A 230,686-nucleotide genomic window follows, 5' to 3' on the forward strand; every position below is an offset into this window, starting at 1 on the left:
GTTGCACGTTTTTGGACAAAGAGGTCCGCCAGAAAAGTATCTTATCGGAAACAAACTTGCTTCTGTGAATTAACTTTTACGGGTAAGGGAATTTGTGTTTAAAGCACAAAAAAACAGCCAAAACGCATGAAGAAATACAACTTCAACCACAAAAAAAGCAGTAATCCTAAAATTACTGCTTGTATATCTTAAAGCCACATTTCGAAAACCCCATAATACATAAAGCTACTCCGGTTCCGTTCAACGGGCTTTCATCTCTAGCCCTCCGGGCAAGACGAAAGCTTAGTTATTATCTGTAGTTTTTATTTTAGTTGTTTAATTGTTTCTACTTCTTCCTTGTCGATGTCAAAGTTTAATTTTGTTGTCATATAAATTGGACTGTCAATGCCTAATAAATTTTTGTCAATAAATTTACTAAAGTGCAGAACTCGGAACTCATTTTTAAATGTCGTAATTGTTAGATTATTTATATCAACAATAGATATTTTCTGATTTCTTTGTTTTGTCCAAATTGGCAATGCAATTTTGTCGCTTGTATCATTCCAAATAATTGGTCCGCCGCTCCAATCATTTAGCTTAAGTTTTTTGTCGTCATAAATTAAATAACATTCTCCACCAATCGGTGCCCCCATTGCAATTTCGTAAAGTTCTCTAAATTCAATTTTATATTTTCCATTTGGAGATAGCAGGTTCTTGTCGATATTTGAAAAATTCCAAGGGTTTGGATATTCGTTATTCATAAATTTTTGCACCTTTAAAAATGTCAGCAAATATTGACCAGTCTGGCTTGTCAGCATTTATATTTAAGTTCATATTGTCGTAATAACCTTGAACGTCTTCTGTGTATGCACTTAACGCTTCCAGAAAGTCAGGCAAAGTTTTGTTTTCCCAATTTTCAGGATTGTCCAAAAAGTCCTTGCGTAGTAAGTCAAGGAACTTAATAAAAGTTTGTCTGTCCGTTACTTTAAAGTCGTTAAGTGTGTTCATAAAATTGGCTATAACATTGTTTTTTCACGAAATTGATCTAGCTTTTGTTTCGTGAAATTAAACACAAATATACAAACAAAACTACATTGTATACCTTATTGTGTAAAATATAAAGCCTCACTAAAAAAAACTTAGCGAGGTTCTATATTATATTGTTTTTTGTCTTCAATAATATTGCAATACATCACTAGCCCTACCAGCAAGAACAAAGCGAAGTTTTATACGTAGTTTTTTTGAAATTCAATTTGAGGTATGATTTTATATAACTCAATCATATTATTAATTAAAGCTTTAAGTGAAATTACAATTGGGGTTTTATCATTAAAATACTCGATTGGATTTTTTATTTTTTCACTTGAATATCTAAAATCATCAGGTTTATAATACGAACAAAAAATACAGTTAATTATTAATATCAATAATATTTTCGGACCATATTTTATTTGATAATAATATTGTTTCGAAGGTTCTTCTAATTTTTCTTTAATATATTTTTTTATGATTTCATCTTCGTTTTCAAAGTCTAATACTTTCTGAAAATCAGGCATTTGATCTATGTATTCTAAATTTTTAAAATAATCAACCATCAAATCGAAATGACTTTCATTATCTTCTTTATCTCTGATAAATTCATTTTCTAAAATGTTACAATATTCATTCACGATAAATCCTACGAATTCAGATGGTTCTAATTGTTTAGATTTTTCGTGAATATCCATTAAATCAGCCTCATTAATTAAATTACTTACAATAGGTGAAGTTTTAATATACTCAATATATTTATCGTAAAGCTTTATAAAGTTATGACTAATTTTTTTTAAATCTTTTTCTTCGATTAAATTGATTTTTAATGCTATTGATTTGATTAACTTTTCTTGACTTTGATGGAAATGATATAATGAATTCGAAAAGTTTCCATTTGTGTAAGTTAATTTACTTACTTTTAAGTCTTCAAAGCTTAATTGAAATAAATAATCAGTATTCATAGAAAATTGTTTTTTTACAAAGTAAAATATAGTCTTAAAAAACACCTATATCTACATTCTGTTAAACTAAACTCAAACATACAACAACCATTTAACAATAAATTACGATTTCCCGCAAAAACAAAAAACCTCTCTAAAAATCACTTCTAAAGAGGCTATTATTTATACTATTTTGTTCTTTGTATCTAAAATTATAGTTGTTAAACAGTTACCAATATCATCTGCAGGTTTTTCTTTAGATTTCAATAAATCAATATTTTTCATAAAAAATGATAGCTTATCTTTATTGCTTATGCTATAAAATTGCCCTGAATTAAATTCAAATCTTGTTCCATGAGAATGTGCAAGCCAAATATCATAATAAAATTTTTCACTAGAAGATAAAGCATTTTTTCTTGAACTATTTTTTAGAGTGCTAATTATATCATTTTCTTCGTCAACTTCAAATTCATTTTCAAATTGCATAACAGGCGTGTTAAAAATATACCTGAATAATTTTTTTATTGCATTAATTCTAGTGAAATCAGAGTATTTTTCAAGAAGTTTTATCTTGTATTTGTTTAAAATATCTCTCAATGTGGTTAAAGAACTAAATAAATAGTTTTGATCAATTATTAATTTTTTTTCAAAATTAGGCTCTCTTTGATTTATACCTGCGGTTTCTTTGTATATTGAATTAACAACTAAATTATTGTGGATTAACAAATTTCTAGTTGCTTTTATTTCTAAAAGCTCATTCGTTAATGTTTCCGAAATAATTGTTTCATTGAGTCCTGTGGTCTTTGCAAAGAACTTTTGAATTTCAGTTAAGTTTTTATAGCTAATCGAAATAATTTTATTTTCAACTGCTTGTTTTAAAGGGTTTCCATCAATTAACTCTTCTTTAGAAATATTTTCACTTTTGAAATCTAACTTATCTGGGATATTCATAAGTAATATTCTTAGAGTATCATTTAGTGAGTTTTCAAAAGAAGAAATAGCTAGGATAAACAAGCCTTCAAGAATAATTGAATCCGTATTAGATGCCTTTAGTTGTCTTATTTTTTCTATCCTTTCTAACGCTTGTTCGATTGGTTTAATTAAGTCTTGTTTAAGTAATAAAATTGGTTTTTCCATTAAACGTATTTTTTATTTAGCAAATCTGATGAAGTACGCAGTTAGAAGCGATAGCGATGAAATGTGTACATTATCGGATGTAATCCGTCAGTCGATGTAACGCGATTCATAGCATAGCGTAGAATTGCGTTACATCATTGTTTTTTACGAAACTACTATAGCTTTAGTTTCGCTTAAATAACAAATATAAGAATTAATCTAATTTATAACCATTATTGTGTAAATAAACAAAGAGCTCTATATAGAACCCTTTGTTATATTAAATCTGATATATTTACATATAAAAAAATACTCTGGAGTTAGACAAACCTAAAATTAACTCCAGAGTACTATTACTAACATTAACCTTGCCTATAAGCTAACACGACTAATTTAGTATAATGTTTTTAAACTAAACGTTTTTAATTACTTAATATCTTTTACTTTCTTTACAAACTCCTCGTAGGTATCAGATTTTTCATTTTCCCAATTCGTTGGGTCTATAAAATCATAAATATTAACTCTTAATAGTTATTACAATGAATTATCCTAAAGAATTAAGAAAGTTTAGATATTATGTATAATTTATATTAAAAGCTATTTTTTGACCATCTTGTAAATCTTTAATTTGAAATGCTAAATCTGAAGAAAATTCAATTAATTTATTAAAAGGTAGTTTTATAATATTCTCTAATTCATATTTACCACCTAACACAGCAGGTTTTATAAGCGTGAATTTCTCATTTTCACTTAGTTTACCAAATGTTCTTATTGCTTCAGTTTTTAAAAAATTAAGATTCCAATCTTCGATAAATTCCTTAGTTTTTTGAATTTCTAGAAACTCTTCTAGACTTTCAGAAATTTTTTCACATTGTAATTCTTCAGGACAAATTCTCCAAATAGATTTATCATTATTTAATAAAATTAAATTACCAAAGTCATTTTCATCAATGATTTTAATAAATTTAATATTTAGCCATTCCCATTTATTGTTAATAATTTCAAGCATATGGTGAAGTAAAAAAATAAAGCAAACATACTAATAACAAAGCTGAATATACTAGCTTCAAACTCATTATGGTATTATAATTAGTTCTTAGGCTTTATATAAATAGCCTTTCTACCTGTTGTTTCTTCTGAACTGACCAACTCATCGTTTTTTAAGTTCCTCATAACACCAGCGATAGCAACAGAAGTAATATCTTTTGGTACTAATTTCAACCGAACTAACTCCTCTTTTATTTCAGCAACAGTTTTACCTTTATTAAGAAAGTTAGTATTTACTATATGCTCTCTAATTTTTGATGTCAATTTTAAAGATTCTATTCTATCTTTAGGTAATTCATTTAGAGGTTTAAGAGGAATTTTAAAGTCTAATAATGTTTCCAATGGATACTGAACGGCTTTTGCATATTCAACGTAATAATCTATATTGGTTGTTATACCTTTTTCAATACTATTAATTGTGTTTTCTGTTATAGATGTTAATATAGAAATATCTTTTCTGGTATAGTTTAATTCTATACGCTTATTTAATAAAGACTTACCTAACTTTTCTCTATAAGCAGGTGAAACTAATCTATCTTTTCTATTATTACTACTCAACTCTAATGTTATTTTAAATTAATTAGATATAAATTTGCATGTAACAAAATATTTATCTATATTTGACTATAATTAATTAAGCGACAGTTATTAAACTCGAGTCTTGTTATCGAAAACGGCTAATTTAAGATGACGCAAGACCAATAGGGTTGTCGCTACCTCATATTTTGTATATTTGCATTCTATGGGGTGGTTTTCTCTATCGGATATTTCGTCAAAGGTTCTTAGCCGTACCTCGATTTAAATTGAAGATAGGAAATCGCCCCTCTTCATATCTCGACTCGTTCCATAAAACCCAACACAAAATGAGAACGAAACAATTTCCATTCATCCGTAAAAAACCACCAGACAAAGTCTGTTTGTTTTTTCCATTCTTTTAAAGAACAATACTCCGTTTTTATAACATTTTTAAAACACGGATCGTAAAGCAAAGGACTATCCTTTCTTTACACGCTCTCTATCAGAGCCTCGGTAAGGAGACTTTGAAAGCATTCGTTTTATCTTTTTTATTCGCACACTAAATGTAAAACGTTTAATATCATTTTCCAAATTTATTGGGCTCTGCTACCTTTTTTGTTTGTTGTATTATGTAATAAGTACAGATTAGATGTTAGATATGAGATTTTAGTATTGAGAGGATTGTATTATGTAAAAAGTACAGATTAGATGTTAGATATGAGAATTGAGATTTTAGAGTTGTTGAAAGTGATAACGAATTTGAGTATTGAAACAGGATGAAAAAACCGGCATTAAAACTCTCACGTTAAGAAAATGGTTGAATGGAGCGTTAAAAAGGTTTTAGCCCGCAGGGTTTGTAAAATCTTTAGAGAAATGAGAACATTTTTAGTAGAGAGGTTTACGGCCTTGACTTTTTGGTTACTTTTTAGTCAAGTAAAAAGTGACATTAAAGAAATGGAATACCTAAGCCATACTATGGCTTCTCCTTTTAATTTCAAATGTTTTTTGCGCTCAAAAAATGAAAAAGAAGAGATTCTTCGACAGGCTCAGAATGACAAAGTCTGTAAAACGTAAAACTTAAAAAACCTATGTTTCTATTGTGGTTAAAGATAGAATTGATAAAAAACACGTAAAACGTTAAGCGTAATACGTATAACGTAAAAAAATAAAACCCTTTTCCCAAAAACAAAGTTGGCGCGATGTACTGGAAAAGGAGTGGCTTTTAAAACTAATGTTGAATTTTAAAAAACTTATGTAAAATTATGAAAGAATAAACAGATTCACACTCTATCCCCCGAAGACACCCTAAGAAGGAAGTAAATGATCTTCATAAAATGATTAGTGTTAATTGTTAGTTTTCATTTATTAATGTAATTTTTAAAACCTGTCTATATCGGGGGATTTATAAAGGATGCGATTCTGAGACAAGCCCAGAATGACAAAATCTGTTGTTTAAAAGTGAATTTGAGTATTGAAAAAGGATGAAAAACCGGCATTAAAACTCTCACGTTAAGAAAATGTTTGAGTGCAGCGTTAAAAAGGTTTTAGCCCGTAGGGTTTGTAAAATCTTTAGAGGAATGAAAACATTTTTAGTAGAGAGGTTTACGGCCAAGAGTTTTTTGATTACTTTTTTGCTCATAAAAAAGTGATAGAAAGATTCTTCGACAGGCTCAGAATGACAAAAGACGTAAAACGTTAAGTGTAAAACTTGATAAAACCTATGCTTCTATTGTGGTTAAAGATAGAATTGATAAAAAAACGTTGAGCGTAAAACGTAAAAAAATAAAACCTCCTTTCCCAAAAACAAAGTTGGCGCGATGTACTGGAAAAGGAGTGGCTTTTAAAACTAATGTTGAATTTTAAAAAACTTATGTAAAATTATGAAAAAATTTTACTTTAAACTCAGTAGGCAGTCATTTGCTGTATTATTGGGATTGTTTTGTGCAACACCATTGTTGGCACAAACAGGAAAAACCGTTACTGGAACGGTGAAAGATCATAACCATTTGCTCTCTGGCGTGGTCGTAACAGAAGAAGGTACACAGAATAGTGTGCGAACTGATGCGAATGGATATTATGCATTAACCTTACAACATGATGATGCTAAACTAATTTTTGAGCAATTGGATTTCCCTATTCGTGAAGAAGAGGTGCTGAATAGAAGTGTGATAAATGTAAGTTTCACAAAAGAGGACGACGAAATTCAACTAAAAGATGTGGTGATAAATGCAGGGTACTATGCTGTAAAAGACAAAGAACGAACAGGTTCTATTACTCGTGTTACCGCAAAGGAAATAGAAAATCAGCCCGTGAATTCTGTTTTAGATGCTTTGCAAGGTCGTGTTCCTGGTTTAGAGATTACACCAACTTCTGGAACAGCAGGCGGCGGCTACACCATTCGGATAAGGGGACAAAATAGTATTGCTGCAGGAAATAATCCTCTATTTATAATAGATGGTGTTCCATTTGATACCAATTCGATGGGAGATACTTCTACTTCTGCACAAATCTTTTATGGGTCAACTATAAATCCTTTAAATTATATCGATCCACAATCTATACAATCTATCGAAGTTTTGAAAGACGCCGATGCAACTGCTATTTATGGGTCACGGGGAGCAAATGGTGTGCTATTGATTACCACTAAGAAGGGCAAAGCAACAAAAACAAGTATTTCTATAGATGCGTCTACCACTGTTATTAACCCTACTAAGTTTCCTAAACTACTTAATACAGAACAATATCTAGAAATAAGAAAAAAAGCATTTGCCAACGATGGTGTAACGATGTATCCAACTATAGCCTACGACATAAATGGAACATGGGATCAGACCAGATATACGGATTGGCAAAAACTACTTATTGGGAATACAGCTTTCAATCACAACATTCGTACGTCTATAAACGGTGGGAATGAGCAAACTAATTTTATGATAGGTGCCAATGTCATGAAAGAGTCTTCTGTTTTCTATGGTAATTATGCGTACAATAAATTCAGCTTTTTTTCGACACTAAACCATAAAACAGCGAATAACAAACTAAAATTGCAATGGACAACTAATTATGGACAGGATAAAAACTATTTGCCTACACAAGATTTGACAAGAATTGCAAGAACACTTGTTCCAAATGCACCACGGTTGTTTAATGAAGATGGTAGCTTAAATTGGGAAAACAATACTTGGACAAATCCACTTGCGGCACTCAATGCTAGTTACCGTAATAATACACGTAATTTAAATACAAATCTAAATACAAGTTATCTGTTGATGGATAATATTGTTTTACGATCTAATGTAGGATACAATCGATCAGATTTAGATGATATACAACTTAATCCACATACCATTCGCAATCCTTCTTTTGGTGCTACAAGTCAACAATCTAACATGACTAAAAATTCTGGGCAACATGAAGGGTGGTTAATAGAACCCCAATTGGATGCTAATTTTAATTTAACTGCTTCGAGTAAACTAAGTGTATTAATTGGTGGAACTTTGAATAGCCAAACAACAACTAAGTTGGTGATTATGGCAAGTGGTTTTACAGACAACCAGTTAATGAATGTATTAAGCGCTGCTAAAAATGTGACGATATACAAGGATACTGAAGAGCAATATAAATATGCTGCTCTGTATGGAAGAGTAAATTATAATCTGCACGAAAAATACTTTTTCAACTTAACAGGACGAAGAGATGGATCGAGTCGATTTGGTCCTAATCATCGTTTTGCAAATTTTGGTGCTATTGGTGCCGCTTGGCTTTTTTCGAAAGAAAGTTTTCTACGTGAAGTATCATGGTTGAGTTTTGGGAAATTACGAGGAAGCTATGGGGTAACAGGAAATGATCAGATTGGAGATTATCAATACCTAAACACCTATAACATCAGTCAAAATGGATATGATGGGAATATACTATTGACAACAGCACGTTTGTATAATCCTGATTTTTCGTGGGAGAAAAATAAAAAGTTGGAATTTGCTATAGAAACAGCATTCCTAAAAAATAGAATTAACCTAACACTGAATTATTATCAAAACCGATCAAATAACCAATTGGTTGGCTATAGTTTACCCGCTATAACAGGTTTTACCTCTATACAAGCAAATTTGAATGCTGTTGTAGAAAATAAAGGTTGGGAAATGGATTTACAAGTTGTTCCTATAAAATCTGCTAAATTCAACTGGTCAACTTCTTTTAATCTTACTATTCCTAAAAATAGATTGGTGGCATTTGATGGTTTAGAAAACACCTCCTATGCAAATATCTATGTGATTGGAAAATCATTGAACAGCAAGAAAATGTATCATCTGCAAGAGATAAATCCAACAACTGGTTTGTATGAGTTTACAGATTATAATGGTGATGGAAAGATAACCGCAATAGAAGATAAACAACAAGTTGTATCATTAGACCCATCTTTTTATGGGGGTTTCTCCAATTCTGTTTCTTATGAAAACTTTAATATCGAGCTCTTTTTTCAATTTGTCAAGAAAAAAGGATTTAATGAATTCTATGGGACTACTATGCCGGGTACAATGTATAATCAGCCTGCTTCTGTATTAAATCAGTTTCCAAATGGGGTAATTCAGAATTATTCAAGTGGCTCTAATTCCGCAGCGACAGTTGCTTATTCTAACTTTAATAATAGTGATGCGATGGTAACCGATACCTCTTTTATTCGATTGAAAAACGTGTCATTGTCTTATAAACTTCCTCTAAGTAAAAATCAGTCCAATCAATATGTGATTTATGCGCAAGGTCAGAACCTATGGACATGGAGTAAGTATAAATACGGTGATCCAGAGCAGACAACTGGTTTTCTTCCTCCTTTGAGAAGAATTTCGATAGGATTTAAAGCTAATTTTTAATGACACAATTATGAAAAAATATCAAAACATAGTAAGCTATTCTTTATTCGTTTTCCTAATAGGAAATACGATAATAAGTTGTGAGAATTTTGTGGAATTAGATTCTCCAAAAGGGCAATTGAACCAAACAGATGTATTTGAAAATAACCAAACGGCACAAGCCGCTGTTACTACTTTATATGCATTATTACGTGATAACAGCTTAATAGCTGGTAATTTATCTAGTGCTGGTTTTTACATGGGAATATATTCAGACGAGCTGGATAGCTATGCTGCTCCTAATAGTGTTGCAGATTTATTTTACAAACATCAAATTATCCCTACAAATAGTGGTGTGAAAGAGGTTTGGACAAGTTCCTTTAAAGTAATATACGAATGCAATGCGGTAATAGAAGGTGTAGAAAAATCAAAAGGATTGACCTATGAGCAAAAGAAACAATACAAAGCGGAAGCTGTATTTATTCGCTCGTTAACTTATTTCTATTTAACCAATTTATTTGGAGATATTCCATTTATTACAACAACAGATTATACCATTAATCAGAAAAGTTCAAAAACAAATCATCAAAATATACTTCTTAAAATTGAAGAAGATCTTATTGAATCAAAACAACAATTAAGTGAGCTTACGTCAGTTACAAGTAACCTTAGGGCGAACAAATATAATGTTACAGCATTATTAGCACGTCTATACATCTACCAGGAGAAATGGGAAAAAGCTGAAAGAGAATCAACAGAATTGATCAATTCAGGTAAATTTCAGTTAGAGAATGAGTTGAATAAAGAGTTTTTGAAAGAAAGTCGTTCTACACTATTCCAATTAAAAGCCAAAGCTGAAGGTGGTAATTCTAATGAAGGTAGTATTTACATTTTTGAAGCTGGTCCTCCTCCTAATGCATCTTTATCCCCTCAACTATTTGAATCTTTTGAGCCAACTGATTTGAGAAAACAACAGTGGACAAAACAAATTACTACTAATGGGAAAAATTGGGTAATGCCCTTCAAATACAAAGAGAAGTATGTGACAACAACAAGTAAAGAATATACCATTGTTTTTAGACTTGCTGAACAGGTTTTAATTCGAGCTGAAGCACGAATGAGATTAGGCAACTTGAATGGAGCAAAAGGGGATATAAATAGTATTCGAAATAGAGCTGGATTAACACCTATCACAACTTCATCTTCTCAAGATATTTTTGAAGCTATTGTAACGGAACGTCAACATGAATTTTTTACAGAGCATGGCCATCGTTGGTTTGATTTGAAACGATGGAAATTGGCAGATCAAGTCTTAAATCCCATAAAAACAAATTGGAAAGCAACTGACGTATTATTACCAATTCCAGAAGCCGAACTCTTAATTAATCCAAATCTATTACCACAAAACAAAGGCTATTAAGAAATTGTACTACAAATACAACGTCGCAAAAAGGCATTCATACAAACATCACAATTAGTACCAATGGAAAAAATAAGTAAAATAATATTCCTCATCCTATTGGGATTGATTCTCTCGACCTACAACGTCTTTAGTCAAGAGATAAATAAGAAAAAATATACACACGATTTAGACAGTATATGGTCTACTAATACTACAATTAATAACATTAGCACTAACGTGAATTGGATTGAAACCTCTGAATCATTTTTAGGTAAAAATATCATTCGATTAATTCATTCTTCTACTTCTAAGACTATAGAAAGAGAAAATACAAAAAAGAGTTTATTTTCTAATAATGAACATTTTGCAATCCTTTTAAGTGAAAGCAAACTTGAAATAATCGATTTAAGAAATTCGAAAAGCGTTCTTATTTTGAATAAACCAATTAGAAAAGTAGAATTTGATTCGACCAATCAACAGCTTGCTTATTTAACAACTGATGATGTTTTGACGCTATTCGATACCAAGACGGAAAAATTTGTTACAAAACATAATGTTTCCAACTTTAGTTGGAGCCCTGCTTCATCTACATTAGCAATTCTTTCTAAGGATGGAAAAACAGTTGGTTTTTATAGCTCAAAATTAGAGGCTATTGATCAGATATCAAGTGATATAGGCACGTACATTTTTAATGATCGATCTCCTCTAAATAATTGGAGTAAAAATGGACAGTATTTTTCATTTCTTGAAAAAGAAAATGAAAAGAGAAAAATAGTTCGTTATGCATTCCAAACAAAAAGGCTGAATTTCATCAATGTAGAAGATTGGTTGAAAATAAATCCTTCTCATTCCTTTTTTGATGAATCTGTTCGTGTATTAGCGGATGGAAAGTATATTGAATTTCAACTAAATGAAAAAAGTACCGAAGATTCTTTAAAAGGAATTGAAAAGTGGTCTACCAACGATACGTGGATCTATCCCAAAGAACAATTAATGAAACAAAAAGATGGTTATAAACGGTTTATTTGGACTGTGGATGAATACGATTCTGTTACGGAAATAAAAGGAAACCAATTCGCACTTAATAGTAATATCCACTTTGCCTTGACATTTGATAGAAAACAGTATGAACCACAATATAGATATTTTGAAATTGCAGATGTTTATTTAAATGATTACCAATCAAAAAAATCATATAAAATAATCGATAGTCTGTATACCAATCCTAATTTTATTTCTGTTTCACCAAATGGGGAGTACATTGCTTATTTTAAAACAAAACATTGGAATTTGTATGATGTAAAAAAGCAAACGCATAAGAAACTAACAACAGTTCTTTCTCAAGTTTTTTATGATAGAACTAAAGCAGAAACTGACAAACCGCCTTTTGATCAGCCATATTGGTCAGAGGATGGAAAATTTATTGTACTAACGTCAACCTATGATTTGTGGCAGTTTAGTATAGATAAAAATGAAGTAAAGCAAATTACCTTTGGAGAACAAAAAGAAGAACACAATCGTTTGGCATCTATTAATTTAACGAACTCATCAAATCGTAGTATTGACATGAATAAACCACTGATCATTAAACTCCTTAAAGATGATCAGTCGCATGGAATAGCGTTCTTAAAAAAGGGAAAAGTGATACATTCTTTCAGAACTGATGCCGAAATCAATCAAATTTACAGTGATAGCAACAAAAATAAATTGTATTACAGAAAAGCAAAATACAATGAATCACCCTCTATTCATGAACTTTCAACTAATCATACAACGCGTATTATTTACCAAAGCAACTCTAAGCTAAGTGAATACGACTTAGGTTTTTCTAAAAACATAAACTATACATCTATAAATGGAAACGTGATGAATGGCTCTCTTTTATATCCCTCTCAATACGATTCAACTAAAACATATCCAATGGTTGTGTACATTTATGAAAAGAATTCGTTTAAAGTCAATGAATTTACTTTACCATCTAAAAATTCACCTATCGGATTTAATTTCATGGACTATGTATTAGATGGCTATTTTGTTTTGTTACCTGATATAGAATATGAAATTGGAAACCCAGGTTATTCAGCCTTAGTCAGTGTAGAAAATGCCGTAAAAAAAGCTGTAGAACTACCGACAATTGATCAAAAAAGAATTGGTTTAATTGGACATTCATTTGGAGGATATGAATCAGCCTATATTTCTACACAATCTAAATTATTTAAAACAGCAATTGTTGGTGCAGCCGTGACTGATTTAGTTAGTTTTTATCATGATTATAATAAAGATAATTACTCAGATCAATTATGGCGAATAGAAAATTACCAATTTAGAATGGGTGATAGTTTTTACAAAATAAAAGATCAATATTACAAAAACTCTCCCTTACAACATGTCGAAAAATTACAAATACCAATATTATTATGGACAGGCAAAGAAGACTATAATGTAAATTGGTACCAAAGTATTTATTTCTATATGGGAATAAAACGGTTAGGAAAAAGTGCAGAATTACTTTTATTTGATCATGAAGGACATGCCTTAAAAAATAAAACCAATCAACAATTTTTATCCACTAAAATAAAAAATTGGTTTGATACGTATTTAAAATAAAAGAACGGAGCATAATGCTCCGTTTCTATTTAAATTAAACTTAAATGCTTATTGACGATATAGTGGAATACTACACGAAGTTTCTGATACATCTCTCAATTCAAAAACATCTTTTTCAATTCCATTTTCATTCACAGTACATGGTAATCCAATTGTTGTTGAACAATCAACTTTTACGTCATCACAATGATTCGTAGCAGCATTATAAATATATCCTGTCATTAATACTTCTTCTTCATTGTTTTGAGAAGTTTTATTTTCAGTGGCAAATGCAAAAGCAACAGCCATCATTCCTACCCCAATAGGTAGCGCTTTTTTTAGAAAATTTGTTTTCATCTTGTATAATTTTAATGTGGTGACTTACTCTATTGTACAGGTTTTCGGTCATCCCCTGCGTTGCGCAACGATTTATTTTCTTTTGTTATAGATATAAAGTTCATGATCTACAATTGCAAATATTTTGTTTTTGTAAATGATGAAATTTCTAAGTTGTTTTTTGGGTGAATGGTAGAGGTAAAAACTATGGGTATAGGTTTTGTTTACCAAATCGTACTGATCAAGTATACTTGCCCCTTCTATTTTTTGTTCAAAATTACCCAGTCGATCAGTCGATATATAGAGTTGGTTACCATAAGTAGAGGCTAATTTGTTTACAAGTAAGGTTTGTGGACCTAGCTTATATTGCTTTGTTTTTTTATAATAGCCTACATCGATCTGAACTTTAGAAATAGTATCAATGGTGTGTCCTGTTTTCATTTCAGCTAAATCAGCATCAAATTCGAGGTACTGATTTTTGTAGTAATAGACGTAGATAAACTTTTTCAATTGGGAATTCCATAGTAATGTTCCGTCCGACTCAAATGTTCCGTCAAGTTGTTTTTCTAGACTGTTATAGTTAAGCTGAAGTTGATGCTTTGATAACAATCCCAATACATTAGCTTTTACTTTGGTACTATAAGTTGCTATCCCAAACTTAGAAGAATCTGCGACCACAAATTGATTATAATACACCTCTCCTTTAGAAATAGTTTTTGCTTTCCAATCATCAATTTTACCTCGAAATAAAATGCCAACCGAACCGTCTCCTAAATAAAAATAAGGTGTTTGTACATAAGCAATCACTCTTTTGTAAGGCAGTTTATATTGATCAATTTCTAGTTTTATATCCTTCATTTGATTAGCGAGATAATCATATCTTTTAAGAAATAATGGTGTTTCTGTATTGGCTAAATAGAGATAACAACTGTCAATTCCTGCGATATAATAACCAGTTGATTCTAAATTGAGCATAGTTTGTTTTTCTGCTAAATGCGGAATGTATTTACGCGTAAACGCATTGTTATACTGAGATTTCTTTTCTGATAAACCATATAAAATGGTTACACTAATAATCCCGACAATAGTAAGAGTGGTTTGTTGAATTACATAACCTCTCCATGTTTGAGAAATGTTTGTTATTCTAATGCCAATTAAAGCTAATCCTACAAAGACACCATTAAAAATCAGATGTTCTGTCCATCCCAGTTTTTCTAAAACACCACCACAAGAACAAGGTGTAAATGCCGTGAAATGTAGAATAATCACAATATAGGTGGTGAACATCACCATTAAGAAAAGTGAAATCTGTAAGGCAATTATTCGGAATCGATCAAACATCAAAAGAACCGCTGTTACCAGTTCTATTGTTATGACTCCATACGAAATAGGAATCGCATAGCTTGCTAACAAAGGCGATTGTCCTAACTGCGTTTGAAAGGTTTCAAAATCCATCAGCTTGCTTACAGCCGCGTAAATAAACAACACAATAAATAGGTAGCAGATGAGTGTTTTTATAATAGGTGTTAATTTTCTCATGTTTTTGTGTTTTAGAGTTAACGGTAAAGTGTTAACAATTAATATTATACAAAGTTCAGAGAAGTTATTGAGCAAGTCAATACCTATTTTTAGAAAAAACAGACCAATTTTTGTTAATTCTACTCATTTTTTTGAAAAACCTCTTATTTTTGATGAGTTTTAGAATTGTTCTATATAAGGTAATCTTATTTTAACCAGATTATTTGAAATCCTTTTTCTCGATATAAAATTCTTTCAGAATTTCACTCGAAATGACGGTTTTATTGATAAAGTGTTTTATTTTTTAGATAATTAATCGTGGAATTTCTTTTAAAGGAATTGGTGTTTCGCAAATGTACGTTTTAAGGTATTGTAAGTGGAGAAACCACTTTGAATGGTAATGTCTTTGAATGGAGCATTGGTAAACATGATCAGTTCTAAGGCTTTCAACATTTTTAATTTTTGTTCGTATTGCGAAAAGGAGCAGTTGAAATAGTAGTTGAATCCTTTTTGAATTTCATAGTAAGTAAATTCCGTATCTGTTGCAAAGGCATAAAGTGTTTGGTTCTTTTGCAAGCATTCTTTGTAAATTAATTTGAGTTTTTGAATGGGAATATGATAAAACTTTTTCCAGTTTCCCTTTAATTCTTGACTTTTGACTTGGATTGAAACACAGTAATAAGTAAATTGATTTTGTTTGTGTCGGTGAACAAAACCTGCTAAATGATGGTAGCCGTCTGATAAATCTGAAATATCAATAAGAAAAGGAAAATATTGATTTTGATTATAGTTGATTTGTGTATTGATTTTTAAAAGTTCGTAAAATGCTTCCATATCAATATTAAAGTTTATTGTTATGTTTGGAGGGCCTGGACATTCGCAGACATCATTGAAGTAAAAAATTAATTGCGGAATAAACAAAAGTTGTGATTGATAATCTTGTATCGCAAACAAATTGATTTTTTGAATAAAGCCAAATGCATATTCTATCATTTGCATATACTGTTTGTTTAGGATATCTTGTTTTGCCTCGACTTGTGGTTCAATTTTCTTGATTACATCCCCATATCGATGAATAAAAAAGTTCAGGTACTTGATATATTCTTCATATAATTCAATTTTCATAGGCTTAAAAATTAAAATTGAAAATACTTGTAGTAAAGATGTATTTGTCTAATATACAATAAATTATAATAAAAACAAAAATCCCCTCCAAAAAGCTGAGGGGAAGTGGTTAAAATACAGTGACTTGACCTAAATAAACAGACGGTGCAGCATCTTGTTTTATGACGGATAAAAAACTCATCCAAACATGTATTTCTGTTCCTTGATATTTTGGCAGAAATTGTAGTACATAGGATTCTTCAGAGCGTTTTACGGTTGTTTGTACAACTGTTGATTGTGCTTTTGTATTACCATCTTCTGCATACAATATAACTAAGGTGTCATTTTGATCTACAAGTTCTGTTGCATTATTAGTCCATGTAATCGTTGCCGATAGTGGATCGTCTGCTGTAACATTTACAGGTTGAGGTTCGAATAAATTACCTTTTGTGAATTGAATGTTGTTGTACTGAATAGAAAAAGTTAACGTATCCATATCACATAAAATAGCTTGTAATAAATTTGCCATAGCTTGGTTGTAAGGTGATTTTAGTCCAGACCTTTTTCCGTAATAGGTTTTAGCCAATGCTTTATACCCTTGTATAAATTGTACAGCAAAATTGAATCTGTCTTTTATAACTTGTTGTTTTGGCGTTGGTATTCGGTTTGATTTTCGAGGACGCATACGAGATATTTCATGCCCTTCGATATTCGAAACAACAATTCGTCCTGTACGTCCTCGCGTACCCGACAAAAGAGAATCTGTAATTTTTCCCATTTTTAATAGATTTTAAATTAAACTTTATTTGACTTGGTTCAGCAACAATTCGAATGTAGACTGAATAGCTTTAAGTAATTGAAACCTGACGAGCTGTGAACGAAATTGGTAGGTGATGAAGGGGAATGATTGCTAAGGATGTAGATGTGAGATATGAGAATTGAGATTTTAGAGTCGTAAAATGTATTATGTATTTGAATATTGAAAAAGGATCATAAAAATGTCATATGATTTGGAGGTGAGTGTCAAAAAGTTGAGGGGCATGATTAAGATTATTCATTTTTTTTCTTGATAAAAAAAACGAATCAAAAAAAATCAAGTCCGTGCTTTCAAGTCGGTCAATAATGGCTATTCGCTAAATGCTTTAGAACATTCGCATATGAAATGCGAACAGTAAATCATTTTTAACGCTCTTTACGCCGAATTGACACTCGACTTTTCAGCAATGACGGTTTATATATTCGTTGTTAAAAAAGGATTTGAATGTTTAAATAGGAATAAAAAAAACGACGATTTAGTATCGAAATGCAATTCAACTCTAAATTATTGGAATAAAAAAGTTGAGGTGTCTGAACGAAGTGAGTTATCAACTTTATGGAAATAATTTATTTAAAATACCTGAGCTATACCATGGTTCCTCCTTTTAATTTCAAATGTTTTTTTGGATGAGCTTCCCTGAAGGGCATATGAATACAAATAACTAAGATAAACATTGAATGAATAAAAAATGAAAAGAAGATTTCATAAAATGATAGAATATTAGAGAAATAACGTGTTAAAAAGTGTTAAATTCCTGTATCGGTGTATATCCAAAATGACACTTTTCTGTATCGGTTGTGTATCCGCGCTGTATCCATTCTGTATCCATTGTATATGCGTTCCGTATGGTTTGTTCGGTGTTCGTGTATCGGGGGTGAGAGTTGAAAGTAATTATGTTAGTAATTGATTACATATCTACAGGTGAAAATTAATTGATTTTTGCATCAATAATAAAAAATTATTACTATTAATTTTTTATGACTTGTAAATGAAAAAACTGTTTTCTATCAAAGCCTTTAAATAAAAAAAGGATACTCATTAATGAGTATCCTTTTTTGTCGTTATTGAATTTAAAATTATTTACGAGGTAATAAAACTTCGTCAATCATTCCATATTCTTTTGCTTCTTGTGAAGTCATCCAATAATCACGTTCACCATCTTTTTCGATTTGCTCGAAAGTTTGACCTGAATGAGTTGCAAGAATATCATATAATTCTTTTTTCAATTTCAAGATTTCCTTCAATGTAATTTCCATATCAGTTGCTTGTCCTTGAGCTCCTCCTAAAGGTTGGTGAATCATCACGCGAGAATGTTTAAGAGCCGAACGTTTTCCTGCTGCACCTGCACATAATAAAACTGCTCCCATAGAAGCTGCCATTCCCGTACAAATTGTTGCAACGTCAGGTTTTACTAACTGCATTGTGTCGTAAATTCCTAATCCTGCATAAACACCACCACCTGGTGAGTTAACATAAATTTGAATGTCTTTTGTCGCATCTACACTTTCTAAGAACAATAATTGCGCTTGAATAATATTCGCAATTTGATCATCGATTCCTGTTCCTAAAAAGATGATTCTATCCATCATCAAACGAGAGAAAACGTCCATTTGTGCAACGTTCAATTTTCTTTCTTCAACGATGTAAGGCGTTGTGTTTTGGATATAACTCTCCATATGTAAAGAGCTAATTCCTTTGTCTAACAGCGCATATTTTTTAAATTCTTCTCCTACGTTTTTCATTATTAAATTTAGATTTTAAATGAAAGGTATAAAGAATTTTTTAGAAGTGATTAAGCTTCTGCTAATTCTTTATTTTTTTCAGTAATAATGTCAACAAACTCGTCAAATGTTACTTCTTTCTCGTTCAATTTTACATTGTTTTTGAAGATGTCTAACATTTTGTCTGTAAACACTTGGTATGATAAACGGTTGTATTCTTCTTGATTCTGTAAAGCTGACATTGCAATTTGTTGTAATGTTTCTTCTGGAATAGAAGTTTGACCGTACATTTTTAATTGATCTTTGATTGCAGCAAAAGCAGCTTCTTTTACTTCCTCAGCATTTACTTCTACATTATTAACTTCAGCAATTTTAGCTTCAATTAATTGGTAACGTAAACCTTTGTCCATTTTTACCAATTCTTCTTTAGCTTGCTCTTCAGATGTTACATTTTCATTAGAAGTAATTAACCATTTCGTTAAAAATTCTGTTGGTAAATCAAATTGAACTGTATCTAATAATTTAGCTACAACATCATTGATAATTTGTTTGTCAGATTCTTTGTTGTACATGTTTTCTGACTCTTCTTTGATTTTGTTACGGAAAGCTTCTTCTGAATCTACAGCTCCTTCTCCATAAACTTTATCAAATAATTCTTGATTAACTTCTGCTTTTTCAGCTTTGTTAATTTCTTTGATTGTATAAGTAACGTTAGTTCCTTCTTCAGAAACTTCTGTGTTCAATTGTTGTGCAGCTTCTTCAGCAGTGTCAAAAATATTGTTAGAATTTACTTCTACAACATCACCAGCTTTTTTACCGATAAATGCAGAAGCATCTTTCAATTCTTCTAAACGGATAAATGTTGGTTTAGCTTCTTGTCCTTCTACAGCAGCTTCTACTTTCAATACAGCTTCAGCTTCAGCTTCAGTTAAAGATTTTAATGATCCAAAACGAGCAGCGAAATTATCTACATATTTTTGGATTTCGTCGTCAGCAACTTTTACTTTGTAGCTGTCAACTTCTATTTTAGATAAATCAACATCAAATTCTGGAGCCAATCCTAATTCGAAATCAAATGATAATTGATCAGCATCCCAATCAACATCTTTCATTACTGGAACTGGATTTCCTAAGATTGATAATTTTTCTGTGTTGATGTATTCAGATACACTTTTTTGTAAAATTTCGTTAACTGTATCAAAAATAACAGCTTGCTCGTATTGTTTTTTTACAAAACTCATTGGAACTTGTCCTTTACGGAAACCTTTGATGTTAGCTGTTTTTCTGTATTGGTTTAATACGTCAACTACTTTTTCTTGATAATCTGCCTTATCAACAGTTACAGTTAATACTGCGTTTAATTTGTCTGTTGTATTTTTAGTAATATTCATCTACCTTAAATTTGGAGTGCAAATGTATAAATTATTAATGATTTTTAATAGTAAAAAGTAATATTACAATCAATTCATTCACTATAAATTAACAATTCGGATTGAATCTTATCAAATACTTGAGATTTTGATTTTAGATGGAATGATTGAATTGATTATTTACTACTTTTCTGAGGTGATATTTTCAACAATTAAGCCATTTGATACCTAATGACATTATGGCATAAAAAAATGCTAAAACAATTTGTTTTAGCATTTTTTATTTAAAAAAATAATTTCTTATAATTCTGAATAATTCGCGTAAGATTCATCAAAAACAAAATCTTCCATAAATTTAGTTGTATAATTACCTGCGATAAAATCAGGATGATCCATCAACTGTAAATGGAAAGGAATTGTTGTTTTGATTCCTTCAATATAAAACTCTCCTAACGCACGTTTCATTTTGCTAATTGCTTCTTCACGAGTTTGTGCAGTAACAATTAATTTAGCAATCATAGAATCGTAGTTTGGTGGAATTGTATATCCAGCATAAACGTGTGTATCTACACGAACACCATTACCACCAGGAATATTAATATTCGTAATTTTTCCTGGAGAAGGGCGGAAGTCGTTATAAGGATCTTCTGCATTGATACGACATTCGATAGAATGTCCTTGAGGATAGTAGTTTTTACCAGAGATTGGTTCACCCGAAGCTAACATAATTTGTTCGCGAACTAAATCAAAACCAGTAACTTGTTCTGTAATTGGATGTTCTACTTGAATACGAGTATTCATCTCCATAAAGTAGAAATCTCCATGTTTATCAACTAAGAACTCAATAGTACCGACACCTTCATAACCGATATATTCACAAGCTTTAACGGCAGCTTCACCCATACGTTGACGTAATTCGTCAGTCATAATAGGGGAAGGAGTTTCTTCAGCTAATTTTTGATTACGACGTTGAATAGAACAGTCACGCTCAGATAAGTGACAAGCTTTTCCATTTTGGTCACTTGCAACTTGTATCTCGATATGACGTGGCTCTTCTATTAATTTTTCCATGTACATCCCATCGTTACCAAAAGCTGCAGCAGCTTCTGTACGAGCAGATTCCCATGCATGTAATAAATCTTCTTCTTTCCAAATTGCACGCATACCTTTACCACCACCACCGGCAGTAGCTTTCATCATCACTGGGTATTTAATTTCGCGAGCAACTTCTACAGCTTGTTCATAGCTTTCTAATAATCCATCAGATCCTGGAACTACAGGTACACCTGCTTCTTTCATTGTAGCTTTAGCATTTGCTTTATCTCCCATACGGTCGATGTTATCTGCTGGCGCACCAATAAATTTGATTCCGTTTGACTGACAAATTTTAGAGAAAGTTGAATTTTCAGATAAGAATCCATAACCTGGGTGAATAGCATCCGCATCAGTAATTTCTGCTGCTGCGATGATGTTAGCCATTTTTAGGTATGAATCTTTACTTGGAGCAGGACCAATACACACTGCTTCGTCTGCGAAACGTACGTGTAATGATGTTTCGTCTGCTTTAGAGTAAACAGCAACCGTTTTGATTCCCATTTCTTTTGCTGTACGTATAATACGCATAGCAATTTCACCTCTATTAGCGATTAATATCTTTTTAAACATAGTTTTCTATTCTAAAAAATAAATTAAGCTGGATCAACTAAGAATAATGGTTGATCATACTCAACAGGACTAGCATCGTCAACTAAAATTTTAACGATTTTTCCTGAAACTTCTGATTCAATTTCGTTGAATAATTTCATAGCTTCAACAATACATAAAACTTTTCCTGGAGCGATAGAATCACCAACACCTACGAAAGGATCTTTACCTGGACCTGCAGAACGGTAGAAAGTTCCAATCATTGGAGATTTTACTGTGATTAAATTACTGTTTTCTTCTTCTGATGGAGTTGTAGAGTTACTTACTGGTGTAGCAGCAGTCGCTTGTAGCGTTGCAGCTTGTGCTACAGGAGCTTGAGGTACATAAAATTGTTGAGACGCAACTTGCGCAGGTACGCTAGCTAAAGTTTTGATTTTGATTTCGATGTCATCTTGTTTGATGCTCACTTCAGCAACTTCTGCTTTTGATACGAATCTAATTAAATTTTGAATGTCTTTAATGTCCATATAATGCGGTTTTTTATTTGACCTTTTATGTTTGTTTTTTATAAAACGATTTCAAAGGTATTGAAAAAAAAATAAAAAAGCTGTTTCTTTTATAGAAACAGCTTCAAAATCTTTGTAAGATTATATTATTCAGTAACTTCTTGTACTTTCTCTAATACTACTTTACCTTTGTAGTATAATTTTCCGTCAGACCAGTGAGCTCTGTGATATAAATGTGCTTCACCTGTTGTTTTATCGATTGCTAATTGTGGAGCTTCGATTTTGTAGTGTGTTCTACGTTTATCTCTTCTTGTTGACGACTGTCTTCTCTTAGGATGTGCCATATCTAACTACTTTTTTTTCTTTATTTCTATAATTTATTTTAATAATAAAAACCAATTAAGGTTTTAAATCTTTCAATTTTGCCCAACGAGGATCAATGTCGTTATTATCGTCATCGTCATCATTGTTGTTGTCTTCATCGTTATGCTCGTCTTCTGCATCTTCGTCTAATTCGTAAATGCTGTATTGGTCTAATAATTCTATCATTTCAGAATCGCTTTTACCGTTTAAGACATCGGGATGAATTCGTTTTGTTGGTACTGATAACATTGCTAATTCAAAAAGAACTTGTGCAAGATTGATTTGGTATTCTTCACGAGGAATAACCCAAATCTCAAAATCAGTATCGTCAAACTCGTCTCCAAATTTAACAATTAATTCTGCATTATTTGAAATTTCTTGTTGAAACAATTCTCCAGTCAAATCACAAGGGACTGTAATGTCTCCTTTTAAGCTGATTTCTAACTCAAGCATTGTTGATTTTTTATCCAAAATAATTGTTGCAATTAAATTAGGATTGTCAAAATCTTGCTCAATTTCAAATAAATCAAAGAACGATTGTGATAATTCGAATGTAAAATCACTCTTACCAAAAGGCAAGCTTGTAAATACAATATTATAATTTTTTAACTTGTCCATACCACAAAAAGGTGTGCAAAGATAATCTAATTTATTTAAAATTAATAGCTCTTTGCAACTTATTTTAATTTTTTATTCTTTATTATCGCCTTTCTCTAATTTTAGAGGAATATGTTGTAATACATTTTTTGTTAGCTCTTGATATTCGTTTCGATTTTTATACAATTCGATAGCCGAAAAAATAGCTTCTTTAAATGATTCTTCGTTTGCAATTCCTTTTCCTGCTATGTCGTAAGCAACACCATGATCTGGAGACGTACGTACAAATTTTAATCCAGCGGTATAATTAACACCTTCATCAAAACTAATTGTTTTAAATGCTACTAAACCTTGATCATGATACATGGCAAGAACTGCATCAAAAGCGTCTAAATTAGAAGGATTGAAAAAGCTATCTGCTGAATATGGTCCAAAAACTAATTGATTTTCATTGATACAACGTTCAATTACTGGAGTAATAATTTCTTTTTCCTCTGATCCTAATAATCCATTGTCTCCTGCATGTGGATTAAGACCTAGAACTGCAATTTTTGGTTTACTGATTGCGTAATCTTCAACTAAGCTTTTATGAATTTGCTGAATTTTAGCATAGACAGATTTATGATTAATATTACGAGCGATATCTTTTATTGGAATGTGTTGAGTGACTAATCCAACTCTTAATTTTTCTGAAACTAAGAACATCAAAGGTTTTCCTCCCCAAACTTCTCCTAAATATTCAGTATGACCTGGGAAATGAAATTCTTCGGATTGAATATTGTCTTTGTTAATTGGCGCTGTAACTAAAACATCTGTAAAACCATCAATCACAGATTGTGAAGCAGCTTTTAAAGATTGATAAGCATGTTCTCCAGCTTCTTTTGTTACTTTACCAAAATGAACATCAATTTGATCTTTCCAAAGATTGACAACATTTATTTTTCCGTCTACAACTTGACTTGCATCTTGAATTCCTTGAAAATTGATTCGGTCAAATTTTAAACGATCTTTTTGGAAAGATAAAAGTTTTGTTGAGGCAAATATAACAGGTGTAAAAAACTCTGTAATTTCTTTTTCTTGTAGAGTTTTTAGAATAACCTCTATTCCAACTCCATTATAATCACCAATAGAAATGGCAACTCTTATTTTTCTATCTCTTTCAGACATAATTTAATTTTAATAAGATTGGCTTGATGGTTTGTGTTTTTTGAGAAAATTTTTATAAATTAAATCTACGATTAAACCTCCAATCCAAGATGAAAAGAATAAAACTGGACAAATAGCAATTTCGTACCAAGTTGGATGATAAGGTGTAATAAGAACATCTCCTAAAGCTACAATTAAAACAATAAAACCAACAAACATTGTGTAAGCTTGCTTTGCTCTTTTTACTAATAACGCTGTAATAACTCCCCCAACTAAAGCGGCTATTCCACTGATAGCTAACATTGAACCAAAGAATTGCACTTCGAATCTTTTACCTTCTCCATGCGAAAAGTATTTGATAACATGTCTCCATTCTGGAAAAATTTTGTCATCCCAATGTAATCTGTTTGCGTTGTATATAAGTCCAAATTGTATAATTGTATAGATAATAATTAGTCCTACAATTACTGCAATAGTGTTTCTTAATACAGTTTTGTCTTTAAGCATATATTTTTATTAATCTGCAATTGCTATGACAGAGATTTCAACATTTACATCGCGAGGCAATCGAGCTACTTCTACACATTCGCGAGCTGGAAAATTGGTGTCATTGAAATATGAAGCATAAATTTCATTTACAGCATTGAAATCATTTAAATCTTTTACGAAGATTGTTGTTTTTACTACATTATCTATCGTTGTTCCTCCTTCTTCTAGAATTGCAATTACATTTTTCATTACTTGATGAACTTCATCTTGAATTCCTGTTGTTACTAATTCATTTTTCTCTACATTAAAAGGAATTTGTCCAGATGTGTAAATAAAACCATTGTATTTTACTCCTTGAGAATATGGTCCAATAGCTTGTGGAGCTTTATCTGTATGAATTATTTGTTTTTTCATGTTTAATATTTTTTAGTAATTAAGTCTTGATCTGTCGTTGTATTTTAAATCTTGTAAGATTGATGCTTTGATTCCGATAAAGAAATCATAACTTTTATATGTTCCCATAGGAGTCCAGTTGAATGATAATGTAAAACTACGTAAATCTCTTTCAAAACCGAAGCGAACATATGTTATTTCATTTTTAATAAAATCATAAGTTGCGTTTGCCGAAATTGCCCAATATGGAGTAGGAGAAATTTTTCCATTGAAAGCAATAGATCCTGTTGATTTTCCTTTTCTTTCAAGCATTTTGTTGTAATTATAGGTGACATTTGCAGTTAAACTCCATGGTATTGCAAATTGAGCATAATTGTCATTGTCATAATAAAAATTTTCATCACGAACAGTTCCTCTTTTTTTATAGTTCTTTGCATCGAAACGTTTTCCTCCAAATGTACTATTATCGAAAGTGTATCCTGTACCTAATGTCATGTTTGTTATTCGTAGATTTCCTAAACCTATTTTGTCAACATACTCAGAGACTTCTTCACCAGAAGCATTAAGATATCTTCTGATTTGATATGGATTAACACTAGAAGAGAATTGTACATTCACTTTGCGATCAAATAATGATGTCATTCCGTTTATAATAATTGGCGAAAGTTTAAATTCTTCTGCAGCTAAATTATATGAAGAACTGAAATTTAATGTTTCAAAAATCTTTATTTTTTTAAAACCTTTAGGATCGCTATTATCCTTTATTTTCATCTCCAAGTTGTTTGAAATTCCAAAATTTAAAGAATTCGATAAAGGAGGAATATCTACTCCATTAAGTATGTTTTCGTATTGATTGTACCAGTCCTGTTCTTGGTTTTTATTTGTAAAGGGTTTGTAATATCCCCAACTTTCAGACCGAAAGTTAGGAGTGTACGTGAAACCAATAGAAGGAGAAATAACGTGTTGAATACCTAGTATTTTAGCTTCTTTATTTGGATTAAGATATAATCCGTAAAAATTGGTAGAAATACTAGCGTTAAAATCAAATGTTCTGTAAGCATTGAATCCTTTTACAATAGTTTTTTCTTCTTTATTATTTGTAGAGTTATATGATTTTATGATATGATTGTCTCCCCAAACTTCATTATATCTAGATGATAAAGTTAAAGGGAAGTAGTTTGCTAATGTAACACCTGTATTTAAGTCAACTTTATGAGAAGCTCCCATACGCATTTGGTCTTTCCACATTTTGTCAGTAAAAATATCACTATCGTTTGTAGTAACTTGATTAGCTGCTTGGAATGCATAAGAAACACCAAGATTTTGTAATAAACCTTCTTTAGGTGTGTTTTTCTTAGCAAAAGGATAAATGCGACTCATCGTAAATGTTAAATTTGGTAGAGTAACACTAATAATTCCTGTATTATAATTTTGAGAATGATTCATATTCATACTCGCAGTGAATGGTAACGTCTCAAAGTTTTTTGTTAAACTAATTGATGAGTTAACATTGTTTGTAAAAACTTGTCCAGTATTAATATATTGATTTCGTACAGATTCGCGGTAATATTTTGTACTAGAAAAGTTGACATTTGCATTGAATAACCAATATGGATTAGCTTTAGGGTCTTGAAGATGACTCCAAGTTACTTGAAACATATTGTTTTTCTGAAAAGCATTTGCACCATTTGAAATACCTTTTATACCTGTTAATCTATTATCGGTTGTAGCTGAAAAAGAACCACTATATTTATAACGTTTCTTATAAGTAGATTCAGCTCTTACAGCCCAACTTCCTTTTGTATAAATATCTCCAGAAAGTTTTAAATCGAAATTGTCTCCAAAAGGGACATAAAAACCTAAATCTTCTATAAAGAAACCTAGATTTGTACGCTCACCAGGACGAGGCATTAAAATACCAGCAGCACGTTTTTCTCCCATTGCTGGAATATAACCAAATGGTAAAGCTAGTGGAGTAGGTACATCATAAATCCACATATTGATTGGTCCAGTAATCAAAGTCTTTTTACCATTTTTATCAACCATTTTTCCTTCTTTCGCACGAAGAAAATAATCTGGACGAGTATCTTTTCCTTCTTTAAAATAAGTATCAGTTGTAAAATCAGCACGTTTTAATAGCATAACCGAATCGTTAACGCGTTTTGCTTTATCTGCGATAATTATTCCATCTTCCTGCGTCATTCGGATATTATATGCAATACCAACTTTTGTTTTGAAATTCACTTTAAAAGCATCTTGCAAAATTTCCTGTTGTCCTTGTAAGAATTTTGTTTTCTCAATAATATTACCAATAGAGTCACGTTTACCTTCGGCATAAACATCTCCTGTATCCCAATTAAGTTCAATGTAATCTGCGTCAATGGTCATATCTCCATAAACTACATGTGCTTTTCGTAAAAGATAAGTCATACGTTTTTTACGGTTATGAATTTCGTCTTCAGAACTGTGTTCTACCACAAATTCTAATTTTTCTTTTACAGGTATAATTGTATCTAATTTTATTGAATCAGAAACAATTTTCGAATGATCTTTATCGTTATTATTTTGTCTAATTTGACCGAATGAAACGGTGCAAACCATTACTGGACTAAAAAATAAAATCGATTTAATTGCCTTTGTAAACAAATTGAAAAACTTATTTTTTATAAATTGCGTCAAAATTAATCAAAAAAACAAACCTAGAGTATGAGTTTAAAAATGATTAACATACAAAAGTATTTATTTTTTGTGATGATGATGATATTTTCTACATTTTCATTTGCACAAAAAAAGCAAAATTTTGTTATTGTTATTGATGCTGGTCATGGTGGACATGATGCTGGAGCAAGGGGAGTCGCTGATTATGAAAAGAATATCACGTTAGATGTTTCGAAAAGATTGGCGGAATTAATTAAAAAAAATCACAAAGATGTTAAAGTTGTTTTAACACGTGATACAGATATTTTTTTAGAATTATGGGAACGTACACGAATTTCAAATGATAATCATGCAAATTTATTTGTTTCTATACATTGTAATTCTGCATCAAACACAAGTGCAACAGGAACTGAGACATTTGTCATGGGATTAAAACGTTCTAATGAAACAGATGAAGTTTCTCGTCGAGAGAATTCGGTTGTGTTTTTAGAAAAAGATCAAGAACGATATGAAAAATTTAATCCAAATGACCCTGAGGCTGTTATTGCTTTTGAAATTATGAATGCCGCATATAAAGAGCAATCTATTCGTTTTGCAGATTTAGTAGAAAAAGGATTTGTTAATCGCGATTTTAGAAAAAGTAGAGGAGTAAAGCAAGCTAATTTTCATGTTTTGAGAGGAAATGCTTCACCTTCTGTTTTAGTCGAGTTAGGATTTATTTCTAATTATGATGAAGGAACATTTTTAGCATCAGACGAAGGAAAAGAAAAATCGACTGCTACAATTTATGAAGCTTTCAAACAATTTAAAAAAGAATTTGATCGAAGAAGTGGAATCGAAGAAGAGGATGAAAAACCAAAACCTTCAAAGAAAGTTGAGAAACCATTAGAAGGAAAAAAACTTAAAGTAAAAGTAATGGAATCTAAAATGAAATTTTCTGCTACTTCTCCACAATTAAGAGGTTTAACGGATTTAGATGTGATTCAGGAAGGTGATAATTATGTATATTATTATGGGGAGACGGACTTGCAATCTCGAGCAGATGATTTGTTACAAACAGTAAAACGTAAAGGTTTCTCTGGTGCTAAAATAGTAGAGTTCGAAATAAATAAAAAGCTAGATGGAGTTAAAAATTATCGTGTACAGTTTATGACATCTAACAAAAAATATAAAGATAAAGATGATAAGTTTAATGGACTTACAGATGTTTTGAGAGTAAAAGAAGGAGGTCTTCAAAAATATTATTATGGAGCAGATAAAACAATGGAAGCTGCTCAGAAAACATTAAAACAAGTTCAGGATAAAGGTTTTAGAAATGCTTTTATTGTTACATTTAATGGAGAGTCTCCAATGTAAATGAAATATAAAATGTTTCTTTACAAATTAAATTTTATTTTTGCATAAAATCATAACAAGTGAAATTATCTAAAGAATTAAAAATAGGAATCATAACCATCGCTACATTGATTGGTTTTTTCATGTTATTCAATTTCTTAAAAGGACAAAATATCTTTTCATCAGGACGTTTATTTACGGTGAAATTTGAAAATGTAAATGGATTAGCTCCCTCGAAGCCTGTTTCTATAAATGGACTAAGAGTAGGACAAGTAAAAGAAATTAAAATTATAGATACAGCAAAGCCAATTTATTTTGAAGTGGTAATTTCTGTAGAAAAAGACATTGAGTTCTCGAAAAAAACAATTGCAGAGATTTATGAACCAGGAATTATGTCTGGACCTGAAATTCGTTTATTATTGGATTATGGACCAGATATAGCAAAAGATGGAGATTTCTTAGAAGGACGTATTGCGGGAGGAATGTTAGATGGTTTAACAAAACAATTGACGCCAACTCAAGCTAAATTAGACAGTGTTTTATTAAGCTTTAATCAAACATTAGGAAGTGTAAATAATGTATTAGATCCAAGTACTCAACAAGACATTAAAGCAATGCTGAGAAATTTAAATCATACAATTGATTCATTCGATAAAACAGCTAAGTCATTGACAGAAACATCCAATAGTGCAAATCGTTTGATCGAGACAAATGAAAAAACATTAAACACAACTCTTAATAATGCTAGTGCTACAATGGCTTCAGCAAAAGCTACAGTAGATAAATTTGGTAAAACAGCAGATAAGCTAAATGCTTTAGAATTGGATCAAGTTATTAAGAATTTTGAAAATGCTTCCAAAAACTTAAACACATTGTTAGAAGATATGAACAATGGTAAAGGTTCTTTAGGTAAATTAGCAAAAGATGAATCGCTCGCAAATGAATTAGAAGCAACTATCAAAAATATGAATGAATTAGTGACTGACTTAAAGAAAAATCCAAGTCGTTATGTAAACATTTCAGTTTTTGGTAAAAAACAAACTGTACAACCATAACAATTAGAACAAAATAATACTCAAAACTCACAAAAAGACTAGTTAAAATGATGAAGTACATTCCAAATGTAATCTTTCTTCTAATTATGATTGGAAGTATTTGGTTCTTTGCAAAAAACGTAAAGAAACTAATACGTAATATCAGATTAGGAAAAGAAATTGATCGTTTCGACCATCCTGCTGAAAGATGGAAAACGATGGCTCGTGTAGCTTTAGGACAAGGAAAAATGACAGTTCGTCCTGTTGCAGGTATTCTACATATTTTTGTTTATGTAGGTTTTATTTTAATCAATATTGAAGTTTTAGAAATTATCATCGATGGTGTATTCGGAACACACCGTGTACTAAGTTTCTTAGGAAATTTCTATAATGGAATGATTGCCTTTTTTGAAATTTTAGCCTTTTTGGTTATGATTTCTTGTATTATTTTCTTCATTAGAAGAAACGTTGTAAAAGTTGGACGTTTTTGGAAACCAGAAATGAAGGGCTGGGCAAAAGATGATGCAAACTATATTCTAATTATGGAAGTTGCATTCATGCTAGCTTTATTTACAATGAATGGAGCAGATCAAGTTTTACAAAAAATGGGAGCACCTCATTATATTGAGACAGGATCTTTTCCAATTTCATCTTGGTTAACAGCGCCACTGATTAGTCATTTTAATGATATTACTTTTATTACAATTATCGAAAGAGCTGCTTGGTGGTTCCATATTATAGGTATTTTCTTTTTCTTGAATTATTTATACTATTCAAAACATTTACATATCATTTTAGCCTTTCCAAATACATGGTTTTCTAAATTAGAACCTAAGGCAGAATTTAATAATTTACAGTCTGTAACAGATGAAGTAAAAATGATGATGGATCCAAATGCAGATCCTTATGCTGCACCTGCAGAACCACAAGGAGAACCAGAAACATTTGGAGCAAAAGATATTTTTGATTTAAATAGAGTACAATTATTAAATGCTTATACATGTACAGAATGTGGACGATGTACATCTGAGTGTCCTGCTAATACAACAGGAAAAAAATTGTCTCCACGTAAAATTATGATGGATACTCGTGATCGATTAGAAGAAGTAAGTAAAAATATTGATACAAATGGAAAGTTTGTAGATGATGGGAAAACACTTTTAAATGATTATATTACACCAGAGGAATTGTGGGCTTGTAATACTTGTAATGCTTGTACACAAGCTTGCCCAGTAAATATAGATCCGTTATCAATTATTGTTGATTTGAGACGATATTTAGTAATGGAGCAATCTGCAGCACCGCAAGAGCTTAATATGATGATGACAAACATCGAAAATAATGGAGCTCCTTGGCAATTTAATAATGCTGATAGATTGAACTGGGCAAACGATTAAAATCGTAAAATACAATTACTCATTCTCGAAGAACTATTAATTTATACATAACACACAAACACAACACACATGGAAAATTTCTTAGAGGAAAAAATTGAAAACGGAGAAAGAGTAAGTCCTATTTTACCAGAAAATGTCAAAAACTATTTGATTGATATTGATGGAACAATTTGTGACGATATTCCAAATGAAGAACCAGAAAGAATGTTAACAGCAGAGGTTTATCCAGATGCTTTAGAAACATTGAATAAATGGTATGATGAAGGACATATTATTACATTTTTTACATCAAGAACAGAAGAACATCGTGAATACACTGAAATTTGGTTAAAGAAACATGGGTTTAAATATCATGGACTTTTAATGGGAAAACCTCGCGGAGGAAATTATCATTGGGTTGATAACCATTTAGTAAAAGCAACGCGATACAATGGTAAATTCACGGATTTGGTCGAAAAAAGTGTTTCTATTCAAGTTTTTGATGATGGGAAACATTAAATCAAATCCATTATTATAACAACAAAGACTACAAAAAAATATGTCAAATATTACAGTTAAGACAATGGCTCAATATATGGCCGAAGGCAAACAACCAGAAGTTTTGTTTTGGGTTGGATGTGCTGGAAGTTTTGATGATAGAGCAAAAAAAATAACACGAGCTTTCGTAAAGATTTTAAATAATATAGGAGTAGAATTTGCAGTTTTAGGAACAGAGGAATCTTGTACAGGAGATCCTGCAAAACGAGCTGGTAACGAATTCGTTTTTCAAATGCAAGCAATGATGAACATTGAAGTTTTGAATGCTTATGAGATTAAAAAAATTGTGACAACTTGTCCACATTGTTTCAATACCTTAAAAAATGAATACCCAAGTTTAGGTGGTGAGTACGAAGTTTTACATCATTCTCAATATTTACAACAGTTAATCAACGAAGGTAAATTGAAATTAGAAGGTTCTGAAACGTTCAAAGGAAGACGAATCACTTTTCATGACCCTTGTTACTTAGGACGTGGAAACGATGTTTACGAAGCTCCTCGGGAATTAATAGAAAAATTAGATGCCGAGTTAGTCGAAATGAAACGTTGTAAAACACGTGGATTATGTTGTGGAGCAGGAGGAGCACAGATGTTCAAAGAGCCAGAGAAAGGTAATAAAGATGTTAACATCGAACGAACAGAAGAAGCACTTGAAAAAGAACCACATATAATTGCTACAGGTTGTCCTTTTTGTAATACAATGATGACTGATGGTGTAAAACATTTCGAAAAGGAATCTACAGTTTTGGTTAAAGATTTAGCCGAATTAATTATGGAAGCCAAAGATTTATAAGTCTTATATCATCTAGGATAAAAACAAAGAAACCATCTCTATATAGAGATGGTTTCTTTATTTTTATAAAGTTTAATCTTTACGATTAATAAAAAAATCTCTAATTAATTATTTTGTAACTTTGAAAAACAAATTTTAAATTAGAGAGAAAATGAATTTAGCAGACGATTCAAAAATTTGGATTTTTCAAGCCAATCGTAAATTCTCAATAGAAGAAAAACAAGCTATTATAGCAAAACTAGATAATTTTATTGCAGATTGGAATGCACATGGGGCAGAACTTTTAGCTGATTTTGATTTACCTTACGATCAATTTATTGTAGTTGGAGTAGATGAAAATCAAGCAACAGCAAGTGGTTGTTCAATTGATAAATTGACGAAAATCGTTCGTGAAATAGATACTGATTATTCGTTCGATTTATTGAACAGAATGTTAGTTTCGTATGAAAATGAGGAAGAAATTTTTATCGAAAAATTACCAACATTTAAACAAAAAGTAAAAGAAGGAGAAATTAAAAATGTCAAAGTTTTTAATAATGGAGTTTCTTCTTTGAATGATTTTAAACAAAATTGGTTGTTGCCATTAGAAGAAAGTTGGGCAAAAATTCTATTAAATTAATATTTTTAAAGAAAAAGATTAATAGAGCCAAAAGTGGCTAATAAAGAGCAGTTTACAAGAGTTAAAACCTTATCGGTAACGATTTAGTAATGGTGCTTACTGCACTTGCTTTCACTTAATTACCTTGTAAATCATTACTGCAAATATAAAAATAAAAGGGTAAAATGCATTGTGTCTTTGCCCTTTTTGTTTGTTATCAAACCAGAAAAACTTTTAAGAAAATTCCCCCACTGTGGTAAACCTGTGGTGTTGGTTTCAATATTATTTCCAAATTTTGACATACCAAGAACTAGATGAGTTCTGAATAAAATTCTGCAAACTTTAAAAACATCTATGCTATGGAAATTATATTGAGTAAAATATTATCAGAAATTCGGCATAAGGAGGACAAAATTTCTTCTCAAATGATACGGTCATCTGATGAAGCATATCAAATGATTTTGTTTCTAAATGAAATGTTGTGTGCTATTAAAACTGAAATATTGCAAGTTGGATTTTTAAATGAAGATCAAGAGGTTGATTTCTTTAAGAATGTTAAACCGCAAATCCTTGGAAAACTTATTTATTACAATAAAGTATTTCGGATAGAAACTACCTGTCCCGTGAGTAATGGTAAAATACATCAAAGTTATTATGAAAATGTTTTAAAAAATCTCAAGTTAGAATATAAAGAAAGTATTTGCAATGAAGATTTCTACAGATATTACCGTGCTGGCAGAACCGACCGTGATCACACTTATTTCAGGCTCGGAAAGATTAACTATCACGATGGATTAAAGAGTGGCGTATTTGAAATTGACCTTAGCTTCTCCACATATTACGACAACAAAATAGCACATATTATTGCCAATGAACTACTTTATACTTACACTCTTACCAAAATAAATCCTGAAGAAAATCCCGATACAATATTACAAAATTTAGATGCAAACAAGGATATTTCGTGGACCAATTCTCAAAATGCACTTATCGAACTGATATATGCTCTATATGCTTCAAATTCCATTGCATATGGAAAAATAGGTATAAGAAAATTAGCTTTGATTTTTCAGGTGCTTTTTCGAACTCCTTTAAACGACATTCATCATTCATTCCACCGAATGAAGACAAGGGCTGGTTCAAGAACTGCATTTTTAGACCAGCTCAAAATATCCCTTGAAGAATATATGGATAAAGACCTTTAACTATATCAAAAATAACCATTTGAAAGCAGTACCAAAACGTACTGCTTTTTTCTTTGCCCATATCTACCAATTGGCAAATGCTCTCAAAACTTCATTACAAAATACCCAAAATTCCATAAAACCCTTATTAAACAAGGGTTTTCCATAATTGTAAAAATTTTAAAAAAACAGCCAAACCAATTGGCAAGGCTTGGCAGACAAACACTGCCACCTTTCACAATTTTGCATAGTGAACTTTAAAAAAGCTATGCAATGAAAATAATAACCATTGAAGAAGAAGCCTGGCAACAGCTCAACAGCCGTATTAATGCCATTGCTGATTATCTGAAAAAACAGGAAGATAAAAGCTATGATGACCTGTGGCTCAATAACCACGAGGTATGCCAATACCTGCACCTCAGTGAGAAAACACTTTGGCGTATGCGTACTAAAGGCGAAATAGCATATTCAAAAATCTACGGTCAGTATTTCTATACGATTGGAGCTATCAAAGATATGCTCAACGCAAATGCCATACAGAGCAGTGAGAAATTTGTAGAGGAACTTATAGCAAAAGGTAAAAGCTACATCGAAAAAGGCAGAAAGCTAAAGACAGATAAAAAATAGATATGAACCCTTAAAAATATCATTATGAATATTGACAGAATGGAATTTTTGGCGTGGATGGAACGCTTAATGGGACGTCTTGATATGCTGGGCGATAATATAGATGAATTACAGAAGAAACGTAATAGCATAGATGGCGAGGAACTGCTCGATAACCAGGATTTACTTCAGATGCTGAAAATCAGCAACCGTTCACTGCAACGGTATCGCTCCATCGGCAAACTGCCCTATTACACTATTAGTGGCAAACTTTATTACAAATTGTCTGATGTTCATCAATTCATCAGAGATAGCTTTAACCCACCTTCAACCAGATAACGCCAATGAAAGACAAAGACTTCCTCTGAATGCCAAGTAATGCAATTCAGTGAAGGCTTCCTTTACATTCGGCATTGAATTTTAAAATTTTCAGACTATGAGTGAAGAAACCATAAATAAACAGGAAATGCCCGAACAGTTATCGGACATATTGCTGGTGCTGGACAAAGAAAAAATGAAAATCCAAGCCGTAAAGAGTATAGACGAAAACGGGAAAATGGAAACTGTTGACCCCACGAAGAAAAACCAAAACCAGTTTATGCGTGTGGACAAAAGCGGTGATTTCTTTTCCAATTTCTTCTCCAATTTTTTCAGTCAGCTAAAGAACCCTACCAATTTTTCATTCTTCAAAGTGCCTGCACCTATCGCTGTTGAAAAAGCACAGGAAATGCAAAAGCAGGTTGACAAGCCAACTCCTGAAGGCGAAAAAATAATGAAAGAGCACGAAGTAAAAATAGAACAGCAACAGGATAAGAAACAAGTAAATCAAAATAATATGGCAACAACACAAACAACACAGGAAGCAAGCGAATACCGCTACAAACCGGAGCAGATTGATTGGGATACTATGACCAATCTCGGATTAAGCAAGGAATACCTTGAAAAGAGAAACCTACTTGAACCTTTATTGAAAGGTTACAAAACAAATGAACTCTTACCGATTGGTGTCAACCTCGGTGGTACAATTCTTCGTACAGATGCCCGCTTGTCTTTACAACAAGCCGAAGACGGAAAAGTTGTGGTAGGAATACACGGCATCAAAAAAGAACCCAATTTGCATTTTGAATTTTTCGGGCACAAGTTTACGGATGAAGACAAAAAGAACCTGCTCGAAACTGGTAATATGGGGCGTGTGGTAGATTTGAAAAATTCCAAAACTGGAGAACTGATGCCGTCCATTATAAGTATAGACAGACTAACGAATGATGTAATTGCATTGAGGACGGATTTTATAAAAATTCCCGATGAAATTAAAGGTGTAAAACTGAATGAAGAGCAAAAGCAAACTCTACTGGAAGGCAAACCACTTTATTTAGAAGGTATGGTTTCTACGAAAGGAACTGAATTTTCGGCAACGGTACAGTTCAATGCAGATAAGCGATATGTGGAGTTTTTGTTCGACCGAAACAATTCTAACAGGCAAACCCACAGCAACGGACAAACTCAAGAAAATAAGCAAAACCAATCTCAGGAAGTTCCAAAAACATTCAGAGGTAAAGAATTGACCGATGATCAACATAAGGATTTCAAAGCCGGTCAAACCATCTACATTGATGGATTGAAAGATAAAAAAGGGCAACCATATCAAGGTTATATCACTTTCAATAAAGAAAATGGAAAAACCAATTTTGAATTTCCAAATCAATACAAGGAAAGAGTAAAACCAACCGAAGCCCATAAAACGCAAACTGCCGTCAATTCTGAAGGCAAAACCAATGAGGCCACCAAGAACATCAAAGAGCCTTTGAAGTCTGGTCAACAAACACCGAAAAACAAACAACAGCAGGAACAACAGGAAAAGCCCAAAGCTCCAGCAAAAACCAGAGGCAAAAAAATATCTTAAAGTATGAAAACAATCATTGCAGAAAAACCAAGCGTAGCAAGGGAAATAGCAGGACTTGTGGGTGCATCTGATAAAAAGGATGGCTACCTTACAGGCAACGGCTATTTTGTTACCTGGGCATTCGGTCATTTAATAGGGTTGGGAATGCCCGAAGATTATGGAATTTCAGGATTTGATAAAACAGCGTTACCAATTTTACCCAATCCTTTTTTATTAACTGTTCGGAAAGTAAAAAAAGATAAAGGCTATACAGCCGATACAGGAGCGTTAAAGCAACTAAAAATTATTGAACAGCTTTTCAATAAAAGCGAGAGCATAATTGTGGCAACCGATGCAGGCCGTGAAGGCGAATTGATATTTCGTTACATCTACGAATACCTGAAATGCAACAAACCGTTTGAACGCCTTTGGATAAGTTCGTTGACCGAAAAAGCCATCAAGCAAGGATTTGAAAACCTAAAACAAGGAAAAGAATTTGACGGATTATACCAAGCAGCACAAGGTAGAAGCCGTGCCGATTGGCTGGTAGGTATCAATGCTACACAAGCATTGAGCATTGCCGCAGGAAATGGTATCTATTCCCTCGGAAGAGTTCAAACGCCTACCTTAGCTTTGATATGCAAACGTTATTTGGAAAACAGGAATTTCAAGGTTAAGAATTATTGGCAGATACAGCTATCGCATAATAAAGAGTTGATAGATTTTAAAAGTATTTCCAAAACAAAATGGGAAGACCAAAAACTTGCCGTTGATACGCTGAAAGCCATTCAACGAAGCGGAACTACAACAATTACATCAGTAGAAACCAAAAGCGTTACGGAACAACCGCCTTTGTTGTTTGACTTGACAGGATTGCAAAAGGAAGCGAACAAAAAACTGAACCTTTCTGCTGACGAAACCCTAAATATTGCCCAAAACCTTTACGAAAAGAAGTTTATCACTTATCCACGTACCGGAAGCAAATATATTCCTGAGGATATGTGGGCAGAAATCCCCAATCTCGTAAGGGCTTTACAGGACAGAGAAAACTGCAAACAAGCGATTACAAAAATGAAATGGGGTCGCTTCAATAAACGTATTGTGAACGATTTGCGTGTTACCGACCACCACGGTTTGTTGATTACAGATAAAATTCCTTCAGCACTGAATGCAAAAGAAAATTCCGTTTATGATATGATTGCCTTTCGATTGCTCGAAGCCCTTTCACAAGCCTGCATCAAGGAGATAACCGATGTTGCTTTACAGTCATTGCATTATGATTTCACCACAAAAGGCTGTAAGATAATTGAACCTGGTTGGCGTTCCATCAAAGGGAATTTCTCCGACGATGATACTGAGCCTGTACAGGATTTACCCGAACTGAAAAAAGGAGATGAACTCAAAATAAAAGAAGCTTCCGTTCTCGAAAAGAAAACCAAACCACCTGTACTTTATACCGAAGCAGGACTTTTATCGGCTATGGAAAGTGCTGGAAGAGAAATAGAAAATGAAGACGAACGGAAAGCGTTGCAAAACATCGGTATCGGCACTCCGGCTACAAGAGCCTCCATCATTGAGACCCTGTTTACCCGAAATTATATCCAACGGGAAAAGAAATCTTTAATACCAACTGAAAAAGGATTGCAGGTTTACAAGTTGGTAAAAGACCGAAAAATTGCGGACGTTGCGATGACAGCCGAATGGGAACTCGCATTGCAGAAAATCGAGAACAATGAAGCGGATGCAAGGGTATTTCAAAAAGAAATGGAAAATTACGCCTCATCTATTACCAATGAACTGTTGCAGACTTCCATTGCCCAAAACAACTTGCCAAAACTTATTTGTCCGAAATGCAAAAGCCAGCAACTCATTATCCGTGATAAAATAGTAAAGTGTCCTGATGGGGTTTGTAATTGGGTACAGTTTCGAAATGTGTGTGGCGTACAAATCGGCATAACCGATATTGAAAACCTCATCAATAAAAGAAAAACTTCGCTTATCAAAGGAATGAAAAGCAAAGCCGGAAAAAAATTCGATGCTTATATCGTATTGAATGAAAATGCCGAAAGTTCTTTTGAGTTTGCCCAAAATAAAAGCTACAAAAAGTGATGAAAAATAAACTTATCATTACCAGCAAGGAAATAGAAAACCAAATCTATACTGTAAGAGGGCAACAAGTGATGCTCGACAACGACCTTGCAAGTATTTATCAGGTAGAAACCAAAGTCTTCAATCAGGCAGTAAAACGTAATGCAGGTCGTTTCCCTGAAAACTTTCGTTTCCAATTGGCACAGGAGGAATTTGATGCCATCAACTTGAGGTCACAATTTGTGACCTCAAGTTTGAATTATGGTGGCAGGCGTTATCTGCCCTACGTTTTCACCGAACAAGGTATTGCGATGCTGGCTTCGGTACTCCGTTCAACGGTAGCTATAAAGGTCAGCATTGAGATTATGAACGCTTTTGTTGAAATGCGAAGAATGCTAATGAGCAATGCTTCGCTTTTTCATCGTCTGGATAAAATTGAACTGAAACAATTAGAAGCTGACCAAAAATTTGAAGAGATTTTTAAGGCTATGGAAAGCGATAAGCTCCACAGTGAAAAAGGGGTTTTCTACAATGGGCAGGTTTTTGATGCCTACGCCTTTATATCGGACATTGTTCGTAATGCTAAAAGCTCCATTATCCTGCTGGATAATTATGTGGATGATACAGTGCTGACCTTATTGGGAAAACGGAATGACAATGTAATCGTAACAATTTATACCAAAAGCATCAGTAATCAGTTACGGCTGGATTTACAACGGTACAACAGCCAATATCCTCCCATTGAAATTGAGGTTTTCTCCGATGCCCACGACCGATTTATGATTATTGACAATGAGGAACTTTACCATATCGGAGCATCACTCAAAGACCTGGGCAAGAAATGGTTTGCCTTTTCGAGAATGGATATTGAGGTTGGTAAAATGCTCCAAATACTAAATCAACAAAACTTATAATGTTCGTAACTCCAAAACTTCTTTAATAATTTAGAATGACCACAGTTGAAGGCTTTTCATAACTCATCTACTCTGATATTGAAATACTTTTTTCCATCTTAATACTCTTTTTTGATAAACGTTCTTTTTGCAAATATAGCAACAGTAAATCCGGAAAATATGCCTACAAGTATGCCGCCAATTATGTCCAGGGGATAATGAACCCCGTTATAAATCCGGCTATAACAGACCAGCAAAGCCCAAGAAACGATGGCTACTTTTAATAATTTATAGCGAGGAGGTAAAAGTAAAATCAGAAAAATGGTAAGAGCCGCTACGTTTGCTGCATGCGAGGACACAAAACCATACATACCGCCGGGACCTGCCTTGCTCAAATGTATATATGGAAGCAAGTCTGGTTCGTGTGAAGGTCTTGGACGCTGTACCCATTGCTTTATAACCGATGAAGATATTTGGTCGGAGAGCGTTATTACCATACCAATGGCTAAAAGAATATAAATACTAGCTTTTCCATACAGCTTTACCAAAAAAATAGCCAAGGTTAGGTATAAAGGCAACCAAAACCATTTATGACTTGCCCAATACATAACCACATCAAAAAAGGCATTATGTTTTTCATTGATGCAGAAGAACAACTGGGTGTCGAAGTTTTTTAATTTATCTATCATTTTATCAGTTGTATTTCGGGATGTATCAAAATGCTTATAGCCTCTTGGATTTCCGCTTCATTGTCTTTCAGAAAGGTTTGTAATTTTAGCTCTTCATCTATCAGTTCCAGACATGCGGTATTTTTGGGTGGCGGCAGTTCCGATACATTATATACTATATTTCCACCGTTCAGATAACCTGCACTGGCAATGAAAATATTTGCATGATGTATTTTTTGCGCTTTGGCAGCCTTGAGTAATTGATCGCTTAAACTGCTATTCCACAGCTTTTGCCAAAAGGACAATTTTTTGGATTTTTGACCGTATTTAAAATAAATCCTTAATAACTGGTACTGTTCCATATAGCTTTGAATTTTATTTTAGGTTAGAAACGGTCTTATCTAAATAATTGCTAAAACGACTGTGTTTGGGTTCGCCGATTTTCTGCCTGCCATAGATACTATTATGTCCTGAAAAAAGATAAGACACCACACAGGCAATAGCTACATAAATACCACATTCTGCACTGAATAGCTCAATTCCCATCAGCATGCAGGACAGTGGTGTATTGGTCGCTCCGGCAAAAACGGCAACAAAGCCCATACCTGCCAATAACCCTACCGGTAAAGGAATGACGATAGACAAAGCACTGCCCAAAGCTGCACCGATAAAAAATAATGGTGTGACTTCACCTCCCTTAAAACCTGCTGCAAGTGTTATTATAGTAAAAACCATTTTTACAGCAAAGTCGTATGGAGGCAATTGCACTTCAAATGACTGAACAATTGTAGGAATACCTAATCCAATATACTTTGTAGTACCAACAGCCAGCACTGCCAACGCTACAATAATACCTCCTACAAAAGGACGTAGTGGAGGAAAAGTTATCCGTTTTTTGAATTGATTTGTTGTCCAGTGAATAATTTTACTGAAGGTGGCAGCACAGAGACCAAAAGCGATACCAGCTATAATACTGTATAAGACTGGCAGAAAATCAATTTCAGGTATAATGCTAATATGATAATGGGTATGCTTTGCGTGCCATAAACGAGTAGTCCAATCAGCAAAAATGGCTGATGCAAAGGCTGGGAATATGGCATTGTAACGAAGACGACCAATTAGAAATACTTCCAAACCGAATACCGCTCCGGCCAACGGTGTGCCGAAAACAGAACCAAAACCTGCCGCAATTGCTGATATAATAAGAATAGTTCGATCTGTGGAGGAAAGCCTGAAAGGTATGCTAAATTGGTCTGCGATTGCTCCCGCCATTTGCAAAGCTGTTCCTTCACGTCCAGCCGAACCGCCAAAAAAATGTGTAACAATCGTTCCTAGGTAAACAAACGGAGCCATATGGAAAGGTATTACTTTCTGAGGTTCGTTTATGGTGTCTATCAAAAGATTATTACCTGCTTCGGCATCTTTACCATAATAATAGTACAAAAGTCCGATAAGCAAACCACCAACTGGAAGCAACGCAATGAGCCATTGGTGGCTTTCTCTGAAATTGGTAGCCCAATCCAGTGAAATAAGAAAACCTGCCGATGCTGAACCTACGGTAAGACCAATAACTAAACTGATGCAAAGCCATTTTAATATATACGGTAGTGCAGGATATTTTCTGAAAAATATTTTGAATTGAAGAAATGCCGCTTTACGAAGGGAACGCTGAATTTTTGACATAATATACCTGATTAATTGATAGTAATTAATGATTAATCAGGCGTCATCAGCTTTTTTAAAGCGGTTGGGCAAGGAAGAACACCATTTCCTTTTATGGTGCAAATATATATAAAAAAAACATACTCTTCCAATATAATTCTTTGCTACAATTAACAGTTTAAATGATTAACACGCCAAACCCTACCTCACAACGCCAAACCATTCCAATTCCGTAAATGCTTATGCGGCCTGCTCTAAATTTATGGTTCAGGCAAAAATTCTAAATAAAATTCAATATGGACACACAACAAAAAGACCTATCATATTTCAGGTTACGACTGCAAGAATTATTAAATACCAGCTTCCCCGAAAAAGCAAACGACCAAAAATTTATAGAACAACGTTCATCGTGGGCTGCCAATGCTTACGAGGGTGCTTTTCGCTCGAGAAATACTATTGAGCAATGTAACGAAATAGCCAATTACATTCTTTTTGAGGGCTTGCACTTCTCCAAATTCGATACCGTGTTTCAGGTGGTATGCAACGAGTTTGATACCATAATGGCAGACGAGGAACTGCGACCGTTTGCCTTGAAAATTTTTCCTGTTTGTGAGCCTGTTTTCTCCGGCTATGAACTAACTGATGACTTCGCATACGGTTATGAGTTTGATTTACTCTATACCGAAATAACCGGAACCATCGCAATATGGATAGAAGAAAATGGGCTTCAGTAAGAAGCAACATCTCCAACAGAACATTGATGCCCTGCGAATTGCTTTTAAACTGGAAAAGGAGAAACGACAAGCCACCGTAGGCGAAAGACAGTCGATGATGCAATACAGCGGATTTGGTGGTCTTAAATTCGTTCTGAACCCCATAGCGAACGAAATAGACATCAATAATTGGAGAAAAACCGAACACGACCTTTTCCCGATCACGCAGGAACTCCACCAACTACTAAAGGAAAATTCCGAAGACGAAAAGCAATACCGCAGGTATATAGATAGTATGAAAAGCTCTGTTCTGACGGCTTTTTATACACCGCCACAGGTCATAGATGCGATTTCCGCAACTTTGCGTGAAAGCGGTCTGAACATTGATAAATTCCTTGAACCCTCCGCAGGTATAGGGTCATTCATACAATCCTTTTCGGAAAATCAATCGGCAAATGTTACCGCTTATGAAAAAGACTTGCTGACAGGCAAGATTTTAAAACAGCTTTATCCCGAAAGCAATATCCGTGTAAGTGGTTTTGAGGAAATTTCCGAAAAGGAACAAAACAGTTATGATGTCGTTGCAAGTAACATTCCGTTTGGCGATACTTCAGTATTCGACCTTTCCTATTCCCGAAGCAAGGACACTGCAAAAGTACAGGCAGCCCGAAGCATACACAATTACTTCTTTCTGAAAGGTGCTGATATGCTCCGTGAGGGCGGTTTGCTAGCTTACATTACTTCACAGGGCATTCTCAACAGCCCAAAGAACGAACCGATACGCAGGGTGTTGATGCAGGATAATAATTTGGTTTCGGTTGTCCGCTTACCCAACAACCTGTTTACGGAATATGCAGGAACGGAAGTCGGCAGTGATTTGATTATCCTGCAAAAGAATACGGCAAAACAAAACTTGACCGAAGCGGAAGAACTGTTTTGCCAAAGCAGGCAAACGGAATATAATACTCCGGGCAATGCACTCTTTCAGGACAGCACAAGAATTGTGCATACCGACCGCAAATTAGATACCGACCCTTACGGACAACCTGCCCTAATCTATACGCATAAAGGAGGCGTTGAGAGCATTGCCAAAGACCTCAAACAAATGCTTTCAGAAGATTTTGGAAAGCACCTGAATTTGAATTTATATAAAGGCGAACTAAACGATGAGCCTGTATTACAAGTTCCTGTTACACCAACACCAAAGGTTACACCTCCGGTTATCGAATCTGTAACCATTCAACCGGAAATACAATCTTTATCTGCTCCTATAATCAATCGGGAAAGTCCGCAGGAATTAAAGCAACTAAGCATTTTCGACTTGTTTGAAAATGCGGACGAACCTGTAATGGTTGCTGCTCCGCCCAAAAGAACGACACAAGTTAAAAGGCAAAGCACCAACAAAAGAAGAGGTGCAATAGGTCGCCAACCTGACCTGTTCAGCAGTGCGATGCAGCAACCTTATACGCCCCCTGTTATTAATAGAGCTACCAATGGAAATACATTTAATAACGGTAAAAAACAGGAAGCTATCGGCGACCTGTTTTCACAAATAAACGGGAATGGCCAAGCTGATAAGCCAGCCGTTCCCAATACCATTCCCGAACCTGCCCCTTATAGTGGCAAACTGCAATCGTACCACCGTAACGATTGTCTTGTTGTGGATAATGGTTGGGTCGGTTATCTGCAAGATGTAGATACATCAGACGGTACGGCAGTTTTCCACCCTTTAACTTTACCGACCTTACAGAAAGCAAGAGCCGAAGCGTACATTGCTGTACGTGATGTTTACCAAGACCTTTATAATAAAGAGGCAAAGTTTCAGACCGAATACAAGGAAGAAAGGGAAACGCTTAACCGCCTTTACGATGCCTTTGTCAAAAGGTACGGAAATCTCAACAGTGCCGATAATATCAAGCTCATCAAAACGGATAGCTCAGGTAAGGAAATCCCTTATTTGGAACGTGTCGTTGGTGGCGTGGTACACAAAGCGGATATATTCAGCCGTCCTGTAAGTTTCTCCACCTTAACAATAGCAACGGACAATCCCGAAGAAGCGTTAGCGGCTTCGCTGAACAAATACGGAAGCGTGGATTTGGAGTATATGTCCGAAATCAGCGGTATGACGGACGATGCTTTGAAAGAAGCATTGCACGGTCGTATTTACTACAATCCTCTGCAACAGGAATATGAAATATCCGAACGCTGGATTGCAGGGAATGTAGTAGAGAAAGCCCAAGAGGTCAAAGCGTATCTCGAACGCAATCCCGATGATGCCGAAGCCAAAGCAAGCCTTACAGTCATAGAAGAAGCCCGACCAAGGCGTATCGAATTTGAGGAACTCGATTTTAATTTGGGCGAACGCTGGATACCCACAGGTATTTATGCCCGATTTGCTTCACATCTTTTTGATACGGACGTACTCGTTCATTACTCTGAAAGCTCCGATGACTTTTCCGTAAAGTGCGACCGTAAGAATTTGCATATATGGGAGAAATATGCTGTCAAAGCTGAAAGCCGGACGTTTGATGGGATTGCCCTGTTCAAACACGCCCTTGTCAATACCACGCCTGATATTACCAAAAAAATTACGGTTAGCGACCAAGAGGTCAAGGTGCGGGATATGGAAGCCATACAAATGGCGAATACCAAGATTGATGAAATCCGTACCGCCTTTACCGAATGGCTTCATGCCCAAAATGGTGAGTTTAAGACAAGACTTACCGACCAATACAACGATACGTTTAACTGCTTCGTCCGACCGAACTATGACGGAAGCCATCAGGACTTTCCGGGCTTAGACCGTAAGGCGTTGGGCATTGAAGACCTGTATTCAAGCCAAAAGGATGCCGTTTGGATGATAAAGCTGAACAACGGGGCAATTTGTGACCACGAAGTAGGTGCAGGAAAAACCCTTGTGATGTGTACCGCAGCACAGGAAATGAAACGTTTGGGATTGGCCCATAAGCCGATGATTATCGGGCTGAAAAGCAATGTTCACGAAATTGCCGAAGCCTACCGCACCGCTTACCCACACGCCAAAATACTGTTTCCGGGCAAAGAAGATTTTACGCCCCAAAAACGTCTGCGGATTTTTGGCGATATTAAAAACAACGATTGGGATTGTGTTATTCTCACACACGACCAATTCGGAATGATACCGCAATCGCCCGAAATGCAAAAGGAAATTCTCCAAATCGAGTTAGATAGCGTAGAACGAAACCTCGATGCGCTGCAATCGCAAGGTAAAGAAATTACCAGAGGAATGCTTGCAGGAGTAATCAAGCGAAAAGAAAACCTCGAAGTGAAGCTCAAAACCTTGCAACACGATATTGATAACCGCAAAGATGATGTGGTTGATTTTAAGATGATGGGCATTGACCATTTGTTTGTGGACGAAAGCCATCAATTCAAAAATCTGATGTTTAACACAAGGCATTCAAGAGTTGCGGGATTGGGTAATGTTGACGGAAGCCTAAAAGCTATGAACCTACTTTTTGCCATTCGTACCATTCAGGAACGCATCAATGCGGATATGGGAGCAACTTTCCTTTCGGGTACAACTATCAGTAATTCGCTGACGGAACTGTATCTGCTATTTAAGTACCTGCGACCACGGGCAATAGAAAAACAGGGTATTCACTCTTTTGATGCGTGGGCAGCTATTTATGCAAGGAAAACGACCGATTATGAATTTTCGGTTGCTAACAACATTGTAGCAAAAGAGCGTTTCCGCTACTTTATCAAAGTGCCGGAGCTGGCGCAATTCTACTCGGAAATAACAGATTACCGAACCGCAAAGGATATAGGCATTGACCGACCGAATAAGAATGAGATATTGTATAATATTCCGCCCACTCCAGACCAGTCTGCATTTATTCAAAAATTGATGGATTTTGCAAAAACGGGAAATGCCGAGTTGCTCGGAAGACCACCGTTGTCGCAAAGCGAAGAAAAGGCGAAGATGCTCATTGCTACGGATTACGCCCGCAAAATGTCACTCGATATGCGGATGGTAAATGGAAAATATGAAGACCATCCCGATAGCAAAGCTTCGCATTGTGCTGCAACTATTGCTAAATATTACAACCAATACAATGCACAGAAAGGAACGCAGTTCGTTTTTTCAGATTTAGGAACCTACAAGCCTAGCGAATGGAATATGTACTCCGAAATCAGACGCAAACTTGTAGAAGACCACGGCGTACCCGCACACGAAGTCCGTTTTATACAGGAAGCCAAAAATGACAAGCAGCGTAAGGAGCTTATCAAAGGAATGAACGAGGGTAAAATACGTGTGCTGTTCGGTTCTACAAGTATGTTGGGTACAGGTGTGAATGCACAAAAAAGAGCCGTTGCCGTCCATCATTTAGATACACCGTGGCGACCAAGTGACCTTGCCCAAAGGGACGGTCGGGCAGTCCGAAAAGGCAATAAGATTGCCAAATTCTTTGCCGACAATAAAGTAGATGTGATTATCTATGCTGTAGAAAAATCATTGGATAGCTATAAGTTTAACCTGTTGTACAATAAACAGCTATTCATTGACCAATTAAAAAACAATAATCTCGGCAAACGGACTATTGACGAGGGCAGTATGGACGAAAAATCAGGAATGAATTTTTCGGAATATGTGGCTATCCTTTCGGGAAATACCGACCTGTTGGATAAAGCCAAATTAGAAAAACAGATTGCAGGATTGGAAAGCGAAAAACAGGCATTTAACCGTTCAAGATATAGTGCGAAGTACAAATTGGAAGACTATACGGCTGAACTTCATAAAGCTCAATCCCGCTTTGACCGTATGAGCCTTGATTGGAATAATCTGCAAGGGCGTATCCAAAAACGTTCGGACGGTACAATCGAAAATCCTGTGCAATTGGACGGCTTAACACTCAATGCGGATATTAAACAAATCGGTGCAAAGCTTAGCCAACTTGCAGATAAATCTCGAACTGGTGGTCAGTATGAAGAAATCGGTAGTTTGTACGGATTTGCCTTGTTGGTCAAAACCGAAATATCTGAAAAAGAAGGTTTAGATATTCGGGTAAACCGATTTTTGGTACGAGGCGAGGGCAATATCAAATATACCTACAACAATGGTATCATTGCCAAAGATGAGAAATTGGCATCTATGAATTTCCTCAACGCATTGGAAAAACTGCCTGCCTACATTGAACTGGAGCAGAAGAAAATTGCCGAAATTCAAAATGACTTGCCTGTTCTGCAAGAGGTGCTTAATGGTACGTGGAGCAAAGAGAGCCGATTGAGCGAACTTAAAACGGAGTTGGCTTCCGTTGAGCGAAAGATACATTTATCTATGAAAGAAACGAAAAACGAACCCGAAGAACATTCTGAAAAACAAAAAAAATCCCCTGACATTTCGGAGAGTATTGTGCGGACAAAAGGTATTCACTTACCGAGAGGTGTACTGTAATTACCTCTCATCCTGTTCGTCCATTTTCCTAATCAGAGCTTCACGCATACTGTCAAGGAATTTTGTTTGGGTTATTTTTCTGGATTTCAATTCCATATACGTATGATAAAAATCGCCTAAATCAACATTAAAGGATCTTTCAAAAAATCTGACAATAGCAACAATATCAGCGTTTCCATTATTCAGAACACCTTGAGCATTTAGTCCATATATCAATTCAATTAAAGCTACTTTACTTCCTGTCCAATTTAAGGAGATATCGTTAGTTCTATTTGTAATATTATTGTTGTTTAATTGCTCTTCAAGAAATACCTGTATTCTGTCATTCGCTAAAATTTTGGCTACTTTGTAATCGTGCGATGTAGAAAAGCTGTGATCCGTTTCAAAATAAAATGTGTCCAAACTTAAAACTATATCATAATTTCCACGTACAAAATATTTATGGTCAAGATACGAGCTGTTTGTTCTATAATAACTATAAAATTCTTTATTGTTGTCATAAAATCTTTTAAGCTTTGTTAATTCAGCGCTGAAATATTCATCTAACACTTTCTTTCCACCATACGGTTTTTTAGCCTCAATCTTAAAAACGGCGTTGTAACAAATCAATTTAGAAAGTATAATGGGTTTTAGCTTTTTAAAGAAATATATTTCTTCTTCCTCATCTTTAAAACCACTTTTCATTACTTCTTGTTTTAGGTCAGCTAAACATTTTATCAGAAGTTTGATTACTTCTTGTGCTAATTGCATGCGGTCTTCGATTTCAACAGACAGTTCGTTAATTTGATAATCTAAATTCTGAACACATTCATTATAGTATTTCTCCATAGACTTATTCTTTTATAAGGTTTTCAATCTGCTTAACAAACTTTTCAGACATGTAATTGGTAAATCCCTTATGATGAAATCTGATTTTTCAGTTTTTATCAAATATTAGCCTAATAGGCAATGCTCCGGATTACACGCTTTCCAGAACATTGCTAAACGTTGTGTATAGTATCCTGAAAAATTTTCTTTAGTTATAGTATAACTAACTGAACTTAATCACATGAATTTCCAATAGAGAAAACCCATCAAAATTCCAAGATGAACTCCAATTGTCGGTAATATATTTTTCTTTTATATAGATATATTATTTGTCATTACTTTAATTTAATTTTCCACATACCTCTTAAATCGCCCAATTTGTAGTTGACAGCTTTGTCACCGGGATATTTTTGGGCAATACTATTTTGTGTGCTTTCGGCAATATCAGATTTACCACCGTGGCATTTGACACAAGTGGGCATCGCTATTAAAATGGGTTTATAATAATATACCTCCCCATTATTATGCTGCTCGATAAAATCTACTTTCTTAGATTTGATCTTTTTCCAAGCCAAACTATCTGCTTGTGTTTTAATTGCATTAGCGGGATTTCGGTTCTTATCACTTAGTCGTTGGATGTAAACATTAAGATCCTCAGCAATGCTGCCTGTGAGTGGGATTGCCTGAATGTTGCAAAATTCAACCGCGTAATTTATTCCTCCTTTTTGTATTGCTCCAGCTACGTTTTGCAATAAAATCATTTGAGATACTGTTGCAATGGAATCAGCCTGATTTTTTAAGGCAGAAATTTCTTTTTCATTCTTTGTAGCATGCTTACAGGAAACCACTATAAATGCCAATAGTAAAGTCGCTATTCTCAAATTCACATTCTTTTCTTTCAAAAATAGTTTATCTGAAATTTTTAATGTGTAACATTGGTTACAAACCAATGAATATGGTCTTGTTATTTTTGTTGTCATATTAAACTGTGCTCAGTTGATTATGTTACAATTTCTAACAACATACCGAAAGATCGTAATCGTTTTATTAACGATTGTATTGGCTATTCCGTGTTCGGTAAAAAGAGATCTGAAACAGCAGTTCAATATTGAAAGTAATCAGTCTGCAAAAAATAATTCTGCTAAAATTGGTTGTGCTTCTTTCTGTTCCAGCTACATAAACTCTAACAAAAAACAGAAACAGCAAGTTTTCAAAAAAAACGTACCTCCATTCTCTTTTATACAAAAAGACAGGATTGTTGCTCATCTTATTTTCCCTATTTTAGACCATTATCATTTCTTTAAAGAGAAAATTCCTACCCATATCCGCAATCAACAATTCTTGATTTGATACCCTGATGAATTTACTGTTTCAAACAGCAACAATTCTCAATTAATATTTATCAAATCAGAATTATATGGACAAACAAATTCAGATAAGCGGATTATCCGTTTTATTGTTGCGTATTGCACTCAGTGGTATATTTATCATTGCAGGCTTTTCGCATCTTATCCACCCCGAAGGCGTAACCCAACGTATTCAAAATGCCAACTATAGTAGTTTTGCTACCTTTTTTGGAAATCCACATTTCTTAGGGATTTTATCGGGGTATGTACTCCTTATTTTCGGAACTGCTTTTTTGTTGGGAGTATTTACCCGTTGGTCAGCCATTATGTTGTTTCTTACACTCATTCCCATAACGATAACTATTCAAATGGGAAACGGGTTAACGCACGGACCACTGTGGAAAAACATTGCCCTATTTGGTGGTCTTTTGTTTTTTATTCTCAACAATCCGAAATCATTCAGTCTTTATAACAAATAGTAATAACATTTAAACAAATTTTAACATGAAAAAACAAATCATAATAATAGCTCTATTCCTTGTAGGAATTTCATTTTTCAACGATGTAAAAGCCCAAAATAGTACAACATCTCAGGTCGAAAATGCCATTAAAAAGAATGGAAAATATGCCTTATTAGTTCAGAACTCTAAGCATTTCATGGTATCGGTTATGATAGGTGAAGAATACAAAGTCAAAAGTCCGAAAATACAATTTGAAATTGTTCTTATCGGGGACGTCGTAAAGGATTTGGCTGAAAATCCGGAATTAAAACCATTCATTGAAAAAGCTCAAAAAACAGGCGTTAAAATCGTTGTTTGCGAGTTTGCAATGGAAAAATTAGGCGTTAAAAAATCGCAATACCATTCATCAATTCTAACTACACCTAACGGTTTTACTTACCTTTTTGGTTTGCAGGAATCAGGTTTTAAAACCATAACACTTTAAAATTTATGATGATGAAAAGTTTAATAGGAGTAATTGTGGGCTCGATGTTATTGACCGCTTGCAACAATACGCAAAATCAAGGCGAAGAAATGATTACCATTCTACAAACTGCCGATATACACGCTTATCTTAATCCGCATCCGGAATTGTTTGTAGAGAATGATTCCATTGTGTTTAGAAATGCAGGTGGATTAGCCAACATCAAAACATTGGTAGAATCGCTACGTAAAGAAAATCCTGATGGAATTGTTTTTATAGACGGAGGAGATTTGATACAAGGAAGCGGAGAAAGCGTACATTCCGAAGGACAAATTTTTCCAGCTCTGATTCAACAGATGAATTATGATTTATTGATTCCGGGCAACTGGGAAGTTATCTATGGCAAGCAGATAATGCTGGATGTGATGAATGGCTACAGCACCAACGTCATCGTATCGAATATGTATAACGAAACCGACGAAAAGCCGATTTTTCCGCCTTATTGGATTACCGAAAAGAAAGGTGTTAAAATGGGATTCATCGCCTATAACGATCCTGAAGTTCCAATACGTCAAAATCCCGGTTTTAGTAAAGGATTGAAATTTACCGAAGTTGAAAACAATCTGAAAGAATTGATTAAAGAACTTAAAGAAAACCAACAGGTAGATTTGCTCTTTCTGGTAGCACATATAGGTATTTCAAAACAAGTGTTACTTGCAAACAATCCTGCTGTAGAAGGGGTGGATTTTATATTTGGAAATGATACGCACGAACGCACTAGAAAGCCGATAAAAGGTAAATTCACGACCGTTGTTGAGCCCGGAGCTTTTGGATCGTTTGTCGGAAAGTTGGATTTGAAAATTAAAGATAAGAAAATCATAGGTTACGATTATGAGTTGATGGAGGTAGATCCGGAAAAATATCCAGCGGATACCGAAGTACAAAAGTTAGTAGAAAAATCCATTGCTCCTTATCGAGATGAAATGCAACGCGTTTTGGGCTATACCACTACACCAATGTACCGCTATCTGGTGGTCGAAAATCCGATGGACAATATGATTACCGACGCTTTACTGTGGAAATCGGGAGCTGATTTTGCTACTTCAAACGGTTTTCGTTTTGGTGTGCCTATTGTGCCTGATGCAAGTGGCAAAAAAGCCATTACCAAAGAAGACCTTTGGCGAATGTTACCTGTGGACGAACATATGAAAATAGGCGAAGTAACCGGAAAACAGATTAAAGATTGGTTGGAAAAGGAAATCAACAATGTGTTTGCCAAAGATCCGTCCAAACGATTTGGAGGATGGTTGGTTCGTTTTTCAGGAATGACCTTAAAGTTCGACAGCTCAAAAGAAATGGGCGAACGTGTGCTGGAAGTAACCATTCAAGGCAAACCGATGGATCTCGGTAAAACCTATAAAATGGCTTCGTGTAACCGTACCGGAGAGCCTTTGCACGTGTTATGCCGTATGCCAAACGGTAAAAATGTTGAGATTAAAGATTATACTTTGCACGATGCCGTAGAAGAATATTTAAAGGTAAAAGGAACAGTAAATCCTGTACTGGACGGACGTTCAATTGCGGTAGATTTAGGCACAAATGCTTTCTCTCAAATGGCGGAAACAGGGTATAAATTTCGATAGTATAAGCGGTAAACTAAAAATAATGAACAGAACAAAAAAAAATTATATGCTTGCATTTCATTTCTTAGTCTTATCAACTGCTATACTTGCGGGTTGTTCTAATGTTGATGGTAAACATAATAACAAGGAGCGAAAAACAACGACAGTCACTGAAAAAACGGATATTCGTACAGACAATGGTATTACATTTCAGGATGGAAATGGTAAGATAGTGGCATTAAATGATCTAAAGGGCAAAGTTGTCTTTATCAACTTCTGGGCGACCTGGTGTCCGCCTTGTATCGAAGAGATGCCTTCCATCAATGAGCTGAAAACAAAGTTTGCCGGGAATGAAGATATTGTTTTTCTGATGGTAGATGTAGATGGTAAATATAAAAAAGCACAAACTTTTATGAACAAACGGAAATATAATCTTTCCGTATATGTTCCCCATAGCGAAATCCCCAAAGAATACTTGGCCGGAGCAATACCTACGACCGTTATTCTGGATAAGAAAGGTGCTATAGCGGCAAGGAATTGAAGGAGGAAGGGATTATTCGTTACCTGAAATCTTTAATGGATTAAAAAAGCTTTTGGAGGAGTAGCCCACAAAAAATCCGAAGACAATTACATCTTCGGATTTTTTATAAATTTTCATTTATCAGCCGTTCCAGCTCATTTGCCGGGAATACTCCCGATTGTCGCCAACGGATTTTTCCGTTTTTGAATATCATAAGCGTGGGTACACTTCTTACCTGATACTGAGCCGCTACCGGCTGATTCTGATCTACATCTATTTTGATGATTGATGCAGATTCGCCCACACGCTGTTTCAATTCTTCCAGAATAGGTGCCTGCATTTTACAAGGACCACACCATACCGCAAAAAAATCCACCAAAACCGGCTTATCCTGATTAATTATTTCTTGAAATTTCATTCTTTTCTTTTTTATTGTTTTTAAACATAGAGAATATCAAACCTCCCATTACAGAGCCATATAACGTGCTATTGATTGGATTAGAGGTGATGGAACAAGTACCTGTATTGCATCCTACAAATTTCCAATAGAGAAATCCGGCAATTGCACCAATTGTTACGCCAATGATGGTTAAAAGGTTCTTTTTTATAAATGTCTGCATCATCATTATTTTACTTCTTCATAGGTAATGTCTTCCGTATTTTTGGCTTTGCTTGTAGAATATGTTGTATTGCATCCAGCAGCACCGCAACAGCCAATATTAAACAGCGGCATTAGTGTAAATAATCCACCTAAGACAACAAGCATCCATTGCTGTACCTGAATGCCTTGAACGATGATCACAATTCCCAAAACCAGACGGATAATCCGCATGAAGTTCCAGCCTCTTAAATAGTTTTTCATTTGTCTGCTTTTTTAATTATTAGAAATTAACGAGTTAACATTTTGCCAGGTACCGCCATTGACAACGTTTTGAAAACCGTTTTTTTCTAAAATACTTTTTGCCTGACTACTCCGGTTACCACTTCTACAAAACACAACAATGTTTTTCTTTCCTTTGAATTTGGAAAGTTGTCCCGAAATTTTGTCTAATGGAATGTTGACAGCTCCCTTTACACTTCCGGATGCAAACTCGGAAGGTGTACGGACATCAACCAAATAGGCATTGTCCGTAAGTACTTCTTTTAGTTCTGTATTGTCTTTCTGACCGAAAAGATTTTTAAAAATTCCTAACATAACTACTCCAATTATAATAATGAGAATGAATTTGACACTTTGTTTTTGCATCTTTTTTTGATTTATACCGTTGAGTGAAAAAGTGATGTGTCATTTACTTTTTCTGCAATATTTCATCCAAGGCTTGCTGTACATTTTGCCACGGACCACCGTTCACTACATTTTCAAATCCGTGTTGTTGCAGGATTATTTGTGCATTTCCGCTTCTTGCTCCGCTTCGGCAGAAAACGATAATGTTTTCTTTGTTTTTAAATTGTGAAAACTCCTGTTCCAATACGCTTAATGGTATGTTTATGGCACCGTCAACACTTCCCGAATTAAATTCTTCAGGAGTGCGTACATCAACCAAAAAAAGAAAATCTTTATCTAAAAACCTATCTTTAGAAAGTTTGTCTAATAACTCTAACATATGATGTAAATATTTATGATAAGAAGACTGACCCTAAATTTGCGTAAAGCCAATCTCCTTATTCTTAATGATTAAATTGATTTTTTAGCAAGGTACCAATCCACTTGCTCCAGGCTTGTGTCGGCTTTACGTTCTTTCAACCCTTCCAATGTTTTTGGGGCACCTACAATTACTTTATCTCCTGGTTGCCAGTTGAGTGGCATAGCTACTTTGTATTCATCGGATGTTTGAAGTGCTAACAAAGAGCGTTTAATCTCGTCCATATTACGACCCACATTCAAAGGATAATACATAATTAGTCGAATTTTTCCTGCCGGATCCATAATAAATACTGCACGAACAGCAGCAGTTTCACTTTCGCCCGGTTGCAACATTCCGTATAGCTTTGCTACTTTCATATCCAAATCAGCAATGATCGGGAAGTTGAACAAAACGCCAGTTTTTTCATCAACGGCATTTACCCATGCAATATGTGAATGAATACTGTCGATGCTTAATCCCATCAATTTAGTGTTGTGCTTTTCGAAGAAATCGCTTTCGTTGGCAAAACCTGTCATTTCTGTGGTACAAACTGGTGTGAAATCAGCAGGGTGTGAGAATAAAATCACCCAGCTTCCTTTGTTGTATTCTGAAAATTTGATTACTCCTGTAGTGGTCACCGCTTCAAAATCGGGTGCCATATCGCCAATTCTTGGCATTGTATTTACTTGATTTTCCATTTTTTTAAAATTTTAATATTATTTAATTAACTATTTACTTCCATCCACTCTTTCATTCCGGCACTATAGTTTTTCACATTTTTGAACCCGTTTTTAGCTAAAAGGGATTGTGCAATGGTCGCTCTGTCACCACTTTGACAATGAATAACGATTTGCTTGTCTTTACTGAATTTATCTAGATTATCAGGTAATGTACCTACAAAAACGTGATCTGCACCTTCTACGTGATAGGTTTCGTATTCTGTCAATCCTCTCACATCGACAATTTGAGCATCCGGATTTCCGATATACGATTTGAATTCATCAATATCGATAATGTCTTCCGTTTCTAAATCCAAACCTAAATCATTCACATCAGAAATGTATCCGTAGATATTATCCAAACCGATTCGCATTAGTTTCCGGGTCAGATCTTCCATCTGATTGTCGTCGGCAACCAAAATAAATTGTTCCTGATAATTCAGTAACCAACCTGCCCAAGTAGAGAAAGAATTATTGCCTTGGATATTGATACTTCCCGGAATAAATCCTTTAGCGAAATCCGTTTTCACACGGGCATCGATCACTTTCAATCCGTCGTTGTAGGCTGTCAAAAATTGCTCTCTGGAAAGCTTTGGATGTTTCGGCACTTCAACCAATAATGGACGATCCACTTTGTTCAAGTGTTTCATCGTCGCAAAATATTTTGGTGGTTCCGGCTGACCTTCTAACAGGTATTTGATAAATCCGGCTTCATCATCCTGATATTGAAACGCCCAGTTACGGATTTTCTCGTAACCTACCGTAGAACTTGGTACTGCTCCCAAGGCTTTTCCGCAAGCCGAACCTGCTCCGTGTGCCGGCCAAACCTGCACGTATTCCGGCAATGCGGCAAAGCGTTGAATGGATTCGTACATCTGTTTGGCTCCTTTTTCCTGTGTGCCAATTAATCCTGCTGCTTTTTCCAATAAATCCGGACGGCCAATATCGCCGACAAAAACGAAATCTCCTGTGAAAACCATTACCGGTTTGTCGGTTGCCGGATGGTCAGTCAATAAAAAGCTGATACTTTCGGGTGTATGGCCGGGTGTGTGCAATACTTCCAAGGTCAGGTTTCCTACGTTGATTTTATCTCCGTGTTTTAAACCTACGTGCGGGAAAGCGTATTGCCAGTCTTCACCACCTTCGTCCGAAAGATACATTTTTGCTCCTGTCACTGCTGCCAATTCGCGTGAACCACATAGAAAATCAGCGTGGATATGTGTTTCGGTAATATGCGTGATTTTCATATTGTTTTGCTTCGCAATTTCCAGATACACATCGATATCCCGTTGTGCATCGATCACGATGGCTTCGCCTTTTGCCTGACAACCTATAAAATAGCTTGCCTGAGCTAAACTTTTATCATATACGTGTTGAAAAAACATAATTTTTAATTTTTAAGATTTTAAATTTCCTACGGCACAGCTTACATAAGACTTTGCCTTTTTTAATAATGAGTTATTGCCTTTTTGCGGATAACCTAAATCATTCAGCTTTTGAATGAAAGGTTCTATGTCTGAATCGGATTCGATGGTTACGGTTTCGGTGTCTTTATCTATGTTGACTTCCTGCACAACTTCCATTTGCTGAAGAGCCGTTTTGATGCTGTTCATACAGCCTCCGCATTTTATATTTTCTACTTCTATCGTGTGTATCATTTTATTCTTAAAGGTTAAATTATAATACAAATTTACCATCATAAATCAGCTTATAAAGTAACATTGGTTACACTGACTAAAAAAGCCGATATGTTTTAAATACCGGCTTTTTTGGGATTATAACATAGTGGTCGGACAAACGTAATCGCTCACCTTGAATTTTCCTGAAGCTTTAATGGCATCGAATCCACCTTGAACATCAATCAGGTTGTCATATCCTCTGGCTTTAAGAATAGAGTTGAAAATCATAGAACGATAACCACCTGCACAATGGACATAATAAGTTTTGTCTTTGTTTACTTCAGTTATATGTTCGTTAATATAATCCAAAGCAATGTTTTCGGAATCTAAAACGTGTTCTGAAAAATGTTCACTTTTTTTGCGTACATCTAATATATTCAAATCAGGATTTTCTTCCATTCGTTTTGCCAGTTCATCTACTGAAATTGATTCGATAGCATCAGTTTCTTTACCTGCCTTTTTCCATGCTTCAAATCCGCCTTTCAAATAACCAATGGTATTGTCGTAACCCACACGAGCCAATCTGGTAACGATTTCTTCTTCACGACCTTCATCGACAATCAATAAAATGGTTTGTTTAATATCCGGAATTAATGTTCCTGCCCAAGGTGCAAAGTTTCCGTCGATGCCGATATTGATTGAATTTGGAATAAATCCTTTAGAAAATGTTTGTGCATCACGAGTATCCAGTAATAATGCATCGGTTTCGTTAGCAGCCGTTTCGAATGCTTCAGGACTTAAAGCCTGTGTTCCTTTGTGCAACACCTCATCAATACTTTCATAACCTTTGATGTTCATCAACACATTTTCAGGAAAATATCCCGGAGGCGGCATCAAACCGTCTAATACTTCATCAATGAATTTTTCTTTACTCATTGGTTGCAAAGCATAATTGGTTTTCTTTTGGTTGCCTAAAGTATCGGTCGTTTCCTTGCTCATATTTTTACCACAAGCCGAACCCGCTCCGTGTGCCGGATAAACGATAATATCGTCTGCCAACGGAATGATTTTATTATGCAATGAATCATATAAATGAGCCGCTAATTTTTCCTGTGTTAAGTCAGCAATTACTTTTTGTGCCAAATCAGGACGACCTACATCGCCGATAAACAAAGTATCACCTGTAAACAAGCTAGTTTCTTTACCATTTTCATCTATCAGAAGAAAACAAGTACTTTCCATGGTATGTCCCGGTGTATGGATTACTTTGATTTGAATGTTTCCTACGTTTAAAATCTCCCCGTCTTCGGCAACGTGTGCTTCAAATCCGGGCTTTGCAGTAGGCCCAAAAACAATAGTTGCACCGGTTTTCTTAGCCAAATCTAAATGTCCGCTTACAAAATCAGCGTGAAAATGCGTTTCTAATACATATTTGATTTTGGCATTGTCTTTTTCTGCTTTTTCGATATAAGGCTGTACTTCACGTAATGGATCGATAACTACTGCTTCCCCGTTACTTTCGATATAATAAGCTCCTTGAGCTAAACATCCTGTATAAATTTGTTCTACTTTCATTTTTTTATGATTTTTTAATTGTTTTAAATTTTATGATACAAAACTACAACCTGCTTACAACCTGTACAGTAACATAAGTTACAAGACTGTTTTTTATAAGAATAATTCTTTGATAAGGATATAGATTCCCATCACCAGTACAAACCAACCGAATGCAGATTTGAGTTTATTGCCTTCTATTTTTTTAGAAAGGAAGATTCCGATAAAAATACCAACAACCGATAATCCGGTAAAAGTGGAAAGTAAAGTCCAGTCGATGGTTTCATTACCTTGCAAATCACCTGTAAACCCTAAAAGTGATTTGGCTGCAATGATAAATAAGGAAGTTCCTACGGCTAATTTCATCGGCATTTTTGCCAATAAAACCAATGCTGGAATAATTAAAAAACCACCACCTGCACCGACCAGTCCTGTTAAAGTTCCAACCAAAGTTCCTTCCAACAGAATCATCGGATAATTATATTTTATTTCACCTGAATCTGCATCTTTACAATGCGGACAAGGACGTATCATGGAGATCGAAGCAAAGATCATGACGATGGCAAACAATACCATTAAGGCAATAGGTTTGGTAACTTCAAAGTTTCCAATACTGAAAATTACATCAGGAATTAAAGGCATCAGATATGCCCGAGTTAGGTACACCGCAATTATAGATGGAATACCAAAAATAAATACGGTTTTAAAATCTACTTTTTTCTGAATGGCGTTCTGAACACCACCTACCAAGGATGTAGTTCCCACCACAAATAAGGAATAAGCTGTTGCCAATACAGGATTAACGCCCATCACATACACCAAAATTGGGACGGTAAGTATGGAACCTCCGCTACCTATAAGTCCTAGTGAAACACCTACTAAAACGGCTAATAAATAGCCTATAAGATCTGTTGCCATAATTCAAAGATTAAATGATACGGCAAAATTAGAATACCACGATAACGCAGGCAGTAACAATTGTTACAAAGCTAAAAAATTAGAACTAAAATCATCAGATGTCTATTTATTCTATATTGTGTAACAAGTGTTACAATCTTTTTTGTAATTTAGAAATACATTTACAGGTGCATATAAAAAGTGGATATATGCGGAAATAAAACCTGATATTCAAACGCTTAAAATATTCCTTATGGAAGACATGATTCTTTACAATCGGCTACAGTTTGCCTTTACGATTACCTTTCATTATTTGTTCCCTCAGCTCACTATGGGTCTTTCCTTAATGATTGTTTATTTTAAATGGAAGTTTCTCAGAACTAAAAATGAAGATTACAATAATGCATCAAAATTCTGGATGAAGATTTTTGCGTTGAACTTCGCAATGGGTGTGGTTACAGGAATACCGATGGAATTTCAGTTTGGTACCAATTGGGCTAAGTTCTCTGAACTCACAGGCGGTATCATCGGGCAGACACTGGCAATGGAAGGAATGTTTTCGTTCTTTTTGGAGTCGTCTTTTCTGGGTATGTTTCTTTTTGGTGAAAAGCTACTCGGACAGAAACTACACTTTCTTTCCGGATTGATGGTTTTTCTTGGTTCCTGGGCGAGTGGTTTTCTGATTATCGCTACACATTCGTGGATGCAGCATCCCGTAGGGTATGAGATTTTAGAAAACGGAAAGTTTGTATTGAACAATTTTAGTGCTCTGTTCAACAATCCCTGGCTGTGGCCTTCATATCTTCATAATCAAATGGGTTCGTTAGTAACGAGTTCTTTTTTCGTAGCAGCTGTCGGAGCTTTTTATTTATTGAGCAACAGACACAGTCGCTTTGGGAAGATTTTTGTAAAAAGCGGTGTCGTTTTCGGGGTGATTTCTTCTGTCATATTGGCTTTCCCGACGGGAGACTGGGCTGCTAAAAATGTCGTAAAATACCAGCCGGCAACATTTGCTGCGATGGAAGGTATTTTTGAAACTGAAAAAGGTGGATCTGAAATCGTTTTGGTAGGTCAGCCGGATATGGAGAACAAAAAACTGGACAATAAAATCGCTGTGCCCAATGTACTTAGTTTTCTAACCTACCAAAGATGGGATGCCGAAATCAAAGGTTTGAATGAATTTGACGAATCAATACATCCTACCAATGTTCCCGGTTTGTATTATGGTTATCACATTATGGTTGGTTTAGGAACTATTTTTATCGGAATTATGGTGCTTGCAGCTTTCTTACTCTGGAAAGGCAGATTGTATAAAACGAAATGGTTACTATGGATACTGATGTTTATGATTCCGTTCCCTTATATAGCTAACACAGCCGGATGGTATACAGCAGAATTAGGGCGACAACCCTGGCTTGTTTACAATCTGATGCGGATGGTAGATGGTGTTTCACCTACCGTATCTTCTGGAAATACGTTATTTACACTTTTGGGGTTTGTCGGATTGTATTTGCTGCTTGGACTTCTTTTTCTTTTACTTGTTTTAAAAATCATTCGTAAAGGTCCTGAAGCTAAAATTGCATTAAAATAGTTGGTTATGGAAATATTTTGGTTTATTGTATTGATGGTGATGTTGGGAACTTACGTGATTCTCGATGGATATGATTTTGGTGCAGGAATTGTACATCTGTTTTTTGCTAAAACAAAAGAAGAGAAAAAAGCTGTAACCAATGCTATCGGTCCTTTTTGGGATGCCAATGAAGTGTGGCTCATTGCCGCTGGAGGCGTGCTGTTTTTTGCATTTCCTACACTTTATGCTTCGGCTTTCAGTGGTTTTTATCTGCCTTTGATGCTGGTATTATGGTTATTGATTTTCAGGGCTGTAGGATTGGAGTTAAGAGGACAGGTGCATAACCGAATGTGGGAAGCAATCTGGGATAAGGCATTTGGTATAGCAAGTTTATTATTGGCTCTCTTCTTTGGAGCTGCACTCGGCAATGTAGTGAGAGGTGTCAATCTTGGAATGGTCGAAAATGGTGTTTCTACACAGGAGGCTCATTATTTCTTCTTACCACTTTGGAATCCTACGTTTGATCCGCTTGCAGAACAACAGGGAGTTATTGATTGGTTTACCTTGTTATTGGGACTTGTGGCAGTTGTTACATTAACCATTCATGGAGCAAATTGGATAATTCTAAAAACTTCTACTTCACTAAACCAAAGACTTAAAAAGGTCATTTTTAAATTGAATTTTGTATTGCTGGCATTAGTTGTTGCTTCGGCTTGTTTATGGCATTATGTAAAACCCTTTCCTTTAAATAATCTGCAAACGCATTATTGGCTTTGGATATTCCCAATATTTGGTGCAGTAGGTCTAATCGGGTTGTTCCGAATTAATAAATTCAAAAAAGATAGTAGTGGTTTCCTGTTTTCTTCAATGTTTATTTTCGGGAGTTTTGCTACTACGATAGCTTCTATGTTTCCGACATTATTGCCTTCTACAAATGGTGTTAATCCTTCCTTAACGATTCAAAATGTAGCGGCTCACGAATATGGTCTATCTGTGGGATTATACTGGTTTATAATAGCAGCAATACTGGTTGTAGCTTATTTTATTATTCAGTTTAGAGTCTTTAAAGGAAAAATGGACGATGTTGGATATGGTGAACACTAAAAATATCTCTTGTTGCACAAAGAGCATCACCGGCGGAAAGTGTCATATCAACCCATATTTTTCGTCCTTCGATACTTCGTAGTTTTTCTCTTAGTTCCAGTTCAACTCCCATAGGTGTAGGTGCTTTGAAATCTACTTTCAATGAACAGTTACACATCTTACCGGAATAGTTTCTGTATTTTCAAGATCAATATTCTCCCCAACACAAGCAAAGGCTGCGGCAGAACCTGTACGGTGGCAATCCAAAAGAGAAGCCACCAAACCTCCGTAAACACTGCCGGGAAGTGCTGTGGATTTTTCATCTGGCGTAAAATGGGCAATAGTTTCATCGCCCACTAAATACGTTTTCAACTGATAGCCAAAGGGATTATTCTTTCCACATCCGTAGCAATGTGCCAATTCGTCGGCGTATAAATCCTGAATGGCTTTAGATTTATTTTGCATCGTTAGAATTCAAAAAAATTATTTCACAAGTTCGTTCTTTTTTTCCACCCAATCATTGATGCCTCCGGAATAATTCAGAATGTTTTCAAAACCGTTTTTTACAAGAATGGAATAAGCTATTGCTGCACGTGCACCGCTTTGACAATGAATGACAACTGGTTCGTTTTTATTGATTTTATCTAAATTCTTTTCAAGCGTATTTAATGCTATGTTTTCAACACCGCTGATGTGTCCGCTTTTGTATTCGTTTTCGGTACGGACATCAATTTTCTGAACGTTTTTATTTCCTAAATACGATTTGAAAGTATCTATATCAATGGTTTTTACATTTTGCAAAGCCAAATTTTGTTCAGACGGATTGGTAATGTAACCATAGATGTTGTTCATCCCGATACGCATCAATTTTCGCATCAAATCTTCGATTTGATTTTCTTCGGCAATCAAAATAATCTGGTTTTGATAATCGACAATCGAACCGGCAAATGTGGAGAATGTTTTCATATTTTCAATCAGAAAACTTCCCGAAATAAATCCTTGACTCGAAACTGCTTTAGGACGGGCATCTATAACGATTAACCCATTTTTAATTGCATTATCTATTTCTTTTTGATTGAGTTCAGCAAGTTTTGGCACTTCAACCAATAGCGGACGATCTGCTTTGTTCAGATGCTTCATTACCGCAAAATATTTTGGTGGAGCTGGTTGGTCTTTCAAAATATAAGTTACAAAATCTGCTTCTTTCCCTGAAAATTGCAAAGCCGGATTAGTCAGTTTTTCCTGTTTCAAAGTCGATTGTGGAATATTGCTCAAACTTTTTCCACAGAAAGAACCTGCTCCGTGTCCCGGCCATATTTCGGTATTATCTGGTAATTTCAAAAATTTCTCGATAGAACGGTAGAGTTGTTTTGCGCCAAGCTCCTGCGAACCAATCTGTCCGGCTGCTTTCTCCAATAAATCAGGACGACCGACATCTCCTACAAAAATAAAATCTCCGGTAATGGCTTTGATTGGATTTTCTGTATCGTCTTTAACCAAAAAAGTCAGGCTCTCGGGCGTATGTCCCGGGGTGTGAATGACTTCTATCGTAATACTTCCAACCGAAATCTTATCGCCATCTTTCAGTCCGGTATGTGGAAAATCGTATTGCCAATCTTTTCCGCCTTCATCGGATAAATACAAGGGTGCTTTAGTAACTGCTGCGAGTTCTCTCGAACCACTGAGAAAGTCTGCGTGAATATGTGTTTCGGTAATTTTGGTAATTTTCAAATTATGTTTCTCTGCAATTTGCAAATAGGTATCAATGTCTCTTTTAGGGTCGATAACAATTACTTCTTTAGTTTGTGCATCGCCAATCACATAACTTGCCTGTGATAGCGTTTCGTCATAAATACGTTCAAAAAAAAGACCTTGTGCAAACGAGGAATTCGATAAGAAGAGTAAGGCTACCAACCCAAGGAAACTGCTTTTAAAAAAGATAGATTTCATATATTAACTGCTTTAAAATTTCAATGTTATATAATTATCTACACTAACTTCACATGGATATAGTGTAGTTTTAAATTACCAAAATTAGCAATTCTCATTTGGGCGGAAAGTAACATAGGTTACATAGGGGTGCAGGAATAAAAAATCATTCAAAAAAGCAGTTGTTCCATTGTTTTAATCTTTTACCTATTCTTTGTTGGTCTCAAAATAGATATTCGGTCTTCCAAAAATCCATTTTACGAATGAAACAACCAATGCAATCGGAATTATGAATATAGCGGCTATAATCATTCCGTATTCATACAACAAAGAACTATCTGAATAAGGTTTCCCTTTCTTTCTGGCACGGAGTGCACTCATTGGTAAGCCAATCATATTGCCCATCAGCATCAGTTGAATGGCAGCCAATATAATTCTTGCTTCTTCTTTTCCGTATTCTTTTACAATGGCTTCGTATGTTTCCATTTCGGGCAATCCACGTGTTTCGGCATAATGTTGAGCAAATAGGATGGCTTTCGATTCTTCGGGTTTGACAAAGCTTTTGTCTCCCGTAAGGAAACCCGATATTTCATCGTTATTCATTCCCATTTTTAATGCCATCTGCGTATGGGCGTAAGAACATACGGCACAAGAGTTGACCTCAGTTACTGCCAGTTGCAATCTTTCTAAAAATTGCTCATCAATGGTTTTCTGCTTTTTATTTTTGATAAATACTATTGCTGACCTCGCAGCTAATACCAGTGAACGAAATAGTTCTGATAAAGAAACTTTTATTTTATACGAAGTTTGATTTTCAATGTATTGAGGTATAGATATGTTATTATTCATTGTACTTAATTTTTATGTCCGCCAATGATGTTTCCGTCTTTCATTTCTATGGTTCGGTCACTTTTTTGAGCAAATTCATCATCGTGGGTGACAGCAATAATGGTCTGTCCAAAACTGCGGGTCAGGTCTTTGAAAATATCAAAAACAATGTCTGTATTCTTACTATCCAAATTACCTGTTGGCTCATCACCCATAATAATCAAAGGATCATTAATTAACGCTCTAGCAATGGCAACACGTTGTTGCTGTCCGCCCGAAAGCTTATTCGCAGCTTTGAAAGCTTGATCTTCCATACCCAGCATTTTCAACTTTTCATAAGCACGTTCTTCTATTTCTTTTGGAGAAAACTTACCAAGTTTCAGTGCGGGAATCATTACATTTTTTAGGCAGGTAAATTCTGACAACAGGTAATGAAACTGGAATACAAACCCTATTTTTTCGTTTCGGATTGTTGCCAGTTCATCAACCGATTTTCCTGTAATTAATTCATTATCTATCACTAAATTTCCATTATAATCTCTGTCCATAGTGGAAAGGATATAGAGCAAAGTAGATTTACCACTCCCTGACTTCCCGATAAGTGTTAGAAATTCACCTCTCTCTACTTCAAAACCAATATTTTTCAACACCTGAAATTCTACCGGGTCATAAAAATACTTGTCGATATTTTCTGTTTTTAAAACGATATTTTTATCCATGATTTACTTTCTAAAAATGCTGACCGGATCTACTTTTGCTGCTTTACGGGCAGGAATGTATCCGGCAAAAAATGTAATAACTAAGCCCATAACAACTCCCTGAATGAATTTCTGCAGTTCATAATCTACAGGAAAGTATCCTATGTCACCACCGATATATACCTTTTTCAACAAGGTAATCATTAGCAATGCCATCAACATTCCGCCAACTACACCAATCAAGCCAATAGATAATGCCTGCGTTACAAAAATCCGTATCACATCTTTCCCTTTAAAACCAATAGCTTTTAAGATGGCAATGTCATTTATTTTTTGTGAAACGGTCATGTTCAGGATATTGTAAATGCCAAAACCAGCAATGAGCATAATGGCTGTAGAGACAAAATTGATCATAATGAACCGCATTTTGCTGAGTGCCATCAGCGATTCGTTACTCTCTTTCCAATCTTCGGATTTGTATCCGGTTAACTGAGATAACTTTTCGGCAACGGCTGCCGCTTGATACGGATCTTTTACATTGACACTGATGTCTGTTACATACACATTGTTTTCTTTGAGCAATTGCTGGGCGGTGTATAGATTAACGTACGATTTGGTGTCGTCGGCAGTTGAATTAAATGATTGAAAAATACCTGTTACACGGAGATTTTTGGTTACACCTTTTTGTGATGTAAGATTGATATTATCACCAAGTACCAAGTTCATTTTTTCTGCTATTCCTATACCGATTACGATGCCGTTCGGGTCGGATTTCAGGGTTTCAAATTTGCCTTCAACCATTGATGATGTAATGCTGTACATCATATCTGCTTCGTCTGGCTTTATCCCGATGCTTAATCCACTCACCTGAGTTTTTCCGTTATTATAAAACACGCTTGTGTTGACTTGGGCTGTTACCACAGTTACTTCCTTCTGTTGTTGTACCATTTCTGCAATACCGTTCGGGTTAATGATGGTATTGACTTTGGGTACTACTTTCGGATTGGAAATCAGGTACTCGGCAGCAGTATCACTTACCAGATTTTTGCTGATGACATCATCATTGTACAACCGAATATGTGGAGTGTTTTTGAAAATATTTTCGTCAGATGCTTTATCAAAACCAACCAGTAAACTGTTCATGAAAATATAGATTGACATTCCGAGCAATACCCCAAGAACGGCTACAGCAGTCATTTTTTTGCCTGAAAAAAGGTAAGTTCTGGCTATGTCTGTATTAATATTCATCAGTCTAAAGTTTTATATGTTCCAGAATATCATCTTTGCTGATTCCTTCCAATATTTCTACATATTCGGTAGAAATGATACCTGTTTTTACAACAACGGGTTCGTCTTTTCCTTTTAGTTTTACCTTATTTCCAAAGCCCAAATAACTTCTCGGAATTAATAAAGCATTCTTCTTTTCGCTTGTCAAAATATTGGCTTCCAACTGTGTGCCGTAAATACTACTTGAAGGTGCTTCATTCAGCAACACTTTTACAACAAATGATTGTGTTTTTTCATCAAATGCAGCCACTATTTCACTGATTTTGCCTTCGTACACGTTGCTTTTATCTGTGTTAAACTGAATATAAACCAATTGTCCCAATTTTATTTTTCCGATGCTTTTTTCATCTACATTCAATACCACTTCCGGTTTGCTGTCATCAGCAATTGTAGCAACAATATCTCCTTTTCTGACATAATCGCCTGTTGATTTCAGCTTGTTGACAATCGTACCATTTTGAGGTATTATCAGTTGATTGTATCGTTCTATCACTTTGCTGTTTTGTAGCTGATTTTTGTTAGAAATCTGCTGTGTTTTGGCACGTTGCAATAGTTCTGCTTTTTGCTTTTTTAAGGCATTCAGCTGTGCCAGTGAATTTTTTGTTGCCAGTTGCATATTTTCAAATTCTACCTTGGCTACACTTTGCTTTTGGAAAAGTCGTTCATAACGTTCAGCTTGTTGTTTGTCTTGCTCGTACTTGCTTTCGGCATAGCGAATGTTTTGTTCCAGTTGCTGAATGGCAGGCGAATTTTCCGTTAGGTTTTCGTTGGCAATGGTTAATTGTTCCTCTGCCGAATGCGTATTGATACGGTTAGACGGATTGTCGATAACCGCAATAACCTTTCCTGTATTCACTTTGTCTCCCACCTCAAAATTGGCTTCTGTAAGTATGCCATCTGTTTGTGCCGTGAGATGATAGGCATCATCCCAATCGAGCATTCCCGATGCAAAAACTAATTCTTTTATATCTTTTACCACCGGCTGCGCTTCTTCCTTTGAACCACAGGATTGTAGTGTAACGAACAGTACAATGGTAACGAACAACTTTATTTTCATACGTCTAAAACTTATTATTGATGATAATTTTATTTTCACTAAATCCAATGCCTGCCAGAGCTGTAATAACATTTAGCTGGCTCAGCAGCATATCAGTTTGTGCAGTAAGTAATTTGTCTAAGGGCAGAATATTTTCCTGATATTGATCGAAGTATTTCTGATAAGTATCTTCTTTCAGGGTTTGAATTTTCTTAAAGTTTTCGAGCTGTGAAGATGTTTTTTCGTACTCCACCAACAAATTGCTATTGCGGGTTTCGTTTTCACGCAAAAAGTGAATACGATCATTTTCGGCCATTTGCCATTGCATTTTTTTCTCTTTTACCGCCGAATATTTTGAAACGGTAGTAGGTAAATCCCAACTCAAACGAAGACCAACATAATTATATCTAATCCAATTGGAATTAGGATGAAAAAAGGACTCATTACTCAAGTTTTGCCAATTAAAGGAAGATACAAATCCCAAAACGGGTAACTGTTGTTTTTGTGCCGCTTTCCATTCCTGTTCTGCCACTTTTTCTCTCAGCTGATAATGGTTTACCCATAAATTGTTGTTTGCTTCTGTCAATATTTGTTTATGATCAAAATCTCGAATGTTTTGATTTAAAATGGGATTGACTTCATTCTCAAAAAACAAAGCAAGATTTTGCTGTTGGATTTGGATATTAAATTGCAATTGCGAAAGCTGATCCTGTAATCGAATAAGGTTCACTTCGGCTTCGTTTACATCTTGTTTGCGTACAAGTCCTTCTTCAAATCTGTTGTTTACGATGGTTAAAATTTGTTTTGCAATGACGATATTCTGCTCTACCATCTGTTGCTGTCCCTGAAACGATAAGATATTAAAGTAAATGCCGTTCAACTGGTCATAAATAGTCCATTCGTTTATTTTTTGCTGATTGGCTACCAGTTCCTGATTGGTTTTGGCAAGTTTTATACGGCTTATATTTCCAAGGTTAATAATATCGAACTGCGGTTGTATGCTGAATGTGCTGACATATTGTAAACCCATTGTGATTTCTCGAAAAGAACCTGGCAAACCGCCGAAAACTTCAGCAGGAATATAATTGGTTTGCAAATTCATATTATCAATAACCTGAGCCGATACCGGAATTCTCGGATTAAAGGCATTTCCAACTGCGGTTTTTCTGGTCAGCTCTGCTAAATTTTGCTGGATGATGTCATTTCTGAAACTGACTTTTTTCTCCTTTGCAAAGGCAAGTACTTCGTCCAGCGTGTGAAATTCTTTCTTCTCCTGCGACCATACCATAAAAGGCAAGAAAAGGATGACTATTAGTAATTTATGTTTGTGAATATTCACTAACTTTTTCATTCAAAAAAATATTATAAATTAGACCTTTATTAAAGCTAAAATGCTATTCATTGTTTTTTGTCCCTGAACCTCAATATCAAATTCAAAAGAAGCCAATTTCCACTTCAGCATTTGCAGCCGAAACGTACCCATAACGATATGCACGAGTTCTTCTGAAGCTATTACTGTTCTAAAAACACCTGTCTCTTGTCCTCCCTTTATCAGGGAATTGAAACGGATGAAATTAGTTTGTAATAATTGCTGTATGGCATTTTTTACCTCCTCGGAATTATCAATCAACCCGTCTGATAAAACAATATTGATGAAACACGGATTTTGCTTGAAATACGAAAACTGACTTTTAAAAAGTGCTTTAAACTTTTCTTCCGGTGATTGTTTTGTATTGATAATAGTATCAAAACGCTGGGTAATATTTTCTGATAAATAGGCAATTAGTAGTGTTACGATTGCCTCTTTATTTTTGAAATGACGATACAAAGCACTTTCTGAAAAATGCATTTCCCGAGCCAAATTTTTAGTTGTAAGCCCTGCAATGCCACTTTCCATCAATATTTTACCTGATGCCTTTATGATTTCCAGCTGTCTTTCAGACAAATCCATTTAATCCAAACTATTTTAAAAATGTAAAAGTAGTTTAGCTCATTAAGCTACACTGTAACAAAGGTTACACAAATAAAAAAATTTTAAGCCAGCTTTTCAATTGCTTCAAATACGCAATCTACTGCCATGCTAAATGCAGGCATTCCACCTGTAATGGCTGCGGTTTCGCAAACTCCAAAAAGTTCTTTTACGGTAGCTCCGGCTTTTAAGGCTCCTTTGGCGTGCAATTTTGCAGGTTCTTTGTGCATACCGCCAATCAATAGAGCAAAATGAACCAATTGCTGGGTTTTCTTGTCCAACGGATTGTTGTAAATGAGTTGTTCTCGGTATTTTTCGATGATTTCTATGGCGTCTGTTTCGTCTGAAAGTGCTGCCACTTTTAACCTTTTTTCGATGTTTTCCGGAACGAAACCCAGCAGTTCTTCGTACTTTTTTCTAATGTTTTCCATTAGCCGATTAAGGTTGAAGTGTTGGGCCATTCCATATATTCAGCCGGATAAATTCCGTTTTGGCGCATCAGCATATCCACCTGTCCTAAATGATACGAATGATGCCCAAACGTAATCCACAGAAATGCCATTACCGTGTATTTCCGTCCCATAAAGGAAACGGTTTTATTCAAATCTTCTTCGGTATAGCTTTTTAGGATTTCAAATCCTTTGGCAAAAACGTCTTTATATTTTTCGACCAGTTCTTGTCCGTCTGCAATGTTTTCCAATAAAGAAGCGTTATCTGGTTTTGGAATTGCCAGTCCGTTTTCTCCTTCCTTCATCGCTTGAAACCAATGAATTTCTGCCAATACAAAATGACGGATTAATCCACCTATATTAATCGTATTGACACGGGTTCCGAGATACATCACTTCGTTATCAATTGGTGTACTTTTAAACACTTCATCAGGAACATCTTTCAGTAATTCCAACGTTTGAAGATAAAGTTGTTTGTGGATATTTAAGAAGCGGTTAAATTCCTGTACTGTTGTTTTATTTTCCATTATTCTTGCATTTAAATTTTTGTAAAATTAATCGGGAACTAAAAGATACACAGTAACCATTGTTACAGAAATAAAACTTATTTCGCTTTAACAATAAATTGATACGGCAGTAAATCTACATTCACTTCAAAAGAAGTATAACCAGCTTTTTTCAATTCTGCTACTACTTCATCAATCGAAACTTTATGGTTTGTTGGAGGTCCCACCGGAACATCGGTTTTAAAGAAATCAATCACCACTAATTCTCCGTCATTTTTCAAACCTTTTTTTACTTTTGCAAAATACTCGGCTCGATTGTCAATATGGTGATATGAATTTACGATTAACACCATATCCACTTCATTGTCTTTCAAATCAGGACTGTCAAAAGGTATTTTGCGAAGAGTGATATTCTCGATTTTGTTGTCTTCAATACGTTTTTTTAGGAAAGTCTGAAACTCATCATTTACATCGGCTGCAATTACATTTGCTCCGTGTTTGGCAAGTTTCACAGAAAAATATCCCGTTCCCGCACCAATGTCCATAATGGCTTTTCCATTGATGTCGCCTAAGTATTGCATCACCTTGTGCGGTTGCTGGTATTCGTCACGTTCTTTGGATTCGAAACGGTTAATCAAATCATCCGTAGAAGATTTGTGCATATATTCATTTGCAGAGTGTGCAGGTTTTCCGTCTCCGTGACCGTGATGCTTTTTGTTTTGATGTTCCTGTGCCATAATTGTACTGGTTGAGGCAATCGCAAGGATTGCGGTAATAATTTGTTTTTTCATTTTATATTAATTTAATAATTAGACTTTTCTAATTTTTTACTCCAGAAATAAGTTCCTGTTCCAATGAGTAAATTGCTCATTCCTAATATTGTTTCAAACGGATTATTGATAAACGCGTAGGTAATCATCCATACAGATAAAAGAATAAACACAATTTGAAACAGCGGAAATAATGGACTTTTGAAACCTTTTATTTGTTGATTTTGATTTTGCTTTCGCAATTTGAATACACCTAAAACCGTCATTAAAGAAGAAGCCGTGAGCAATATTCCGCAATAAATCATAATCTGTTCAAAGGTTCCGGTAAGCAACAATAATGCACTGATGCCAAACTGCAACCACAAGGCTCTTTTAGGAATGCCGTTTTCCTGTGTTTGAAAGTACGACCAAAGACGATGTTCTTTTGCAATGCTTAATGTTACTCTCGGACCAACCCAAACCATTGCACTAATGCCTGAGATTAACAGTAATGAAATAGCCAACCCAAAGAAACTTCCTGCTTTTTCTCCCAACATTTGCTTTGTAGCAATGGTGCCTACATTTAGTTGCCCGGCCAAATCGTTAACCGGAACGTGTTTCAGAAAAACGTATTGCAATAAGGTGTATAAAACCGTTACCAAAACCGTTCCTCCGATAAGTGCTTTGGGTAAAGATTTTAAAGGATTTTCAAATTCTTCGGTAATATAAGCTGCCGCATTCCAGCCCGAATAGGAATAGCTTACATAAATCAAGCCGATGGCAAAAGCTGTTGAGGTCAATTCCGTAAAATATCCTTTGTAAGTAATAATTTCATTTCCCGAATGTTCCGGTAAAACCAAACCAATACTGATGATTATTACAATCAAAATTACTTTGAGCAAAGTACTGATGTTTTGAAATTCGGCACTCAGTTTCAAACTTCGGGTATGGATTAATGTGATGACAGCGACCAAAGCAATACTCATCCATTTGACATTGAAATTCCCAAATGGAAAATACTCCGAAAAAGCAATCGCTGCCAAAGCAACAGGTGCTGCAAAGCCAACGGTAAGCGAAATCCAACCTGACAAATACCCGATTAAAGGATGGTATATTTTGGAAAGAAAAGCATATTCGCCACCCGATTTTTTAATGGCGGTTCCTACCTCTGCATAGCTGAATGCTCCTGACAAAGCTAATATTCCGCCTAATATCCAAAGCGAAATAACCACCATCGGATTGTTCAGCTCCTTCAACTGAAAGCCAAGACTGGTAAAAGCTCCTGTGCCAATCATATTCGCAATGACGATCGCTAAGCCGGTGATAGTGGTTATTTTATGTGCTTTGGTTAACTTGCTCATTTTCCCTTAAAATTTATATTGAACAAAAACGGTAAAATTTCTTCCTTGTTCATTGATGGGAACATTAGCAAAACCTTCCTGATTGCGGAATGCAAAATTTAGATGATTGTGGTAAGTCTTGTCAAAAATATTCAGTCCTGCAATACCGATGCTCCAATTTTCAACAGGTCGGTATCCTAAACGCAAATCCATTGTTTGATAACCTCCTGTACTTATTTCTCCAAAGGAAGGTGCTAATTCATTTTGTGTTGCTACAATGTTGTACTGCATATTTCCCCAGAATTTAGTGTTTTCAAATCCTGCAGATATACGTGCCGTAAACGGTGGAATTAACGGTAATGACTCATCAAAATCTTTATTGCGTGCATATACATACGAAAGGTCTGTTTTTAGAAAATAATGATTGGCAAAATCTAATTTAACTGAAACATCCACTCCGGTTTTGTAAGCGTCACGTATGTTAGTAAATACTTTAGCATCCGTTCCGATTGCGGGTTCAATGACTGCCGAAATGTAATTGTCCAAAAAGGAATAATAGACCGAACCTTCAAAATAAAGTGTGTTGAAAAAATCGTTTAGGTTTTCGTATCCGCTTACTCCAATTTCAAACTGGTTATTGATTTCCGCTTTCAAATTGGGATTTCCGGTATAAGTATAATTGTCCTGACCTACGTTGAACCGATTGATGTAACGTTCAATCATATTGGCCGAACGAACGCCACGCCCGTAAGCCAATTCTATAAACAAGCGGTTGCTGATTGCTTTTTTAAGGGAAAGTGTTCCGCTGATATTGTTTTCGGTTCTCTTTCCTAAATCATAAAGCGAAGCAAAATCGTTTTCGGGTTTACGAATGTCGGAAATAACCCTATCGTACCGCAATCCTACTGTTAATATATAGCTTGGAGCAAAATTCCATTTTCCTTCTGTGTAAATGCCCAAATCATCAATATAAGAATCTTGCCATATTGAATTAATCCGTGTGACAGGGTCCGTAAGCGGATTGCCGTTCTGTATCTTTATCAAGCTTGTTCTGTCACCATCTCTGCCGATGTGCAGGTAATCTATTCCGCTGAAAAAATGCAGTTTATCCGATGTTTTCCATTCCAACTCCGCTTTTATTCCTGCCGTACGGGATTCTACTAAGGCAGAAGACTCGGTAGCTCTTGCGGTAGAACGGTCAAAATTAGTCATCAGATGATCTACATAACTGTAATAGGTTTTTACTTGGAATTGTTGAATGATTTTTCCGAAATGTTGCCATTTATAATCCAACGAAGCAATGCTGCTATTGTCAAAATCGGTATCCATCGGTAAACCTGCGTGTAGCACATCCCGACCAAAAGCCTGTCTCCATGCGGCTTGTATACGGTGATTCTTTTCGATGTTATAACCGAATTTTAATCCGTAATCGGTACTTTTAAAAGCCGACGGAATTTCTGTCCCGTCACCATCTTTGTAGTTGTCATAATTGCGGTAACCGAAATTTCCGGCAAGGTCGAATTTATCAGTGACGTATTGTAATTGAGCCATTCCTACATACGCATTTCCATTGGTTTCATAGCCCGAAGCTACTGAACCATGCAAACCGTGTTTTCCTTTGGATGGATTGCGGGTAACGAGATTAACAATGCCACCAAATGTAGCTCCATAACGAACACTGTACGGTCCTTTGATAATTTCGATTTTTTCGATTTCCTCAGGAGCGATATGAGAAGTAATCGGGTCCATTCGGTTGGGACAGGCGTGCATCGCTTTGATACCACCATCGTATTGAATATTCAATTGTTCATATTGAGCCCCCCTAAAAGTCGGGTCCATTGCATAGTTTCCTCTTTTGATTAGTGAGAAACCATTGATATCGTTAAAAAGTCCTGCTACATTCTTGGGTTGTACTATTTTTTCATTGTAGTTGTTGGAAATTTTGCTAAAAGTTGGGTTTTCTAGCCTGTATCCGTTAATAATAATTTCGTTTAAGATAGTCGTTTTTACGCTATCTTGTTGCTGTTTCTCTTGTGCCGCAGCCATAAAAGGCATTGCACAAAGTGAAACCCAAAGTATTGATTTCATTTTGTTTAAAAATTTGATGAATAATAAATATGTCCCGTGAATACATCAGGGATTTTGAATTTAGACCATCAAATTTTCGGGTGGGTGTTTGCATTTATCCAAATACAGAAAAGAGTATAAAGATTGTTGGGCAATGATTTTTTTCTTCTGTAATCTTTCGATTGTTATAAACTCTAAGGTGAATTTTTCGGTAGGAATAAAGTCAGGAAAGATCAGAGTGGTTATATGTTCTGGAATTTTATCCTCTTTGTCGTAAGTTTCTTTTGTGGCTCTGCTCAAACTACATTTACCATCACAGTGCATTTCGGGTTTGTCCTGATTTTCGCAAAACAGTTCGATGTAGGTTTCTCTGTCTATCAAATAAAAAGCATAATGAAATTGTACATAGAATGTTCTAAGCACCATAGTGAAAAGGAAAATGTACAAGACTATTTTTTTCAAAGAGAATCGTTTGAAATCATTATTGCAACAAAGTTATTTTTATAAAAGTTTTTTTATCGTAACAATTGTTACAGAAGAATAAATTATAACATTAGTTCGTTGTCAATTTATAAACCTTTCTTCAAATCACTTTTTTTAAGCTATAGCCTCTTTCATCCTTATCCATACGATAATACCAGAAATAAATGTAATTATTCCTGCTATGTGAACAGCCCATTCTAATCCGAAGAAGCTACCGACTATTCCTGCCATCAATGCACCAAGAGCATAGCCCATATCTCGCCAAAAACGATACACGCCCAGGGATGATGCCCGCCAGTTGGGATGTGCAGTATCGCTTACAGCTGCTAATAAAGCAGGATAAACCATTGCAGTTCCAATGCCCAAAAGTACCGAACCAATCAAGCCCGATGTTAAAGGCTGAAACCATTCAAAACCGATAACAACATGGCCTAAAACCTGGACGAACATTCCCCAAACAATCAATGGTTTCCTTCCGATTTTATCGGCTAAAGGTCCGGTAACAATTTGCCCTACGCCCCAAACGACAGGATAAACGGCTTTGATCCAGCCTATACCTTCCAAGCCTACTCCCATAGACATAAAGAGCAAAGGGAATACACCCCAAGACATTCCGTCATTCAGATTGTTTATGAGTCCTGCTTGAGAAATAGAAAACAGGTTTTTGTTTTTAAATGAAGTCTCTTTGAACACCCACCATAAGTTGGGCTTATGAGCAGATTCGTCCGTTGATACTTGCCTGGCCTCTAATTGAGCAAATTTTCGGGTATCTTGTACTACAAAAATGGAAAGTAATAATCCAACAAGGGTATAAGCAATTCCGATATAAAAAGGTTGCGGTCTCAGTCCGTAATGAGATGCTAAATAACCCGTAAGCAATGCAGTCAATCCAACCGCTCCATAACCTGCGGCTTCGTTTAACCCCATTGCCAAACCTCTATTTTTCTTACCTGCCAAATCAATTTTCATATTGACGGTCATAGACCAAGCAAATCCTTGGCTGATACCCAGTAATACATTGGCAAATAAAATCCAATTCCAAGACGGTGCAAAAGCTAAAAGAAATGGAACAGGTAAACCAAATAACCAACCCCAGATCAAAACTTTCTTTCGGGTATATTTGTCTGCCAGCACACCCGAAATCAGGTTGGTAAATGCTTTGACAACACCAAAAGCAATGATAAATGAAAAAACAACAACATCGGATTGTATATGAAACTCTTCTGTGCCAACCAATGGGACAACGGTTCTTTCCAAGCCGACCATGCCCCCCACCATCATATTGACAAGGACAAGTAAGGTGAATTGCTGCCAGTTTTCTTTTAATCCTAAGCGTATTTTTTCTTTAGTTTCAATCATTCTACCTTTTCATATTTCAGCTTATAATCTCCTATATGAATTTCACTTTGTTTGATTTTTTTGTGGTTGCGGAAATAGTTGATAATGCCCACAACGAGTAAAAGCCCGGATATAACGAACAAGATATATTCAAAAATAACCGCCTCGTTACCATCAACGAGCTTGTTGACACTAAGTCCAGCCACCAAAAAATACATGGAGCTTCTTAAAAATGAAAGAAATGTCGATTGATTGGCAAGAAATGTACGTTGGATAGCTAATTCTTCTCTAAGTATCAGGTCTTTTTTGAAAGGTGAATTTATTTGTTCGCCTTTGGTTTCTTCCATAGCGTTAGTTTAACAATTCTATGTTATTGCGATTCAGCTTTATTTTTCCTTCATTTTCCAAAGCTTTCAACAATCGGGAAATAACCACTCGTGAACTGTTGAGTTCATAAGCAATTTCCTGGTGGGTTTTGGTAATGATATTGGAGTCGTTTATTTTACTCTTTTCAAACAAGTAATTATAAAGTCGCTTATCCATATTAGTAAATGCTATATTGTCTATGGCTGCGAGCATCTCATTGAAACGGTTATTATAACTTTCAAAAACAAAAGCACGCCAGCTTTTATATTTACCCATCCATTCTTCCATTTTCCCTACGGGAATCATCGCTACCAAACCATTATTTTCTGCCACTGCCCGGATTTCACTTTTTTTATCGCCCATACAGCAGGTAAGTGTCATAGAGCAAGTATCTCCTTTTTCGATAAAGTATAGTAATAGTTCACCTGTATCAAAATCTTCACGCATAATTTTGATAGCTCCACTGATTAGCAAAGGCATGGTTTTGATATATTTACCAATATCTATCAATACATCTCCTTCTTTGAATTCGACAACCTTAGCGACAGAAACGATTTCGTCAATGAGCTCTTTTTCAAATATACCACGATAGGTTTCACGGATTAATTCTTCCATAATTATTTTGATTTTAATGAGGCAACTTATTTTTTATTAATCCATAAAACCAAGTGCCTAATACAGCTCCTAAAATTACAACTAATATTGGGAAATAACCTGCTCCTGTCATTACAAACATAGGTCCCGGACAGGCTCCTGCCAATGCCCAACCCAACCCAAAAAGAATACCGCCTATTAAATAGCGTGGGATACTTTTGTCCTTATCTGCAATAACAATAGGATTGCCATTCACGTCTTTTACTTTGTTTCTTTTGATGTACTGTACTATGATTATTCCTACTGCTAAAGCTGTTCCCATCAGTCCATACATGTGAATCGATTGAAACTGGAACATTTCATAAATCCGGAACCATGATGCGGCTTCGGATTTGTACATAACAATTCCGAAAAATGTTCCGATTAGTAAGTAAACTATATTTTTCATTGCTTTTAAAAATTAAAATTTGTTATTAGATTGATTTGGTTGTAATCGCTTCTTTGTGCAACCAATTTTGTGTTATGCTCGCTCTTATTTTGTTTCCAGACATATAGTAACTCGACATGAAGCCCTTTTAAGAAATTGGAAAATTCATAATGAAGACGTGTATTGATCTGGTAATAATCATCGATATTGTATTTGTTTAATTCATAGTCATCTGTTACTGCTCCATGGGTAGTGGTGGCATCGATATTCAAAAATAAATGTTTCCAACTGTACTGATACCCGATAGCAAAGACATCAACTCCACCGAATCCTTCGATACGGCTTCTGGTCATCGAGGTGTAAAACTGATCCCGTCCCAATTCCTTTGGAAATAAATACCTGCCTGATTCAAAAGCTTTAGTATAGGCTGCTTTAAATTGTGATGAGCCATTATTGTATTTCAGCATAAAGCTGGCTACTTGTCCGTTTTCATTTGGCTGCACATACCGATTTTCGTAAGGCAAATTTTCTTGGTAAGCATTCGGAATCTGATAAGAATAAACCATGCCAAGCTCCCAATTCTTTTTTGTATACTCCAGTTGCAACCAGGAGGTGTTGATGAATTTATCCAAATGAAAATTCCAAAAATTGGCTTTCAAATTTTTAAGTCCCTTTCCCAAATGCACAATCGCTAATCCTTGTGAATGCGTTGTTTCTTTGTAATCGGCTTTTTCTCCGTTTGGTAAATAGCCGTTATCGGTAAGTCCTATAACCTCATCCATTGAAAACCATTCTGTCATTGATCTCGGGGAAAATCTATGAATCCAGGCTATATCAGCATGAAATTTTTCATCTTTTAGATGCAGCCAAGCTCCCTGAAAGGCAAAAGGCTTCATTCTTCCATCGCTTTTATTCAATAAGGGCGTATATTCTACCGGAATTTTCCCATAGGTTACGTACGAATTTTTCCAATGATATTTGATATACAGTTCCTCCAATCTGTCCAAATCTTTAAAATTGTCCTTATGATTTACATCGAATAGTTCCTGTTCCCACCGTGATGATTTATTGGTCTGATCGTAAGGTTTATTCAAATCTGATGAAAACAGTTTGTAGGTAAATATCCCTGAAACACCTAACTGAAAACCCTTGTACGATTTGGTTTCATAACTTAATACACCTCCAATGGCATTGGCATGATAATCATTCCCATGATTGTTTTCTGTTGTCAGAAAATAGTTTCGGATATGACCGCTGATTTCGCCTTCTTTCAGATATGAAACCAATGATTTATTTTCAACGGTATCTTTTGTGTGGTTTTCCTGTGCTTTTATTGGTTGAGAAAGTATAACTACAACCAGCATTACCACCAGCCTTTTCATCGGTATTAAAAAATTAAAGGAAAAATAAGATGTACCATAATTAATCCTCCAATGAAAAATCCAATAGTAGCAATCAATGACGGTAACTGTAAATTACTGATACCTGATATGGCATGACCTGAAGTACAACCACCTGCGTAACGTGCTCCAAAACCAACCAATATACCTCCTATCAATAGTATAGCCAATGTCTTAGGATCTGAAAATGCTTCCGGTCCAAACAATTCTGTCGGTACGTATGCTTTCCCGGCACTTTCAAAACCTATTTCCTTTAAATGCTCAACCGTTTTCGGGTTTAAATCAGGTATTTGATTATCCGACAGATAATTTGAAGCTAAAAATCCACCGATGATAGCTCCGCTCATTACCAATAAATTCCAGCGTTGTGCTTTCCAGTCGAAACAGAAAAAATCACAAGTTTTGTCGGCACCGCACATGGTGCACAGTGTTCTTAAATTGGACGACATTCCAAAATTTTTACCTATATAAAGTAAAACAAACATCGTCAATGCAATTAATGGCCCACTTACATACCACGGCCACGGTTCTAAAATCCATTCCATAAATTATAGTTTCATTTTTTTTTATTGTTGCAAATTTCGGATTATAAAAAGAGATAGTCTGTTACATAGGTTACACAAGACTAAACATCTTCGCCTTTCATCATTTTATGCCAATACAAATATGGGAGCATATATTTTTTTAACAGCCACAAACGCCAGTGTTCTTTTGAACTGTCAGAGATAAGCATCATTTTAAGTTTTGGGTCAGGTGTGAATTCGTTTTTGTAATTAAACTCTGCCAATACCATTTTTCCGTAACCTGTTACTAAGGGACAAGATGAATATCCTTGGTAAGATTTATTATCAGCAGTTTTTCCTTTGATGAGTTTGAGAATATTATCAACCACTACAGGAGCTTGTTTGCGTATGGCTGCTCCGGTTTTTGCGGTTGGTAATGCGGCTACGTCTCCAATCCCGAAAATATTCAGATATTTTTTGTGTTGAAGACTATTGATATCCACATCTAACCAACCTGCTTCATTCACCAATACAGATTCTTTTACAAACTTTGGAGCTGTTTGAGGTGGAGCTAAGTGTAACAAATCAAAAGGCATTTCAATCAATGAATCACCTTGTTGCTTTTCTCCCAAAACATTACCTTCGTTTACAATACAGTTGTTATCATCGGGAGTTACACTTTTGAAATAGACTATTTTTTTGTCTGCATCTATTTTAACGGGAGCATAAAAAGGTTTAAAATGTACATTGTATCGATGGATGACTTTCATCAATGTATCCGCAATCCGCTTTACGCCAAAGATGACCGTACCGGGAGTTGCAAACACTACATTTGACTTTTTGTCTAATCCATTCCTGCGAAAATAGTCTGCCGCCAGGTACATGATTTTCTGAGGAGCTCCGCCACATTTTATAGGGGTTGTAGGTTGGGTAAAAACCGCATTTCCACCCTTAAAGCTCTTTAGGCATTCCCATGTATATTTTGGATCTATATAGTTACTGCATACAATGCCTTTTTTTACGGCTTCTTCCAGTCCCTCTATTAGGGAAAGGTTATTTACTAATCCGGGAGCAACAATGAGATAACTGTAACTAATTACCTGCCCTTGTTGTGTTTTTATTTTGGCTTGCTCGGGAAAGAATTCGGTCACAGAATCCCGGATCCATTCTACACCTCGCGGAATTAAATCTCTAATAGGTTTTGCCGTTTTGTCGAAATCATAAGTTCCTGCTCCGACCAATGTCCAGGCTGGTTGATAATAGTGCATCTCTGCCGGATCAATGATGACAATGTCAAGTGACTTATCCTTTTTTAAAAGCTGAGCTGCTGTCATAATACCGGCTGTACCAGCTCCAATTATGACTATTTGATAATGTGCTTTCATACCCTTACTATTTATGTTTATGCGTAAAAGTATAGTTAGCGTTTATAATATATTGTAACAAATGTTACCAAACCACATTTTTACAATTTTGATTCCTGATTTATTTATTATTCTTTTACGTGAAAAAATGTTTAATCAAAGTGTATATATCACGAAGAACGTTAGAAATAGCCTTTCTCGATAAAAGGAGCAAGAACAGAAAACGGATTTATATCCGAAATTTAGTTTAAAACATTAAAGGCGTTTTTTGAAATTCCACAATTGAACTAACTTTCTCAAACGACAATTTTCTTTTATTGTATCAAATGCTGTAAGTTTGGGTCGTTCTTGATCCGCTCCATTTCGTTTTCAATAATATGTATGATGTCGGATTTTATGCGTTTATAGTTGCTTTCAATTTCCTGCTTCATATTGTCTGTTCCGCTGTCATCTACAAAGGATAGGATTTGTGGTATCTTTTGATAGGCTTTGGTTTCGGCAGCTACCTTTTCATTATTTACCACAATTTCAGCGTGAAATATTTTTTGCTCAATACGTTCATCGAAGTTATCCGATACAGAACCCACAAACATCCCTTGTGTAAGTGTTGAGATTTTAGAAGCCGGAATGAGGCTGTCTAACTGTGTGGAGATAGAGGTAGATTTATCGTTACGATTGATCGTCATACTTTGGCGTTTCTGCAATACTTTACCGAAGCGTTCCGATAGGCTTTTGGCAGTTTCTCCAACCACCTGCCCACTGAATATATTGCCGACGGTATTCTGTATTACCTTACTTTCTTTGTCGCCGTAATCCCTCGTTAATTGCGAAAAATCCTGAAAGCCCAAACATACCGCTACCTTATTACTTCTCGCCGTTGCGATGAGATTGTCCAATCCTCTGAAATATATCGTGGGCAACTCATCTATGATAACCGAACTCTTTAATTGTCCTTTTTTGTTGATGAGTTTGACAATTCTTGAATTGTATAAACCCAAAGCTGCCGAATAAATATTTTGGCGGTCGGGGTTGTTACCCACGCACAAAATTTTCGGCTCGTTCGGGTTGTTGATGTCCAATGAAAAGTCGTCGCCCGTCATTACCCAATACAAGCTCGGCGAAATCATTCTTGACAAAGGGATTTTAGCCGAAGCAATCTGCCCCTGTAATTGGTCTTGTGCTCCACCTTGCCACGCATCCATAAAGGGCGACAAGTAATTTTCCAAATCGGGGTATGAGGTCAGTATCGTAAATACGTCTGAATACTTTTTATTCAGTAATTCAATGGCGTGTGGGAATGTGCAATACTTACCATTATCATAGATTTTCAGATACCAAATAATGGCGGCTAACAGGATAATAGGACTTTCCACGAAAAAATCGCCTTGTTTCTGTATCCACGACCTGTTGAGGTTTAGCATTATGGTATAAGCGGCTTCGTAAGCATCGGATATATCCGTCATAAAGTCGGGATTGAGCGGGTTACATCGGTGGCTCTTGCGGGGGTCGTCAAAGTTTATCACGTAAAATTTCGGCTGAACTTTGTACTTGTCCCGATGCTTCAGTAAGTGATTGTAGGCAATAGTAGAAAGGTCGTCAAACTTGAAATCGTAGATATACATACTAAAGCCTTTCTCAATCTGCTGCTTAATGTAGTTGTTCACGATAGCATACGATTTACCAGAACCCGGAGTACCCAACACGATTGATGCCCTGAAAGGATTTACAATGTTTATCCAACCGTTGCTCCATTTGCCTTTGTAGTAAAATTTGGTGGGCAGGTTTACGGAATACTCGTTTTCCATCAATTTTGTTTCCTGTTGGAAGCTCTCGTTTTCGTTATTAAAAACATCGTCCATTAGGTTAGTGCGCAGCAATCGGCTCATCCATACGCCCGCCATCAGCAAAGCGATATAACCTAAAGAGATAGTCAGCATATACAGGAAAGTGCCTGTTGCCGGTGATAGCTTCAACAATGGTGTGTTCAGGAAGAACAGCACAAAGCCCAAGCCCAAAGCCACGTATATTTTAGACCAGGTTATCTTCTCATTCTTTACGCCTTTCGTTCCTAAGCAACTCAAAGCCAACAAAACCAAAGCGAATGCTTTGGTATATAAGGCATGTGAAAACAAACCTGCCGTCCGGTCGAAATTGCCCAGTATTTTGTTGATTACTTCCAACGTCCAACCACGTTCTAAAAAGAAACCGTAGCAGAACCAATAAAGGTGCATCAGCACCAATAGAATACTGACTGCCCGCATAAAAGCCATTATCTTGGCAAGCCCTCTTAAATCGTCTTCTCCCTGCATTATTTTAAGTTTTAATGTTCGGGCGTGAATTTAAAGGCTCTATGGAGTGGCTATAAGAATGTGGCAGCCAGTGGCGTTGTGTGGCAGTATTTGGCTAATTACTATTTCTGACCTCTTTGGCGTTTGCGTTTCTTCTTCATCTTATTGGCAAAGTCCTGTTCTTCGTAATCTTCTCCCTGTGCTTCGGGCAGTAAACCGCCCAATGCTTCAACCAAACCGTCTTCGTGTTTATCCGTAGTTAAGAAGTCGAACAAATGGTGTGGTTCTTCCGCAGGAAGATCCGCATCATTTGATGTGGATTGCTTGGGTATTGGCACGGAAGCTTCTTTTATCTCCGGTTTGATGTTATTGTTCCAATAATCATTAAAGATATTGGCAGAAAGTTCAGTGCTTAAACGTGAACCGTTCCAAACCGCTTTTGAATTGTGGTCTATGAAAGTGATGCCATAAATACGCCCTGTATCGTTCCGGCGTACCACTACGTTAATGCCCTGTTCAGCCAACTGCTTTTTGAAAGCCTGTTCATCGCTCGTGGATTTCAGGGCAATTGTAATTGCAGCTTTTAGGGTATGCTTACTTGGGTGGTCTTTTAAAGCTGTTTTGCATTTCGCAAAATGCAGTTCCAAAGCAGGTAGCCCTGCGCTCTTCCCGAACAGGGAAGCCTTGAACGGATGTCCGGCTCTTTCTCCTTTTTCATTCAGGGGAACGTATAGCAAACCCTGCATTTTTCCGTGCAGTTCGCCCTGCACTTTTTCGGTGGTAATATTGAACAGGGACAGTAAGGCATTGTATTCGCCCAAAGTCTGGTATTGGTAATAATTCGGCAGGTGGCGAACGACTGATGCAATTTGGCTTTTTACATCGCCTGCCCGATAATCTACCGGACGAAAAACCTTGTCATTCTGATTGCGCTCTTTATCGGTTGCAGGTATTAAGTCGTGCTTTCTTTCCAGTTCACGGCAAAGGTTCATAGAACGCATTTTCTCGAACTTGTCCGAAATCTTTTTACCCTGCTCGTCCACGCAAACCGATACAATATGGATATGGCTGCGGTCAATATCGGTATGTTTGAATACGACAAAGGGCTGTTCGCCGTAGCCCATCTCCCGCATATATTCTTCTGCCATTTCCCGAAATTTATCATCACTTACTTTATCATTCGGGTCGGGATTGAGTGAAATATGCAGGGTATGTTTCTCTGTATTGCGGTTAGCAATCAGGTAAGGGGCAAAAGACTGGGCTAATTGTGTAACGGAATAATGACCGCTTGCATTTTCAATCATCTTGTTGGCGAATAAAATTTGCCCGTTTTCATTCTCTACTTTAAGCTGATTGTATGCCAACGCCCCGTACAAATTTGCGCTTCTTCCAATTTTTGCTATCATTTCTACCGCTATTTTTTCAGGTGTTTGGCTTCAAATTCCTCGCTTATCTGAATGATTTTTTGACAAAGCATTGCCATTTCTGCCGTCTGTTTTTCCAGTTTATACAGGAATGCTGCTGCCTTTTTCTCGGAAAAATTCTTGTACAATAGCTTTACAATCTGATTATAGTTCACGCCTACGGAACGGAACTGGCTGTGAAAAGAGGTCAGCCGCATATAAAAATCAACTGTTCCTTTATCAATCTTAACCGATTTCATTTCCTTACCAAACATTAGGGAAATGATAAACTTCGCTTTATTGGTCATTCCCGATGCTTCAAAAAGCGATAAAAGTTTGGCGTTTTCTTCATCTGTAAGACGGAAAACGTGGCGGTGGATGCTTGGGTCGGTTTTAGGTGTCCGTCCGCCCTTATTCTGTTTACTGTTGCTATTCTCGTTCATCACTAATCCATTTTAAAATCATACAAAACCCTGACTTCGGAAGGTGTTTTCTGCCCCCAGCAGGGCAAGTTGTTTTGAGGCACTAAACTCGGTTTCGAGTGCCTCAAAACACAACTTGCCGTGTTCTGTTGAACACAAAAATCCGCCCTGCGGGACGGATTGGATGTAACAGGGAAAAACGGATAGAAGCCGTTCCCGTTACCCTCCAATTTGTCAAAAGACTTTTGCATAAATCCGTTAATAAAAATCATTTTACAAAGTAAAGCCCTGTTTACGAAAGCATTGTACTGTATAGCAGTACCAAACACTGCCTTTGAACGCCAAACACTGCCACAGCTCAATCAGCGGTTAAATCAATCGCTTTATTTGCCGTAGAATTTTAGTGCAGGTAGTAAAAAATGTATCTAAACAAAGAAGAAAATCAGGTTTGCAAACAGATAGTTTGGAATAAAAGCATAAGGTTTTAAAAGCATAAAACAATAAAAGTGTAAAAGCATAAAAGCGGTAAAGCAATTTACCTGTTGCAAGTTTTTCCACTTGCCAAAGAATGTACCTAACAAGGCAAAAATGAAAGCAAATACCTGTGCAGGAAAGCACCCAAAAGGGAATGCAGGAATATATGAACGAGGTAATAATCAGATAAACCAATATTCAATCCTACAAAACAGATAAAGTGTGTAACAATAAATTTTTAAATAATGGAAACAACAAAGAAAACTTTAAAAATCAGCTTCTCCACCCAAAAGGGCGGTGTGGGAAAATCCACGATGACCACCTTGCTGGCAAGTGTGCTTCATTACCGTTTAGGTTTTAATGTACTGGTGATGGACTGTGACTTTCCACAACACAGCCTGACCAATATGCGTGAAAGGGATAAGAGAACCATAATGCAGAACGACTACCATAAAAAGGCAGCAATGAAGCAGTTTCAAACCATCAACAAAAAAGCGTACCCGATTATTAAATGCAAGGCTGAAACGGCTTTGGATAAAGCATCGGAATATACAAGCCAGTCGGCGGTTGAACCGGATGTGGTTTTCTTCGATCTGCCCGGAACAGCCAATACCAAAGGCGTACTGACTACCTTGAAAAAAATGGACTTTATCTTTTCGCCCATTACTGCCGATCGTTTGGTAGTGGAAAGTACATTGGGCTTTACCAAGGCCTTTCTCGGACTTCCCCAAACGGACGAGGGAAATCCCGAACAAGAGATGTGGCTATTTTGGAACCAAGTGGACGGGAGGGAAAGAACAGGATTGTATGATGCTTATCAAAATGTCATCAAAGAACTCAACCTACCCATAATGGAAGCAAGAATAATGGACAGCAAACGTTTCCGAAAGGAAACAGACGACACAGGCAGTTATGTGTTCCGATCAAGTTTGCTGCCTGCTGAACCACAGTTGATGAAAGCAACGAAAATGGATTTGTTTGTCGAGGAATTTTTAAAAATCACTCATCTATAAAAACAGTAAAGTATGGCTTCAAATAACAAAAACAACGATTTTGAAAAGCCCAATGTTGATGAGGAATACCTTATGAACATCATAAGCGGCGATGAGCTTGTAGCTCCACCGAGCAATAACAAAAAGCAGGATGTACCAAAGGAAACCAAGCCAAGGGAAAAAGCCCGTAACAGTTCATCAAAAAAAGTGGACTATGAGGAAACGTTTTTGGTCAATCGGTTTCCATCGGGGCGTAACGGCAAGGTCGTTTACATACGCCCTGAATACCACGAAAGATTGCTCCGCATCGTTCAACTGACAAGGGAGGAAAGAACAACGCTCTACTCTTACATTGACAACATTCTCGAACATCATTTCAGGGAGTACGGTGAAGATATTACCGATTATTTCAACGAACATTTTAAACCTATTCTATAAGCTATGGAAATAGTAATTGTGATATGCCTACTCATAGTCATTGTCCTGCTATTGCAGGATAAAATTGTAATTCATAAAAGGTCGAAACAAGACCCTCCGCATAAAAAAGTCAACCCGAACTTACCCGATATTATGGGACAGCCCAAACCTATAGAACGCCTTTCAGTGCCAAACACTACCACTGAACGCCAAATTCAGGAAAACGAAATAAACCCTGCTAATTTAGACATTGAATACGACGAAAATGAAAACGTAAGTGTTCAAATTCCGCAGGAAGAGCTGGACGAAGTTTTCAGAAATATGCCTGATTTGGAGGAAGAGGAAGAAGAATGGAACAGGTACGGAATGTCTGGTGGTGATAACGGTTTTGCCCAAGGGGTTACCTTTGAAGAACTAAGCTCCGTGGGGATGTTGCTCCAAAAAGAAGAATTGGAACCAGCCCAAAAGGAAACAGCGATAGCCATAGTTCAAAAAATACAGGGAACCGAATTATTCAGCCTATTGGAAAATTCTATGGAAGATGCTTCCCGAAAAATAGCCGAGCTTTTGGATAGCACCCTTTCATCTGAAACGGAAGCCGGTTCTTCCACTTTGCGGAAAAGTGATTTGAGTGATTTTGACATTGGGGAGTTTGTTTAGGCAAACTCCCCTTTCTTATTTTTTCTGTTCTAAAAATTCTTCGTAGGTTATTGATTTAGCATAGACAGGAATGTCATCAGAATTGCTCAACCAAGAATAATCAGCATCTATTTCTATATCAAATTTTGACGGAACAGTAATGAAAGTTAATTGTTCATATTCTTCTATTTCTAAAGGAAAGAAAGCACCACCAGGTTCTGAATGTAGAAAAAAATCGCCTTGCAAGGCACCACAATGTTCACAATGATTTGCCCAATAACTACTTTCCGCCGTTTTAGAATACGCAATTTTATAATTTGGAAATAATTTATTGATTTTGCCTACAAGTTCATTTTCGATGAATACTGGCATACTAAAAAAAGACCATCCATCGGCTCGAAACCATTTTTCATCCTCATTTTCGTCAGTATTCAAATAATAAAAATTATTTGAAGCTAAGGAAATGACAGCAGTTTTGTTTGCACATTTATAGCAATCACTACTATTTAAAGCAATTGATACGGGCGATTTTATAATAACCGATACTTTTGATTTGTTTATCCATTGTTGGAAATCATTAATATCCTTATGGTCAGGAACAAACCACGTTTTTTGTTCTACATCCCAAAAAGCACCTTTTGATTTGGCAATGTCTTTATCGCTGTAGGGTACATTTATTTTTAATGGCATCGTAATTTATTTTTTTAATGGCTCAATCCATCCCCCTCAAATTTTTGGAAAGAATAATCATAGGCATATTCAAGCAAATGTGAAGTTGGAGGCTTTCCATCTGGCGCATAAAACTTATGAACATTTCTATTTTTTTCAGAAATAAGATGTAAATTTTTTCTTGCTCTCGAAGCTAATACATACAAGAGTTTCTTTGAATTTTCAATACCATTATTATCATTAAAATGAGGAACATAACCGTCCAATAAGCCAAAGCCAATAACTGCATCGTATTCTTCACCTTTAGTTCCGTGTATTGTGGAAACAGTAATTCCATCTCGTTGTCTGAATACTTTTCTGAAATTTTCAATATCCCCTATGTATGGATTTCCTTCATCAATCAGTCTCTGAATTCTACTTTCCGAACTTGTAAAAAATGAATTAAAATGTTCATCTAACAAGGGAAAATTGGGCAGTACAATTTTTAACTTTTCACAAATCTGATTAAAGAAAATTTTTAAATAAGTTAAACCGTCTGTCTCGTTTATCTCAAAAGAATTACAAATTCTCAAAAATTCTTTACTACTTATATTTAAAACATCAACTCCTGTACTATCTAGTTCATTTAATATTTCTTTACTCCACCTTAACCTTCTTACGTACATAAATGGAGAAGGTTCTGTCAATGCAACTCTTGAAACTTTGAACCAAAAATTATCAATATCCCGAGAAAACGGAGCCATCCCTGGTCCGTCAAAACTGAAATCAGGAAGTCTGATGATAAGTTTTCTTGTAATGCTTGCGATATGTACCCATTGTGGGGCAGTGATGCATATTTCGTTTGGGCTAATTCCAGCTGTTTCTACATTGTACAAAATTAACTGAGCTAATTCTTCAATTAAATCATCTACTGAGACAACTGAATTGAATGTAATTGTACTGGGGTAATCTTTTCCATTGCCAAATGCAATAATTGGAGTTTCAAAAGTTTTATAATAATCAAAATAGCTGATGATAGCCGACGATGATCTATAATTTTTATCTAAGCTTAGTGGTGTCAATTCAAAGCCTAATAATTTTTCTAATTCATCTTTAGGCATTGGGAAGCCTCCCAGCGAGTCGTAAATAGATTGGTTTGGGTCGCCAACAATAAGTGTTTTTGAATTCCCTTTGCTTACGCTTAATATTATAGATATGATGTGATACTGTATTTCCTTAGTATCCTGATACTCATCAATTAAAATAAAAGGGAATAATTTGGATAGAATATTTGCTACAACTGGTTTTGATTTGAGTATTTCATAAGCGTAAAACAAAATTTGTTCAAAATCAATCTGTCGATTTTTTTCAAGGATTGCAAAATATTCCCCAAGAATTTTTTGTAATGAATTATGTTTTTTTGTATCTAGACAAGTCAAATAGAAATTATCAGTTTTGGCAAGGATGCCACAATCATAATAGGTTATTTTCTCTTTTTTATAGGGTTCGCATAGTTCTGTTAAAATCTTCTCACTGTCAAAAGAATTGATAACTTTAAAACCATTCTTCAAACGTTCAGAATACAAATGATAAGGTTTTAAAATCCATTCCATACAAAATGAATGAATAGTGCCAATCCATAATTGTGTCGTATCAACACCTAATAACTCAACACGCTCCTTTATCTCATCGGAAGCCCTATTAGTATAGGTTATGGCTATAACGAATTCCTTGTCTGATTTCAACCTGCTTAACTCATAAGCAATTTTGAATGTAAGGGTTCTCGTTTTACCGCTTCCGGGACAAGCGATAAGAAGAACGCTGTTATCTTCAAGAATTGCATCCTCCTGTTCTTTATTTATACTGTCTTTCTCCCAAATAAACATAACTACTTCAGTTTATCTATTAGCGTTAATATTTGGTCGTCTGGTAGTACAAGGTCAAAGTCAAAAGCTAAGTCTTCCAATTTATTTGTTCCATTTCTATATTTTAAAAGTTCCACATTACAACTTGTAAAATCTATTGTATCATCATTTTCAAAATACTTATTCATTCTATACTGGATAATGTCAGCAACAATATTTGAGGAATAGGTTTCTTTTGCAAAAAGGATAGCATCAAGAATGTAAGCTGGAATTTCAGTCTTATAAGAAATATGTTTGCCAAGCATAATTGCAAACCAGCCCTTACCTTCCTGTTTTGCCATTGTAAGCACTCGTTTTCCATAAACAGCAACATCAGGATTTTCAATATCTTCTTTAGCAAGTTCTCTTGTTGGTGGATCGATATAAACTTTATCAATAATTGCTAATATTTCATCTTCATTTCCTTCTGAAAGAAAATCTATTTCAAATGTATAATCAGCATAAAATGCTTTTAACCAATCGTTTCCAGCCTCAAAAGCATCTAACTTAGCTTTACGCTCTAAACCTTTTTGTTTAGATGCTTCAACTTTTTTCTTATACTTTTTTAATCGTTCACTATCATCATCATTAATTGTGGTATCACAAATAGCATCATCTAAATCAGTAAGAATAGCACATTTCCTTTGTATCCTGTCATTATGGAAAAGTTGCGCAACATTTTCAAACCCTGTGCTTCTAATGTTTATCAAACTTATTCCTAACTCGTCCAAGCTTATCCCAAAAACGTTCTTCACCATAATTGGTATTAAAATTTCTTCGGCGTCACCCTCTACCAAAATCACACCTTTAGCAAAGAGCAAATTGGTTCTTACAGCATCCAAGTAACGTTGTACCTGATTGATGTTTTCTGCACCTAAGCCTGTAGAAGGCTGATAAACCTCTGCAAAATTTAATTTTTTAGCTAAGATGTTTATATTTTCCACATTACTAACTTCAGATATTTGAGTAGAATGGGTTGAATATATTATTTGAGTATCACCATAATCTAATTTATCGAACAATGTTTTCTGAATGTGATTATGGATATGAGCCTCTGGCTCCTCTATAATTAAGAAATTTGCGAAAGTATCTTTTGATTTTCGATATTTAAATTCCAAAAGTTTTAAGGTCAGAAAAATAAGATTAGCACCTCCTAAGCTTAATTCGTGGATACCGCCTTCATATTCTTCTCCTGGTTCTCCAATAAATAATTTCAAGGATTGGAGCAGTTTTTCTGCTTCATCAGGAACACTGGATTTTATAGATAAGGACGAGGGAGAATAGGTAAGGCCAACAGCATCTTGAATTGTAGTTTTAATATCATCACGGATAGTCTGTACATCTGGAAGTGCTTCAATGCTTTCATTTAATTCTTTTACTAAATCGCTTATAGGCTGGTAATCAGCATCTTTTATTTCGCCACTTTTATTTTTTAAAAGGGTGAGTAACGGATTGGTTCTGTTATTATGGAAATCACTTACAACATCTCTTAGTGCCTGTATAAAAGTAAATGAAACTTCTTTTGCAACAGATAATTGATGAGGGATTTTGGAACCAAATTTTGAGGCATCGATAGTAGAAGGAAAAATGACATTTTCAAAATCACCTACAAGTTCTTTGTACACTTCAGGGTCGTTAAAATCCGCTGTGCTCTTCCCTGTGAAAAACGTTTCATAATTATCTAAAATATTAATATCATCAAGTATAGCTTGTAATCCTGCTTTGTCGCCTTCAGCTAACTCAGAAAGTTTTTGTCTGATGTCTGCTTTTGGGCGAAAAAAAAGATTGTAAGTAGCTTTTTCTACATAGTCTGCTTCGGCAATACCGGTTCCGTGTATGAATAATGATTGAATGGCTTCTTCATCATTTAGTTCATCAAATTCAATACTGATAATAATCCAATGACCTTTCCATCTTCCTTTGTCTAAAGTTCTATTAAAATCACCTTCAGTTAGTTTATAGGCAAACTGTAGAGAAGCATCTTCCAAAAGTAGTCTTATTGCTTTAAAAACGTTGGTTTTTCCTGAACCATTTTCACCTATAACGGTGTTTATTCCTTTATTGAAATTAAAATATGCGTTTGCAAAATTCCTATAATTGACAAGGCTGACTTTAGATATATACATTTAAAAATTGCGTTTTAAAATTTAGATTTTCAAAACAACTAATATAATACTTTTCTCTGTTCTGGTTGCCACTCACCGCCAAACAATTCCTCTGACTGCCACTTTCTTATAACGTCTTCATTTCTGAAACACCTTTGTCCCGAAAGCCTGCAAGGTGCGGGATAACAATAACAAATTAATGTGTTTCAATTATGGAAAAACAGAGAAAAAAAGTTTTGCTGGCAGCCGTGACTATGCTGTCAGGAATTGGTGCTTTCGCACAGGGAAACGGTACAGCAGGTATCAACGAGGCTACCCAAATGGTAACCTCTTATTTCGACCCAGCAACCCAATTAATTTACGCCATCGGTGCGGTCGTCGGGTTAATCGGAGGTGTTAAGGTGTACAATAAATTCAGCTCAGGCGACCCCGACACATCGAAGACTGCGGCAAGCTGGTTCGGTGCGTGTATCTTCTTAATCGTAGCGGCTACCATCCTGCGTTCATTCTTCCTTTAATCCTTTGCTTTATGAACAGTTACAACATAAACAAAGGCATTGGAAGGACGGTGGAATTTAAGGGTCTGAAAGCGCAATACCTGTTCATTTTCGCTGGCGGACTACTCGGTACACTCATCTTCGTGATGATACTATATATGACTGGCGTAAACTCTTACATCTGCCTTTTTCTCGGAGCAGGCGGTGCTTCGCTGATTGTGTGGCAGACCTTTTCACTGAACAGGAAATATGGCGAACACGGATTAATGAAGATAGCCGCTAATAAAAGGCATCCTCGATACATCATCTGTCGCAAGCCTGTACACCTCTATTTAAAATTCACATCTAAACAGAATGCAGTATGAGAAATGTATCTAAAACAACAACGCTGGAAAATAAATTTCCTTTATTGGCGGTGGAAAACAACTGCATTCTTTCCAAAGATGCAGATATTACCGCCTGCTTTGAGGTTCGTTTGCCGGAACTGTTTACTGTAGCTTCTGCGGAATATGAAGCCATTCATTCCGCCTGGCATAAGGCTATCAAGACCTTGCCTGATTTTACAGTTATTCACAAACAGGATTGGTATATTAAGGAAAGCTATACGCCCAATTTGGCAATCGAAGACCAGAGCTTTTTATCGAAGTCTTACCAACGTCATTTTAATGAGCGACCGTTCCTAAACCATTACTGCTACCTCTTTTTAACCAAGACAACTAAAGAGCGTATGCGTATGCAAAGTAATTTTTCATCGCTTTGCAAAGGTTCGCTGATACCAAAGGAAATCAGGAACAAGGAAACGATACACCGCTTTATGGAAGCGGTGGCACAGTTTGAACGTATCTTAAACGATAGCGGTTTCATAACCCTGAAACGTCTTACCGAAGATGACATTATCGGAACGGACGAAAAACAGGGATTATTGGAACAGTACCTTACGCTATCAAGGGAAGCTGGAACACCGATGCAGGACATCGCTCTCGGAACGGAAGAAGTCCGTATCGGGAACAAAAGGTTGAGCCTGCACACCTTGTCCGATACTGACGATTTACCCGGAACGGTATCGGCTGATACCCGTTTTGAAAAGCTATCTACCGACCGAAGTGATTGCCGTTTGTCATTCGCCGCACCTGTGGGCTTGTTGTTAAACTGCAACCACATTTACAACCAATATTTGTTTTTGGATAACAGCGAAGCCAATCTACAAAAGTTTGAGAAGTCCGCAAGGAATATGCACTCACTGGCTCGTTACAGTCGTGCCAACCAAATCAACAAAGAGTGGATAGAAAAGTACCTAAACGAAGCCCACAGTTTTGGGCTATCTTCTGTTCGTGCTCACTTCAACATTATGACGTGGTCGGATGATGCGGCAGAACTGAAACAGCTAAAAAATGATTGTGGTAGTGCTTTAGCATTGATGGAATGTAAACCCAGACACAACACTACCGATGTAGCAACATTGTACTGGGCAGGAATACCGGGTAATGCAGGTGATTTTCCCGCAGAGGAAAGTTTTTACACCTTTATCGAACCTGCATTATGCTTCTTCACGGAAGAAACCAATTACCACAATTCGCCTTCGCCATTCGGTATCAAAATGGCTGACCGCCTGACCGGAAAGCCTATCCATTTGGATATATCGGATTTGCCTATGAAGCGTGGCATAATCACAAACCGGAACAAGTTTATACTCGGTCCATCGGGAAGTGGTAAATCGTTCTTCACAAACCATATGGTTAGGCAGTATTACGAGCAAGGCGCTCACGTTTTGCTTGTGGACACCGGAAATTCTTATCAAGGTTTGTGCGAACTCATTAAAGGTAAAACCAAAGGCGAAGACGGTGTTTACTTTACTTATACAGAAGACAACCCAATTGCCTTTAATCCTTTCTATACCGATGATGGCGTATTCGATATTGAGAAGCGTGAAAGTATCAAGACTTTGATACTGACACTCTGGAAACGTGATGATGAACCACCAACCCGTTCAGAAGAAGTAGCATTATCGAATGCTGTATCAGGCTATATCGAGCGCATCAAACAGGAAGATATTTATCCATCATTCAATGGCTTCTATGAGTATGTAAAAGGCGATTACCGCAAGGTACTCGAAGAAAAACAGGTAAGGGAAAAAGACTTTGACATTGCCAATTTCCTTAACGTACTCGAACCCTACTACAAGGGCGGTGAGTATGATTATTTGCTCAATTCCGATAAGCAGTTAGACCTGCTTTCCAAACGCTTTATTGTCTTTGAAATTGATGCGATAAAAGACCATAAAATCCTCTTTCCCATAGTTACCATTATCATTATGGAAGTCTTCATTAACAAGATGCGTAGGCTGAAAGGTATTCGCAAACTCATCTTAATTGAAGAGGCTTGGAAAGCGATTGCCAAAGAAGGAATGGCAGAATACATCAAGTATCTCTTTAAGACCGTCCGCAAATTCTTCGGAGAAGCGATTGTCGTAACGCAAGAGGTCGATGATATTATCCAATCGCCTATCGTCAAAGAAAGTATCATCAATAACTCTGACTGTAAAATCCTTTTAGACCAACGAAAGTATATGAACAAGTTTGATGATATACAGGCGATGTTGGGGCTTACAGATAAGGAAAAAGGGCAGGTACTTTCTATCAATATGAACAACGATGCAAGCCGACTTTACAAAGAGGTTTGGATAGGCTTAGGTGGTACGCACTCGGCAGTCTATGCCACCGAAGTTAGTTTGGAGGAATACCTTGCTTACACCACCGAAGAAACCGAAAAAATGGAAGTGATGCAGCTTGCTGCTGAACTGGACGGCAATGTAGAACTCGCCATCAAGCATATCGCAATGCAAAGGCGGGACAAAGTAAATCAATAGTCAATTAACAATTTAAAAATTCAGAAACAATGAAAAAAGTATTGTATCTGGTGTGTACGGCACTAATGCTCGCCGTAGCACCATCAGCGAAAGCTCAATTTGTAGTAACTGACCCTGCAAATCTGGCATCAGGAATTATCAACAGTGCGAACGAAATCATACAGACTTCTTCCACCGTGAGCAATGTCGTAAAGAACTTCAACGAAGTGAAAAAAGTGTACGATCAGGGCAAGGAATATTACGACAAGCTAAAAGCTATCAACAACCTTGTGAAAGATGCCCGTAAAGTACAGCAAACCGTATTGTTGGTAGGCGATGTGTCCGAAATATATGTTCAGAACTTTGGAAAAATGATGAACGATCCCAATTTCACACCACAGGAATTGGTTGCAATCGGCAATGGTTATTCGGCACTGCTCAATGAAAGTACCGAACTGCTGAAAGAATTGAAGCAAATTATAACCTCTTCAAGCCTTTCGCTAAACGACAAAGAGCGTATGGATATTATTGATCGTGTGTACAAAGAGGTAAAGGATTACCACAGCCTTGTACGCTACTACACTAATAAGAACATTTCTGTAAGCTACCTAAGAGCGAAAAAGAAAAACGACGCACAGAGAGTTCTTGAACTCTATGGAACTTCTAACCAAAAATACTGGTAAAAATGGAATGGGATAATCTTCACGAACTCCTTCGTTCACTTTACGACGATATGATGCCGCTTGCAGGTGATATGGCGGCTGTGGCTAAAGGATTGGCGGGATTGGGTGCGTTGTTCTATGTAGCATTAAAGGTTTGGCAGGCTTTAAGCCGAGCCGAGCCTATCGATGTGTTTCCGTTACTGCGTCCATTCGCTCTGGGTCTTTGTATAATGTTCTTTCCAACCATCGTGTTGGGAACCATTAATGCAGTATTAAGCCCGGTAGTTACAGGAACTCACGCCATACTCGAAGACCAGGTGCTTGACCTCAACCAACTCCAGCAACAGAAAGACCAATTGGAATACGAAGCAATGGTACGAAATCCCGAAACCGCCTATATGGCATCAGACGAAGAGTTTGATAAAAAGCTGGATGAATTGGGCTGGTCGCCATCGGACGTTGGTACAATGGCAGGAATGTATATGGACAGGCAAGCCTACAAGATAGAGAAAGCAATAAAGGATTGGTTTCGCAATTTATTGGAAATACTCTTTCAGGCGGCGGCTTTAGTTATTGATACCATACGAACATTTTTCCTGATAGTCCTTTCGATACTGGGGCCAATAGCTTTTGCTATTTCCGTTTGGGACGGATTTCAGTCCACGCTCACACAGTGGATCACGAGATATGTCAGCGTATATCTCTGGCTTCCTGTTTCCGATTTGTTCAGCTCGATGCTGGCAAGAATACAATCCCTCATACTGGAAAGGGATATAGCAATGCTTGCCGACCCGACCTACATACCCGATACGAGCAATACGGTGTACATCATCTTTATGATTATCGGTATCGTTGGCTACTTCACAATTCCAACAGTAACAGGTTGGGTAATCCAAGCCGGAGGTGCAGGAAACTTTACTCGTAATGTAAATCAAACAGCGATGAAGGCAGGAAACCTTGCGGGTGCTGGTGCAGGATCTACAGTAGGAAACATCGGCGGTAAACTGATGAATAAATAACAATAAATCATTCAAAAAAATGGAATTTAAAACGCTAAGAAATATCGAAAACAGCTTTAGGCAGATAAGACTATATGCCATTGTGTTTGCGGTTCTCTGTATTGGCGTGGTAGGATATGCCGTATGGCAGTCCTACCGCTTTGCAGAAGAACAACGCCAAAAAATCTATGTATTGGATAACGGCAAATCTTTGATGCTTGCCTTATCGCAAGATGCAAGTATCAACCGACCTGTGGAAGCAAGGGAACACGTCAGACGTTTTCACGAGCTGTTTTTTACACTTGCTCCCGACAAAAACGCTATAGAAAGCAATATGAGCAGGGCATTCAATCTTGCCGACAAAAGTGCCTTCGACTACTATAAAGACTTGTCAGAAAAAGGCTATTACAGTCGTATTATATCAGGAAACGTACAGCAACGCATCGAAGTAGATAGTGTGGTCTGCAATTTCGATACCCATCCTTATGCGGTACGAACCTATGCAAAACAATTCATCATTCGGTCAAGCAATGTAACCAGACGTAACTTAATTACTTCCTGCTACCTAGTCAACTCCGTTCGCTCTGACAACAACCCACAAGGCTTCAATATCGAAAAATTTGCAGTCGTGGAAAACAGGGATATAGAAGTCATCGAACGCTAAAAAACAATCTTATGGAAACATTATCAGATTTAAACACGTTCGCAAAAATCCTTACAGAAAAAGGATATAACGGCTATTTTCATACGCAGGGTGCGTATGCCGGAAAGCTGAAAGAAAGTATCAGCGATTACCTTGAAAGCTGCCAAAAAGGTGCAGATACTTTGCCTAAACAAGACTTGTTGTTGACAGGCTACCTACAATGGTCGGGAGAAGACAAGCCAAGCGTAGAATGCAGTATGTGGGTAAATTATCTGAACGGCAAATTCTCACTCAACAGAATGGAGGTGGCAAGAAAAGACCAATTTGGGCAATTGCTAAAAAAATCGGAACTGACAAACCTCTCTTTAATAGTCCTACCCAATGCAGTTGAGGTTATTGCTTTGGTTAATGATGAACAAAAGCAAAATGTGGGTAAAATCTCCAAGCGGTTCAAGCTCTAACATCATCATAAAAAATTAAGAGTATGAAAAAACTAAGAGCAAATATGGATAGGTATTTTGATAAGCTCGACGAACGTTGGCAGGCATTGCCAGTGCGCAAGCAGCACCAATATACCCTGTACTTTTTTGTGGGATATCTACTGCTTACCGCAGGTGTAATTTTCAAAGTCTGGTACGATACCTCAAAGTCTGGAAACGATATGATCATAGAGCATATCGAAAATCCTGTCCTCAAAAAAAATGGAAGTCCTGCAAGATTGCAGGATAGTGTATCAACAATTTTAAAAAATCAAATTTATGAAAGAAAATGAGAACAAAAAATCGGTTGTTCGGGTAACGGAGGGGAACTCGACAGCAACTGCTGATGTGTTGCAAGACGGCACACAGAATAATAAGGAGAAGCTCAAAAAGCCCTTAATTTTCGGCTTAATGGCGATTGTTTTCGTGGGTTGTATGTACCTCATATTTAAACCATCCGAAGACAAAAAGACAATTGAAAATGTAGGGCTGAACGATGCGGTACCAGAGGCTACTGGAACTGGAATGCCTGCAGACAAAGGCAAGGCGTATGAACAGGAAATGCTCGAACGCAAAGAGCAGGAAAAACGCAATGCATTGGCTACACTTTCAGACTACTGGAATACAGAAGACAAAGAAGAGCCAACCGACGAACCGTTTAATGAAGAAGAGGAAAACAACAGCTTTGGCGGTAGTGGGAGAAATTCGGCAAGAAGCAGTAACCCTGCTTTGAACAGCTATCGAAATAGCCAAAGCGCATTGAGTTCCTTTTATCAAGATGATAACGCTGAAACAATGGAACTGCGTAAGCAGGTGGACGAATTGAAAGAAAAATTATCAGAAAAGGATGTGCCACCTGTGGCCACAGTTGATGACCAATTGAAGCTAATGGAGAAATCCTATGAAATGGCAGCAAAGTATCTGCCAAAAAATGCGAATACCGAAAATTCAACACCTGCTAATGGTGCTGTTCCGGATGCTGTTAGTGCTATGGCTACTAACCAAAAAGAGCATTTTGTATCGTTCACATCAGCAAGAAAAAATACAGTATCAGCCCTTTACCGTGAACCATCGGACAGTGCTTTTTTAGCGGATTGGAGCGAAACAAAGAACCGTGGGTTTTATACCGCTGGTTCTTTGGAACAAATGGCACAACCCAAAAACAGTATCAAAGCCTGTGTACACGATGCCCAAACAGTAGTTGGCGAAACAGGTGTGCGTTTACGATTATTAGAGCCTGCAAAAACACCGAGCCGTACCATTCCAAAAGGAACGATTTTAACGGCTAATGCGAAATTTCAGGGAGGGCGTTTACAACTAAAAGTTACCTCGATAGAACTGGAGGGCAATATCATCCCGGTAGATATAACCATTTACGATTTGGACGGACAGCAAGGCTTGTACGTTCCTTATTCGCCCGAAATGAATGCCCTTACTGAAATGGCAGGCAATATGAGCCAGACAGGCGGAACAAGCGTAATGCTCACGCAAAATGCTGGACAGCAGGTTGCAGCAGACCTTAGTCGTGGCGTGGTACAGGGAATTTCGGGCTACTTCGCCAAAAAGGTAAGAACCCCAAAAGTTACGCTGAAAGCAGGATATCAAGTCTTCTTGGTATCTAAAAAATAATGTTGAACTCAAATAATTTTAATAATGAAAAATCATTTAAAAACCTTTTGGGCAATTGCCCTGATACTCGGCTTTGCCGTACAATCTTTTGCACAAGACAGCATCAGAACTCCGCTTGCATTAGGCAAGATAGAACCGTATAAAATGGAAGTTACCTACGATAAAACTTCGCACTTGATTTTTCCGACCGCTATCCGTTATGTGGATTTGGGAAGCGAATATCTAATTGCAGGAAAAGCAGAAGATGCGGAAAACGTGTTGCGTGTAAAAGCAACGGTAAGGGATTTCGAACCTGAAACCAATTTTTCGGTCATTACCAATGACGGACGTTTTTACAGTTTCAATGTCTATTACAGTTCTTACCCAGAGGCAATGAGTTACGACCTACTCACAATGCAAAAGGCAGTTGATAAAGCTAACGGTAACGATGTGCTTTTTGAAGAGTTGGGCAATAATTCGCCTTCGTTGGCAGGATTGCTTTTGGAAACGATTTACAAAAATGATAAGCGTATTGTAAAGCACATTGGGGCAAAAAGTTTCGGCATACAGTTTATTTTGAAAGGAATTTACATTCACAACGGCAAATACTATTTCCATACGGAATTGAGAAATAAAACCAATGTGCCTTTCCAGATTGATTTTATCAATTTCAAAGTAGTAGATAAAAAGGTAGCCAAACGTACTGTGGTACAAGAACGCCCTATGATACCCCTCAGAACTTACAAGCCTTTGGACGAGATTGGCGGAAAACTAACCGAACAAAACGTATTCCTGTTAGACCAATTTACCATTGCCGATGACAAGGTACTGTTGATTGAGATTTTCGAGAAGAACGGTGGCAGACATCAAACTTTGCAGGTAGAAAATTCAGATTTGATAAAAGCTCGTTTGATAAACGATATGCACCTAAAATTTTAATAACATTTTAATGTAATAATATGAAAAAGTATATCTATACCGTGATGTTCATTTTGATGGCCATGACGGTTACACAGGCACAAAGAATGCTCCCAAAACAGAAAGGATTGGAAATAAGCACAGGAATACTGTCCGATGATAAAATCGGTAATGATTATTACCTCAATATCGGAATGACCGTGAACGGTAAAAACGGGAACTACCAGCTTTGGGCATTGGAATACACGCACCAATACCACAATTATAAAGACCTCCGCATACCGCAGGAAACTTATACTGCCGAAGGCGGTTACAGTTTCTTTCTGTTGGGTGATGCCCGTAAAAACATCACACTGAACTTCGGAATAACAGGTGTGGTCGGTTATGAAAGCATCAATCGTGGCGAAGCGATGTTGTATGACGGAGCAAAGATTTTGAGCGAGGATAACTTCATCTACGGAGCTGGTGGACGGCTCACTCTTGAAACATATCTATCAGACCGTTTTGTTTTAATCCTGCAAGGACGCACAAAAGTATTTTGGGGTACGGACTTAGAGCAATTCCGACCATCCGCAGGTGTGGGATTAAGGTTTAATTTTTAAAAACTTAAAACAATGATAGCAATATTTAATAAATTCAGAATAGGATTAGTGCCGATATATGTAATGCTGGCAATCCTAACAGCTTCGGTAACTTTAGTATCTTGTAGTAAAGATGATGAACTCGAAATACAGAACGATTTTCCTTTCGAGGTAAACGTGATGCCAGTTCCAAAAGATGTAGCCAATGGACAAACGGTAGAAATACGCATTGCCATACAGCGAACAGGCAATTACAGCAACACACAGTATTTTCTTCGCTATTTCCAATTTGACGGACAAGGCACATTGCGGTATTACGATGAGCAACCATATTTACCGAACGATTTATACCCATTACCCACAGAGCAATTTCGGTTGTACTATACTTCAACATCTGCCGTTTCGCAATCCTTTGATGTTTGGATTTCGGACAGCTTTGGAAATGAAAAACAGATAAGTTTTCAGTTTAATAGTGCTGATTAAAAACAATGAAATCCTGCCACAAAAAGCAGGATTTCTCTTTTTAAGGGATATTAAAACTGTTTTTTTTTGTAAATTTAAAAAGTAGATTTTAAGTGTTTTGTTATGGTCGCATCATTGGTTATAGGAATAATATTTTTGATTGCAGGTTTAGGACTTCGCTATTGGCTTAACCGACGAAAGTTTTACAGGCGTGGTCCGATGGGAGCCGAAGGTTTTTCATCTTATGAAAGTTCGGTTTTCATTAAATTTATTGAAAAGGTTGGTAAATGGATAGCTTATGGATTGATTATATTTGGACTTTTATCACTTTGGGTTTATTCTCGTGAGAAAAAAAATAGGGAAATCCAAAACATGGAAATCCAGAAACAGAATTAATCATTTTTAAATGACAAAATCCTTTGATGACATAACCTTGCGAAATATATCTGACATTATATCAAATCTATTAACGCATACAAAAATCACAGAACATTTAGCTGGTGCTAATATTTCTCAATCGCAAATTGGTACAAACAAAACCGACAGACTTTTTTATGCATTAAAAGAAAAGCAAATACAAGACAATTGTGGAAATAATGTATTGGCATTTGTAGTTAGGTTATTAAATCCTAAAAGATATAATTCCGAAGACGAATTTGAAAGAGACAGAACAACTATCAATGAAAAATTAGTTTACGAAGGGATAGAAATTGATAAAACCGGACAACCCCGACTAGTTGAAAAGGCTAAAACCATTTCAGAAGCTAAAAGCAGGTCACTTAAAATCAAAGAAAAAGTACACAGTATCGGAGTTCATTCAGAAATTTTACCATACTGCGAAGCCGAATGGCTGAAAGAAAATTATTTTCACTCTATACTAGAAATCACAAAAAGTGTTGCGGAAAGACTTAGGCAGAAAAGTGGCTATACTTCAGATGGAGCAGATCTGGTTGATGATTGTTTTGCTTTAGGAAAAGACAAAAGACCTATGCTTGCTTTTAATATGCTGAATAATCCAAGCGAAGAAAGTGAGCATAAGGGTTTCGGCAACTTCTGTAAAGGATTTTTTTCTATGTACCGAAATCCAAAAGCGCATAACCCGAAAATATTAGAAGACACTCAACTTTCAGAAATGACTGAAGTATTGGTTGTAGCTACAATTATTCATAACAAACTTGATAACACTTACAAAACAGGACTTAAATAGCGCAAATCGGATAACCCAAAAGTTATCCGATTTTTTAACTTACAAATCGGTGCATATAAAAGATGAGAGTTTTAGAGGTAAATAAATTTCGTCTGGACTGTGTTTTATGTAATCTTCTTTATCATAGTCCCACATAAAGCCAGGTCTGATTAAAGTAAAATCGTTTGTTTTATTTACGTACTGAACGTAGCTATAACCCCAAGGCGATTTGTAAATAATTTGCCCGTTAACTGCTGATGTATCAAAGTTCTTATCTTCAATCTGTTCAATCACTTTTATAAACGAAGGACATAGTCTTTCGTAAAATATCTCTAAGTTTTTTTCAAATCCTTTTGTCCTGTTTTTCAACTCAGAAATTCTAATATTAATTTTGGATTTTAATTCTACAAAATTGCTATTGAAATCATCTACATTCCTACAACCTAAATAATGAAGTGCATTTAAAGCCATAGTAAAAAAGTAATGTAATTCATCATCTTTCCATCGATTGTTAATTAAGCAAACAATTGTATTTATGAGTGCCTCTTTTTTTAGTTCCTCGATTTTCTTTTTTGTATAGTCAAATTCATACGCTTTAAATCCGCTTCTTGCCAGCATCAAAAAGTCGCCAATTAAGTTTAAACAACAACCCTTTACATTGTTATTGTCATAATCGTCTACAAATGGTAAATAACTGAAAAAATGGTGCGTGTCTTGTTCGTCATACTTTGCAGATTTCCCTCCGTATTCACTTATCAACTCAAGAGCGATTAAATATTTAGTCAAATCTGTAAGTGTAGGCCTATATGTTTTTGGTCGACTATTCCCATAGAGAATTTCTTGTTGGTAATTGTAAAGGTTATCAAAGTAGTTCATCAACTTTCTTTTTTCAGATTTAAGCATGACAAAGGAGAGGTTACGAACCGTTGCCACTTCTCCTTCCTCATTTCCATTTATGTTGCCTAAATCGTCTTCTTGCTCATCAATACTTATATCAGCTTTTTTATTTGTTGAAATTCCATTTAAATTGATGAACTTCAAAACATCTAAAACACGTAGGGAAAGAGAAGAGAGTAGAAGGTTTTTTTCAAATCCAGAATTTTCTATTGCTTTATAGGAAGAGAGATCGTAAAGTTTTTCAGGTTCTTTGTCATCATTCAACTTTGTAAACGTGTTTCTTCTGCTATCTAAAAAGCTGGCTCCTGTCTCATTTTCTGTTTCGTCAAAGATGGCGTAATGCAACAAGTCAAGAACTTTACTTAGTTCGCCATTTTGAATTTCGCTATAAATTTTCTCAATTTCCTCTGTTTTTGGGTTAGGATGCGTTTTCGCCAAAAGGAAATAATCGGAAATTAATAGTTTATTTGAGATAATCCCATCATTAACATTTGTCAATTGCACATATAGGAAACTGCCTAATTCTAAATTGACTGTTATTTTTAGCTCTTTCGCATAATTTGAGAAAGTTTTGGAATACAAAAATCGGTTTTGTTTATCGAAGAAAACAACCTTGAATTCATCGGTATAAGTTCCAGTGGAATGAAGTATAAATTCATCATAAATCAACTCTGCACAAAGCAACTGTACTTTAAATTGATTGTTCTTGATTATAGTTTCATAAATTGACTGATTTGTAGTCGCTGTAAATTCATCAAGGCTTTTACTATTGCTTGTTTTCAGTTTTATGCCTAATTGATTTAATAATCCACCTTTTTCTGACTGAATAAGAAGTGAAACTTCTGCATTTGAATTTTTGCCCAATAATCCCAATCCTGCAGGTGTAATATTGGCACTACCGAACAAGCAAAACTCTTTTCCATTTTTTGTCTTGAAATGAATAATCTTCCCGTGAAGTTTTGATTTTGAGTTTCCAGATTTTGCATATTGGATTTTGCTTACGCCTGCATCACACCAATTGTAAAATGTAAACGCTTTGCTCACTTGCATTGCAGAAGGGATTAAACCACTTTCATCCAATATGACTTTTACTATGGCTGAAGGAAAAAGAGAATTAAGTTCTTGCAATACTTTCCCATTTTTGTCATAATATGGAGAAATGGTAGTTATTTCTACTACTTTCTCATTGCTAAGATGTTTTAAAAGTTCGTTCCAAATAGAAGTTGTTTCAGTATTAAACAGGAAAGCAACCTTCTCTTTTTGCGACGTTTCGAAAAATTGAAATGTTTTTGTCTTTGGCAATTCATTCAGCCATTTAGAATGTTCAAGTATCCATTTTGTAGTTTTTTCATTCATCTGTCCCTTAACTGACGATGAAAGAGTTGATAGATAATCCCAAGCTGACGAAAAGACTGATGAATTTTCGGTTGAACGAATATCAAAATGAAATGCTCCCCAAATCTCATCATTGTTGCCATTTCCAGAATTTGTAAGGTTTCCAGAACCAACAATAAGCAATCCTTCTTTTTCACCAAACAACATCCAAATTTTTGGATGGAATACTGACTTTTGAAAAACAGGATAAAGTGAATAACCGGCAGAAAGTTGCATTTCTTCTCCTGTCGCTTGTTGCATTAACTCTGAATAATAATGTCCATCAATAAAAACGTTGATGTTTCTCACGCCACAAGAACGCAACCATTTCATTGCTTTCATTTCAAAAAAATAAAAGTCAAAGCTGAAGGTAGTAAGAATTGCAGAATGATATCTTCTGCTTCCTATCAATGTTAGTATGTTTTCTCTTTCTAGTATCATCAGTCAATCAAAAGTTTCTTATGTAATGGCGATAAAACCCTTTGGTCGTTGATTACCTGTAAATCAAACATTATGTTTTGCAAGGCGCTCATTCTTGGCGATGTGTTTCTTGGTGGAAATGTATCTATGAAACGGATGTATTGTTCCTCAATAAAAAATTTGTGGGTAGCCTGTGAGCCGTTGCCCATTTTTCTGAGTGCAACCATTGAGTGCCTGTAAATAATTTTGCGTAAAATAAATTGTTCAACAAAATCTTGAAGTGTATCATTTTCTGCTGTGTGAACTGTCAAGATACCATCAACCATATTCCCATCCCTTTCTATCTTTTTTCTGCTCATAAATTCTTTCAATGGATGAAGTTGCTCTCTATTATTCTTGAATATTTGAAGCAAAAGCATAAAACCATATTTTGCTGCCATAACAGGGTCGTTTGTTGCATCAATTTCCTTTTTGATGTTTTCCTCATCTTCTGTGTCAGGGATTAACTCCAAAATTTCTGCAAGTGAACTTGTTGGCTCTGTAGCTTGCTTTAGCTCTTTGCATATTTCATTTGTAATACTGCTTGAAAATTTCTTTACAAACAATGGTAGATATTGGTCTTGTTGGAAATCGTAAAGATGTTGTAATACAGCCCAAAACATCGTACCGCAACTGTACTGCCAATACTCATTTAATTGATAGCAGTACCAACCAATATTAGTTTCCGTTTCAGGATAACCATTTGTTCCCAATTTCTTTCGGTAACTTTCCAATAGAAATCTATACCAGTCGTAATTATTTTCATTTTTAACAGCTGTATTTAAGAGCGACAAAATTGTTTCCCTTCTGTGAAAAGTAAAACGTTCTTCCATTTCTTGACTTGGATCGTCTTTGTCCAAAAGCATTTCTACATATAGTTGCCATTCGGCATTTTCTGTTTGTACCGTATCAATCGCAAAATACTTTATCAGTTCTGAAATATCATCTTGGTAGAGTTTTCCTTTTTTGATATTAATATAAAATAACTCTTTTATTTGTGGTGACAATGATCCTTCAAAAGCCTCGGCTAATTGTTTCCCAGAAACTTTTTGTCTTGGGTGTGGTTTACTAATGTTGTAAATAACATCTCCATCATCATTTATTGCTGTAATAATTAAGGAAAGTGCCTGCATTGCTCCGTAATAATATTGTCCGAATGCACCGGATGGATATTTCCAATAAACATTTTTATCGGTATTGTCCTTGTCTGCTCCTTCGGCTAAGTCAAAATAAGTTTCCTCAGCTGTATTTATTAGGTTTGAAGCAAAGTTACTTCCTGTTATCTGTTGAACTCCTTTACGCTCGCTTTGCATAATTATGGCAATCATCAATTCAGCTCTGCGGATAAAACGATATTGTTCTTTTGAGTTGCCTTTCTTCTCGGTCTTGAAATAGAAGTCTAAAAGCCAACAATAAAACCCATAATAACGGAGACGATTAGTCAAATTGGAAATTCCAGGCAACATAGTGGCGTAAGTCGCTTCTGAGGTTGTTTGAAGGCCTAACGGGTCAAGTCCAGTGATTAGACTTATTGATGCTCCCCAAAACGGATAATTTGAATTGCCTTTTTGTAATACTGCCATTTAAAATTAATTTATCAGTAACCTATATTCTTCAAATTTACAAAATAAACTATCTTGAAATTTATATCGTGGCGACAAATACTACCTTTCAACGCCAATCAATACAACATTTTCCAAGCTTTTACAAATCCTTGATAAATTCCACTTCCACAGCAAAATTGAGCAGATTATGGAAGTTATCGCAATACAAAAATCCGCATTGGATGGAATGACAAATGAACTGAAAGCACTTTTGGAATTGACCGAAAATGCCACAATGAAATACATTTCAATTTTCAAAGAAGAAAAATGGCTAGATAACCAGGAAGTTTGTTTGATGATGAAGATTACTAAACGGACTTTGCAGACCTACAAGGACAAAGGGCTGTTACCTTATTCCAAACTGAACCGCAAGAATTATTATAAACTCTCGGACGTACGGGCTTTGCTCGAAGCTGGACAGCCGTACAATACCAATGATAATGGATTTACTGACGAATGATAATGAAGAAATCATTTCCCATCAAGAAATGATTTTGATATTGAGAGACCGTATTGAAAATATATTAAAAAACTATCGTCCCGTAATGAATGGAGAAATTTATTTGTCGGGCGAAGATGTATGCAAACTGTTACACATTAGCAAACGCACTTTACAGCAATATCGTGATGATAATATCCTGCCGTATATTCAGATTGGTGGCAAAATTATTTATAAGGAAACAGATTTGATGACAATATTGGAGCAGAATTATATCAATCACAAAACTAATTCAGACTAAGCTTTTTTATTGCATTAATACATCTAATAGCAAGAGTTTAGTATCTTTGCTATGTAAAATATAGAAATACTTAAAGTGTTTTTGCTTTAAGTCCCACATTGAAAACTGGTAATTTTTAGACAACGGGACGATAAGGAAGAACGCTCATGCCATAGGCGTGGGCGCTCGCTTATTCGTTGTCGGGTATACCAGTGCCTCAATGTGCGGTAAGTGTAGTGGCCTGCGCTTTCTTTTTGTGCAGGGCTACATCAACTTTAAAAAAGTATGATGATATGAAAACTGGTACATCCCAACAAAAAATTACACTCGCCTTTATCAATGATAAAAGCCCAATTTTAGATTTCATTTGTAAAGACCTCATTGCTTCAGGAACTGAAGTCTTATTTCGTTCGGAAAGCATTGAAGATGGACTATCACAATTATCTTCATTAAATGAACTCCCAAAAATTTGTATTATCGACCTTGATTTTTACAACAAGAATGTTTTTGTTGAACTTCAAGAATTAAGAACAAAATATCCAACTATAAAACTTATTGCACATAGTGATATTGATGATGAGAAAGTGGGTAAATATCTTTTAGATATTGGTTTTTCAAGTTACTTGCTGATTGGTAATGATGCGGAATATTTTAGAAAAGTAATAGAAGCCGTTATCAATTAGGATAAAATTCACTAATTCTCATACAAAATACTAGCGATTTTTTTATCATTTAGTACAAACCTTATCTGCTCATATTTTTGAGTAGGGTGCATATCCTTTTCTGTAACTGGCGGAAAATATTTTACTCCAATAGTCACGTTTGGTAAACTAAAACTCCAAGATGACCTGATTTTAAAATTCTTACCACACAATTGTTGATCGGATGAGTTCAGACATTCTTTGAATTTTGAAAGCCCTTCGATTTCAAATATTGTTTTCCAGTTTTTACGAACTTCAAAAACGATATTTTCGTCAAGATTTTTCAGGATACTACTTTCATCGGAACTGTTACAGGCGTTTATAAAATCTCTGATGATTTTTCGTGGTTGTTTTTGAATTTCTCTGATTTCTTTCTTTTTGTTTTCAAGATAAGTGCTAAAATCCTTGTCAACCAATTCAGATAACTTATAGTATCCTGAATGAAAAGCTTCTAATGGAGATTTGTATAATCTATCTTTAAAAAAAGTTGCTTCATCCGTTTCATTGGCTTTAAAATGATCCAGAAGCAAAAAACCTTTTTCTTCGGTTGTACTGTTAACACCATCCACAATGTTTACAAAGTAGAACTGCTCTTTATCTTCGAACAAAACTTTGATTTTAGAGTTGAATTTTTCAGACTTATTTGCCGATGCTTTCACAAGATATTTCGTTTCATCCAAAGGATTTTCAATCCGTCTTCCCCAGCCATCAGTCGATAATTCAGATTGGTATCGGTATATTTGTATCCGTATTTCCTTCCGTCCTTTTTCGAGGTCGGTGGTAAATTCATATCCAGGAAAAGAATTGAGAATAGCCGTGTCTAATTCCCATTCCTCATAATCACTTGTAAAATTTATTTGATAGCTAAATTCATATTCCCGAATGTAAACCGGAAATTGGAACTTGTTCCCGACGATTGTTTGCTCTAATAAGGTAATATCGGATTTCCTGTTTACGGTTATTGAGATTTCAGTTTCAATCATTTTGAAATTTATTTTTACTGACAGTTTTAAAGTAATGCCATTTTTTTGTTCAAACCATTGTGCTTGAGAGTAGAAAGGAAATCAAGTGAAGACTGCTTAATCATTGTCGTCACCCAATTGGTCAATGCATTTCAAAATTAGATTTACTTGTTTGTCCTCGGATTTTGTAGAGGATATTTTTTCAATAATTTTGATCCTATCTTCTTTTGGTAATTTATTGAACGATTTTAAAACACCCGAATTTCTAAAAGTATCTAATATTTCTTTTTCTGTAATCGGCTCCTTTGAAGTCAATAAGTAAAGTGTCACAGTTACAGTGTCGCCACCACTTTTGCTGATTGCTTTCCTGATTTTGTCATTAATTGAAATTAGCTTGTCTTGTCCTCCAATCGTAAACAAATTAATACTGTCAATTGTGTAGTTGTCAATTGTACCAGATACTTTCAATGAACCCCATTTTCCTACGATATGTTTAGTGTTAGGTACTTGGATGTGATATGTCCAAGCACCTTTACCTGCTTCATATTTCAATTCGAGTTCCTCGTCCTTTACTAAGTATTTCATCTTTTATGACCTGTATTATAGCTTTACCGCTAACCCATAATTTAGAAAATTTGGGTATTTTGTATAGGAATTAGTCTATTTGTTTTAAGGACAAATTTAATGAATTAGATACTAAAGTTATGGCAAATATTCTATTATAAACCATCATTAATCAGGCGACGTTCTTTTGCTTTTCTTTGGTCGCTGTGTGAAAAGAAAAGAAGTCATTACCAAAAACAAAAAATGGGATACTGAATATCCCACGCAAAAAACTCGCAACCTGTTTGGTAAAATGTAAGGAAAGGGAATTGTGGGCCGGTGCATTTTTGCAAAGTGATTGCATCCTCTTTAAACCGCAAAAATGCGTTTCCGACCGTAGCGAGGAATTGCATTTTTGCCCCCCGATTTCGGCTTTTAGGCAACTTTTATCGGGTGGGTGCGGAAATCTTTCAGATTGTGAAAAAATCCTTTGTATTCAGTCATTCCCCTGCGAAACAAGTTCCATAACAAAGAACAACCCATTTGTGTAAGCGATGAATTGATAAACAAATCTTGGTGTTCCAGCGCTTCGGCAAGTGAGCAACTTGGCGTGCTGTCCTCTTGTTCGGATTGCTTCAATAGTTCGCCAAATTCATCGGTAACAAATGGCAGGCTTGTCACCGTTTCATACTTTTCAGAATTGGGTTGCTTTATCTCTCCGATAGTAGATAGTATTACTTGTCCTGTATCTTGACTGTTGCCAAAATCCAACCAATATTTTGGCTCGTCTTGATAGTGTCTGCGGTAGCTTATTTCTTTAAGAATTTCAGCAACGCCAAACCTTGCCCGTACACTGTCCACACAAGTGATGGTAATGACTGCCCTTGCTTCTTCGGGCAATCTGCCAAACTTATCCTTTTCAAATTTTACCGTTTTGGCTTTCCAATTCGTACCTGCCCAACGGTTGCAACGATTGATTAAAGCAACGGATTTGTATAATCCTGTTTCACTTTCTGCAAAACGCTGTCTGCCTAAATTGGCATTCGTTATAACATCATCATCCCAAAGGCGGACTTGCAACCCTGCGTGTCCTAATGCTATCAAACTTTCGTTTATTTCCATTAAAGCGGTCAATACTTTTGAGCCTGTACCACCTGCTCCGATAAGGTTTACCGAAATCGGATTGGGAGGATTGAGTAAATAGTTGTCCGTAAAATGAACTGCTGTTTTTGTCGTATTCATCACAATAGATTTTTAAGGGCTTTATTATTCTTTTTCAATACCTCTTTAGGAAAGGGTTTATCCGTATTGATAAGGTCTTTCCAAAGGGTTACAATATTTTTTTTCGTTAAGTTTTCGCATAATGAATGACTGAAATAAGAATTGAAAAAATAATGTTCCCACGCATGTATAAATTCCTCAACCGAAGCCGAATTTTTAATGTCAATACTCACCGTACCCATACATACATTGCCCTTTTCGTAAATATTGAAGAAAGGTGCATAATGCAAAGGTGCTTTTTCGGTGGGTCTTCTGTCGCTTGCCAAAGCAAATAACGTAAGACTGCTTTTGCTTGCCAACCAAAGCATTGGCGGTACTTGTGCCATTCCGCTGGGTATGCCCAAACTATCCACAAAATACAGTTTCCGTTGTTGTGTTTTGGTGTACCAAAGTACCGTACCTTTTTCCGCATTTGGATTGATGTGTAAGATATTGGTCGGCAAAATTCCTTTTGGTTTTAAAAAAGCTTGGTTCTTTTCTTCATCGGTCTGTAAGGAATTGGCTAAAATATTGGCTTCTTTTACGGTTAATGGATGGGCATTGATAGGCGTTCCGTTGATGTCCATATCAAAATGCTCAACATACATATCGTTTTCTGTTCCTTTGGTTTCATAGAAAACCAAAGCGGATTTTGGATAGTACAATGTGCCAAAATGGTCTTTTATATCTGTTGTTGTATTCATTTTTCTATCGTTTTGTATTCGTATAATATTCCACTCAAATCATTCAATAAACCAAACAAACGGTTTTCAAAATCAAGATTGGCTGTTGGTATTTCGCTTCCGTCAAATCGCTTGGAAATGGTAGGTTCTTCCATTGCTCCGTACTCGTTAAATTCATTGTTGATGGTATCTGAAAGGCTTTCGTATAACCAGCCTCTGGTATCTGCAATAAATGAAATGTACTTTTCCATTCCGATTACTTCATTTTCGTCATCATCATAAGGGTCTTTTTCAGGCAATGTTGCGTTGCTGAAAATAGTGGTGTTCGGATATTCTGTACAAAGGGCAAACGCATTACAAGCCACTTGCCAACATTCCTTGTCGAACATATCAACACTTTTAAATCGGTTCAAACGCTGTTCAAATACCTTTAGATTAGTTCGATTAAATAGCTTTTGTTCTATTCTATCGCCAATGTATTCGGCATTTCTCAATTCACTTTTATAGCTTTCAGTTTCTTCCGTTTCCTCGTCCTGTTCCACCCAATCGTTCATCATTTCGTAAAGCCAATACAAGTAACTTTCTTCCTGCCTGTAATACGGAATTTGAGCGATATGATACAGATAACTACATACCGATAGTAAAAGCTGTGCGGTCTTTTTACGCTTTGGGTCTTTGAGCATTTTAAAGAGTGGCACAACGGGAATGTAATACAAGGTTGTTCCTGTGTTGTATCGTTCCTCGCTTATAAAATAGGTTTTCCTGCTATCCTTTACCAATCTGAAACCATCCCAATTGCTGTTGGTACGCTTTACTTTGTTTTCCATATCCCACATAGCCAATGTTATATTGTAGGGAAACTTAAAACTGTTGGTCTGCATTGGTTCAATCCTGTAATGCTTGGCAAGTTTGGAAAGGGACTTGTAAAAATCCCTCTCCGTTTTCTGACAAGCCTGTACGGATGGTGCTGTTTTTAGTTTGGGCAGAAACGTACACTTTAGAATACCATTGGTAGCATTGCTATTGGTACGGATTTCTTCTTGTCTTTCTGCACTTGGTTTGCGTCCTTTGGTCTTTGTAGCCAATTGGTGAACTCGCCTAACTGTCGGTGCAATTGCCGTTGTCGTTTCTGTTCGGGTATGCTGATAGTTCCCGATATGATGTTGCGTTGCATAATTCATCGCTTTAATATTTGGTTAACCTTTCGTACCCATTACACTCTCAAACTTGTACTCGACTGCATCGTCTTTTATTTGTGGTGCAGATGCTTTTGCCGTTGTCAAAATCGGGTACATATTGGCGTAAAAATTCATTACGGCTTCCACGCTCCAACGTGGTTCGGGGTCGGTCAGTCTGATGTCCTGTCCTTTATCTTTGAGTATAAAAACTCTTTCTAATTGCGTTGCTAATAACATAATGTTCTGTTTTAATGATTAATATTCGTTTTCATCTTCGTGTGTTTCATCAATAGGATAATCGGCAGTAACTTCTTCCGCTTCTAGAAGTTTGGGTTTTGTTTCGTCAATTGCTCCGAAAAGGCTCGGTGTTGCGAATTTGTCGGATAATGCTGTTTTGCGTTTGCGTATCTCGTCTGCTTTTTCGGGAAACTCCGTTATATCGGGAACTTTTATCCACGCTTCACGAAATTTGCCCTCTTTTTCCAACTCGTCCGCCTTTGCCATTGCATCTTTAAACTTCTTGTCTTTGACTTCTTTTTCTTTTTTCTCTTTTTCGGTTTTCGCTTTCTCGATTGCCGATTGTGCTTTGGCTTCATCAAGTTGCTTTTGAAATTTCTCCATATCCACCATTAAGCCCGATACCTTTTGTATAGGTGTGGTCATCTGCTCAAAAAATCCCTCGTCAAACTCCTGGGGTGTGGCGTTAAAGGTCAATGGTGGAATTAGATTTTTTGCACTATCTCCACACGCTTCGTTGTTGAGCAATACTGTTACAATTAGGTTGCTTTCTATTCCTTTTGAAATGTTCAGTTGCAATACTCCTGTAAAGTCTAACTGCTGTATCTGATTGAAAAAATTGGTGTTCATTATTCTTAAATTTTAATTGTTAATACTTTTTTCTTTTTTAAGTTTCTCGTGCATATCTGCCCAATAATCCTGTCTTTCCTTGTCGGTTTCTGTTGGTGGGTTGTGCTGATATTCTTTATACCAATCTATTTGCTGAATAGCTTTTATGAGGTCGGTAATTTCAATCCAATTCCCTTTTTTATCTATGATTTTCATCGTACTTGGCTTTAAATGTTATTTGCTGATTTCCGCTATTTGGTCAATCCTACAATAGATGATACTTCGAAGACTTGTTTTATCGGGAGCGTTGTATTCTGCCCAACTACCGTACTGCTTTACGATATAGGATTTTAAAACATCCTCAAAACCAAAGCGATAACCCATAAGCGGTACGGCTCTTTTGAAATAAGCATTTCGGTTTACTGCTTCGGCAAGCCAATTTTTTTCGGCTCGGTTCAATTTTTCGCCTTTGTTCAGTTTTTCCCTTAATAAGTAAACCTTTGCATTTTGCAGGGTTGCCAATTCGGGTACATCTTGGCGTACAAACTTTGTAGCTATTGTTCTTGTTTCCATTGCCTTTGGTTTTAAGTTTCTTGAATTTTAATTTTCCTCTCCAACAAGTTTTCTAATATCTCGTAATCGCTTTCGTAAGCATTACCCTCAAAATGGTAGGTATCGGTTTCTTCATCAAACTCGTATTGTTCAAAATCTTCGTCTTCCAAATAAACACCTGTGAGTAGCTTGTCATAAAATGTTGCCCTGCCATATACAAGATTGCCCATTTCTTCATAATCGTATGTAAAGTTCACTTCGTAATGTTCCGCTATCTTTTGAATGATTTCCATATTGGGCGACCATTTTGTTTCATACTGAAACTGCCCTTCATCGCCATCATTCCAATAGATATTGAAGAAATAACCACCATTATCTTTAGAAATAAAATCGGGTAGTTGCCCTTCTTCGGATTTTTCTTCCTTTTCCTTCATTGATTGAAAAAGTTCCTGTATTGCTGTGATTGTTTCGGGTTTCCCCTCGAATACAACCGTATTACTGCACCAATTTGCCATAACTTTTGTTTTTAGTAGGCTACCACCGATTAAAGCGGTAGCCTGTTTTTATTTAATTAAGGTTTAGGATTTCTGCACCATCTAAAGCAAAACCATTACACAATTCAAATGCTTTCTGTGATTTGAGTTGAGCAGTACCACCCAATACAATGCTCTGCAACTTGGCTTCATCATTCTTGTAATTTCTTACGTTCTGATAGTAACCTGTAACCGCATTATAAGCTCCGAACAATGTTCCTTTTGTCGTATCCATTTGTTGGGTGTCGCTTATCATTGCGTATGCAAAAGCATCTTCAACGGTGTTTTTGAACACGGTTGAAATTTCATCTTCCGCACCTTTTTTGATTAAATCAAAGGTTTCCTTATTCGGGCAAAGTGCCAATTGAATTAGCTTTTTAACCTCTCGGTCTGTTACCTTTACTTTTGCCCATTCATTGAAAATTCCCTCTAATTGGTTGCTCAATGTGTTGGCAAGTCCCATAATCTTGTGAGCGTTCTCGATACGTCCTTTTGCTCCCGAAGTGTGTTTGATACGGACAACATTGGTCATATTGCGTAATGAAGCGTTTAAGGTATTTTGGCAAACGATACGGATTGGTGTAAATGCGGCTGTGATACTTCCGCTACCATCGTGCGAAGTGGTTAGGAAAATGTATTTTTCCGTAACATCATCGCCATTGCCTACACGGATATAGTCAGGCAGTTTGGCTGTGATAAAAATACGTTCTCCGTTGCCTAATGCTCCTGCGGTTTCGTACAGAATGCCCTCGCCACCACCTACAATAGCATCAAAGAAATTAAAGGCTTCACGGTTTTGTACGATATGGTAATCCTTGCCGACTACTCCCAATACCTTATTGTTATCAGTGCGAATGTTGGCGAAATAGTTAGGTACTTCTAATTCGCTACTGCCTATCTCTATACCGTTAGCCGTTTCGATAATGCCCGAACCTTTGGTAAAAAGTGGGGATTTTACGACTTCGTAATCTAACCCTGCGTGTTTGATAGCTTCCTCGCTTGTCGGGTATTGCTCCACGATTTGCCCCAAGTTGTGCCATGCTTTTTGTTGTACGCTAAAAAATGAATAACGTCCTGTTCTCTCGTTAAAATTGATATTATGTGCCATAATGTTAGAAATTTTGATGTTAAAAATGATTGAATGTTCTTGATTAAAATGGGAGGTCGTCTTCTGCCTTGCTATTGTTTGTGCTTGTGGTAGCTTGTGCCGTTTCCGATTTTTTGCCACCTCCGTGCAATTTGATTTGAGAGGTATGGAAATTCAGTCCTGCTCTTGGTTCTCCATCATTACCTGTCCACGCTCTTGTGCTTACTCGTCCCGATAGTTCTACCAAAGTACCTTTTGTGAGTAGCTTGGCTACATTCGGGGTTATCCAATAGGAGCAATCGAAATAGGTTGTTTGCTCTATGCGTTCGCCCTGTTTGTTACGGTAGCTGTCGTTGGTCGCTACTGAAAAGTTTACTACTTGTTTGTCCTGTGACGTTGTGCGTACTTCCGCATCCCTTGTCAATCTTCCTGTGATGTTCATATTCTTTAATTTTTAGTTATTGATTTTGATTTTTTTTGATTTATTCGGCAATGAGAGGAGGTGCTGTTTCGTTTCATTACCATTTCCAATGTTTTTAATCTTCATATCTGACATTTTTTTTTATTCGTTTAAAGAGCCGGAGTATGCTATGTTTCGTTTCACGAGCATAAAAGGTTCGTGTTTAGCATCACCAAGGTTTTGGAAAAAAATACTACCCAACGGGTGGAGATTATTTTCCAAACTTGCTTGACATTTGTGATGCGTTAAGAACACGGAAATACCTTTGCTCTTGAAATGGGACAAAAAAGCATACGGGTCTTTGGATAAAATGAATGTGGAAGCCAAGAAGATGGCATTGAGAAATGGTTTACAATGAATTGAAATAACACTTCCAATTCGCTGAATTTTTAAAACACTTTTTTAAAGCGGTGGGGCTATCAAAGCCACACTAATAGAGGATTAAAAAATTGTATTTGTGTGGGAGGCGTAGATGGCAACATTTTTTAATCTTCTGTTCCAGAAGTAGCCGAAAAGCTCTTTTACAGAAAGGGAATAGCAGAGCGAAGTAAATGTGCTTTGGCTATAAAATATGGGCATAAAAAAAGCAGAACCGTTAAGTTCTGCTAGTAATTATCAAATTGTGATTAACTATATAACCTGTAAAAACGCTTCTTCAATCTCCTTAAATTTAGGAGCTACTAAATCCATATCCTTACTAATCTTTTGGCTGGTAATTTTAGCATAAATCTGTGTAGTTGAAATGTTTTTATGTCCCATCATTTTGCTAAGGCTTTCAAGAGGTACGCCTTCGGTCAAAAACATCGTTCCAAATGTGTGTCTTGCGGTGTGAAAAGTTACTTTTTGTTCTGTAATAATTTCAGCTTTTTCAATTAATTTGCCAATGTGAGTATTGCAGGTTACATTAGTTGGAACTGGAAAGATAAACTCATTACGAGTGCTACCGAGGTATTTTTCTATAATACGTTTTGGGATTTCCATTAATCGAACATTAGAAGCAATATCTGATTTTTTTCTTCTGCTGATGATCCATTGATGGCCATCGAAGAAAGACTGAATATTGTTCCTTGTTAGTTTTTTAATATCCGCATAAGCAAGTCCGGTAAAACAACTGAAAATAAAAAGATCTTTCACAAGCTCATACCGTGGGTGGGGCGGTGCACACATCATCAGTTTTTCTACATCTTCTTTAAGAATATAACCCCTGTCGGTTTCTTCCATATTAATTTCATAATCTTGAAACGGATTATCACGTATCAAACCTTTTTTTATAGCCAATTCTACCAGACTTAGTACGGGCATCGTGTAAACCCAAACCGTATTATGTGTAGATTGTAAATCGTACCGAAGATAAAAATCGAATTCCCTAATAAAATCTCCAGTCAATTCCCGAAAGGCCATATCATCACGATGATAGCGTTCTTTGATAAAAGTGGTAAGATGATTATAAACCGTGATGTACTTGTTGTAGGTGCTTTGTGAACGTTCTTCCTTGTCAACCAATTTTTTAAAATCCTCATTTTTATCGTTAAAGACTTTTAGAATTGCATCATCCATTACACCAACACCCAAGAATGAGAGCTTTACTTTTTGGGAAGTAGCAAAGCCCTCGTGTTTCAGCATATCTTCATAAATTTTGTCGATACGCCCACGTATGTTATCCAACTTTTTATTAATATTTAAAGCTGTTGCGCTTTTGCCCTCAACTCTTCCATATTTTAGATCCCAATTGCTAGGGTCAATTTCTAACTTTGTCCCAAAAGTTTTAGGTGTTCCGTCAATGGTAATACGTGCCATAATTGGAGCATTACCATTTTTTTTCAGTTCGTTCTTTTTCAAGTAGAAAAGCAGTTTGAACGTTGATTTTTTTGTCTGCGTCATAACTCAAATGTTTAATGTTTAAAATTAATTTACATTGAGTTACAAGGAAATATAAAAATAAGTGCAAAACACTGAAATATAACCGTTTAAGCTAATAAGGAACCTCTATTAATCGGTAACGAATTAGTAACTTAACTTTGTCATTTCAAGCCCAAAATCTATCAGACACCGATTTCCAAATAAAGACTACTTCTTTATAAAACATTGTATAGCAACGGATTTAATCGTTTTGCTTACTTTTGCTTTTTACTAATCTTTTTTAATAGAAAAAATAATATTTAGCCGAGTTTGTAAGCTCGGCTTTATTTTTGTTAAAGTAAATTGAAAAAATACTATTTTTACGTAATAATAAATTGAAAAAATACTATGAAAAACAAAGGATGTCTTATCGGTGGTGGTTTTTTAGCTGTCATTGTAATTGTCGGATTATGGTTAATGTCTGTTTATAATGGATTAGTACCTATGCAAGAAAATGTTACTGCTCAATGGTCGAATGTAGAAAATACATACCAAAAACGTTCTGATTTAGTAAATCAGCTAGTAGGAACTGTAAAAGGAGCTGCAAACTACGAAAAAGAAACATTAACAGCAGTTATAGATGCCCGTGCAAAAGCAACTTCTAATCAAATTAAAATTGATGATCCAAGCCAATTAACACAAGAAAATATTGCTAAATTTCAAGCAGCTCAAGATCAATTAGGATCAACATTAAGTCGTTTATTAGTCTCTGTAGAAAAATATCCAGAATTAAAAGCTGTAGCTGGCTTTACGAACTTACAAGCTTCTATAGAAAGTATGGAGCAAGAAGTTTTATTTGAAAGAAAAAAATACAACGAGGCTGCAAAAGTATATAATACTAAAATCAAAACATTTCCAACTAATATGATGGCTGGAATTGCAGGGTTTACACAGAAAGGATATTTCGAGGCTGCAGCTGGAACTGAAAACGCTCCTACTGTAGATTTTTCTAAATAATAAATTATCATCATTATGGGAAAAAAGAAACATGAATTTCTTTCTTCAAAAGATGAAAAAAAAATAATCGAAGCCATTCAAAAAGCGGAGAAAAATACAAGTGGAGAGATTCGAATTCATATTGAATTCGAATCTTCTCTCAATCATTTTGACAAAGCTTTAGAAGTTTTCGAGCAATTGGAAATGCATAAAACCAAAGATAGAAATGGTGTATTGTTTCATGTTTCGCCAACCGATCACAATTTTACAATTGTAGGAGACGAAGGAATTGACAATATAACGCCAGACGATTTTTGGGAAGATATAAAAGCAGATGTTGTCAAGCATTTCAAAAAAGAACATTATGTAAAAGGGCTTTGCAAAGGAATTAAGAAAACTGGCAAAGCACTTAAGAAATATTTTCCTCATCAAGAGGATGATACAAACGAATTACCAGATGAAATTAGCTACAGTTAAATACTTTTTTCTAACTTTTTTTCTTTCCATTTTAACCGTTTTTGGGCAAACGCCTGATGAATTGGTTAATATGAAACATCCGCCTAAAAAGCTTGTGCAAGATTATGCACATGTTTTTGATGCAATGCAATTGGATGAATTAGAACGAAAATTGGTAGCCTATGATGATTCAACTTCTACGCAAATTTTGGTGTTAACAGTCGAGTCTTTGGATGGTTATCCGTTAGAAACTTTTGCGAATGATATTGGTCAAAATTGGGGAGTTGGTACACAAGGCAAAGATAATGGAGTGGTAATTGTTTTGAGTGAACAAGATCGTAAGATTACTATCAGAACAGGCTATTCGGCTCAGATTTATCTACCACCAAGTGTTAACAAATCAATTATTGACAATGTTATTATTCCGTATTTCAAACAAGGCGATTACGCTGGCGGAATAAATGCTGGAGTCAATTCTATTTTTCAAGCTTTTGCAGGAAAATACAAACAAGACAAACCAAAATCGCAAGAACCAGATATGGATTGGTTTGCATTGATTTTTGCCATAGGATTTTTCATTTTTATCTTTATTATTATATCTAAAGGTAAAGGAGGAAATAATGGAGGAAATGGTGGTAGACGAAGAAGTTTGTTGGACGATATTATTATTATGAATACTGGAAGTTCAATTTTTGGAAGTGGAAGCTCTTGGGGAGGATCATCTGGCGGAGGCGGCTTTGGTGGCTTCGGAGGTGGAAGCTTCGGAGGTGGAGGTGCTTCTGGTAGTTGGTAATGATTTTTATATGAATAAAAAAATACTTATTCTTTTAGTTGCAATTATAGCGTTCTTAAATATCTTTTTTTATTTCGGGGCATTATATTTTAATTTAAAGTATCCATTGTATGGTAATAGTAGTTTTAGTTCTAATATAATTGTGTTTTTTTCTATATTAATAAGTATTGTTTTAGCATTTGTCTGTAGAAAGATACCTATTGCATTTAGGTTTTTAATTTTTATATTATGTTTTTGTTTTATTTACTCTGTCTCGATTATATTTTTCAAGGACTTTTATATTAATGTAGATAAAGCTTTGGCAATAAATTATCCAATTAAGAATGCGAGTAAATATTATGATCACAATGATCCGATAATAAAATTAGAAGCTAATAATGGTAAGATTTATTATTATTTTCAAAAAACTTCGTTAGGAGATATTGAGATACCGAATAATGAAGTTGAAAATATAAGACTTAAAAAAAGTATTTTTGACTCTGAAGTATTATACTATTATATCAAATAAAATCAAAAATCCGAACGAAACCGTTCGGATTTTTTTAGGACTAAACATTATTCGTTAAATTCGTTTTCTAAATCAGTTTATGGAACTTCTAAATCATATTTATACCAATCAACGCAGTAATACAAATAATACTTCTGATGCGAGATCTGAATATCAGCGTGATTATGATCGTATTATTTTTTCGTCTGCGTTTCGTCGTTTACAAAATAAAACACAGGTTTTTCCATTACCAGGAAGTGTTTTTGTTCATAATAGATTAACGCATTCGTTGGAAGTTTCTTCAGTTGGACGTTCGATGGGAAATTTGATTGGAAAGTTTATTACTGAAAATTATCAATTGACAAAAGAGTCGCAAGAATTTTATAAATATAGTATTCACGATGTTATTTCGGCGGCGTGCTTGTGTCACGATATCGGAAATCCAGCTTTTGGACATTCAGGAGAAGATGCTATAGCATCCTATTTTGATCGTCATGAAACAGATTTGAAACCATATTTTACTGAAGCTGAATGGGCTGATTTAATCAATTTCGAAGGAAATGCAAATGCAATCCGAATTTTAACACAACAACAAAACGGAAAATCGGAAGGTGGTTTACGTTTGACGTATTCTACTTTGGCTGCTATTGCAAAATATCCATGTGAATCGGTTGCAAAAGATAAAAGTCAATTGCATCGAAAGAAATTTGGATTTTTTCAGGCGCAAAAAGAAGCATTCATTACGATTGCTGAAAAAACAAACATGATTTTGGAACAAGATTCGCCAATTATTTACAAGCGACATCCGTTTGTATGGTTGGTTGAAGCGGCTGATGATATTTGTTATTCGATTATCGATGTTGAAGATTCGCAACGTTTAGGAATTATTGATCACGATAAATGCCGAAAATTATTCTTGAATTTAGTTGAATCTTTAGATCCATCTCAAATTGATAAAACAAAAAATACATTGAAATCGATTTCAGATAAAAATGATAGAATTGCTTACTTACGTGCAAAATCAATTAATTTGTTGACTCAAAAATCGGTTGAGGTTTATCAAAATAATTTTGATCAGATTGTAAAAGGAGAATTTAAAACAGCTTTATTAGATGTTATTAAAAATGAAACAGAACAAGTAACAAAAAAAGTTTTGGACGAAATTCAACGTTTCTCGATTGAAAATATTTACAATCATCGTTCTGTTCTCGAAATTGAAAATGCAGGTTATAATGTAATGTCTGAATTACTTTCGCAATTTATTCCTCCAATTTTAAAAGATGAAAAAGAACGTAAAACGTTTGAGAAAAAAGCCTTGCGTTTAGTTCCTGCTCAGTTTTTGTACGAAAAAGGAACTAAGTATCAAAAGGTAATGGGGATTTTGGATTATGTTTCGGGAATGACTGATAATTATGCAACTGAATTGTATCGTCGTATCAAAGGAATTGAAATTGGAATGACAATTTAAGTTAGAAATTCGAGGAGAGAATTCCAGAGCTTGTCATGCTGAACTCGTTCCAGCATCTCATAACAATGAACGTATTTGTCATTCTGAGCTTGTCGAAGAATCTATAAGTAGAAAAAATAACATCATACAATAATGAAAAATGTAATAATACGAGAGGCAAAAAAAGAAGACTGTCCTCGAATTTTGGAATTAATTAGAGAATTAGCTTTGTACGAAAAAGCACCAGACGAAGTAACAGTAACCTTAGAAGAAATGGAAGAATGTGGATTTGGAGATAAACCAGTTTGGGGTTCTTTGGTCGCAGAAGTGGATGGAAATGTAGAAGGAATTGCGTTGCATTACGATCGTTATTCAACTTGGAAAGGACGCAGATTATATTTGGAAGATTTAATCGTAACCGAAAAAATGCGCGGTTCTGGAATTGGTAAATTATTATTGGATGAATTAATTGTTTACGGAAAAGCGAATAATTACCATGGAATGGTTTGGCAAGTTTTGGATTGGAATGAACCTGCAATTAATTTCTACAAAAAATATAACGCTGATTTTGATCCAGAATGGATTAATGTTTCAGTGAATTTTTAAAACTTTTAGATTTATATATTTTGTATTATTGCAAAAATTAATATGAATATGAAAAACTTATTTTTGACTTTATGTCTGTGCTTTTCGGCGAGTTTATTTGCCCAAGAAATTAATTTCTCTACTATAAAAAATGGAGAAATGATTTTGAAGAATAATCAGAAAATTAAATTTAGTTCTTTAGAAGAAGAAGGAGATAAAATCTATTTTTTTAATTTAAGTAGTCAACAACGAGAGCATTTATATAAAAGTTCAATCTTATCAATTGATGGAATTGCTTTGACAGATAAATATGATTTAAAAGAAAACAATTTAACTAAAGTGTCTAAGCAGGTTTATCAGCTTGAATATATTAATAGTAGAAATGTTTTATTAGATGGAAAAAAATTATCTAAAGGAGAGTTAATTAATATTCTTGAATCTGATAATAAAGCACTACAACAATATAAAAATGGAGTGACACAAAAAAATATTGGAACCATTTTAATAGGTGTTGGGGCTGGATTATTTGTAGGAAATGGAATTGCAAATGTAAGTAGTGCTAACTCAGGAGAAGAAAGAAATAATACTTCAATTTTATTTTTTATAGGAGGAGGATTGGCAGCTTCTGGTATTGTTTTGAAAATTATAGGAGCTAATTCGGTTAAAAACTCTATTTCAACTTATAACAAGCAAAATTTAGCTTATAATAAATCAAATCTAGATTTTAAATTTTTAGTTTCTAATAATGGAGCTGGATTAAGATTAAATTTTTAATAACAAAAAACTCCAACTTGATGAAAAGTTGGAGTTTTTTGTTTTGTTTATTGCTTACCGCTATTTCATAAATCCTTCATACCATTTCCATAAAATAATACCTGTACAAACAGAAACATTTAACGAATGTTTTGTTCCAGATTGTGGAATTTCGATACACGTATCACATTGATCAATGATTGATTGTTGTACACCATCAACCTCATTTCCCATCACAATTGCATATTTCTGAGATTGGTCAACTTCAAATTCATTCAACAAAACAGAACCTTCGGTTTGTTCAATCGTTACAATTTGATAACCATCTTCTTTTAGTTTTGCAACCAATTCATTCGAATCTTTTACATATTCCCAATCAACAGAATTTTCTGCACCAATTGCAGTTTTATGAATTTCTTTATGAGGCGGAGTTGCTGTAATTCCGCACAAATAAATTTTATCAATTAAAAAAGCATCAGAAGTTCTAAAAACTGCACCAACATTGTGCATACTTCTCACATTATCTAACACCACAACAATCGGATGTTTTTCAATAGCTTTATATTCTTCCGCAGAAACGCGACCTAATTCGTCTAATTTTAGTTTTCTCATCACTTCGTTTTTAACTAACTTAGCTGTTCAAAATTTATAATAATTTGACAAAAGTAGTAAAGAATAAGGAAACTCCTCTAATGAAACAATATAACACGATCAAGGCGAAATATCCTGATGCGATGTTGTTGTTCCGTGTGGGAGATTTTTACGAAACATTTGGAGAAGATGCTGTGCGAGCTTCTCGCATTTTAGATATAGTTTTAACGAAACGCGCCAATGGCTCTGATAATAGTGCTTTGGCAGGTTTTCCTCATCATAGTTTGAATACTTATTTACCGAAATTGGTGAAAGCTGGTTTGCGTGTTGCAATTTGTGATCAGCTCGAAGATCCAAAAATGGTAAAAGGTATCGTAAAACGTGGTGTTACAGAATTAGTAACGCCTGGTGTTGCGTTGCAAGATGAGGTTTTATCGTCAAAATCGAACAACTTTTTGATGGCTGTTCATCAAGGTGATAAAACTTTTGGAATTGCGTTGTTAGATGTTTCGACGGGAGAATTTTTAGTTTCTGAAGGACAAGAAGATCAAGTGGCGAAGATTATTCAATCGTTTCGACCAAGTGAAGTGATTTATCAAAAACGTGTCAAATACAATTTTTCTGACGTAAAAAGTAAATTTTTGTTGGATGATTGGGCTTTTCAATATGATTTTGCAATTGATAAATTAACCAATCTTTTCAAAACTAAGAATCTTAAAGGTTTTGGAATCGAAGATTTAAAAGATGGAATTATTTCTGCTGGTGCTATTTTAGCTTACTTGGACGATACGCATCATTTCGAAATTCAGCACTTAACATCTATTCAGCGTCTTAATCAAGATAGTTTTGTGTGGATGGATCCATTCACGATTCGTAATCTAGAATTGGTTTATTCTCCACATCCAAAAGGTGTTACGTTATTAAATGTTTTAGATGATACCAAAACTCCGATGGGTGCTCGTTTGCTGAATCGTTGGATGGTAATGGTGTTGAAAGATTTGAAATCAATTCAACGTCGTCAAAATATTGTTGAATATTTCCACAAATTTGGAGATTTACGTTACGATCTACGCGAAAAATTAGGACAATTAACCGATTTAGAACGTTTAGCTGGAAAAGTTTCGACAGGTAAAATTACACCTCGTCAATTACAACAATTAGCACAAAGTTTGAAAATTTCGGAAGAAATAAAAGAAGTTGCTGAACAATCAAATATCAAAGAAGTTTCGGATTTATTTACGCGAATAGAACCGATTGACGATTTAACGCAAAAGATTTTTGATACACTTTCTGATGAGCCACCTCATCAAATTGTAAAAGGAAATGTGATTAGAGAAGGCGTTTCGGAAGAATTGGATCGATTAAGAAAAATTCAGTTTTCTGGAAAAGATTATTTGGATCAAATGTGTCAACGCGAAACAGAGCGAACTGGAATTTCGTCCTTGAAAATTGCATTCAATAATGTGTTTGGTTATTATATTGAAGTTCGAAATACGCACAAAGATAAAGTGCCAGAAGAATGGATTCGTAAGCAAACTTTGGTGAATGCAGAACGTTATATTACCGAAGAATTAAAAGAATACGAAACACAAATTCTTGGCGCAGAAGAAAAAATTCTTGCTATAGAAAATCAATTATTTATTGAATTATTACAAGAAATTATCACCAAACTTTTACCTATTCAACAAACGGCAAAAGCAATTGCATTTTTGGATGTTTTGTCAACTTTTGCAGAAATAGCTGAGAAAAATAATTACACTAAACCTTCTCTTAATGATGGTTTTGAGTTAAATATAAAAGAAGGTCGCCATGCTGTAATTGAACAACAATTACCAATTGGCGAACAATATGTGTCGAATAATGTTGAGTTAAATTCGGATCATCAACAAATTATTATGATTACTGGACCAAATATGTCTGGTAAATCAGCACTTTTACGTCAAACTGCCTTAATTGTTTTGATGGCTCAAATGGGAAGTTTTGTTCCAGCACAAGTTGCAGATTTAGGAATTATTGATAAAGTTTTTACACGAGTTGGTGCTTCAGATAATATTTCGTCAGGCGAATCAACATTTATGGTCGAAATGAATGAGACAGCAAGTATTCTAAATAACATTTCGGAACGAAGTTTGATTTTGTTGGATGAAATTGGTAGAGGTACTTCAACTTATGATGGAATTTCAATCGCATGGGCAATTGCAGAATTTCTACATCAAAGTGCCTTGAAACCAAAAACATTGTTTGCTACACATTATCATGAATTGAATGAAATGTCAAAATCGATGGAACGTATCAAAAATTTTAATGTAAGTATTAAAGAAACAAAAGATACAATATTATTTTTGAGAAAATTAGTTCAAGGAGGAAGTGAGCACAGTTTTGGTATACATGTTGCTAAAATGGCTGGGATGCCAAAGCGAGTGGTGGACAGGGCGAATGATGTGTTAAAGGTCTTGGAAGCAACGAAAACAGATGAAGGAATCTCGAATAAAACGGAGAAAATAACGCAAGATAATATGCAATTAAGTTTCTTTCAGTTAGATGATCCAATTTTAGAATCGATTCGAAAAGAAATTATGAACACAGATATTAATACTTTAACACCTGTTGAAGCATTGATGAAATTGAATGAAATCAAAAAGAAACTCGGTAAATAAACTTAAAAATATGAAAAAAATAATTTTAACCGCTGCAGGAGCTTTAGTCTTAGCTTCTTGTGCTACAAATCCAGTTACAGGACGTAAATCGTTGTCATTAGTATCGAACGCAGATTTATTTCCGACAGCTTATAATCAGTATTCTCAAGTTCTTAAACAAGGTAAAGTGATTACTGGTACTGCTGATGCAAAAATGGTGCAAACAGTAGGGGAACGTCTAAAATATGCCGCTGAAAAATATTATCAAGAAAAAGGAATATCTTCTCAATTACAAGGTTATCAATGGCAATTTACGTTGTTGAATGCAAACGAAGTAAATGCGTGGTGTATGCCTGGAGGTAAAGTTGCAGTTTATACAGGTATTTTACCTATAACTAAAGATGCGACAGGTTTAGCAGTTGTTTTAGGGCACGAAATAGGTCATGCTTTGGCTGGTCACAGTGCGGAGCAAGCTTCTCAACAAATGGCAGCTCAAGGTTTAGGGCAAATCGTTGGAGGATCGATTGGAAACGCAGAATATGCAAAAGTTTTTGAACAATTGTATCCTGTAGGAGCGCAAGTTGGTTTATTAAATTATTCTCGTAAGATGGAATTAGATGCTGATGTTACAGGATTATATTTGATGGCAATGGCTGGTTATGATCCATCTCAAGCTATTCCTTTTTGGGAACGAATGGCTGCTAAAAGTGGCTCAGCAGGTGTTTCAGAATTTTTAAGTACTCACCCTTCGGATGCTACACGTATCATGAAAATAAAAGAGGCTTTACCAACAGCTTTAGCATATTATAAAGCAAGTCCATATAAAGGAAAATAATTAATATTTTATTCATTATTAAAAAATAACGAGCTGATTTGATAAATCCGCTCGTTTTTTTTATATTGTGTACTCAAAACCACAAAATATTTTATAAATGATTAATGATTTTAGAATTCACTCTTTTTCTGAATATAAAAAAGAGTACAAAAAGAGTGTAAAAGATCCTGAAAAATTTTGGGATAAGATTGCTGAAAATTTTGTTTGGCAGCAGAAATGGGAAAAACCGCTTGAATATGATTTTGAAAAGGCAGATTTTAAATGGTTTCAAGGAGGTAAGTTAAATATTACTGAAAATGTTTTAGATCGTCATTTAGAAAAAAATGGAAATAAAACAGCTTTAATTTGGGAACCAAATAACCCTTTAGAAGAAACTAGAATTATTACTTATCGACAATTACATTCAAAAGTTTGCCAATTTGCAAATGTTTTAAAAAATAATGGAATAGAAAAAGGAGATCGTGTATGTATTTATATGCCAATGATACCTGAGTTGGCAATAGCCTTATTAGCTTGTGCAAGAATTGGTGCAGTGCATTCAATTGTTTTTGCAGGATTTTCTTCTTCCGCAATAGCTTCTCGTATTAATGATTCTCAATGTAAAGTTTTGGTAACTGCAAACGAAGTTTATCGTGGAACAAAGCCTATTAATTTAAAAGCGATTTGTGATGAGGCATTAAAAGATTGTCCATCTATTCAGACATGTATAGTTTACCGTCGTGCAATAGAACCAACATCAATGGTAGGAGGAAGAGATAAATTTTGGATGGACGAAATGCATAAAGTAGATGATAATTGTCCTGCGGAAATTATGGATGCCGAAGATCCTTTGTTTATCCTGTATACTTCTGGTTCTACGGGAAAACCAAAAGGAATGGTGCATACATGTGGTGGATATATGGTAGAAACGGCTTATTCGTTCGATAATATTTTCCAAATGGAACACAATGATATTTATTGGTGTACAGCAGATATCGGTTGGATTACGGGACATAGTTACATTATTTATGGACCTTTGGCTTGTGGAGCAACTTCGGTAATGTTCGAAGGAATTCCAAGTTTTCCTGATTTTGGACGTTTTTGGGAAATTGTCGAAAAATTAAAAGTGACACATTTCTATACAGCTCCAACAGCAATTCGTTCGTTAGCTCGTGAGTCGTTAGACTATGTCGAGAAGTATGATTTATCAAGTCTTAAAGTTTTAGGATCAGTTGGTGAACCAATTAACGAAGAAGCTTGGCACTGGTTTAATGATTATATTGGAAAAGGAAATTGTCCAATTGTAGATACATGGTGGCAAACCGAAACAGGTTCGATTTTGATTTCGCCATTAGCAGGAATTACGCCGCTTCGTCCAACGTTTGCAACATTACCACTTCCTGGAATTCAGCCAGTTTTAATGGATGAACAAGGAAAAGAAGTAGAAGCAGTAAATGAGAAAGCAGAAGGACGTTTAGCAATTAAATTTCCTTGGCCATCTATGGCTCGTACTATTTATGGAGATCATAAACGTTATATAGAAACCTATTTTTCAACATTTCCAGGATATTATTTTACGGGAGATGGAGCGTATCGCGATGTAATGGAAAATTATAGAATTACAGGGCGTGTAGATGATGTGGTGATTGTTTCTGGACACAATTTAGGAACTGCGCCAATAGAAAATGCAATAAATGAACACGAAGCTGTAGCAGAAAGTGCAGTTGTTGGTTATCCTCATGATATCAAAGGAAATGCTTTGTATGCTTTCGTGATTTTACAAGATGGAGTACAAGGTTCACCAGAACTTGAAGCAGAAATAAAAAATGGAGTTTCTAAATTAATTGGAGCAATTGCAAAACCAGATAAAATACAGTTTGTTTCAGGTTTACCAAAAACGCGAAGCGGAAAAATTATGCGTCGTATTTTGAGAAAAATTGCAAGTGACGAAACTGATTTTGGCGATACATCAACATTATTAGATCCAGATATTGTAACTGTTATTCAGAAAGGAAAAGTTTAAAATATAGTTGAGATTTAGTCTAAGCTTATCAAAATAATTTTCAAAACAAAAAGCATTACCCAAAAAGTAATGCTTTTTTGGTTTGATTATTTTGGATAAATTTTCTCATCTAAATTTCCTTTATATAGCCGAGATTCAATGCATTTTTTGTAATTTTGTAGACTTTTTAAAGGTATGATAAAAATTTCACCAGTTTTAGAATCGTATTTAGATCATCATGTGGATCAAGAACCTGAAATCTTGAGCCGTTTACGTGTTGAAACTTACCAATGTACAACGCAGCCACACATGATTTCGGGCGAATATCAAGGTCGTTTGTTAAGCATTTTGTCGAAGATTTTAGCGCCTAAAACTATTTTAGAGTTAGGAACTTTTACAGGTTACGCAACATTGTGTTTGGCAGAAGGTTTGACTGCTGATGGAAAAATCATTACGATGGATAAAAATGATGAGTTAGAATATCTTTGCAGAAAGTATTTTGATGAATCAGAATTTGCCTCAAAAATTGATTTCAGAATCAATGATGCGCGCGAAGAATTGAATACAATTGAAAAAGATTCTGTAGATTTAGCTTTTATTGATGCCGATAAAGAGAGTTATCCTTATTATTTCGAGAAAGTATTGGAACTTCTTCGTCCCGGAGGAGCAATGTTGGTTGACAATGTGTTGTGGTACGGAAAAGTGATGATGGAGGAGGAAGATAAGAAAGATCCTTCGACAAAAATCTTGAAAGAATTTAATGAGATGGTAACGAAAGATGAACGTGTCGAATCGATCATTTTACCAATTCGTGATGGAATTACATTAATTCGAAAAAAATAATGAAGTACGCCATTTGTCAAGTAAGTGTTGCGCCATTGCGCTCCGAAGCAAGAGATTCATCAGAAATGGTGAGTCAGGTTTTGTTTGGAGAAAAGTTGATTATTTTAGAAGAATTAGAAAAATGGACGAAAGTTCAGTTAGCTTTTGATGGTTATGAAGGTTGGCTTGATCAAAAACAAATTGTAGAAATTTCGGAAGAAGAATACAACAAAGACTCGATCGAGAAATTTGCTATCAATCCGTACAATCATGCAATGGAAAACGGCTTACCAATGACATTGACAATTGGAGCTGAGGTTCGTGCTTTGAATGAAAGTAAAATCAAAATTGGTCCAAAATGTTTTGAATATTTTGGTGTATATACTTCTGGTAAAAAATCCAAAGATCAATTGGTTGAAATTGCAAAAGCTTATCTAAATGTTCCATATTTATGGGGCGGAAAATCTTCTTTTGGAATTGATTGTTCTGGTTTAACGCAACAAGTATATAAAATAGGCGGTTACAAAATTCCGAGAGATGCTTATCAACAAGCAGAAATGGGAGATGTTTTGAGTTTTGTGGAAGAAGCAGAGCCAGGAGATTTAGCTTTTTTTGATAATGCAGAAGGTCGAATTATTCATGTCGGAATTATGTGTGGAAATGGAAATATTTTACATGCACACGGGAAAGTTCGCATTGATCCAATTGATACAAATGGAATTTTTAATACCGATTCACAAAAATATTCGCATAAACTGCGATGCATTCGAAAATTAATTTCTTAATAATAGAGCAAAAATCATTTCATTTGAAATGATTTTTTTGTTTTAATTGAAATCAAATCTAAATAGGACATAATCAATGATTAAACTATTTTTTAATTAGATTTAGGTGTAACTTTAGTAAACACTAATCGATTGAAATAATGTCTATAAAAATTCCCGATCATTTAAAAGGATTATCTGATTCTGAAGTAAAAAAATCGCAACAATTATACGGCGATAATGCAATAAAAAACGAGCATAAAAGTACTTGGTACAGTATGTTGTTCGATATTTTGAAAGAACCTATGACGATTATTTTAATTGTTGTTTCGGTCATTTATTTGCTTGTTGGCGATTTTGGCGAGGCGACCTTTATGTTTGTTGCGATTTTGGCTTTAACAGGAATTTCTTTTTATCAGGATACTCGTAATCAGAAAGCTTTGGAAGAACTCGAGAAGCTGAACGAGCCTTTGAGTTCGGTTGTTCGAAATGGACGTTTAATAGAAATTCCTACGCACGAAATCACTGTAGGAGATTTATGTGTAACCGAAGAAGGAAAAATGATAAATGCTGATGGAAAAATTGTTCATAGTAATGATTTTTCTGTAAATGAATCGGCTCTAACTGGCGAAAGTATGTCGGTTTTTAAAGATATAGAAAACCCTCAAATTTATAGTGGAACCTTAACTGTTTCGGGCTTGGCTTTTTTTGAAGTTACGGCTATTGGTTCGCAAACCGAGTTAGGAAAAATAGGAACTTCGATTCTATCCATTAAAGAAGAAAAATCGCCTTTGCAATTGCAAATCGAAAAGTTTGTAAAAGGAATGGCAATCATCGGAATCGTCGTTTTTCTATTGGTTTGTTTGGTTAATTACATTCAAACAAAAGACATAATTAGCAGTTTATTAAGCGGATTAACATTGGCAATGTCTATTTTACCAGAGGAAATTCCAGTTGCTTTTACCACATTTATGGCTTTAGGTTCGTGGAAATTAATGCGTGAAGGAATTATCGTTAAAAAAAGCAGTGTAGTAGAAACTCTAGGAAGCACAACTGTAATTTGCAGTGATAAAACAGGAACAATTACCGAAAATTCGATGCAGTTAAAAGCGATTTACGATTTTAAAACAGATGCTATTTTCGAAGAAAATCAATTTCATGACAAAACGATTTCTGAATTGATAGAATATGCAATGTGGAGCAGCGAACCGGTTCCTTTTGATCCGATGGAAAAAACATTGCATCGTGTTTATGAAGCAACGCAAAACGATGTTCGAGCTAACTATCAAATGTTTCACGAATATCCATTGTCAGGAAAACCTCCGATGATGACACATTGTTTTAAAAATAATGAAAATCAACAAATAATTGCGGCAAAAGGAGCTCCAGAAGCTATTTTACAAGTTTCGAATCTTTCTGATAAACAAAAAGAACATTTGCGAAACGTTATTCGCGATTTTGGGACAAAAGGTTTCCGACTTTTGGGTGTTGCAAAATCTACTTTTAATTCAAACGATTTTCCAAAACATCAACAAGATTTACCTTTTGAATTATTAGGTTTTGTTGTCTTTTATGATCCGCCTAAAAAGGGAATAAATGAGGTTTTTGAGAAAATATATAATGCCGGAATAAAAGTAAAAGTAATTACAGGAGATAATCCTGAAACTACAATGAGTATTGCTAATCAGGCTGGAATTATTCATGCTGAAGATTGCATTACAGGAAGTGAAATTACACAACTTTCTGAAAAAGAATTATTAAAAGTAGCCGACGAAAAAGTATTGTTTGCACGAATGTTTCCCGAAGCAAAATTAGCCGTCGTAAAAGCTTTGAAAGAGGATAGAGAAGTAGTTGCAATGTTGGGCGATGGAGTAAACGATGGACCAGCATTGAAAGCCGCACATATTGGTGTTGCAATGGGCGAAAAAGGAACTGAAATAGCCAAACAAGCTGCGCAATTAATTTTAACAAATGATGATTTAGGAAAATTAGTTGTCGGAATAGCTGCTGGAAGACGCATTTATACGAATCTTAAAAAGGCTGTTCAATACATTATCTCGATTCATATTCCAATTATATTAATTGTTTCGTTACCGTTATTTTTAGGTTGGGCTTTTCCGCAAATTTTCACACCTGTTCATGTTATTTTTTTAGAATTGGTTATGGGACCAACGTGTTCTATTGTGTATGAAAACGAGCCTTTAGAGAAAAATTCTATGAACGAAAAACCTCGTCCTATGACGGAAACTTTTTTGAATTGGAAAGAACTTTCGGCAAGTATTATTCAAGGAATTATAATCACATTAGGATTGCTTTTTGTTTATCAATACACTTACCAATTAGGAGGAAATGAAGAAAAAACTCGAGCAATGGTTTTTACAACGTTGATTTTCTCGAATGTTTGGTTGAGTTTAACGAATAGATCGTTTTATTATAGTTTGTGGTCAAGTTTTAAAAATAAAAATAATTTAATGGTTGGCGTTACAATTCTTACATTGCTTATACTTTTTGCAATATTGTATATAAAGCCAATTTCTTTATTTTTTAAAGTTTCTTCATTAAATCTAAAAGAATTAGTAATAGCAATGCTTGTAGCAATGTTATCGGTTTTGTGGTTTGAAGTTTATAAATGGATAAAACGTAGGAGAAAAATTGAATAAAATAGTAATATTTAGGTTTATTGATTCGTTATAACGAATCAATAAACTCAACTGTTTTTACCAAAGTAGGCGTTCTATTTTCTTTGTAGGGCGTATGTTTTGCATCAAGAACAAGATAACTTTCTTTTCTTCCTTTTACATTATTGATAATTCCATTTACTTGCTCAATCGAACCAAATTCATCATCAATTCCTTGAATAACTAATGTTGGACATTCTATATTTTTTAATTCTTCTCGAATATCAAAATCAATAAAATCTGGACGTAACCAAGTTTCTGTCCACATCTCAAAAACTTTCTGCGTATTTTCTCCGTGATATTTTTCTAAACGCATTTTTAAATTAGTTTCTGTGTATGCAATTTTAGCTTCTCTAATTCCTTGCAATGAAATTTCTTCCACAATAATGTGCGAACCAACTACAACAATTCCTTGTAAATTTTGGTGAAATTTCGAAGCATAAAGTAACGCAATCGATCCGCCATCGCTATGACCAAATAAAATAATGTGTTTGAAGTTGAAATGTTGAACCAAATCATTTAGAAAATCTGCTTCATCATGCATATACGTTAATTCACGACGATAAATGGTAAAAGGTGAAGATTTTCCATAACCTTTTCTATCGTAGATGAATAAATTACAATTCGTTTTTTCGGCAACTTCTTTTGGGAAATCTCTCCAAAGTTGTGTAGAACCTAAAGAATCGTGTAAGAAAATAAGAGTTGGTCTTTCTGGATTTATTTCGTGGTGATAATAATGAATATTGGCGTTGTTAATTTCTAAACTATTTTCTATTTCCATTTATGAAGTAATTTTTTTGAATTTAAAGATAACAAAAATGCCTCGATTTTATTTATTCGAGGCATTTATATATTAATAATAAAAAATTTTACTTGATAAAATCTGTAATAATTTCTAAGGTTTTTGCTTTTGCAGTTTCTAAATCGTCGTTCAATAAAATGATATCAAAGTCTTTTGCTTTTTCCATTTCAATTCCTGCTTTGTCCAAACGCTGTTTCAATTTATCTTCGCTTTCTGTGTTGCGAGAAATCAAACGTTCTTTCAAAATTTCCAAAGATGGAGGATTTACAAATACCGTTAAACATTGATCTCCGTACAATTTTTTGATATTCAATGCACCAATAACATCAATATCAAAAATCACAGAATTTCCTTCTGATGTAATGCGATCAACTTCTGATTTTAAAGTTCCATAAAAATTATCGCGGTAAACTTCTTCGTGTTCTACGAATTCGTCGTTTGCAATTTTTGCTTTAAATTCTTCTGGTGTTAAGAAATAATAGTCTTCTCCGTGAGCTTCACCTTCGCGTTTATCTCTAGTTGTACAAGAAATAGAAAATTTGATATTCTCCAATTGTTCTAAAGCGTAACGAACCAAAGTTGTTTTTCCTGCACCTGATGGAGCTGAAAAGACGATTAATTTTCCTTTTTTCATTATAAAATGTTTAACGATTGTTCTTTAATTTTTTCTAATTCATCTTTCATCTGAACTACAATTTTTTGCATTTCAGAATGATTTGATTTTGAACCTAATGTATTAATTTCACGACCAATTTCTTGCGAAATAAAACCAAGTTTTTTTCCATTAGATTCAGTTCCAGCTAATTCTTTCAAGAAATATTCGCAATGGTTTTTTAGACGAACTTTTTCTTCCGTAATATCCAATTTTTCCACATAGAAAATTAATTCTTGCTCAAAACGATTTTGATCAATATCAACTTTCACTTCTTCTAAACGCTTATTAAAACGTTCTTTGATTGCCTCAATTCGTTCTTTTTCAAAAGGCACAACTTGTGTTAAAAGCTCCAAAATATTATTCAAGTTTAAAGTCAAATATTTCTCTAAAACTTTTCCTTCATCTAATCTAAATTGATTTAAAGCGTCAATTGCGTCAATAATTGTTGCACGAATTTGATTCCATTCGTCTTCACCCAAATCGTCTTGCGTGTACGAAATAACGTCTGGAAGGCGCATTACTACAGGTAACAATTCACCATCAGTCACATTTGGTGTGATTGATTTGAATTCTGCCATATAACTTTTGATTAATTCAGCATTTATATTTTGATTTCTTGCAGCAGGATTTAACTCTACTAACATCGAAAAATCAACTTTTCCACGTTGAACTTTTTCTGAAATAAGGTTTCTGATTTCTAATTCTTTTTCACGATAAAAAGAAGGAATTCTCGTGTTTAAATCCAGTGTTTTACTGTTTAAAGAACGGATTTCTATCGTTACTTTTTTCTCAGGTAATTCCAATACGGCTTTACCGTAACCTGTCATAGATGCTATCATAATTGTAAAATTATGCGAACAAAATTACAATAAATTAACGTAATGCGAACTGAATTATCATCTTTAATCATTTTAAAGTTTAACATTTTGCTAAAATTTTGATGAACTTAAAACATTTACCTTTAACAAAAAACAAACTAAAAATAACTATGACAAATCAAGAATTGTACAAAGGAATTGCAGAAGATGGATTGAGTTTACCTTCTACAATGGGAATTTTTCCTTCGTCGAAAGATTTTGTATTCTCGAGAGAATCAATCGAAAAAAGTTTGAAATCAACTAATTATTTTCAATTAATTAATTTTGATCTTATCGAAATTGATAAAGACGAAAATGGAGCGGTGAAGCAAGAATATCAACTTGTAGTGTCTTATTTGGAAGAAGAATTTGATGTGAATTTGTATGTTGTGGATGCGAAAAGTAACGATTATTCTGAATTTGGCTTCGGAAATATGATTTCTGATGAAGAAATGGAAATTGCGACTCAACAAGATTTTTATTTGGAATCTGTGATGTATTTCGGAAATGACGCGTTGGATAGTTTTCATTTGCAACTAAAAATTATGCAAGCCATTGTCGAGAATCCGTCTATTGTTGTCGATTTTATGCCTTATCGTTTGCTTTCTGGTAAATGGGCGAAAGTAACAGCAGAGTCAGAAATTCCGCCTGCGCCTTCGTATTTATATGTGATACATGGCGTTTATGATGAGGACGAAAATGGCGATCGCGTTTATTGGATGCATACACATGGTTTGCATCGTTGCGGTTCTGTGGAATTGGAAATGTTGAACATCAAAGATGGAGTAGAGCAGATGAATTCGGCTTTGGATATGATTGTAAATGCGTTTATCAAACCAGATTTTCGTTCGCCAGAAAATGAAGAATTTAATATTGGTTATGATGGTTTGGATATTACATTTTGTTGGAAACGTTGGGAAGATGTGGTAAAAGATTATCCTGCAACAATTCCTGGAGGTTACAATGAACGTCAGCCAGAAAACGAAAATTATGAGCCTTGTGGCGTTTTGTTAGCGGTGCAAGAGGGACATACGTTAACGCCAGAAGTTTATGCAGCAACAATTGCAGATAATCCGATTTTCTTTATCAGCGATCAGGAAACGGAACGAATGTCAGCCTTGGCTTATCAACGTTTTGAATCGTATAAAAAAGCATTTAACACGTATTTTAATCCAGAAGCAGATGAAGAGAATTATTATCGATTTTTAATCAAATTAGGATTTGATGTTGATCATGAAATGAATAAGGAACATATTTGGTTTGATGTGTACGGAATCAATGAAAACAACGAAATTTTTGGTGTTTGTTTGAATCGTCCTTATGCTGTAGAAGGTTTGAATGAAGGAGATGAAGGTCTTTATCCGCAAGAAATGATTACCGATTGGTTAATTTATACGCCGACAAACACCATCACTCCTGATAATATTTACACTATTGATTAATCAACGCGCCATTTTTCCAAACATGCGTTGGTTGTAATTGCCCTTGATAATAGATAATATTACGATAATCGAAGGTAGAGAAGCTGATAAAATCGGCTTTTTTACCTTTTTCTATTGTGCCGCGATCAGCTAAATTCAGTGCTTTTGCCGCACGAAAAGTAATTGCAGCTAAAACTTCTGCCATTGATAATTTCTCGAAAGTAGCCAAAACAGAAGCTTGTGTCAGAAGATTTCCCATTGGAGCAGAACCAGGATTCCAATCCGAAGCAATCGAAACGCAACAACCAGCATCTAACAATTTTCGAGCAGGAGAATATTGCATTCCCAAACCGATAGAAGCGCCAGGTAAAACTGTTGCAACTACATCAGAATTGGCAAGATTTTTCACTTCTTCTTCACCAGAAAATTCTAAATGATCTGCACTTAATGCCTTATATTTTGTTGCTAAATAACTTCCTCCAGCTGTAAATTGATCAGCATGAATCGTAATTTCAAATCCTTGATTTTTTGCTTCATTCAAAAAATAATCGCCTTCTTCAACAGAAAAAGCAGATTGTTCCACAAAAATATCGACACGATTTGTTAAATCATCAGCTTTTAATTTTGGAAAAACTTCTTTCACCAAAAGTTCTAAATATTCTTTGTTCGAACCTTCAAAATCTTTTGGTTTCATATGAGCACCTAAAAAAGTTGGAACTAAATCAATTTCACTTTCTTGATTCGCCATATTTATCGCTTCCAACATTTTAATTTCACCTTCAACAGAAAGTGCATAACCCGATTTAACCTCAGCAGTTGTGATTCCTTGTTTGGTTAATTGCGCAACATGCTTTAGCGTAATATCTTTCAGTTCGTCAACTGTTTTCTTACGTGTTTCTGTTACAGTAGACCAAATTCCACCACCACTTTCGGCAATTTCTAAATAAGTTTTTCCGTCCAAACGCATTGCAAAATCTTTGGCGCGATTTCCTCCAAAACAAACGTGTGTATGCGAATCCACAAATCCAGGAAGAAGAATTTGTTCTGTTTCTATTTGTTCAATTTCGATGGTTGGATGTTGGTGAGAAAGTGTTTCGAAATTTCCAATTTCTACAATTGTTTCATCATTAATAATAATTCCTCCATCTTCGAGAACTTCGACTTGATTTTCGTGAATAGCACCTTTTAAAGGTAAATTGGCAAGTGTTATAATTTGTCTGAAAGGACCGATTAATTTCATTTTTGTTGTTTTATAACACAAGTTTACGAAATTTAAGGGAGAATTTGTAAACAAGCTGAACTTGTTATCAAATAAGATGTGATTTCAAAACAAGTTTGGAATGACTTAATTTTTATCGTAAGTCAGTCGATAAAATAGCGTAACCATAATTATCTGTCCAACCAGATTTTAGAGGAAGTAATTGTCTTGTATGCGCTTCTCGTATCATGCCAACTTTTTCAAGAACTTTGTAAGAACTAATATTATCAACTGCGCATCCAGCTTCGATTCTGTGAAGATTTAAAGTATTAAATCCAAAAGAAATAATTTCTTTTAAAGCTTCGGTTGCAATTCCTTTGTTCCAAAAATCTGGATGTAATTTGAACCAAATTTCTGCATTTTTGTATTTAGCTCGACCTAAATTTAGAGAAATTAACCCAGCAAATTGATTGTCATTTTCGATAACAAAAGTATAAGCTTGTGGTTGTTCTCCTTGATTAGATTTTACTAAATCTTTTACATGAAGAATTGTAACCTCTATATTTTCTGGAATTCCTAAAGTGTTATATTTATCAACTTCTTCGATAGAATGTAATTGATGAATTGCTTCAGTATCATCAATTGTGACTGATTTCAAAGTTAATCGTTCAGTTTTAAGAATAACATTCATACTATTTTACTTTTTCTTCAAATAAGTTGGATCGTTGGGATATTTGATCACTTTAGCTAAAGTAACGATTGAAATTAGAGTAAAAATAAAAATAACAACAATACTAATAATGATACGATTATTTTGCTCATTATTTAATCCAATATACAATTCAAAAGCTGCCCATATAATTATTAAAATTTGAGGTAAAAGAGCGCCGAAAATATTTTTTGTCATTTTATACTTTTATTGAATTGTAAAAATACGAAAATAAAAAACCTGCTTATCAAAAGCAGGTTGAAAATATTATTGTGCGACTAATTTTGTTTCATTAAGAATAGGTTCATTCTTCAAAATATTCGTTGCCATTTCTACAGTATCTTGTTTTTCTTCGAAAATAGGAGCTTCTTGTATAAAAGCCGTTGCTGGAGCTTCTTCAACTTTTGGAGGAGTGTTGTCGAATTTGTAATTAAATCCGATTCCAAGTGTTTGTTTAATTTGTGTTTTCTTAATTTGATCCTCGTCATACAATAAGTTGACACTTACTTGAGCAGAAATAAATTTGTTTACTTTCATATCCAAAATTCCTTGATAAGCAACGTCCATATTTCCAAATTTTTTCAAATAATCAGCATAGATTCCAACACGATTATCATACATAATGCCTTCCATTATCTTTAATTTATATCGCGCACCTAAATATGCACCGAATTCAAACAAAGTATTATCTCCATCATTTTTAAGTCCAAAGTTTCCTTTTTTCTGTAAATCTTTGTCTAAAACAAAAGTCATTCTTGGTGTGAATGGATGAATATTAACTTGGAAATTTTCGTTCGGTTTGTAATCAACTCCCAAACCTAAACTTAAATAACCTGGAGCCATTAAATTTGAAATTTTCGTTTTTGGATCAGTTGAATAATCAAAGCCTTCTGTAAATTGTGTACGGAAATTCATTGAAGCAGCTAAATACCAATTATTTCCGATGCTGTAGCCGTAAGAAGAAGTTAAGTCGATAACATCATTAGTTTTCCGAGAGCTTTCACCTTTATTGGTTTGGATTCCGTATCCCAAAACAACTCGATTATCCCAAATATGTTTTTCTCGAGTTAGATTAAATTCGTAATCAATATTTCCATTCAATGCAAATGAATTAACTCCTCCTGCAACCCAATTACTGAATGCACTTTGAGAAAATAAAAGAGAGTTATTTCCTGAAACAAACCATCCAGGTTGGCGACCTTCAAATTTTTGATCTTTTAAATAACGTTTACTATCTGTAGATACTTTCCCATCTTTTACCGTTTGAGCAAAAGAAGAAGTACTTCCAATTATTACTAGTACAAATAAAATTTTTTTCATTATAGTTAAGCTGATTTAATTAATAATTTATTCTAAAAAAATAGATTCAGATTTTATGTAAGTTGATTTTTCGTCAATCGTGTTTTTATCGAAAACACGATCATAGTTTTGTTTATCGAGTTTTATTTTTTGTAATTTAATCGGAATTATTCCTGAAGTATCAAAATAAGGGAGAATTTCTTTTTTTCGACGTTTTTTCTTTTCTTTTTTCTTTGTACTATCTATTTTATAAGTCAAACCAATTCCGAGAGCTTGTTTAAATTGTGTTTCAGCAACTTGATCTTCATCATAAATCAAATTTATTGTTAGTTGTGTTGACATGAAATTATTAATCTTCATATCTAATAATCCAGCATATACGATATCTAAATTATAAAATTTGTTAGAATAATTAGAGAAAATTCCAATATTGTTATCGTAAGTCACGTTCTCAAAAAGTTTTAGTTTGTATCTTCCTCCTAAATATGCACCAACTTCGAAAAGAAATGTATCTCCATCGCTACGCAAACCATAAGTTCCTTTCCTTTGTAAATCTTTATCTGCTACAATTGTTGTTCGGGAAGTTAAAGGTTGAAAACTAATAGAGAAATTAGAATTAGGAGTATAATTAGCACCAATACCTATTGTTACATAAGCTGGAGCAAAAAGATTGGATAATTTCTTTTTTGGTGTTGCAGAATAATCATATCCAGCAGAAAATTGTGAACGTATATTTAAAGAAGAGGTTAAATACCACTTTTCTTTAATTAAATAACCATATGAAGTTGTGATATTTAAATTATCAGCAGTTTTGCGTGTTCCATTAGTTTTATTATCTAAGAAACCATATTCTAAAATAAAACGATTATCCCAAAAGTGTTTCTTTTTTCGGAAATTGAATTCGTAATCAGCTTTAGCATTTAATGAAACAGAGTTTTCTCCACCTGCCATCCAATTAGAAAAAGTATTTTGATTAACGGTTAATGTATTTGCACCATAAATTTCCCAACCAGATTTTCGACCTGTTGTATCAACTTTAGATTTTAAATATTTTCGACCATCAATAATCAAGTTTCCACCTGTATCTAAAAACTGAGCAGAACTAAAAAGAGATAGGATTAAGAAAATGATTGAGAAAATTAGTCTCATCTTTAAAAAATATCTTTGTCTAAAATTGAAAAATTCTAAACAAAGATATTTAATTTATTTTGTAAGGATAAAACCCTTTCTTAATTATTTTCCCAACCTTGAAACCATTTCACCAATGTGTTAATCCAATCTTGACGATCATTAAGACAAGGAATATAGGTAAAATACTCACCGCCAGCTTTTAAGAATTCTTCTTTTCCTTCCATAGAAATTTCTTCTAAAGTTTCTAAACAATCTGCCACAAACGCAGGTGTACAAACTGCTAAGTTTTTAACACCTTTTTCAGGGAAATGTTCTAAAGTTTCGTCTGTATATGGTTGAATCCAAGGATCTTTTCCAAGACGAGATTGAAACGAAGTGTAATATTTATCCTCTGGTAATTGAAGATATTCGGCAACTAACTTAGTTGTTTCTAAACATTGGTTGCGGTATGTTTCAATTGGTAATTTACTCGCCTTTGCTGCTTTCAAAGCTTTTTTATCGTGGCGTTCAGGAATTCCATGATAAGAGAACAATAATTTATCATAATTCTCAGGTAAATTTTCTTTAATGGAATCACCCAAAACTTTTACATAATCTGGATGTTTGTAAAAAGCTTTTAAGAAATTTACATGAACATCTTTAAATTTTTTCTTCTGAATTTCTAATACTTTATCCGCTACCGTTTCTGTTGTAGACATTGTATATTGAGGATAAAGAGGAACAACTAACATATCGCGAACACCTTTATCATAAAGCTCTTGCATTCCAAATTCTATTGAAGGATTTTTGTAACGCATCGCCAAACCGATTGGTATTTCTAATTGTTCTTGAACTTTTTGTTGCAAAATTTTAGAATAAATAATTAATGGAGATCCATCTTTTGTCCAAATTTTTCTATAAGCTTCTGCCGAATTAATTGGTCTTTTTGGCAAAATAAAAAGTTCTACAATCATTTTACGAATCAACCAAGGTGAGTCAATTACTTTTCCATCCATTAAAAATTCGCGTAAATAAGTTCTTACATCTTCAACTTCCGTAGAATCGGGCGAACCTAAATTCACTAATAATATTCCTTTGCTCATAATTCTTTTTATCTAAAAAAATATTGCGTTCTTTGTAGGTGTAAAAGTACGGCGGATAATTTAAATTGTCCTTCGTAATATTATCATTATAATTTATATCATCATTTTATGTCAGATTTATTAAATCCTGATAAAGAATTTTATCCAGACGACGATCTTAATCATGAAAATACTGTTCGTCCGCAAAGTTTTGATGATTTTGCTGGACAAGCGCATATTCTCGAGAATTTAGAAGTTTTCGTAAAAGCGTCTAAACTTCGTGGCGAAGCATTAGATCACGTTTTGTTGCATGGACCTCCAGGTTTGGGAAAAACTACATTGGCAAATATTATTGCGAATGAATTAGGCGTTGGAATCAAAATTACCTCTGGACCAGTTCTCGATAAACCAAGTGATTTAGCTGGTTTGTTAACGAATTTGGAAGAAAATGATGTGCTTTTTATTGATGAAATTCATCGTATGTCTCCTGTTATCGAAGAATATTTGTATTCGGCAATGGAAGATTTTAAAATTGATATTATGATCGAATCAGGACCAAATGCACGTTCGGTTCAAATTGGTCTGAATCCTTTTACATTAATTGGCGCAACAACACGTTCTGGTTTATTAACTGCGCCACTTCGTGCTCGTTTTGGAATCAATTTCCGTTTCGAATATTATAATGTCGAATTATTAAGTTCGATTGTTGAGCGTTCTTCTCGTATTTTAGATACCCCAATTGATGAAAGAGCAGCAATAGAAATAGCTGGTCGTAGTCGAGGGACTCCTCGTATTGCAAATGCATTACTGAGAAGAACACGAGATTTTGCACAAATAAAAGGAAATGGAAAAATTGATTTATCAATTGCGGAATTTTCTTTAAAAGCCTTGAAAGTTGATGATAATGGTTTAGACGAAATGGATAACAGAATTTTATCAACAATTATTGAAAAATTTAAAGGAGGTCCTGTTGGTATTACAACTTTAGCGACAGCTGTTGGAGAAAATGGCGGAACATTGGAAGAAGTTTATGAACCATATTTGATTCAAGAAGGTTATTTGATGCGTACTGCTCGTGGACGTATTGCAACTGAAAAAGCTTACAAACATATTGGAGTAAAATACCGTGGCGAAAATTCTCCTCAAACTGATTTGTTTGATTTGTAACAAATGCTCCTTCAAACAGAAGAACATATCAAAATAAAATGGTCCCAATGCATCAAAGAAAAAGCTGAAGCGTTGGGATTTATTTCTTGTGGTATAGCAAAGGCTGATTTTTTGGAAGAAGAAGCTCCTCATTTAGAAGCTTGGTTGAAGAATAATTATCATGGTGAAATGCAGTATATGGAAAATCATTTCGATATGCGATTAGATCCTAGATTATTGGTCGAAGAAGCAAAATCTGTGATTTCGTTGGCGTATAATTATTACCAAAATTTAGATCGAAATCCTAATTCGTACAAAGTAGCGATGTATGCACAAGGCGAAGATTATCATTTTGTCGTGAAGGAAAAAGTACGCGAATTATTAGATTTTATTCAAGAAGAAATAGGAGAGGTGAGCGGACGAGCTTTTACCGATTCAGCACCAATTTTGGAACATGCTTGGGCGAAAAAAGCTGGAATTGGTTGGGTTGGAAAAAATTCGTTGACGTTGTCCAAACAAAAAGGGTCGTTTTTCTTTTTATCCGAATTAATTATCGATTTAGATTTAGCGTATGATTCTCCAATCGAAACTGATCATTGTGGAAAGTGTACGCGTTGCATTGATGCTTGCCCAACTGAGGCAATTTTACCAAATAAAACTGTGAATGGAAGTCAATGTATTTCGTATTTTACAATTGAATTGAAAGATCAAATTCCGATTGAAATGAAAGGGAAGTTTGATGATTGGATTTTTGGTTGTGATGTTTGCCAAGAAGTTTGTCCGTGGAATCGTTTTTCGTTGCCAACGAAAGAAACTCGTTTTATTGGTCATGAAAAAATTAATCAATTCTCGAAGAAAGATTGGGAAGAGATTACGGAAGATGTTTTTCGAGAAATTTTCAAGAAATCACCTGTAAAACGTACAAAATTTGATGGTTTGAAAAGAAATATCGATTTTGTAAAATCACTATAATTCGTGAAAATTTTTGGTTTAGATTTTGTTAGCTTTACTTCAAGAAAATCGAATCATAAAAATGAAAAAAAGTTTATTCATTCTTACTACTTTTTTAAGCTATTTTGCGCAAGCTCAATTTGGGATTGTGCAAGATAAAGATGGTTTCGCAAACGTGAGAGATGAGAAAAATACTTCGTCTAAAATAGTTGCTAAAGTCAATTCAAATTCAATCTATCCAATTGATTCTGATGAAGAAAATTCGAAATGGTATTTGGTCGAATATCAACTTGAAAAAGCTGGTTATGTTTACCATGATCGAATCAAAAAGTTAGAAGATTTTGAAATGATTTCACCAACTTCGGTAAATGATTCTAAAATAGAATTTTCGATTGCGGATTATATTATTCAGCTCGAAACGCAAGCATTTAATTCGAAAAAGCATAAAGTTTTTAAAGAAAATGATTTTGTTTATGCGATTGATGAAAAAGATTTTCTTGGTTCGGACGGAATGATTCCTCAAACAGAATTCAAATCGTTTAAAGTATCATTCAAAGGAAAAGAAATTATCATTCCAAAAGAATATTTTACCAATTTATATAACGCGAATTTATCAGCAACAAAACTTACATACAATAAAGAGTTAAATCAATATTATTTGTTCGGGACTTTTAGCGATGGAGCGGGTGTTTATGATGCGCTTTGGATATTGGATAATGGAAAAATTGTAAAACATATTGCTCAAATTAATGCTTATGCTTAGTCGTTTTTCAATTTTAGGATGCTTTTTGCTATTTACTTCGACAATATTTGCTCAAAAAGTAACGACTTCCAAATTTGGAGATATTTCTTACGAAATGACACAAAAACAAGTAGCAGCTTTAACGCCAAATAAATTAGCTCTTTATGATGTAAATAATCCTGAAATGCCTGAACAGGACATTGAGTTGAATGGAATTAAATATCATATTTCGTATTATAAAAATTTGAAAACAAAACAATTTGAAGTGTATACGGTTTCGTCTGTTAGCGCTCAACTTTTGACTTTATCAGGAATAAAAATTGGAAGTTCGTTGGATGATTTATGGAAAGCGTACAAAAAATATGATATTTCTGTGCAAGATATTTTTGAAGATGAAGAAACAAAATCAGTCAGAGCTTTTTCAATAAATGATGTTGATAATGGTTGTACTTTAGACTTTTATTTGAAAGATAATAAAGTAATCAAAATGGTTTTGTTGAATGAATCTGGATATTTAAACAATAATATTTATGAGAACTAAAATAGCTTTATTAGGATTTTTCTTGCTTTCGGTTGTTGGATTTGGTCAGATTTCTACAACACGAATGAATGAACTGAAAATAGGTATGCGTCCTTCCGAAGTGTTGAAATTGTTAAGTAATAAACCTGTAGCGATTGCAGATGAAAACGAAACGAAAATAACTTTAAAAGGAATTGATTACACAATCGAAATAAGAAGTGGTTATTTGAGTAAAACAGAAAATGACACTTATTTAAGTTCTATTTCTACAAGAAGTAAAAAGATCAAAACTTTGTCTGGAATTGGAATTGGTAGTTCGCTGGAAGATTTGTGGAAAGTTTATTCGTCAAAATATAATGTGTTGTTGGATAAATCGAATAATAATAACAGAGAATTTAGAATTGACGATAGAGAAAATGGTGTTATACTGACGTTTTCTTTGAATAATGAAATTGTAACAACAATAGGATTGAGTTCTTATAATCCAGAAGAATGTACACTTTAAAGTAATGATTAAAACCTAAATACATAAAAATGAAAAAAAAATTTTTTATAGCCGCTTTTGTAGCTGGAATAGCTTTGCAAGCGCAAGTTTCTACAACTCGTATTAATGACGTAAAACTTGGAATGAAATTATCTGAATTAGAGAAATTGACTGGACAAAAATTCAAAATAAAATTGAATGAATATGGTTATCCTGATGGAGATGTAACAATTGTTTCTAAAGGAGTAACATATAAAGTTGGACTGACAACAAATGGAGAGGAGACTGGAGGTTCTTCTACTTTAACTGTATATAGTGTAAAGTCTTCGGATTCTAGTCTTAAAACATTATCTGGAATTAAAATTGGTTCATCTTTGGATGAGTTAATTAATAAATATAAAAATCTGAATATTTCTATTTTCGATGGCTATGATGATAAAACGGATAAAAGAACAAAAGCTTTTCGTTATTTTAATGTCGAAGATTATGATAATGGATCGATTCTACAATTCTATTTAGTGAATGATAAAGTAGTTTCTTTCGATGTAATGTATAATGAAGGTTGTTAGGAATATCTAATTTTAAATAAAAAACCAACTCTTTTGAGTTGGTTTTTTATTTAAAATTATTTTTTAATTACTTTTTTAGTGATGATATTTCCATCTTTCAAATGAATAGATAAAATATAGATTCCTGCTGGATAATTTTTCAAATTAACTTCAGTACCTAAATCAATACCAAGTAAGCGACCGTTAAAATCATATAAATTTGCGTAATCAAAATTCTTCGCATTAATTTTTACCTTATCTGTTGTTGGATTTGGAAAAACTTCAACAAGCGTTTGTTGATAATTATAATCGTTAGCAGATAATTCAGCCCAAGTATTTTCAGCTTTATCACCTCCCCAGATTAATGTTGCTAAATATGGATTATCTATAAAAGGATTTCGACTTCCTTGTGTTTCATAAATGATTTCATTTCTTACTTTTTCAAATTCTGAAACTTTGTCTTGTACGTTCCATTTTAAAAACATATCTGGCATTCCATCATTATTAGTTGTTGTATTGTTATACGCAACCAATTTAGGGTCGGTTTCCAAACCATAATGTAAATACATATACATAATAATTCGTGCGACATCTCCCGTCCATTCATCACCAGGATAAAAACCACCATTGATTAATTTAGCTTGCCCTGTTACATCTTGTGGCCATTTTTCACGATATGCATTATTACTTCTTGTAGAATTTATTTGTCTGTCCACTGCGCGTAAATTATGAGCATCTGTACCTGTACCAGGATATCTAGTGTCTAATACAGGATTTGCTAATGATTTCGGAAAAACATGTTCTCGTTCCCATTTTCCATTTGCATTTCCTCCAGTATTGTTTTTGTTATTAACGTCGCGTGTACGTTGTTCTGAATAAATGGTTGAATTATCTGAAAAACCATAAATCAGTAATACACGACCTTGTGAATCTAAATCCAAATCAGATTTATCTAAAATATTCCAAACACCAGGAGTGTACGTTACAGCATGATGTGTAGCATTGATTAAATCGTGTAACTCTTCCTTTATAATTTTTCCATTTTGCTTAAAATTTATTCCTTCATAATAGTCAGGTTGTTGAGCAAATGAAATTAAAGGAAATAAAAGAAGTAAATATCTTTTCATAACTATTTATTAAATACTTCACAAAAGTAAGTATTTATAAATGGTTAAAAACGATAATTAAGCTATCAATAATTAAACTTTTACTGAAATTGCTTGATATATTGTTTTGGAGTTAAACCGTATTTTTTCTTAAACGCTGATATAAAATGAGATGGATTTTCGTAACCAATTTCAAAAGAAATATCTTTTACCATTTGTTGATTTTCTTCGAGTTTATGAAGGGCATGTTCTAACTTTTTATCCAATAAATAACCATAAACAGTTGTTCCGTAAACTTCTTTAAAACCTTCTTTCAGATGATATTCTGATATCGAAAATTTTTCGCAAAGCTGTTTGATTGTTGGAGGATTTTTAAAATCAGCTAATAAATAATCTTTGATTTCTTTGATTCGTTTACCTTCATTTTCATCATTCAGGAAAGGACAATGTTCGGTTTGACTTTCGATTTCAGAAAAATAAAGTGTGAACAACTCATACATTTTTCCAATTAGAAATAAATTTTGAAATTGTGGAGAAAGTTTCATTTGTTCAATTTGATTCAAAACTAATTTTATCGAAGATCCAATTTCTCGTTCAATATAAAACTTTTCTTGTGTCATACTCGAAATCAAATCATTCTGAATTTGATATTCCGCAAACAATTGATGCAATTTTTGAATTGATAAAACGATAATATAAACTTTACTTTCAGCATTTATATTTAACGATAATGGAATATCTAATGTTGGATAATAGAACAAAAAACTTTTTCCTTCGTGCAAATTGATTTTATAAATACCATTATTAAAATTAAATGTCAACGAACCTTTTGTACAAAAATAGAATTGTATATAACGCTTGTCAATTCCTTTCAGAATAGTATCTGTAGAAGCTGTAAAGTTGTCAATTTGAGCGATAAATACGTCTGTTGACAATTTATACTCGTTAATTTTACTTTTATGGGTATTTTTTAAATCCATTTCGAATGATGAGGTTTGTCATATAAAAAACGTGATAATTGTCAACTTCGCTCTTTATAATGGTTTACATACAAATATAAACCTTTAATTTATAATTATTCTAAAAAAGCAAACTTTAATTTTTAGCGTTATTTTTTCTTTTTAAAGTTATTTTTCGAAGACTTTTGAAACTACTTTTGTATCAGTATTTGAAGAAATGGCAATTAGAGGTAATAAAACGGAAGAAAATTTTTACGTAATCGGAATCAGTTATGAAAAAGCTGACGCCATTACACGTGGTAAATTTACATTTTTCCCGGAACAAGTTGAAACGTTTACACAAGATTCTAAAACGAATGGTTTAGAAAACTTTTTTATTGTATCAACTTGTAATCGTACTGAATTTTATGGTTTTGCAGAAAACGAAGATCAAATCGTTGAGCAATATTGTAAATATACAGAAGGTAATGCAGATGAATTCCGTCAATTTATGATGGTAAAAGAAGGAGAAGAAGCGATTACACATTTATTCCGTGTTTCGTCGGGATTAGAAAGTCAGATTTTAGGTGATTTTGATATCATCGGACAAATCAAAATTTGGTTTTCTCGTTTCAAAAAACAAGGCGCATCAAATGCTTTTTTAGAGCGTTTGGTAAATACTGCGATTCAAATTAGTAAAAAAGTAAAGAACGAAACTTTCTTAAGTAACGGTTCTGCTTCGGTTGCATATTCTGCGGTTAATTTTATTCAAGCAACGCAAGAAAACTTGGCCAATAAAAATATTTTGTTGTACGGAATTGGTAAAATTGGTCGTAATACATGTGCTAATTTGGTCAAACATTATCCAAATACAAACATAACGTTAATCAATCGTACAAAAGAAAAGGCAGAAGTTCTTGGATTGAAATATGATATTACCGTAAAAGATCACAGCGAATTAAAAGAAGAATTACAAAATACAGATATTCTAATTGTTGCTACGGGAGCAAGTAATTACACAATTACAGAAGAAATGATTCCGTTCGATAAGGAAATGACGATTATTGATATGTCAGTTCCAGAAAATGTAATTCATACATTGGCTGCTCGCGAATCTATACAATTGGTAAATGTGGACGGATTGTCTAAAATGGTAGATGATACGATTGCGCAACGTCGCAATGCAATTCCAGAAGCTTTGGCAATTATAGAGGAGCTTTCTACAGAGTTTTACGAATGGTTAGAAACTAGAGAATTGGTTCCAGCTATTCAATCTTTCAAAGATAGATTAGACTTTTTTCAGAGTTTTGCTTTAAATAACTTGAAAAAAGATAATGTAAACATTGACGAAAATGAAACGATTTTAACTGAAAAAGTAATTCAGAAAATTACAAATCAGTTTGCTTCTTATTTGATTGAAAATAAAGAAAATGCAGACGAAACAATTCAGTTAATCGAAAAAATGTTTCATTTAAAACAAGCTTAATACAATCATGAAAACAATAAAAATTGGTACACGTCAAAGTCCGTTAGCGCTTTGGCAAGCCAATAAAGTTGCTTCTATTCTTGAGGCAAAAGGTCATCCAACAGAAATCGTTCCGATTACTTCTGAAGGTGATGCAAATCTAAAACAACCGATTTATTCATTAGGTTTAACAGGTGTTTTTACGCGTTCATTGGACATTGCTTTGTTAAATGATCAAGTTGATATTGCGGTTCATTCGTTGAAAGATGTACCAACTGTTTTACCAGAAACATTAGAGTTGATTGCGTATCCAGAGCGTGCAAGTTCTGCGGATATTTTGGTTTACAAATCGGAAGATATTTTCGAGAAAGAACACCGAATTATTGCAACAGGATCTTTGCGTCGTAAAGCATTTTGGAATCATAAATATCCAAATGATACGATTGTAGATTTACGTGGAAATGTGCAATTACGTCTGAAAAAATTGCAAGATAATGCAGATTGGGACGGAGCTGTATTTGCTTTTGCAGGTTTGGATCGTTCAGAAATTTTGAATGAATTGGCTGAAAAAGGTCTTCATTATAAAGTTATTGATTGGATGATTGCTGCGCCATCACAAGGAATTTTGGGAATTGTTGCCAAAGAAGGTTTTGATTTGAGTGATATTAATAATCTGCAATGTGAACTTTTTGCAACAGTAGAACGTCAATTCTTGAATGTTTTAGAAGGAGGTTGTACAGCGCCAATTGGTGCATTAGTTGAGAAAATTGATGAAGAAAATTACTCGTTCAAAGGAGCAATTTTATCAATTGATGGACAGGAAATGATTTCAATCGAAAGACAATTCAAAGCAGATGAATATTTGACGAAAGGTCGCGAATTTGCTGAAGAATGTATTGCTCAAGGTGCTGCAAGAATGATTGAAGAAATTAAAAAAGAAATCGGAACGAAATAGTGCGAACAAGAGTTTTATTTACGAAGTTTATTTCTACTGAATTGCTTGAAAAAGAATTTGGAGATGATGTTGAGGTGGTTTGTAAACCAACTTTACATATAGAATTGACTTTGAAAAATGAAATTTCTGCACAGATTGATGAATTCGTTCATCAATTTATCGTGACGAGTCAAAATACAGTAAATGCCATTCAAGGATTGGAATTGAATGGTCATTTTTTTGTTGTTGGAAAAAAAACGGCAGAAAAACTAAAAGCGCAAAACAGAAAGGTTGTGTTGATTGAAGATTATGCAGAAGATTTAGCTCCGAAATTGATTTCAGGAAATTATTCTCCGAAATGGAACTTCTTATGCGGTTTATCGCGCCGAGATTTGTTGGTAAATGAATTGTCAAAAGCAAATCACGAAGTCAATCAAATTATTACATATCAATCAGAACAGGTTGTTTATCAATTAAATGAAACTTTTGATGTGTATGCTTTTTTTAGTCCGTTATCATTCAAAGCGTTTCATCAACAAAATAAAATATCGGAAAGTTCGCGTATTTTTACAATCGGAAATACAACAACTTCTGCGATACAAGAAGTTTATCCAAATCATGAAATTATAACTGCGCAAACACCATTGGTGGAAGTAGTTATCGAAAATATAAAAAAATACATCAATGATAAAAAATGATTTGCTTTTAAAAGCATTGAGAGGTGAGGAGGTAGAACGTCCGCCAGTGTGGATGATGCGTCAAGCAGGACGTTATTTACCAGAATTTATCGAATTGAGAGATAAATATGATTTCTTTACACGTTGTCAAACGCCAGAATTAGCGGCTGAAATTACAGTTCAACCAATTCGTCGTTTTCCGTTGGATGCAGCTATTATCTTTTCGGATATTTTGGTTGTACCACAAGCAATGGGAATGAATTTTGAGATGAAACCTGGTGTTGGTCCGTGGTTAGAGAATCCTATTCGTACGGCTGCAGATGTAGAAAAAGTTTATATTCCTGATGTTGAAGAAGAGTTAGGTTACGTGTACAAAGCGATGGATTTGACGAAAAAAGAATTGGATAATAATATTCCTTTGATTGGTTTCGCAGGTTCTCCTTGGACGTTGTTGTGTTATGCAGTAGAAGGACAAGGTTCTAAATCTTTTGATAAAGCGAAAGGTTTTTGTTTCCAAAATCCAGTTGCAGCGCATCAATTGTTAGAAAAAATCACTCAAACTACGATTCAATATTTGTTGAAAAAAGTGGAACACGGAGCAAATGTGATTCAGATTTTTGATTCTTGGGGAGGAATGTTATCGCCAAAAGATTATGATGAATTTTCTTGGAAATATATTGAGCAAATTGTAAACGAAGTTTCTAAAGTAGTTCCTGTAACAGTTTTTGCAAAAGGTTGTTGGTTCGCTTTAGAGAAAATGGCTGATTCTAAAGCTTCTGCTTTGGGTGTTGATTGGACAATTACGCCACAATTAGCGCGTGAGTTTACAGGTTTCAAAAAGACATTACAAGGTAACTTTGATCCTTCTCGTTTGTTATCGCCACCAGAAACTATTCAGCAAATGGTAAAAGAAATGATTGACGATTTTGGTCCATATAAATATATTGCCAATTTAGGTCACGGAATTTTACCAAATATTCCAGTTGAAAATGCACAAGCTTTTATAGAAGCTGTTGTAAATTATAAGAGAGATTAAGAAACTCGATATAACAAGAAAACCTTCCGTAATGGAAGGTTTTTTATTGAATATATAATTTAAATTTTACAATATTATTTAGATCTTTTGTATAAGAAGCGATCCAATAATAATTATTCTCTTTACTTAAAACTCTATATTGATATATTTCTCTTTTTCTACTAAATGATTTTTTCATTGAATTATTACTTTCTAAAAATTCTAGATTAAAATCATTATTTTTTATCCAATATAATTTTAGTTTAGAAAAAGATTCATCAATAAAATATTCAATCCAATTATTATCTTCAATTTTTACAATTGTTTTATTTCCTTCGTAATCAAAATAATATAATTCAGAAGCTGACTTTACTAAATTATAATCTTTGTCATTGATTGTTGATTTAGGCAAATTTTCTAAAGTAATCCAGTTTTCATTATTTTTTTCAGAGAATTTCTTTATTATATCAGTGTATTCTTTACAATTTTTTTGAAATCTATAAAAAATAGCTTCTTCTTCAGCTTGAATTTCATCTTTTGAAAAAACTTTAAAATATTTAATTAAACTAACATCTTGATTAACTAAATTAATTCTTTCTAAATCATTAAGATTTTTATTTTTGGAAAGGATATTACAAAGATTATGAATTAGTATATCTCTTTTTTCATCAATATTTTGTGAAAAAGAAATTGAACAAATTAAAAATAGAATGTAAGTTAGATAATATTTCATTTTTGGTTTTTATAATCAATAAAATATGAATCATTAAAATCTTTGAAATAAAATTAGTATTTCATTTAGTAAAATTTCTTGAGAGTTTATCGCTGAAAATGATTCCAATAAAAGAAAGTAGAATAATAATTGAACTCGAAATTAAATCAGTAGAAAGTACGTCCTGAAAAGAATCTTTCACGCCAAAATATTTTATTGTTGAATTGATAAAAATAGGTAATTGAAAAATCAATAAAATAATCGAAACGACTATTATCGAAATCTGTGCATATTTTTGAATAGTAATTGTAATATTTTCAATTTTTATATCTCCAAAATACTTTTCAATTCGAAGCAATTTGATTATAATTTCTGTTTTATAAATAAAAGTATAGTAAATCAAAAATAGTACAATGGATAGAATTACAAGCGTGATGTAAGGAAATAAAACAATATTTTGATTTTTTATTTCTTCTGGAAAAAATATATCAAAGTTCATTAGCAGGTTGATTTGTTCAGGAACAAATGTTATGAAAGTTTCGACAATAAAGAAAAAACCAATCAGTTTGATTATGATTGCAAATAGATTTTTAATCGTCATTTTATTTCGTGTTAATTATTATAAATGTAATAAATATATTCTCAACCTCCATTTTAACAGAAAATTAAAAGTTAAGAATTTTATATTCAATCAAAATCTATTATTTTAGTAGAAATATTCATAATATAAGTAAACTACATAAAAGAATAAGATGAAAAAGGGTATATTTTTGATGTCGGTTTTAGGTGTTCTTTTCTTTGTTCAATCATGCGAAACGAAGAAAGATAATACTGACTCAACAAAAGAAGAAGTGGTACAGAAAGATACAGTTCAGTCAACTGAATCTGTTGGAAATCCGACAGATGTTAAAGCTGACCCAGGAACTTTTCAAATCAAACCTTTGAAATATGGTTACGATGAGTTGAACCAATACATTGATGCAAAAACAATGGAAGTTCATTTCTCTAAACATTATTTAGGATATATCAACAAATTGAATACGGCGCTAAAAGATGCAAATATCAAATCGAATGATATTGTAGACATTTTGAAAAAAATGGATATGAATAATGGTGCTTTACGAAATAATGCAGGTGGATATTATAATCATATGTTATATTTCGATATTATGTCTCCAACACCTCAAAAAGAACCTACAGGAGAATTAAAAGCGAAAATTGACGCAACATTTGGTTCTACAGAAGAATTATTGAAACAATTGGATGAAGCTGGATCTAAACGTTTTGGTTCTGGTTGGGCTTGGTTGGTTGTAAAAGAAGATGGTTCTTTAGCTGTTACAAGTACAGCAAATCAAGATAATCCATTGATGCCAGGAGCGGAAATAGCAGGAATGCCTATTTTAGGAATTGATGTTTGGGAACATGCTTATTACTTAAAATATCAAAATAAACGTGATGATTATTTGAAAGCGTTTAACAATGTTTTAGATTGGAAACAAGTTGAAGATAATTACAAGAAAGCGAAATAGACTTTCAGTAACAACATAAAAAAAGCTTCTCAAATTTTTGAGAAGCTTTTTTTATGTATTTGAATAGTTATTAATTCTTAATCAACGATTGTGTTTCTGTTGTTCCATCTTCGTTAAAAATGCGAACAATGTATTTTCCTTTTTTTAGACTTTGTACGTTAAAGTTTGCTTTTTGACTACCGTCTAATTTTTTATTCATAACCTCATTTCCAATAATAGAGTAAATAGACACAGAGCTAGCTTTTGATGGATTATCAAATTTTATTGTGAACATAGAACTCGTAGGATTTGGGTAAATGCTAACAGAACTCTTATCCTGATCAAGTCGTGATTGAGCTGATGCGGATGTTATAGTGAATAAAAAAATTGTTATAAATAGTATAAAGTGTTTCATATGCTTGTAATCCTAACAAATATAAAAATAAATAATTATAAAACAAACATTTCAAAATATATACCAAATAAAAAAGTGATGCTAAATTTAGCATCACTTTAAGATATATAATAAAAATTATAAATGTATTATAAGCTGTAACGGATAAATCCAGTTACTTTCAAGTCAGCGTTAACAGCTTTAACGATATCTTGAACAGAAGTTTTTCCATCTTTGATTGACGCTTGGTGAACTAATGTATTCTCTTTGAAGAATTTTTGTAATTTACCTTGAGCGATGTTTTCAATCATGTTTTCTGGTTTACCTTCAGCAGCTAAAGTTTCTTTAGCGATAGCTAATTCAGTATCGATTACAGATTGAGCAACTTGAGTTTCATCTAAAGCTACTGGGTTCATAGCAGCAACTTGCATAGCAACGTCACGAGCAACCTCAGAAGCACCTTCTACGTTAGCAGATAAAGAAACTACAGCACCAATTTTGTTACCTGCGTGAATGTAAGAATTAACGATAGCACCTTCGATAACTTGGAAAGTACCTATTTCTATTTTCTCTCCAATAACACCTGTTTGCTCAGTTAATTTTTCACCAACTGTGATACCTGCAAATGGTAAAGCTAATAATTCTTCTTTAGAGTTAACTGTTAAAGCTAAATCAGCTATTTCATTAGCCATAGCAACGAAAGATTCGTTTTTAGCAACAAAGTCAGTCTCACAATTCAAAGCGATAACGATTCCTTTAGTTTGGTCAGCGTTAACTTTAGCGATAACTGCACCTTCAGTAGACTCACGATCTGCTCTTTTAGCAGCTACTTTTTGTCCTTGTTTGCGTAAAACTTCTACTGCTTTATCGAAATCTCCACCAGCTTCTTCTAAAGCTTTTTTAGAGTCCATCATTCCCGCACCAGTTGCGTTTCTTAATTTACTTACCTCAGCGGCTGTTGCTTTGTAGCTCATAGTAATATTTTTATTTTGTTTCTTAATATTTTAAATAAAAGTAGCTCATACACCACAAAGTGGTATAGGAGCTACAAGGTATATTATATCGATGAATTGATCATCAAGTTAATGTTAAGCTTCTTTTGTTTCAGCTCCTTCTTCTTTACCTTCTTTTGCTTTTTCTTTTTCTGCTTTACGTGTAGATAAACCAGTTTTGATAGAATCAGCTACTGTAGATAAGATGATATCAATAGATTTAGAAGCATCATCATTTGCAGGGATTGGGAAATCTACTTGACGAGGGTCAGTATTTGTATCAACCATTGCAAAGATTGGAATACCCAATTTTTGAGCTTCTGCTACAGCGATGTGCTCACGTACGATATCTACAATAAATACTGCAGATGGTAAACGTGTCATGTCAGCGATAGAACCTAAGTTTTTCTCTAAAGATAATCTTTGACGATCAACTTGTAATCTTTCTTTTTTAGATAGTGTTTCAAACGTACCGTCTTTTTTCATACGATCGATTGAATTCATTTTTTTAACTGCTTTACGGATAGTAACAAAGTTAGTTAACATCCCACCAGGCCAACGTTCTGTAATATAAGGCATGTTGATTTCTTCAGCATGCTTAGCTACAACATCTTTCGCTTGTTTTTTAGTTGCAACAAAAAGAACTTTACGTCCAGATGCAGCAATTTTTCCTAAAGCTTCAGATGCTTCATCTAATTTCACTGCAGTTTTGTGAAGGTCGATGATGTGGATTCCGTTTTTCTCCATAAAAATATAAGGAGCCATAGCCGGATTCCATTTTCTTGTTAAGTGACCAAAGTGCACACCAGCACCTAATAAGTCCTTTACATTTACTTTTGCCATTTTCTTTTTTTTAGTTTACGTTCCGTTATCTCAACAAGCAACAAACAAGTGGTCGAAAAAATCTAGCCTTATTTGTTTAGATGCTAAACCAACGGAAAATGGATTTTTTAATGAATTGAATAAATTAACGTTTAGAGAATTGGAATTTCTTACGCGCTTTCTTTTGACCGAATTTTTTACGTTCAACCATACGTGGGTCACGTGTTAATAACCCTTCTGGTTTTAATTGTAAACGAAAATCTGCGTCAACTTCACATAAAGCTCTAGAAATTGCTAAACGAATTGCTTCAGCTTGACCAGTGATTCCACCACCAAATACTTTGATATCTACATTGTATTTCTCTTTTGTACCAGTGATTAAAAATGGTTGTTCTACTTTGTATTGTAATACTGCCGTAGGGAAGTAGTTTGCTAACTCGCGCCCGTTAATGAAGATTTCTCCATTACCTTCTTGTAAGTATACACGAGCAACAGATGTTTTTCTACGTCCGATTTTATGAACTATTGCCATGGAATTAGATTATAAATATTCGTTAATATCGATTTGTTTTGGTTGTTGAGCTTCGTGATTGTGCTCAGTACCTACAAATACATGTAAATTAGTCAATAATTTACTACCTAATTTATTTTTAGGTAACATTCCTTTTACTGACTTTTCGATTAAGCGTACAGGATCTTTTGCAAATACTTCTTTTGCAGTTAAAGATCTTTGTCCACCTGGGTAACCTGTGTGACGAATGTATAATTTGTCATCCCATTTGTTACCTGTTAATTGAATTTTGTCAGCGTTTAAAACAATTACATAATCTCCACAATCTGCATGAGGAGTGAAGTTTGTTTTGTGCTTACCTCTGATAAGCTTCGCAACACCTGACGCTAAACGACCTAATGATAAGTCAGTAGCGTCCACAACTACCCATTCTTTCTGAGCAGTTTCTTTGTTGGCTGATGAAGTTTTGTAACTTAACGTGTCCACTATCTTGATTTTTAATATTTTATAAATTACCGACAATCCGATCGGGGTGCAAATGTACAAAATGATTCTGTTTTCCCAAAAGATTTTAGGAATTATTCGTCATTTTGATGGACTTGTACCATTTAGACGGTTGTCAAAACGTTCGCAAAATTACGTTAATTAATTGAATATCCAATATTTTTTTCGAATTAGACTTTCTATTTAATCGATTAATTGTTTAAAATGATTAACTGATTGCATGAAAAAGAATTCTTTTTATCGTTTAATCAATTAAGTATGATGTTAAACAGAATTTAAAAACGAGCAATTCAAATTTTGAATTGCTCGTTTTATTATAATAAGATATCTTATTTTAATCTCTTGAGAAAGGTAAAATAGTTTGAGTTGTAGAACCTAAACCTTCAATTCCATACTCGATAACATCTCCCGGTTTTAACCAAACTTGAGGTGTTTTTCCCATTCCTGATCCTGCTGGAGAACCTGTAGAAATAATGTCTCCAGGTAAGAAAGACATGAATTGAGATAGGTAAGAGATTAATTTAGGAATGCGGTAAATAAAATCACTTGTATTACCATCTTGCATTAATTCTCCGTTTAATTTCAACCAAACACGTAAATTATTTACATCTTCGATTTCGTCTTTCGTAGCAATAAAAGGTCCAACAGGTGCAAAAGTGTCACATCCTTTTCCTTTGTCCCAAGTACCTCCGCGTTCAGTTTGGAAAGCTCGCTCAGAAATATCATTAATCAACGCATAGCCATAAACGTGGTTCATTGCCTCTTCTTCTGTAACATTATTTGCTTTTTCCCCAATAATGATACAAAGTTCTGTTTCCCAGTCCATTTTTGTAGAACCATTCGGTTGCATAATACCGTCTTCTGGTCCATTAAAAGATTGATTTGCTTTGATAAACATAATCGGTTCTGCTTGTTGTTGCAAACCTGTTTCTTTTACATGATCGTCAAAATTAAGACCTACACAAACAATTTTTCCAGGACGCGTTAAAGGTGTACCAATACGTACATCATCTTGCACTAAAGGTAAACTGTTAATGTTAAGCTCGATATATTTTTGTAAAGTTTCTTGTTTTTCTGCATTTCCAAAAAAATCATCATCATAAACAATTCCAGATGCTGAAACATCAAATTTTTTCTCATCGATAATGATACCTGATTTTTCTTGACCTTTTGGTCCGAATCTAAAAATTTTCATTTTCTCTATATTTTTTCCGCAGCAAAGATACAACGATTAGAATTTTCTAGATTAAATAAAAAAAAGACATCTGTCAGTAACAGATGTCTCGAGTAAATAAATATCTATATATTTATTTAAAATTATTTAGCAATTCCTCTTGAAATTACAATTTTTTGAATTTCTGATGTTCCTTCGTAAATCTGAGTGATTTTAGCATCACGCATCATACGTTCTACATGGTATTCACGAACATAGCCATTTCCTCCGTGAATTTGAACAGCTTCTGAAGCAACTTCGTTAGCTGTTTTAGAAGCAAATAATTTTGCCATTGCACCAGAAAGAGAAATATCTTTTCCTTCGTCTTTTTCAACAGCAGCTTTGAAACATAACATACGAGCAGCTGTAATATTAGTTGCCATGTCTGCTAATTTGAATGCTACAGCTTGATGATTGATAATTTCTGTTTTGAATGCTTTGCGAATTTTTGCATAATCTAACGCTAATTCGTAAGCACCTTGTGCAATTCCTAAAGCTTGAGAAGCAATACCAATACGTCCTCCGTTTAAAACATTCATTGCGAAAGCGAATCCAAATCCATCTTCACCAATGCGGTTTTCTTTTGGAACTTTTACATCATTAAAGAATAATGAGTGTGTATCAGAACCGCGAATTCCCATTTTTTGTTCTTTTGGACCAATTTCAAAACCTTCCCATCCTTTTTCAACAATAAAAGCATTAATTCCTTTATGTCCTTTTTCAGGATTAGTTTGAGCAATTACCAAATAAGTAGAAGCTGTGCTTCCATTGGTAATCCAGTTTTTTGTACCATTTAATAAATAGTAATCTCCCATGTCTACTGCAGTAGTTTTTTGAGATGTTGCATCTGAACCTGCATCTGGTTCAGATAAACAAAAAGCTCCAATTACTTGACCTGAAGCTAATGGTACTAAATATTTTTGTTTTTGATCTTCGTTACAATATTTTTCCATACCAGCACAAACCAAAGAGTTGTTAACTGACATGACAACAGCAGCAGAAGCATCAACTTTTGCGATTTCTTCCATTGCAATTACGTAAGAAACACTATCTAAACCTGATCCTCCGTATTTTGGGTCAACCATCATACCTAAAAATCCAAGTTCCCCCATTTTTTTTACTGCATCAGTTGGGAAAGTAGATGTTTCGTCGCGTTCGATAACTCCTGGTAATAACTCAGCTTTAGCGAAGTCGCGAGCAGCTTCTTGAATCATTAATTGTTCTTCCGATAATTGAAAATTCATGTGATTATTTATTTATGGTTTTTATTATTTTATGATTATGCTTTATTCGAATTTTAGAGAAAAAACAAAAGCTCTGGTTGATAATGAATTCAAACTTCCTGTCCAGTATTTTTGTGAAGCTTCTTTATCAGGAACTATTTCATTATTAAAGAAGAACATTCCTTTTAGAGCTGGTGTTAGTTTAAATCGTTTGAAATAAATTTCTATACCAATTTCTGCCTGCCAGTTAAAGTTATTTGTTGTTGTTCTGAAAACTCCGGTTTCGTTGTCATCCTCTTTGTTTTCGTTCGATTGTAAATTCATCAAATATCCTAATCCTCCTTGTATGTATGGACGTGTGTTAAACCAACGATTTCCATGAAAATTAAGTAACAAAGGAATTTCTACGTAAGTAGATTTCACTTCACGTGTAACTTTAGAAGCATCTGTAGATGTTTCGCCTGTAGTAGGATCTATATAGTTGTTGAAATTTAAAATACGTTGAGTAAAATGTAGACCAGGCTCAGATTTAAGATCTATATAATCATTTATACGCATTTTGGCTATTAAACCAACAGAGAAACCAGCTTTACTTTCTTGATCCAAATAAACTAAACCATGTTCATTTACACCATCATCATCTGGAGTTTGTGGTGTACTTGGTAACGGATTGTTTTGAGCTTTAGGAACAATCTTGTAACTCATCATATTAGTACCCAAGAAATATCCGAAACTAAATTTCTTCTGATCCGTTTCTGTTCTATTTTCACTACGATCTGAATTCGGGCGAAATTGTGCATTTGTAATACTTGCAACAGTTAACGAAAATGCGATGATTAGATTTTTTCTCATAGACTTTCAACGAATAACGAGCAATTTTATTTTATACTTTTATAAATGCTTGCGATACCAAAAGTAAGTTTTTTATCAATAGGTTGCGAGAAATTTACACTTTTCAAGATATTTTTCATTTCTTCTCCATGAGGAAAAGCACGAACTGAGTCTGGTAAGTATGTATAGGCACTTTGATCTTTAGAAACTAATTTTCCTATTGCAGGTAAAATGTTTTTAGAATAAAAGGTGTATAGTTGTTTCATAGGGAAAGCTGTAGGGTATGAAAATTCTAAGATAACGAAAGTTCCTCCAGGTCTTAAAACGCGATTGATTTCTGCTAAACCTTTTTCTAAGTTTTCAAAATTACGAACACCAAAAGAAACGGTAATGCAATCAAAAGTATTATCAGGAAACGGTAAGTTTTCTGAATCACCTTGTACCATTTCGATACGATTTTCTAATCCAGCTTCTCTTACTTTTTTACGACCAACTTCTAACATTCCGTTAGATAAATCTAATCCAGTAATTTTTGCATTGGTGTTTTTTCCCATCATAATAGCTAAATCTCCTGTTCCTGTTGCGATATCTAAAATCGTCTGAGGATTAGAAGCTTTTACCATTTTGATAACATCTTTTCGCCATTGAATGTCGATTCCCATTGATAAAACACGATTTAATAAATCGTATTTAGGAGAAATATTATCGAACATTTGTTCGACTTGTTTCTTTTTATTTAGATCTGATGCTTCGTAAGGAGTTACAGCATCGTGTTGATGATTTGCCATTTTGTAAAGTTATAAAATCTAAATTTTATTCGTAATTCTCGAAATAAAATTGTTTAAAATCTTCTTTGTTAAATATTTTAGATAAATCGGTAGCTTTCTCGCTTCCACTACTTTTAATAAACATTTTAGGATAATCTTGATCAATATTATAATAGAAGTTTTCAATATATAAATGAGAAGATTTTTCAATAATTCCATGATAAACTTTATTGTCTATCGCAATGTTATTTGATAAGAATAAAGAATCTTTATTTTTTCTAATACCATAAGGACGAGTGAAAGTATAATACTCTTGGCGAGTAGGATTTATAAATCCATTCGCTCTTGTAATATCTACAACTGTATCTACGTTCTTATTATTGAATGAATAAACTATATGAGTCTTACCTTTTTTTAAATCTATACGCGCATTTTGTTGTGGAGCAATTGTAAAATCTTTATCGTTAATTTTAATTATCAAGGTTTTGTTTGATGGATTATCAATAACATAACCATCTTTTTTGCTTAAAAATACGTTGTAGATAAGGATGATTAAAGCTGCTAAACCACAGACAATTAATAGACCAACTAATGATGGATTCTTTTTCATGCTGCTAAATTAAATATACTTTATTAATTTCGGTATGAGTTATTACATATTTTTAACTACTATTTTAATGAAATGTGTAACTTTGCCGGTATTATTTTTTTATTAAAATTGAACAATATTAATATGATAAACTCTGTAATTACAGGTTCTGGACATTATCTGCCTAATAAAATTGTTACAAATGAAGATTTTTTAAACTGCGAATTTTTTGACGATAATGGTAATCGTTTAGATAAGAGTGGCGAAGAAATCACACGTAAATTTGAGGAGATTACAGAAATCAGAGAGAGAAGATATGTGGAAGATAATTTATTAAATTCTGATATCGCAACTGAAGCTGCTAAAATAGCAATCGAAAAAGCAGGAATTGATCCTGAAGAATTAGATTATGTAATTTGTGCACACAATTTTGGAGATATTGATCCAGTTGCTCGCCAAATTGATATTATGCCTTCAATGTCAGCTAAAGTAAAAAATAAATTAGGAATTAAAAACCTGAAATGTAAACCTTATGATATGACATTTGGTTGTCCAGGTTGGATAGAATCTTTGATTTTAGCACATCAATTTATTCAAGCTAAAATTGCAAAAAAAATCTTAGTTGTTGGCTCAGATACATTATCTCGTGCGGTAGATCCTCATGATCGTACAGCTATGATTTTTGCTGATGGAGCAGGGGCGGTAGTTTTAGAAGCAAAAGAAGCAGATTATCAATACGGAATTATCAATCATGCAACATTATCTTATAATGGTGATGAGATGAGCTATTTGGTAAATGGGAAATCATTGAATCCTGATTATATTGGTTCAATTAAAAATATCAATATGAAAGGTCGTAAAGTATATGAATTTGTATTGAAAAATGTTCCACCAGCAATCAAAGAGTTGTTAGATGATTCTGATTTAACAATTACAGATATTAATAAAATTTTATTGCATCAAGCAAATGCTAAAATGGATCATGCAATGATTGAACGTTTATATAAACTATATGGAATAGAGATCCCAGAAAATGTAGATCCAATGACAGTTCAATTTCTAGGAAATACATCTGTAGCAACGGTTCCTACAATGTTCAATTTAATTAAAGAAAATAATTTGGCCCCACATCAATTTCATGCGAACGACAAAATTATTATGGCTTCTGTTGGAGCAAGCATGAATATTAATGCGGTTATTTACCAATTTGAAAAATAATAAAAAACACATACATTATTGTGAATACATTCGGAAGATTATTTAAAATTTCAACTTTTGGCGAAAGTCATGGTGTAGCGATTGGAGGTGTAATTGATGGAGTTCCAAGTGGAATTGAATTAGATTTCGATTGGATACAAGTACAATTAGATCGTCGTAAACCAGGGCAATCTGCAATTGTTACCCAACGAAAAGAACCAGATACAGTACAATTTCTTTCAGGAATTTTTGAAGGAAAAACAACAGGTGCTTCAATAGGGTTTATTATTCCGAATGATAATCAAAAATCGCACGATTACGATCATATTAAAGGTGTTTTTCGTCCTTCACATGCCGATTTTACATATGAAACTAAATATGGTGTTCGCGATCATAGGGGTGGAGGAAGAACTTCTGCGCGCGAAACGGCTAATTGGGTTGTTGGTGGCGCTGTTGCAAAACATGTGATTCCAAATATCAATATTACAGCTTATGTAAGCGGAGTAGGTGAGTTGAAGTTGGATAATGATTATTCTACATTAGATTTTTCTAAAATTGAAGATACGGCAGTGCGTTGCCCAGATTTAGAAATGGCAGAAAAAATGATTGATCGTATCAAAGAAATTCGCAAAGAAGGCGATACAATTGGAGGTGAAGTAACTTGTGTTATTCAGAATGTGCCAGTTGGTTTAGGTGAACCAATTTTTGATAAATTGCACGCACGTTTGGGGCAAGCAATGATGTCGATAAATGCGGTGAAAGGTTTTGAATATGGCGAAGGTTTTGCTTCAACATCAATGAAAGGATCGGAAATGAATGATCAATTTAACCAAGATGGAACAACAAAAACCAATTATTCTGGAGGAATACAAGGTGGAGTTTCGAATGGAATGGATATTTATTTCAAAGTTGCTTTCAAACCAGTTGCTACATTAATGCAAGAACAAACTACATTGAATGCAGATGGAGAAATGGTAGAAATGCATGGAAAAGGTCGTCATGATCCTTGTGTCGTTCCAAGAGCCGTTCCTATTGTAGAAAGTTTAGCTGCGATGGTTCTGGCTGATATGTTACTGATACAACGAACAAGAAATATATAAATAAAAAAACTCTAACTTTTAAAGTTAGAGTTTTTTTATTTAACGCATTTAACCAAAATCTTTCATTTCTTTTCTATAAGTTTCTCCAATTGGTAAAATTTTCTGATTGAGATAAACAGAATTTCCATCAATTGAAGTTAAAAAATCAAGGTTGATGATATACGAACGATGAATTCTTTTGAAATGATTTGGTAATTTTTCTTCAAAAGATTTCATAGTTTCTAACACTAATACCTTTTCGGTTTTGGTATGAATTCGGATATAATCTTTCAAGCCTTCAATATAAATTAAGTCCGAAAAATTAATTTTTATTTGTTTTCCATCTGCTTTTACAAATAAATAAGTTGATTGATTTTTAGTTGATGTCGTTTGAAAAAAATCAAAATACTTTTTTACTGACGAATCAAAACGTTCTTTCGTAATAGGTTTTAATAAATAATCAACAACATGAAAATTAAAGCTTTCTAAAGCATAATCTTGATAAGCTGTTGTAACAATAAATTTCTGAGAATGATCAAGAATTTTCATTAATTGAATTCCAGTTAATTCGGGCATTTGAATGTCTGTAAAAATAAGATCAACTTTATTATTTTTGAGAAAATCAATTGCTTCAAAAACTTCAGTTGTTGAAAGTGAAACAATTAAATTTTCATTTTCAGAAGCGTGTTTTTTTAATAACTCAACTGCCAAAGGCTCATCGTCCAAAATAATACAATTAATTTTCGTCATTTAATGGGATTTTTAAGTAAATATGAAACGTTTCATAATCGTTTTTAATTTTGAAAGTATAATTATTTCCGAAATAATGATCCAATCTTTTTTTCAAATTTGTCAATCCAATTCCTGGAGTTTCATCTTTTTGATGTTGGTTAATTTTATTTTCAACTGATATTTCAAGAAATTCAGAATTGGTAGCTAAATTGATTTTAATTGGATGACTTTTGTCTTTTACAATACCATGTTTTAAAGCATTTTCTATAAAAGGAGAAATGATGTATGGATGAATTAATTTTTTAGAATTATCTATCAAAAATTCTTTTTTGACATAAAATTTTTCTCCATAACGAATCTGTTCTAAATCTAAATATTGATTGATGTAATCAATTTCTCGTTCGATTTCAATTTTATCTTTATTGGTTTCGTAAGTTGTAAAACGCATGATTGCACTCAAGTTTTCGATGGCTTTCAGCGAATCAGAAGAATTTACACTAACCAAACTATAAATGTTATTTAAGGTATTAAACAAAAAATGAGGATTTATTTGAGATTTTAAAAAATTAATTTCAGCTTCTTTTTTCTCTTTTTCAATGATGTTATTTTGTTTTAATGTATTGATTGAATGCAAGGTCATCCATAAAAAAAGTGATGAAAAAACGATAAAAGAACCATAATGTAAATTATCATAGATGTAAAAACTTATTGTTGTTCCTTCAAAATAGTTGACTTTATGGAATAAAAAATCTGTAATGATTTGCTCAATAAGATATCGAATAACAATAAATGTTGTAAAGGAACATACTATAGATGATAATATTGATTTCCAATTGATGTTTTTTAGAAAGTAAGGAGCAATAAAAAAGTAGATAATAAAAATTGTAATTAGCTGGACAATGTACATTGTTGATGAGAATAATGTAATTGCTTCAAAAAAAGAATTTCCATTAGCTAGATTAATTAATCCGATTGTTGTATAATCAAACAGAATGTAAATAACCCAGAAACCTAAAAGTATAAATACGCTTTTTTGATTTGAGAAACTTAAATTTTTTTTATCATCTTCCATTTTTTTTGTTTTTTGTAAAATTAGACTCTTTTCTACATAAAAGAGATGTGATTCGTCGATAAATCAATTGGGTTAGTCGATAAATTAGAAGTATGTTTTTCGAAATGTTTGAGATTTGAATCAGAATTAAAAATTAACTCAAATGAAAAACTTATTTATTGCAATTGCTACATTTATTGGTACTATGAATTTATCTGCTCAAACAAAATATCACTTTCAAACAAAATTTGATGATGCTGTTGCAGTACTTAATATGGGGACTTTTCACATGGGATACACACCAGATGCCAATACAACAGAATTTGATGAAAATAATAATGATAATGTTAGGCAAATACATGAGATAGCAAAGCAGATTGCAGCATTCAAACCTACAATTATTTTGGTAGAGCAAAATCCTTCTAGAAATAAAATGTTGAATCAAATTTATCAAGAGTATCTTTTAAATCCAAAAATGAGTTTCGAAAACCCAACGGAAGTACAATTGTTAGCTTACGAAGTTGGACGACTAAGTGGAACTAAGAAAATTTATGGGATTAATCACCAAGAAGATTATATGTACATGATTGGTGATTTATTGAAAGAACAAGATGATTCGGTGTCAATTAATAGATATATGGAATTGTTTAGAGCTAATGAGTTGAAAAATGGAATGAAGAAAAAAGATTTAAAAATAAAAGAAATGCTACAATTTTATAATCATCCTGATTTTTTAGATTCTTCTATTGGGATGAATGCAGATATGTTAACAACAGTTTCGTTTAGGAAATATCCAGTTGGTGCAGAACAAGCAGCAAAATATTACCATAGAAATTTAGCAATGTTCTCAAATATGAACAATGTGCCAATAACAAAAGACGATCGTATTTTTGTATTAATGGGAGCTACACATACTGCATTCTTTAAAGATTTTTTAAGACGATCTCCAAAGTTTAAAGAAGTAAATACATTAGATTACTTAAAATAAAACATATAAAAAAAACCTCGCAATTTGCGAGGTTTTTTTATATATAGTTGAATAATAATTATTCTTCTGTAGATGGAGTTTCTTCTGTAGCAACTTCTTCAGATACTTCCTCTTTTTTCGCTTTCTTGTCGTTAGCGTAAATTGGGTTATCAAAGTTGAAGAAAGAACCTTCTTCTTTATTAGCATTAGCAGCTTTTTGAGCATCTAATTTAGCTAATTCTGCTCTAGTTTTGGCAGCTTCTTCAGCAGCTTTAATAGATGCAGCATCTGGTACAATTTCAAATCCGAAATCTACTTCAACCTCTCTGTGGAAACGAACTTTAGCTTCGTATTTTCCTAAGCGTTTGATAGTGTTTCCAGGGATTTTGATATTTTTCTTTTCGATTTCAACACCAGCTTTTACTAAAGCTTCTGCTAAATCTGCATTGTTAATAGATCCAAATAATTTGTCTCCAGAACCAACTTTAGCGTCGATTTTAACAACTAAACCATCTAATTTAGCAGCTTTTTCTTTTGCTGCTGCGATTAATGTAGCTTCTTCTGCTTTACGAGCATCTAAAACTTCATTTAATTCTTGTACATTTTTTGGAGTTGCAACTGATGCTAATCCACGAGGGATTAAGAAGTTACGTGCGTATCCAGGTTTTACTGAAACAACTTCAAATTCAAAACCTAAACCTTCTACATCTTGTCTTAAAATTACGTTCATGATATTTTAATATTTAGGTTATTATTTTAATTGATCACCAATAAATGGCATTAATGCTAAGTGACGAGCTCTTTTAATCGCTTTAGAAACTTTTCTTTGGTATTTTAAAGATGTTCCTGTATAACGACGAGGTAAAATCTTACCTTGCTCATTCACGAATTGTAATAAGAAATCAGCGTCTTTATAGTCAACGTATTTGATTCCAAATTTTTTGAAACGACAATATTTTTTATTTGATTGTGTTTCGATATCTAAGGGAGATAAATAACGGATTTCTGATTCGCTACCTCCTGCTGCTTTTTTTGCTAAATCGTCAATTGCCATAGCTTTGCTTATTTGTTAGAGTTAGACTTTAATTTTGTTCTACGTTTTTCTGCCCAGTCCATACCGTGTTTGTCTAATTTCACAGTTAAGAAACGGATTACACGCTCATCACGTTTGTAAGCAACTTCTAATTGAGAAACTAACTCGTTATTGTCTGATTTAAATTCTACTAAGTGGTAGAATCCATTTCTTTTGTTTTGAATTGGATAAGCTAATTTTTTTAAGCCCCAGTTCTCTTTTGCTACGATTTCACCACCGTTAGCAGTAACAAAGTCATTGAATTTATTAACTGCTTCCTCTACCTGAGAATCAGATAGAACGGGAGTCAAAATGAAAACAGTTTCGTAATGTGTCATTTTTAACTTCTTTTTAAGTTATTATTTATACTAAAATTCGAGGTGCAAATATATGGATAATAATTTAGATTACACAAATGAATAATTATTGAATTTTTATTACAACGTTAATTGTTGAATATTATAACTTTATCATTTTTATATTAAAAAAGAGTAGACTTTTTTTAAAAAAAATTTGCAGTTTAAAAAAAGTAACTTACATTTGTCAACATAAAAGGCTAATGGCTTTTTCATAGGTTTAGGTTGGTTAAGGTTAAAACCCTCGTTTCTGCGAGGGTTTTCCTTTTTTTTCTAAAAACATCTTCTTAAATTTGGTCATAATATTTAATGTAAAATTTTATGACAACAAAATACAAACCTATTCCAAGTGAGTTATTCATAAAGAATAGAGCTAAATTTGTAAAAGCAATGAAACCTCGTTCTCTTGCTATTTTCAATTCTAATGATATTTATCCAATTTCTTCAGATTCTACGTTACCATTTGCACAACATCGAGATATTTTTTATTTATCAGGTGTAGATCAAGAAGAGTCTGTTTTATTAATTTTCCCAGATGCTTACGATCCAAAATATAAAGAAGTGTTATTTGTCCGTGAAACAAATGATCATATTGCTGTTTGGGAAGGAGAGAAACTATCGAAAGCTCAAGGAACTGAAGTTTCAGGAATTAAAACAGTTCTTTGGTTGCAAGATTTGCCAAATGTTTTGCGTAAATTGATGGTTGAAACAGAGAATGTTTATGTAAACAAAAACGAACATTATCGTGTTACAGAAGCTCCACAAGTTGAGACGCGTGAAGATCGTTTTGTGAAACAATTAAAGAAAGATTATCCTGGGCATACATATTTACGTTCAAATCCTATTTTGCAACGTATTCGTTCTGTTAAAGAACCTGAAGAAATTCAATTGATTCAACATGCATGTGATATTACGGAAAAAGGTTTTCGTCGTATTTTAAATTTCGTTAAACCTGGAGTTTGGGAATATGAAATAGAAGCAGAGTTTGTGCATGAGTTTCTTCGTAATCGTTCAAAAGGTTTTGCTTATACACCAATTATTGCGTCTGGTAATAATGCGAATGTATTACATTACATTCAAAATAATCAAGAATGTAAAGATGGGGATTTAATTTTGTTTGATGTAGCAGCAGAATATGCGAATTATTCGTCTGATATGTCGCGTACAATTCCTGTTAATGGAAAATATACGAAGCGTCAGCGAGAAGTATATGACGCTATTTTACGTTGCAAAAAAGAAGCTGAAACAATGCTGATTTCTGGAAATAATTGGTACAAGTATCATGAAGAGTTAGGAAAAGTTTATACATCTGAATTATTAGGTTTAGGTTTATTGGATAAAGCTGATGTACAAAATGAAGATCCAGCTTGGCCGGCTTATAAAAAATACATGATGCACGGAACATCACATCATATGGGATTAGATACTCATGATTATGGTTTATTAACAGATGATTTTGTTGCTGGAATGGTTTTTACGAATGAACCAGGATTTTATATTCCTGCTGAAGGATTCGGAATTCGTTTAGAAGATGATTATGTAATTCAAAAAGAAGGAAAACCTTTTAATTTGATGCAAAATATTCCATTAGAAGCAGAAGAAATCGAAGATTTAATGAATAAATAATCTTTTTAGATTGTTAATTATAAAAAAAAGGGTCTCAAAATTGAGATCCTTTTTTTTATAAGATTTTAATCATTTTCTGGAGCATCATGTGCAGGAATGTCATCTAAATCCAACATTTCTTTTGCAAGAGCAATCATACGAGGAGTTCCAGTGTGTTTATTTTTTTCATCAGATAATTTTACAACACCAGTCCATTTAATATCTATTGAAGAAATTTCAGTTAATTTCATTACAATATTCATTGGACGAAGATTTGTATCATTTGTTAAATCTGTTCCGATTCCAAAAGATAAACCAATTCGTCCTTTAAATGCTTTTGTAATCATTTCTACTTTTTCTGAATTTAATCCATCTGAGAAAATAATTGTTTTGAATAATGGGTTGATACCCATTTTCTCGTAGTGCGCAATTGTTTTTTCTCCAAATTCAATTGGGTCTCCAGAATCGTGACGAACTCCATCAAATAGTTTTGATAATTTTTTGTCAAATTGTCCGAAGAAAACATCTGAAGTGTATGTGTCTGTTAAAGCAATTCCTAAATCACCGTAATAAACTTTTACCCAACGATCTAAACTAATAGAGTTTGCAATTTTAAAGCCATATCGTGCTCCATGAAACATGAACCATTCGTGGGCATGTGTTCCGATTGGCTTTACACCATATTTATGTGCAAAATGAACATTTGAAGTTCCTACAAAACTTTTTCCTTTATGATTTGTCAATTCTTTTACAACAATATCTTGTACTTCATAACTGTGTCGACGACGCGTCCCAAATTCAGCAACTGTAACACCAAGACAGTTATATAAATCTACTTTATCACTAGTACGTTTAGTTATTTCATTGTTTGGAATACGTTCAGCATTGGTTAATTTATAAAAAACTTCGCTTATTAAACAAAGAATAGGAACTTCCCATAAAATTGTACGATACCAATATCCTTCTACATGAACTTCTACATCAGTACCATTTTGGGTGATTTTTACTTCAGCAGGATCGTAACGATAACCTTGTAAAAAGTCTAAATAAGCTGGACTAAGATAAGGGCAATTTATTGTAAAGAAGTCTTTTTCATCTTTAGTAAGGGCAAGAGAAGCCATTGCATTGATTTCCTTTTGTAATTCTGCTGCAAAACCTTGAGGGAATTCATGTTGACCGCGGTTAATAAATTTATAACGAGCTTTTACATCTGGATATAATTTAGTAACGCCAAATTGCATTGTAAATTTATAAAAATCGTTATCGATAATAGATTTTATTATACTCATGTTTTAGGTTTTATTCTAATTTTTATGAAAATTAAAGATAAAAAAAAACCATCAATACAGATGGTTTTTCTATGAATATCTTAATTTAAAGAATTATTTTTTTGTTCGATTTTCTATCTTAGGTAATTCGAAATTAAAAATGTAGCTCATATCTCTATAAGCTTGCAATCTATCAGAAATACCAATGTTAGAACCTCCATAAACATTGTTTCGTCCATATGCTAATCTAGAAGGTAAAATAATTACACCTTGGAAATTATATAATTCATTTATAGAACGTTCTGTTTCTTTGAAATGTTTTAAGCCTTCAGTAAAGTTTTTCAATTCTACATGTTTTCTTTCTACACCATTTTTAGTCTCTTTTTCTGTAGGAATATAATAATAAAAACTAGGGTCTTGAACTGCAGAACCATCACCTAAATTTATAGAGCCTGCGGTTGATATTGATCCATATTTTCTTTTATAATCTTTATTATCAGTAGCTAGGAATGTTCCCATCTCGTAAGAGATATAAATTGAGGAACTATCATTAGAAACTATAGATTTTCCAGTTCCTTTATGATTAGGATTTTCGGCATACCAAATTCCTAAATCATCTTGTTTCGCGAATGTTTTTAAAGAAGGATATTTATCGTCTTCATTATCTTTTATATCATCAAACTTAGTTAATTTTCCATTTTTAGGATTGAAGTAAAAATCTTCTAAGTACTGTTGGATGGCTTCGTCATCTAAAGCATTACGCTCTTCAATGGGAATTTTAGTTTCTTTATTCACACCGTTATCATCATCATTATTACATCCTACTAAAACAGCGGAACATGCAATTAAAGTAACGAAGAATTTCTTTATCATGTTATTTCGATTTATATTGCGAATTTAGAAAAAATATTAGTTTATCCTAGTAAATATTAAGATTTAAATGAGATTAGATAAATTTCTTTGGAGTGTTAGATATTATAAAACGAGATCTTTAGCGGCTGATGCGGTAAAAAAGAATCGTGTAAAAGTGAATGGAGATGTAGCAAAAGCGTCGCGAGATATAATTCCGGGAGATGCGATTGAGGTGAGAAAAGATCAAATTAATTTATCTTTTAAAGTATTGCAAGTACCAAATAATAGAATTGGGGCTAAATTGTTAACCTTGCATATTGTGGATACAACACCAAAAGAAGAATATGAAGTGTTAGAGCTTCGTAAACTTTCGCAAGATTATTATCGAGAGAGAGGAGAAGGTAGACCTACAAAAAAAGATCGTCGAGATTTGGATGACTATTTAGACGAAGGGGTAGAAGAAACAGGAGATATTATTATAAAAGGAGAAGATTTGGATTAATTCCAAATCTTCTCCTTTTTTAGATGATTCATAATCTCGTCCAAAATTTCTAATGAGCTTTGATTAGAAATGTTAATTGTATACTTTGCTTTATCGTAAAATTGATTCCGTTCAAATAAATGTTTCGCGATAAACTCTGTCATTTCTTCATTAGAAAGATGAGCTATTAAAGGGCGAGTTTCTTTTTTGTTTTCTAATCGCTTTACTAATTGAGGCAATTGTACTCGCATAAATATAGAAACCGAATTTTTGGTAATTTCATCCATATTGTCATAATAAACAGGAGTTCCGCCACCTAAAGAAAGAATAATATTTGTAGAAGTTAACACTTCTTTTAAAGCTTCTCTTTCCTTTTTTCTAAAACCTAATTCACCTTCTTTTTCGAAGATATCACTTATTTTAGTTTGATATTTTTTTTCGATAAAATCATCTAGATCAATAAATTCGAATCCAAGTGCTTTTGCTAAATCTTTTCCAGTAGTCGATTTTCCACTACCCATATAGCCTACTAAAGAAATTATCATAATTAATCTACAGGTAAATCTTCTGAATAAAATATTGTCAATCTAGCAAATCCGTCAAAGGTATCAATTTGATAAGAGTAGGTGTTTTCTAATCGTCTCGCATCATATCGTTCGACATTATAAGTTACTTCATAATCCTCATTCGTAACAATAGAATTTGAATGATGATATTTGGATTTAGGAGCATCTTTTTTAATTTCTGCTCTATACTGATTCAAAAATTTGATAGGAAAAGAATAGGTTAATTTATAAACAATCTCTTGAGAAATTTGAATAGCAGTAATTTTATTCAAGAACATCGTTCCTTGATTATTGTTTTTAATTTTCAAAGAATCTAAACGTTCTGTATTTTGAATATATAAGTTTTTTCCTAGTTTAGAAACCTTAAAACAATGATCATTCAATTTTTGATGAATAATTTGTGGCTGCTCTTTTATTAGACCTTTTAACTCTTTTAATGTAAAGTTAGATAAATGCGCATCTTTAGTCTCTTGATTACAATTGTTTGCATATTCAGAATCGGGTACGTCAGCCTCTGGATTATCAGATTTTTTACACGATACTACCGAAAACAAAGCAATAATAATATATAATATACTCTTCTTCATTCTAAAATTTCAATCTTTAATAGCGTTCCGAAAATAATTTCAGTTCACATAGATTTACATTTGTTGGTTGACAAATATAATATATAAATCATTTATCAAAAGAATAAATATAATGTTTATAGTGCTTATTTTTTCACTTTTCTCAGTTTGAAAACTGGCTTTTAAGAAAAAACTAAAATAAACTAAAAATTTAAGTTCTTAAAACCGAAATGTTTAATTAATAAATTATAAAAAACTTTATAAAACGTTTGTTAAATTAGTATTAAACATCCTATATTTGCACTCGATTTAAGAAACCGACCTGGTAGCTCAGTTGGTAGAGCACAACACTTTTAATGTTGGGGTCCTGGGTTCGAGCCCCAGCCAGGTCACTTAGTCAAAACGTTCTTTTATTAAGAGAAAAATAAAAACACATTTCGTTTTGTAAACTCAGATATAATCGTATATTTGCAGTCCGAAAAAACGGAGACCTGGTAGCTCAGTTGGTAGAGCACAACACTTTTAATGTTGGGGTCCTGGGTTCGAGCCCCAGCCAGGTCACAAACTTCTAGTTATTGAGAAGTTTAAAAAACAATAACAACTCCAAAATGGAGACCTGGTAGCTCAGTTGGTAGAGCACAACACTTTTAATGTTGGGGTCCTGGGTTCGAGCCCCAGCCAGGTCACAAACTTCTAGTTATTGAGAAGTCTAAAAACAATAACAACTCCAAAATGGAGACCTGGTAGCTCAGTTGGTAGAGCACAACACTTTTAATGTTGGGGTCCTGGGTTCGAGCCCCAGCCAGGTCACAAACTTCTAGTTATTGAGAAGTCTAAAAACAATAACAACTCCAAAATGGAGACCTGGTAGCTCAGTTGGTAGAGCACAACACTTTTAATGTTGGGGTCCTGGGTTCGAGCCCCAGCCAGGTCACAAGAAGCCAAACAGAAATGTTTGGCTTTTTTTATGCAAATGATTGAGATAAATATGACAAATGTTTGTAGTAAATAGATACTATATTATTTTCGATTAATTTCTATTCTCAGTTACTTTGTTCAACCGATTTTAATTGATTATGAAAAAGAAGAAAACTATTCTTTCTAAAGTAATGAAAGTGATAAAGATTACTGGAATTTCTTTAGGTGGGATTGCATTGGTTTTGTATGTGTCACCTTACTTTTTTAAGGAGCAAATTAATGATGGAATAAAAGAAGTCGCTAAGAATTATATTAAAACAGAAGTTGATTTTAAAGACTTAGATATTTCTTTTTTTAATCACTTTCCTAAACTTACTGTAACTCTTACTGATTCGTCAGTTAAAGGATCAACGCCATATCAAATTGAAAATTTAATTTCCGCAAAAAAAATTGCACTAGGGGTAGATGTTAAAACATTATTTGAAGATAAAATAATCTTTAATGAATTGTTTATTACAGATGCAACGATTAATTTAAAAATAGATAGTTTAGGACATAATAATTTTGATATTATAGTTCCTTCTGAAGAAGTTGAAAAAGAAGAAGAATCAAGCGTAGGATTAGCTTTGAATAATTTCAAAATTACTTATTCTAATTTTTTATACGATGATCAATCTTCTAAAACATACTTGAAATTAGATAAATTTGATTATGATGGATTGATAGATCTTACAGATAATCAATTAGTATTAAATGCAAAAACGGATATCAAAAATGTCAACTTTAGTTTTGATAAGCAGAATTATGTTAAAAATCTACCTCTAAAAGGAAAGATTAATTCTAAAATCGATTTAAATAATTTATCATTTTATTTTACAGAAAATAATCTTGAATTAGGTCAATTTCCTTTTTCGTTGAAAGGTTCTTTGTTAATGCCAAATGAAAACAAAGTTTTTGATTTAACGATTTCATCAGAGAAAAATGATTTGAAATACATTCCTGCAATCATTCCAGAAGCTTATCAAGAATGGGCAAAAGATATAGAACTGAAAGGTTCATCAACGATTCTTTTCTCGATGAAAGGAATAATGAATTCGATGACGAATCAGAATCCAGATATTCATATTGATGCAAAAATTGATGATGGATGGATGAATTACAAGAAATCACCTTCGCCAATTAAAAATATAAATCTCGTTTCCACTATTGATTTGCAAGCGTTAGATCCTGATAAAATGCGTGTAAAAGTAGAAAATCTTGATTTCAAGTTGTTGGATGGAGCAACTAAAACAAATTTCACATATTGGACAGGAAAAACCATGTTTTCAGAAGGGATTATCGAGTCAAGTATTGATCTGGAAGCATTGAAAAACGCAACAGGATTCAACCAATTCGATGCAAAAGGAATTCTAGATTTAGAAGGAAGTTGGAAAGGTTCAATTGTTCAAAATGTTAAGAGTTCAAAGCAAAAAATTCCAACGTTTTATTTAAAAGCTAATCTTGAAAACGGTTATTTCAAAATGAATGAAATGCCTGCTGCTTTGGAGCATATAAATTTGAATATGACAATGCAGAATAAAGATGGTAATTATAAAAACACCTCTGTTTTGGTTCACCAAATTGATGCAAAAGCAATGGATAATTTTATGATTGGGCGATTGGAGTTGAAGAATCTGAATAACTTCCCAATTAATGCTGATTTTGCTGCTAAAATTCGTTTAGAAGATATTTACAAAATTTATCCTATACAAAATATTGACATGCGTGGAGATTTGTATGTAAAAATGAAAGCAAATGGAACATATGAACCGAAGCGTAAAAAAGTTCCAATTTCGAATACTATTCTAAAGTTGAGAAATGGTTACATAAAATTACATGAATATCCGAATTTACCTTTAGAAAATATTACAGTTGAAACACACATAAAATCGGGTAGAGGCTCTTTTAATGATTTATCAATAGATATTTTACCTATAAAATTTACGTTAGCAGGAAAGCCCTTTATGGTAAATGCAAATCTTAAAAATTTAAACAATTTAGATTATAGAGTTCATTCAAAAGGCGAATTGAATTTAGCAAATATTTATAAACTATTTCCAATTGAAGGTTTGGATATTGATGGATTAATTGAAACTAATTTTGGTGTTCAAGGTAATAACGGAGCGCCTTTGGAAAGTTTTCAGAATAAAGGGTTTGTGAAAATTCAGAATATTAAGATTAATACAAAATTCTTTCCAAGTAAGTTTGTGGTGAAAGAAGGTGATTTTAGGTTTGAAGGAAATTTTTTGACATTTAAAGATGTTAAGGCTCGTTATAAAAAGAATGTTTTTGTGTTTGATGGAAATGTTTCTAATTATATTAATTATGCTTTAAAAGAGAATGAAACTTTACAAGGAACGATTAATTTCAAAACAAATCGTGTTAATATTGATGATTTCATGGCGTTTAATACAGAGTCAACCGCTTCTAATTCTATCGCTGCAGAAGAAGGTGTAGTTTTATTGCCAAAAAATGTTGAATTGTCGATAAAAGGTCAGGCAAAAGAAGTATTATTTAAAGATATTATACTACAAAACTTTGAAGGAGATTTAAGTTTGATACAAGGAAATCTTGAGCTTCAAAATACTAAATTTAATTTAATTGGTTCTGAATTTACTATGAATGGAAATTATGTGCCAACAAATGCAAAAAAAGCAAAATTTAATTTCACTATAAAAGCCAATAATTTTGATATTCAACGAGCTTATCACGAAATAACATTATTTAGAGAATTGGCTAGTGCTGCAGAAAAAGCCCATGGTAAAGTTTCGATGGATTATCAACTTGAAGGAGATTTGGGGGCAGATATGTTTCCGAAGATGAAAACAATAAAAGGTGAAGGAAATTTTACATTAGAAGATATTAAGTTTTTAGGTTTTAAAGTCTTTAATTCTGTAGCAGAAAAAACTTCGACAGATGCCTTACATGACGCAAACTTAAAAAAAGTAACTTTTAAAACGAAGATAGAAAATAATGTAATTACGATCAATCGTACTAAGTTTAAAATTGCTGGTTTCCGTCCGCGAATAGAAGGTCAAGTGACATTAGATGGTTATATGAATCTTGGAATGAGACTTGGATTACCTCCATTTGGAATTATTGGAATACCAATCAAAATTACTGGTCCAGCTGATACTTTTGAGGTTGAAGTAGGAAAATACCACAAAGAAGATTTAAACGAATCAGATGATGAATTTAGTGAATATCAAAAGTCGTTAGAAGAAGAAAAAGCCAAACAGTAATGTTTGGCTTTTTTATGATAGAATAAATTAATTATTTCTTATTTCCTTTTCGAGTTGGTCTAAAACGTTCTTAAAATCTAAATTTTTGATGCTATAATAGTTAATGTAATTAGAGATTATAGAGTTAACAATAAATTCCTTATTTATTGTTCCATATTTTAATCCTTCTTTTGTAGACTTAGATAATTTGAACTTTCCTTCATTTGATTTGAAATCATATAAATAGTAAATTTCCATATCGTTTGGTTTTTCATTATAATAACCAGAATTTGAAGTTTCATCCTTGAAGTAAATGTAAAATTTGAATGGATTAATATTTTTATTACAAACCATAGTGGATTTATCTTCTGCCGAGTGATTACAGTTATTGTCTTTTATAAATTTATCATTATTTATCCTAGAATATTCAGATATAGGGACGTATCTTGCAGTTGCAAATCGAGCAGGATATAAGTAATCATATTGGATTAATTTTTCGATAATAGTTTGCGTATTCTTAGTAGGATTATTTATATCATATCTTTCTCTAAGATTAGATTCTTTATAAAATGGTATAACTTCTCTGATATGGATCATTGTGTCAGTTATTAAATCACTATTTTTTATTGTTTCAATTATTTTTTTACCATCATTATCATATATAATCCAATCGCCATATGGCTGATCATTTTTATAAAATGCTTTAGCAAGTGTTTTATTATTTATTATAAAATTCCAGTTTTCAATATCATTAACTAATTGAATATTTATTTTAAAATCAAGATATACCTCTGAAATAATTCCACTTTTTAGGATATCATTATCAAAATTGAAGTCAATTATTAAATCGTCATTGTTGTTATATTGCTTATACTTACCATGATAAACACCATCAATTTTATTATAATCTTTTTTTAGATTATCAGTTTTATTTAATAATTTATTACTTTCATTAAAATATTCAAAGCAATTTCCGTTTTGGAAACCATTTCTTGCAACACCTTTGTATATTGGATTTCCATAATAATTGTTAAAAAGATAATTACCATTGATAATTCCATTAGAATATTGGTTTTGTAACTCAATCAAATTTTTTGCATAGAACGAAACAGCATCTCCTTCGAATTTACCGTTTAAAAATGTAGCAAATTGAGAAATTTCATTATTAGGAAAATAAGCTCTATAATCTCCGTTTTTCAAATTATTTTTATAATTAGCTTTATATTTAATATTTCCATTAGAATAATATTCAATATAATTACCTTCTATTAAATTGTTTTTGAAATTAATCTCTTGTATTAATCTACCATTTGAGCTGTACCAAATAGATTTCCCTTCATATTCAAAGGGTTCTATATTTGTTTTTGAATATCCTATAAATTGTAATTGGTCGTTTTCTATATAAAAATCTTTTATTTCATAAAGATTATTTTTTGTTTCTGTTATTGTTCGATAATAACGTGCATGTTTTTTTTGAGTTTTATTCCATTCAAAATCAAAGTATTGTTTTTTTTTGAGAAAATGAAAATGATGAAAAAATAAGAAAAAGTAAAAAAGGTAAAGAATGTTTCATTTTTTATAAATTTGAACCGAAAATACAATTTTTTTATCAAAAATAGTGATTGCAAATCATCGATAAAAAGTGTATTTTTAGATTCAAAATCAACCAAATCTGAAACTTACAACTGCAATAAAAAATACCTCGTGGTGGAAAATACTACTTTTCCTTGTTTGGCTTTATTTTTTCGGATTAATGCTTCAAATTACGTTGCGTTATATTCCGATTTCGTCTGATGTCTCATTTTTAGCGATTAAACAAGATGAGGTGACAACAATTCCGAGCTATTTAACAATTTTTTATATTCACGTTTATTCAGCAATATTTACATTGTTTTTTGGAATTGTACAATTCATTAGAATAACCAATCGACATATAAAGAAATTACATCAACTCTTTGGGAAATTCTATTTTTATATTACTGTTTTACTGGCTGCGCCAAGTGGAATTTACATTGGTTTTTATGCAAATGGAGAATTAACAGCTAAAACAGCATTTGTCATTTTGGGAATTCTTTGGTGGATTTTTACTGTGATTGCAGTTGTTAAAATTAAGCAGAAAGATATTCAATCGCACCGAAATTTTATGCTCCGCAGTTATGCTTTGGCTATTTCTGCGCTTACATTACGTGCTTGGAAAGTAGTTTTGGTTTACTTGTTTCAACCAGCACCAATGGATGTTTATCAAATTATTGCATGGTTGGGATTTATTCCCAATTTACTGCTTGTAGAATATTATATTTATAAAACTAAACAATCTAAAATATGAAAAAATTAGCATTACTTATTTGTACAACATTTGTTGTTTTTAGCTGTAAAGATGGCAAGAAAGAAGCTATAGAAAATAATGATTCTAACGACACAATTTCATCTATTCATATAGAGCCAACACAAGAAGATGTAGGTCTTTGGTCTGGGGTTTTTGTGGCTGATTCTGTTGATTATGAAAAAGGTGATAATTGGTCTATTCGAAATAGAATTAGTATCATAATTCAGAAAATTAATAATGATAATACTGTTGAAGGTTACAGTGTCTCAGCTGGAAATATCAGACCATTTAAAGGAGATTTAGTGAAAGAAGGAAACTCACGTTATGTGATGGCGAATGAACCTGGAGATCATAAATATGATGGGACATTCAAGTTTAATATTTCTGAAAATGATGATTCAATTTATGGAACTTGGATTTCTAAGCGCAAAGATTTACCTGTGCTTTCTCGAAAGTTTAGTTTGAAGAAAACAGAGTTTATTTATAATCCGAAGAACATTTTAGTTCAACCAAAATATGGTGCAGATGAAGAATATGCGGATGAATACGATAATATAGATTGGGTAAATTCAAAAAAAGAAAAGTATGACGAAATGGATGGTGAAGAATATTTTATTTATGTTAATCGTGCAGCTTCGGATGAAATTTATAAGATAAATGGTTCGACACAAAAGCTGACAGAAAAACAACTAAAAAATTTACATAAGTTAGATTTAGAAATTATTCGAAATACAATTTATGCGCGTCATGGTTATACTTTTGCGAATCGTGGCGCACGACAATTTTTTGATAATGTAAATTGGTATGTGCCTTTATATGCAAATGTTGAAGATAAATTGTCGCCAACCGAGAAAAAGAATATTGCGTTGTTGAAGCGTTTTGAAAAATATGCAACGGATAATTACCAACAATACGGACGATAAAAATTAAAATTTCTGTCAAGATAAAATGAGTTAAAACTTAATCTGAAAATAAGATAGAAGGATTATCATTTTGTTTTATAGGTTTAATTGAAGAATACAATTTTTTTAGTTCGCTAAAGCCTTTGTCCTGAATGAAATTTGCTATTCAAATCAAGATATTTTGTTTGTTATGTTTATTAATTTTGGCTCGTTAGCTTAGTTGTTAGAGTACGAAACTCTTAATTTCGAGCTTCAGACGAGTCACAAAAAAGTTAAATCTATTCTCTAAATTAGATTTAACTTTTTTTGTTTCTATAGCATATAAATTACTAGAAAAAATATTAAAATAGCTCAATTTAATCAATAGGGAACTATTTTTTCATTAATCAATCAGCAAATAAATCAATGTTTTACTAAAAAGTATTCAGTAATATTAAATTTTTCTAAATTAATTATTGCTAAATTTAAATAAAATAAAAAGTATAGTAATAAAAAATAAATTTGTCGTAAATTTGCACCCATAATTTTCAAGGATGCAAAACATTAGAAATATTGCGATTATCGCACACGTTGACCACGGTAAAACTACATTGGTTGACAAAATTCTTCACAGCGGAAACGTTTTTAGAGAAAACCAAGAGTCTGGTGAATTAATCATGGATAACAATGATATCGAGCGTGAGAGAGGGATTACGATCTTTTCTAAAAATGCTTCGGTAGATTACAAAGGTGTAAAAATCAATGTGATTGACACTCCTGGCCACGCGGATTTCGGTGGAGAAGTTGAGCGTGTATTGAAAATGGCTGATGGGGTTATCTTATTAGTTGATGCTTTCGAAGGACCAATGCCTCAAACGCGTTTCGTTTTAAGTAAAGCATTAGAATTAGGATTAAAACCATTAGTTGTAATTAATAAAGTTGATAAAGAAAACTGTCGACCTGATGAGGTATACGACAAAGTTTTCGAATTATTCTTTAATTTAGATGCAACAGAAGAACAATTGGAATTCCCTGCATTCTACGGTTCATCTAAACAAGGATGGTTCAACACAGAAAATGTACGTGTAGACGATATTTCTCCATTAATGGATGGTATTCTTGAACATGTTCCTGCTCCAGAAGCTTACGAAGGTTCTTTACAAATGCAAATTACATCTTTAGATTATTCTAAATTCTTAGGACGTATAGCAGTTGGTAAAGTAACTCGTGGTGTTATTAAAGAAGGGGATTGGGTTGCTTTAACAAAACCTGATGGAACGTTCAAAAAACATAAAATCAAAGAATTATATACATTTGCTGGTTTAGGTAAAGTAAAAGCTACTGAAGTAAAAGCTGGTGATATTTGTGCTGTTGTTGGTATCGATGGTTTCCAAATTGGAGATACAATTGCAGACCCAGAAAATCCAGAAGCATTACCAGTTATGCACATCGATGAGCCTACAATGAATATGTCTTTCGGAATTAACAATTCTCCATTCTTTGGTAAAGATGGTAAATTTGTTACTTCTCGTCACTTAGTAGAGCGTTTAGAAGATGAGTTAGAGCGTAACTTAGCTTTACGTGTAGAGCCAACAGAAGATTCTAATACACAATTAGTTTACGGACGTGGTATTATGCACTTATCTGTATTAATAGAAACGATGCGTCGCGAAGGTTATGAGTTAACAGTTGGACAGCCGCAAGTAATCTTAAAAGATATTGATGGTGTAAAATGTGAACCATATGAAACATTAGTTATTGATGTTCCAGATGATTATTCTTCTAAAGCAATCGACTTAGTAACTCAACGTAAAGGTGATTTATTAGTAATGGAAGCGAAAGAAGGAATGCAACACTTAGAATTCGAAATCCCATCTCGTGGATTAATCGGATTACGTTCTCAAATGTTAACTTCTACTGCTGGTGAAGCTGTAATGGCACACACTTTCTTAGAATATAAACCATTCAAAGGAGCAATCGCTGGTCGTTCTGCAGGTGTAATTATTTCGAAAGATCAAGGTACATCAACTCCTTACTCTATTGATAAATTACAAGATCGTGGTAAATTCTTTATCGAACCAGGTGAAGAAGTTTATGAAGGAATGATTATCGGAGAGCATTCTCGTAACAATGACTTAGTAGTAAATGTTGTTGAAGCTAAAAAACTAAATAATATTCGTGCAGCTGGTAAAGATGATTCATCTTCTATCGCTCCAAAAACAGAAATGACTTTGGAAGAATGTATGGAATATATCCAAGCTGATGAATGTATCGAGGTAACTCCAAATTTCATCCGTTTACGTAAAATTCACTTAAAAGAAGTAGATCGTAAACGTTTCGAAAAATCAATGAGCTAATCATTTGAAATTATATAAACAAAAAACCAGAAGTTAATCTTCTGGTTTTTTGTTTTAAATCGATTCGATTTTATTTTTAAGTGCTTCAATTGCGAAATTTAATTCATTTTTAGAAGCTTTATACTCTACTATTTCACCTTTAATTTTGAATCTTGAAATATTAAAACCTTCTTCAATATCATTGTACCAAATCAAATAATTTTTACATAAAGCAACTACCCAAAAATTATCCTTAATAACATCATCACATTTCCATATTTCAGGAGAAATTTTAATTTGATTCCAAAATATTAAGGTTTCGTTTTCCATATTTTGTTCCGAAAAATAAATTTCGAGCATCAAATCCTTTTTAGGAAAATTTATCCAATTATCCATTAATAAGTGCTTTTTAATAGAATCCAATCTTCAAATTTTTGAGTTTGAGTTGAATTTGGTTCTGTCCATTCGATAATATACCAATAACTATCAGAAGGAAGTGTTTTTCCATTCAGTTTACCATCCCACGTATAATTATTTGCATTAGAACCCGTAAATAATAATTTTCCTTTTCGATTATAAATGATAAATTTCGGATTGATTTTACTTTTTAGTTGCGAATAATCCAATACATCATTTTTACCATCACCATTTGGAGAAATAAAATTGATTAGTTTAATCAGCGAAAACTCTTTCGAAATAGGCGTACAATTATCTGCCGATTTCACATAAATTGTATGAGTTCCTAAAGTTACATTTGTAAAAATATTCGAAGATTGAAAAGCGCCATTATCCAACGAATATAAATATGGAGGTGTAGACCCAGTGACTTTTATGGTCACTGTAGAACCTTGAATTTCGATGGATTGAATAATTGGATCTTCGGCTTCAATAACTTTCACTTCTTGTATATAAAAACAACCATTCAATTCTAATTTTACATAATAAGTTCCAACAGGAATATTTGTAATTGAAGGAGTTTTAGCCCCATTATGCAACCATTCGTAAGTATCAAATCCAGAACCTGCGTCTAAAGTAGTCGTTGTTCCTTTGCAAATTGTAATATCTTTTAGAGTTGATGATTTTCCAGATTGTTTGAAAATAAAATGCAATGGAGCAACGTTTTCGCATAATCCATTTTGTTTAAATCTTACCCAAAATGTTTGATCTGAATTTATAATTTGTGTTGTACTGATATTATTTTTTTTATTTTTAGCATCAATTTCATTTAAGTAATATGTCGGAGAGCCTTCAAGATTTATAACCAAGTCATCAACATAATCTGATAAAACAATTTCTTCATCATTGCTTAAATCCTCATCACAAATTTCTATTGGAGGAATTACGTTTGCAATACTCAGATTATTTAATGTAAAAGTAATTTTTTCTATAACTGGCTCACAAGTTCCAATTTGTACACGAATCCAAACATTTTTAGATGACTGAATTTCATTTAATTCAAAATTTATTATCCCAGCAGAAATATTATTTTTAGCGTCTTGTTCAGTTTCAAAATATTTCACTTGATGTGCCGAATAATAATCTTCTACAATTCTATCTGTATAGTCATTTAAATTTATTTGGGATTTTCCATCTAAATCATCATCACAAATAGAAAAACTATCTTGATATATTTGCGGTTCTTCTTGTACAGAAACATTAATATGACCTTTCAGAGAACAACCTGTATTTTGTGTAATTTCTACTTCGTAATATCCTGCTTCAGTTACGGTTATTTTTTCATTCGTTTCACCAATAATTTCTTTACCATCTTTGTACCATTTATAAGTAGAATCTGGAGTTGAAGCATCTATTATAGCTGATGATCCAGGATCAGGACAAAGTATAATATTATCTCCTAAGTTCTTAGTCCCTAAAAAGCTTCCTGCTTTTAAGAAAACTGCAGAATCATAACGACCTCTATAATCACCGTGATCGGCAATTACCAATTTGATGTGGTATTTTACACCTGCTACAATTTGTGCATTTGCTTTCAAAACTTTTGTTTGTCCATTGAAATTTGTAGGACTATTTGTTGAATAACTTTCAGGGTTGAATCTTCCAAAATATTGTTCATAACTTTTACATCTATCAGCTCCATTTATAGTTAATGAAGTAACAGGAATAGTTGTATTTGGAACTAATGCAATGTTTTGATAAGGTTCAGAATTATCTACTTTTTTGATTAAGAACGCAAAAGCATCAGAGTATTGGCAATTACTTGATTGATATTCTTCTGAAAGAAACATATACTCGAAACTAATTTGATCTGTTGTTAGGTTTGATACAAAATCAAATTCAAGAGATGTAGCATTTAAAATATCATTATAAGGTAGATGAGATGCTCTCAAAATATCGATCAAATCTTGATCTCCTCCCCAAGAACTAACTCCGTAATCTTGTAAAAATGAGTTTGGTCCTTTAGCATCTTTTGCTTTACCTGTAGATAAAATAATTCCTTCGGAAAGATCAAAATTACTAGTTCCTTTTGTAAAATATCCGTAGCTAATATCATCATTGCCTATATTGTATCCAGAAAAATTAATATTAGAAATAGTAATACAACCAGTGTTTGTTCCAATAAATTTATCAATTAATTCTTCTTTCGATAAAGATGTGTCCACCTGAATAAATTGACCAAATAGGCTGCCATTCAGGATTAAAAAGAAGCTGAATAAGAGTATTATTTTAGCGTAAAAATGCGTCATTTTTTTAATAATTGAGGATAAAAAAACTGTTAAATTACTTTAAAAAATAAAGTGTCTTTAACAGTTTAGAACTTGTATTTTTTTTAAATAGAATTATCCTATTCTTCCTAAATTTTCGGCAATAGTTTCGATAAAAGAAGTTAATGGTTTTTTCGCCATCATTTCGATCATCATATTGAAATTTCCATCAAAATCTAATGTTACATCAGATGAATTACCATCAACTGCATCAATAGAAATTGTCAATGTATATTCAAAAGCAGGTGCAGGAGATTCGAAAACAATTTTCGATGGTTCAACTGTTTCTTTTAAACGCATACCAACTTTTGGTAAAGCACCAACTCCAACTGTAAATCCTTTTCCTGATTCATGAATTTCGAAAGATTTTGTATCTTCAGGCATCAATTGCTCATAATTTTTCATATCTAATAGAAAATTATAAGCTTCTTGTTGATTTTTTGCAAAACGGACTTTATTTGTATTTACCTTCATATCCTTGTGAGTTTTTTATAAATTTGTAACAAACCCTTCAAATGTACAAAGTTTTTTTTAATGAAAGTTTGTTAACTTTCAGCAATCAATCGAATCCAGAAGCAAAAAATATATTGTTTCAAAATGAGGCTCAATTTGATGAATCATTTCATTTGCTATCAACAAAAACGGTAACTTTAGTCAATATATTTAGCGAAGATATTGATGGTGTTTGGACAAAATTTTTAAAATATTATAAACATATACAAGCAGCAGGAGGAATTGTTCGTAATCCTCAAAACGATTATTTATTTATTTTTAGACTTGGGAAATGGGATTTACCAAAAGGTAAAATGGAGAAAGGAGAATCACGAGAAGAGTCTGCGATTCGTGAAATTGAAGAAGAATGTAGTTTAACCAATTTAGAATTAAAACGATTCTTAATGCCAACTTTTCATATCTATTTTATGAGAGAATATATTATAAAAGAAACTTTTTGGTTCGAGGTTTTTTATAATGGAGTAGAATTGCCTTTGCCACAAACAGAAGAAGGAATAGAATCTGTTGAATGGAAAAAAGAAAGTGAAATACCTCAGTTATTAGAAAATTCTTATCCAAATATTAAATTGTTAATGGATAATTATTTAAATTTGGAATAAATAAAATTTAATGAGAAAATATATATTAACTTTTTGTGCTTTAACATGTTTCGTGTTAACTACAAATGCACAAACAAAAAAAGATAATAAAACTAAAACAGAAAAGGCTTCTAGTTTACAAGTGAAAACCTTGAATAAAGGAACAGCTAAGGTAGAAAATATACAAGCTTATCAGGTTTATGGAGAATCGTTTGATATCAAAAATACATTGACGAAAAACGAACTTGGAAAGTTATATGATAACATGAAAAATGGCGATTCACTAGAAAATATACAATTTACTTCGACAATAGAATCTGTTTGTAAAAAGAAAGGTTGTTGGATGAAAGTTGATTTAGGTAAAGGAGAAGAACAATCATTTGTACGTTTTAAAGATTATGGTTTTTTCATGCCTTTAGATGGTGAAAAAGCAAATGTTATAGTTCATGGAAAAGCATTTGTAAGTGAAATTTCTGTTGAGAAATTGCGTCATTATGCAGAAGATGCAGGACAATCGAAAGAAGAAATAGCTAAAATAACAAAACCTCAGTTACAATATAATTTTGAAGCTGATGGAGTTTATCTGAAAGAAAATTAAGATTTACATTCAATATAAAATTAAAAACCTTTCAAGAATAGAAAGGTTTTTTTATAAACTAATATTTCAAAAATAAACTATGGAATCATTTCAAACAAACCCAGATCAATTTTTTTTATTGATAGGAAAGAAAAAGGAAGACGAAATTTTTAAATTATTTCAAAAGGAATTTCACTCAGAAACATCTGAACAAAATATACCTCAAGGAAAAATTGTTTTATATAAAGAGGATGGAATTTCTGTGAAAATTGTTTATGAAATGATTACTTCGATTAAGTTTTATCTTTCACCAAATCCAATTTGTATGGTTTACGAAGGACAAAATATATTTAATTTGAATCGAAATGTTGATGAAACTCAAGTTCGTAAAAACGATGATTATCAAAGAGTTATTAATAATGACCCCAATCGCTTAGCAAATGATTATAGTCGACTAAATTGTTTGTTTTCTTTTGATTCAATGACGGGAGAATTTTTAACTATTGAAATATTAAATGAAGCATAAGCTGTTTTTTTGATGAAAATTTCAGATATTTATCGTTTAATAATAAACCTTAAATGAAAAAATATTTACTTTTAATTTCTCTATCAATCTCTCTTTACTCAATAGCTCAAAAAAATATCAATAAACAGTTCACTGTAAATGATTCTCCTGTTTCTTATACATATAAAGCTGTTTTTGATTCTAGTAAAAAAGAAGAAATTATTCAAAGAATATCATCCCGATTTGATGACCCAAAGATAAATAGAGGAGATTTAGTTTGGAATAATAACGGTGAATATGAAATAGTTGTTTATGAAAATACGGTTACAATTAATTTTGGAAAAAGTAATGACAATGAAATATCTTATGAAAAAATAAAATTATTAGGACAAGATTTATCAACGATTGCTAATAAACCAGTATTTAAACATAGATTAATTACAAAAAAGTTTTATGTAATTAATGATAAAGCAAATACTTATTCATATCGAGGTGTTTTTACATCGAATAAACGGGAAAATATTAAGAAAAGTGTTGATAAATATTTTGGAAAACCTACATTATTAGAAAATAATTATGTTTGGAAATCTGCAGATTATGATATTACATTGAAGGAGGATCAAATTGAATTCTTTTTGATGAAAAATAAACTTGATGATTCGTATTATAATCAATTTTTAGCTTTGGAAAAAGATGTAACTGAAATTATTCTTACTCTTGGTCCAAAAAATACTTTGATTACAACTAAAAATTACGTTCTAAATGATAATCCATCATCGTATACTTACAAGGCAGTATTTAGTCCACAACAAAATGATATTCTTAAAAAAATAATTGAAACACAATTTGGAAATCCAAAGGTAAATAGAGGAGATTTGGTTTGGAATGATAATGGAAGTTATGAAATCGTTTTATCTGATTATCAATTGAAAATTAATTTTGGAAAAAGTAATGATACAGAAAATATTTATCAAAAAATAAAAGAATTAGGATCAACAGTTACAAAAGCATTAAAATATTAACTAATTATTTAATAGACGATTATAAAGAAATATTTATGTTTATTTGTAATTGCAATTTCATTTTTTTGTTTTTGTACAATTGAGAGCAAATAAGACTCAGTCTTATTTCTCGATGAGAGAAACTTTTTAACACAGACAAAAGAAATTTAAGGAAAACAATTTTGTATTAACCCTTCGTTAACCGTTCATTAACCAATACAAATTAATCTTTTTTAGAATTTTATAAAAAAAATAAAAATATGAAAAAGACATTATTTATCGCAATAACTTTAACAGCTTTAGCTTGCAACGGACAAACAGCAAAATCGCACGCAGTTGCCAAATCTTCAGGATCAACAACTCATTCTAATGTTTCGGTTAGTGTGAGCGATAGTAACGAAGTTTATTCGTATTCGGCAATTTTTGATAAACCAAAATCTAAAGCTGCAATAAATGAAATAGAGAAAGCTTTTGGAAAGCCAATGACTGAAGGAAAAAACTATGTTTGGCGAGAAGGAGAATCTTTAGAAATAAAGGCACGTGAAGGAAAAATTTCGATAGAGTTTGAAAAAGGTTCTACAAAATTATATGATAAAGTAAAAGAATTGGGTGAATCTATTTCTGCGGTTGTCGGAGAAAAATAATTATTCTAAAAAATAAAAACGGAAGTTAAATTTGGCTTCCGTTTTTTTATTATTTTAATTCTTTATACTTAAAATCTTTTCCAAAAAAGTAATTCCATATTAAGCTAATAAGAATCAAATTTGCTATTCCACGAATTGTTATAAATATCCCCAAATTACCAAAACGTTTGTACTTAATATGTGATAATTCTTCTTGATGATTAACTATATATTCGTATAAATAATAATCAAAAACTAACATCGAAAGGCTAAAAAGAACTAAAATGACATAATGAAAGAGTATCATGTCTTTAATTTTTTTTAGATTTTTATACAATAATACAGCTCCAATAAAAGAAAAAAATACGCTTGAATGAAAAATAATTTCAGTTTTACTATGAAGTTTCGGAACCTCATTATTTTCCTCGATATCTTCAACTAAATTAGGTTCGAAAGAATTTTTCTTTTCTTCGTTCTCGTGATAAATAATTTTAGATGAAATTAAATTTTTAATTCGAGTTGTTTCAATTTTAGAAAACTGAATGTTTCGTTCATTTTTTTTAATTTCGAAAGCCATTTCTATTGCTTCAGGAACAAATCTAGAATCATCTTTGATGTAAGAATTTAATTCATTTGTAGACAGCTTCTGTAGAACGCTTCTTTTAACTTGCATTAATTTAATTATAAATCAAATACTTTTCTCTTATTTTCTTGAAAGCCTCCAAATCTTTTTGCCAAGTTGCTTTTATTTCTGCTTCCGATAAACCTGCTTCTATTTGCTTGCGTAATTCATCTGTTCCAGAAAGTTGATCAATCCACAATTTTTTACCATTCATCGTCCAAAAAGGTTGCTTCGTATTGTTTTTATACGCATTGATTAACCATTTCAAATTGATGGCATATTGATACGGTACATCCGATAAATCTTCTCCATAACAAACCTGATCTTTGAATTTAGGGCTTGTTGCACCTGGTTTTGAAGTTGGCGTATATTGAAAAGGCATATTTTTAAGAAATGGCGAGCCATAAACCTGAAACTGAATATCTGTTCCACGACCTTCGTTAACGTTTGTCCCTTCAAACAAACAGGTGCTTGGATACAAATTTATCGCATGAGCATTTGGTAAATTTGGTGATGGTTTTACAGGTAAATTGTACTTGGATTGATGTGTATAATTGATGAGTGGAATAATTTCCAAATCTGCTTTTACACCATTTGCTAACCAACCTTCACCGTTTATCATTTGCGCATATTCGCCAATCGTCATTCCATAAACAATCGGAACATTGTGCATTCCAACAAAGGATTTGTACTCGTTTTTCATCACAGGTCCATCCACATAATGTCCGTTCGGATTTGGTCTATCCAATACAATTACTTTCTTGCTATTTTCAGCTGCAGCCTCCAAAACATAATGTAAAGTAGAAATGTAAGTGTAAAAACGCGCGCCAACATCTTGCATATCAAAAACCAAAATATCTACATCTGCAATTTGATTTGCTTTTGGTTTTTTATTGTCACCATAAAGCGAAATAATTGGCAAGTTAGTTTTTGCATCAATACCAGATTTTATTTTTGCACCAGCATCAGCATCTCCACGAAAACCATGTTCTGGCGAATAAAGTTTAACCACATTGATGTTATTCTTTAATAACAAATCAACTGTATGCATCGTTGTTCCATTAATGGTTGCGATTCCTGTTTGGTTCGAAATTAATCCAACTTTTTTACCTTTTAATTTCGAAAGATAGTTAGCTGTATTTTCTGCTCCAACAAGAATAGTTGAATGATTTTCTATCGTTTTTGATGTATTATTTTGAGCTAAAATTGGAGTAGAAAAGCCGAAAAAAATAACTGAACTAAGTAAACCAATTGATGTATATTTGACAAAGTTTTTCATTTCGTTTTGAATCATTTGAATTTAGGCGAATTTAAAGCCTAAAGTTAGTTTTAATCTTATAAAAAATATATAATTTGAGTTTTTCTTGGTGGTTTTCAAAAAAAATTGCGCTTGGTAAAAATACTAAAAATAACTTATCGAGTATTATTATTCGAGTAGGTCAAATTGCGGTAGCATTAGGGTTGATTGTTTCTTTGGTGACAATTTCTACTGGTGTTGGAGCAAGAAAGGCGATCAAAGAAAAGTTGGCCGATTTTAATGGTCATATTACGATTAGAAACTACAATAGTAATACGTCATTAAATTCTGATTCATTATCACTTCATCAAGCTTTTTATCCAAAGTTTAAATCGATTCCAGAAATAGAACATGTACAAGCAATTGCCAATAAAAGTGGTGTTATCCGAACGGATGAAAATTTTAGTGGGGTTGTGTTCAAAGGAGTTGGAACAGATTATGATTCGGTTCGTTTCGAGAAATTTATGGTAAAAGGACATTTTCCTCGAATCAATAAAGATTCGATAATGGATGAGGTTTTATTATCGAAAAAGATTGCGGATGAAATGAAATTGGATGTTGATAGTTCGTTTGTGATGTATTTTATTCAAGAAGATACAAAGCCTATTTATCGTCGATTTACCATTTCTGGATTATTCAAAACAGATATCAAAAACTTTGACGATCAAATAATGTTTGGTGACATCAAGCATGTACAACGTCTTAATCGCTGGGATTCGAATACAGTTGGCGGTTTCGAATTATTTGTAAATGATGTCGAAAATATTGATCCTGTTGCAAAGCGTGTGCAAGAAAATATTCCATACAATTTATATGCAGAATCTGCTACGGCTTCATTTGCTCAGATTAATGATTGGATTTCAATTTTCGATAAAAATATTGTCATTATTCTTTTTATCATGCTTTTTGTTGTGGTGATTAATATGGTGATGGTTTTATTGATTTTAATTTTAGAACGAACACATTCAATCGGAATTTTAAAAGCATTTGGTGCAACAAATTGGCGAATTCGAAAATTATTCATCAATTACGCATTATTTATTATGTTGCCAGGATTAATTGCTGGAAATGCAATTGGACTTGGATTATTATTGATTCAGAAATATTTCGGAATTATCAAACTTCCGGCAGAAAACTATTATTTATCAACAGCTCCAGTCTATTTAGATTTTGGTACAATTGTTTTATTGAATGCAGGAGCGTTATTAGTTTGTGCAATTGTATTACTTTTGCCATCGTATATGATATCTAAAATTACACCTGCAAAAGCGATTAATTTTAGATAAAATTTAATGTTTTAATTTAAAAGTTAGAAAAAAATGAAATACGCAAACAATATATTAGAAACGATAGGGAATACACCTTTGGTTAAAATTAATAAGATTACAAAGGATTTACCATGTACGGTTTTAGCAAAAGTTGAATATTTTAACCCTGGTCATTCTTGTAAAGATCGTATGGCGTTGAAAATGGTTGAGGATGCCGAAAAAGATGGTCGTTTAGTTCCTGGAGGAACAATTATCGAAGGTACTTCTGGTAACACAGGAATGGGGCTGGCTTTGGCTGCTGTGATCAAAGGTTACAAATTAATTTGTGTGATTACAGACAAACAATCGAAAGAGAAAATGGATATTTTGCGTGCTGTTGGTGCAAAAGTTGTGGTTTGTCCTACGGATGTTGAACCAGATGATCCACGTTCTTATTATTCAGTTTCTAAACGTTTGGCTCAAGAAACACATAATGGTTGGTATGTAAATCAGTACGATAATCCATCGAATGCGCAAGCGAATTATGAGCAAACTGGACCAGAAATTTGGGAGCAAACAGAAGGGAAAGTAACGCATTTTATTGTTGGAGTTGGAACTGGAGGAACAATTTCAGGTGTTGGAAAATACTTGAAAGAAAAAAATCCTAACATTAAAATTTGGGGAGTTGATACGTATGGATCAGTTTTCAAAAAATATAAAGAAACTGGAATCTTCGACGAAAATGAAGTGTATTCTTATGTAACAGAAGGAATTGGTGAAGATATTTTACCAGAAAATGTAGATTTTGATATCATTGATGGATTTACAAAAGTGACTGATAAAGATGCAGCGGTTTATACGCGTCGTTTAGCTTTAGAAGAAGGTTTGTTTGTTGGAATGTCTTCGGGATCTGCAATCAAAGGATTGTTGCAAATGAAAGACGAATTCGGACCAGACGATGTTGTGGTAGTTTTATTCCACGATTCAGGTTCTCGTTATGTTGGAAAAATCTTTAATGATGATTGGATGCGTGATAGAGGATATTTGGACGAAGAAATCAAAACGGCTGTAGATTTAATAAAAGAACATGTCGATAAACCTTTGGTAACGGTTCGTACAGAGGAATTGGCTTCTCATGCAATTGATCGTATGCGTCGTTTCAAAATTTCTCAAATTCCAGTAATGGACGTGAATGGAATTGTTGGTTCTTTGGAAGAATCAGATTTGTTTCAAGCATTTTTAGAAGATAGAAATGTAGCAGAAAAACCTGTTCACGAAATTATGGGAAAACCTTATCCAGTAGTAAAAGCAGGAACATCTATTGAAGAAGTTTCGAAGTTAATTACAAAAGATAATCAAGCTGTTTTAATAGAATTAGAAAACGGAAAATATCATATCATCACAAAATATGATATTATTAGCTCGATTAAATAACAAAAATCCTATCTTTGAAGCGATATGGGAATTGTATTAAAAGGTCAGAATTTAGTAAAAGATTACGGTAAAAAACACGTCGTAAAAAATGTGTCTTTTCAAGTAGAACAAGGAGAAATTATTGGATTATTAGGGCCAAATGGTGCTGGTAAAACGACTTCTTTCTACATGATTGTTGGTTTGGTAAAGGCTACGCAAGGAAAAGTTTTTTTGGATAAACAAGATATCACAAGTGATGCGATGTACAAACGTGCACAAAAAGGCATTGGATACTTGGCACAAGAAGCGTCGATTTTTCGCAAACTTTCTGTAGAAGATAACATCAAATCAGTTTTACAATTCACCAAACACTCCAAAAAAGAACAACAAATGCGCACCGATGCTTTGATTGAAGAGTTTTCGTTAGAGCATGTACGTAAAAATCGTGGAGATTTACTTTCTGGAGGTGAGCGTCGACGTTGCGAAATTGCACGTTGTTTGGCAACAGAGCCTAATTTTATTTTATTAGATGAGCCTTTTGCTGGAGTTGACCCAATTGCGGTAGAGGATATTCAGAAGATTGTACGTTCGTTAAAAGATAAAAATATCGGAATCTTAATTACCGATCACAATGTATCGCAAACGCTTGCAATTACTGATAAAACATATATTATGTTCGAAGGTAAAATCTTGAAAGAAGGTTCACCAGAAGAATTAGCAAATGATGAAGATGTTCGTCGCGTTTATCTTGGTGAAAACTTTATGTATCAGCAGATATAAATTACAATATAGTATTTTTCTGAACCACTCAAATTTGAGTGGTTTTTTTGTTTATGTTTGTATCAAATTAAACACTATAATCACTTATGAAAGAATTAAAATTAATCTTAGTATTCTTATTGTCAATTACGATACAAGCGCAAATCAGATTTGAACAAGGTTATTTAATTGATAACAATAATCAAAAGCAAGTTGTTTTAATCAAAAATGTAGACTGGCTAAACAATCCTAAATCAATAGAGTATAAAAATAATGAAACCTCTAAAGTTGAAATTACAACGATAAATCAGATAAAAGAATTTGGAATTGATAATCAATCCAAATATGTTAGAGCGGATATTAAGATTGATCGATCTTCTGAAGATTTGGATAAAATAAGCTCAAATGAAGAACCAGACTTTAAAAAAGAAAAATTATTTTTGAAAGTATTGATAGAAGGTGATGCTTCATTATATGGTTACAATGATTATAATTTGAAGAGATTTTTTTACAAAAATAATACTGGAGATATTGAGCAATTAGTGTATAAAAAATATGAAGTTTCTACAAATCAGTTTGCTTATAACAGAACATTTAGAGGACAAATTGCTCAAAATTTCAAATGTGAATCGATTTCTAATGATAGAATTAAAAAAGTAAATTACAGAGAAAGTGAATTAACAAAACTTTTTACAGAAATTAATAAGTGTAAAGGTTCTGATTTAACTTTTTCGAAAGAATCTAAAAAAGTTGATTTTAATTTATGGTTAAGACCTCGTTTAAATAATTCCAAATTAAATATTTCAACAGATACTGAATCAGCTAAATTAGGTAATAAAACTGGTTTCGGTTTAGGAATTGAAGCTGAATTTATTTTACCATTTAATAAAAAGAAATGGAGTTTGATTGTAGAACCATCTTATCAAGGTTATAAAGTTAAAGGTACTAAATTGACAAGTGGTGATATTGTTGATGTAGATTATAAAAATATTGAAATTCCTTTTGGAGTAAGACACTACTTCTTTTTAAATCAAGATTCTAAATTGTTTATTAATTTACAGTATATGGTAAACCTTAATCTAGATTCTAGTATTCAATTTAAAAGAGGTGAATATACTTATTGGGATTATAAAATTAATAGTAGAGGTAATGTTGCTACCGGTATTGGATATAATTTTAAAGACAAATTTAATGTTGAAGTACGTTATCTTACTGATAGAAAATTATTAGATGAATTAAATGTGAATACGAAATATTCTACAATTTCATTTGTTCTAGGTTATAATATTTTTTAAAATAAATTAAAAAAGATGTTTCTAAACCACTCAATTTTGAGTGGTTTTTTTGTATAGCTACAATAACGTATAAAATTTGGAAATGGTTTAATTACAAATCAACGAAAAGTAAATTACCTTTTTGATTAACAGATTCTTTGAAATAAAGATAAACGTCTTGTATATCAAAACGTCTAAAATTGATAGAGTTAGAAATACTTTGATTAGGAAGTTGGTAAGTCATTTCAAAATTTAACATACTTCCAAATCCAGAAGTTGTAATATTTTCTACTAAAATTCCTAAAGTTTCTAATCGTTCAATTAAGCGATTAATTTCCAAATCATTATGTTTCATAATCTCTAAAACTTGCTATTTAAGCGGTTTCAAAGCTAAAACATAATTGATAAAAAAAGAAGAATAATTTCAAAATAAGAATTCTTAAGTTACTTTTTTGATTAAATTAGAAGAAGAAATTAACTAACTTAAAAAATGAAGAAAATAGTTTTATTAATAGTTTTATTTGCATCATTTTCAATAAAAGCTCAATCAACTTCCAAATGTGAAAAGATCGCTGCAAATGCTTTGTACAATTCAGATTATATAAAAGAATTAACTAAAGATTGGGAAGAATTGATTAAAGATAATGGAGGAACTCATTATGGTTTACAACCTATCGAAGTAGAAAAAAATATATATCGATTTGTTTTAGTTCAACATTATCCTGAACGTGATTATAATGCAAATTGGTTTACGATAGATCTTACTAATAATAAAGTTTTTGAAGAAAGTATGGTAGATCCTGACTATAATAAATTTTTTAATTTGAAAGTGAAGGATTTAAAGAAATTAAAAAAATGTATGTAATAAAAAAAGCTGAAAATCAAACTTGATTTTCAGCTTCAAAAAATTACTTTTTAGCTTTTTTAGCTGGTTTTTCTTCAACAACTTCCTCTTCGTAATAATACTTATTTCTCGGACGTTTTACACCATAAGAGCCATTTACAATTTTTCCTCTTCTTGTTTTTTTATCTCCTTTTCCCATTCAAATGTTTTTAAATTAATAAATTCGATAACTTTTGATACAAGTTAATGAATTCAATTTAGTTGGGCAAAATATTTACAATTCTTTATGAATTAAGCTAAATTTGTTATATTATTTGACATGATGAAATATTAACTTTTAAAATGTATAAAATGAGTAGAAATACCGATGCGAATAAAAAAGCTCATAAAAAAAAGTTAGATCAGAAGAAACGTAAAGCGCAAGAAGCCGAAGCTGAACGTAAAGCTCGATTGAAAGTAATTAATCAACAATTTAACGATAAAAATAAACCAGAAACGGGAGAATAATGATAAAAATTCTACATACAGCCGATTGGCATTTGGGTAAAAAATTAGATAGTTTTTCACGATTAGAAGAACAAATTTTAGTGATGAATGAAATTGTCGAAATTGCAGATCAAGAGCAAGTTAATTTGGTACTTATTGCGGGAGATTTATTTGATAATTTTAATCCAAGTGTAGAAGCTGTAGAATTATTTTATAAAACATTGAAAAAACTTTCAAATAATGGGAAACGTCCTGTTATAGCGATTTCTGGTAATCACGATTCTCCAAGTTTGATTGACGCGCCAGATCCGTTGGCACGCGAATGTGGAATTATTTTGATTGGTTATCCAAATGCAAAAATTCAGGAATTTGAATTAAATGATTTCAAAATTTCAAAATCAGTGGAAGGAATGATTGAATTGAAATTAAATTCTTTTGATTTTCCGATTCGAATTATTCATACGCCTTATGCAAACGAAATCCGTTTGAAACAATATTTTGGAGAGAATAAAGAAGATGCATTGAATGAAGTTTTAGCGACAAATTGGAAAAATATTGCGGATGAATATTGTGATGAAAATGGAGTTAATTTGTTGATGGCGCATTTGTATATGAATCAAAAAGGTGCTGAAATTTTAGAGGAACCAGAAGGAGAAAAACCGATTAAAATTGGAAATGCAGATATGATTTTTTCTGAAGCTATTCCGCCTCAAATTCAGTATACAGCTTTAGGGCATTTACATGGTTTTAAGAACATAGGATCGGAAGAAAACCCCGTTGTGTACAGTTCTTCGCCTTTGTGTTATAGCTTTTCCGAAGCTGGTCAAAATAAATATGTTTCGTTAATAGAAGCAGAACCAAATCAAACTATTTCTTATCATAAAATAGAATTAAAGAACGGAAAACCACTTATTCGAAAAACTTTTGATAATATAAATGTAGCTGTTGAATGGTTAAATGAAAATCAAAATGCGTTGGTTGAATTGACTTTAGAAAGTGATTCTTTCTTGAAAGCTGATGAACGAAAATTGATTTATCAATCACATGATGGAATTATTCATTTGATTCCGAAATTGAAAAATCAAGAAATTGAAACTGTTGAATATAAGTTTGCAGATCAAACAAAAGATATGAAAGAATTGTTTGCAGATTATTTCAAATCGAAAAATGGAAACCAAGAACCAAACGATGAAATAAAGGATTTGTTTAACGAAATTTTGAATACATAATTTAATGAAATTGTCATTCCGACATTAGGAGTAATCTGAGATTCTTCATTTCGCTGAAGCTACATTCAGAATGACAAAAAATTATGTAAATATCATTATGAGTTTTTCGAAGAATTTTAAATTCAGATAATATGAAAACTTTAGGTACACATAATTATTTTGTTTATATCCTTACTAACAAAACGAAAACTGTATTGTATGTTGGAGTGACTAATAATCTGAAATTAAGATTATATCAACATTCAAATCCTAACGTTTTTAGTAATGCATTTACAATGAAGTATAATTGCTGTTTTTTAATTTATTATGAATGTTTTTCAGATATTAATTTAGCTATTTCAAGAGAAAAACAAATTAAAGGTTGGAATAGAGAGAAGAAAGAATTGCTTATTAATAATTTTAATTCTGAATGGAAATTTTTGAATGATGAAATTGAATAAATACATTAGTGAAATTGTCATTCCGACGTTAGGAGGAATCTGAGCTTCTTCATTTCGCTGAAAATTACATTTAGAATGACAAAAATAATGTAACTATCATTTTGAATTTGTAGAAGAATCAAAAACTTATTTTATCCTTAACCTAAATTTTAATTAAAAACTTAAAAAATGATTCCAGTAAAATTAACCATAGAAGGACTTTATTCGTACCAAGAGCGCCAAACAATTGACTTTTCTGAATTAACTGAAGCAGGATTATTTGGGATTTTTGGGAATGTAGGTTCCGGAAAATCATCTATTCTGGAAGCGATTATGTACGTTTTGTATGGCGAAACAGAACGTCTAAATTCCAAAGATAAGCGTGCTTACAATATGATGAATTTGAAATCGAATTTGTCATATATAGAGTTTGATTTTTATAATTTTGAACAAAAATTATTCAGAGCAACACGTGAATTTAAACGAAATTCTAAACGTTTTGAAGATGTAAAATCGCCAATAGTTGTTTTTTATGAACAAAAAGACAATGAATGGATTCCGCTTAATCATTCGAAAGCAGAAGAAATAATTGGGTTGAGTTACGAAAATTTCAAACGAACAATTATTATTCCGCAAGGACAATTCAAGGAGTTTATTGAGTTGGGGGCAAAAGATCGTACACAAATGATGAAGGAAATTTTTGGACTTCATCGTTATGATTTACAAGATAAAGTTGCAGCTTTAAATTCTCAAAACTTAACAAATTTGAATCAACTAGAAGGAAAATTATCTGGTTTTGAAGAAGTTTCGGAAGAAAGAATAAAAGAGTTTGAAGGCAATTTGATTGAGCAAACAAAAGTTTCAACTCAGGTTCAAGAAGAATATAATCAAATGAATGAATCGTTTCAACGTTTAAAAGCGTTGAAATCAGATTTTGAGACGTTAAAACAAAAGAAAATTGAATTCGAAAAAGTTTCAATTCAGAAAAATGAGATGGATCAACGAAAAGTTGAAATTGAACGCTATGAATTGATTTTTAATGCATTTTTTCAACTTTTAGAAAATTATAAAAAAGTTTCAAATCAAATTGAAGAAAAGTCAATTTCAGTTGAGAATCAACAAAAACAATTGGTTTTAATCGAAAATCAAATCAAAGAAATTTCGAATCAAATTGAAGCAATTAAAAATGATTATGAAGCTTTACCAACAAAACGAAAAGAAGAAACTGATTTAGAATTAGTTGCTCAGATTTTAACTTTTTCAGGAGAAATTGAAAAGTTAAAAGAAAGAACTGCAAAAGGTTTGAAAGAAGTTGAAGAAGTCCAGAAAAATGAACAAAAAATTGAAACTTCAATTAAATCTTCTGAAAAAGAAGTCAAAACATTAACTGAATCAAAAATAGATGCGCAAACATTGATGGAAGTTGGAAATTGGTTTGTTCAGGATCAAAATTTGCAACAATCTATTCAGAAACAACAATCTAAAATAGACGAACAAAAACAACAAATTAATGTTTTCAAAGCTCAATTAAAAACTGAAAATATTGAGATTTCAAGTTTTGAAAATTGGTTTAATTCTGAATTTGAAAAGCTTGAATTAGCTAAAAAATCAACTGAAAAACAGAAAAATGAACTAGAAGTTCAGCAAAAGTTGGCACATTTTGCACATAATTTACACGAAGGTGAATCTTGTCCGCTTTGTGGCGCATTAGAACATCCGAATATTGTTGAGATTGATGATATTTCAACAAAATTTGAAGTTGTAAATAATGAATTAAATCAAATTGATGAAAAGCTAAAATCGCTTCAGAAAAAGCAAAATGAAGTTCAGAAAATTGTTGATCAAAAACAGTTTGTTGAAAAACAAATTGAACAAGAAAATCAAGTTTTGAATGAGTTGAAAATTCAACAAGAAAATCATTTGAATTTGTTTGTTTGGAAAGGTTTTGATTCGAAAAATATTGAGTTATTTGAAGAAAAAAAGAAAGTTGCTATTGCTTTGGACAAAACAATTTCGGATAAAACTAAAGAGATTGAAATTTTTCGTGAAACTTTAGAAAAAGAACGTCAATCTGTTGAAAAATATAAAAATGCTTTAGAAAAATTTAGATTAGAAGAAACTGAAAAAGTTTCTCAAATCAAGCAGAATCAAGCAAACTTGAAAGTGTTGAAATTTCAAAATTTTCAAAATCAAACAACAGAAAGTGTACTTCAAAACTTGAATGATTTAAAGTTAAATAATACAAAACTTGAACAAAATTATATTCAGTTTACAGAAAGTTTAAATCAATTAAATCCAAAATTAGCTTCTCAAAAAACTTCAATTGAATTGATTGAAAAACAAATCATTGAGTTGAAAGAAGAGTTGAATATTAATCAAAATCAATTAGAAAAAGCATTAGAAAAATATCAAATACAAAATATTGAAGAAGTTCAATTGGTTTTAAATCAACAGTTTAATATTTCTGAAATCAGAAAAGAATTAGAAGATTTTAGAATTTTGTTCGAAACATTAAAAAGTTCAATTCATGAATTAGAGCAAAAATTAGCGGAAGTTTCTTTTGATGAAACGATTTATAAAACACAAGAAGAAAAATTAATTTTTGTAACAAATCAATTAAAAGAAGCGACTGAAACTGTAACTAAAACAAAAACTGAAATTGAGCGATTGAATAAATCTTTTGCTGAAAAGAAAGATTTGTTAATTGAATTGGAAAAATTGAAAAAACGAGCGACGAATTTACAAACGATGCGAAATTTGTTTAATTCAGCAGGATTTGTGCAATATGTTTCGTCTATTTATTTGAAACAGTTATGTGATAACGCAAATGTGAGATTTCATCGAATGACGAGAAATCAATTGAGTTTACAAATGAATGACAACAATGATTTTGAGATTATTGATTATTTGAATGAAGGTCGTTCACGTAGTGTTAAAACGCTCTCTGGAGGACAATGTTTCCAAGTTTCGTTGAGTTTGGCTTTGGCTTTGGCAGAGAGTGTGCAAACAAATGCGAAGTCAGATAAAAACTTCTTTTTTATTGATGAAGGTTTTGGAACGCAAGATACAGATGCTGTAAATATCGTGTTTGAAACATTGATGAGTTTGCAAAAAGAAAACCGAATTGTCGGTATTATTTCTCACGTTGATGAGTTAAAAGATCGAATTCCAGTAGCGCTTCAAATTACAAAAGACGAAGAAAAAGGTAGTTTTATAGAAGTTATTTCGTAAACAAAAAATCCGTTCGATGATTCGAACGGATTTTTTTATATTTTGATTACTAACTTTCTATTTTTATTGTTTTCAACAATTCTGGTAAAACGGTATTCGTAAATTCTTCTTGGGCTTCGATTAACAAAGGTTTATAATCGTGATAACGATTAGAGAAATGGCCTAAAATTAATTTTTTTACATTGGCTTGTTTTGCAATCATTCCAGCTTCTTTTGCCGTTGTATGTCCTGTGTAAACCGCTAAATCTTTCAATTCATGTAAAAATGTTGATTCGTGATACAACAAATCGACATCTTTAATAATCGGAACTATATTTGGTTTGTATTTTGTGTCTGAACAAAACGCATAACTCAATGATTTTTGAGCATCAAACGTTAAATAATTATTCGGAATTATTTCTCCAGATTCTAACGTAAAATCTTTACCATTTTTCAAATTTTGATAATCGCAGATTTCAATTTCAGGAAATTCCTCAATTGTATCCATGTTCAATTTTCGAGGTTTTGGTTTTTCTCGAAAAAGATAACCATTTGTATAAACTCGGTGATTTAGTGGAATAGAATAAACTTCAACTTTATCATCTTCAAAAACTAAAACAGATTCTTTTGTATGTAATTCATTGAAAATAATCTCGAATGAATTATTAGATTCTGTTAAACGTAATTGTGTCGTAATAAATTCCTCAATTCCTTTCGGACCATGGATATGCAAAGGCATATCGCGACCAAGTAATTGAAGTGTAGAAATTAATCCAATCAATCCAAAAACATGATCACCATGCAAATGCGATATAAAAATGTGATTTATTCGGTTGAATTTTGCCTTCGCTTTTCGCAATTGTACTTGTGTTCCTTCTCCGCAATCAATCAAAAAATAGCGTTCTGCGATGTTTAATAATTGAGCAGTTGGATGCGTAAAAGCTGTTGGTAATGCTGAATTAAATCCTAATATTGTTAGTTGTAAACTCAATTTACGTTTAGATTAGTTAAAAAATCGTTTAATTTTTCGACAGCTTTTCCTCGGTGGCTAATTGCATTCTTTTCTTCAGGAGACATTTGTGCAAAAGATTTTGAAAAACCATCAGGAATAAAAATTGGATCGTAGCCAAAACCATTGTCACCCATAATTTCAGTTGTAATAGTTCCGTTTACTCGACCTTCGAAAAAATATTCCTTTCCATCCAAAATTAAACAGAAAATAGAAATAAAATACGCTTTTCGATTCGTTTTTCCTTCCAATTCTTTCAACGCTTTTGCAATATTATCTTCGTCTTTTCCTGTACCAGCATATCGAGCAGAATATACACCAGGCGCGCCATCTAACGCTTCTATTACTAATCCAGAATCATCTGCAAAGATATTTTTCCCAGTTTTATAGAAAATAGTTTTCGCTTTTAATTGTGCATTTTCTTCGAAAGTTGTTCCAGTTTCTTCAATTTCATCAAAGAAATTAATATCAGTCAACGATTTCATCGATAGGTAAGAAGGTAACATTTTTGTAACCTCTTTTACTTTATTGTTGTTATGTGTGGCAAAAATTAATTCCATTTATATTGTTTTTTGTTCTGTTTTTTTGATTAATAAATAGACAGATAAAATTCCGATAAGTGTCATTCCTCCAATTAATAAATAATCTCTTTGTGCAAAAACTTCGCCTTCCATATCGCCTTGCATTAGCATTAACGAGTACGAAAGTGTGTTGTTTAAGAAATGTAATAACATAGGTAAAAACAACGATTTTGTACGATAATAAACTATTCCAAAAATGATTCCTAAAAGTCCAGCGCCTATAAATTGCCAAGGATTCATGTGTGCACATCCAAAAATTAATCCATTGATTAAGATTGCAGTGGTAGGATTTACATTGAAGTTTAGCATTCCTTTCAAGATTATTCCTCTAAAAATAATTTCTTCGAAAATTGGAGCCAAAATACAAATCATAACAAACCCAGCGATTTTGTAATCTAACATCATTTCAAAAGAAGCTTGAAAGATTTTATAGATTTCTTCTAAAGGTCCAGTTGTCGGAATTAAACTTGTTGCAACCTCGGCTAAAGGCAAAAGAAATAACCAACAAGCTATTGATAATATGAGCTGAATTGGAGTAAAAGAATGTTTGATATCTTTTAAAATTGATGCAAATTTAGTTTGTGTTAACATCAATAAAATAACAATTGCGCAAACTGTTCCTGTTAAAAAACCTAATGGTAAAAGAACGTGATTAAGTGGTTTGTAAAAAAGTGCTGGAGCAGAAATAATTCCGCCAGCAAACTGCATCATAATCACCGCAATTGCGCTATACAAAAGTGCTTTTCCAATACCGAAACTTAGTTTATTTTCTTGATTTGGAACAAATTCTTCAAACGGAGAGGTGTTATTCATGATGATAAGGTTTACCTTGCAATATACTAAATCCTCGGTAAATTTGCTCTGTTAAAAATAGGCGAACCATTTGATGCGTAAACGTCATATTGGATAAAGACATTTTTTTATTTCCACGATTATAAACAGATTCTTCAAAACCATAAGGGCCACCAATTACAAAGACAAGATTTTTGACAGATTGATTCATGTAATTCTGAATATCATCTGCAAATTGCTTCGAAGTAGGCTGTTTTCCTTTTTCATCCAAAATAATAACAAAATCTGTATTGACGATTTTACTCAAAATTTGCTCAGCTTCTTTTTGTTTTTGTTGAATTTCGGACAAATTTTTACGATTTTTGATGTCAGGAATTTCAATTCTTTGATAATTAATGTGCGAAGGCAATCGATTTTCATACTTTTGTAATAGCATTTCGATGGCTTTTTCGTCTGTTTTACCGATACAAATAGTCGTAATATTCATTCAAAATTATTTATTGAGACAAAAATATGCGCATTCTACAAGATTTTAAAACATATACAGGAATAAATTATTTTCGAGATTGGTCGAAAACAAAATTGATGAACAAAAATACGGGCATCACGGTATATGATTTCTTGAAAGTTTTTTGGATTCGCGTTATGAAAGGTAATTTTCCGTTGCGTTCGGCAGCAGTTTCTTGGATTTTATTTTTTAGTATGTTTCCATTTTTGCTTTTTTTGTTTAGTATTTTGCCGCATTTGGTTTATTATCAAGAAATAAAAAATCTATTATTTACACAACTTCTTCCTCAACTTTTGCCTAAACATGTGAGCAACGAAGTGATTTCGTATATTGATAAAACGACGGCTGTACAAGGAAAACGTAAAGTGAATTATTTCTTGATTTTGATTACAATTTTTATGTCATCCAACGGAATACAGGGGATTATTAATGGATTTAATGTTTCGTATCAAGATGTTTATGTGAAGCGAAAAAACTCTAAATCGAGAATGATTTCGATAATTTTAACCTTGTTTTTTACAGCTTTTATTGTGTTGCAAGTATTTTTATCGTATTCAACATCAATTATTTGGAGATACTTAACCAATGTTTCATTTCTAAGTAAACTTGGACAGTTTTCGTATTTAATCAACTATTTTTCGGTATTTCTTTTCTACTTTGTTTCGATGTGTATGTTGTATTATTTCGGACCAAATCACAAAAAATCGCGTAGCACAGTTTTACCTGGTGCTATTTTGACTTCAGTTTTATTCTTATTAACTGTGATTGGTTTTAATTCGTATTTAAGTTATTTTACAAACATCGATTTATTGTATGGATCGCTTGGATTAGTGATGATTATGATGATTTTTGTATATATCAATGTGATTTTGATGTTAGTTGGCTATGAATTGAACATGTCAATTAATTACACCAAAAATTACGAATACGTTAACCATATCGACAATAATCGATTTATTAATTTGGATAAATTTTAAGGCTCATTTAAAAGATGCCCGCAGGTTTTGCAATAAATAGCACCATCTAAATGATAATCATCACCACAATTGCGACATCTTTGTGTATTTGTAGGGATATCTTCTTTATGTTTAGCTGCTTTATTCATTTCCATTGTTACAATACTTGTCGGAACAGCAATTACACCATAACCTATAATCATAACAACAGATGCTAAAAATTGTCCTAAACCTGTAACAGGAGAAATATCACCATAACCTACAGTTGTTAAAGTAACAATTGCCCAATAAATACTAATTGGTATACTTGTGAAACCAGATTCAGGATGATCGTGTTCGACCATATACATGATAGATCCGATAACGACAACAATTAAGAGAACAAATGATAAAAAAACAATGATTTTATCTTTACTTTCTTTAAGCCCCAGTACCAATACATTTTTTCCTCGTGTGAATCGTGTAAGGTTAAAAATTCTGAAAATACGTAGCAATCTTAAAATACGAATACTTGCTAGGTATTTACTTGTAGGTAAAACTAAACCAAGATAAAACGGTAAAATAGACAATAAGTCAATAACTCCATAAAAACTAAAAATATATCGCCAACGATTTTTAACACAATAGATTCTTAATAAATATTCTATAGTAAATAAAAAGGTTAAAATCCATTCTAAAGATACTAAAACTGTATGATGTCTTGCATTAATTGCTGGAATAGATTCTAACATTACTAAACCAACACTTAATAGGATTAATAATAATAAAGATATGTCGAAAAGTTTTCCATATGGTGTATCAGCTTCAAAAACTATATCGAATATTTTTTGTTTCAGCTTCTTTTCTTCATCAGCTCCCATTCTTTTTAGATAAGGAAATCTACCTTTAAACATTGGTTTATATTTTTGGAATGAGCTAAATTAGGAAAAAATTTAGTATGAATATTCTATTGACTGGCGGAAGTGGATTAATTGGTTCAGAATTAACGAAGATTTTAATTGATAATGGACATCAAGTTCGAATTTTAACAAGAGAAACAGACATTGAACATCCTTTTTATCATTGGGATAAAGATAAAATTGATGAAAAAGTTTTTGAAGATTTAGATGGAATTATTCATTTGGCTGGAAGTTTAATAGCGAAAAGATGGACAAATTCTTACAAAAAAGAAATTTTTTCGAGTAGAGTTGATACGACAAATTTACTTTTTGATGATGTCAAAAAATTGAATATTGATTTGAAATTTTTTATCTCCGCATCAGGAACTGGATATTATGGACAAGTAACTTCAGATAAAATTTTTAATGAGTCTGATGAACCAAATACTGATTTTTTAGGAGAAGTTTGTGTTGCGTGGGAAAATGCGGCGTATCAGTTCGAAAAAATAGGAGCGAGAGTAGTTTGTGTTAGAACTTCTTTGGTTTTGGCAAAGAATGGCGAAGGTTTCAAATTGTTAAAGAAGCCCATTCAACTTGGTATAGGAGCAAATATAGGCGACGGAAAGCAATGGATGCCTTGGATACATATTGCAGATTTGTTACAGGTATATGCGCAAGCTGTTGAAGATGAAAAAATGAATGGAAGTTATAATGCTTCATCACCAGAAAATATAAATCATTCAACATTCAATCATATGTTAGCAAAAAAAATGAATAAACCATTTTTTATGCCAAATATTCCTGCTTTTGTAATGAAATTAGCTTTAGGACAAATGAGTGATTTAGTTTTAAAAGGTTCTCGAATTGACGCAACTAAAATTCAGAAAACAGGATTTAAATTTCAATATCCAACATTAAAGAAAGCATTAGAAGAGTTAATACATAAGTAAATAAAATTTTATTTTATTTATTCTTTATATATTATTGTGTATTGTATTTTTGCAATAATTATAAATTAAAATGAAACTAAAAATTACTTTACTCTTTTTACTTTTTACATTTTATGTAAATGCACAATCGAAAGATTTAAAATTTGGAAAAATTTCAGAGCAAGAAATTAACTTAATGCAAGTTCCTTTTGAGAAAAATGCTGATGCTGTTATTCTTTCAGAAGAAGGAAAAATGGATTTAACTTCGTCTAATTATTATTTGACAGTAAAACGAAGAATCAAAATTCTGACTGATAAAGGACTTGAGGAAGCAAATATACAACTGAATTATTACAGCAAGAATAGAAATGAATCTATAAGCGGAATCAAGGGAAGTACAATAAATATTGTAAATGGAGTAGAGCAAATTACACCGATTGATGAGAAAGAGATTTTTGATGTTTCTTTAAATGAATTATATGCTGCAAAACGTTTCACTTTTCCAAACGTAAAAGTTGGTTCTATTATCGAGTATACTTATATCAAAAGTAGTGAACACAATTTTTCTATTGATGCATGGAATTTTCAACATGATATACCTACGCTTTCGAGCAAGTTTCGATTAAATAATCAAGCTTATGGTACCTATTCGATTATTACAATTGGTGATGGTTTGAATACAAAGTATAAAGGCAAATCAAGTTCAACGGAGTGGTTATTACATAATATCCAAAGTTATAATCAATTAAAATACGTTTATAATCCTGAAGATCAGAGTGAACGTATCAAAATTCAGGCTGCTACTTATCATACAGATGGTGCAAAGAAAACTACGATGAGCGCGTGGAGAGATTTGATTCAAGATATAAATGCACAATATGATTTGTATCGAAATCCTTCTGCAATCAGAGATGTAGCGCAAAATATTCCGAATGGAAAAGATGAGGTAGAAACTTTGAAAAATGTGATTGAATATATTGATTCAAATGTAAAATGGAACAGATTTTATGGAATTATTCCAACGCGTTCAAACAAAACTTTATTGAAAGAAAAGTCTGGTTCTACGGCAGATATGAATCTTTTATTGAATGAAGTTTTAACAGCCAAAGGTTTCGAAACTTCGATGGTTGTGTTTAGTAGTCGTCATCATGGACAAATTTTGTTTTCTTATCCAATTGTCAATCAATTTAATTCTGTTTTAACAGTTGTGAAATTAAATAATGGGGCTTCAAATATTATTCTAGATGCTTCGAAATTAAATAAAGAGCAAATCGAATTTGGACCTTTAGATGTATTTAATTATCACGGAATTGTCATCAAAAAAGGTGATGCTTCGTTTGTAAAGTTGAATCAAAAATTGTCTTATTATGAATCATCATTAAAGTATGATTTTATGAGTAATGGAAATTTAGTTCTCTATCGTAAAGACAAATTCAATGGTTATTTTTATGATAATGATGTAGAAGAAAAAAAAGTTTTGAATAGATATTTGACTGAATCTTTAGATGTGCGTTTGGACGAAGAAATTAATGATAAAACGGTTTTTGATACCGATTCTTACGTTAAAAACTATAAAGCAAAAACTGTAATTCCGAATGCTCCATTTTATACATTTATTAATCCTATGCGCGAATTTCTAAAACAATATACTTTTGACGATACAAATCGTCAACGTAAAATAGAATTTAATTATCCTTATTTGTTTAATATTCAGGTGAAATCTAAAATTCCAGAAGGTTATGAAGTGATAATTGATGAAAAATACAAAGCGCATCATAAAACTGAGCTTGGTTTAGAATATTATCAGGAAGCAAAAGTAAAAGATGGACAATTCACGTTAGCGATTCAATTTTTATTGCCAGAAGGAGTTTATGAAGCAGATAAATACAATGAATTGAAACAATTTTTTGAAAAAATAAAAACAGAATCATTGAAAGAAATCTTAATGAAAAAGAAATAAACAAAAACCGCGATGAATTTTTTAGCGCGGTTTTTAATTGTATATTTATACAATAACACTTTATATGAAATTTAAAATTTATTTTATTTTTAGTTTTATCTTACTTCAACTAAATTTAGCTCAATCAACTAAATTTGAGTTTGGAAAAATTTCAGAAGAAGAATATAGTTACTCAATAGTACCATTTGAACCAGACGCTTCGGCAGTGATTCTTTCTGAATATGGAGAATTACAGATGAAAAATTATGGATATGTGATAAAACAACATATTCGAAAAAAAATTTTAAAACAAGAAGCTGTAAAAGGAAATATATTAGAATTCACCTATAATCCTAATAATAAATATAATCGTCCAAATATTAATAAAGTCCAAGTTTATAATAAAATTAATAATGAAGTAATTATTTCAAAACTTAATAGAAAAGATATTATTGAAGAATCAATAGACGAAAATACTTCACGAATTATATATGCCATTCCAAATTTGAAAGTTGGCTCTATTATAGAATACGAAACAGAAAATGTTCGTACTGCAAATTTATATGCTACTCCTTGGAGCTTTCAGAATGATTACCCAACCTTAAAATCTAAATTAGATATTAGAATGCATACAGATTTTGATTACCGAATTTATTTGATCGGCCAAAAACTAAATGAAAAATATGGGAATAGGAAGTCAAATAAATCTTGGGAAATTGAAAATGTTCCAAGTATTAAGAAATTCAATAAAATATATAATATTAGAGATTTTAAAGAGTCTATAGGATTTCAATATACAGCGGAGCAAGATTTGCATGGTACTATTTTTTCTTCTCCAACATGGACTTTATTTCGATCTGTTTTTACGAAGAAAATAGAAACCAATTTAAGAGGAACGAATTTTAATGAGATTGCTTTAAAGATTCAGAATGGATCTTCGCAATTAGAAACATATAAAAATGTAATAGAATATGTTAGAAAAAATTATAAAACCGATAATACTAAAACTATTGATAAAATCTCAAATTTTAATTCTGGAATTTTAAGAACTAAAATAGGTTCTAATTTAGAGTTAGTTATTTTAGTTAATAAACTACTAAAATCAAAAGGAATAGAATCTCACTTAGTGATTAATAGTTTTAGAAGAAGAGGAAGATTAATTATGAATTTTCCTATTGTATCAAGAATTTCTAATATTCAAAATATGTCAGTTTTAGATAATCAGATTTATCTTTTTGATGAAAATATTTTAAAAATAGTTGACGATAATTATAAAGAAAAAATTGTTTTTCCTTATTTAGATTACTATAATCAATTGGTTTTAAAACTCGAATCTAAACAAGATGAGTTCTTTAATATAAATCCACCGATATCAGAAAGTTATTTGATAAATGAAATTGAGTTTAAACAAGGTGATATTAAAATGAAATCATTAAATAAATTCAAAGGTTATTTTAATAAAGACAATCAAAAGAAATATGATTTTCCAATGTTTAATGAATTAGTATATTCATCAGAAGATTTAAATAATCAAGGCGAATATTCTTCTATAAATAAAATATTTGCTTCAAAAGGAAAAAATATAGATTATTTTGGGTTTGAATTTCCATTTAACGAAGATTTGAACTTTTTAAATATTGAAAAGGACAGAAAATATCAAGTTGAATTAGATTTCCCATTTCAAAAAGTTATTCAATTTAAATCTAAAATACCTAATGATTTTACTTTACAACAAGAAGAATTTAATAAAGAAATAAAGGCTTTAGGAAATAAATTACAATACAAACAACACATCGAAATTAATGACAATGAATTTGTTATATCCTATATTTTATTAGTTAATCAATCAATTATAACCAATAAAGACCTAAAAGAATATTCAGATTTTTTAAATAAAATTATAGAAAGGAATAAAGATACAGTCATTTTAATGAAAAAGAAATAAACAAAAACCGCGCTGAATTTTTTAGCGCGGTTTTTCTTTTATTATTCAATCACCATCAAATTACAACCTCGTACATCCGAATGATCGAAACGTCCTAAGATTTCAAATTGATTATGAGTTATTTTTTTACCTAAATCATCAGTTGCAATAAAACTAATCGAATTGTAGTTTGCCAAATCAATCACATTTACGCCGCCTGTTTTTCCGTCTTCAACATATTGGAGAGGATCTTCGGTTTCTCTGATTAAAATTCGCATCCAATTTGGAGATTTAAACGTTAAATCTCCTCGAGAATAACCTTGCGAAAGCAATTCTGTCATTCCATATTCCGAATGAATTTCATTTGTCCCGAAACCATTTTTCAAAATTGAATGTAATTCTTCGCGCGTAATTTCTTTCTTGCGACCTTTCATTCCTCCAGTTTCCATCACAATTGTGTGCTGCAAATTCATTTTATAATTTTCGACAAAATCTAACAAAGCAAACGAAACTCCAATTAAAATAGCTTTTTTACCCGTTTTTTCATGCGCGATAAGATTTTCGTACAATTCATCGTGATTATACAAATAGAAACCACTTTTATCGCTGCCAGATTTCTCAATCCAATACTCCACCATATCAATCAGAGACGAACCTGTACGCTCCAAATATGAAGGCAAAAGTGCAAAAATAGTGTAATCGGAAAGAGGTCCGTAAAATTGCTCAAAACATTTTTCTAAACTGTAATGATACAATGCCAAATCCGTTACTAAATGTTTACTTGTTGCCATTCCAGTTGTTCCAGAACTTGTAAAAATCTTTTCCACTTCACGATTTCCTGAAATCAATTCAAATTTTTTAAAAAACTGAATCGGTAAAAAAGGAATTTTGTTGGTGTGTTTTACAGTAGAATAATCAACGTTCAAGAAATTTAAGAAGTTTTTGTACACTTCATTTTCTTGCGCTTGATAACGGAAAACTTCCAATGCAACGTTTTGGAAATCTTCTTCGGATTGAATAGAAAAAATTAGCTTTGAATCAAACATTTTGCAAAATTACAAAATAGAGTAGAAGTGTGCGAAAAATTAATTATTCTTTTGATTTTTATAAATTAAATAGACTATTGAAATAGCCATTCCGAAATAAGAACCATAATAGGCACCTGAGTGCATAAACATAGCATTAATATAATTTTTAATATTAATAATATCTATTTGCAACTTTAAAAGACACATTTTCTAGATCAAAAAATAGGATTGCAATAAAATACCCTAAAAGACTTCCAATTAAAGCAAAAGAGAAATTTATAACTATTGAATTAAAGATATATTTTAAATTATTAGATGTTTTTAAAAATAAAAATATTACGGAATATATTAAACCAAAATAAAAACCTAACCAATAAGTACCTAAAAATCCAACAATAGCTGCGTTTATTCTCGGATTAGTAATATTCCATTCTGAAGTTCCAAATTGAAAGAAAAAATATTTTTCAAATAATTCATTAGAGATTGAAAAAGATATTTGATTATGACAAATTCCAAAAAGAATAGCAATTAATGTAGAGAAAATAATAATTAGAATAATTGATAAAATTTTAGAAATTATATTCATATTTAGATAATTTCTTTAAACTTACAAAAATCTACTGATTTTTCAGCTTAACAATTGTTGCATTAGCTTTGTAAAGATGATCACCAAGAATTTCATAATTCTGAATTAAATCTTTGTAGAAAAGCGCACTTGTAGTCAAAAGTTTCTCTTTTTCGATCGTTTTCATCAAATTGGCTTCGGCTTCTTTGTAAATTGTATTAATTGTTTTTTCGATAAACTCTGCTTGTTTGATAGAAACTTCTTCTTGCGTTTCGTTCAAGTTTTGATTTAAAATTCGCGTTGTTTGATCTAAATTATTTTGAAATTCGACCAAATACGTTCTCATTTTTGGTGTAAAATAACTATTTGTCATTCTACGACGACGATGAATAGAAGAAATTTTAATCGCAATATCGCCCACACTTTCCAGATGATGACAAAGGGTAATTAGCTGATGAATAGCAATTGTATTTTCGTTTGGTAAATCTAAATCAGCAATTTCATTCAAAAATTCATTGACTTCTCGTTCCAATTGATCACCTTCTTTTTCGAGTTCTAAAATTCGTTCACGAAAAACCAAAATCTTTTCTTCATCACTTTCAGTAATCATTCGTCCAAGCGTATAAATTGTCTGTTTCGTTGTAGAAGCTAGTTTTAGAAGTTTTTTATTTGCTTCATTTTTATATAGGTCAGAATTTGTTCCGAAAGGAATAGCATAAAATTCTAATTTATTATCTGTAGTTTTTACAGAAAAATATTTTTTCTGACAGTAAAAAGCTAGTTTATTTATAAAAGGAGTAAATAAAATTACACCAACCAAATTGCTAATGGTATCAAAAGTAATTAGTTGAACAGCGATATTCGATGAAATTGTTGTTCCAATAAATTTTAAAACAAAATTTGCAATCAACATAAAAATTAATGCAATTACAATATTGAAAAATGTATGAAATGCAGCAACAACTTTTGTGTATTTATCACCAATTGCCGCAACTAAATGGGCTGTAAAAGTAGTTCCGATATTTGCTCCTAAAACAATCATTGCAGCTAATTCGATAGGTAAACCTTTGCTCGCTAATAAAATTGAAATAGTAATTGATGCTGACGAAAAGTGGACTAAAACTGTTAATAATATTCCAAACAGAATAAATAATAAATTTGTTAAAAAGCCATAATGTGACAAATGCTGAAAAAATTCTTGTAACTTTTGATGACTTTCGATAGAAGGCAAAAAAGTTTTCAGGAAATAAAGCGAAAGAAAAAGTAACGAAAGTGAAAATAAAATTCCACCTACTTTTCTTTGGTTACGTTTTTTCGATAAATAGAATGGAAAAGCAACTAATATGAGAGGTAGTGCAATTTGAACCAAATCAAATTTCATTCCGAAATAGACTAACCATAATGTAAGCGTAGTTCCGATATTTGCACCTAATATTAAACCAAATGCTTTTCTCAAATTAATCAATCCCGCATTTACAAAGCCTAATATAAACACACTCGCAGCCGATGAAGATTGTATAGCTGTTGTAAAAAGAGTACCTGTAACAATTGTTGAGAAATTGTTTTTAGTTAGTTTATTTAAAGTGCGTTTAAAATTCGATCCAGATAATGCTTGTAAATTTTCGCTTAATAGTTTAATCGCAAAAATAAACAAAGCAATTGCTCCGAAAAGTTGCAAAATTTGTATGATCAGATGCATTAATGATTAATTGACTACAAAAATAGGTACTCTAATGTAAATAGAATATTATCTTTTTTACTTTTATTGAAAAAAAAGTTTAATTTTTTTTCAATTCTAAAATTCTGATTTTCAAAATTGAAGTGGTTTTTTAAGAAAAACTTCAACTTTTTTTTGAAAAAACATTTGCGAGATTCGAAAAACTGCCCTAATATTGCACCACGAAAAAGGAACAACACTTCTTTCGAGAAATGAATTTCTTGTTTTCAATTTGAAATATTTCAAATAACAATATTTTTGCCGATGTAGCTCAGCTGGCTAGAGCAGCTGATTTGTAATCAGCAGGTCGTGGGTTCGAGTCCCTCCATCGGCTCAGTAAAAATATAGGTTGGGGAGATACTCAAGCGGCCAACGAGGACGGACTGTAAATCCGTTGGTTTCACCTTCGCAGGTTCGAATCCTGCTCTCCCCACAAATTGCCGATGTAGCTCAGCTGGCTAGAGCAGCTGATTTGTAATCAGCAGGTCGTGGGTTCGAGTCCCTCTATCGGCTCTTAAAAAGTTTATATTTTACTTTTAAAACAAAAATAAAAAATCGCCGATGTAGCTCAGCTGGCTAGAGCAGCTGATTTGTAATCAGCAGGTCGTGGGTTCGAGTCCCTCTATCGGCTCTTCTTTTTTGAAGAATACTTTATTATTAGGCGGGGAGATACTCAAGCGGCCAACGAGGACGGACTGTAAATCCGTTGGTTTCACCTTCGCAGGTTCGAATCCTGCTCTCCCCACAATCCATTTTAAATATATGGAAATGAATCATCAAGTCTTTTGATGATTTTTTTATTAATGTGTGCATCATAAAAAAAGCCCTTTTTAAAGGACTTTTTACTTGATGATATTTTTAATAATCTCTATTGAATATACATTCGAAATTTTTTCTATAAAACTATTAAAATCTAATGTAGAATGATCATCAGCATCATCGGATATTGTTCTAATAATTATAAAAGGAATTTCAAATTCGTAGCAAACTTGTGCTACAGCAGCGCCTTCCATTTCGACGCAAAGAATTTCGGGTAAGTTCTGTTGTAATTTTTCTTTTTGAGCATTTGTCGAGAAAAATAAATCTCCAGAACCAATTAGTCCAACATGAAGTTGAGGTTGATGAATATTAAATTTATCCAAATCTTTTTCGGAAATAACATTGTGCAAATGTTGCTCTTCTAAGATTTCTAAAATTGCTGTTGTCGCAACTTCTAATTGAGATGAATCAGCCTCAAAATAAGCTTTTCCTAACATTGGGATTTCGTAAGCGGGAAAAAGAGGTTGAGCATTCATATCGTGTTGAATTAAACTTTGCCCTAATACAATATCTCCAATTTTTACATCAGTATGAATTCCACCTGCAACACCTGTAAAAATCAACTTAGAAATCTTAAATTCAAGAATTAATGTTGTAACCGTAGCCGAGGCAGCAACTTTACCAACACGAGAATAAACGACCACAACTTTTTGATTGTTTAATTCTCCTGTAAAATAACTTCTTCGACCAATTTTATGTTCTTTTTTGTTTGCTAATAAATTGACTACACCGTTTATTTCTTGCGGTATAGCACCCATTATTCCTATTATTCTTTCGCTCATTTTTTCAATTTGAAAGCGAAGTTACCAATTTATTTTCTGTATTTGTAAACCGAGCAATAAATCTCATAGATTAAGATAAATGGTAAACAAATGATAATCAGACATGTATTTAGAAGATTTTTTATCATGTTACAAAAGTAAAGTTTTTTCAGAATATGTTAAAAATCAATTGTGAATTAGTGTTGGCTTATTGTACTTTTGTACTATAAATGTTTGAAATGAGAAAAATATCTACAGCAATTATATGCTGTGCATCAGTAATGCTGATGAATTGTACAAATAAAACAGAAGAAAAAACAGAAGAACAAGCTACAAAAACTGCAGTAACAGTTGAAGAACCAACGGAAATTGTAGAAGGAGTTATCAGAAAATCTGGAGTTGAGTGGACGGCTTATAAAACGACAGATAAAGTTGCTGTTTCTGGGCGTTTTGATGTTGTGTTGGTAAAAAATGCAAAGGAAGATGGAAAAACGCCTCAAGAAGTTTTAGAAGGAGCAGATATTATTGCGACAGTTGCGACTTTAAATTCGGATCAAATTGATCGTGATCAAAAATTGAAAGACATTTTATTCGGAAATATGATCAATACAAGTGAAATCAAAGGTCAATTACATTTTAAAGATGGTAAAACTTTCTTGAATTTAACGTTGAATAATGCTTTTAAAGAATACGAAGTAAAATCAATGTTTGAGAATAATGTATTTACGATTGAGACAGATGTTGATTTAATGGATTTTAACACAGGAAAAGCGATGGCAGCTTTGAATCAGGCTTGTTTAGAATTACATAAAGGCGCGGACGGAGTTTCTAAAACATGGAGCGAAGTACACATAAAAGGTCAAGTAGAATTTAGCGATAGTTTCGGTAAGTAGTTAAAAAAATAATTAATTTTAAGGCTACATTTTTGTAGTCTTAATTTTTACACAAATCAGTAAAAAATGAATTGGATAATTTTACTTATCGCTGGCTTGTGCGAAGTTGGCTTTGCATCATGTCTTGGAAAAGCAAAAGAAGCAACTGGAAATGATACCTATTTATGGTATGGTGGGTTTTTATTTTTCTTAACCGTGAGCATGATTTTGTTAGTAAAAGCAACGCAAACATTACCAATCGGAACAGCTTATGCAGTTTGGACGGGAATTGGAGCGGTCGGAACAGTTTTAGTTGGAATTTTTATTTTTAAAGAACCAGCAAGTTTTTGGCGTGTATTCTTTTTAACGACTTTAATTTGCTCTATTATTGGGTTAAAATTTGTATCAAATTAACTGAGGCTATTGTGTTGATTTATGGAGAATTTTAATGTTTTTGATCAAGAAGAATTTATTCAACAAACTGTCGAAAATAAACGTTTGAAAAAAGATTTGATTCAAACGATTTTTATTCAGAATGGTTGTTTAATTATCTCTCAAAATGAGCAAGAAATTAAACTTAAACAACACGATGTTTTCTTCCCTGAACCTAATAAACTCTATCGAATAATTTCAAAATCATCTGATTTAGAATTATTGAGTTTAGTCTTAACTAAAAAGATTTTAGATACGTCGATTATCGATTTGAGTGGTTATGAATATAACCATTTTTTTGGAGCAAATAGAGTTAATAATTATCATTTTAATAAAGTAGAATTTTCTGCTTTAATCGAACTTTTGTTACAATTAAAATTGCGTTTGCAAGAAAAGTCGAATAAATTTGTTCGATATATTCAGTATAATCTGTTTTATGCAATTGTTTATACAACGTTTAGTGAATTATCAAAACAAGAAACAATTGTTGTTAGAAAAGGAACGCGAAAAGATGAAATTGTAAAACAATTTTTGGTTGATTTGAATAGCTATTATAGAGAGAATAGAGATGCAAAGTTTTATGCAGATAAACTGAATATTACAGTACGGTATTTAACAGAGTGTTGCAAGTCAATAACAGGGAGAACTACAAAAGAATTGATAAGTTCTGTGATTATTCGTCAATCGAAAATTTTATTGAGTGAAACAACAAAAACAGTTTCGGAAATTTCGAATGAATTAAACTTTTCTGATCAATATTCATTTGGAAATTTTTTTAAAAAACAACTCAAAATAAGCCCAACTCAATTTAGGAAAAGTTTGAAATAACTTCCGTTTTTTACATCTTTAGACTACTTTTTGAACTTTTTTTTGAATAATTTTTTTTGATCTTTGTTAATCAAAAGGGTCACTATAATTTTCTAGTGTAAAACAGGGGTGATATTTTGAAGGCATAGCCTACAAAAGTGAGTAGAGTATTATATTACTAATAGGTTATATCACCTCTGTTTTTATCTATAATAAAATGTTTTTAAAATTAATAGTTCCGAAAGTTTAACATAGTTCTTAGTTTACTGATATTTGAAAAGAAGTAATCCAAAAACGCAAATCATTGTTTTGACCGTTTGAAAAAAAATAAAAAAGAGAACTTAATTTAAGTTCTCTTTTTCAGTATTTTATAGATATTTGAGTAAGAATCACCTTTTTGAAAGGTGATTTTTATGCTTTAAATAATTCATTAAAGTTTACTCCACCGAAGTTTCCTGAACTCATCATTAAAAATACTTTATCTTTTTTATCTAAACTTTCTATATAATCTTGTAATTGTTCACCATTTGTAAACACCAAAATAGAATCATCTCCAAATGCTTTTTTGATATCTTCTGGAGAAATCATTTCCATACGTTTTATTTCTAATGCTTCTGGGCTATACATCACAATTTTGATATCAGCTTTGTCTAAAGCTCCTTTATATTGAACTAAAAATTCAGGATTCAAAGATGAATACGTATGAATTTCTAAACAGCCTACAACTGTTTTATCTGTGTATTGTTCTTTCACTGCATTCGTAACCGAAGTCACTTTACTTGGCGCATGTGCAAAATCTTTATACGCAACAAAATCAGAAGTACGATTAATTAATTCCAAGCGTTTAGACGCGCCTTTGAATGATTGAATTGCTTCGTTAAAATCATCATCCATTACACCTAATTGTTTACAAATAGCACGAGCACCTTCTAAATTCATCAAATTATGATTACCAAAGACTTCTAACGGAATAGGGCCATCTTCTGTTTCTATAAAAGTGATTCCATTTTCGATAAAATGTTCTGGTAAATGATAAGGGAATTTCTTGATTGCTTTCTCCGTTTCTTCTACAACTTTTACAACTTCTTCATCTGTTTCATTGTAAATTAAAGCACCTCCATTCACGATAGATTCTACGAATTTTGAGAACTGAGAAGTGTAATTTGCAAACGTTGGAAATACATTGATATGATCCCAAGCAATACCTGAAATCAATGCAATATTTGGTTGATACAACAAGAATTTAGAACGACGATCTAAAGCAGATGATAAATATTCGTCACCTTCCATAATCATAAATTCGTTGTCTTCTGTCAATTTTACCATCACATCAAAACCATCCAATTGCGCACCAACCATATAATCAACATCGATATTATGATAATGCAAAACGTGAAGAATCATTGATGTAATCGTCGTTTTTCCATGCGAACCACCAATTACAACACGCGTTTTATCTTTTGATTGTTCGTACAAATATTCTGGATATGAATAGATTTTTAAACCTAAGTCTTGCGCACGTAACATTTCAGGATTATCAGCATGAGCGTGCATTCCCAAAATCACTGCATCTAAATCTGCTGTAATTTTTTCTGGAAACCAACCCATTTCTTTTGGTAAAATTCCGCGTTGATCCAAACGTGTTTTCGAAGGTTCAAAAATTGCATCATCAGAACCTGTTACTTGATATCCTTTTTCGTGCAAAGCAATCGCCAAATTGTGCATTGCACTACCACCAATTGCAATAAAATGAACTTTTTTCATTTTGTATGTTGTATTCTTTTAGTCTTTTTTATTTTCTTCGTCGTAGCCCATTTCTTCGAAATCATCAAACTCTTCGTCATCTTCATTCAAATAATCGTCTAATGATTTTTCACTATTTTCAGCAAGAATTTCGTCCATTGGTCGAACTTTATTAAATTCTGGTGCTTGCTCGATTGCATTCATAATTTTTTTCATGATTGCATCGCTCGAATCATTTTCATAATCGATTTCCAAAGGCTCTTTGAATGTCATTGTCGCATTAATTCCACGTTTTTTAATACGCAAACCTTTTTTATCAAAAGCTCTACGAAAACCATCAATTACAACTGGAATTACAATTGGTTTATTTTTCTTAATTAAATGCGCAGTTCCACGACGACCAGGTGCAAACGCAGTTGTAGTCCCTTGCGGAAACGTTACTACCCAACCACTTTGTAACGCAATATCGATATTGTTAATTTCGCTTAAATCTACTTTTCTATTTACATTTTCTCCTTTTGCACGCCACGTTCTTTTTACGGTTACCGCTCCTGTGTAGGCAAATAATTTCGTTAAAAGATTATCTTTCATCGTTTCCTCTGCGGCAACGTAATAAAAGTCAATCTTAGGATTAAGTAAATAAATTGGATTTTTAATAGTATCAATAAAACCATTTTTTACACTACAAAATACATGATACATCGCAAAAACATCAGCAAAATAAGTTTGATGATTCGAAACGAATAATACATTTTGAGCTGGTAAATGAACTAAGTTTTTTGTACCGCTAACTTTTAATTTATTAAAACCATTATAACGGTTATAGGTAAATGATCCTAATAAGAAAATTAACGTCCTTTTTAGGAAATATAGATGTCCAAATGAATCGCGAAATGCGTTCTTTTTCTTTGCTTTTTGAGACACGAGTTCTTAATATTTAAGTTACAAATTTAATACGATTTTTAGATAATCTTTAAATTCTTCTAAAATCATTGCAGTTGCGCCCCAAAGAAATTCATCGTCACCAATGTTATAACCAGGAATTTCGACAACTTGACCAGAAAATTCTCTCTCAAAAACTTCGTAATCAGCATTCAAAAAAGCTTCCAAATTTAACGGAACAATGTATTGTACTTCACGCTCGTCTGGGGTGAAATGTGGCTCTCCATGATAAATTCCGATATAAGGATAAACCAAGAAATTACTTGGCGGAATGTACATTTCACTCAATTGTCTTATAATCTCAATGTTTTCGTAATCTACACCAAGTTCTTCCACAGTTTCGCGAATAGCAGTTTCGTCAAAACTAATGTCTTGTTCTTCGAATTGTCCACCTGGCAAAGAAAATTGATGAGAATGCGCGCCTTCATAAGAAACACGCATGGTTACTGGAAATTCAATTTCTCCATCTTCGTTTTGATACAATAAAATCATGACAGACGCACTTCTTGGATTGGTACGTTTTATATATTCTAAATCAAATTTTTGACGATATGGAGGTGAAAGCTTTTGGTGCGATTCCCAACTCGGCAATTCTTCAACACTTTCGGCTAATAAATATTTTAATTCTTCTAAATCTAAATACAAAATGGATTGATTTTTAGGGTAATAAAAAAGAGTGAAATTTTTCCTCACTCTTTTTCAAAGATAATTATTTTCGTCGAAGAAAATTCAACCTTTTCAGTAAGGTTTATTAATTATTTAACTTTTAAGATTTAGCTTAAATATTTTTGAGCTTTTGGATGAAAAATAGAATATTTTTGAAATTTAACATTATAAGTTTTAACTTCGTTAGGTCTAAAAATAATAAAAATGTTTAATAAAAAACTTTTTTACGGAATGATGGTTGGATCGTCAATTCTAGCCACTTCTTGTAGCGAAAAGTCAACAAATAGTATGTGGAACGATAAAAATCCTTTTTTTGAAGTGAGCACTTTGCCTTATCAAACGGCTGATTTTTCAAAAATTAAAAACGAAGATTTCAAACCTGCTTTGTTGCAAGGAATGGCTGAACAATTAGTCGAAATCAATAAAATTGCTGATAATTCTGAAGCACCAACTTTTGAAAATACATTAGTTGAGATGGAAAAATCGGGTCAATTATTAACACGAGTTAATCATGTTTTTGGATTATTGACTGGAGCAAATACTAACGAAACGTTACAAGCAGTAGGGGAGGAGATGTCGCCTAAATTTGCCGCTCATAGTGATGCAATTTACTTGAATGATAAATTATTTCAACGTGTAAAAACCTTACATGATAATAAAAAATCATTGAATTTAGATAAAGAATCATCTCGTTTGTTAGATGTGTATTATCAACGATTTGAATTGGCTGGCGCAAATTTATCTACTGCACAAAAAGATGAATTGAAAAAAATGAATGGAGAAATAGCTTCTCTGGAAACTAAATTCTCAAATCAATTATTAAAAGGAACAAAATCTGGTGGTGTAACATTCTCGAAAGAAGAATTAGCAGGTTTGAGTGATGCTGATTTAGAAGCTTTCAAACAAGCTGATGGAACATATTTAATCAGTTTATTGAATACAACGCAACAACCTGAATTGCAAAATATGATCAATGCAACTTCAAGAAAAAAGTTATTTGATGCAGCTTGGATTAGAACAGAGAAAAAAGACGAAAATGATACACGTTCTACAATTTTAACTTTGGTTAAAAAACGTGCAGAGAAAGCTAAATTATTAGGATTTTCTAATTATGCAGAATGGAATTTGCAAGACCAAATGGCGCAAAATCCAACAGCAGCAAAAGGAATTTTGAATCAAATGATTCCGGCAGCAACTGCAATGGCACAAAAAGATGCTAAAGAATTTGAAGCCTTAGCGAAGAAAGAAAATCCAGCAAATACATTAACAGCTGCGGATTGGAACTATTATGCGGAGAAAGTTCGTAAAGAGAAATACGATATCGACGAAAATGAAATGAAACCTTATTTCGTTTTAGATTCAGTTGTAGAGAATGGAATTTTCTTTATGGCGAAAGAATTGTACGGAATCTCATTCAAAAAACGCACAGATATTCCAACTTGGCACGAAGATGTAAAAGTGTACGAATTGTTTAACGAAGATGGTTCTCAGTTGGGATTATTTTATACCGATTATTTCAAAAGAGATTCTAAACAAGGAGGAGCTTGGATGAGTAATCTTGTAGAACAATCGCACTTATTCGGAACAAAACCTGTTATTTATAATGTCGGAAACTACACAAAACCTGCAAATGGTCAACCTGCGTTGATTTCGTATGATGATGTAGTGACAACTTTTCACGAATTTGGGCATGCGTTGCACGGTTTCTTTGCGAATCAAAAATATCCAACTTTATCTGGAACAAATGTTTCAAGAGATTTTGTAGAGTTTCCATCGCAATTTCACGAACATTATGTAACAGAACCATCTATCTTAAAAAATTATGCGAAGCATTATCAGACAGGAGCTGCGATTCCTGATGCGTTGGTAGAAAAAATGAAAAAAGCATCTAACTTTAATAAAGGTTATACGTTAACAGAAATGCTTTCTGCGGCATCTTTGGATTTATCTTGGCATACAGTTTCTGCTGATAAGGTAATCTCAAATGTAGATGATTTTGAAAAACAAGCCTTAGTTGATAACAAAACAAATTTACCACAAGTTCCACCTCGTTATCGTTCTTCTTACTTTAGTCATATTTTTGGTGGAGGATATGCAGCGGGATATTTTGCGTATATCTGGGCAGAAATGTTAGATCATGATGCATACGAATGGACAATTGAAAATGGAGGAATGTCACGTAAAAATGGTCAAATTTTAAGAGATAAAGTATTTTCTCAAGGGAATTCGGATGATTTGAATGTGATTTACAAAAATTTTAGAGGTAAAAACCCTTCAATTGAGCCAATGTTAAAATACCACGGATTGAAATAATCATTCTAAAATATTAACAACTTAAAAATCCAAGACATAGTTCTTGGATTTTTTTCGTATAATGAATAAATTTGCAACTATTAAAAACAAGTAGAAATGGGAAGAGCATTTGAATTTAGAAAAGGACGTAAAATGAAACGTTGGGCGGCAATGTCTAAAGCGTTTACTAAAATTGGGAAAGATATCGTAATGGCAGTAAAAGCAGGAGGACCTGATCCGCATTCAAATTCTCATCTTCGCGCGGTAATTCAGAATGCGAAGGCCGTAAATATGCCTAAAGATAATATCGAACGCGCAATCAAAAAAGCATCTGATAAAAATACAGAAAACTATAAGGAAGTTATTTTTGAAGGTTATGGACCTCACGGAATTGCGGTTTTAGTTGAAACTTCTACAAATAATAATAATCGTACAGTAGCTAATGTTCGTTCTTATTTCAGTAAATGTAATGGACAATTAGGAACGCAAGGTTCTGTTGAATTTATGTTTGATCATATCTGTAATTTCAAGATTCAAAAACCTGAAAATGTAGATTTGGAAGAGTTAGAATTTGAAATGATTGACTTTGGAGTAGAGGAGATTTTTGAAGATGAAGATGAAATTGTATTAATTGCACCTTTCGAGAATTACGGAACAATTTTCAAATCTTTGGAAGAAGGCGGGTATGAAATTATTTCTTCAGAATTTGAAAGAATTCCGCAAACAACAAAAGAATTGACAGAAGAACAAAAAGCTGACATAGAAAAATTGTTGGAGAAATTTGACGAAGATGAGGACGTAAATAACGTTTATCACACGATGAAAGAAGACGAAGAAGAGGAAGAATAATCTTTTTTGAAAGAATAATATGAAAACCGTTTAATTTATTTTAAACGGTTTTTTTTATCTTTAGCTATAATTGAATTTTTTGGGAATGATAAAAATTTTTACTTTACTTGGTTTGATATTACAATTTGTAGCATTTTGGATGGCTGCACCAGAAATTCTTGGAGCTGATTGGTTAAGTAAAACTGAAGAAATGATTCGGAAAGCAATTAACCAGTTGCCACAATTAATATTAGCTGTATTAGGAATGGGTATGGGAGTGATGTTTTATCATTCGATGAGTTCTTTTTTTGTATTTATTGTTGTTATAATGATTATAATTTTATTATTAATTTTCTATAAAAAAGTAGAAAAGCTTTTGGACGAAAAAATCTCGAAACCATTGGTCAATAAATTAATCATAAACGAAACTTTTCGCTTTACTTTATTGAAGTTTGCCGCTTTATTTTTTACACTTGGTTTTCTTATTCAGATAGCTTTGGTAATTATTGTATAAATTTTTTTAAAAATATTTATTTGATACTGAATAAACTATGTTTTTGTATTAAAAAAACTTTAAATTAAGGTTTGCAAATTCGAAAAAGCGTTCTATATTTGCACTCGCAATACCGCAATAAACTGCGTTATTGGAGAGTTGGCAGAGTGGTCGAATGCGGCAGTCTTGAAAACTGTTGAGGGTCACACCTCCGGGGGTTCGAATCCCTCACTCTCCGCGAAAAGCTCCAAACTAAGTTTGGAGCTTTTTTATTGAATATCTACAAAAAATATTATTCATTACTTTTTCGTATCTTTGCATTATAATTAATTTATAGGTTTCTTTTATTGCTTTTCTGTTTATGCTTTTCGCTTCAGT

At 33.4% G+C, this 230,686-nt stretch carries 230 protein-coding genes, 11 tRNA genes, 1 pseudogene and 1 riboswitch; of the genes and pseudogenes, 112 read left to right on the forward strand and 130 right to left on the reverse strand.

Features of this window, described 5'->3' with window-relative positions; translation table 11 throughout:
• Positions 1-302: 302 nt before the first annotated feature.
• The 6 genes from E4J94_RS01980 to E4J94_RS02005 all read right to left on the reverse strand — a co-directional run bounded on the left by E4J94_RS01980 (position 303) and on the right by E4J94_RS02005 (position 4,673).
• On the reverse strand, positions 303-740 hold the full coding sequence (locus E4J94_RS01980; protein WP_135834231.1) for a hypothetical protein: 438 nt from the start codon (positions 738-740) through the stop codon (positions 303-305).
• Positions 733-987, reverse strand: a complete 255-nt coding sequence (locus E4J94_RS01985; RefSeq protein ID WP_135834232.1) for a DUF7660 family protein — start codon at positions 985-987, stop codon at positions 733-735. Before E4J94_RS01985 ends, E4J94_RS01980 begins: the two co-directional genes overlap by 8 nt.
• A gap of 218 nt (positions 988-1,205) precedes the next feature.
• Positions 1,206-1,973 carry a HEPN domain-containing protein gene (locus E4J94_RS01990; RefSeq protein ID WP_135834233.1) on the reverse strand — a complete coding sequence of 256 codons (768 nt, stop codon included), beginning with the start codon at positions 1,971-1,973 and terminating at the stop codon, positions 1,206-1,208.
• Between the two features lie 162 nt (positions 1,974-2,135).
• Positions 2,136-3,089, reverse strand: coding sequence for a hypothetical protein (locus E4J94_RS01995; RefSeq protein WP_135834234.1), 954 nt, complete (start codon positions 3,087-3,089; stop codon positions 2,136-2,138).
• Positions 3,090-3,642: 553 nt separating this feature from the next.
• Positions 3,643-4,077: a T6SS immunity protein Tdi1 domain-containing protein gene (locus tag E4J94_RS02000; protein WP_135834235.1), complete on the reverse strand. Its 435-nt coding sequence runs from the start codon at positions 4,075-4,077 to the stop codon at positions 3,643-3,645.
• A gap of 80 nt (positions 4,078-4,157) precedes the next feature.
• Positions 4,158-4,673: a hypothetical protein gene (locus E4J94_RS02005; RefSeq protein WP_135834236.1), complete on the reverse strand. Its 516-nt coding sequence runs from the start codon at positions 4,671-4,673 to the stop codon at positions 4,158-4,160.
• A gap of 1,838 nt (positions 4,674-6,511) precedes the next feature.
• Here E4J94_RS02005 and E4J94_RS02010 point away from each other — a divergent pair.
• The 3 genes from E4J94_RS02010 (at position 6,512) to E4J94_RS02020 (ending at position 13,490) form a co-directional block, all read left to right on the forward strand.
• On the forward strand, positions 6,512-9,502 hold the full coding sequence (locus E4J94_RS02010) for a SusC/RagA family TonB-linked outer membrane protein (RefSeq protein WP_246034234.1): 2,991 nt from the start codon (positions 6,512-6,514) through the stop codon (positions 9,500-9,502).
• 10 nt (positions 9,503-9,512) lie between these two features.
• The gene (locus tag E4J94_RS02015) at positions 9,513-10,901 is read left to right on the forward strand and encodes a RagB/SusD family nutrient uptake outer membrane protein (protein ID WP_135834237.1); all 1,389 of its coding nucleotides are present in this window, start codon (positions 9,513-9,515) and stop codon (positions 10,899-10,901) included.
• A 63-nt stretch (positions 10,902-10,964) separates the two neighbouring features.
• On the forward strand, positions 10,965-13,490 hold the full coding sequence (locus E4J94_RS02020; RefSeq protein ID WP_135834238.1) for a YqiA/YcfP family alpha/beta fold hydrolase: 2,526 nt from the start codon (positions 10,965-10,967) through the stop codon (positions 13,488-13,490).
• 48 nt (positions 13,491-13,538) lie between these two features.
• Here the strand turns inward: E4J94_RS02020 and E4J94_RS02025 are convergent, their stop codons facing one another.
• The 14 genes from E4J94_RS02025 to E4J94_RS02090 form a co-directional block, all read right to left on the reverse strand.
• Positions 13,539-13,826 carry a DUF6520 family protein gene (locus tag E4J94_RS02025; protein WP_135834239.1) on the reverse strand — a complete coding sequence of 96 codons (288 nt, stop codon included), beginning with the start codon at positions 13,824-13,826 and terminating at the stop codon, positions 13,539-13,541.
• Between the two features lie 72 nt (positions 13,827-13,898).
• Positions 13,899-15,344 carry a DoxX family protein gene (locus E4J94_RS02030; protein WP_135834240.1) on the reverse strand — a complete coding sequence of 482 codons (1,446 nt, stop codon included), beginning with the start codon at positions 15,342-15,344 and terminating at the stop codon, positions 13,899-13,901.
• 309 nt (positions 15,345-15,653) lie between these two features.
• Positions 15,654-16,448: a helix-turn-helix transcriptional regulator gene (locus E4J94_RS02035; protein WP_135834241.1), complete on the reverse strand. Its 795-nt coding sequence runs from the start codon at positions 16,446-16,448 to the stop codon at positions 15,654-15,656.
• 109 nt (positions 16,449-16,557) lie between these two features.
• Positions 16,558-17,205, reverse strand: a complete 648-nt coding sequence (locus tag E4J94_RS02040) for a DUF6266 family protein (RefSeq protein WP_135834242.1) — start codon at positions 17,203-17,205, stop codon at positions 16,558-16,560.
• Between the two features lie 1,115 nt (positions 17,206-18,320).
• Positions 18,321-18,986, reverse strand: a complete 666-nt coding sequence (clpP, locus tag E4J94_RS02045) for an ATP-dependent Clp endopeptidase proteolytic subunit ClpP (protein WP_038331995.1) — start codon at positions 18,984-18,986, stop codon at positions 18,321-18,323.
• Positions 18,987-19,036: 50 nt separating this feature from the next.
• The gene (locus E4J94_RS02050) at positions 19,037-20,356 is read right to left on the reverse strand and encodes a trigger factor (protein WP_135834243.1); all 1,320 of its coding nucleotides are present in this window, start codon (positions 20,354-20,356) and stop codon (positions 19,037-19,039) included.
• 279 nt (positions 20,357-20,635) lie between these two features.
• The gene (accC, locus tag E4J94_RS02055) at positions 20,636-22,000 is read right to left on the reverse strand and encodes an acetyl-CoA carboxylase biotin carboxylase subunit (RefSeq protein WP_135834244.1); all 1,365 of its coding nucleotides are present in this window, start codon (positions 21,998-22,000) and stop codon (positions 20,636-20,638) included.
• A gap of 23 nt (positions 22,001-22,023) precedes the next feature.
• Positions 22,024-22,506: an acetyl-CoA carboxylase biotin carboxyl carrier protein gene (gene accB / locus E4J94_RS02060; RefSeq protein WP_135834245.1), complete on the reverse strand. Its 483-nt coding sequence runs from the start codon at positions 22,504-22,506 to the stop codon at positions 22,024-22,026.
• Between the two features lie 125 nt (positions 22,507-22,631).
• On the reverse strand, positions 22,632-22,829 hold the full coding sequence (gene rpmF, locus E4J94_RS02065; RefSeq protein WP_019975824.1) for a 50S ribosomal protein L32: 198 nt from the start codon (positions 22,827-22,829) through the stop codon (positions 22,632-22,634).
• 55 nt (positions 22,830-22,884) lie between these two features.
• Positions 22,885-23,466 (reverse strand): YceD family protein, encoded by a 582-nt coding sequence (locus E4J94_RS02070; protein ID WP_135834246.1) that lies wholly within the window; start codon positions 23,464-23,466, stop codon positions 22,885-22,887.
• A 72-nt stretch (positions 23,467-23,538) separates the two neighbouring features.
• The gene (pdxA, locus tag E4J94_RS02075; RefSeq protein WP_135834247.1) at positions 23,539-24,612 is read right to left on the reverse strand and encodes a 4-hydroxythreonine-4-phosphate dehydrogenase PdxA; all 1,074 of its coding nucleotides are present in this window, start codon (positions 24,610-24,612) and stop codon (positions 23,539-23,541) included.
• Positions 24,613-24,621: 9 nt separating this feature from the next.
• Positions 24,622-25,098: a hypothetical protein gene (locus E4J94_RS02080; RefSeq protein ID WP_135834248.1), complete on the reverse strand. Its 477-nt coding sequence runs from the start codon at positions 25,096-25,098 to the stop codon at positions 24,622-24,624.
• A 9-nt stretch (positions 25,099-25,107) separates the two neighbouring features.
• On the reverse strand, positions 25,108-25,494 hold the full coding sequence (locus E4J94_RS02085; protein ID WP_135834249.1) for a RidA family protein: 387 nt from the start codon (positions 25,492-25,494) through the stop codon (positions 25,108-25,110).
• Between the two features lie 12 nt (positions 25,495-25,506).
• Positions 25,507-28,119 carry a putative LPS assembly protein LptD gene (locus E4J94_RS02090; RefSeq protein WP_135834250.1) on the reverse strand — a complete coding sequence of 871 codons (2,613 nt, stop codon included), beginning with the start codon at positions 28,117-28,119 and terminating at the stop codon, positions 25,507-25,509.
• A 72-nt stretch (positions 28,120-28,191) separates the two neighbouring features.
• Between E4J94_RS02090 and E4J94_RS02095 the strand changes: the two genes are divergently transcribed.
• The 12 genes from E4J94_RS02095 to E4J94_RS02150 all read left to right on the forward strand — a co-directional run bounded on the left by E4J94_RS02095 (position 28,192) and on the right by E4J94_RS02150 (position 40,499).
• Positions 28,192-29,487, forward strand: coding sequence for an N-acetylmuramoyl-L-alanine amidase family protein (locus E4J94_RS02095; RefSeq protein ID WP_246034235.1), 1,296 nt, complete (start codon positions 28,192-28,194; stop codon positions 29,485-29,487).
• A gap of 59 nt (positions 29,488-29,546) precedes the next feature.
• On the forward strand, positions 29,547-30,521 hold the full coding sequence (locus tag E4J94_RS02100) for an MlaD family protein (RefSeq protein ID WP_135834251.1): 975 nt from the start codon (positions 29,547-29,549) through the stop codon (positions 30,519-30,521).
• A gap of 50 nt (positions 30,522-30,571) precedes the next feature.
• Positions 30,572-31,897, forward strand: a complete 1,326-nt coding sequence (locus tag E4J94_RS02105; RefSeq protein WP_135834586.1) for a (Fe-S)-binding protein — start codon at positions 30,572-30,574, stop codon at positions 31,895-31,897.
• Positions 31,898-31,966: 69 nt separating this feature from the next.
• Positions 31,967-32,395: an LNS2 domain-containing protein gene (locus E4J94_RS02110; RefSeq protein ID WP_135834252.1), complete on the forward strand. Its 429-nt coding sequence runs from the start codon at positions 31,967-31,969 to the stop codon at positions 32,393-32,395.
• Positions 32,396-32,435: 40 nt separating this feature from the next.
• Positions 32,436-33,227, forward strand: coding sequence for a (Fe-S)-binding protein (locus E4J94_RS02115; RefSeq protein WP_135834253.1), 792 nt, complete (start codon positions 32,436-32,438; stop codon positions 33,225-33,227).
• A gap of 151 nt (positions 33,228-33,378) precedes the next feature.
• Positions 33,379-33,846: an ABC transporter ATPase gene (locus E4J94_RS02120; protein ID WP_135834254.1), complete on the forward strand. Its 468-nt coding sequence runs from the start codon at positions 33,379-33,381 to the stop codon at positions 33,844-33,846.
• A gap of 338 nt (positions 33,847-34,184) precedes the next feature.
• Positions 34,185-35,030 (forward strand): RteC domain-containing protein, encoded by an 846-nt coding sequence (locus tag E4J94_RS02125; protein WP_068944928.1) that lies wholly within the window; start codon positions 34,185-34,187, stop codon positions 35,028-35,030.
• Between the two features lie 252 nt (positions 35,031-35,282).
• Positions 35,283-35,636, forward strand: a complete 354-nt coding sequence (locus E4J94_RS02130; protein WP_135834255.1) for a helix-turn-helix domain-containing protein — start codon at positions 35,283-35,285, stop codon at positions 35,634-35,636.
• A 24-nt stretch (positions 35,637-35,660) separates the two neighbouring features.
• Positions 35,661-35,954: a helix-turn-helix domain-containing protein gene (locus tag E4J94_RS02135; RefSeq protein ID WP_002978174.1), complete on the forward strand. Its 294-nt coding sequence runs from the start codon at positions 35,661-35,663 to the stop codon at positions 35,952-35,954.
• Positions 35,955-36,051: 97 nt separating this feature from the next.
• Positions 36,052-37,518, forward strand: a complete 1,467-nt coding sequence (locus E4J94_RS02140) for a DUF3945 domain-containing protein (RefSeq protein ID WP_068944926.1) — start codon at positions 36,052-36,054, stop codon at positions 37,516-37,518.
• 3 nt (positions 37,519-37,521) lie between these two features.
• Positions 37,522-39,606, forward strand: a complete 2,085-nt coding sequence (locus tag E4J94_RS02145; RefSeq protein ID WP_135834256.1) for a type IA DNA topoisomerase — start codon at positions 37,522-37,524, stop codon at positions 39,604-39,606.
• Complete coding sequence (locus E4J94_RS02150; RefSeq protein ID WP_135834257.1) at positions 39,606-40,499, forward strand: ORF6N domain-containing protein; 894 nt, start codon at positions 39,606-39,608, stop codon at positions 40,497-40,499. The genes E4J94_RS02145 and E4J94_RS02150 overlap by 1 nt, the downstream gene beginning before the upstream one ends.
• Positions 40,500-40,597: 98 nt before the next feature.
• Here E4J94_RS02150 and E4J94_RS02155 read toward each other — a convergent pair whose 3' ends face one another.
• From E4J94_RS02155 to E4J94_RS02165, 3 genes are read right to left on the reverse strand one after another with little or no spacing between them, the layout of a single operon-like run.
• Positions 40,598-41,167: a phosphatase PAP2 family protein gene (locus E4J94_RS02155; protein ID WP_135834258.1), complete on the reverse strand. Its 570-nt coding sequence runs from the start codon at positions 41,165-41,167 to the stop codon at positions 40,598-40,600.
• A complete protein-coding gene (locus tag E4J94_RS02160) occupies positions 41,164-41,508 on the reverse strand; it encodes a hypothetical protein (protein WP_135834259.1) in 345 nt (114 codons plus the stop codon). The genes E4J94_RS02155 and E4J94_RS02160 overlap by 4 nt, the downstream gene beginning before the upstream one ends.
• A gap of 13 nt (positions 41,509-41,521) precedes the next feature.
• Positions 41,522-42,829 carry a voltage-gated chloride channel family protein gene (locus E4J94_RS02165; RefSeq protein WP_135834260.1) on the reverse strand — a complete coding sequence of 436 codons (1,308 nt, stop codon included), beginning with the start codon at positions 42,827-42,829 and terminating at the stop codon, positions 41,522-41,524.
• Positions 42,830-42,859: 30 nt separating this feature from the next.
• A riboswitch (Fluoride riboswitch) is annotated at positions 42,860-42,927 on the reverse strand.
• A 177-nt stretch (positions 42,928-43,104) separates the two neighbouring features.
• On the opposite strand from E4J94_RS02165, the gene E4J94_RS02170 reads away from it, so the two are divergent.
• Together E4J94_RS02170 and E4J94_RS02175 are read left to right on the forward strand one after the other, a co-directional pair.
• Complete coding sequence (locus E4J94_RS02170; RefSeq protein WP_135834261.1) at positions 43,105-43,542, forward strand: DUF1896 domain-containing protein; 438 nt, start codon at positions 43,105-43,107, stop codon at positions 43,540-43,542.
• The gene (locus E4J94_RS02175; RefSeq protein WP_135834262.1) at positions 43,529-48,958 is read left to right on the forward strand and encodes an N-6 DNA methylase; all 5,430 of its coding nucleotides are present in this window, start codon (positions 43,529-43,531) and stop codon (positions 48,956-48,958) included. The genes E4J94_RS02170 and E4J94_RS02175 overlap by 14 nt, the downstream gene beginning before the upstream one ends.
• On the opposite strand, the gene E4J94_RS02180 is transcribed toward E4J94_RS02175, so the two are convergent.
• Positions 48,959-49,786, reverse strand: coding sequence for an RteC domain-containing protein (locus E4J94_RS02180; protein ID WP_135834263.1), 828 nt, complete (start codon positions 49,784-49,786; stop codon positions 48,959-48,961).
• A gap of 314 nt (positions 49,787-50,100) precedes the next feature.
• Complete coding sequence (locus E4J94_RS02185; RefSeq protein ID WP_135834264.1) at positions 50,101-50,745, reverse strand: Tll0287-like domain-containing protein; 645 nt, start codon at positions 50,743-50,745, stop codon at positions 50,101-50,103.
• 22 nt (positions 50,746-50,767) lie between these two features.
• Here E4J94_RS02185 and E4J94_RS02190 point away from each other — a divergent pair, with 22 nt between their 5' ends.
• The 5 genes from E4J94_RS02190 (at position 50,768) to E4J94_RS02210 (ending at position 54,198) form a co-directional block, all read left to right on the forward strand.
• A complete protein-coding gene (locus tag E4J94_RS02190) occupies positions 50,768-51,115 on the forward strand; it encodes a hypothetical protein (RefSeq protein ID WP_135834265.1) in 348 nt (115 codons plus the stop codon).
• A 67-nt stretch (positions 51,116-51,182) separates the two neighbouring features.
• Entirely contained in the window at positions 51,183-51,590 is a 408-nt protein-coding gene (locus E4J94_RS02195; protein WP_135834266.1) for a DoxX family protein, read from the forward strand.
• Positions 51,591-51,615: 25 nt separating this feature from the next.
• On the forward strand, positions 51,616-52,056 hold the full coding sequence (locus tag E4J94_RS02200; RefSeq protein WP_135834267.1) for a DsrE family protein: 441 nt from the start codon (positions 51,616-51,618) through the stop codon (positions 52,054-52,056).
• A gap of 11 nt (positions 52,057-52,067) precedes the next feature.
• Entirely contained in the window at positions 52,068-53,678 is a 1,611-nt protein-coding gene (locus E4J94_RS02205; protein WP_246034236.1) for a bifunctional metallophosphatase/5'-nucleotidase, read from the forward strand.
• Between the two features lie 22 nt (positions 53,679-53,700).
• Positions 53,701-54,198, forward strand: coding sequence for a TlpA family protein disulfide reductase (locus E4J94_RS02210; RefSeq protein WP_221411275.1), 498 nt, complete (start codon positions 53,701-53,703; stop codon positions 54,196-54,198).
• Between the two features lie 103 nt (positions 54,199-54,301).
• Here E4J94_RS02210 and trxA read toward each other — a convergent pair whose 3' ends face one another.
• From trxA to E4J94_RS02260, 10 genes are all read right to left on the reverse strand, one after another.
• Positions 54,302-54,595, reverse strand: a complete 294-nt coding sequence (gene trxA, locus E4J94_RS02215) for a thioredoxin (protein WP_135834269.1) — start codon at positions 54,593-54,595, stop codon at positions 54,302-54,304.
• A complete protein-coding gene (locus E4J94_RS02220; RefSeq protein WP_221411276.1) occupies positions 54,573-54,797 on the reverse strand; it encodes a DUF6132 family protein in 225 nt (74 codons plus the stop codon). The genes trxA and E4J94_RS02220 overlap by 23 nt, the downstream gene beginning before the upstream one ends.
• Positions 54,798-54,802: 5 nt before the next feature.
• A complete protein-coding gene (locus E4J94_RS02225; protein WP_135834271.1) occupies positions 54,803-55,039 on the reverse strand; it encodes a hypothetical protein in 237 nt (78 codons plus the stop codon).
• Between the two features lie 12 nt (positions 55,040-55,051).
• Entirely contained in the window at positions 55,052-55,423 is a 372-nt protein-coding gene (locus tag E4J94_RS02230; RefSeq protein ID WP_135834272.1) for a rhodanese-like domain-containing protein, read from the reverse strand.
• 43 nt (positions 55,424-55,466) lie between these two features.
• Entirely contained in the window at positions 55,467-55,781 is a 315-nt protein-coding gene (locus E4J94_RS02235) for a rhodanese-like domain-containing protein (protein WP_135834273.1), read from the reverse strand.
• A 71-nt stretch (positions 55,782-55,852) separates the two neighbouring features.
• Positions 55,853-56,500 (reverse strand): peroxiredoxin, encoded by a 648-nt coding sequence (locus E4J94_RS02240; RefSeq protein ID WP_135834274.1) that lies wholly within the window; start codon positions 56,498-56,500, stop codon positions 55,853-55,855.
• 26 nt (positions 56,501-56,526) lie between these two features.
• Entirely contained in the window at positions 56,527-57,906 is a 1,380-nt protein-coding gene (locus tag E4J94_RS02245) for an MBL fold metallo-hydrolase (RefSeq protein ID WP_135834275.1), read from the reverse strand.
• A gap of 12 nt (positions 57,907-57,918) precedes the next feature.
• Complete coding sequence (locus tag E4J94_RS02250) at positions 57,919-58,179, reverse strand: heavy-metal-associated domain-containing protein (RefSeq protein WP_135834276.1); 261 nt, start codon at positions 58,177-58,179, stop codon at positions 57,919-57,921.
• Between the two features lie 117 nt (positions 58,180-58,296).
• The gene (locus tag E4J94_RS02255) at positions 58,297-59,715 is read right to left on the reverse strand and encodes an MBL fold metallo-hydrolase (RefSeq protein WP_135834277.1); all 1,419 of its coding nucleotides are present in this window, start codon (positions 59,713-59,715) and stop codon (positions 58,297-58,299) included.
• Positions 59,716-59,808: 93 nt separating this feature from the next.
• Positions 59,809-60,612, reverse strand: coding sequence for a sulfite exporter TauE/SafE family protein (locus E4J94_RS02260; protein WP_135834278.1), 804 nt, complete (start codon positions 60,610-60,612; stop codon positions 59,809-59,811).
• 232 nt (positions 60,613-60,844) lie between these two features.
• On the opposite strand from E4J94_RS02260, the gene E4J94_RS02265 reads away from it, so the two are divergent.
• Positions 60,845-62,182 (forward strand): cytochrome ubiquinol oxidase subunit I, encoded by a 1,338-nt coding sequence (locus E4J94_RS02265; protein ID WP_135834279.1) that lies wholly within the window; start codon positions 60,845-60,847, stop codon positions 62,180-62,182.
• Positions 62,183-62,188: 6 nt separating this feature from the next.
• Positions 62,189-63,265, forward strand: a complete 1,077-nt coding sequence (gene cydB / locus E4J94_RS02270) for a cytochrome d ubiquinol oxidase subunit II (protein ID WP_135834280.1) — start codon at positions 62,189-62,191, stop codon at positions 63,263-63,265.
• A 138-nt stretch (positions 63,266-63,403) separates the two neighbouring features.
• On the opposite strand, the gene E4J94_RS17790 is transcribed toward cydB, so the two are convergent.
• The 24 genes from E4J94_RS17790 to mobA all read right to left on the reverse strand — a co-directional run bounded on the left by E4J94_RS17790 (position 63,404) and on the right by mobA (position 86,711).
• Entirely contained in the window at positions 63,404-63,709 is a 306-nt protein-coding gene (locus E4J94_RS17790) for a hotdog family protein (protein WP_246034237.1), read from the reverse strand.
• A gap of 18 nt (positions 63,710-63,727) precedes the next feature.
• Complete coding sequence (locus E4J94_RS02280) at positions 63,728-65,194, reverse strand: MBL fold metallo-hydrolase (protein WP_135834281.1); 1,467 nt, start codon at positions 65,192-65,194, stop codon at positions 63,728-63,730.
• Between the two features lie 186 nt (positions 65,195-65,380).
• Complete coding sequence (locus E4J94_RS17890) at positions 65,381-66,022, reverse strand: carboxymuconolactone decarboxylase family protein (RefSeq protein WP_135834282.1); 642 nt, start codon at positions 66,020-66,022, stop codon at positions 65,381-65,383.
• Between the two features lie 5 nt (positions 66,023-66,027).
• Positions 66,028-66,720: an ABC transporter ATP-binding protein gene (locus tag E4J94_RS02290; RefSeq protein WP_135834283.1), complete on the reverse strand. Its 693-nt coding sequence runs from the start codon at positions 66,718-66,720 to the stop codon at positions 66,028-66,030.
• 3 nt (positions 66,721-66,723) lie between these two features.
• The gene (locus tag E4J94_RS02295) at positions 66,724-67,947 is read right to left on the reverse strand and encodes an ABC transporter permease (protein WP_135834284.1); all 1,224 of its coding nucleotides are present in this window, start codon (positions 67,945-67,947) and stop codon (positions 66,724-66,726) included.
• Between the two features lie 4 nt (positions 67,948-67,951).
• Positions 67,952-69,043, reverse strand: a complete 1,092-nt coding sequence (locus E4J94_RS02300; RefSeq protein ID WP_135834285.1) for an efflux RND transporter periplasmic adaptor subunit — start codon at positions 69,041-69,043, stop codon at positions 67,952-67,954.
• 4 nt (positions 69,044-69,047) lie between these two features.
• Entirely contained in the window at positions 69,048-70,373 is a 1,326-nt protein-coding gene (locus tag E4J94_RS02305; RefSeq protein WP_135834286.1) for a TolC family protein, read from the reverse strand.
• An 18-nt stretch (positions 70,374-70,391) separates the two neighbouring features.
• Positions 70,392-70,973, reverse strand: coding sequence for a TetR/AcrR family transcriptional regulator (locus tag E4J94_RS02310; protein WP_135834287.1), 582 nt, complete (start codon positions 70,971-70,973; stop codon positions 70,392-70,394).
• Positions 70,974-71,056: 83 nt separating this feature from the next.
• Positions 71,057-71,422: a carboxymuconolactone decarboxylase family protein gene (locus tag E4J94_RS02315; protein WP_135834288.1), complete on the reverse strand. Its 366-nt coding sequence runs from the start codon at positions 71,420-71,422 to the stop codon at positions 71,057-71,059.
• Positions 71,422-71,967 (reverse strand): DinB family protein, encoded by a 546-nt coding sequence (locus E4J94_RS02320; RefSeq protein ID WP_135834289.1) that lies wholly within the window; start codon positions 71,965-71,967, stop codon positions 71,422-71,424. Before E4J94_RS02320 ends, E4J94_RS02315 begins: the two co-directional genes overlap by 1 nt.
• A gap of 77 nt (positions 71,968-72,044) precedes the next feature.
• Positions 72,045-72,683, reverse strand: coding sequence for a class I SAM-dependent methyltransferase (locus tag E4J94_RS02325; RefSeq protein ID WP_246034239.1), 639 nt, complete (start codon positions 72,681-72,683; stop codon positions 72,045-72,047).
• 65 nt (positions 72,684-72,748) lie between these two features.
• Positions 72,749-74,056: an APC family permease gene (locus E4J94_RS02330; protein ID WP_135834291.1), complete on the reverse strand. Its 1,308-nt coding sequence runs from the start codon at positions 74,054-74,056 to the stop codon at positions 72,749-72,751.
• A 6-nt stretch (positions 74,057-74,062) separates the two neighbouring features.
• Positions 74,063-76,123, reverse strand: a complete 2,061-nt coding sequence (locus E4J94_RS02335; RefSeq protein ID WP_135834292.1) for a TonB-dependent receptor domain-containing protein — start codon at positions 76,121-76,123, stop codon at positions 74,063-74,065.
• Positions 76,124-76,183: 60 nt separating this feature from the next.
• Entirely contained in the window at positions 76,184-76,528 is a 345-nt protein-coding gene (locus tag E4J94_RS02340) for a hypothetical protein (protein ID WP_135834293.1), read from the reverse strand.
• 171 nt (positions 76,529-76,699) lie between these two features.
• The gene (locus E4J94_RS02345) at positions 76,700-77,944 is read right to left on the reverse strand and encodes an MFS transporter (RefSeq protein ID WP_135834294.1); all 1,245 of its coding nucleotides are present in this window, start codon (positions 77,942-77,944) and stop codon (positions 76,700-76,702) included.
• Positions 77,941-78,270 carry a DUF202 domain-containing protein gene (locus tag E4J94_RS02350; RefSeq protein ID WP_135834295.1) on the reverse strand — a complete coding sequence of 110 codons (330 nt, stop codon included), beginning with the start codon at positions 78,268-78,270 and terminating at the stop codon, positions 77,941-77,943. The genes E4J94_RS02345 and E4J94_RS02350 overlap by 4 nt, the downstream gene beginning before the upstream one ends.
• A gap of 4 nt (positions 78,271-78,274) precedes the next feature.
• Positions 78,275-78,904, reverse strand: coding sequence for a Crp/Fnr family transcriptional regulator (locus E4J94_RS02355; protein ID WP_135834296.1), 630 nt, complete (start codon positions 78,902-78,904; stop codon positions 78,275-78,277).
• 13 nt (positions 78,905-78,917) lie between these two features.
• Positions 78,918-79,331 (reverse strand): YeeE/YedE family protein, encoded by a 414-nt coding sequence (locus E4J94_RS02360; protein ID WP_008992629.1) that lies wholly within the window; start codon positions 79,329-79,331, stop codon positions 78,918-78,920.
• A 5-nt stretch (positions 79,332-79,336) separates the two neighbouring features.
• Complete coding sequence (locus E4J94_RS02365; protein WP_135834297.1) at positions 79,337-80,674, reverse strand: hypothetical protein; 1,338 nt, start codon at positions 80,672-80,674, stop codon at positions 79,337-79,339.
• 23 nt (positions 80,675-80,697) lie between these two features.
• Positions 80,698-81,255 carry a YeeE/YedE family protein gene (locus tag E4J94_RS02370; RefSeq protein ID WP_135834298.1) on the reverse strand — a complete coding sequence of 186 codons (558 nt, stop codon included), beginning with the start codon at positions 81,253-81,255 and terminating at the stop codon, positions 80,698-80,700.
• Positions 81,256-81,335: 80 nt separating this feature from the next.
• Positions 81,336-82,598, reverse strand: coding sequence for an NAD(P)/FAD-dependent oxidoreductase (locus E4J94_RS02375; protein WP_135834299.1), 1,263 nt, complete (start codon positions 82,596-82,598; stop codon positions 81,336-81,338).
• Between the two features lie 293 nt (positions 82,599-82,891).
• Positions 82,892-84,886: a conjugal transfer protein MobC gene (mobC, locus tag E4J94_RS02380; protein WP_135834300.1), complete on the reverse strand. Its 1,995-nt coding sequence runs from the start codon at positions 84,884-84,886 to the stop codon at positions 82,892-82,894.
• 101 nt (positions 84,887-84,987) lie between these two features.
• A complete protein-coding gene (gene mobB / locus E4J94_RS02385) occupies positions 84,988-86,271 on the reverse strand; it encodes a conjugal transfer protein MobB (protein ID WP_135834301.1) in 1,284 nt (427 codons plus the stop codon).
• An 8-nt stretch (positions 86,272-86,279) separates the two neighbouring features.
• Entirely contained in the window at positions 86,280-86,711 is a 432-nt protein-coding gene (mobA, locus tag E4J94_RS02390; RefSeq protein WP_135834302.1) for a conjugal transfer protein MobA, read from the reverse strand.
• Between the two features lie 698 nt (positions 86,712-87,409).
• On the opposite strand from mobA, the gene E4J94_RS02395 reads away from it, so the two are divergent.
• The 3 genes from E4J94_RS02395 to E4J94_RS02405 are packed head-to-tail and all read left to right on the forward strand — an operon-like array spanning position 87,410 to position 89,233.
• The gene (locus E4J94_RS02395) at positions 87,410-88,177 is read left to right on the forward strand and encodes a ParA family protein (protein WP_135834303.1); all 768 of its coding nucleotides are present in this window, start codon (positions 87,410-87,412) and stop codon (positions 88,175-88,177) included.
• A 12-nt stretch (positions 88,178-88,189) separates the two neighbouring features.
• Complete coding sequence (locus E4J94_RS02400) at positions 88,190-88,594, forward strand: DUF3408 domain-containing protein (protein ID WP_059136911.1); 405 nt, start codon at positions 88,190-88,192, stop codon at positions 88,592-88,594.
• Between the two features lie 3 nt (positions 88,595-88,597).
• The gene (locus tag E4J94_RS02405; protein ID WP_135834304.1) at positions 88,598-89,233 is read left to right on the forward strand and encodes a conjugal transfer protein TraD; all 636 of its coding nucleotides are present in this window, start codon (positions 88,598-88,600) and stop codon (positions 89,231-89,233) included.
• Between the two features lie 15 nt (positions 89,234-89,248).
• Here E4J94_RS02405 and E4J94_RS02410 read toward each other — a convergent pair whose 3' ends face one another.
• Genes E4J94_RS02410 through E4J94_RS02420 form a run of 3 tightly spaced genes read right to left on the reverse strand, consistent with a single transcriptional unit; the run spans position 89,249 to position 93,890 of the window.
• On the reverse strand, positions 89,249-89,902 hold the full coding sequence (locus tag E4J94_RS02410) for a DUF5710 domain-containing protein (protein WP_135834305.1): 654 nt from the start codon (positions 89,900-89,902) through the stop codon (positions 89,249-89,251).
• A gap of 14 nt (positions 89,903-89,916) precedes the next feature.
• Entirely contained in the window at positions 89,917-91,746 is a 1,830-nt protein-coding gene (locus E4J94_RS02415) for a UvrD-helicase domain-containing protein (protein WP_135834306.1), read from the reverse strand.
• Between the two features lie 2 nt (positions 91,747-91,748).
• A complete protein-coding gene (locus tag E4J94_RS02420) occupies positions 91,749-93,890 on the reverse strand; it encodes an ATP-dependent nuclease (protein WP_135834307.1) in 2,142 nt (713 codons plus the stop codon).
• Between the two features lie 191 nt (positions 93,891-94,081).
• Here E4J94_RS02420 and E4J94_RS02425 point away from each other — a divergent pair, with 191 nt between their 5' ends.
• The 14 genes from E4J94_RS02425 (at position 94,082) to E4J94_RS02490 (ending at position 104,769) form a co-directional block, all read left to right on the forward strand.
• Positions 94,082-94,387, forward strand: a complete 306-nt coding sequence (locus E4J94_RS02425) for a DUF4134 domain-containing protein (RefSeq protein WP_135834308.1) — start codon at positions 94,082-94,084, stop codon at positions 94,385-94,387.
• An 11-nt stretch (positions 94,388-94,398) separates the two neighbouring features.
• Positions 94,399-94,731, forward strand: a complete 333-nt coding sequence (locus E4J94_RS02430; RefSeq protein ID WP_080779294.1) for a DUF4133 domain-containing protein — start codon at positions 94,399-94,401, stop codon at positions 94,729-94,731.
• A complete protein-coding gene (locus E4J94_RS02435; protein WP_135834309.1) occupies positions 94,728-97,232 on the forward strand; it encodes a TraG family conjugative transposon ATPase in 2,505 nt (834 codons plus the stop codon). Before E4J94_RS02430 ends, E4J94_RS02435 begins: the two co-directional genes overlap by 4 nt.
• A 29-nt stretch (positions 97,233-97,261) precedes the next feature.
• Positions 97,262-97,894 carry a DUF4141 domain-containing protein gene (locus E4J94_RS02440; RefSeq protein WP_002978253.1) on the forward strand — a complete coding sequence of 211 codons (633 nt, stop codon included), beginning with the start codon at positions 97,262-97,264 and terminating at the stop codon, positions 97,892-97,894.
• Between the two features lie 2 nt (positions 97,895-97,896).
• Entirely contained in the window at positions 97,897-98,892 is a 996-nt protein-coding gene (gene traJ, locus E4J94_RS02445) for a conjugative transposon protein TraJ (RefSeq protein ID WP_002978255.1), read from the forward strand.
• Positions 98,893-98,911: 19 nt separating this feature from the next.
• Positions 98,912-99,535: a conjugative transposon protein TraK gene (gene traK, locus E4J94_RS02450; protein WP_002978256.1), complete on the forward strand. Its 624-nt coding sequence runs from the start codon at positions 98,912-98,914 to the stop codon at positions 99,533-99,535.
• Between the two features lie 11 nt (positions 99,536-99,546).
• Complete coding sequence (locus E4J94_RS02455; protein ID WP_135834310.1) at positions 99,547-99,975, forward strand: hypothetical protein; 429 nt, start codon at positions 99,547-99,549, stop codon at positions 99,973-99,975.
• A 23-nt stretch (positions 99,976-99,998) separates the two neighbouring features.
• Positions 99,999-100,286: a hypothetical protein gene (locus tag E4J94_RS02460; RefSeq protein ID WP_002978260.1), complete on the forward strand. Its 288-nt coding sequence runs from the start codon at positions 99,999-100,001 to the stop codon at positions 100,284-100,286.
• Positions 100,273-101,622, forward strand: a complete 1,350-nt coding sequence (gene traM / locus E4J94_RS02465; RefSeq protein ID WP_135834311.1) for a conjugative transposon protein TraM — start codon at positions 100,273-100,275, stop codon at positions 101,620-101,622. Before E4J94_RS02460 ends, traM begins: the two co-directional genes overlap by 14 nt.
• A gap of 24 nt (positions 101,623-101,646) precedes the next feature.
• Positions 101,647-102,540 (forward strand): conjugative transposon protein TraN, encoded by an 894-nt coding sequence (gene traN / locus E4J94_RS02470; protein WP_045756195.1) that lies wholly within the window; start codon positions 101,647-101,649, stop codon positions 102,538-102,540.
• A 20-nt stretch (positions 102,541-102,560) separates the two neighbouring features.
• A complete protein-coding gene (locus E4J94_RS02475) occupies positions 102,561-103,121 on the forward strand; it encodes a conjugal transfer protein TraO (RefSeq protein ID WP_045756196.1) in 561 nt (186 codons plus the stop codon).
• A 12-nt stretch (positions 103,122-103,133) separates the two neighbouring features.
• Positions 103,134-103,583 carry a DUF3872 domain-containing protein gene (locus E4J94_RS02480; RefSeq protein ID WP_074964051.1) on the forward strand — a complete coding sequence of 150 codons (450 nt, stop codon included), beginning with the start codon at positions 103,134-103,136 and terminating at the stop codon, positions 103,581-103,583.
• A 102-nt stretch (positions 103,584-103,685) separates the two neighbouring features.
• Entirely contained in the window at positions 103,686-103,958 is a 273-nt protein-coding gene (locus E4J94_RS02485) for a molybdenum ABC transporter permease (protein WP_135834312.1), read from the forward strand.
• A gap of 10 nt (positions 103,959-103,968) precedes the next feature.
• Positions 103,969-104,769, forward strand: a complete 801-nt coding sequence (locus E4J94_RS02490; RefSeq protein ID WP_135834313.1) for a TIGR02391 family protein — start codon at positions 103,969-103,971, stop codon at positions 104,767-104,769.
• Between the two features lie 39 nt (positions 104,770-104,808).
• Here the strand turns inward: E4J94_RS02490 and E4J94_RS02495 are convergent, their stop codons facing one another.
• Positions 104,809-107,361: a phospholipase D-like domain-containing protein gene (locus tag E4J94_RS02495; RefSeq protein ID WP_246034240.1), complete on the reverse strand. Its 2,553-nt coding sequence runs from the start codon at positions 107,359-107,361 to the stop codon at positions 104,809-104,811.
• A gap of 98 nt (positions 107,362-107,459) precedes the next feature.
• Positions 107,460-109,061 (reverse strand): hypothetical protein, encoded by a 1,602-nt coding sequence (locus E4J94_RS02500; protein ID WP_135834315.1) that lies wholly within the window; start codon positions 109,059-109,061, stop codon positions 107,460-107,462.
• Between the two features lie 169 nt (positions 109,062-109,230).
• Here E4J94_RS02500 and E4J94_RS02505 point away from each other — a divergent pair, with 169 nt between their 5' ends.
• The 3 genes from E4J94_RS02505 to E4J94_RS02515 all read left to right on the forward strand — a co-directional run bounded on the left by E4J94_RS02505 (position 109,231) and on the right by E4J94_RS02515 (position 110,484).
• The gene (locus E4J94_RS02505; protein ID WP_135834316.1) at positions 109,231-109,542 is read left to right on the forward strand and encodes a helix-turn-helix domain-containing protein; all 312 of its coding nucleotides are present in this window, start codon (positions 109,231-109,233) and stop codon (positions 109,540-109,542) included.
• Between the two features lie 40 nt (positions 109,543-109,582).
• Positions 109,583-109,822, forward strand: a complete 240-nt coding sequence (locus E4J94_RS02510) for a helix-turn-helix domain-containing protein (protein WP_449390026.1) — start codon at positions 109,583-109,585, stop codon at positions 109,820-109,822.
• Between the two features lie 272 nt (positions 109,823-110,094).
• The gene (locus tag E4J94_RS02515; protein WP_037438467.1) at positions 110,095-110,484 is read left to right on the forward strand and encodes a response regulator transcription factor; all 390 of its coding nucleotides are present in this window, start codon (positions 110,095-110,097) and stop codon (positions 110,482-110,484) included.
• Between the two features lie 11 nt (positions 110,485-110,495).
• On the opposite strand, the gene E4J94_RS02520 is transcribed toward E4J94_RS02515, so the two are convergent.
• From E4J94_RS02520 to E4J94_RS02585, 13 genes are all read right to left on the reverse strand, one after another.
• Positions 110,496-111,485, reverse strand: a complete 990-nt coding sequence (locus E4J94_RS02520) for a hypothetical protein (RefSeq protein WP_135834317.1) — start codon at positions 111,483-111,485, stop codon at positions 110,496-110,498.
• 96 nt (positions 111,486-111,581) lie between these two features.
• A complete protein-coding gene (locus tag E4J94_RS02525) occupies positions 111,582-112,049 on the reverse strand; it encodes a DUF1905 domain-containing protein (protein ID WP_135834318.1) in 468 nt (155 codons plus the stop codon).
• A gap of 393 nt (positions 112,050-112,442) precedes the next feature.
• Positions 112,443-113,249, reverse strand: coding sequence for a PRTRC system ThiF family protein (locus E4J94_RS02530; RefSeq protein ID WP_135834319.1), 807 nt, complete (start codon positions 113,247-113,249; stop codon positions 112,443-112,445).
• On the reverse strand, positions 113,249-113,971 hold the full coding sequence (locus E4J94_RS02535; protein WP_135834320.1) for a PRTRC system protein B: 723 nt from the start codon (positions 113,969-113,971) through the stop codon (positions 113,249-113,251). The genes E4J94_RS02530 and E4J94_RS02535 overlap by 1 nt, the downstream gene beginning before the upstream one ends.
• Positions 113,968-115,131 (reverse strand): hypothetical protein, encoded by a 1,164-nt coding sequence (locus E4J94_RS02540; protein ID WP_135834321.1) that lies wholly within the window; start codon positions 115,129-115,131, stop codon positions 113,968-113,970. The genes E4J94_RS02535 and E4J94_RS02540 overlap by 4 nt, the downstream gene beginning before the upstream one ends.
• Positions 115,132-115,146: 15 nt before the next feature.
• Positions 115,147-115,365: a PRTRC system protein C gene (locus E4J94_RS02545; RefSeq protein WP_002978317.1), complete on the reverse strand. Its 219-nt coding sequence runs from the start codon at positions 115,363-115,365 to the stop codon at positions 115,147-115,149.
• An 18-nt stretch (positions 115,366-115,383) separates the two neighbouring features.
• Positions 115,384-115,995: a PRTRC system protein E gene (locus E4J94_RS02550; RefSeq protein WP_135834322.1), complete on the reverse strand. Its 612-nt coding sequence runs from the start codon at positions 115,993-115,995 to the stop codon at positions 115,384-115,386.
• Positions 115,996-116,007: 12 nt separating this feature from the next.
• Entirely contained in the window at positions 116,008-116,190 is a 183-nt protein-coding gene (locus E4J94_RS02555; RefSeq protein WP_135834323.1) for a 3-isopropylmalate dehydratase, read from the reverse strand.
• Positions 116,191-116,208: 18 nt separating this feature from the next.
• A complete protein-coding gene (locus E4J94_RS02560) occupies positions 116,209-116,547 on the reverse strand; it encodes a molybdenum ABC transporter ATP-binding protein (protein WP_135834324.1) in 339 nt (112 codons plus the stop codon).
• Between the two features lie 11 nt (positions 116,548-116,558).
• On the reverse strand, positions 116,559-117,041 hold the full coding sequence (locus E4J94_RS02565; RefSeq protein WP_135834325.1) for a DUF1281 family ferredoxin-like fold protein: 483 nt from the start codon (positions 117,039-117,041) through the stop codon (positions 116,559-116,561).
• A 52-nt stretch (positions 117,042-117,093) separates the two neighbouring features.
• Positions 117,094-118,167 carry a DUF932 domain-containing protein gene (locus E4J94_RS02570; protein WP_135834326.1) on the reverse strand — a complete coding sequence of 358 codons (1,074 nt, stop codon included), beginning with the start codon at positions 118,165-118,167 and terminating at the stop codon, positions 117,094-117,096.
• A 43-nt stretch (positions 118,168-118,210) separates the two neighbouring features.
• Entirely contained in the window at positions 118,211-118,588 is a 378-nt protein-coding gene (locus tag E4J94_RS02575) for a single-stranded DNA-binding protein (RefSeq protein WP_135834327.1), read from the reverse strand.
• A 648-nt stretch (positions 118,589-119,236) separates the two neighbouring features.
• Positions 119,237-120,487, reverse strand: coding sequence for a site-specific integrase (locus tag E4J94_RS02585; protein WP_037438455.1), 1,251 nt, complete (start codon positions 120,485-120,487; stop codon positions 119,237-119,239).
• Between the two features lie 366 nt (positions 120,488-120,853).
• On the opposite strand from E4J94_RS02585, the gene E4J94_RS02590 reads away from it, so the two are divergent.
• From E4J94_RS02590 to E4J94_RS02615, 6 genes are all read left to right on the forward strand, one after another.
• Complete coding sequence (locus E4J94_RS02590; RefSeq protein WP_135834328.1) at positions 120,854-121,462, forward strand: LemA family protein; 609 nt, start codon at positions 120,854-120,856, stop codon at positions 121,460-121,462.
• Positions 121,463-121,477: 15 nt separating this feature from the next.
• Positions 121,478-121,918 carry a TPM domain-containing protein gene (locus tag E4J94_RS02595; RefSeq protein ID WP_135834329.1) on the forward strand — a complete coding sequence of 147 codons (441 nt, stop codon included), beginning with the start codon at positions 121,478-121,480 and terminating at the stop codon, positions 121,916-121,918.
• On the forward strand, positions 121,899-122,690 hold the full coding sequence (locus tag E4J94_RS02600) for a TPM domain-containing protein (protein WP_135834330.1): 792 nt from the start codon (positions 121,899-121,901) through the stop codon (positions 122,688-122,690). Before E4J94_RS02595 ends, E4J94_RS02600 begins: the two co-directional genes overlap by 20 nt.
• Positions 122,691-123,277: 587 nt before the next feature.
• Entirely contained in the window at positions 123,278-124,645 is a 1,368-nt protein-coding gene (dgt, locus tag E4J94_RS02605) for a dGTP triphosphohydrolase (protein WP_135834331.1), read from the forward strand.
• Positions 124,646-124,777: 132 nt separating this feature from the next.
• Positions 124,778-125,230: a GNAT family N-acetyltransferase gene (locus tag E4J94_RS02610; protein WP_135834332.1), complete on the forward strand. Its 453-nt coding sequence runs from the start codon at positions 124,778-124,780 to the stop codon at positions 125,228-125,230.
• 48 nt (positions 125,231-125,278) lie between these two features.
• Positions 125,279-125,983: a hypothetical protein gene (locus E4J94_RS02615; protein WP_135834333.1), complete on the forward strand. Its 705-nt coding sequence runs from the start codon at positions 125,279-125,281 to the stop codon at positions 125,981-125,983.
• Positions 125,984-126,043: 60 nt separating this feature from the next.
• Here E4J94_RS02615 and E4J94_RS02620 read toward each other — a convergent pair whose 3' ends face one another.
• Entirely contained in the window at positions 126,044-126,574 is a 531-nt protein-coding gene (locus E4J94_RS02620) for an RNA methyltransferase (protein ID WP_038332036.1), read from the reverse strand.
• Positions 126,575-126,654: 80 nt separating this feature from the next.
• On the opposite strand from E4J94_RS02620, the gene mutS reads away from it, so the two are divergent.
• From mutS to E4J94_RS02650, 6 genes are all read left to right on the forward strand, one after another.
• The gene (mutS, locus tag E4J94_RS02625) at positions 126,655-129,210 is read left to right on the forward strand and encodes a DNA mismatch repair protein MutS (protein ID WP_135834334.1); all 2,556 of its coding nucleotides are present in this window, start codon (positions 126,655-126,657) and stop codon (positions 129,208-129,210) included.
• Between the two features lie 10 nt (positions 129,211-129,220).
• Positions 129,221-130,024 carry a M48 family metallopeptidase gene (locus tag E4J94_RS02630; protein WP_135834335.1) on the forward strand — a complete coding sequence of 268 codons (804 nt, stop codon included), beginning with the start codon at positions 129,221-129,223 and terminating at the stop codon, positions 130,022-130,024.
• Positions 130,025-130,121: 97 nt separating this feature from the next.
• On the forward strand, positions 130,122-132,026 hold the full coding sequence (gene acs, locus E4J94_RS02635; RefSeq protein WP_135834336.1) for an acetate--CoA ligase: 1,905 nt from the start codon (positions 130,122-130,124) through the stop codon (positions 132,024-132,026).
• A gap of 174 nt (positions 132,027-132,200) precedes the next feature.
• Positions 132,201-132,848, forward strand: a complete 648-nt coding sequence (locus E4J94_RS02640; RefSeq protein WP_038332050.1) for an O-methyltransferase — start codon at positions 132,201-132,203, stop codon at positions 132,846-132,848.
• Positions 132,848-133,612, forward strand: a complete 765-nt coding sequence (locus E4J94_RS02645) for a C40 family peptidase (protein WP_135834337.1) — start codon at positions 132,848-132,850, stop codon at positions 133,610-133,612. The genes E4J94_RS02640 and E4J94_RS02645 overlap by 1 nt, the downstream gene beginning before the upstream one ends.
• Positions 133,613-133,752: 140 nt before the next feature.
• Positions 133,753-136,251: a cation-translocating P-type ATPase gene (locus tag E4J94_RS02650; protein WP_135834338.1), complete on the forward strand. Its 2,499-nt coding sequence runs from the start codon at positions 133,753-133,755 to the stop codon at positions 136,249-136,251.
• A 28-nt stretch (positions 136,252-136,279) separates the two neighbouring features.
• On the opposite strand, the gene E4J94_RS02655 is transcribed toward E4J94_RS02650, so the two are convergent.
• The 3 genes from E4J94_RS02655 to E4J94_RS02665 all read right to left on the reverse strand — a co-directional run bounded on the left by E4J94_RS02655 (position 136,280) and on the right by E4J94_RS02665 (position 138,565).
• A complete protein-coding gene (locus tag E4J94_RS02655; RefSeq protein WP_135834339.1) occupies positions 136,280-137,050 on the reverse strand; it encodes an alpha/beta fold hydrolase in 771 nt (256 codons plus the stop codon).
• Between the two features lie 88 nt (positions 137,051-137,138).
• Positions 137,139-137,705: a guanylate kinase gene (gene gmk, locus E4J94_RS02660; RefSeq protein ID WP_135834340.1), complete on the reverse strand. Its 567-nt coding sequence runs from the start codon at positions 137,703-137,705 to the stop codon at positions 137,139-137,141.
• Complete coding sequence (locus E4J94_RS02665) at positions 137,705-138,565, reverse strand: YicC/YloC family endoribonuclease (protein ID WP_246034241.1); 861 nt, start codon at positions 138,563-138,565, stop codon at positions 137,705-137,707. Before E4J94_RS02665 ends, gmk begins: the two co-directional genes overlap by 1 nt.
• A gap of 149 nt (positions 138,566-138,714) precedes the next feature.
• Here E4J94_RS02665 and E4J94_RS02670 point away from each other — a divergent pair, with 149 nt between their 5' ends.
• Positions 138,715-140,025: a DUF4026 domain-containing protein gene (locus E4J94_RS02670; protein WP_135834341.1), complete on the forward strand. Its 1,311-nt coding sequence runs from the start codon at positions 138,715-138,717 to the stop codon at positions 140,023-140,025.
• On the opposite strand, the gene hutI is transcribed toward E4J94_RS02670, so the two are convergent.
• The 6 genes from hutI to hemH form a co-directional block, all read right to left on the reverse strand.
• Positions 140,015-141,244, reverse strand: a complete 1,230-nt coding sequence (gene hutI / locus E4J94_RS02675) for an imidazolonepropionase (protein WP_135834342.1) — start codon at positions 141,242-141,244, stop codon at positions 140,015-140,017. The genes E4J94_RS02670 and hutI overlap by 11 nt on opposite strands.
• Positions 141,245-141,356: 112 nt before the next feature.
• The gene (locus E4J94_RS02680) at positions 141,357-141,893 is read right to left on the reverse strand and encodes a GNAT family N-acetyltransferase (RefSeq protein WP_135834343.1); all 537 of its coding nucleotides are present in this window, start codon (positions 141,891-141,893) and stop codon (positions 141,357-141,359) included.
• 6 nt (positions 141,894-141,899) lie between these two features.
• Positions 141,900-142,109, reverse strand: a complete 210-nt coding sequence (locus E4J94_RS02685) for a hypothetical protein (protein WP_135834344.1) — start codon at positions 142,107-142,109, stop codon at positions 141,900-141,902.
• A 69-nt stretch (positions 142,110-142,178) separates the two neighbouring features.
• Positions 142,179-143,231 carry a DUF3078 domain-containing protein gene (locus E4J94_RS02690; RefSeq protein WP_135834345.1) on the reverse strand — a complete coding sequence of 351 codons (1,053 nt, stop codon included), beginning with the start codon at positions 143,229-143,231 and terminating at the stop codon, positions 142,179-142,181.
• Positions 143,232-143,258: 27 nt separating this feature from the next.
• Complete coding sequence (locus E4J94_RS02695; protein ID WP_135834346.1) at positions 143,259-144,359, reverse strand: DUF3078 domain-containing protein; 1,101 nt, start codon at positions 144,357-144,359, stop codon at positions 143,259-143,261.
• An 80-nt stretch (positions 144,360-144,439) separates the two neighbouring features.
• Positions 144,440-145,423, reverse strand: coding sequence for a ferrochelatase (hemH, locus tag E4J94_RS02700; protein WP_135834347.1), 984 nt, complete (start codon positions 145,421-145,423; stop codon positions 144,440-144,442).
• Between the two features lie 108 nt (positions 145,424-145,531).
• On the opposite strand from hemH, the gene ruvB reads away from it, so the two are divergent.
• From ruvB to E4J94_RS02730, 6 genes are all read left to right on the forward strand, one after another.
• A complete protein-coding gene (ruvB, locus tag E4J94_RS02705) occupies positions 145,532-146,569 on the forward strand; it encodes a Holliday junction branch migration DNA helicase RuvB (RefSeq protein ID WP_135834348.1) in 1,038 nt (345 codons plus the stop codon).
• A gap of 3 nt (positions 146,570-146,572) precedes the next feature.
• Positions 146,573-147,520 carry a tRNA epoxyqueuosine(34) reductase QueG gene (gene queG, locus E4J94_RS02710; RefSeq protein ID WP_135834349.1) on the forward strand — a complete coding sequence of 316 codons (948 nt, stop codon included), beginning with the start codon at positions 146,573-146,575 and terminating at the stop codon, positions 147,518-147,520.
• Between the two features lie 61 nt (positions 147,521-147,581).
• On the forward strand, positions 147,582-148,262 hold the full coding sequence (locus E4J94_RS02715; protein ID WP_135834350.1) for an SH3 domain-containing protein: 681 nt from the start codon (positions 147,582-147,584) through the stop codon (positions 148,260-148,262).
• A complete protein-coding gene (locus tag E4J94_RS02720) occupies positions 148,255-148,782 on the forward strand; it encodes a hypothetical protein (RefSeq protein WP_135834351.1) in 528 nt (175 codons plus the stop codon). The genes E4J94_RS02715 and E4J94_RS02720 overlap by 8 nt, the downstream gene beginning before the upstream one ends.
• Positions 148,772-149,266 carry a hypothetical protein gene (locus E4J94_RS02725; RefSeq protein ID WP_135834352.1) on the forward strand — a complete coding sequence of 165 codons (495 nt, stop codon included), beginning with the start codon at positions 148,772-148,774 and terminating at the stop codon, positions 149,264-149,266. The genes E4J94_RS02720 and E4J94_RS02725 overlap by 11 nt, the downstream gene beginning before the upstream one ends.
• Positions 149,267-149,295: 29 nt before the next feature.
• Positions 149,296-149,814 (forward strand): hypothetical protein, encoded by a 519-nt coding sequence (locus E4J94_RS02730; protein WP_135834353.1) that lies wholly within the window; start codon positions 149,296-149,298, stop codon positions 149,812-149,814.
• 56 nt (positions 149,815-149,870) lie between these two features.
• Here the strand turns inward: E4J94_RS02730 and E4J94_RS02735 are convergent, their stop codons facing one another.
• Both E4J94_RS02735 and E4J94_RS02740 read right to left on the reverse strand, forming a co-directional pair.
• Complete coding sequence (locus E4J94_RS02735) at positions 149,871-150,920, reverse strand: endonuclease (protein WP_135834354.1); 1,050 nt, start codon at positions 150,918-150,920, stop codon at positions 149,871-149,873.
• An 80-nt stretch (positions 150,921-151,000) separates the two neighbouring features.
• Positions 151,001-151,879 carry a helix-turn-helix domain-containing protein gene (locus E4J94_RS02740; RefSeq protein ID WP_135834355.1) on the reverse strand — a complete coding sequence of 293 codons (879 nt, stop codon included), beginning with the start codon at positions 151,877-151,879 and terminating at the stop codon, positions 151,001-151,003.
• Between the two features lie 196 nt (positions 151,880-152,075).
• Between E4J94_RS02740 and hemA the strand changes: the two genes are divergently transcribed.
• Genes hemA through hemE form a run of 4 tightly spaced genes read left to right on the forward strand, consistent with a single transcriptional unit; the run spans position 152,076 to position 155,949 of the window.
• Positions 152,076-153,323: a glutamyl-tRNA reductase gene (gene hemA / locus E4J94_RS02745; protein WP_135834356.1), complete on the forward strand. Its 1,248-nt coding sequence runs from the start codon at positions 152,076-152,078 to the stop codon at positions 153,321-153,323.
• A gap of 7 nt (positions 153,324-153,330) precedes the next feature.
• A complete protein-coding gene (gene hemC, locus E4J94_RS02750; RefSeq protein WP_135834357.1) occupies positions 153,331-154,257 on the forward strand; it encodes a hydroxymethylbilane synthase in 927 nt (308 codons plus the stop codon).
• Complete coding sequence (locus E4J94_RS02755) at positions 154,257-154,934, forward strand: uroporphyrinogen-III synthase (RefSeq protein WP_168801815.1); 678 nt, start codon at positions 154,257-154,259, stop codon at positions 154,932-154,934. Before hemC ends, E4J94_RS02755 begins: the two co-directional genes overlap by 1 nt.
• Entirely contained in the window at positions 154,921-155,949 is a 1,029-nt protein-coding gene (gene hemE / locus E4J94_RS02760; RefSeq protein ID WP_135834359.1) for a uroporphyrinogen decarboxylase, read from the forward strand. The genes E4J94_RS02755 and hemE overlap by 14 nt, the downstream gene beginning before the upstream one ends.
• Positions 155,950-155,992: 43 nt before the next feature.
• On the opposite strand, the gene E4J94_RS02765 is transcribed toward hemE, so the two are convergent.
• Positions 155,993-156,661, reverse strand: a complete 669-nt coding sequence (locus E4J94_RS02765; protein WP_135834360.1) for a hypothetical protein — start codon at positions 156,659-156,661, stop codon at positions 155,993-155,995.
• A 61-nt stretch (positions 156,662-156,722) separates the two neighbouring features.
• On the reverse strand, positions 156,723-157,241 hold the full coding sequence (locus E4J94_RS02770) for a hypothetical protein (RefSeq protein WP_135834361.1): 519 nt from the start codon (positions 157,239-157,241) through the stop codon (positions 156,723-156,725).
• Positions 157,242-157,392: 151 nt separating this feature from the next.
• Between E4J94_RS02770 and E4J94_RS02775 the strand changes: the two genes are divergently transcribed.
• Positions 157,393-158,169 (forward strand): superoxide dismutase, encoded by a 777-nt coding sequence (locus tag E4J94_RS02775; protein WP_246034242.1) that lies wholly within the window; start codon positions 157,393-157,395, stop codon positions 158,167-158,169.
• 70 nt (positions 158,170-158,239) lie between these two features.
• Here the strand turns inward: E4J94_RS02775 and E4J94_RS17895 are convergent, their stop codons facing one another.
• The 10 genes from E4J94_RS17895 to E4J94_RS02825 all read right to left on the reverse strand — a co-directional run bounded on the left by E4J94_RS17895 (position 158,240) and on the right by E4J94_RS02825 (position 166,015).
• Positions 158,240-158,563 carry a T9SS type A sorting domain-containing protein gene (locus E4J94_RS17895; RefSeq protein WP_135834362.1) on the reverse strand — a complete coding sequence of 108 codons (324 nt, stop codon included), beginning with the start codon at positions 158,561-158,563 and terminating at the stop codon, positions 158,240-158,242.
• 128 nt (positions 158,564-158,691) lie between these two features.
• The gene (tsf, locus tag E4J94_RS02785; protein ID WP_135834363.1) at positions 158,692-159,516 is read right to left on the reverse strand and encodes a translation elongation factor Ts; all 825 of its coding nucleotides are present in this window, start codon (positions 159,514-159,516) and stop codon (positions 158,692-158,694) included.
• Positions 159,517-159,630: 114 nt separating this feature from the next.
• Positions 159,631-160,377: a 30S ribosomal protein S2 gene (gene rpsB / locus E4J94_RS02790; protein ID WP_135834364.1), complete on the reverse strand. Its 747-nt coding sequence runs from the start codon at positions 160,375-160,377 to the stop codon at positions 159,631-159,633.
• 124 nt (positions 160,378-160,501) lie between these two features.
• Positions 160,502-160,888, reverse strand: coding sequence for a 30S ribosomal protein S9 (gene rpsI / locus E4J94_RS02795; protein ID WP_135834365.1), 387 nt, complete (start codon positions 160,886-160,888; stop codon positions 160,502-160,504).
• Positions 160,889-160,897: 9 nt separating this feature from the next.
• The gene (rplM, locus tag E4J94_RS02800; RefSeq protein WP_019975767.1) at positions 160,898-161,353 is read right to left on the reverse strand and encodes a 50S ribosomal protein L13; all 456 of its coding nucleotides are present in this window, start codon (positions 161,351-161,353) and stop codon (positions 160,898-160,900) included.
• Positions 161,354-161,705: 352 nt separating this feature from the next.
• The gene (locus E4J94_RS02805; protein WP_135834366.1) at positions 161,706-162,566 is read right to left on the reverse strand and encodes a fumarylacetoacetate hydrolase family protein; all 861 of its coding nucleotides are present in this window, start codon (positions 162,564-162,566) and stop codon (positions 161,706-161,708) included.
• 122 nt (positions 162,567-162,688) lie between these two features.
• Complete coding sequence (locus E4J94_RS02810; protein ID WP_135834367.1) at positions 162,689-163,828, reverse strand: acyl-CoA dehydrogenase family protein; 1,140 nt, start codon at positions 163,826-163,828, stop codon at positions 162,689-162,691.
• 42 nt (positions 163,829-163,870) lie between these two features.
• Complete coding sequence (porT, locus tag E4J94_RS02815) at positions 163,871-164,659, reverse strand: type IX secretion/gliding motility protein PorT/SprT (protein WP_135834368.1); 789 nt, start codon at positions 164,657-164,659, stop codon at positions 163,871-163,873.
• Between the two features lie 26 nt (positions 164,660-164,685).
• Positions 164,686-165,426 (reverse strand): bifunctional demethylmenaquinone methyltransferase/2-methoxy-6-polyprenyl-1,4-benzoquinol methylase UbiE, encoded by a 741-nt coding sequence (ubiE, locus tag E4J94_RS02820; RefSeq protein WP_135834369.1) that lies wholly within the window; start codon positions 165,424-165,426, stop codon positions 164,686-164,688.
• Positions 165,427-165,451: 25 nt separating this feature from the next.
• Entirely contained in the window at positions 165,452-166,015 is a 564-nt protein-coding gene (locus E4J94_RS02825) for a hypothetical protein (RefSeq protein ID WP_135834370.1), read from the reverse strand.
• Between the two features lie 123 nt (positions 166,016-166,138).
• Here E4J94_RS02825 and E4J94_RS02830 point away from each other — a divergent pair, with 123 nt between their 5' ends.
• On the forward strand, positions 166,139-167,212 hold the full coding sequence (locus E4J94_RS02830) for a 3-oxoacyl-ACP synthase III family protein (protein WP_135834371.1): 1,074 nt from the start codon (positions 166,139-166,141) through the stop codon (positions 167,210-167,212).
• A gap of 14 nt (positions 167,213-167,226) precedes the next feature.
• A complete protein-coding gene (gene aroC, locus E4J94_RS02835) occupies positions 167,227-168,291 on the forward strand; it encodes a chorismate synthase (protein WP_135834372.1) in 1,065 nt (354 codons plus the stop codon).
• A 48-nt stretch (positions 168,292-168,339) separates the two neighbouring features.
• Here the strand turns inward: aroC and E4J94_RS02840 are convergent, their stop codons facing one another.
• Both E4J94_RS02840 and E4J94_RS02845 read right to left on the reverse strand, forming a co-directional pair.
• Complete coding sequence (locus tag E4J94_RS02840; protein ID WP_135834373.1) at positions 168,340-169,020, reverse strand: LytR/AlgR family response regulator transcription factor; 681 nt, start codon at positions 169,018-169,020, stop codon at positions 168,340-168,342.
• A complete protein-coding gene (locus tag E4J94_RS02845; protein WP_135834374.1) occupies positions 169,007-170,074 on the reverse strand; it encodes a sensor histidine kinase in 1,068 nt (355 codons plus the stop codon). Before E4J94_RS02845 ends, E4J94_RS02840 begins: the two co-directional genes overlap by 14 nt.
• Before the next feature lie 142 nt (positions 170,075-170,216).
• On the opposite strand from E4J94_RS02845, the gene E4J94_RS02850 reads away from it, so the two are divergent.
• Positions 170,217-171,041: a DUF5694 domain-containing protein gene (locus tag E4J94_RS02850; protein ID WP_135834375.1), complete on the forward strand. Its 825-nt coding sequence runs from the start codon at positions 170,217-170,219 to the stop codon at positions 171,039-171,041.
• A 211-nt stretch (positions 171,042-171,252) separates the two neighbouring features.
• Here E4J94_RS02850 and rplI read toward each other — a convergent pair.
• The 3 genes and pseudogenes from rplI to rpsF form a co-directional block, all read right to left on the reverse strand.
• Positions 171,253-171,750, reverse strand: a pseudogene (gene rplI / locus E4J94_RS02855) (50S ribosomal protein L9); the annotation flags it as partial.
• Between the two features lie 21 nt (positions 171,751-171,771).
• The gene (gene rpsR / locus E4J94_RS02860) at positions 171,772-172,074 is read right to left on the reverse strand and encodes a 30S ribosomal protein S18 (protein WP_135834377.1); all 303 of its coding nucleotides are present in this window, start codon (positions 172,072-172,074) and stop codon (positions 171,772-171,774) included.
• Between the two features lie 8 nt (positions 172,075-172,082).
• Positions 172,083-172,430 carry a 30S ribosomal protein S6 gene (gene rpsF, locus E4J94_RS02865; RefSeq protein ID WP_038334492.1) on the reverse strand — a complete coding sequence of 116 codons (348 nt, stop codon included), beginning with the start codon at positions 172,428-172,430 and terminating at the stop codon, positions 172,083-172,085.
• 339 nt (positions 172,431-172,769) lie between these two features.
• Here rpsF and E4J94_RS02870 point away from each other — a divergent pair, with 339 nt between their 5' ends.
• Positions 172,770-174,074 carry an aminopeptidase P family protein gene (locus E4J94_RS02870; RefSeq protein ID WP_135834378.1) on the forward strand — a complete coding sequence of 435 codons (1,305 nt, stop codon included), beginning with the start codon at positions 172,770-172,772 and terminating at the stop codon, positions 174,072-174,074.
• A gap of 65 nt (positions 174,075-174,139) precedes the next feature.
• Here E4J94_RS02870 and pncB read toward each other — a convergent pair whose 3' ends face one another.
• On the reverse strand, positions 174,140-175,342 hold the full coding sequence (pncB, locus tag E4J94_RS02875; RefSeq protein ID WP_135834379.1) for a nicotinate phosphoribosyltransferase: 1,203 nt from the start codon (positions 175,340-175,342) through the stop codon (positions 174,140-174,142).
• A gap of 93 nt (positions 175,343-175,435) precedes the next feature.
• Positions 175,436-176,194: a hypothetical protein gene (locus E4J94_RS02880; RefSeq protein WP_135834380.1), complete on the reverse strand. Its 759-nt coding sequence runs from the start codon at positions 176,192-176,194 to the stop codon at positions 175,436-175,438.
• Between the two features lie 67 nt (positions 176,195-176,261).
• Here E4J94_RS02880 and E4J94_RS02885 point away from each other — a divergent pair, with 67 nt between their 5' ends.
• Positions 176,262-176,675, forward strand: a complete 414-nt coding sequence (locus E4J94_RS02885) for an RNA-binding S4 domain-containing protein (protein ID WP_135834381.1) — start codon at positions 176,262-176,264, stop codon at positions 176,673-176,675.
• Here E4J94_RS02885 and E4J94_RS02890 read toward each other — a convergent pair.
• Both E4J94_RS02890 and E4J94_RS02895 read right to left on the reverse strand, forming a co-directional pair.
• A complete protein-coding gene (locus E4J94_RS02890) occupies positions 176,672-177,199 on the reverse strand; it encodes a shikimate kinase (RefSeq protein ID WP_135834382.1) in 528 nt (175 codons plus the stop codon). The two genes, E4J94_RS02885 and E4J94_RS02890, sit on opposite strands and share 4 nt — an antisense overlap.
• Before the next feature lie 2 nt (positions 177,200-177,201).
• On the reverse strand, positions 177,202-177,807 hold the full coding sequence (locus tag E4J94_RS02895) for a hypothetical protein (RefSeq protein WP_135834383.1): 606 nt from the start codon (positions 177,805-177,807) through the stop codon (positions 177,202-177,204).
• 298 nt (positions 177,808-178,105) lie between these two features.
• Between E4J94_RS02895 and E4J94_RS02900 the strand changes: the two genes are divergently transcribed.
• The 6 genes from E4J94_RS02900 (at position 178,106) to E4J94_RS02925 (ending at position 181,985) form a co-directional block, all read left to right on the forward strand.
• Positions 178,106-178,178: transfer RNA gene (locus E4J94_RS02900), tRNA-Lys, on the forward strand.
• Between the two features lie 96 nt (positions 178,179-178,274).
• Positions 178,275-178,347: transfer RNA gene (locus E4J94_RS02905), tRNA-Lys, on the forward strand.
• 52 nt (positions 178,348-178,399) lie between these two features.
• A tRNA-Lys gene (locus tag E4J94_RS02910) sits at positions 178,400-178,472 on the forward strand.
• A gap of 51 nt (positions 178,473-178,523) precedes the next feature.
• Positions 178,524-178,596: transfer RNA gene (locus tag E4J94_RS02915), tRNA-Lys, on the forward strand.
• 51 nt (positions 178,597-178,647) lie between these two features.
• A tRNA-Lys gene (locus E4J94_RS02920) sits at positions 178,648-178,720 on the forward strand.
• 142 nt (positions 178,721-178,862) lie between these two features.
• The gene (locus E4J94_RS02925; RefSeq protein WP_135834384.1) at positions 178,863-181,985 is read left to right on the forward strand and encodes an AsmA-like C-terminal region-containing protein; all 3,123 of its coding nucleotides are present in this window, start codon (positions 178,863-178,865) and stop codon (positions 181,983-181,985) included.
• A 27-nt stretch (positions 181,986-182,012) separates the two neighbouring features.
• Here E4J94_RS02925 and E4J94_RS02930 read toward each other — a convergent pair whose 3' ends face one another.
• The gene (locus E4J94_RS02930) at positions 182,013-183,164 is read right to left on the reverse strand and encodes a toxin-antitoxin system YwqK family antitoxin (RefSeq protein ID WP_135834385.1); all 1,152 of its coding nucleotides are present in this window, start codon (positions 183,162-183,164) and stop codon (positions 182,013-182,015) included.
• Positions 183,165-183,717: 553 nt separating this feature from the next.
• On the opposite strand from E4J94_RS02930, the gene E4J94_RS02935 reads away from it, so the two are divergent.
• From E4J94_RS02935 to typA, 3 genes are all read left to right on the forward strand, one after another.
• Positions 183,718-184,290, forward strand: coding sequence for a DUF2306 domain-containing protein (locus E4J94_RS02935; RefSeq protein ID WP_135834386.1), 573 nt, complete (start codon positions 183,718-183,720; stop codon positions 184,288-184,290).
• Positions 184,287-185,213, forward strand: coding sequence for a YARHG domain-containing protein (locus tag E4J94_RS02940; protein WP_135834387.1), 927 nt, complete (start codon positions 184,287-184,289; stop codon positions 185,211-185,213). Before E4J94_RS02935 ends, E4J94_RS02940 begins: the two co-directional genes overlap by 4 nt.
• A gap of 512 nt (positions 185,214-185,725) precedes the next feature.
• Positions 185,726-187,528, forward strand: a complete 1,803-nt coding sequence (typA, locus tag E4J94_RS02945) for a translational GTPase TypA (protein WP_135834388.1) — start codon at positions 185,726-185,728, stop codon at positions 187,526-187,528.
• A 54-nt stretch (positions 187,529-187,582) separates the two neighbouring features.
• On the opposite strand, the gene E4J94_RS02950 is transcribed toward typA, so the two are convergent.
• The 3 genes from E4J94_RS02950 to E4J94_RS02960 all read right to left on the reverse strand — a co-directional run bounded on the left by E4J94_RS02950 (position 187,583) and on the right by E4J94_RS02960 (position 190,704).
• Positions 187,583-187,903: a hypothetical protein gene (locus E4J94_RS02950; protein WP_135834389.1), complete on the reverse strand. Its 321-nt coding sequence runs from the start codon at positions 187,901-187,903 to the stop codon at positions 187,583-187,585.
• Positions 187,903-190,212, reverse strand: a complete 2,310-nt coding sequence (locus tag E4J94_RS02955; protein WP_135834390.1) for a choice-of-anchor L domain-containing protein — start codon at positions 190,210-190,212, stop codon at positions 187,903-187,905. The genes E4J94_RS02950 and E4J94_RS02955 overlap by 1 nt, the downstream gene beginning before the upstream one ends.
• Before the next feature lie 93 nt (positions 190,213-190,305).
• Positions 190,306-190,704 (reverse strand): SRPBCC family protein, encoded by a 399-nt coding sequence (locus E4J94_RS02960; RefSeq protein WP_135834391.1) that lies wholly within the window; start codon positions 190,702-190,704, stop codon positions 190,306-190,308.
• A 41-nt stretch (positions 190,705-190,745) separates the two neighbouring features.
• On the opposite strand from E4J94_RS02960, the gene E4J94_RS02965 reads away from it, so the two are divergent.
• The 5 genes from E4J94_RS02965 to E4J94_RS02985 all read left to right on the forward strand — a co-directional run bounded on the left by E4J94_RS02965 (position 190,746) and on the right by E4J94_RS02985 (position 194,048).
• Positions 190,746-191,342, forward strand: coding sequence for an NUDIX hydrolase (locus tag E4J94_RS02965; protein WP_135834392.1), 597 nt, complete (start codon positions 190,746-190,748; stop codon positions 191,340-191,342).
• A gap of 10 nt (positions 191,343-191,352) precedes the next feature.
• Positions 191,353-191,919, forward strand: coding sequence for a DUF4920 domain-containing protein (locus E4J94_RS17800; protein ID WP_246034243.1), 567 nt, complete (start codon positions 191,353-191,355; stop codon positions 191,917-191,919).
• Positions 191,920-191,998: 79 nt separating this feature from the next.
• Positions 191,999-192,424, forward strand: coding sequence for a hypothetical protein (locus E4J94_RS02975; RefSeq protein ID WP_135834393.1), 426 nt, complete (start codon positions 191,999-192,001; stop codon positions 192,422-192,424).
• 53 nt (positions 192,425-192,477) lie between these two features.
• A complete protein-coding gene (locus E4J94_RS02980) occupies positions 192,478-193,425 on the forward strand; it encodes a hypothetical protein (RefSeq protein WP_135834394.1) in 948 nt (315 codons plus the stop codon).
• Positions 193,426-193,664: 239 nt separating this feature from the next.
• Entirely contained in the window at positions 193,665-194,048 is a 384-nt protein-coding gene (locus E4J94_RS02985) for a hypothetical protein (RefSeq protein WP_135834395.1), read from the forward strand.
• A 49-nt stretch (positions 194,049-194,097) separates the two neighbouring features.
• Here E4J94_RS02985 and E4J94_RS02990 read toward each other — a convergent pair whose 3' ends face one another.
• Positions 194,098-194,700 (reverse strand): hypothetical protein, encoded by a 603-nt coding sequence (locus E4J94_RS02990; RefSeq protein WP_135834396.1) that lies wholly within the window; start codon positions 194,698-194,700, stop codon positions 194,098-194,100.
• Positions 194,701-194,704: 4 nt separating this feature from the next.
• Positions 194,705-195,928: an exo-beta-N-acetylmuramidase NamZ family protein gene (locus E4J94_RS02995; protein ID WP_246034244.1), complete on the reverse strand. Its 1,224-nt coding sequence runs from the start codon at positions 195,926-195,928 to the stop codon at positions 194,705-194,707.
• Positions 195,929-196,002: 74 nt separating this feature from the next.
• Here E4J94_RS02995 and E4J94_RS03000 point away from each other — a divergent pair, with 74 nt between their 5' ends.
• The 4 genes from E4J94_RS03000 (at position 196,003) to E4J94_RS03015 (ending at position 200,660) form a co-directional block, all read left to right on the forward strand.
• Positions 196,003-197,232: an ABC transporter permease gene (locus tag E4J94_RS03000; protein WP_135834398.1), complete on the forward strand. Its 1,230-nt coding sequence runs from the start codon at positions 196,003-196,005 to the stop codon at positions 197,230-197,232.
• 33 nt (positions 197,233-197,265) lie between these two features.
• Entirely contained in the window at positions 197,266-198,627 is a 1,362-nt protein-coding gene (locus tag E4J94_RS03005) for a pyridoxal-phosphate dependent enzyme (protein WP_135834399.1), read from the forward strand.
• 30 nt (positions 198,628-198,657) lie between these two features.
• Positions 198,658-199,386, forward strand: coding sequence for an LPS export ABC transporter ATP-binding protein (gene lptB, locus E4J94_RS03010; RefSeq protein WP_135834590.1), 729 nt, complete (start codon positions 198,658-198,660; stop codon positions 199,384-199,386).
• An 86-nt stretch (positions 199,387-199,472) separates the two neighbouring features.
• A complete protein-coding gene (locus E4J94_RS03015) occupies positions 199,473-200,660 on the forward strand; it encodes an outer membrane beta-barrel protein (RefSeq protein ID WP_135834400.1) in 1,188 nt (395 codons plus the stop codon).
• 91 nt (positions 200,661-200,751) lie between these two features.
• On the opposite strand, the gene E4J94_RS03020 is transcribed toward E4J94_RS03015, so the two are convergent.
• A complete protein-coding gene (locus E4J94_RS03020) occupies positions 200,752-200,994 on the reverse strand; it encodes a hypothetical protein (RefSeq protein WP_135834401.1) in 243 nt (80 codons plus the stop codon).
• Positions 200,995-201,129: 135 nt separating this feature from the next.
• Between E4J94_RS03020 and E4J94_RS03025 the strand changes: the two genes are divergently transcribed.
• On the forward strand, positions 201,130-201,504 hold the full coding sequence (locus E4J94_RS03025) for a hypothetical protein (protein WP_135834402.1): 375 nt from the start codon (positions 201,130-201,132) through the stop codon (positions 201,502-201,504).
• Between the two features lie 43 nt (positions 201,505-201,547).
• On the opposite strand, the gene E4J94_RS03030 is transcribed toward E4J94_RS03025, so the two are convergent.
• On the reverse strand, positions 201,548-201,682 hold the full coding sequence (locus E4J94_RS03030) for a 30S ribosomal protein THX (RefSeq protein ID WP_135834403.1): 135 nt from the start codon (positions 201,680-201,682) through the stop codon (positions 201,548-201,550).
• 152 nt (positions 201,683-201,834) lie between these two features.
• On the opposite strand from E4J94_RS03030, the gene E4J94_RS17570 reads away from it, so the two are divergent.
• From E4J94_RS17570 to E4J94_RS03045, 4 genes are all read left to right on the forward strand, one after another.
• Positions 201,835-201,990, forward strand: a complete 156-nt coding sequence (locus tag E4J94_RS17570) for a hypothetical protein (RefSeq protein ID WP_168801817.1) — start codon at positions 201,835-201,837, stop codon at positions 201,988-201,990.
• Between the two features lie 2 nt (positions 201,991-201,992).
• Positions 201,993-203,198, forward strand: coding sequence for a metallophosphoesterase family protein (locus E4J94_RS03035; protein WP_135834591.1), 1,206 nt, complete (start codon positions 201,993-201,995; stop codon positions 203,196-203,198).
• 131 nt (positions 203,199-203,329) lie between these two features.
• Positions 203,330-203,638, forward strand: coding sequence for a GIY-YIG nuclease family protein (locus tag E4J94_RS03040; protein WP_135834404.1), 309 nt, complete (start codon positions 203,330-203,332; stop codon positions 203,636-203,638).
• A 168-nt stretch (positions 203,639-203,806) separates the two neighbouring features.
• The gene (locus tag E4J94_RS03045; RefSeq protein WP_135834405.1) at positions 203,807-206,848 is read left to right on the forward strand and encodes an AAA family ATPase; all 3,042 of its coding nucleotides are present in this window, start codon (positions 203,807-203,809) and stop codon (positions 206,846-206,848) included.
• A gap of 49 nt (positions 206,849-206,897) precedes the next feature.
• Here E4J94_RS03045 and E4J94_RS03050 read toward each other — a convergent pair whose 3' ends face one another.
• Genes E4J94_RS03050 through rlmH form a run of 4 tightly spaced genes read right to left on the reverse strand, consistent with a single transcriptional unit; the run spans position 206,898 to position 209,696 of the window.
• Positions 206,898-207,818 carry a ribonuclease Z gene (locus E4J94_RS03050; RefSeq protein ID WP_135834406.1) on the reverse strand — a complete coding sequence of 307 codons (921 nt, stop codon included), beginning with the start codon at positions 207,816-207,818 and terminating at the stop codon, positions 206,898-206,900.
• Positions 207,815-208,396 carry an RdgB/HAM1 family non-canonical purine NTP pyrophosphatase gene (gene rdgB / locus E4J94_RS03055; RefSeq protein ID WP_135834407.1) on the reverse strand — a complete coding sequence of 194 codons (582 nt, stop codon included), beginning with the start codon at positions 208,394-208,396 and terminating at the stop codon, positions 207,815-207,817. The genes E4J94_RS03050 and rdgB overlap by 4 nt, the downstream gene beginning before the upstream one ends.
• On the reverse strand, positions 208,397-209,230 hold the full coding sequence (locus tag E4J94_RS03060) for a CPBP family intramembrane glutamic endopeptidase (protein WP_135834408.1): 834 nt from the start codon (positions 209,228-209,230) through the stop codon (positions 208,397-208,399). It abuts the gene before it with no gap.
• A complete protein-coding gene (gene rlmH / locus E4J94_RS03065; protein WP_135834409.1) occupies positions 209,223-209,696 on the reverse strand; it encodes a 23S rRNA (pseudouridine(1915)-N(3))-methyltransferase RlmH in 474 nt (157 codons plus the stop codon). The genes E4J94_RS03060 and rlmH overlap by 8 nt, the downstream gene beginning before the upstream one ends.
• Positions 209,697-209,722: 26 nt before the next feature.
• Between rlmH and E4J94_RS03070 the strand changes: the two genes are divergently transcribed.
• Positions 209,723-210,694, forward strand: a complete 972-nt coding sequence (locus tag E4J94_RS03070) for a YihY/virulence factor BrkB family protein (RefSeq protein WP_135834410.1) — start codon at positions 209,723-209,725, stop codon at positions 210,692-210,694.
• On the opposite strand, the gene E4J94_RS03075 is transcribed toward E4J94_RS03070, so the two are convergent.
• Positions 210,691-211,566 carry an ion transporter gene (locus E4J94_RS03075; RefSeq protein ID WP_125348825.1) on the reverse strand — a complete coding sequence of 292 codons (876 nt, stop codon included), beginning with the start codon at positions 211,564-211,566 and terminating at the stop codon, positions 210,691-210,693. The two genes, E4J94_RS03070 and E4J94_RS03075, sit on opposite strands and share 4 nt — an antisense overlap.
• Before the next feature lie 44 nt (positions 211,567-211,610).
• Here E4J94_RS03075 and E4J94_RS03080 point away from each other — a divergent pair, with 44 nt between their 5' ends.
• From E4J94_RS03080 to E4J94_RS03090, 3 genes are all read left to right on the forward strand, one after another.
• Positions 211,611-212,501 carry a TIGR01777 family oxidoreductase gene (locus tag E4J94_RS03080; RefSeq protein ID WP_135834411.1) on the forward strand — a complete coding sequence of 297 codons (891 nt, stop codon included), beginning with the start codon at positions 211,611-211,613 and terminating at the stop codon, positions 212,499-212,501.
• 70 nt (positions 212,502-212,571) lie between these two features.
• On the forward strand, positions 212,572-214,440 hold the full coding sequence (locus tag E4J94_RS03085; protein WP_135834412.1) for a DUF3857 domain-containing protein: 1,869 nt from the start codon (positions 212,572-212,574) through the stop codon (positions 214,438-214,440).
• A 64-nt stretch (positions 214,441-214,504) separates the two neighbouring features.
• A complete protein-coding gene (locus E4J94_RS03090) occupies positions 214,505-216,364 on the forward strand; it encodes a DUF3857 domain-containing protein (protein WP_135834413.1) in 1,860 nt (619 codons plus the stop codon).
• Between the two features lie 41 nt (positions 216,365-216,405).
• Here E4J94_RS03090 and E4J94_RS03095 read toward each other — a convergent pair whose 3' ends face one another.
• The 3 genes from E4J94_RS03095 to E4J94_RS03105 form a co-directional block, all read right to left on the reverse strand.
• Positions 216,406-217,389: a long-chain-fatty-acid--protein ligase gene (locus E4J94_RS03095; protein WP_135834414.1), complete on the reverse strand. Its 984-nt coding sequence runs from the start codon at positions 217,387-217,389 to the stop codon at positions 216,406-216,408.
• A 154-nt stretch (positions 217,390-217,543) separates the two neighbouring features.
• On the reverse strand, positions 217,544-217,957 hold the full coding sequence (locus E4J94_RS03100; RefSeq protein WP_135834415.1) for a hypothetical protein: 414 nt from the start codon (positions 217,955-217,957) through the stop codon (positions 217,544-217,546).
• Positions 217,958-217,988: 31 nt separating this feature from the next.
• The gene (locus E4J94_RS03105) at positions 217,989-219,635 is read right to left on the reverse strand and encodes a Na/Pi cotransporter family protein (protein ID WP_135834416.1); all 1,647 of its coding nucleotides are present in this window, start codon (positions 219,633-219,635) and stop codon (positions 217,989-217,991) included.
• Positions 219,636-219,913: 278 nt separating this feature from the next.
• Here E4J94_RS03105 and E4J94_RS03110 point away from each other — a divergent pair.
• The 5 genes from E4J94_RS03110 to E4J94_RS03130 all read left to right on the forward strand — a co-directional run bounded on the left by E4J94_RS03110 (position 219,914) and on the right by E4J94_RS03130 (position 220,398).
• Positions 219,914-219,987 (forward strand) — tRNA-Thr (locus tag E4J94_RS03110).
• A gap of 17 nt (positions 219,988-220,004) precedes the next feature.
• A tRNA-Tyr gene (locus tag E4J94_RS03115) sits at positions 220,005-220,086 on the forward strand.
• Positions 220,087-220,092: 6 nt separating this feature from the next.
• Positions 220,093-220,166, forward strand: a tRNA-Thr gene (locus tag E4J94_RS03120).
• Between the two features lie 44 nt (positions 220,167-220,210).
• Positions 220,211-220,284 (forward strand) — tRNA-Thr (locus tag E4J94_RS03125).
• A 32-nt stretch (positions 220,285-220,316) separates the two neighbouring features.
• A tRNA-Tyr gene (locus E4J94_RS03130) sits at positions 220,317-220,398 on the forward strand.
• Between the two features lie 97 nt (positions 220,399-220,495).
• Here the strand turns inward: E4J94_RS03130 and E4J94_RS03135 are convergent.
• A complete protein-coding gene (locus tag E4J94_RS03135) occupies positions 220,496-221,254 on the reverse strand; it encodes a 5'-methylthioadenosine/adenosylhomocysteine nucleosidase (RefSeq protein ID WP_135834417.1) in 759 nt (252 codons plus the stop codon).
• Between the two features lie 218 nt (positions 221,255-221,472).
• Between E4J94_RS03135 and E4J94_RS03140 the strand changes: the two genes are divergently transcribed.
• The 3 genes from E4J94_RS03140 (at position 221,473) to E4J94_RS03150 (ending at position 223,365) form a co-directional block, all read left to right on the forward strand.
• Positions 221,473-222,126, forward strand: coding sequence for a hypothetical protein (locus tag E4J94_RS03140; RefSeq protein WP_135834418.1), 654 nt, complete (start codon positions 221,473-221,475; stop codon positions 222,124-222,126).
• Between the two features lie 66 nt (positions 222,127-222,192).
• Positions 222,193-222,519: a DMT family transporter gene (locus E4J94_RS03145; RefSeq protein WP_135834419.1), complete on the forward strand. Its 327-nt coding sequence runs from the start codon at positions 222,193-222,195 to the stop codon at positions 222,517-222,519.
• Between the two features lie 21 nt (positions 222,520-222,540).
• Positions 222,541-223,365, forward strand: coding sequence for a helix-turn-helix domain-containing protein (locus tag E4J94_RS03150; RefSeq protein WP_135834420.1), 825 nt, complete (start codon positions 222,541-222,543; stop codon positions 223,363-223,365).
• A gap of 390 nt (positions 223,366-223,755) precedes the next feature.
• On the opposite strand, the gene E4J94_RS03155 is transcribed toward E4J94_RS03150, so the two are convergent.
• From E4J94_RS03155 to E4J94_RS03165, 3 genes are read right to left on the reverse strand one after another with little or no spacing between them, the layout of a single operon-like run.
• A complete protein-coding gene (locus E4J94_RS03155) occupies positions 223,756-225,108 on the reverse strand; it encodes a UDP-N-acetylmuramate--L-alanine ligase (RefSeq protein ID WP_135834421.1) in 1,353 nt (450 codons plus the stop codon).
• An 18-nt stretch (positions 225,109-225,126) separates the two neighbouring features.
• A complete protein-coding gene (locus E4J94_RS03160) occupies positions 225,127-226,011 on the reverse strand; it encodes a lysophospholipid acyltransferase family protein (protein ID WP_038334575.1) in 885 nt (294 codons plus the stop codon).
• An 18-nt stretch (positions 226,012-226,029) separates the two neighbouring features.
• Entirely contained in the window at positions 226,030-226,674 is a 645-nt protein-coding gene (locus E4J94_RS03165) for an NUDIX hydrolase (protein ID WP_135834422.1), read from the reverse strand.
• A 225-nt stretch (positions 226,675-226,899) separates the two neighbouring features.
• Here E4J94_RS03165 and E4J94_RS03170 point away from each other — a divergent pair, with 225 nt between their 5' ends.
• From E4J94_RS03170 to E4J94_RS03185, 4 genes are all read left to right on the forward strand, one after another.
• A complete protein-coding gene (locus tag E4J94_RS03170) occupies positions 226,900-229,008 on the forward strand; it encodes a M3 family metallopeptidase (RefSeq protein ID WP_135834423.1) in 2,109 nt (702 codons plus the stop codon).
• Positions 229,009-229,104: 96 nt separating this feature from the next.
• A complete protein-coding gene (locus E4J94_RS03175; RefSeq protein WP_135834424.1) occupies positions 229,105-229,836 on the forward strand; it encodes a YebC/PmpR family DNA-binding transcriptional regulator in 732 nt (243 codons plus the stop codon).
• 85 nt (positions 229,837-229,921) lie between these two features.
• On the forward strand, positions 229,922-230,329 hold the full coding sequence (locus tag E4J94_RS03180) for a hypothetical protein (RefSeq protein ID WP_135834425.1): 408 nt from the start codon (positions 229,922-229,924) through the stop codon (positions 230,327-230,329).
• Positions 230,330-230,461: 132 nt separating this feature from the next.
• A tRNA-Ser gene (locus E4J94_RS03185) sits at positions 230,462-230,546 on the forward strand.
• Positions 230,547-230,686 lie beyond the last annotated feature (140 nt).

Origin of the sequence: Empedobacter tilapiae, from assembly GCF_004785645.1 — a bacterium.
Taxonomy (GTDB): Bacteria; Bacteroidota; Bacteroidia; order Flavobacteriales; family Weeksellaceae; genus Empedobacter; species Empedobacter tilapiae.

Excerpts from the sequence above, each read along its gene's own strand:
- E4J94_RS01980 (WP_135834231.1), bottom strand. The coding sequence starts at position 740 with ATGAATAACGAATATCCAAACCCTTGGAATTTTTCAAATATCGACAAG.
- E4J94_RS01985 (WP_135834232.1), bottom strand. The coding sequence starts at position 987 with ATGAACACACTTAACGACTTTAAAGTAACGGACAGACAAACTTTTATT.
- E4J94_RS01990 (WP_135834233.1), bottom strand. The coding sequence starts at position 1,973 with ATGAATACTGATTATTTATTTCAATTAAGCTTTGAAGACTTAAAAGTA.
- E4J94_RS01995 (WP_135834234.1), bottom strand. The coding sequence starts at position 3,089 with ATGGAAAAACCAATTTTATTACTTAAACAAGACTTAATTAAACCAATC.
- E4J94_RS02000 (WP_135834235.1), bottom strand. The coding sequence starts at position 4,077 with ATGCTTGAAATTATTAACAATAAATGGGAATGGCTAAATATTAAATTT.
- E4J94_RS02010 (WP_246034234.1), top strand. The coding sequence starts at position 6,512 with ATGAAAAAATTTTACTTTAAACTCAGTAGGCAGTCATTTGCTGTATTA.
- E4J94_RS02015 (WP_135834237.1), top strand. The coding sequence starts at position 9,513 with ATGAAAAAATATCAAAACATAGTAAGCTATTCTTTATTCGTTTTCCTA.
- E4J94_RS02020 (WP_135834238.1), top strand. The coding sequence starts at position 10,965 with ATGGAAAAAATAAGTAAAATAATATTCCTCATCCTATTGGGATTGATT.
- E4J94_RS02025 (WP_135834239.1), bottom strand. The coding sequence starts at position 13,826 with ATGAAAACAAATTTTCTAAAAAAAGCGCTACCTATTGGGGTAGGAATG.
- E4J94_RS02030 (WP_135834240.1), bottom strand. The coding sequence starts at position 15,344 with ATGAGAAAATTAACACCTATTATAAAAACACTCATCTGCTACCTATTT.
- E4J94_RS02035 (WP_135834241.1), bottom strand. The coding sequence starts at position 16,448 with ATGAAAATTGAATTATATGAAGAATATATCAAGTACCTGAACTTTTTT.
- E4J94_RS02040 (WP_135834242.1), bottom strand. The coding sequence starts at position 17,205 with ATGGGAAAAATTACAGATTCTCTTTTGTCGGGTACGCGAGGACGTACA.
- clpP (WP_038331995.1), bottom strand. The coding sequence starts at position 18,986 with ATGAAAAACGTAGGAGAAGAATTTAAAAAATATGCGCTGTTAGACAAA.
- E4J94_RS02050 (WP_135834243.1), bottom strand. The coding sequence starts at position 20,356 with ATGAATATTACTAAAAATACAACAGACAAATTAAACGCAGTATTAACT.
- accC (WP_135834244.1), bottom strand. The coding sequence starts at position 22,000 with ATGTTTAAAAAGATATTAATCGCTAATAGAGGTGAAATTGCTATGCGT.
- accB (WP_135834245.1), bottom strand. The coding sequence starts at position 22,506 with ATGGACATTAAAGACATTCAAAATTTAATTAGATTCGTATCAAAAGCA.
- rpmF (WP_019975824.1), bottom strand. The coding sequence starts at position 22,829 with ATGGCACATCCTAAGAGAAGACAGTCGTCAACAAGAAGAGATAAACGT.
- E4J94_RS02070 (WP_135834246.1), bottom strand. The coding sequence starts at position 23,466 with ATGGACAAGTTAAAAAATTATAATATTGTATTTACAAGCTTGCCTTTT.
- pdxA (WP_135834247.1), bottom strand. The coding sequence starts at position 24,612 with ATGTCTGAAAGAGATAGAAAAATAAGAGTTGCCATTTCTATTGGTGAT.
- E4J94_RS02080 (WP_135834248.1), bottom strand. The coding sequence starts at position 25,098 with ATGCTTAAAGACAAAACTGTATTAAGAAACACTATTGCAGTAATTGTA.
- E4J94_RS02085 (WP_135834249.1), bottom strand. The coding sequence starts at position 25,494 with ATGAAAAAACAAATAATTCATACAGATAAAGCTCCACAAGCTATTGGA.
- E4J94_RS02095 (WP_246034235.1), top strand. The coding sequence starts at position 28,192 with ATGATTAACATACAAAAGTATTTATTTTTTGTGATGATGATGATATTT.
- E4J94_RS02105 (WP_135834586.1), top strand. The coding sequence starts at position 30,572 with ATGAAGTACATTCCAAATGTAATCTTTCTTCTAATTATGATTGGAAGT.
- E4J94_RS02110 (WP_135834252.1), top strand. The coding sequence starts at position 31,967 with ATGGAAAATTTCTTAGAGGAAAAAATTGAAAACGGAGAAAGAGTAAGT.
- E4J94_RS02115 (WP_135834253.1), top strand. The coding sequence starts at position 32,436 with ATGTCAAATATTACAGTTAAGACAATGGCTCAATATATGGCCGAAGGC.
- E4J94_RS02120 (WP_135834254.1), top strand. The coding sequence starts at position 33,379 with ATGAATTTAGCAGACGATTCAAAAATTTGGATTTTTCAAGCCAATCGT.
- E4J94_RS02125 (WP_068944928.1), top strand. The coding sequence starts at position 34,185 with ATGGAAATTATATTGAGTAAAATATTATCAGAAATTCGGCATAAGGAG.
- E4J94_RS02130 (WP_135834255.1), top strand. The coding sequence starts at position 35,283 with ATGAAAATAATAACCATTGAAGAAGAAGCCTGGCAACAGCTCAACAGC.
- E4J94_RS02135 (WP_002978174.1), top strand. The coding sequence starts at position 35,661 with ATGAATATTGACAGAATGGAATTTTTGGCGTGGATGGAACGCTTAATG.
- E4J94_RS02140 (WP_068944926.1), top strand. The coding sequence starts at position 36,052 with ATGAGTGAAGAAACCATAAATAAACAGGAAATGCCCGAACAGTTATCG.
- E4J94_RS02145 (WP_135834256.1), top strand. The coding sequence starts at position 37,522 with ATGAAAACAATCATTGCAGAAAAACCAAGCGTAGCAAGGGAAATAGCA.
- E4J94_RS02150 (WP_135834257.1), top strand. The coding sequence starts at position 39,606 with ATGAAAAATAAACTTATCATTACCAGCAAGGAAATAGAAAACCAAATC.
- E4J94_RS02155 (WP_135834258.1), bottom strand. The coding sequence starts at position 41,167 with ATGATAGATAAATTAAAAAACTTCGACACCCAGTTGTTCTTCTGCATC.
- E4J94_RS02160 (WP_135834259.1), bottom strand. The coding sequence starts at position 41,508 with ATGGAACAGTACCAGTTATTAAGGATTTATTTTAAATACGGTCAAAAA.
- E4J94_RS02165 (WP_135834260.1), bottom strand. The coding sequence starts at position 42,829 with ATGTCAAAAATTCAGCGTTCCCTTCGTAAAGCGGCATTTCTTCAATTC.
- E4J94_RS02170 (WP_135834261.1), top strand. The coding sequence starts at position 43,105 with ATGGACACACAACAAAAAGACCTATCATATTTCAGGTTACGACTGCAA.
- E4J94_RS02175 (WP_135834262.1), top strand. The coding sequence starts at position 43,529 with ATGGGCTTCAGTAAGAAGCAACATCTCCAACAGAACATTGATGCCCTG.
- E4J94_RS02180 (WP_135834263.1), bottom strand. The coding sequence starts at position 49,786 with ATGGAGAAATACTATAATGAATGTGTTCAGAATTTAGATTATCAAATT.
- E4J94_RS02185 (WP_135834264.1), bottom strand. The coding sequence starts at position 50,745 with ATGACAACAAAAATAACAAGACCATATTCATTGGTTTGTAACCAATGT.
- E4J94_RS02190 (WP_135834265.1), top strand. The coding sequence starts at position 50,768 with ATGTTACAATTTCTAACAACATACCGAAAGATCGTAATCGTTTTATTA.
- E4J94_RS02195 (WP_135834266.1), top strand. The coding sequence starts at position 51,183 with ATGGACAAACAAATTCAGATAAGCGGATTATCCGTTTTATTGTTGCGT.
- E4J94_RS02200 (WP_135834267.1), top strand. The coding sequence starts at position 51,616 with ATGAAAAAACAAATCATAATAATAGCTCTATTCCTTGTAGGAATTTCA.
- E4J94_RS02205 (WP_246034236.1), top strand. The coding sequence starts at position 52,068 with ATGAAAAGTTTAATAGGAGTAATTGTGGGCTCGATGTTATTGACCGCT.
- E4J94_RS02210 (WP_221411275.1), top strand. The coding sequence starts at position 53,701 with ATGAACAGAACAAAAAAAAATTATATGCTTGCATTTCATTTCTTAGTC.
- trxA (WP_135834269.1), bottom strand. The coding sequence starts at position 54,595 with ATGAAATTTCAAGAAATAATTAATCAGGATAAGCCGGTTTTGGTGGAT.
- E4J94_RS02220 (WP_221411276.1), bottom strand. The coding sequence starts at position 54,797 with ATGCAGACATTTATAAAAAAGAACCTTTTAACCATCATTGGCGTAACA.
- E4J94_RS02225 (WP_135834271.1), bottom strand. The coding sequence starts at position 55,039 with ATGAAAAACTATTTAAGAGGCTGGAACTTCATGCGGATTATCCGTCTG.
- E4J94_RS02230 (WP_135834272.1), bottom strand. The coding sequence starts at position 55,423 with ATGCAAAAACAAAGTGTCAAATTCATTCTCATTATTATAATTGGAGTA.
- E4J94_RS02235 (WP_135834273.1), bottom strand. The coding sequence starts at position 55,781 with ATGTTAGAGTTATTAGACAAACTTTCTAAAGATAGGTTTTTAGATAAA.
- E4J94_RS02240 (WP_135834274.1), bottom strand. The coding sequence starts at position 56,500 with ATGGAAAATCAAGTAAATACAATGCCAAGAATTGGCGATATGGCACCC.
- E4J94_RS02245 (WP_135834275.1), bottom strand. The coding sequence starts at position 57,906 with ATGTTTTTTCAACACGTATATGATAAAAGTTTAGCTCAGGCAAGCTAT.
- E4J94_RS02250 (WP_135834276.1), bottom strand. The coding sequence starts at position 58,179 with ATGATACACACGATAGAAGTAGAAAATATAAAATGCGGAGGCTGTATG.
- E4J94_RS02255 (WP_135834277.1), bottom strand. The coding sequence starts at position 59,715 with ATGAAAGTAGAACAAATTTATACAGGATGTTTAGCTCAAGGAGCTTAT.
- E4J94_RS02260 (WP_135834278.1), bottom strand. The coding sequence starts at position 60,612 with ATGGCAACAGATCTTATAGGCTATTTATTAGCCGTTTTAGTAGGTGTT.
- E4J94_RS02265 (WP_135834279.1), top strand. The coding sequence starts at position 60,845 with ATGGAAGACATGATTCTTTACAATCGGCTACAGTTTGCCTTTACGATT.
- cydB (WP_135834280.1), top strand. The coding sequence starts at position 62,189 with ATGGAAATATTTTGGTTTATTGTATTGATGGTGATGTTGGGAACTTAC.
- E4J94_RS17790 (WP_246034237.1), bottom strand. The coding sequence starts at position 63,709 with ATGCAAAATAAATCTAAAGCCATTCAGGATTTATACGCCGACGAATTG.
- E4J94_RS02280 (WP_135834281.1), bottom strand. The coding sequence starts at position 65,194 with ATGAAATCTATCTTTTTTAAAAGCAGTTTCCTTGGGTTGGTAGCCTTA.
- E4J94_RS17890 (WP_135834282.1), bottom strand. The coding sequence starts at position 66,022 with ATGAATAATAACATATCTATACCTCAATACATTGAAAATCAAACTTCG.
- E4J94_RS02290 (WP_135834283.1), bottom strand. The coding sequence starts at position 66,720 with ATGGATAAAAATATCGTTTTAAAAACAGAAAATATCGACAAGTATTTT.
- E4J94_RS02295 (WP_135834284.1), bottom strand. The coding sequence starts at position 67,947 with ATGAATATTAATACAGACATAGCCAGAACTTACCTTTTTTCAGGCAAA.
- E4J94_RS02300 (WP_135834285.1), bottom strand. The coding sequence starts at position 69,043 with ATGAAAATAAAGTTGTTCGTTACCATTGTACTGTTCGTTACACTACAA.
- E4J94_RS02305 (WP_135834286.1), bottom strand. The coding sequence starts at position 70,373 with ATGAAAAAGTTAGTGAATATTCACAAACATAAATTACTAATAGTCATC.
- E4J94_RS02310 (WP_135834287.1), bottom strand. The coding sequence starts at position 70,973 with ATGGATTTGTCTGAAAGACAGCTGGAAATCATAAAGGCATCAGGTAAA.
- E4J94_RS02315 (WP_135834288.1), bottom strand. The coding sequence starts at position 71,422 with ATGGAAAACATTAGAAAAAAGTACGAAGAACTGCTGGGTTTCGTTCCG.
- E4J94_RS02320 (WP_135834289.1), bottom strand. The coding sequence starts at position 71,967 with ATGGAAAATAAAACAACAGTACAGGAATTTAACCGCTTCTTAAATATC.
- E4J94_RS02325 (WP_246034239.1), bottom strand. The coding sequence starts at position 72,683 with ATGGCACAGGAACATCAAAACAAAAAGCATCACGGTCACGGAGACGGA.
- E4J94_RS02330 (WP_135834291.1), bottom strand. The coding sequence starts at position 74,056 with ATGAGCAAGTTAACCAAAGCACATAAAATAACCACTATCACCGGCTTA.
- E4J94_RS02335 (WP_135834292.1), bottom strand. The coding sequence starts at position 76,123 with ATGAAATCAATACTTTGGGTTTCACTTTGTGCAATGCCTTTTATGGCT.
- E4J94_RS02340 (WP_135834293.1), bottom strand. The coding sequence starts at position 76,528 with ATGGTGCTTAGAACATTCTATGTACAATTTCATTATGCTTTTTATTTG.
- E4J94_RS02345 (WP_135834294.1), bottom strand. The coding sequence starts at position 77,944 with ATGATTGAAACTAAAGAAAAAATACGCTTAGGATTAAAAGAAAACTGG.
- E4J94_RS02350 (WP_135834295.1), bottom strand. The coding sequence starts at position 78,270 with ATGGAAGAAACCAAAGGCGAACAAATAAATTCACCTTTCAAAAAAGAC.
- E4J94_RS02355 (WP_135834296.1), bottom strand. The coding sequence starts at position 78,904 with ATGGAAGAATTAATCCGTGAAACCTATCGTGGTATATTTGAAAAAGAG.
- E4J94_RS02360 (WP_008992629.1), bottom strand. The coding sequence starts at position 79,331 with ATGAAAAATATAGTTTACTTACTAATCGGAACATTTTTCGGAATTGTT.
- E4J94_RS02365 (WP_135834297.1), bottom strand. The coding sequence starts at position 80,674 with ATGCTGGTTGTAGTTATACTTTCTCAACCAATAAAAGCACAGGAAAAC.
- E4J94_RS02370 (WP_135834298.1), bottom strand. The coding sequence starts at position 81,255 with ATGGAATGGATTTTAGAACCGTGGCCGTGGTATGTAAGTGGGCCATTA.
- E4J94_RS02375 (WP_135834299.1), bottom strand. The coding sequence starts at position 82,598 with ATGAAAGCACATTATCAAATAGTCATAATTGGAGCTGGTACAGCCGGT.
- mobC (WP_135834300.1), bottom strand. The coding sequence starts at position 84,886 with ATGCAGGGAGAAGACGATTTAAGAGGGCTTGCCAAGATAATGGCTTTT.
- mobB (WP_135834301.1), bottom strand. The coding sequence starts at position 86,271 with ATGATAGCAAAAATTGGAAGAAGCGCAAATTTGTACGGGGCGTTGGCA.
- mobA (WP_135834302.1), bottom strand. The coding sequence starts at position 86,711 with ATGAACGAGAATAGCAACAGTAAACAGAATAAGGGCGGACGGACACCT.
- E4J94_RS02395 (WP_135834303.1), top strand. The coding sequence starts at position 87,410 with ATGGAAACAACAAAGAAAACTTTAAAAATCAGCTTCTCCACCCAAAAG.
- E4J94_RS02400 (WP_059136911.1), top strand. The coding sequence starts at position 88,190 with ATGGCTTCAAATAACAAAAACAACGATTTTGAAAAGCCCAATGTTGAT.
- E4J94_RS02405 (WP_135834304.1), top strand. The coding sequence starts at position 88,598 with ATGGAAATAGTAATTGTGATATGCCTACTCATAGTCATTGTCCTGCTA.
- E4J94_RS02410 (WP_135834305.1), bottom strand. The coding sequence starts at position 89,902 with ATGCCATTAAAAATAAATGTACCCTACAGCGATAAAGACATTGCCAAA.
- E4J94_RS02415 (WP_135834306.1), bottom strand. The coding sequence starts at position 91,746 with ATGTTTATTTGGGAGAAAGACAGTATAAATAAAGAACAGGAGGATGCA.
- E4J94_RS02420 (WP_135834307.1), bottom strand. The coding sequence starts at position 93,890 with ATGTATATATCTAAAGTCAGCCTTGTCAATTATAGGAATTTTGCAAAC.
- E4J94_RS02425 (WP_135834308.1), top strand. The coding sequence starts at position 94,082 with ATGGAAAAACAGAGAAAAAAAGTTTTGCTGGCAGCCGTGACTATGCTG.
- E4J94_RS02430 (WP_080779294.1), top strand. The coding sequence starts at position 94,399 with ATGAACAGTTACAACATAAACAAAGGCATTGGAAGGACGGTGGAATTT.
- E4J94_RS02435 (WP_135834309.1), top strand. The coding sequence starts at position 94,728 with ATGAGAAATGTATCTAAAACAACAACGCTGGAAAATAAATTTCCTTTA.
- E4J94_RS02440 (WP_002978253.1), top strand. The coding sequence starts at position 97,262 with ATGAAAAAAGTATTGTATCTGGTGTGTACGGCACTAATGCTCGCCGTA.
- traJ (WP_002978255.1), top strand. The coding sequence starts at position 97,897 with ATGGAATGGGATAATCTTCACGAACTCCTTCGTTCACTTTACGACGAT.
- traK (WP_002978256.1), top strand. The coding sequence starts at position 98,912 with ATGGAATTTAAAACGCTAAGAAATATCGAAAACAGCTTTAGGCAGATA.
- E4J94_RS02455 (WP_135834310.1), top strand. The coding sequence starts at position 99,547 with ATGGAAACATTATCAGATTTAAACACGTTCGCAAAAATCCTTACAGAA.
- E4J94_RS02460 (WP_002978260.1), top strand. The coding sequence starts at position 99,999 with ATGAAAAAACTAAGAGCAAATATGGATAGGTATTTTGATAAGCTCGAC.
- traM (WP_135834311.1), top strand. The coding sequence starts at position 100,273 with ATGAAAGAAAATGAGAACAAAAAATCGGTTGTTCGGGTAACGGAGGGG.
- traN (WP_045756195.1), top strand. The coding sequence starts at position 101,647 with ATGAAAAATCATTTAAAAACCTTTTGGGCAATTGCCCTGATACTCGGC.
- E4J94_RS02475 (WP_045756196.1), top strand. The coding sequence starts at position 102,561 with ATGAAAAAGTATATCTATACCGTGATGTTCATTTTGATGGCCATGACG.
- E4J94_RS02480 (WP_074964051.1), top strand. The coding sequence starts at position 103,134 with ATGATAGCAATATTTAATAAATTCAGAATAGGATTAGTGCCGATATAT.
- E4J94_RS02485 (WP_135834312.1), top strand. The coding sequence starts at position 103,686 with ATGGTCGCATCATTGGTTATAGGAATAATATTTTTGATTGCAGGTTTA.
- E4J94_RS02490 (WP_135834313.1), top strand. The coding sequence starts at position 103,969 with ATGACAAAATCCTTTGATGACATAACCTTGCGAAATATATCTGACATT.
- E4J94_RS02495 (WP_246034240.1), bottom strand. The coding sequence starts at position 107,361 with ATGAAAGCAATGAAATGGTTGCGTTCTTGTGGCGTGAGAAACATCAAC.
- E4J94_RS02500 (WP_135834315.1), bottom strand. The coding sequence starts at position 109,061 with ATGGCAGTATTACAAAAAGGCAATTCAAATTATCCGTTTTGGGGAGCA.
- E4J94_RS02505 (WP_135834316.1), top strand. The coding sequence starts at position 109,231 with ATGGAAGTTATCGCAATACAAAAATCCGCATTGGATGGAATGACAAAT.
- E4J94_RS02515 (WP_037438467.1), top strand. The coding sequence starts at position 110,095 with ATGAAAACTGGTACATCCCAACAAAAAATTACACTCGCCTTTATCAAT.
- E4J94_RS02520 (WP_135834317.1), bottom strand. The coding sequence starts at position 111,485 with ATGATTGAAACTGAAATCTCAATAACCGTAAACAGGAAATCCGATATT.
- E4J94_RS02525 (WP_135834318.1), bottom strand. The coding sequence starts at position 112,049 with ATGAAATACTTAGTAAAGGACGAGGAACTCGAATTGAAATATGAAGCA.
- E4J94_RS02530 (WP_135834319.1), bottom strand. The coding sequence starts at position 113,249 with ATGAATACGACAAAAACAGCAGTTCATTTTACGGACAACTATTTACTC.
- E4J94_RS02535 (WP_135834320.1), bottom strand. The coding sequence starts at position 113,971 with ATGAATACAACAACAGATATAAAAGACCATTTTGGCACATTGTACTAT.
- E4J94_RS02540 (WP_135834321.1), bottom strand. The coding sequence starts at position 115,131 with ATGAATTATGCAACGCAACATCATATCGGGAACTATCAGCATACCCGA.
- E4J94_RS02545 (WP_002978317.1), bottom strand. The coding sequence starts at position 115,365 with ATGTTATTAGCAACGCAATTAGAAAGAGTTTTTATACTCAAAGATAAA.
- E4J94_RS02550 (WP_135834322.1), bottom strand. The coding sequence starts at position 115,995 with ATGAACACCAATTTTTTCAATCAGATACAGCAGTTAGACTTTACAGGA.
- E4J94_RS02555 (WP_135834323.1), bottom strand. The coding sequence starts at position 116,190 with ATGAAAATCATAGATAAAAAAGGGAATTGGATTGAAATTACCGACCTC.
- E4J94_RS02560 (WP_135834324.1), bottom strand. The coding sequence starts at position 116,547 with ATGGAAACAAGAACAATAGCTACAAAGTTTGTACGCCAAGATGTACCC.
- E4J94_RS02565 (WP_135834325.1), bottom strand. The coding sequence starts at position 117,041 with ATGGCAAATTGGTGCAGTAATACGGTTGTATTCGAGGGGAAACCCGAA.
- E4J94_RS02570 (WP_135834326.1), bottom strand. The coding sequence starts at position 118,167 with ATGGCACATAATATCAATTTTAACGAGAGAACAGGACGTTATTCATTT.
- E4J94_RS02575 (WP_135834327.1), bottom strand. The coding sequence starts at position 118,588 with ATGAACATCACAGGAAGATTGACAAGGGATGCGGAAGTACGCACAACG.
- E4J94_RS02585 (WP_037438455.1), bottom strand. The coding sequence starts at position 120,487 with ATGACGCAGACAAAAAAATCAACGTTCAAACTGCTTTTCTACTTGAAA.
- E4J94_RS02590 (WP_135834328.1), top strand. The coding sequence starts at position 120,854 with ATGAAAAACAAAGGATGTCTTATCGGTGGTGGTTTTTTAGCTGTCATT.
- E4J94_RS02595 (WP_135834329.1), top strand. The coding sequence starts at position 121,478 with ATGGGAAAAAAGAAACATGAATTTCTTTCTTCAAAAGATGAAAAAAAA.
- E4J94_RS02600 (WP_135834330.1), top strand. The coding sequence starts at position 121,899 with ATGAAATTAGCTACAGTTAAATACTTTTTTCTAACTTTTTTTCTTTCC.
- dgt (WP_135834331.1), top strand. The coding sequence starts at position 123,278 with ATGGAACTTCTAAATCATATTTATACCAATCAACGCAGTAATACAAAT.
- E4J94_RS02610 (WP_135834332.1), top strand. The coding sequence starts at position 124,778 with ATGAAAAATGTAATAATACGAGAGGCAAAAAAAGAAGACTGTCCTCGA.
- E4J94_RS02615 (WP_135834333.1), top strand. The coding sequence starts at position 125,279 with ATGAAAAACTTATTTTTGACTTTATGTCTGTGCTTTTCGGCGAGTTTA.
- E4J94_RS02620 (WP_038332036.1), bottom strand. The coding sequence starts at position 126,574 with ATGAGAAAACTAAAATTAGACGAATTAGGTCGCGTTTCTGCGGAAGAA.
- mutS (WP_135834334.1), top strand. The coding sequence starts at position 126,655 with ATGAAACAATATAACACGATCAAGGCGAAATATCCTGATGCGATGTTG.
- E4J94_RS02630 (WP_135834335.1), top strand. The coding sequence starts at position 129,221 with ATGAAAAAAATAATTTTAACCGCTGCAGGAGCTTTAGTCTTAGCTTCT.
- acs (WP_135834336.1), top strand. The coding sequence starts at position 130,122 with ATGATTAATGATTTTAGAATTCACTCTTTTTCTGAATATAAAAAAGAG.
- E4J94_RS02640 (WP_038332050.1), top strand. The coding sequence starts at position 132,201 with ATGATAAAAATTTCACCAGTTTTAGAATCGTATTTAGATCATCATGTG.
- E4J94_RS02645 (WP_135834337.1), top strand. The coding sequence starts at position 132,848 with ATGAAGTACGCCATTTGTCAAGTAAGTGTTGCGCCATTGCGCTCCGAA.
- E4J94_RS02650 (WP_135834338.1), top strand. The coding sequence starts at position 133,753 with ATGTCTATAAAAATTCCCGATCATTTAAAAGGATTATCTGATTCTGAA.
- E4J94_RS02655 (WP_135834339.1), bottom strand. The coding sequence starts at position 137,050 with ATGGAAATAGAAAATAGTTTAGAAATTAACAACGCCAATATTCATTAT.
- gmk (WP_135834340.1), bottom strand. The coding sequence starts at position 137,705 with ATGAAAAAAGGAAAATTAATCGTCTTTTCAGCTCCATCAGGTGCAGGA.
- E4J94_RS02665 (WP_246034241.1), bottom strand. The coding sequence starts at position 138,565 with ATGATAGCATCTATGACAGGTTACGGTAAAGCCGTATTGGAATTACCT.
- E4J94_RS02670 (WP_135834341.1), top strand. The coding sequence starts at position 138,715 with ATGACAAATCAAGAATTGTACAAAGGAATTGCAGAAGATGGATTGAGT.
- hutI (WP_135834342.1), bottom strand. The coding sequence starts at position 141,244 with ATGAAATTAATCGGTCCTTTCAGACAAATTATAACACTTGCCAATTTA.
- E4J94_RS02680 (WP_135834343.1), bottom strand. The coding sequence starts at position 141,893 with ATGAATGTTATTCTTAAAACTGAACGATTAACTTTGAAATCAGTCACA.
- E4J94_RS02685 (WP_135834344.1), bottom strand. The coding sequence starts at position 142,109 with ATGACAAAAAATATTTTCGGCGCTCTTTTACCTCAAATTTTAATAATT.
- E4J94_RS02690 (WP_135834345.1), bottom strand. The coding sequence starts at position 143,231 with ATGAAAAAAATTTTATTTGTACTAGTAATAATTGGAAGTACTTCTTCT.
- E4J94_RS02695 (WP_135834346.1), bottom strand. The coding sequence starts at position 144,359 with ATGAGACTAATTTTCTCAATCATTTTCTTAATCCTATCTCTTTTTAGT.
- hemH (WP_135834347.1), bottom strand. The coding sequence starts at position 145,423 with ATGAGCAAAGGAATATTATTAGTGAATTTAGGTTCGCCCGATTCTACG.
- ruvB (WP_135834348.1), top strand. The coding sequence starts at position 145,532 with ATGTCAGATTTATTAAATCCTGATAAAGAATTTTATCCAGACGACGAT.
- queG (WP_135834349.1), top strand. The coding sequence starts at position 146,573 with ATGCTCCTTCAAACAGAAGAACATATCAAAATAAAATGGTCCCAATGC.
- E4J94_RS02715 (WP_135834350.1), top strand. The coding sequence starts at position 147,582 with ATGAAAAAAAGTTTATTCATTCTTACTACTTTTTTAAGCTATTTTGCG.
- E4J94_RS02720 (WP_135834351.1), top strand. The coding sequence starts at position 148,255 with ATGCTTAGTCGTTTTTCAATTTTAGGATGCTTTTTGCTATTTACTTCG.
- E4J94_RS02725 (WP_135834352.1), top strand. The coding sequence starts at position 148,772 with ATGAGAACTAAAATAGCTTTATTAGGATTTTTCTTGCTTTCGGTTGTT.
- E4J94_RS02730 (WP_135834353.1), top strand. The coding sequence starts at position 149,296 with ATGAAAAAAAAATTTTTTATAGCCGCTTTTGTAGCTGGAATAGCTTTG.
- E4J94_RS02735 (WP_135834354.1), bottom strand. The coding sequence starts at position 150,920 with ATGAAAAGATATTTACTTCTTTTATTTCCTTTAATTTCATTTGCTCAA.
- E4J94_RS02740 (WP_135834355.1), bottom strand. The coding sequence starts at position 151,879 with ATGGATTTAAAAAATACCCATAAAAGTAAAATTAACGAGTATAAATTG.
- hemA (WP_135834356.1), top strand. The coding sequence starts at position 152,076 with ATGGCAATTAGAGGTAATAAAACGGAAGAAAATTTTTACGTAATCGGA.
- hemC (WP_135834357.1), top strand. The coding sequence starts at position 153,331 with ATGAAAACAATAAAAATTGGTACACGTCAAAGTCCGTTAGCGCTTTGG.
- hemE (WP_135834359.1), top strand. The coding sequence starts at position 154,921 with ATGATAAAAAATGATTTGCTTTTAAAAGCATTGAGAGGTGAGGAGGTA.
- E4J94_RS02765 (WP_135834360.1), bottom strand. The coding sequence starts at position 156,661 with ATGAAATATTATCTAACTTACATTCTATTTTTAATTTGTTCAATTTCT.
- E4J94_RS02770 (WP_135834361.1), bottom strand. The coding sequence starts at position 157,241 with ATGACGATTAAAAATCTATTTGCAATCATAATCAAACTGATTGGTTTT.
- E4J94_RS02775 (WP_246034242.1), top strand. The coding sequence starts at position 157,393 with ATGAAAAAGGGTATATTTTTGATGTCGGTTTTAGGTGTTCTTTTCTTT.
- E4J94_RS17895 (WP_135834362.1), bottom strand. The coding sequence starts at position 158,563 with ATGAAACACTTTATACTATTTATAACAATTTTTTTATTCACTATAACA.
- tsf (WP_135834363.1), bottom strand. The coding sequence starts at position 159,516 with ATGAGCTACAAAGCAACAGCCGCTGAGGTAAGTAAATTAAGAAACGCA.
- rpsB (WP_135834364.1), bottom strand. The coding sequence starts at position 160,377 with ATGGCAAAAGTAAATGTAAAGGACTTATTAGGTGCTGGTGTGCACTTT.
- rpsI (WP_135834365.1), bottom strand. The coding sequence starts at position 160,888 with ATGGCAATAGTTCATAAAATCGGACGTAGAAAAACATCTGTTGCTCGT.
- E4J94_RS02805 (WP_135834366.1), bottom strand. The coding sequence starts at position 162,566 with ATGAAAATTTTTAGATTCGGACCAAAAGGTCAAGAAAAATCAGGTATC.
- E4J94_RS02810 (WP_135834367.1), bottom strand. The coding sequence starts at position 163,828 with ATGAATTTTCAATTATCGGAAGAACAATTAATGATTCAAGAAGCTGCT.
- porT (WP_135834368.1), bottom strand. The coding sequence starts at position 164,659 with ATGAGAAAAAATCTAATCATCGCATTTTCGTTAACTGTTGCAAGTATT.
- ubiE (WP_135834369.1), bottom strand. The coding sequence starts at position 165,426 with ATGGCAAATCATCAACACGATGCTGTAACTCCTTACGAAGCATCAGAT.
- E4J94_RS02825 (WP_135834370.1), bottom strand. The coding sequence starts at position 166,015 with ATGAAAAAGAATCCATCATTAGTTGGTCTATTAATTGTCTGTGGTTTA.
- E4J94_RS02830 (WP_135834371.1), top strand. The coding sequence starts at position 166,139 with ATGATAAACTCTGTAATTACAGGTTCTGGACATTATCTGCCTAATAAA.
- E4J94_RS02840 (WP_135834373.1), bottom strand. The coding sequence starts at position 169,020 with ATGACGAAAATTAATTGTATTATTTTGGACGATGAGCCTTTGGCAGTT.
- E4J94_RS02845 (WP_135834374.1), bottom strand. The coding sequence starts at position 170,074 with ATGGAAGATGATAAAAAAAATTTAAGTTTCTCAAATCAAAAAAGCGTA.
- E4J94_RS02850 (WP_135834375.1), top strand. The coding sequence starts at position 170,217 with ATGAAAAACTTATTTATTGCAATTGCTACATTTATTGGTACTATGAAT.
- rpsR (WP_135834377.1), bottom strand. The coding sequence starts at position 172,074 with ATGGCAATTGACGATTTAGCAAAAAAAGCAGCAGGAGGTAGCGAATCA.
- rpsF (WP_038334492.1), bottom strand. The coding sequence starts at position 172,430 with ATGACACATTACGAAACTGTTTTCATTTTGACTCCCGTTCTATCTGAT.
- E4J94_RS02870 (WP_135834378.1), top strand. The coding sequence starts at position 172,770 with ATGACAACAAAATACAAACCTATTCCAAGTGAGTTATTCATAAAGAAT.
- pncB (WP_135834379.1), bottom strand. The coding sequence starts at position 175,342 with ATGAGTATAATAAAATCTATTATCGATAACGATTTTTATAAATTTACA.
- E4J94_RS02880 (WP_135834380.1), bottom strand. The coding sequence starts at position 176,194 with ATGATAAAGAAATTCTTCGTTACTTTAATTGCATGTTCCGCTGTTTTA.
- E4J94_RS02885 (WP_135834381.1), top strand. The coding sequence starts at position 176,262 with ATGAGATTAGATAAATTTCTTTGGAGTGTTAGATATTATAAAACGAGA.
- E4J94_RS02890 (WP_135834382.1), bottom strand. The coding sequence starts at position 177,199 with ATGATAATTTCTTTAGTAGGCTATATGGGTAGTGGAAAATCGACTACT.
- E4J94_RS02895 (WP_135834383.1), bottom strand. The coding sequence starts at position 177,807 with ATGAAGAAGAGTATATTATATATTATTATTGCTTTGTTTTCGGTAGTA.
- E4J94_RS02925 (WP_135834384.1), top strand. The coding sequence starts at position 178,863 with ATGAAAAAGAAGAAAACTATTCTTTCTAAAGTAATGAAAGTGATAAAG.
- E4J94_RS02935 (WP_135834386.1), top strand. The coding sequence starts at position 183,718 with ATGCTTCAAATTACGTTGCGTTATATTCCGATTTCGTCTGATGTCTCA.
- E4J94_RS02940 (WP_135834387.1), top strand. The coding sequence starts at position 184,287 with ATGAAAAAATTAGCATTACTTATTTGTACAACATTTGTTGTTTTTAGC.
- typA (WP_135834388.1), top strand. The coding sequence starts at position 185,726 with ATGCAAAACATTAGAAATATTGCGATTATCGCACACGTTGACCACGGT.
- E4J94_RS02950 (WP_135834389.1), bottom strand. The coding sequence starts at position 187,903 with ATGGATAATTGGATAAATTTTCCTAAAAAGGATTTGATGCTCGAAATT.
- E4J94_RS02955 (WP_135834390.1), bottom strand. The coding sequence starts at position 190,212 with ATGACGCATTTTTACGCTAAAATAATACTCTTATTCAGCTTCTTTTTA.
- E4J94_RS02960 (WP_135834391.1), bottom strand. The coding sequence starts at position 190,704 with ATGAAGGTAAATACAAATAAAGTCCGTTTTGCAAAAAATCAACAAGAA.
- E4J94_RS02965 (WP_135834392.1), top strand. The coding sequence starts at position 190,746 with ATGTACAAAGTTTTTTTTAATGAAAGTTTGTTAACTTTCAGCAATCAA.
- E4J94_RS17800 (WP_246034243.1), top strand. The coding sequence starts at position 191,353 with ATGAGAAAATATATATTAACTTTTTGTGCTTTAACATGTTTCGTGTTA.
- E4J94_RS02975 (WP_135834393.1), top strand. The coding sequence starts at position 191,999 with ATGGAATCATTTCAAACAAACCCAGATCAATTTTTTTTATTGATAGGA.
- E4J94_RS02980 (WP_135834394.1), top strand. The coding sequence starts at position 192,478 with ATGAAAAAATATTTACTTTTAATTTCTCTATCAATCTCTCTTTACTCA.
- E4J94_RS02985 (WP_135834395.1), top strand. The coding sequence starts at position 193,665 with ATGAAAAAGACATTATTTATCGCAATAACTTTAACAGCTTTAGCTTGC.
- E4J94_RS02990 (WP_135834396.1), bottom strand. The coding sequence starts at position 194,700 with ATGCAAGTTAAAAGAAGCGTTCTACAGAAGCTGTCTACAAATGAATTA.
- E4J94_RS02995 (WP_246034244.1), bottom strand. The coding sequence starts at position 195,928 with ATGAAAAACTTTGTCAAATATACATCAATTGGTTTACTTAGTTCAGTT.
- E4J94_RS03005 (WP_135834399.1), top strand. The coding sequence starts at position 197,266 with ATGAAATACGCAAACAATATATTAGAAACGATAGGGAATACACCTTTG.
- E4J94_RS03015 (WP_135834400.1), top strand. The coding sequence starts at position 199,473 with ATGAAAGAATTAAAATTAATCTTAGTATTCTTATTGTCAATTACGATA.
- E4J94_RS03020 (WP_135834401.1), bottom strand. The coding sequence starts at position 200,994 with ATGAAACATAATGATTTGGAAATTAATCGCTTAATTGAACGATTAGAA.
- E4J94_RS03025 (WP_135834402.1), top strand. The coding sequence starts at position 201,130 with ATGAAGAAAATAGTTTTATTAATAGTTTTATTTGCATCATTTTCAATA.
- E4J94_RS03030 (WP_135834403.1), bottom strand. The coding sequence starts at position 201,682 with ATGGGAAAAGGAGATAAAAAAACAAGAAGAGGAAAAATTGTAAATGGC.
- E4J94_RS17570 (WP_168801817.1), top strand. The coding sequence starts at position 201,835 with ATGAGTAGAAATACCGATGCGAATAAAAAAGCTCATAAAAAAAAGTTA.
- E4J94_RS03040 (WP_135834404.1), top strand. The coding sequence starts at position 203,330 with ATGAAAACTTTAGGTACACATAATTATTTTGTTTATATCCTTACTAAC.
- E4J94_RS03045 (WP_135834405.1), top strand. The coding sequence starts at position 203,807 with ATGATTCCAGTAAAATTAACCATAGAAGGACTTTATTCGTACCAAGAG.
- rdgB (WP_135834407.1), bottom strand. The coding sequence starts at position 208,396 with ATGGAATTAATTTTTGCCACACATAACAACAATAAAGTAAAAGAGGTT.
- E4J94_RS03060 (WP_135834408.1), bottom strand. The coding sequence starts at position 209,230 with ATGAATAACACCTCTCCGTTTGAAGAATTTGTTCCAAATCAAGAAAAT.
- rlmH (WP_135834409.1), bottom strand. The coding sequence starts at position 209,696 with ATGAATATTACGACTATTTGTATCGGTAAAACAGACGAAAAAGCCATC.
- E4J94_RS03070 (WP_135834410.1), top strand. The coding sequence starts at position 209,723 with ATGCGCATTCTACAAGATTTTAAAACATATACAGGAATAAATTATTTT.
- E4J94_RS03075 (WP_125348825.1), bottom strand. The coding sequence starts at position 211,566 with ATGTTTAAAGGTAGATTTCCTTATCTAAAAAGAATGGGAGCTGATGAA.
- E4J94_RS03080 (WP_135834411.1), top strand. The coding sequence starts at position 211,611 with ATGAATATTCTATTGACTGGCGGAAGTGGATTAATTGGTTCAGAATTA.
- E4J94_RS03085 (WP_135834412.1), top strand. The coding sequence starts at position 212,572 with ATGAAACTAAAAATTACTTTACTCTTTTTACTTTTTACATTTTATGTA.
- E4J94_RS03090 (WP_135834413.1), top strand. The coding sequence starts at position 214,505 with ATGAAATTTAAAATTTATTTTATTTTTAGTTTTATCTTACTTCAACTA.
- E4J94_RS03095 (WP_135834414.1), bottom strand. The coding sequence starts at position 217,389 with ATGTTTGATTCAAAGCTAATTTTTTCTATTCAATCCGAAGAAGATTTC.
- E4J94_RS03100 (WP_135834415.1), bottom strand. The coding sequence starts at position 217,957 with ATGAATATAATTTCTAAAATTTTATCAATTATTCTAATTATTATTTTC.
- E4J94_RS03105 (WP_135834416.1), bottom strand. The coding sequence starts at position 219,635 with ATGCATCTGATCATACAAATTTTGCAACTTTTCGGAGCAATTGCTTTG.
- E4J94_RS03135 (WP_135834417.1), bottom strand. The coding sequence starts at position 221,254 with ATGAGCGAAAGAATAATAGGAATAATGGGTGCTATACCGCAAGAAATA.
- E4J94_RS03140 (WP_135834418.1), top strand. The coding sequence starts at position 221,473 with ATGAGAAAAATATCTACAGCAATTATATGCTGTGCATCAGTAATGCTG.
- E4J94_RS03145 (WP_135834419.1), top strand. The coding sequence starts at position 222,193 with ATGAATTGGATAATTTTACTTATCGCTGGCTTGTGCGAAGTTGGCTTT.
- E4J94_RS03150 (WP_135834420.1), top strand. The coding sequence starts at position 222,541 with ATGGAGAATTTTAATGTTTTTGATCAAGAAGAATTTATTCAACAAACT.
- E4J94_RS03155 (WP_135834421.1), bottom strand. The coding sequence starts at position 225,108 with ATGAAAAAAGTTCATTTTATTGCAATTGGTGGTAGTGCAATGCACAAT.
- E4J94_RS03170 (WP_135834423.1), top strand. The coding sequence starts at position 226,900 with ATGTTTAATAAAAAACTTTTTTACGGAATGATGGTTGGATCGTCAATT.
- E4J94_RS03175 (WP_135834424.1), top strand. The coding sequence starts at position 229,105 with ATGGGAAGAGCATTTGAATTTAGAAAAGGACGTAAAATGAAACGTTGG.
- E4J94_RS03180 (WP_135834425.1), top strand. The coding sequence starts at position 229,922 with ATGATAAAAATTTTTACTTTACTTGGTTTGATATTACAATTTGTAGCA.